This window comes from Streptomyces sp. CA-243310 (assembly GCF_050936775.1).
Lineage (GTDB): Bacteria > Actinomycetota > Actinomycetes > Streptomycetales > Streptomycetaceae > Streptomyces.
Genome location: NZ_JBNJMF010000002.1, coordinates 1,703,369 through 1,931,505, shown reverse-complemented (window position 1 = coordinate 1,931,505; position 228,137 = coordinate 1,703,369). Strand labels below are relative to the sequence as shown.

Below are 228,137 nucleotides of genomic sequence, written 5' to 3'. Positions count from 1 at the left end.
GCGGCTACGGCCTCGTCGGCATGACCGAACGCGCCGAGGCCCTCGGCGGCTCCCTCACCGCCGGCCCCGCCCCCGAAGGCGGCTGGCTCGTCACCGCCACCCTGCCCCTCCAGGCCCTGTAGGCCGGCCCTTTCGGCCCCCGCCCTGCCCCTCCGACCCCGCCGGCCGTCTCACCGGTCGAGGTGGCGAGGAACCCGTCGCGTGCGCCACGTATTCTCGGGAACCATGAACCACAGCGACACCGACGAGGCCCACGAGAACGTCACCGCCGAACTGTCCCGCCTGCGCGACAGCATCGACAACATCGACGCGGCCGTGGTCCACATGCTCGCCGAGCGCTTCAAGTGCACCCAGCAGGTCGGCCACCTCAAGGCCCGCCACCAACTGCCCCCCGCCGACCCCGGCCGCGAGGCCAGCCAGATCGCCCGCCTGCGCCAGCTCGCCGAGAACGCCAAACTCGATCCGGCCTTCGCGGAGAAACTCCTCAACTTCATCATCGCCGAGGTCATCCGCCACCACGAGACGATCGCAGCCGGCGAGGAGTAGGCCCCTGGGGCCCGCCCGCCCCATCAGGCAGCATGGGCCCCATGTCCGCATTGACGCGCAACGAAGCGCAGCTCCGAGCCCGGCTCCTCGACGTCCACCACTACGACGTCACCCTCGACCTCACCACCGGTGACGAGACCTTCACCTCCACCACCGTCATCCGGTTCACGGCCCGCGCCGCAGGTGACACCTTCGTCGAGCTGAAACCGGACGAACTGCGCTCCGTCGAGCTCGACGGCCGGCCCCTCGACCCCGCCGGCCTCACCGACAACCGCCTCCCGCTCACCGGGCTCACCCAAGGCCCCCACGAGCTGCGCGTCGACGCCCGCATGACCTACTCCCGCACCGGCGAGGGCCTGCACCGCTTCACCGACCCCGCGGACGGCGAGGCGTACGTCTACTCCCAGATGTTCCTGGACGACGTCCAGCGGGTCTTCCCCGCCTTCGACCAACCCGACCTGAAGGCCGTCTTCGCCTTCACCGTCACCGCCCCCGCCCACTGGACCGTCCTCGCCAACGGCATCACCACCCGCGGCGCCGACCGGCCCGAGGACGGCGCCGGCACCTGGACCTCCGCCCCCACCCCCGAGATCCCCACCTACCTCGCCGCGATTGCCGGCGGCCCCTGGCACACCGTGCGCACCGACCACGCCGGCCTGCCCTTCGCCCTCCACTGCCGGCAGTCCCTCGCCCCCCACCTCGACGCCGACGCCGACGAGATCCTCTCCGTCACCACCGCCTGCTTCGACCGCTACCACGAGAAGTTCACCGAGCCCTACCCGTTCGACTCCTACGACCAGGCCTTCGTCCCCGAGTTCAACGCCGGCGCCATGGAGAACCCCGGCCTGGTCACCTTCCGCGACGAGTTCATCTTCCGCTCGGCCGTCACCGACACCGAACGCCAGGGCCGCGCCATGGTCATCGCCCACGAGATGGCCCACATGTGGTTCGGCGACCTCGTCACCCTGCGCTGGTTCGACGACATCTGGCTCAACGAGTCCTTCGCCGAGTACATGGGCTACCAGACCCTCGTCGAAGCCACCGGCTACACCCAGACCTGGACCGAGTTCGGCATGGAGCGCAAGCCCTGGGGCTACGAGGCCGACCAGCGCCCCTCCACCCACCCCGTCGCCCCCGCCCCCGAGGACGTCCCCGACACCGCCTCCGCCCTCCTCAACTTCGACGGCATCTCCTACGCCAAGGGCGCCTCGGCCCTGCGCCAACTCGTCGCCTGGCTCGGCGAGAAGGACTTCCTCGCCGGCATCAACACCCACTTCGCGCGCCACAAGTTCGCCAACGCCTCCCTCGCCGATTTCGTGGACTCCCTCGCCGCCCACACCGAACGCGACGTCCACACCTGGGCCGACACCTGGCTGCGCACCACCGGCGTCGACACCCTCACCCCGCGCGTCGAGGACGGCGACGCCGGCTGGACCCTCACCGTCGACCACCACGGCAGCCGCCCCCACCACATCACCGTCGGCCTCTACGACCGCGACCCCACCGGCGACCTGGAACTGCGCGAACACCTCGACCTGGACGTCCCGAGCCCCGACGTCGTCTCCGCGAGCGGCCCGCGACCCGACCTGATCCTCCTCAACGACCAGGACCTCGGCTACGTCAAGATCCGCTTCGACGCCGTCTCCGAGGAAACCGCCCTGCGCGGCCTGTCCCGCATCCCCGGCCCCCTCACCCGCGCCGTGGTCTGGAACTCCCTGCGCGACATGGTCCGCGACGGCGAACTCGACCCCGAGGCCTACCTGGAGACCGCACACGCCCACCTCCCCGAGGAGAACGACCTCGCGATCGTCCAGGGCGTCCTCGGCTTCGCCCGCAACCGCGTCGCCGCCCACTACGTCGCCCCCGGCCGCCGCACCGCCGCCCTCACCACCCTCACCTCCGTCGCCCGCGCCCTGATGCGCCGCACCGAGGACGGCTCCGACCCCGGCCTGCGCCTCGCCGCCGTCCGCATCCACATCGACAGCGCCACCCAGCCCGACACCCTCGCCGGCTGGCTCGCCGACGGCACCGTCCCCGGCGGGCCCGAACTCGACCCCGAACTGCGCTGGCGCATCCTCGCCCGGCTCGCCGTCCTCGGCGCCGTCACCGAAGCCGACATCGACACCGCCCTCGCCGACGACCCCAGCGCCACCGGGGAAGAAGGCGCCGCCCGCTGCCGCGCCGCGCTCCCCACCCCCGAGGCCAAGGCAGCCGCCTGGCAACGCATGTTCCACGACGACACCCTGTCCAACCACCTCTTCAAGGCCACCGCCTCCGGCTTCTGGCAGCCCGAACAGGCCGAACTCCTCCAGGACCACGTACCGCGCTACTACCCCGAGGCCGTCGCCCTCGGCGCCCGCCGCGGCCCCGCCATCGGCCAGGCCGTCGGACGGTGGGCCTTCCCCTCGCACGCGGTCGACGAGGCCAACCTCCGCGCCGGCCGCGCCTGCCTGGACGACGCCGACATCATCCCGCTGCTGCGCCGCCAACTCGTCGACCAGCTCGACGACCTCGCCCGCGCCCTGCGCATCCGCGGCAACGGCTGACCGCCGGCCACCGGCCCGCACACGGGAACGCCCCGGGGCCGGTCCGACCGAACACCCGGCCGAGACCGGACGGGCGGACAAACCCCGGCGGTTACCCCATTCGGGTCTGATCGTTGTGCTGGGCGGGAACGACCAGGCCGTTCCCGCCCGCCTGCGCTAAGGACACCGGATGACCCCGCCGCCCGGCACCCCGCCACCGCCGCCCCCGCTCGCGGGAGGCCTCGGCGGCGCCGACGCCCTGCGGCCCCTCCTCGACACCGTCCTCGACGCCCTGCGCGGCGGCGCCGCCGAACGCGACGGCCCCCTCCCCGCCGGCGGCCCCACCGCCGTCACCGCCCGCGTCACCGCCGCACTGGGCGACGTGCTCCCCACCCGCGGCGCCGGCGACCACGAAGCCCTGCGCACCCTCGTCCACACCCTCGCCGCGGGCGCCGCCGACCCCGCCGAGCCCCTCTGCGCCGCCCACCTGCACTGCCCGCCCCTCGCCGTCGCGGTCGCCGCCGACCTCGCCGCCGCGGCCCTCAACCCCTCGATGGACTCCTGGGACCAGGCGCCCGCCGCCTCCACCCTCGAAGCGCTCCTCACCCGCGCCCTCGCCGCCGAGTACTACGACACCCCCCACCCCGACGCCCTCGTCACCACCGGCGGCACCGAGGCCAACCAACTCGCCCTGCTCCTCGCCCGCGAACGCCACGGCCCCCGCCTCACCGTCATCCACGGAGCGGCCGCCCACCACTCCGTCCCCCGCGCCGCCTGGCTCCTCGGCCTGCCCCCCACCGTCACCATCCCCACCCCCGCCGGCGTCCTCGACCCCGCCCGCCTCGCCGAAGCCCTCACCCGCGCCGACGGCCCCGTACTCGTCACCGCCACCGCCGGCACCACCGACGCGGGACTCATCGACCCCCTGGAACCCCTCGCCGGCCTCTGCCGACACCACGGCGCCGACCTCCACGTCGACGCCGCGTACGGAGGCCTCCTGCGGCTGAGCCCCCACCACCGCCACAAGCTCACCGGGCTCTCCCGCGCCCACACCATCACCCTCGACCTGCACAAACTCGGCTGGCAGCCCGTCGCCGCAGGCCTCCTCGTCGTCCCCGACACCCGCCTGCTGACCCCCCTCGGCCACCAGGCCGACTACCTCAACGCCACCGACGACACCGAAGCCGGCCTCCCCGACCTCCTCGGCCGCTCCCTGCGCACCACCCGCCGCCCCGACATCCTCAAGATCGCCGTCACCCTGCGCTCCCTCGGCCGCGACGGCCTCGCCGACCTCATCGACCGGACCTGCGCCGCCGCCCACCACCTCGCCGAACTCCTCGAAGCACACCCCGGCTTCGAACTCCACGCCCACCCCACCATCAGCACCGTCCTCTTCCGCCCCACCCCCATGGACGACGAGCAGCTCGCGGGCCTGCGCCGCACCCTCCTCCTCGACGGCACCGCCGTACTCGGCCGCGCCACCGCCGACGGCCGCCTCTGGCTCAAGGCCACCCTGCTCAACCCCCACACCACGGCGGGGGACCTGGACACCCTCGTCACCCTCCTGGAAGGCAGCACCCACCGATGACCGCGCACCTCGACACCCCCCACGACCTCGTCGGAATCGGCATCGGACCCTTCAACCTGTCCCTCGCCGCCCTCGCCGACGGCCTCCCCAGACAAGGTGTCGGCGAACTCGCCACCGCCTTCTACGACCAGCGCAGGGACTTCCGCTGGCACCCCGGACTCCTCATCGACGGCGCCACCCTCCAGGTCCCCTTCCTCGCCGACCTCGTCACCCTCGCCGACCCCGCGAGCCCGTGGAGCTTCCTCAACCACCTCAAGCACAAGGAACGGCTCTTCCCCTTCTACTTCGCCGAGCAACTCCACATCCAGCGCTCCGAATACGACGCCTACTGCCGCTGGGTCGCCGAACGCCTCCCCGGACTCCACTTCGGCCACCAGGTCGACGCCGTCCGCTGGAACCCCGAACGCGACCTCTTCGAAGTCGACTTCACCCAACTCGACACCGACGGCGAAGCCGAGGCCCTCGGCCGCGCCCACACCCGCAACCTCGTCCTCGGCATCGGCACCGCCCCCCACGTGCCCGAACCCCTGCGCCCCCTCGCCGAGGCCCCCACCGTCCCCGTCATCCACTCCTCCGAGTACCTCGACAACCGCGAACGCGTCCTGGCCGCCGCACACGTCACCGTCATCGGCTCCGGGCAGTCCGGCGCCGAGGTCTTCCTCGACCTGCTCCGCGCCCGCCCCGCCGGCCGCGAAGGCCTCACCTGGCTCGCCCGCACCGAGGCCTTCGCCCCCATGGAGTACTCCAAGCTCGGCCTGGAACACTTCACGCCCGACTACACCCGCTACTTCCACGCGCTCCCCGAGCCCGTCCGCGACCGGCTCGTCCCCGCCCAATGGCAACTCCACAAGGGCATCGACGCCGCCACCATCGCGGCCATCCACGAAGAGCTGTACCGGCGTACCCTCCACGGAGGCTGGCCCGACGCCGTCCTCACCCCCGGAGTCAGCGTCCGCACCGCCGGCCGCGTCGCGACCACCAAGGTGGAACTCCACCTCGAACACGTACAACAAGGCGTCCGCTCCCGCCTCACCACCGACGCCGTCGTCCTCGCCACCGGCTACCGCGAACGGCCCCTCACCAGCCTCCTCGCAGGACTCGACCCCTACCTGCGCAAGGACTCCTCCGGCCGCCCCCGCATCGACGAACACCACCGCATGATCCTCGACCCCGCCGTCACCGGCAGCGTCTTCGTCCAGAACGGCGAACGCCACACCCACGGCGTCGGAGCACCCGACCTCGGCCTCGCCGCCTGGCGCAGCGCCGGGATCCTCAACACTCTCACGGGCAAGAACCCCTACCCCCAGCCCGCCCGCACCGCCTTCACCACCTTCGGCCTCGACCAGCGGGAGCACACCCGCCCCCATCCCGCGGGCGAACTGCTCCCGCTGGTCGAACACCCCTAGGCCCCGTCGTCGAAGTCTCGCCGGGCCCTACCGGCGCCACTTCGACGACAGGGCCCAGGCTCCGTCGTCGAAGTCCGTCCTACCCGCGGCACTTCGACGACACGACCCGGCCGGCCCGCACGGACCGCCGACTAGAAGACCGGCACCCCGGCCCGCGTCAGCCGCCAGTCCACCGAGGCGAACTGCGCCGGATCCACCGTCCCCTTCGCCTTCACCCACTGGATGATCACGTTGCGGATCTCGTCCGAGTTGGCCCACAACTGCCTGGCCTGCGGGACGTGCGGGAAGTTGCCGCCACCCGAGGCCCGGTAGTTGTTCACCGCGAGCACGAACCGCGCCGCCGGATCCACCGCCTTCCCCTGGAAGGACAGCCCCGTGATCCGCGACCCCACGGGCTGCGCGACGTCCACGTCGTACGTCAGCCCGTACACCGCGTCGTAGTTGTAGTCCGGGATGCTCTCCGCGTTCGTCAGCTTCGCAGGGTCCACCGGCGCCCCCGGAGCCGTCTGCACGTAGTACCGAGCCGAGTACTCCAGGTAGTCCTTCACCTGCGCGCCCGTCAGCAGCCGCGCCTCCAGCGTGTTCTCGAACGGGTACAGCCCCGCGGCGTCCTTGATCGTGACCTGCCCGGCCGGGATCGCCGCCGTCCGCGAGAAGCACGAGGCCTGCGACAGCACCGGCAGCGCCGCCCACTCGCCGCCCGCCAGCGCGGCCTTCACCGTCTCCGCCTGCACGTGGTTGATCAGATCGATGATCGGCACGTCCTTGACCGGGCCGTCCGCCGAGGACATCGCCTGCGTCGACGTCCCGATCACCTGGTTCACGTAACCGACGACCTTGCGGTGCTCGTCCGACAGCAGCCGGACGATCTTCGGGTCCTCCGCCACCTCGTTCGAGTTCAGCACCTGCGCCGACACCTTCGCCACCGACCAGCAGCCCTTCGACCACGTCAGCTCGAAGTCGAACAGCGTCAGCCGCTGCCCCCACTTCAACGGCTCCGACAGCACCACGTCCTTGCCGGTCGCCTTGTTCTTCACCCGGTACTCCGGGATCTCCGTGTGCGCGTGACCCACCAGGATCGCGTCGATCCCCGGCACCTGCTCGGCCACCAGACCCGCCGCGTTCTCGATGTGCGGCAACTGGTCCCCGTAACTGGACGTACCGCTCGAACCCGAGTGCGCCGACACGATCACCACGTCCGCGCCCATCGACCGCAGCTTCGGCACGTACTTCGCCGCCTGCTCCTCCAGCCCCGGGAACGTCATCTTCCCCTGCACGTTGGCCTTGTCCCAGATCGCGATGCCCGGGTTCGTCAGCCCCAGCACCGCCACCTTCACGTCCCGCCCACAAGGGGTCCGCAACCGGTGGACGCTGTACGGCGGGAACGCCGGCCGCAGCGTCTTCGCGTCCAGCGCGTTCGCCCCCAACAACGGGAAGTCGCACTGCTCCTCGAACTTGCGCAGCACGGGGATCCCGTAGTTGAACTCGTGGTTGCCCAGCGCCGCCGCGTCGTACCCGATCGCGTTCATCGCCTGAGCCATCGGGTGCACCGGACCGCGACGCGCCGTGATCGGGTCGACCTTCGCGTAGTAGTACGAAAGCTGGGTGCCCTGGATCGTGTCACCGGCGTCGATCAGCAGCGTGTTGCGCCGACCCTTCTGCGCCCGCACCCGGTTCACCAGCGTGGAGATCTTCGCCAGACCGACGTCGTTGTGCGCCTTGTCGTCGAACTCCTTGTCCGTGAAGTAGTCCCAGTTGAAAACGTTTCCGTGCAGGTCGGTCGTACCCATCACCGTGAACGAGTAGGTCCGCGGAGCGGACCCCTTCGAGCCCTCCTGGGCGGCGGCCGGGGAGCTCGTGGCCCCCGCCAACGCCACGGCCGCACCCGTCGCCGCCGTGCTGCCGATGAAAGTCCTACGGTCGAACGCCATGCCATCTCCCCTTTTGAGGCGTGAACAACGCGCGTAGATTCTGACCCACGGGTAACAATGCGCAACACCCCCGGCAGGTTGCGATCCGGTGACCGACGCACCGTCGGGTCGACGCGCGCGTCTTGACGCACCCGGTCCCACGCGACTTCAATCAAGTCTTGAACTAAGCAGCGCACGGACGTTCCACGCTCCCTCCGTGGGTGTACTTGTCATGCGCATGCCTAATCCCCGCTTTCTCGATACCCCCCGCCGCCCCCCACGAGAAGTGAAGTGATCACGTGCCCCCACGCACCACATCCCTGCGCGCCACCGCCTTATGCGCCCTCGCCCTCCTGTGCTGGAGCGCCGTCACCGCCCCCTCGACCGCCGCCGGCGAAACCCCCGTCCCCGCATCCGCCGTCCTCGCATCCGCCGGACCCGCCGCGATCACCACCGCGGCCGCCGGCTTCTCCGACACCTTCGACGGCCCCGCCGGGACCGCCCCCGACCCGGCCAAATGGCAGACCGAGACCGGCGACAACGTCAACAACCACGAACGGCAGTACTACACCGCCGGCAACGCCAACGCCGCCCTCGACGGCCAAGGCCACCTCGTCATCACCGCCCGCCGCGAGAACCCCGCCAACCACTCCTGCTGGTACGGACGCTGCGAGTACACCTCGGCCCGACTCAACACCGCCGGCCGCTTCACCCAGACCCACGGACACGTCGAAGCCCGACTCAAGGTCCCGCGCGGCCAAGGCATGTGGCCCGCCTTCTGGATGCTCGGCGACGACATCGGCCAGGTCGGCTGGCCCGCCTCCGGCGAGATCGACGTCATGGAGAACGTCGGCTTCGAACCCTCCACCGTCCACGGAACCCTCCACGGGCCCGGCTACTCCGGCTCCGGCGGCATCGGCGCCGCCTACACCCTCCCCGGCGGCCAGGCCTTCGCCGACGCCTTCCACACCTTCGCCGTCGACTGGGCCCCCGACTCCGTCACCTGGTCCGTCGACGGCACCGTCTACCAGCGCCGCACCCCCGCCGACCTCGGCGGTCGCGCCTGGGCCTTCAACAAGCCCTTCTTCCTGATCCTCAACCTCGCCGTCGGCGGCTACTGGCCCGGCGACCCCGACGCCGGCACCACCTTCCCGCAGCAACTCGTCGTCGACCACGTCCGCGTCACCACCTCCGACAGCGGAACCGGCCGCACCGGCCCCGTCACCGGCCTCGCCGGCAAATGCGTCGACGTGGCGGGCGCCAACCCCGCCAACGGCACCCCGGTCCAACTCCACGACTGCAACGGCACCCCCGCGCAGCAATGGACCGTCGCCGCCGACGGCACCCTCCGCGCCCTCGGCAAGTGCCTCGACGTGACCGCCGGCTCCACCGCCGACGGCGCCCCCGTCCAGCTCTACGACTGCAACGGCACCCCCGCCCAACGCTGGGCCCTCCCCGCCGCACGCGACATCGTCAATCCCCAGGCGAACAAATGCCTCGACGTCACGGGCAACAACCCCGCCAACGGAACCCGCCTCCAGATCTGGACCTGCGGCGGAACCCCCAACCAGAAATGGACCGCCCCCTAGATCCTCGCGGAACCTGCCGGGCCCGGGGCCGAAGGAGGCCCCGGCCTTCCGTCACACCCCGGGCGACAGTGCGACAGTGAAACCATGACTCACGACGCCACACCCCAGCCGTACGGAACCCCCGAGGTACCCCGCGTCGCCGTCTGCGGCGAAGCCCGCATCGAAGTCGACCCCGAGATCGCCCGCATCGGCATCACCGTCAGCGCCCGCGGCACCGACCGCCGCTCCGCACTCGAAGACCTCACCCGCCGCAACACCGCCGTCCTCGACCTCATCAAGGGCTACGGCGACCCCGTCGAGAAGCTCGAAACCGGCACCTTCTCCATCACCCCCGAACTGACCCGCCACGGCCGCGGCGAACGCATCCGCGCCTACCACGGGCGCGTCACCATCACGGCCGAACTCAACGACTTCACCACCCTCGGCGAACTCACCACCCGCCTCGCCGACCTCGAACTCACCAGCGTCGACGGCCCCTGGTGGGCCCTGCGCCCCACCTCGCCCGCCCACGGCCAGGCCCGCCGCCAAGCGGTGCTCGAAGCCGTCCAGCGCGCCCGCGAATACGCCGAGGCCCTCGGCGCCAACCTCTCCGCCCTCGTCGAACTCGCCGACCTCGGCGCCGAGAACGCCTCGCCCTACCCGCAGGCCGGCGGCGGCATGCGCACCATGGCCTTCAGCGCCGCCGAGGACGCCACCGCCCCGCCCCTGGACCTCGAACCCCAGCGGCAGACCGTGTACGCCCAGGTCAACGCCCGCTTCACCATGACCCCGCCGCAACTCTGAACGACGCGCTCCCGCCGGGGGAGGGGCACCCGCCCCGACCCCCGCGCCGGCCCACGCGAACGGTGCTTCGGGGGTGCTCATCAGAGCACCCCCACGCACATTCAAGTAATGTCAACAAGCTTTCGCCCAAAGGTTGTTGAGTGGACACCCGGAACTAATTTCCTACTGCCTGGTAGGGGCATACGCTCGACTCATGCGTCGAGCAAAAATCGTATGTACCCTGGGCCCCGCCACCGACTCATACGACCAGATCAAAGCCCTGGTCGAAGTCGGAATGGACATCGCCCGCCTCAACCTCAGCCACGGCACCTACGCCGAACACGAGGAGCGCTACCACCGCGTGCGCAAGGCCTCCGACGAGACCGGCCGCAGCGTCGGCGTCCTCGCCGACCTTCAAGGCCCGAAGATCCGCCTCGGCCGCTTTCTCGAAGGCCCCGTACTCCTTGAACGCGGCGACGAGTTCACCATCACCGTCGAGGACCACGAAGGCGACCGGCACACCTGCGGCACCACCTACAAGGGCCTCGCGGCCGACGTCTCCATCGGCGAACGCATCCTCGTCGACGACGGACGCGTCACCCTCCAGGTCATCGACGTCGACGGACCCCGCGTCCGCACCCTCGTCATCGAAGGCGGCATGGTCTCCGACCACAAGGGACTCAACCTCCCCGGCGTCGCCGTCTCCGTCCCCGCCCTCTCCGAGAAGGACATCGAAGACCTCCGCTGGGCCCTGCGCACCGGCGCCGACGTCATCGCCCTCTCCTTCGTCCGCAGTGGCCGCGACATCGACGACGTCCACCGCATCATGGACGAGGAAGGCCGACGCCTCCCCGTCATCGCCAAGATCGAGAAGCCCCAGGCCGTCGAGAACATCGACGACATCGTCGCCGCCTTCGACGGCATCATGGTCGCCCGCGGCGACCTCGGCGTCGAAATGCCCCTCGAACAGGTCCCCATCGTCCAGAAGCGCGCCGTCAAACTCGCCAAGCGCAACGCCAAGCCCGTCATCGTCGCCACCCAGATGCTCGACTCGATGATCGAGAACTCCCGCCCCACCCGCGCCGAGGCCTCCGACGTCGCCAACGCCGTCATCGACGGCACCGACGCGGTCATGCTCTCCGGCGAGACCAGCGTGGGCAAGTACCCCATCGAAACCGTCGCCACCATGGCCCGCATCGTCGAAGCCGCCGAAGAGGACATCCTCGACAAGGGCCTCCCGCCCCTCACCGACCGCAACAAGCCCCGCACCCAGGGCGGAGCCGTGGCACGCGCCGCCGCCGAGATGGGCGACTTCCTCGGCGCCAAGTTCCTCGTCGCGTTCACCCAGAGCGGGGACACCGTCCGCCGACTCTCCCGCTACCGCTCGCCCATTCCCCTCCTCGCCTTCACCCCCGACTCCGCCACCCGTTCCCAACTCAACCTCACCTGGGGCGTCGAGACCTTCCTCGGTCCCCACGTCGACTCCACCGACGCCATGGTCGCCCAGGTCGAGGAGGAACTCCTGCGCATCGGACGCTGCGTTCCCGGCGACATCGTCGTCATCACCGCCGGCTCACCCCCCGGCGTCACCGGCTCCACCAACCTCGTCCGCGTCCACCACATCGGCGACCCCGTCCGCTGACCCGGACCGGGCCACCGCACCACACGCACCACACCCGCACGACGAACGCACCGCACCGCGTCGGGCCCGCCCGACGCGGTCACCGCCACCGCGCGCCGCCCCACCGCGGCGGACCCTTGACCTCAAGTCCACTTGAGTTCCTAGGCTCCGGAACATGACGATCACGCAGTACACCCAGGAGCAACTCGCCGCCCAGCCCATCGGCCACTGGAGCGCCGAGGCCGCCCAACACGTCGTCGGAGGCCTGCGCGCCGCCCTCGCCGAAGAGGACCTCACCCAACCCCACTGGTGGATCCTCAACCACGTCGCCGGCGCCCCCGCCGCCTGGCAACGCCCCGCCCTCACCGAGAAACTGACCCGCTACGCCGACGAGGGCACCGACTTCGAGGCGGTCCACGCCGACCTGATCGCCCGCGGCTGGCTCGTCGAGACCGCCGGCGCGCTGACCCTCACCGTCGAGGGCGAAGCCGGCCGCCTGCGCGCCCACGACCGCAACGCGGCCGTCCACGCGCGGATGCGCGAGGGCATCGACACCGCCGCCTACGCCGCCACGATCGACGTCCTGCGCCGCATGGTCGCCAACCTGGGAGGGGACGGGGAGCTGCCGTCCTAGGCCCTGTCGTCGAAGTCTCGCCCGGCCCTACCGGCGCCACTTCGACGACAGGACCTGGGCGAGCGGCGCTCCTCGATGCGTCGGCCCGATGTGCGCGTCCACCAGCGCGACGGATTCCCTCCAGGCGACGGACACGCTGCTGAGGGGGAGAGCACGTTCACGTATCGAACGGGTGGTGTTCCACACGTGCGGGCTTCGACGTTCTTCGTCCGGTCCGTCGAGACTCGAAGGTTCGTTCACCGTGACGAGTGAAGATCGCTCAAATCCGCTCGCGCCCTTCAATATGAAGGAGAGTGCCCCGAGTCGGATTCGAACCGACGCTGAATGGGTTTTGAATCCATCGCCTCTACCACTGGGCTACCGGGGCCCCTTCGAAACAGAGGATACAGAAGACCCTCCGTGCCGCAAACATACCGCAGCTGGGTAGGCTCAGGGGAGCTTGTTATGCCCCGCAACGAGGAGCCCTCCGTGACCGCCGAGCACGAGTCGACGCCCACGCCCGACGCCGACCAGTCGCACGTTCCGCCGCTGACGACGCGCGTCGTCATCGCCGAGGACGAGGCGCTCATCCGTCTCGACCTCAAGGAGATGCTCGAAGAGGAGGGCTACTCCGTCGTCGGCGAGGCCGGTGACGGCCAGACCGCCGTGGACCTGGCCCGCGAGCACCGCCCCGACCTGGTGATCCTCGACGTGAAGATGCCCGTCCTCGACGGGATCTCCGCGGCCGAGAAGATCGCCGAGGAGTCCATCGCCCCGGTCCTGATGCTGACCGCCTTCTCGCAGCGCGACCTGGTCGAGCGGGCCCGCGACGCGGGGGCCATGGCGTACCTGGTGAAGCCGTTCAGCAAGAGCGACGTGGTGCCCGCCATCGAGATGGCCGTGTCCCGGTTCGCGGAGCTGCGGGCGCTGGAGAAGGAGGTCGCGGACCTCTCGCTGCGGCTGGAGACCCGCAAGCTGGTGGACCGGGCGAAGAGCATCCTGCAGACCCAGTACGGGCTGACGGAGCCGGCCGCGTTCCGGTGGATCCAGAAGACGTCCATGGACCGCCGCATGTCGATGCAGCAGGTCGCCGAGGCGGTCATCGAGGACGCCGAGGAGAAGAAGAACGCCGCGAAGGGCTGAGTGCCCGGGTACGCGTGAGGCCCGCCACCGGGATCCGGTGGCGGGCCTCACGCATGTGGTGCCGGGATCAGTCCTCGCCGAGGTACGCCTTGCGGACGTCCTCGTTGACGAGCAGTTCACGGCCGGGTCCGGAGAGGACGACCTTGCCGATCTCCATCACGTGGCCCTTGTCGGCGAGGGAGAGCGCCGCCTGGGCGTTCTGCTCGACGAGCAGGATGGTGGTGCCCTGTGACTTGAGTTCGGCGATGGTGGCCATGATCTTCTGCATCATGATCGGGGAGAGGCCCATGGAGGGCTCGTCGAGCATGAGCAGCTTCGGGCGGGACATGAGCGCGCGGCCCATGGCGAGCATCTGCTGCTCGCCGCCCGAGAGGGTGCCGGCGGCCTGCTTGCGACGTTCGCCCAGGATGGGGAAGAGGTCGTAGGCGCGCTGGACGTCCTGCTGGATGCCTTCCTTGTCCTTGCGGAGGAAGGCGCCGAGCAGGAGGTTGTCCTCGATGGTCATGCGCGGGAAGATGTGCCGCCCCTCGGGGGAGTGGGCGAGCCCGAGCGCGACGATGTCGTGCGCGGGGATCTTCTTGAGCGACTTGCCCTGGAACTTGATCTGGCCGCCGCGCGGTTTGATCAGGCCCGACAGCGTGCGCAGGGTGGTGGTCTTGCCCGCGCCGTTCGTGCCGATGAGGGTGACGATCTGGCCGGCGTCGACGCTGAACGAGATGCCCTTGACGGCTTCGATCTTGCCGTAGGCGACGCGGAGGTCCTCGACCTCCAGGAGTGCGGTCACCGGTCTTCTCCGTCCGTGCTGGTGGTGCTGTGCGCCTCGGCGGCCTCGACCTCCGCGACTTCCTCGGCGCCGGGGGCGCCTTCGAAGGGTTCGCCGAGGTAGGCGGCGATGACGCGCTCGTCGCTCTGGACCTCGGTGGCGGTGCCCTCGATGAGCTTCTCGCCCTGGACGAGACAGGCCACGCGGTCGCAGAGGTTGAAGATGAAGCGCATGTCGTGCTCGATGACGAGGACGGCGATGCCCATGTCCCGGATCGCGAAGATGAGTTCCTCGGTGGTCCGGGTCTCCTGCGGGTTCATGCCGGCGGTGGGCTCGTCCAGGAGGATGAGACCGGGGTCGCTGGCGAGCGCGCGGGCGATCTCCAGCTTGCGCTGCTCGCCGTAGGGCAGGTTCCGCGCGAGGTGGTCGGCCTTGTGCTCCAGGCCGATGAACGTGAGGAGCTCCATCGCCTTGTCGCGGCTGGCCGCTTCCTCCCGGCCGAAGCTCGGGAGGCGCAGCAGGGCGGACCAGAGGCCCACCTTGGTGCGGGTGTGGCGTCCGACGAGGACGTTCTCCAGGACCGTCATGTTGTTGAAGAGACGGATGTTCTGGAAGGTGCGGGCGACACCGGCCGCGGTGACCTTGAACGACTTGGGGGGCAGGACCGTGCCCTTGTACCGGACTTCACCCTCGGTGGGGATGTAGAGGCCGGTGAGGCAGTTGAAGAAGGTGGTCTTGCCGGCGCCGTTGGGGCCGATGAGTCCGACGATCTCGCCGCTGCGGACGGTCAGGTCGACGTTCTTGACGGCGGTGAGGCCGCCGAAGCGCATCGTGACGCCGCGTGCGTCGAGGACGGTCTCCGCCGTGGTGACGGCGGGGGTGTCGGGGGTGTCGGTGGTGGTGGTCGTCATGGGTCAGACCCCTGCCTTACCGAGGACTGTGGGCGCTTCCAGCGAGTCGTGGAGTTCGAGCTGGTTGCGCTTGTTGGGGATGAGGCCCTCGGGGCGCAGGCGCATCAGGACGATGAGTGCGACACCGAAGACGAGGAGCTGGTACTCGCCCAGGAACTGGAGCTTGTTGGGGATCAGGAAGAGCAGCGATCCGCCGACGAGGGGTCCGGAGATGGTGCCCATGCCGCCGAGGACCACCGCGGCGAGCAGGAACGCGGAGTTCGGGGGCACGGCGTTGGCGAAGGTGTACTGGTCGGGGGTGACCGTGTACTGGACGTGGGCCTGGACGGCGCCGGCGAGGCCGGCCAGGGTGGCGCCGAGGGCGAAGGCGATGAGCTTGACGCGGAAGCCGTTGATGCCCATGGCCTCGGCGGCGGTCTCGTCCTCGCGGATGGCGACCCAGGCGCGGCCGATGCGGGATTCGGCGCTGCGGCGGAAGACCAGGACCACGATCAGGGTGATGAGCAGCATCAGCAGGAAGTAGTTCGCGAACCTGCCGATGGTGAATCCGGCGATGGTGTGTGCCGCGCCGAAGTCGAACCCGAGGATGTTGATGTTCGGGATGTTGGCGATGCCGTTGGGCCCGTTGGTGATGTCGGGGCCGGAGACACCGTCGAGGTTGTTCATGGAGATGCGGAAGATCTCACCGAAGCCGAGGGTGACGATGGCGAGGTAGTCGCCGCGCAGGCGCAGGGTGGGGGCGCCGATGAGGACACCGAAGACCATTGATGCGACGGCGCCGGCGAGGAGTGCGGCCCAGAAGGGGAAGTGCACTCCGAAGGGGGAGTTGGGCGAGCCGGAGACCAGGGCGGCGGTGTAGGCACCGACACCGAGGAAGGCGACGTATCCCAGGTCGAGGAGGCCGGTGAGGCCGACCACGATGTTCAGGCCGAGTGCGACGGTGGCGAAGATCAGGATGTTGACGCCGAGGTTCGCGTACTGGTCGTCGGTCTGGGTGAGGGGGAAGGCGGCCGCGGCGGCGAAGGCGCCGACGAGGGCGACGTTGCGGTGCCGGGCGGTGAGGGTGCTCAGACGGGCCATGAGGCCCGCCTTGTTGATCGCGGCGGCGCCGAATCCGGCCGTGATCAGGAAGCCGACGAAGAGCTCCTGGTACGGGGTGGTGATGCCGTACGTGAACACCGTGAGGGCGAGGCCGAGGACGGTGGCGATGAGGAGGATCTCGACCCAGGCGGGGAGCACGCGGGCCGGCTTGACGGGGCCGGAGACGAAGGCGGCCTTGAAGGTCGTCCAGCGGTTTCCGGCGTTGTGCTTGAACTTGTCCCAGTCGCCGTCGTCCGGGTCGGGGCCTTCGAGCGCGGGGCGCTCGAAGGGGAGCGCGAAGGCGCCGATGACCGCGACGAGGCTGGCGAGGGCGGCGATGCCCGCACCGGGTTCGAGGTCGACGAGTGCGCCGAGCTCGACCACGATCGCGATGGCGGTGTACCAGGTGGTGACGAAGGCGGCGAGGGCGGCGAGCTTGATGGCCGCGTCGGTGCCTGCGGGGGCGATCCAGCCCAGGCCCTTGACCCCGTAGGAGGCGAGGGCGAACAGGGTGGTGAGGGCGCCGCCGATGAGGACGAGCCACTGCATGCCGCCGGGGTAGCCGTAGACGGTGAGGTCTCCGGGGAAGGCGGCGGTCCAGGTCCAGGCGAGGAAGGCGGAGACGACGGTGAGGGCGCCGCCGGCGGTGGCGAGGGCGCGGCCCGTCTTCTCGGAGAGGGGGATGAAGCCCTTGTTCTGCGGTGCGGTGGTCGTCGTCGCGGTTTCCGCGGTGATGGTCGTCATGGTTGTCACACCCTGTCCGCCACGCGCTGGCCCAGCAGGCCTTGAGGCCGGAAGAGGAGCACGAGGATGAGAAGTACGAACGCCCAGGTGTTGCCCCAGGACTGGCCGCCGAGCTGTTCGAAGCCGGGGATGTCGGCGACGTAGGCGGTGGTCAGGGTTTCGGCGAGACCGAGGACGAGACCGCCGACCATGGCGCCGTAGATGTTGCCGATGCCGCCGAGGACGGCCGCGGTGAAGGCCTTGAGGCCGAGCAGGAAGCCCATCTTGAACTGGACTTCGCCGTACTTGAGGCCGTAGGCGACCGCGCCGACTGCGGCGAAGACGGCTCCGAGGGCGAACGCGGTGGTGATGATGCGGTCCGTGTTGATGCCCATGAGCTTGGCGGTGTCGGGGTCCTGTGCGGTCGCCTGCATGCCGCGGCCGGTACGGGTCTTCTTGACGAAGAAGCCGAGGAAGGCCATGGACACGGGGGCGGCGATCATGAGGAAGACGTCACCGGTCTGGATGGTGATGCTGCCCAGGTGGAAGGGGCCGCCGGGGATCTCGGGGAAGACCAGGGAGCTCGTGGCGCCGGGGAACCAGGCCCATACCGCCTGCTGGAGGGCGATGGAGAGGCCGATGGCGGTGATGAGGGGGGCGAGGCGGGGTGCGCTGCGCAGGGGCCGGTACGCGAAGCGTTCCGCCGCGACGGCGATGGTGGTGGCCACGAAGACCGCGCCTATGAGCATGAGGGGCAGAGCGACCCACATGGTGGTGCCGGTGGGGAGCATCAGCCAGACCGTGAGGGCTCCGAACCCACCGGTCATGAAGATCTCGCCGTGGGCGAAGTTGATGAGCTGGACAATGCCATAGACCATCGTGTAGCCGATGGCGACGAGCCCGTACATGGATCCCAGTAGCAGGCCGTTGACCAGCTGTTGCGGCAGTTCGTGCACCGCAGGTCCTCCGAGTCTTTCGACGGATGTGACACCGCGCGGGGCGCTATGGTGCGCGCCCCGCGCGGCAGAGATGGTGTGCCGGCAGGCTGGTGATCAGAGGCCGGCGGGTGGGATCAGCCGCCGAAGGTGCCGGACTCGACGGACTTCCAGTCGGCGCCCTCGACCTTGTAGACGGTGAGCTGCTTGTTGGTCGCGTCACCGAACTCGTCGAAGGAGACCTTGCCGGTCACGCCGTCGAAGGAGACCTTCTGGACGGCTTCGAGGACCTTGGCGCGGGCGTCGGTGGGGAGCTTGCCGTCGTTGGCGGCGACGGCGGCCTTGACGCCCTCGATGATCGCCCAGGCGGAGTCGTAGGAGTAACCGCCGTAGGCGGCGAAGGGCTCCTTGAAGCCGGCCTTGGTGTAGTTGGCGATGAACTCCTTGGCGGAGGGCAGGCTCTCGACCGGCGCGCCGACCGAGGTGGCGAAGTCGCCCACGGCGCCGGCGCCGGCGAGCTCGACGTACTTCTTGTCGTAGATGCCGTCACCGCCGACGAGCGGGATGTTGGCGCCGGAGGCCTTGATCTGCTTGCTGAGCGGGCCGGCCGCCGGGTACTCGCCGCCGTAGTAGACGACGTCGGCGCCGGAGCTCTTGACCTGGGTCACGACGGCCGAGAAGTCCTTGGACTCGGGGTCGATGTGGCCCTCGCCGGCGACGGCGCCGCCGAGCTTGGTGAACTCGCCCTTGAAGGTTCCGGCGAGGCCGGCGCCGTAGGTCTTCTTGTCATCGATGATGAAGACCTTCTTCTTGCCCGCCTTGTTGAAGAGGTACTGCGCCGCGAACGGGCCCTGGATGGCGTCCGTGGTGGCGGTGCGGAAGTAGCTCTTGTAGGTGCGGGTCTTCTCGCCGGTGGCCCACTTGGGTCCCTGCGAGAGGGAGGGGCTCGTGTTGGCGGGGGAGATCTGGACGAGCTTGGCGTCGTCGAAGACCTTCTGCATCGACTCGGAGACCGAGGAGTTCAGCGGGCCGACGACGCCGACGACGTCCTTGTTGGCGGTGAGCTTGGTGGCGTTCTGCTGGCCGGAAGAGGCCTGCGCCTGGTCGTCCAGCGCCTCGATCTTGAAGGTGACGCCGGGGACGGTCTTCTTCTCGTTGGCCTGGCGCACCGCGAGGTCGACGGAGTTGCGGATGCCGAGGCCGAGGGCCGAGAGGTCACCGGTGAGCGGGGCGTCGACGCCGATGACGACCGTGGCGGTGGCGCCGCCGGCGGAGTCACCACCCTTGTCGTCGCGGGAGCCACAGGCGGTGAGGGTGAGGGCGCCCGCGGCGAGCGCGGCGGTCACGGCAATGAGAGAACGCTGACGCACGATCAGTCCTTTCCTGGCACTGCGTCCCCCGTGGGACGCACCGTGTCGAACGCGGGGAACCGAACTGAAAGGAATCCGGTGGCGCGGTGACTGGCCGTGACTCTAAGCGGGACTTCGGACGTTATGGAGGGCTGAGGCCAATGATGTGACTCTCTTGTTATGCCACGGCGTAATACATAGCGGATCTCTGTGGGTGGAACGGGGGAATTCCGGCCGGTTCGTCTTGTCCGCATGCTGAGATGCGGCAGGAGCATGGGCCGGTTTAAGTACTGACTTTCCAGGTGTCTGGGGGGTTTTGCTCATGACGGCGGGGCGTTCGTCATGTCTCGATCTTCGGGACAGGCCCTGGTCAGCGCGACGGAGAGGTCCCTGGCATATCGGTCACCCGGGATGTAACTGTGCCGCTCTTTCCGAAATCCATTACTGAGGGTTACTTCCAGGAAAGGGAGTCCGGAATTCCGTGCCACATGCACGCAGTCGGTCGCCAGAATGCGGACGACGACCTCGCGCTCTTCCCCCGCACCCACCGTGACCGGCAGCGGTGGCCGGATCAGCACCCTCAGTGCCCGTGAAGGCTGGTCGATGCCCTCCACCGCGACGGGGTCCGCGGAGGCGTTCCGCACACGGACAGTGAACGCGAAGGCCGCGTCCACCGGGCCGGGTTCCACGGGTTCGAGGTACGTCAGGGACACCACCTGGGACGGCGCCGGAGGAACGTACGGCACGGGCCGCGGCCGGTCCGCGTACAACCGGACGGCGCCCGCGGCCAGCACGGCCGCGCAGGTCAGCCCGCCCAGGGCCAGGACGGCCCGCCGGTGGCGCGCGTAACGGGCGCGGGCCCATCGGGCGGCGGCGGGCCCGGGGCGTCCGCTGTCCGGACCCTCGTGGCCCTCCCGGCCCGCGGTGCCCTCGCCGGGCTCTACCGGACCGATGCCGCCGCTCATCGCCAGGGCCCGTCGGTCGGGGTGCCGGAGCGGTGGCGCTCCGCGCAGCGCCGCTCCGCCTCGCGGGCGCCGAACGCGCGTCCCGCCGGCGCGCCTTCGTCCCGCCGTACGGCGCGGGCCCCGTCGAGGACGGCGCGCAGGATCTCGTACTGGTCGCCGGACAGCCCCATGGCCTGGTAGTCGAGGCCGACGGCGTCCCTGCCGTCCCCGGCGTCGAGGAGCACCCCGGCCCAGGCCGTGATCAGGTCGGCGCACAGCCGTTGGGGCGGGGTGGCGGCGGGAGTCGGGGCGTCGGCGGACGGCCCGCTCCCGCCACCGCAGCCGAGGAGGGCGGCGGCCAGGAGCGCCGTCGTCGCCCAGGCGGCCGCGGCGCGCGGCGGCGCCGGTCCGGATCCCATGCGGGAACGCTAGACCGGCGCCGGGAAGCGCACAACGGCCGGTGGCGGAAACGCTGTTACGAGTTCGTGTCGCGCAGCAGGCAGGTGAGGCGGGCGGTGCAGACGCGCTTGTCCTGGTCGTCGGTGATGACGATCTCGAACGTGGTGGTGGAGCGGCCCTTGTGGACGGGCGTGGCGACGCCGGTGACCAGGCCGGAGCGGGCACCCCGGTGGTGGGTGCAGTTCAGGTCGACGCCGACGGCGATCTTGTTGATGCCGCCGTGCATCATCGCGCCGATGGAGCCGAGGGTCTCGGCGAGGACGGCGGAGGCGCCGCCGTGCAGAAGTCCGTAGGGCTGGGTGTTGCCCTCGACGGGCATGGTGGCGACGACCTTGTCGGCCGAGGCCTCCAGGATGCGGATGTCCATGCGTTCGCCGAGGTGGCCCGCCGAGAACAGCGAGGGCAGGTCGATGCCCATGGCCGTGTACTCGTCGAGGACCTCCTGCGGGAACTTCACAGCGTGCTGCTCGCCCATGGGCCGGCTCCGTTCGTGTGTCAACGTTCGTTAACCATCTTGTCCTGGAGTCGTTCTATCAGGCCGGTTCGAAGCGCACGACGACGGACTTGCTCGCGGGGGTGTTGCTGGTGTCCGCGGTGGAGTCGAGGGGGACCAGCACGTTGGTCTCCGGGTAGTAGGCGGCGGCGCACCCGCGGGCCGTCGGGTAGTGGACGATCCGGAAGCCGGGGGCGCGCCGCTCCACGCCGTCCTTCCACTCGCCGACGATGTCGGTGTACGCGCCGTCGACGAGGCCCAGCTCGGCCGCGTCGAGCGGGTTGACCATGACGACGCGACGGCCGCCGGTGATGCCCCGGTAACGGTCGTCGAGGCCGTAGATCGTGGTGTTGTACTGGTCGTGCGAGCGCAGGGTCTGGAGCAGCAGCCGCCCCTCGGGGACGCGGGGGTACTCCACGGGCGCGGCCGTGAAGTTCGCCTTGCCGGTCTTCGTGGGGAAGCGGCGCTCGTCGCGCGGGGCGTGCGGCAACCGGAACCCCTCGGGGCGGGCGGCGCGCGCGTTGAAGTCCTCGAAGCCGGGGACCACGCGGGAGATCCGGTCGCGGATGGTCCCGTAGTCCTGCTCGAACCCCTCCCACGGGGTGGCCGAGGAGGCGCCCAGGACCGCGCGGGCCAGTCGGGCCACGATGGCGGGCTCGGAGAGCAGGTGCGGGGAGGCGGGGGCGAGGTTGCCCCGGGAGGAGTGGACCATGCCCATGGAGTCCTCGACGGTGACGAACTGCCTGCCCGCCGCCTGGACGTCCTTGTCGGTGCGGCCGAGGGTGGGCAGGATCAGGGCCCGCCGGCCGGTGACCGCGTGGGAGCGGTTGAGCTTGGTGGAGACGTGGACGGTCAGGGAGGCGCGGCGGATCGCGGCCTCGGTGACGTCGGTGTCCGGGGTGGCGCCGACGAAGTTGCCGCCCATGGCGAAGAGGACCCTGGCCTCGCCGTCGCGCAGCGCCTCGATGGAGCGGACCACGTCGAAGCCGTGCCGGCGGGGCGAGGTGATGCCGAATTCCCGGTCGAGGGCGTCGAGGAAGGCCGGTGCGGGCCGCTCGAAGATGCCCATGGTGCGGTCGCCCTGCACGTTGGAGTGGCCGCGGACGGGACAGACGCCGGCGCCGGGACGGCCGATGTCGCCGCGCAGCAGGAGGAGGTTGACGACCTCGCGGATGGTGGCGACGGAGTGCTTGTGCTGGGTGAGGCCCATGGCCCAGCAGACGATCGTCCGCTTCGAGGCCAGGATCATGGCCAGGGCGCTCTCGATCTCCGGGCGGGTGAGGCCGGTGGCGGTGAGGGTCTCGTCCCAGTCGGTCTTCGCGGCCGCCGCCGCGAGCTCCTCGTACCCGTGGGTGTGCTCGCGGATGAACTCCTCGTCGGTGGCGCCGTCGGTCTCGATGACCAGCTTGTTGAGGAGCCGGAAGAGGGCCTGGTCGCCGCCGATGCGGATCTGGAGGAACAGGTCGTTGAGGGCGGTGCCGCGGAGCATGCCGAGGGGGGTCTGCGGGTTCTTGAACCGCTCCATGCCGGCCTCGGGCAGCGGATTCACCGAGATGATCTTCGCGCCGGCGGACTTGGCCCGCTCCAGGGCGGAGAGCATGCGCGGGTGGTTGGTACCCGGGTTCTGCCCGGCGACGATGATCAACTCGGCCTGGTGGAGGTCCTCCAGGGAGACGCTGCCCTTGCCGATGCCGATGGTCTCGTTCAGCGCCGAGCCCGAGGACTCGTGGCACATGTTGGAACAGTCCGGCAGGTTGTTGGTGCCGAACTCGCGGGCGAAGAGCTGGAAGAGGAACGCCGCCTCGTTGCTCGTGCGCCCCGAGGTGTAGAAGAGGGCCTCGTCGGGGGAGTCGAGCGCCGTCAGCTCCTCCGCGATGATCGCGAACGCCCGCTCCCAGCTCACCGGCTCGTACCGGTCGCCGCCCTCGGGCAGCAGCATCGGCTCCGTGATCCGCCCCTGCTGCCCCAGCCAGTAGCCGGAGCGCCGCTCCAGGTCGGCGAGCGGGTGCGCCGCGAAGAACTCGGGCGTGACCCGGCGCAGCGTGGCCTCCTCCGCGACGGCCTTCGCGCCGTTCTCGCAGAACTCCGCGGTGTGCCGCTTGTCGCCCTCGGGCCACGCGCAGCCCGGACAGTCGAAGCCGTCCTTCTGGTTGACCTTGAGGAGGGTCCGCGCGGTACGGGCCAGCCCCATCTGCTGCTGCGCGATCCGCAGCGTGTGCCCGATGGCCGGCAGCCCGGCGGCGGCATGCGCCGGGGGCGCGATCCGGGGCGCGTCCTGTACGGGATCACCTGCGGGCGGCTTGGTGGCCATGTCGCTCCCCTTCGAGCATCGCAGCGGCGCCGCTGCGTCCATCCGAGTACTCCTCCGATCCTGTCACGCCCGCGCCCGCCCGCCGACGGTGCGCCCGCCCGCCGGGCCCGCCCGCTGCGGGGGCGGGCCGCACGGGCCCGGCCGGAATTGTCGGAGCGGACGCCTAGGATCGGGGGCGTGGCAGATTCAGCATCGAAGAAGACCGACCAGACGACCGCAGCGGACCGCCCCCGCCTGATGCTCATGGACGGGCACTCCCTGGCGTACCGGGCGTTCTTCGCGCTGCCCGCGGAGAACTTCACCACCGCGACCGGCCAGCCGACCAACGCCATCTACGGCTTCGCGTCGATGCTGGCGAACACGCTGCGCGACGAGGCGCCCACGCACTTCGCGGTGGCGTTCGACGTGTCCCGCAAGACGTGGCGGTCGACGGAGTTCCCCGAGTACAAGGCGAACCGATCCAAGACCCCCGACGAGTTCAAGGGGCAGGTCGAGCTGATCGGCGAGCTCCTCGACGCGATGAAGGTGCCGCGCTTCGCGGTCGACGGCTTCGAGGCCGACGACGTGATCGCGACCCTGGCGACGCAGGCGGAGGCCCTCGGCTTCGACGTGCTGATCGTCACCGGGGACCGGGACTCCTTCCAGCTCGTCTCCGAGCACACCACCGTCCTCTACCCGACCAAGGGCGTCTCCGAGCTGACCCGCTTCACCCCGGAGAAGGTCGAGGAGAAGTACGGCCTCACCCCGCAGCAGTACCCCGACTTCGCGGCCCTGCGCGGAGACCCGTCGGACAACCTCCCGGGCATCCCCGGCGTCGGCGAGAAGACCGCCGCAAAGTGGATCACCCAGTTCGGCTCGTTCGCGGAACTCGTGGAACGCGCCGACGAGGTCAAGGGCAAGGCCGGGCAGAACTTCCGCGACCACCTCGACGCCGTCAAGCTCAACCGGGTCCTGACCGAGATGGTCAAGGACGTCGAGCTGCCCCAGACCCCCGCCGACCTGGGCCGCACCGCCTACGACCGGTCCGCCGTCACCGGCGTGCTGGACGTACTGGAGATCCGCAACGCCTCGCTGCGCGAGCGACTGCTCGCCGTGGACCCGGGCGCGGCCGAGGAGGAGCCGCCGGCCCCCGTCGCCGCCGTGGAGCTGGACGCGTCCGTGCTGGGCACCGGCGAGCTGGCGCCCTGGCTGGAGACCCACGCGGGCGGACCCCTCGGTGTCGCCACCGTCGACACCTGGGCCCTCGGCGCGGGCAACGTCGCCGAGATCGGACTGGCCTCGGCGGGCGGCGCCGCCGCCTGGTTCGAGCCGTCCTCGCTCGACGAGAACGACGACCGGGCCTTCGCCGCCTGGGCCGCGGACGCCGCCAAGCCCAAGGTCGTGCACAACGCCAAGGGCCTGATGCGGGTCTTCCCCGAGCACGGCTGGACCCTCGCCGGCGCCACCATGGACACGGCGCTCGCCGCGTACCTGGTCAAGCCCGGCCGCCGGTCCTTCGCACTCGACGTGCTGTCCATGGAGTACCTGCACCGCGAGCTGGCACCCGCCGCCGCCGACGGCCAGCTGGCCTTCGGCGCCGACGACACCGCCGAGGCAGAGGCGCTGATGGCACAGGCCCGCGCGGTCCTCGACCTGGGCGACGCCTTCACGACGAAGCTGGCCGAGGTGGGCGCCGTCGAGCTGCTCCACGACATGGAGCTGCCCACCTCCGAGCTGCTGGCACGCCTGGAACGCGCCGGCATCGCCGCCGACCGGGACCACCTGGAGGGCATGGAGCAGCAGTTCGCGGGCGCCGTGCAGCAGGCCGTGAAGGAAGCGCACGCCGCCGTCGGCCACGAGTTCAACCTCGGCTCGCCCAAGCAGCTCCAGGAAGTCTTCTTCGGCGAACTCGACCTGCCCAAGACGAAGAAGACCAAGACCGGCTACACCACCGACGCGGACGCCCTGGCCTGGCTCGCCGGCCAGACCGACCACGAACTCCCCGTGATCATGCTGCGGCACCGGGAGCAGGCCAAGCTCCGCGTCACCGTCGAAGGCCTGGTCAAGTCCATCGCGGCCGACGGCCGCGTCCACACCAGCTTCAGCCAGACCGTCGCCGCGACCGGCCGACTGTCCTCCACCGACCCGAACCTGCAGAACGTGCCGGTGCGCACCGACGAGGGCCGCGCCATCCGCCGCGGCTTCGTCGTCGGCGAGGGCTACGAGTCGCTGATGACGGCCGACTACAGCCAGATCGAACTGCGCGTCATGGCCCACCTGTCCGAGGACGAGGGCCTCATCGAGGCGTTCGCGACCGGCGAGGACCTCCACACCACCGTCGCCTCCCAGGTGTTCGGCGTGGAGCGGTCCGAGGTCGACGCCGAGATGCGCCGCAAGATCAAGGCCATGTCGTACGGACTCGCCTACGGGCTCTCCGCGTTCGGGCTCTCCCAGCAGCTGAACATCGAGCCCGGCGAGGCCCGCGGCCTCATGGACACCTTCTTCGAGCGCTTCGGCGGGGTCCGCGACTACCTCCAGCGCGTCGTCGAGGAAGCCCGCGCAACCGGCTACACCGAGACGGTGCTGGGCCGCCGCCGCTACCTCCCCGACCTCAACAGCGACAACCGGCTGCGCCGCGAGGCCGCCGAGCGGATGGCTCTGAACGCCCCCATCCAGGGAACCGCCGCCGACATCGTCAAGGTCGCGATGCTGCGCGTCGACAAGGCGATCACCGAGGCCGGGCTGACGTCGCGGATGCTGCTCCAGGTCCACGACGAAATCGTCCTGGAGATCGCCCCCGGCGAACGGAAGAAGGTCGAGGAGCTGGTGCGCCGCGAGATGGCCGCCGCCGTCGAGCTCCGAGCCCCGCTCGACGTGTCCGTGGGCGTCGGCCCCGACTGGGAGTCCGCCGCGCACTGACCCCGCGCACGACCACCGCGACGCCCGTTCCCGTCACGCCACGGGGGCGGGCGTTCGCGCGTCCTCGTGCTCCTCGCCGGACCGCCGGTCGCCCCGCCGACGCAGCCGCACCAGGGCCCCGTAGAGCAGCAGCGCCACGATGAGACCGCCGCCCGCGCCGAAGCAGACGGTCGGGATGATGTCGAGCGGCGTACGGATCCGGTCGAAGAACGTGAAATAGCGGATCACCCGCATCGTCACCCCGACGGCCACGCAGCCCACGACGAGGGCGAGCGCACCCCAGACCTCCGCCCGGCCGAGCACCGGCACCGACGCGGGAACGGGGGAGAGCGGCAACCGGCGCAGCGCCGTCACCGTGAACCACAGCAGCGCGCACGCGGCGAACGCCGAAGTGCCGTACTGGAGGTACGAGTAGAGAGGCAGCCCGAAGGCGAGGGGCTCGCCGAGCGAGGGCACCGCGTTCGTGCCCCACCGGTCCAGGTGCGTGAAGCTGTCCCACACCACGTGGGTGAGGGACCCGAGGACCGCCGACGGGTAGAACCACAGGGCGAGCGAGGGCAGTCGACGGCCCCGCCCCCAGTGTTCGCCCCGTACGAAGGTGTACACGCGCCCCCGCCAGGCCCGGGGCAGCAGCGCGACCAGCGGTTCGCGCAGCAACAGCCAGCACGCCGCCAGCGCGGCGGTGAGGACGGCGTCGGCCGTCAACACCCCCGGGATCGAGTGGGTGAAGTCCCCGTACCGCATCACGCCGCCGACGATCGCGTCCAGGAAGTAGAAGGTGTCGGGCGCGAACGAGCCGAGGACCAGGGCGCAGGCGACGAGCGGCCCGCGTGCCCGGCCGGTCCGGCGGACGGCCGGAAGGACGGCAGCCGCATGGCTGAGGGTGAACGGCATGGCGCCTCTCCTGGTCCTCGATGACCTCCCGGGCCTGCCCGGGAGGCGTCCCGGCTTCGGTCCTTTACTTCGGTCAATGCGCGCGGAACGGTCCGCACAGTATGCGTGACCTGCGCAGGGTCGTGGGGAAGTGGTGAATTCGGCGCACTGGTAGGTGCCTTGTGCAGCCGGTTGACGTAGGGTCACGCGCACGTCGAGGGGGAGGGGGGTCGGCTCATGCCGTCTCGAATATCGGCCCGGTTCGGACGCGGGCCGCGCAAGGGCGCGGCCGCCGTCGTGATCTCCGCGCTGGTGATCGCCGCCGTGAGCGCCTCGCAGGGTCCGGCCGTCGGGAGCGAGGACCGGGTGGGCGCGGCCGAAGCGACCACCACCCGCCCCGGGGGGACCGCCACACCGAACGACGCCGGAGGCGACTCCAGCTACTACACCGAACTGCCGCCCCTGATCAGCCCGGAGCCGCCCGCGCTCCTCCTGCCGGCGCAGGACGCCCCGACCGCTTCCCCGCAACCGGCGCCCACGGCCGAGGTGCCGCGCACCGAACCCGTCTCCCTCGGCGACGCCGAGGGCGCGCGGGGAATCCCGGCGAGCGTGCTCGCCGCGTACCGGCGGGCCGAGGCCGAGGTGGCGCGGACCGACCCCGGATGCGGGCTGCGCCGGCAACTCCTCGCGGCCATCGGGAAGGTCGAGTCGGGGCAGGCCCGCGGCGGCCGGGTGGACGCCGCCGGCACCACGCTGCGGCCGATCCTGGGTCCCGTCCTCGACGGGAACGGCTTCGCGAACATCTCCGACACCGACGGCGGTGCCTACGACGGCGACGCACGGTACGACCGGGCCGTCGGGCCCATGCAGTTCATCCCGTCGACGTGGGCGGCATGGGGTCAGGACGCCGACGGCGACGGCCGGCGCAACCCGAACAACGTCCACGACGCGGCCCTCGCCGCCGGCCGCTACCTCTGCGCGGGCAACCGTGACCTGCGGGTGGGCGCGGACTTCGACCGTGCGGTGCTCTCGTACAACCGGTCCGGGGAGTACCTGCGCACGGTGCGGTCCTGGTTCACGTACTACCTGAAGGGCACGCACGAGGTCCCGGACGGCTCGGGCCCCGGCGGCGGCGCGACCGAACCGGCGGCGACGAACCCCCGCCCGACCCCGACCGCGACCCCCGCTCCGCAGCCGAAGCCGACGCCGACCCCCACGCCGAAGCCCACGCCCTCGCCGACGCCGAAGCCGACGCCCACCCCGACGCCGAAGCCGACGCCCACCCCCACTCCCAAGCCGACGCCCACCCCCACGCCGACGCCCACTCCCACGCCGACCCCGACGCCCAAGCCGACCCCGACCCCTACTCCCACTCCCACGCCGACCCCGAAGCCGTCGCCGACCCCCACCCCGAAGCCCAGCCCGACGGCGAGCGCCAAGCCCACCGCGTCCCCGAGCGCGAGGCCCACCGCGTCCCCGACGGCCACGGCGAAGCCGAGCCGGACCCCCACCCCGCCCGCCTCGGAAACCCCGTAGCCGAACGGTTCTCATCTCGTCCCCGCGTTGCTACGGTGCCTCCTCCCTGACGCCCCATCAGATACCGGAGGCCCCGGCATGCGCGCTCTCGTCGCCGCCGCCATCGGGCTGGTCGCCGCGCTGGCCCTCGTCCTCGCCATCACGGCGTTCGGGGTGCCGGACGGCGCGACCTCGCCCAAGCCCCTGCTCACCACCGCGCCCACCGCGCCCGGAAAGTAGAGGAGGCCCGCCATGAGACGCAGAGCGAGCCTCGTCCTGCTTGCCGTCGCCGTGTTCTGCGCGGCCCTCGCCCCGCTGCTGCGCTGGTACGCCTACCCCCGCCTCGCCAAGATCCCGCCCGGGCAGTACCAGGAGATGGTCCTGGAGGCCAAGGGCGCGACCCTCCTCGACTACACCGCCGGCATGACGCCCAAGAAGGTCGACAAGGTCACCATCGTCCAGACCCTCAAGGGCAACGTCGAGGCGTCGAAGGAGATCGAGGCGAGCGCCGGCAAGGACGTGGTCGTCTGGGACACCCTGACCCACATCATGGGACCGGACGGGAAGATGGTCTCCCAGATCCCCGAACGCTACGTCTTCGACGCCCACACCCAGGACCCGGTGCACGCCACCGGCGAGATGGTGGACGGGGACCCGGTCAAGCGCGAGGGCATCGAGTTCAAGTGGCCGTTCTTCACCGAGCCCCGCGACTACCTGTACTTCGACGCGCAGACCCGCGGCTCCTCGCCGATCCACTACGTCGGTCCGCGCACCTTCAAGGGAATGGACGTCTACTACTTCGAGCAGACCATTCCCTGGACCAAGGTGGCGCTGCCGAAGAAGATGCCGATCGAGGGCATCGACCCGAAGACGTTCGAGCAGACCACCGGTACCGGCCTCTGGTACACGGCCAAGGCGATGTTCTGGGTCGACCCGGTGACCGGGGCGCCCGTCAACGCCGAGCAGGACATCCGTCAGGAGATGCGCGGCGGCATCGCGGCCGGAGCCGAGGACGGCAAGCTCACCGTCTTCGCCGGACACGTGACGATGCGCGAGGACTACGCCGAGTACACCCGTGAGCTGGTCGCCGCGAACCGCGTCAAGGTCCTCGCCCTGCACACGTACGCCCCCCTCGGCCTCGCGGTCGGCGGACTCGCCCTGCTCGGCCTGGCCCTGTGGCTGGAGGCCCGCGCCCGCCGCCCCGGGGAACCCGTCGGCGCCTGACCCGACCGGCCGGTGTCCGCCCCGACCGGTCGGCGCCAGGCGGTCAGCGCCTGAGCCGCGCGTTGGTGTGCCGGGTCGGCTCGGCCGTCGCCGGATCCTGTGGCCACGGGTGCTTGGGATAGCGGCCGCGCAGCTCGGCACGAACGGCCTGGTAGCCACCGGCCCAGAAGGACGCCAGGTCGGCGGTGACCGCCGCCGGCCTGCCGGCGGGCGACAGCAGGTGGACCAGTACGGGCACCCCCGCCACCCGGGGCGTCTCCGCCCACCCGAACAACTCCTGGAGCTTGACCGCCAGCACCGGCTGCTCGCCCGAGTAGTCGACGCGGACGCGTGACCCACTGGGCACCTCGATGCGTTCCGGGGCCAACTCGTCGAGCCGGCCGGCCTCCCCGCCGGCCCAGGGCAACAGCCGGTTCAGCGCCTGCCCGGCATCGATCCGGCCCAGGTCGGAGCGGCGTCGGGCCCGGGACAGCTCGGGCTCCAGCCACTCGTCGGCCCGGTCCACCAACGCCGAGTCGTCGGCCACGTCGGGCCACGCGCCACCCAGCGCCCGGTGCAGGAACCCCAGCCGGGCCCGCAACGCCCGCGCGTCCTGCGACCAGCGCAGCAGACCCAGCCCCTCCGCGCGGAGCCCGTCGAGCAGGGCGCCCCGCACGAGCGCCGGGTCCGGGGCCTTCAACGGGCGCGCCGCGAGTTCGATCGCCCCGAGCCGGGTGACGCTCCGGGCCACCAGGTCACCGCCCTCCCAGCGGACCTCCTCGCCCGACCGGAAGAGATGCCCCGCCGCCGCACGGGCGGTCTCCTCGTCCAGCGGGGCCGCGAGCCCGACCCGCGCCGACGCCGCGTGCGGCGGCCGGTCGGCGACGGCCACCGCCAACCAGGACGCGCTGCGCAGCCCGGAGCCGTCGCCGAGCGCGGCGGCCGTCCCCGACGCCATCAGGAAGGCGCCCTCGCCCCTGGCCCGTGCCACCCGCTCCGGGAACGCGAGCGCGGCCACCAACCCGGCGGCGGCGTCATCGGAGAGAGGCCCCCGCCCGACCGGATCACCCACCGCCGCCGAGGCCCCCGGCTCCTTCGCGGCCCGCTCCAGCCGACGGACCTCCGTCCGCCACCGGTGGCCGTACGCGTCCCCGCCCTGACGGGCCCGGCGCCAGGCACCGGCCAGATCGTCCCCGTACTCCCTCGGCGGCTCCTCGCTCAGCAGGGCCACCAGTTCCGCCGCCCGCCGGGCCCCGAGCGCGGCCGTGCCGTCCAACAGCGCACGCGCCAGCCGCGGGTGCAGCCCCAGCCGGGCCATCCGCAGCCCGCGCGCGGTCGGCCGCCCGGCGGAGTCCACCGCGCCCACCGCGCGCAGCACCTCCCGCGCCGCGCCCATGGCCCCGGCCGGCGGCGGATCCGGCAACGCCAGGCCGGCGGCGTCCGGATCCCCCCAGCAGGCCGCCTGCAACGCGAACTGCGCCAGGTCCGCGATCCGGATCTCCGGCGCGGGGAACGGGGTCAGCCGCGCGTCCTCGGCCTGTGACCAGCAGCGGTACACCGCCCCCGGCGCCTCGCGGCCGGCTCGACCCGCCCGCTGACGGCCCGCCGCGCGCGAAGCCCGCACCGTCGCCAGGGCGCCCAGCCCCCGGGCGTGGTCCACCCGGGGCTCGCGGGCCAGCCCCGAGTCCACGACCACCCGGACACCCGGCACGGTCAGGCTCGACTCCGCGACCGCGGTCGCCAGGATCACCCGGCGGTGCTCCGCGGGCCGCAGCGCCGCGTCCTGGACCGCCGCCGGGGCGCGACCGTGGATCTGCAGCACCTCCGCGTCGACCCCGCCCAGCTGCCCGGCCACCCGGCCCAGCTCGCCGACGCCCGGCAGGAAGCACAGGACATCGCCGGAACGTTCCGCCAGCGCCCGCCGCACCACCGACGCCACGTGCGTCAACTGCGCAGGATCCACCCGCAACCCGTGCGGCGGCCTCACGGGACGCGCGGGCGGCGCCCACACGACCTCCACCGGGTACGAGACGCCCGCCGTCTCCACCACCGGCGCCCCGCCCAGCACCCGCGACCACCCGGCCGCGTCGGTCGTCGCCGAGGCCGCCACCAGCCGCAGCTCCGGGCGCAGGGTCCCGCGCACGTCCACCAGGAACGCGGCGACCGTGTCGGCGTCCAGATGGCGCTCGTGGCACTCGTCCAGGACCACCACGTCCACCCCCGCCAGCTCCTGATCCCGCTGGAGCCGCTGGAGCAGGACACCCGTGGTCACCACCTCCACCACCGTGTCGGGGCCCACCACCCGCTCCCCGCGCACCGTGAAGCCCACCGAACCGCCCACGGCCTCGCCCAGCAACCACGCCATCCGCCGCGCCGCCGCCCGCGCCGCGATCCGGCGCGGCTCGGCCACCACGACCCGCCGCGGCGGCCCGCCCCCCGTCAGGCCCGCCAGGACCAGCGGCACCAGCGTGGTCTTGCCGGTGCCGGGCGGCGCGCACAGCACCGCCGCGCCGTGCCCGTCCAGGGCTGCCACGAGCGCGGGCACGGCGCCCCGTACGGGGAGGGAGTCGAGTTCGGCGCGGCGGATCAAGGGATCAGTCCCTTTCGCAGACGAAGATCGCGGTGCCGGGGATCAGGTTGCCGCGCAGCGGGGACCAACCGCCCCACTCCTGGCTGTTCCACTCGGGCCACTGCGGCTCCACCAGGTCCACCAGACGGAAGCCGCCCGCGACCACGTCCCGGACCCGGTCGCCGATCGTGCGGTGGTGCTCCACGTACAGCGCCTCGCCCCGCTCGTCCTGCTCGACGTACGGGGTCCGGTCGAAGTAGGAGGCGGACACCGACAACCCCTCCGGCCCGGGCTCGTCGGGAAACGCCCACCGGACGGGGTGGGTCACGGAGAAGACCCAGCGGCCACCGGGCCGCAGCACGCGGTGCACCTCCCGCATCACGTTCACCGGGTCCGCGACGAAGGGCACCGCCCCGTAGGAGGAGCAGGCCAGGTCGAAGGAGCCGTCGCGGAAGGGCAGCCGCCCGGCGTCCCCCTCGACGAGGGGGATGTCGTCGCCGATCCGCAGCGCGTGCTGGAGCTGGCGGTGCGAGAGGTCCAGGGCGACCGGGCGGGCCCCCTGGGCGGCCAGCCAGCGCGAGCACTGGGCGGCGCCGGCGCCGATCTCCAGGACGTCCCGGCCCGCGAGGGAGGCGACGGGCCCGAGGAGGCCGGCGTCGGCCTCGTCGAGCCCTTCCGGGCCCCAGACGAAGCGGTCGTCGCCCAGGAACGCGCCGTGATCGCTCTGGTACTCGTCGGCGTTGCGGTCCCACCAGCTCCGGCTGGCGCGACTGCTCTCCGCCTCCGACGCGTCACGGCGCGTGGCCTCGGCGTCGTCCCCGGCGCCGCCGTCGGCTCCGGGCACTTCTTCGTGGGCGTAGTCCTCTTGGTTCATGGGGCCCGTCGTCGTAGTCTGCGAATGTCTGGGTGGCTGCCGTGGTGGCCGCGGGCGTCCGCCGACGCGCGCGCACCTCCGCGGACGTCTCGGAATTCGTTCGGGAAACCCCATCGGGGCCTGCCCGCACACGAATTGTGCCGGTTATGCGGCGATCCGCCCGGGGTGTGCGCCTTCGCGCATTGACCCTGCTGGGCTGCCCCCGTATGCTACAAGTTGCGCTGCGAGCCTGTGCTCCTCAGACCTAGCAGGCTGCGCTTGCATCTGTTGATGTCCCCTCGGTTTTCGAGGCCCTGCCGCCACGGCGGAAGAGGGGCCTCCTTGGCTGTCCGGCTTCGGCAGATGCCGATAAGGGCTCCCGGCGTAGCAGTACCTACGACTTTCTGTCCGTAACCGGAGCCCTTTCCCACATGACGAGCAGCACCGAGACCACCGCCACCACTCCTCCGCAGGTAGCGGTCAACGACATCGGCGACGCGGACGCGTTCCTCGCGGCGATCGACGAGACGATCAAGTACTTCAACGACGGCGACATCGTCGACGGTGTCATCGTCAAGGTGGACCGGGACGAGGTTCTCCTCGACATCGGCTACAAGACCGAAGGCGTGATCCCGAGCCGCGAGCTCTCGATCAAGCACGACGTCGACCCGAACGAGGTCGTCAAGGTCGGCGACGAGATCGAGGCCCTGGTTCTCCAGAAGGAGGACAAGGAAGGCCGTCTCATCCTGTCCAAGAAGCGTGCTCAGTACGAGCGCGCCTGGGGCACGATCGAGAAGATCAAGGAAGAAGACGGCATCGTCACCGGTACCGTCATCGAGGTCGTCAAGGGTGGTCTCATCCTCGACATCGGCCTCCGCGGCTTCCTGCCGGCCTCTCTCGTCGAGATGCGTCGCGTCCGCGACCTCCAGCCCTACGTGGGCAAGGAGCTCGAGGCGAAGATCATCGAGCTGGACAAGAACCGCAACAACGTGGTCCTGTCCCGCCGCGCCTGGCTCGAGCAGACCCAGTCCGAGGTTCGCCAGACGTTCCTCACCACCCTGCAGAAGGGTCAGGTCCGCTCCGGCGTCGTTTCCTCGATCGTCAACTTCGGTGCCTTCGTGGACCTGGGCGGCGTCGACGGTCTCGTGCACGTCTCCGAGCTGTCCTGGAAGCACATCGACCACCCGTCCGAGGTCGTCGAGGTCGGTCAGGAAGTCACCGTCGAGGTCCTCGACGTCGACATGGACCGCGAGCGTGTCTCCCTGTCGCTGAAGGCGACGCAGGAAGACCCGTGGCAGCAGTTCGCCCGGACCCACCAGATCGGCCAGGTCGTCCCGGGTAAGGTCACCAAGCTGGTTCCGTTCGGTGCGTTCGTCCGCGTGGACGAGGGCATCGAGGGTCTGGTCCACATCTCCGAGCTGGCCGAGCGCCACGTGGAGATCCCGGAGCAGGTCGTCCAGGTCAACGACGAGATCTTCGTCAAGGTCATCGACATCGACCTCGAGCGTCGCCGGATCTCGCTGTCGCTGAAGCAGGCCAACGAGTCCTTCGGTGCCGACCCGGCGTCGGTCGAGTTCGACCCGACCCTGTACGGCATGGCCGCGTCTTACGACGACCAGGGCAACTACATCTACCCCGAGGGCTTCGACCCCGAGACCAACGACTGGCTCGAGGGCTTCGACACCCAGCGCGAGACGTGGGAGCGCCAGTACGCCGAGGCGCAGGTCCGCTTCGAGCAGCACCAGGCCCAGGTCATCAAGAGCCGCGAGGCCGACGAGGCCGCCGCTGCCGAGGGTGCTGCCGCCCCCGCCGCCGGTGGCAACGCCAGTGCCGGTGCCGGTGTCTCCGGTGGTTCGTACTCCTCCGAGGGTGCGGACGAGACCTCCGGCGCCCTGGCGTCGGACGAGGCCCTGGCCGCCCTGCGCGAGAAGCTGGCCGGCGGCCAGAGCTGATCGCAGCAGCGCGTCACGCCCTCGCGCCTCGGCGCGAGAGCGGGCTGAGCTGAGTTGAACGACAAGGCCCGTCCCCTTTCGAGGGGGCGGGCCTTGTCGCGTCTCGCCGTCGGCACGGCTTTCGTCGTCGGCAGGGCGCTTCACCCGGCCCGCAGCCGGGCATCCATCCCGCGCGGTGCGGGAGTTCGAGGCATTGCGTTCTCGTGAAGGCGGCCAACTGGGGAATGGTGGCGCCTCCTTGGACGTTCTTTGCAGAGAACACGGCGAGGAGGAGTGGTGGCGGTGCTTGATCCACAGGGTTTGTACGAATGGGACGCCAAGGGCCTGGCGGTGGCCGACATGGCGTTGGCCCAGGACTCGGCCGGGCTGGTCATGCTCTACCACTTCGAGGGGTACATCGACGCGGGTGAGGCCGGGGAGCAGATCGTCGAGCGACTCCTCGACACCCTGCCCCACCAGGTCGTGGCCCGCTTCGACGCGGACCGGCTGGTGGACTACCGGGCCCGGCGCCCGCTCCTGACCTTCCAGCGCGACCACTGGACGGAGTTCGAGGAACCCAAGCTGGAGGTGCGCCTGGTCCAGGACGCCACCGGCGCGCCGTTCCTGCTGCTCTCCGGTCCCGAGCCCGACGTCGAGTGGGAGCGCTTCGCGCTCGCCGTCCGACAGATCGTCGAGCGCCTCGGCGTCCGGCTCGCCGTCAACTTCCACGGCATCCCGATGGGCGTTCCGCACACCAGGCCCGTCGGCATCACCCCGCACGGCAACCGGACCGACCTGATGCCCGGACACCGCAGCCCGTTCGACGAGGCCCAGGTGCCCGGCAGCGCCGAGTCCCTGGTCGAGTTCCGGCTCGGCCAGTCCGGACACGACGTGCTCGGGGTCGCCGCCCACGTCCCGCACTACGTGGCCCGCTCCCCGTACCCGGACGCGGCGCTGACGGTGCTGGAGGCGATCACGGCGGCGACCGGACTGGTCCTGCCCGCCGTGGCGCACGCCCTGCGGACCGAGGCCCACCGCACGCAGACCGAGATCGACCGTCAGATCCGGGAAGGCGACGAGGAACTGGTCGCCCTGGTCCAGGGCCTGGAGCACCAGTACGACGCGGCCGCCGGCGCCGAGACCCGCGGCAACATGATCGCCGAGCCGGCCGAGATCCCGTCCGCGGACGAGATCGGGCGCGAGTTCGAACGATTCCTGGCGGAGCGCGAGGGCGAGGGCTGAAACCGGCCGCCCGGGGCCGGGGCGTCCCTTCCGGCCCTGACCCGACCGGATCCGCCGGAGACGGCAGGGCCTAGGCTGCCGAGCATGCTGAAAGTAGGACTGACAGGCGGAATCGGCGCCGGCAAGAGCGAGGTCTCGCGACTGCTGGCGGGGTACGGGGCGGTCGTGGTCGACGCGGACCGCATCGCCCGCGAGGTCGTCGAGCCCGGTACACCCGGGCTCGCGGCCGTCGTGGCGGCGTTCGGGGAATCCGTGCTGACCCCCGAGGGGACGCTGGACCGGCCGCGACTGGGGTCGCTCGTCTTCACCGACGCGGAGAAGCTGCGGACGCTGAACGCGATCGTGCACCCGCTCGTCGGGGCACGGTCCGCCGAACTGGAGAAGGCCGCGGGCCCCGACGCGATCGTCGTGCACGACGTACCGCTGCTCACGGAGAACGGCCTGGCGTCCCTCTACGACCTGGTCGTCGTGGTGGACGCGTCGCCCGACACCCAACTGGCCCGGCTGACCGCACGGCGCGGCATGACCGAGGACGAGGCGCGGTCGCGGATGGCCGCGCAGGCCACCCGCGAACAGCGGCTGGCCATCGCCACGCTCGTCATCGACAACGACGGCCCGCTGGAGGCGCTGGAACCACAGGTGCGCACGGTGTGGGACGAGCTCACGGCACGGGCCGCCGCCGGGGAGTGAGTGGCGGGTGGTGCGGGAAGGACACTTCCGGCGCGTTCCGGGCGCCCGGGAACAGCGGGCGCGGGCAAGGGCGTTGAACGTGTCCGCAGAGGGAAGGAAAGACATCGTGTCCGACACCACGCCGCCGCAGCCGCCGGCCGCCTCGTCGCCCTCGGGCTCTCCCGGCTCCGTGAGTCCGGAGACGCACGTCATCGACTACCGGGCCGCCGAGCAACTGCTGGCCGCCCGTGACCCGCGCGGAGCCGTCCGACTCCTCGACTCGGTCATAGCCGCCCACCCGGAGAACACCGGCGCCCGGCTGCTGCGGGCGCGGGCCTTCTTCGCGGCGGCGCAACTCCGTGCGGCCACACTGGAGTTCGAACTGGTGCTGGAACGCGAGCCGGACAACGCGTACGCCCACTTCGCGCTCGCCCGGACCCACGAGCGGTCCGGGCGGCGCGAGCAGGCGCGCAAGCACTTCCGGTTGGCGGCGGCCCTCGATCCGCAACCCGAGTACCTGGCCGCGGCCCGCTTCGAGGAGTGAACGACCCCCCGCCGGGGAGGCTCGCGACCCTAGCTCCGGGGGGGGCTCGCGACCCTAGCTCCGGGGAGGCTCGTACGGAGGGACGCCGGGGCCCGGCTGGTAGTGCGGGCCCTGGTGGATGTGGTGGACCACCACGGCCAGGTCCACCGCCGCGAGCAGGACGATCACCCCGCAGGCCGCCGCCCACCCGGGACGACCGACCAGCGAGAACGCGGCCGTCCCGGCGGCGGCCCAGACCAGCCCCCACAGACTCAGCCAGAACCGCAGCCGCAGCGGGCTGCGGGCGGTCACCGGCTCGTTACCGGAACGCATGGACATCGCCTCGAATCGTCGGAGGCCTCAGCTCCATGGTCCCACCACCGGCCGGTCAGGGGTTGAGCTTGTTCACCGCCGTGGTGGTCGTCTTCTTGAACGCGGGCACGGGCGCGTCGACCAGGTCGCCCATCCGGCCCCACTTCACGACGGTCACGGTCACGCCGTCCCGGCCGATCCCGTACAGGTGCACGCCGGGCTCGGAGTCCGGGACGGAGGTGTGCACCCCGTAGACGTGCGCGCCCTCCTCGACGGGCAGCTTCCCGTAGTCCTGCCAGGAGGCCGTCCCGCCCGGAGTCGTCCGCAGCCAGTCGGCGGCGCAGGCCGCGACCTTGCGCTCCAAGGCGGTCGCGAGCTTCCCGGCCGCGGCGTTCGAGGCGGTCCGCACGGAGATCTGCGTCGCGCCGGTGTCGTAGTCGGTGCCGAAGTCGCGGTGCCAACTCCCGGCCGCGGGCAGAACCCCTTCCAGACAGAACGGGGCGGACTCGGGCAGGCCCTTGGTGACCTTGCCGGCGTACCAGGGGGACGAGGGGTGCGGCGGCAGGTCGGCGCCGCCCAGGAAACCGGGCGCCGTGGCGGCCGCGGTGGCGGTGGCCGAGGTGGCGAGGAGGAGCGCGGCGGCTGTGGTGGCGGTGGTCGCGAAGGCGGTGGTGAAGCGTCGGAACATGGTGGTCGGGTCCCCGTTTCCGGTCGGTGTGGCTGTTCGGTGAAGAGCCTCTACCCGGGGCGGGACGGCTCGCGACGGATTGGGGCGGTTTCGGGACGCTGGAACGCCCTTGTGGCCTTCCACCTGGGGGAACATGCCAGGGTGGAACGGATTCACGGGACGGGGGCGTCGTGGGCGAGGCGGAACGGTCGGCGGAGGCGGAGAACTTCGCACGGCTCATGCGGGAACTGAAGGAGCGTGGGGGGCTCAGCTACGGCGTCCTGGCACGCCGGCTGCACACCAGTACCTCGACCCTGCACCGGTACTGCAAGGGGGAGGCGCTCCCCGCCGAGTTCGCGGTGGTGGACCGGTTCGCCCGCGCCTGCCGGGCCGGCCAGGAGGAGGCGCTGGAACTGCACCGGGCATGGCTGCTGGCCGACGCGCGACGCCGGGCACCGGCGCAGGCGGTCCCGGTGGCCTCGCCGCCGCCGTTGCCCGGGACCGCCCCCGTGCCACCGGCGGCCGTCGAACGCGAGTCTGCGCCGGAGCCGGAGCCGATGGGAGCGGGGGCTCCGGGGCCGGCGTCGTCCTGGTATCGGCGGCGCGCGGTGGTGGTCGCCGGCGCCGGACTCGCGGTGGGCGCGATGGCGGTGGCTGTCCTCGCGGCGGCCGGGCCCGAACGGGGCACGGGCACGGCCGGGCCGACGAGAAGCGGCGCAACGGCCGCGACCCCGCCGCCGATCCGGCCCTCCTCGTCCTCCTCCTCGAACGCATCGGGAGGGCCGGCCCCGTCGGCGTCCCTCTCCGCCCCGCCGCCACCCTCGGACCCGGCCGCGGGGTCGGACCCGACCGGCGGCCCGGTCCCGCGGACCCCCACCGCACAGGCACCCCCGGCGGGCGGCGGGGCGCCGGCCGGTCCGGCGACGCCGCTCCGGGCGGCGGTACGGTCCCACGTGTGGGCCGCCGGCTGCGATCACGCCTACCTCTCCCCCCGGGAACCGGCGAGCGTGCCCCCGCCCCCCGTGGAGGCGGACGCCGCCGCCTGGGCCCGGTCCCAGGGGGCCGTGCACGCGGGGAGCCAGATCGTCGAGATCACCCTGCACGGCACGGGGGAGGGGGCCGTGGTCCTCCAGGGCCTGGAGGTCCGGGTGGTCGCCCGCCGCACCCCGCCCGCCTGGAACGTCTACCAGATGTCCCAGGGCTGCGGCGGGGGACTGACGCCGGCCACGTTCGCGGTCAACCTGGACGCCCCGAGGCCGCTGGCCCGGCCCGTCGCGGGCAACGACGCCGGGGAGGCGATCCCCGCGCCCGCGTTCCCCATGCGGGTCTCGGCCGCGGAACCGGTCGTACTGCGCGTGGAGACGGCCACCACCGGCTGCGACTGCGACTGGTACCTCGACCTGCGCTGGACGGGCCCCTCGGGCTCGGGCACCCTGCGCCTGGACGACGGCGCAAGCCCCTGGCGCACGAGCGCCCACCCGAACCGCCCGGTGTACGGATTCGCCGCGGAGCGGTCCCGCTGGTCCCGCTGAGACGCGCACCCGCCCCGGCCGCCGGCGCCCCGCACGGGCCGCCGGCCACCGCCCGGCCGGGGCACCGGCGCTGTCAGTGGCCCCACCTAGACTCGACGGCAGACGCGACCGCCGACCACCGGGAAGGGAGGACCACCCGTGACGCCGCCACCGCCGCCACCGGCGGACCCCCTCGTCCCGCTGTTGCGGCACGCCTCCGTGTTCCTCCCCGATGCCGTCCCCCGCCGGGGCCGGCTCGTCTTCTGGGCGCCCGACGGCGCGCCCCTCCCCGAGGTCGGGACCCCGCATCCGCTGAGCGTCGTCCGCCCGCACGGCGGCGGGGTGCGCGCCCGGACCGTCCCGGCCGTGGCCCTGCCCGTCGTCGACGCGCTGCCCCTGCTGGTCCGGGCGTCCCGCGACCCCGCCGTGGCCTGCGCCCCCGCCACGCGGGGCTGGGCCACCGCCGCCACCCAGGCACTCAGCCTGGTCGCGCGCGGCCGGCTGCTGCCCGGGGTGACCGCCGAGGGCGTCGACGCCTGGCGGGTCGGCCCGCTCGACGCCGAGGACATCGCGTACGCGCGCGCCGTCGCGGCCGCCCTGCCCCACGAGGCGTACGCCGCCCCGCTCGCCGGCCGCCGCCCGGTGACGCTCCCCGAACCGGAGGCCCTGGTCCGGGCGTTCCTGGACGCCGTGGCCGACGGCCTGCCCCGTACCCCGGCCGCTCCGGTGGCCGCGGGGCGGCCGTTCGCCGCGTCGGAGCCCCAGCGGGTCCCCGGGATACTGGAGTGGGCCACCCAGGTCGCGGCCGGCGCCGACACCGGGGTGGGGATCTCGCTGCGGCTCGACCTGTCCTCGTTCCGTCTGTTCGACGAGGCCGAGCCCGAGGACGTGCGTCGCGCCGGGGCCGCCGTGGTCCAGGTCCACAGCCTCGCCGACCCGACGCTCGTCGCCGACGCGGACGCGCTCTGGGCCGGTACGGCCGCCGCCGGGTTCGGTCCGCGGGCGCGGATCGACGCCGTGCTCGCCCTGCGTCGGGCCGCCCGCGTGTGGCCGCCGCTGCTGCGCCTGCTGGACCAGCCGGTGCCCGACGCCCTGGCCCTGTCGGATCCGGATCTGGAGGACCTGCTGGGCGCCGCCGCGACCCGGTTGGCGAGCGCCGGGGTCCTGGTCCACTGGCCGCGCGAGTTGGCCCGTACGTTGTCCGCGACCGCCGTCGTGCGGTCCACCGCGCCCGGTTCCGCCACCGACGGCACGGCCTTCTTCGACGCGGGGCAGCTCTTCGCCTTCTCGTGGGAACTCGCCCTCGGCGGCGACCGGCTCACCCCGGGGGAGATGGACGCGCTCGCGCAGGCGCACCGGCCCGTGGTGCGGCTGCGCGACCAGTGGGTGCGGGTGGATCCCGAGCTGGTGCGCAGGGCCCGCAAGCGGGAGCTGGGCCTGTTGGACCCGGTGGACGCGTTGGCCGCCGTGCTGACGGGGACGACCGAGGTCGACGGCGAGCCGGTGGAGGCGGTCCCGGTCGGGGCACTGGCCGCACTGCGGGAGCGACTCACGGGCGAGCTCGCGCCGTTGCCGCAGCCCGCCGCGTTGAAAGCCACCCTGCGCGACTACCAGGCACGCGGTCTGGCCTGGTTGGACCTGATGACCTCGCTCGGCCTCGGCGGTTGCCTGGCCGACGACATGGGCCTCGGCAAGACCGTGACGCTGATCGCGCTGCACCTGCACCGGGACCGGGCCGAGCCGACCCTGGTCGTCTGCCCGGCCTCGCTGCTGGGCAACTGGCAGCGGGAGATCGAGCGGTTCGCCCCCGGCACCCCCGTCCGCCGGTTCCACGGCGCGGGCCGCAGCCTCGAAGGGCTGGACGAGGCGGGCGGGTTCGTGCTCACCACGTACGGGACGATGCGCGCCGGCGCCGCCCGCCTGGCCGAGCAGCGCTGGGGCATGGTCGTCGCGGACGAGGCCCAGCACGTGAAGAACCCGCATTCGGCGACGGCGAAGGCCCTGCGCACCATCCCCGCGCCGGCCCGGGTGGCGCTGACGGGCACCCCGGTCGAGAACAACCTCTCCGAGCTGTGGGCGCTCCTCGACTGGACCACGCCCGGGTTGCTGGGCCCGCTCACCACCTTCCGGGCGCGCCACGCCCGCCCGGTGGAGCACCAGCAGGAGGAGGACGGCGGCAACGACGAGGCGGTCGCCCGACTCGCCGCGCTGGTACGGCCCTTCCTGCTGCGGCGCAAGAAGTCCGACCCCGGCATCGCTCCCGAACTCCCGCCGAAGACGGAGACCGACCACCCGGTGTCGCTCACCCGGGAGCAGGCCTCCCTGTACCAGGCGGCGGTGGACGAGGCGATGGCCGTGATCGAGACGAGCGAGGGCATCGAGCGACGCGGAATGATCATGAAGTTGTTGGCCTCGCTCAAGCAGATCTGCAACCACCCCGCGCAGTACCTCAAGGAGGAGCGGCCCCGGATCCCGCACCGCTCGGGCAAGCTCGCGCTGCTGGACGAGCTGCTGGACACGATCCTGGCCGAGGGCGGCTCGGTGCTGATCTTCACGCAGTACGTGACGATGGCCCGCATCATCGAGCGGCACCTGGCGAACCGCGGCATCGCGCACCAACTGCTGCACGGCGGCACGCCGGTGGCGCGCCGCGAGCAACTCGTGGACCGGTTCCAGGCGGGCGAGGTACCGGTGTTCCTGCTGTCGCTGAAGGCGGCGGGCACCGGCCTGAACCTCACGCGCGCCGGTCACGTCGTCCACTTCGACCGCTGGTGGAACCCTGCCGTGGAGGAACAGGCCACCGACCGCGCGTACCGCATCGGCCAGACCCAGCCCGTGCAGGTGCACCGGATCATCGCCGAGGGCACCGTCGAGGACCGGATCGCCGAGATGCTGGAGGCGAAGCGGGCCCTGGCCGACGCCGTGCTGGGCTCCGGCGAGTCGGCGCTGACCGAGCTGTCCGACCGCGAACTGGCCGACCTGGTGTCCCTGCGGAGGCCCGAATGATCACCGCGCGGGACGATCGACGACGCACCTTCGAGACCGTGCCCGCCGGGTTGGAGGCGACGACCTGGTGGGGTCGGGCCTGGGTGGTCGCGCTGGAGGAGCGCGCCCCCGACGCGGCCCGCCTGGCCCGGGGCCGCGCCTATGCCGCGGAGGGCCACGTCGACGCGGTGACGATCACCCCGGGTCGGATCGTGGCGTACGTCCGGGGGAGCAGGGCCCGCCCGTACCGCACCGAGCTGGCCCTGCCGGCCTTCGCGGACGCGGCATGGGGCGAGGTCCTGGAGACGGTGGCCGCCGACCCCGCGGCCCTCGCGGCCCTGCTGGAACGGGAGGTTCCGGAATCTCTCGCGGAGACGGTCCTGCCGGGACCGGGCGAACTGCTCGCGCGGTGCTCCTGCCCCGACGTGGGGCGTCCGCCGTGCAAGCACGCGGCGGCCCTCTGCTACCGGGCGGCCCGACTGCTGGACGAGGACCCGTTCGTGCTGCTGCTCCTGCGCGGACGCGGGGAGCGGGAACTGCTGGAGGAGCTGACCCGGCGCAACGCCGCCCACGCCGCCCGCGAACAGCCCGACGCCACACCCGACTTCCCCGGGGTCCCCGCCCGCGCGGCGGTGGCCCGCACCGCACTGCCCCCGCTGCCGGCGCCGATGCGCGCCCCGGCCGCCCCCGGGCTGCCGCCCGCCTACCCGGCCGACCCCGCCGCGCCCGACCCGCTCGCCCTGGACCAGCTCGCGACGGACGCGGGCGCCCGCGCCCTCGCGCTGCTGGCGACCGGCGAGGACCCGATCGCCGGCCTCACCCTGTGGCAGGACGCCGTCCGACTGGCCTCCGCGCACCCCACGGCCGGCCTCACCGGCGTCGCCCGCACCCTCTACCGGGACCTGGCCCGCGCCACCGGCCGGACCACCACCGACCTCGCCCGGGGCGCGGCCGCCTGGCGGCACGGGGGCCTGCCGGGCCTGTCCGTCCTCGACGACCCCTGGGACCCGCCGGCCGGCCCCTTCGACCGGGCGCGCCCCGCCCTGCTCGCCGCGGGCCGGGGCCTGTACCGCCCCGACCGCAACCGCCTCACCGCCGGGACCCGTCAGCTCCGGCTCGGCCGCGAGGGCCTCTGGTACCCGTACGAGTCCCGCCTGGACGACGCCGACTGGTGGCCCTCCGGCCGCCCGTCCACGGACCCGGTGGCGGCCCTTCAGCGCTGAGGGCCGGCGGACCGGTGCCCCGGGCGGAACGGACGTCGCCGGGCGCCGTCCGGCGCCGTCCGGCGGTGTCCATTGCGACGGTCCGTTGCGACGGTCCGGTCGGCGCCGGCCGAGCCCGCCGCAGCGGCTCGACGACGCCCGGCCGCGGCGTGCCGGGGCCATCGGTCCCGGGCGGCGGCACGCGACGCCGGGCGGTCAGGCCGGGTCGCCCGTTCGTTCGAGGTGCTTCGCCCAGCGGGTGAGCGCGGCGAAATCGCGGTCGCGGAGCCCATGGCGCGGATGGACGCGCAACAACAGGGCCGGGGCGGGGTGATGGGCGGCGACCCAGGCCCGGTCCCGCGGGTTGATCATGTCATCGACCCAGGCGAACGGGCGGCCGGCGGCCCAGGCGAGCAGCGGTCGGGTCTTCCAGGAAAGGCCGTCGGGATCGTGGGCGAAGAGCTCCGGCCACTCGATCACCGGGAGATCGCCGGGCAACCCGATGTGTGGGGCGATCATGGTGTTGGCCTCGTGCATCCAGGTGGTCGCCCAGGCGAGTTCGTAGGGCAGGGCCAGCAACCGGGCGCCGTGGGCGGGGTGCAGTCGGACCCGGAGTCCGCGCCGTGCGCTGCGCGAATCGGGGGCGCGGCGGGACATCCAGATCTCGGGACGCATCCGGTGGCTGTCGTACCCGCGCAGGCCGGCGAGCCGTGACCGGAAGGGGTTGAGAGGGCCGTCCACATCGAGGAGAAGCAGCGGGCTGTTCATCATGAGATAGGCATTACCCCGTACACGATGGGGTGAAATGCCCATCGGCGCTATAACCCGAATGGGGTTACGGCGTTGTTTCCGGTGCGGGCGAGTCGCCCGCGGACTTCTCCGGAAGGCGGGAAAACTGATGCGTCACAGTCGTCGCAATGCCTTGATCACGGCGGTGGTTGCGGGAGGTGGACTGGCGGTCGCGGGGGTGGGTGGCCTCGCCTACGCCGACGCGGACGCGGGCGGCAGAGCCGCGGGCTCCCCGGGTCTGCTCGCCGGGAATCTGGTGCAACTACCGGTGAACACGCCGGTGAACGTGTGCGGGAACACCGTGAGCGTGGTCGGGCTCCTCAACCCCGCCGCCGGGAACCGCTGCGCGACCACCTCCCAGGGCGGCGGCGCCCGCTCCGGCTCGGGTGCCTCGGGGCAGGGCCACTCCTCGTCCTCCACGAAGGCCGGCACGGCCAACGGCGGCGGAGCGGTCGCCGGCGGACAGGCGGCGGGTTCCCCCGGACTGCTGTCCGGCAACGGCATCCAGCTCCCCGTGGACCTCCCGCTGAACGTCAGCGGGAACTCCGTGAACGTGGTCGGAATCGGCAACCCCTCCAGCGGCAACACCTCCGTCAACGGGGTCAAGCCCAGCGGTGGCAAGCCGGTTCAGCCGCCCGTCGTCGTCAAGCCCCCGGTCGTCATCCCGCCGGCGCCCGTCACGCAGGTGAAGCCGCCGGCGCCGCAGACCCCGCAGACGCCGCCCCGGCACACCGAGGCCCTCGCCCACACCGGTTCCGACGGCCTCGGCTACCTGATCCCCGGCAGTGGCGCGCTCCTGCTCGGCGGAGCGCTGATGTACCGCCGCTTCCGCACCCAGGGCTCCGTCTAGATCGTCTCGGCCTGGACCGGCTCCCCGGACGTCGTCCGCCAGCCGTCCAGGATCGAGTCGATCCGCTCCGCCAGCCGGGCCCGGGCGGCGAACCGCGGTACTCCCGCCATGAGCAGGGCGTCGTACTCGGTGTCGAGGTGCCGCACGGCCGCCCGCACCGCCACGGACACCGCCAGTTCGTCCAGGGCCCGGCCGGCGGCGGTCCGACCCACGCGGCCACTGCCGCGCAGCGAGGCGTGCGTCGCGATGGACCGCGCGCGTTCCTCCGGACAACCGGGGAACAGCCGCCGGATCTCGGCGGTGAAGGCCGCCGTGAAGCGGACGTCCTCGGCCGCGCGCCGCAACCGGTCGCGGTCCCGGCGGCGGGCCCGCACCTCGGCGTCCGCGAGGCAGGCGCGCTCGGCTCGGGCCAGGGCGGCCTCCTCGACCAACAGGCCCTGGCGCTCGTAACGATGGCGGCGCTTGTGTCGGCGCACCACGACGGCGGAGAGTGAACTGGCCTCCCGCGCACGTCGGGTGAGCGCCGCGTCGCCGCGCGGCAGGTAGACCAGATGGCCGAGGTCGACGCAGTCCAGGCAGCGGGGCACCCCCGCCTCGCGGACGAGGAGCCGGAGCGGGCCCTGCCGGCACGCGGCGCAGTGGATCTGCTGGTGCGACTCGAACACGACAAGACTCATGACGGAGTGATACCGCGCTGCGGTCCTCATATCACCTTGTCGGGGAGGGTTGTTGTCCTTTCATCGGTTCTTCCTCGACGTCGTCATGATCTCCTCCTACCGTGAGGCGGCCGGGCCGCGGTGGCCCCGTGGAGGAGGATCGATGGGTGGGCGGCAGGCGACGGCGCGACGGCCGGGGGCGAGCGGGGGATCGGACCTCACGGGCCGGGAGATCGTGATCGAGTCGGGGCGGTGCACGGGATGGCACTATCACGACGTGCCGCTGATGGTGGTGGTCACCTCCGGAACGCTGACCCGGATCCTGGACGACGGATCCGTCGAGACGCACCCGGCGGGGGCCACCTTCGTCGAGCCCCCGGGCAGTGACCACGTCCACCTCGGTCGCAACCTGGGCGGCGAACCGGTCGTGCTCCACGTGACCTGTGCCCTTGCCGAGGAAGCCCGTTGGTCGGTGGCCACGCCCACCCCGTCCGGTGCCGGGTCGTGTCCGTGCCCGGGGCACGCCCGATGACTCCGCGACACCGGCCCGCCGACTGCGACGCGCCCCACGGCCGGCTCAGACCAGTCGGCGTATCTCTCCGCGCACCCGGTAGAAGCCGCCGGACGCCGCGTGCAGTCCCTCCACCACGTAGCGGGCGCCGGCCTCCCGGATCCCGCGCGGGAACTGCACGTTCCAGCCGGACTCGAAGCCGTCGGACACCACCTGCACCCGCGTCCGGCCGCCCTGCTGGACGCACTCCACCACCACACCGCCCGCCGGCGCCGCGGCCACCGAGACCGTCGCCACCGCCGAGGCGGACGCCGCCGGGGTGAACACGGGCAGCGCAGCAGCCGACTTGACGTCCACCGCCGTCGGCACCGAACCCTGCTGCGCGGCCGTGATGGCCTGCTCGCTCGCGTCCACGCACACCAGCGAACCGTCCGTGGTGACCAGGTACAGCCGCCCGTCGAGGTACTGCATGGACAGCGCCGACCCACTGCCCGTGCCCAGCTTCCACAGCCGCCGGCCGTCCGCGTCGAAGCAGTACACGGAGGAGGAGAGGTCGCCCGCGAACACGTGCCGCCCGTCCGGCGAGGTCGCACACGAGTACACCGCCGCGTCACACCGGTACGAGGCCTCCACCGCGCCCGTCGCCTTCGACAGCCGCTGCACCGTGTTGCGGCCGGTCCCCGCGTACACGGCGTCGTCCTCCTGCCAGCCGAACAGCACCGAACCGTCCGTCGCCGTGTGCCACAACTCCCGCCCGCCGTCAGGGGCGTAGGCCGTCACGCCCCTGCTGTGGCCGTGGTACACCGCACGCTCGTCGGCCCGCACCATCCAGGCGTTGGACCCCGACGAGCGCCGCGACCACTGGAACTCGTCCTCGTGGTCGATGACGGTCAGGCCGCCGTTGCGGTCGGACACGTTCAGCACGCCCTCACGGATGTCGAGCCAGAAGATGTCCACGTCCGCGGCGATGTCGTACGCCCCGAACGGCACCTTCGACGACAGGTCGTACACCGTGCCGTCGTCACAGCCCGCATAGATCCAGAACTCGTCCGCCACCAGGCACTTCACCCCGTCCGGCAGCGAGTACCGGGCCAGCACCTCACCGCCGTGGCTCAGCGTGTAGACGTCTCCCGCCTGGTTGCCGACCCAGCAGCGGTCCTCGTCCACGTGGATCCCGAACGCCGAGGAGCCCGTGCGGAAACGCCACAGCACCGGAGCCACCGCGCGCGCCGTCGACGGGGCCGAGGTCACCTGCCTGCGGGTCACCGACCGCGCCGCGCGGCCACCGCGAACCGCCGGGGCGTAGCCCTTGCGGACCTTCTCCCCGATCTTCTTCGCGGCGGCCGCGCGGGCCTTCTCCACCGTCGGGAAGGAGGAGTTCTGCACCTGACCGTCCGCGCCGATGCGCCCGTACCGCACGGTGACGGCCGTGCCGTTCACCGTCACCTCGTAGAACTTGTGCGCCCCGCCGTCGTCCTGCGACAGCTCCATGTACGTCGTCTCGCCGGCCATGACAGACCCCTCCCCGCGGTCGGGCCGACGACTCCGTTGCGCGCCGGTGATCCCTCGTGGAAAAACCTAGGACCCGCCACTGACAATGGCCTCGTGCAGCTGGAAGCGATCACATGGCAGCGGATGGCCGAGCGGCTCGCCGGTCGTCTGGAGGAACGGTCCGGGGGGTCCGAAGGGGGGCCCTGGCAGCGGGTGGGCATCGACGGCGCGCCCGCCGCCGGAACGGACGTGCTCGCGGACCGGCTCGCCGAGGAACTGCGCGGTCGGGGGCGGTCCGTGGTGACGGTCCCGGCCGACGGGTTCCTGCGGCCGGCCTCCCTCCGCTTCGAGTTCGGCCGGCAGGACGTCGACGCGTACCTCGCCGGCTGGTACGACACGGCCGCCCTCTGGCGGGAGGTGTTCGGCCCCACCGACCCCGAAGGCACCGGCCGGGTACTGCCCGATCTCTGGGACCCGGCGACCGACCGGGCCACCCGCAGCCCCTACGTCGAACTCCCGCCGGGCGGCGTGCTGATCGTGCACGGACCGCTGCTGTTCGGCCACTGGTTCCCCTTCGACCTCGGCGTGCACATCCGCCTCTCCCCGGGAGCCCTCGCCCGCCGGACCGAGGAGTCCGCGCGCTGGACCCTGCCCGCGTTCGCCCGTTACGAGGCCGAGACCGACCCGGCGGGCCTGGCCGACGCCGTCGTGCGGGCGGACGACCCCCGCCACCCGGCCTGGACGGGACTCGCTGACTGACACGCCGAGGCATCCACCCGGTCACGGACGTCCGGGATCGGCAACAGCGCGATTCCCGGTCGGTGACGAACGGAAATCGGCCATCGTCCCGGCCGACCGCCGCGAGCTACGTTGTCGCCACGCTTCGACGGCGGCCACCGGGTGGCGCCTTGGCAGAAGGAGACGGCAATGGGTGGACACGGCGGGACGATCGAGGGACCGAGACGGTCGCGGCGGGGGTGGACGCTCACGACGCTCGCCCTGTGCGCGGCCCTGACCCTCACCGCCTGCAACGGCGAGGACGGCAGCACCGGAGCCGCAGGCACGACTCCCGGCGCGAGCCCCGCCGGCCCGAGCACCTCCCCGACCGGGGCCGCGTCCCCGGCCGGAACCCCGACCCCGCCCGCCGGAGCCGGACCGTCGGCGTCCGCCGCGTCCCCGAAGCCGACCGCCCCGGCCACCGCCAAGGCGACCCCGGCGGGGAAGCCCGAATCGCCCGCGCCCACCTGCGACCACAAGATGCCGATCTCGCCCGACGAGATCGCCGTCAACCGCTACACGCCCGAGGGCGGCTTCCACAGCCTCATCGTCAAGCACGGCAACTGGGGGTGCGGCGCCCCCGACTCCGACGGCGCCCCCTTCGAGACGGTCGGCAAGGAGACGTTCATCCCGATCCGGGACGACGCGAAGATCACGGCCGTCACCCCGATCGTCGAGAGCACGGAGAACAAGCCGATCACCCTCGACGCCCTCATCGAGTGGCTGGTCGCCCACCCGAACCAGGGCCTGGTGTTCCGCTACCACCTCGGCGGCAAGGGCGCGATCGACACCCTGGACCAGGTGTTCACCCCGTGACCCCGCCCCCGGGGCGACCCTGATCGACCCGCCCCGGGGCCCGCCGGCCCCGGGGCGTGGCGGGCGATGGTGCTACGGACGTCCGCCCAGCCGGGTGACCGCCACCGCGGCCGCCCGGCACCCCGCACGGGCCGCCTCCACCGGGGTGGCGCCCGCCAGCCGGGCCGCCAGGAAACCGCCGGTGAAGGCGTCCCCCGCACCCGTGGAGTCCACGGCCTCGACGGCCTCGGCGTCGACCTCGGCCGTGATGCGCCCGCCCTCGGCGATCAGCGCCCCGGCCGCGCCCCGGGTGACCACCACCAGCGGCACCCGGCGGCTCAGCGCCACCGCCGCCCGGGCCACCCCGGCCGGCTCGGGGAGCCCCGCCAGCAGCCTCGCCTCGTCCTCGTTCGGCAGCAGTACGCAGGCACCCGCCACGGCCGTCAGGAAGCGCTCCGGGCCCAGCGTGGCCAGGAACCCCGCCGAGGCCGGGTCCACGCTCACCGGCACCCCCCGGGTCCGGGCCGCCCTCAGCGCCACCCTCGCCAACTCCCGGCTGCTGTCCGCGAAGAACAGGTACCCCGACAGGTGCAGGTGCGCGGCCCCGTCCAGCAGGGCCGGCGCCCAGTCGGCCGGGCACAGCCGCAGGGACGCCCCGCTGTCCGTCAGGAACGTCCGCTCCGCGTCCTTGCCGACCAGCGCCACCACCGTCCCGGTCGGTTCCCCCCGGTCGACGACCAGCTTGGGGCGGACCCCCGCGTCGACCAGCGCCCGTTCGTGCCACCGCGCCGCCTCGGTGCCCACCCGCGCCAGGATCCGTACCTCCGGGGCGCCCTCGTGCGCCGCCCAGCAGGCGGCGTTGCCGCCCGCCCCGCCCGGCAGGGTACGGATCCGGGCGACCGTGTCGGTGGCGGGCGCGAGCGGTTCCGTGTGCACCGCGACCACGTCGGTCACCACGTCGCCGACGACCAGCAGCGCGCCCGGTTCGCGCTCCGCCCCGCTCGCGGCCGCTCCCCGCGGGTCCGTCGCCGTCGCGCCCGCAGCCGTGCCCCTCGCATCCGGCGCCGTCGAATCCGCGCCGGTCGCCCCCCGCCCGGTCATGCGCGGGCCGCCCAGGCCCCCGCGATCCTGGCCCCGAGCCGGACGTTGCCCCGTACCGCCGCCAGGTTCGCCTCCAACGACGCGCCGCCGGTCGCCCGTACCAGGAACCCCAGGAGGAACGGGGTCACCGCCTGCCCCGTGATGCCCCGCTCCCGGCACGCGTCGAGGGCCTCCGCCAGGACCCGGTCGTGCAGCTCCGGATCCAGCTGCTCCGCCTCGGCCACCGGATGGGCCACCAGCAGCGCGGACTCCGTTCCCCCGAGTGCGTCCTGAGCCGCCATCACCGCCGCCACCTCCTCCGGACGGTGCACGGTCCAGTCCACCGGCTCGCCGGAACTGGACAGGTAGAACCCGGGGAAGCGGTCCGTTCCGTACCCGAGCACCCCGACGCCCAGGGTCTCCAGCCGTTGCAGCGTGGCGGGCACGTCCAGGATCGACTTCACCCCCGCGCAGACCACCGTGATCCGGGTGCGCGCGAGCAGCGACAGGTCCGCCGACTCGTCCTGGGTGTGGGCGAACTCCCGGTGCACCCCGCCCAGGCCGCCCGTGGCGAAGACGCGCAGCCCGGCCCGCGCCGCCAGGAACGCCGTCGCGGAGACCGTCGTCGCCCCGGTCGCGCCCGTCGCGAGGGCGGGCGCCAGATCGCGGTGGCCGAGCTTGCGCACGTCCTCGCCGCCCGCGATCCGCTCCAGTTGCCCCTTGTCGAGGCCCGCGTACGCCACGCCGTCCACCACGGCGATCGTCGCCGGGACCGCCCCCTCGGAGCGGACCAAGGCCTCCAGTTCGGTGCCCACCGCCAGATTGCGGGGGCGCGGCAGGCCGTGCGCGATGATCGTCGACTCCAGGGCGACGACGGGCCTCCCGGTGGCCAGCGCCTCGCGTACCTCTTCCGACAGGACCGGGACCGAGGTCGGCGCGGGCGCCGGGACAGCGGATGCGGATGTGGGCGCGGATGCTCTGTGCTGTGGCATGTCCCCATCCATGGCACCGGATTCGCGCCCCCAAACGCGCTCCCGTCGCTCCCGCGCCAACCTGTCCGAGTACCGCGCCCCCCGCGCCGCCCGCCCCACCCCGGACCGCGCCCGCGCGGTACGACGCCCGCGACCCGGACGCGCCCGCCGACGCCACCGGCGTCCAGCCGCCGCCCTGGCCGAAACCCGGCGGACACCGACCCCGACGGGGTGGACAGGATGCCTCGTCCGGCGCGTCCGCGCTGGACGCTCTGGTCGCCGCGAGGCGGGGGACCACCCGATTAGGGTGACGGGCCATGAGCACCCGTGACCGCAGCGCAGCCCCCGCCTCCTTCGCCGTCTCCGTGACGGACTTCCCCGACGCCGAACTGGAGGTGGAGGAGTTCGACCCGGCCCAGATCGTCTCCGGCACGCCCGTCGTCACGGGCAAGGTGCTGTGGGAGGCCGAGGACGGCTCGCAGATCCGGGGAATCTGGCAGATCACCCCCGGAGTGGTCACGGACACCGAGGCCGACGAACTGTTCGTGGTGGTCGCCGGTCGCGCGACCATCGCGGTCGAGGGCGGCGACACGTTGGAGGTGGGCCCCGGCTCCGCCTGCGTGCTCAGGGAGGGCGACAAGACCACCTGGACCGTCCACGAGACGCTGCGCAAGGCCTACCACATCAGCTGCTAGGTCCCGTCGTCGAAGTGGCGCCGCGGGACAGGCGAGACTTCGACGACAGGGCCTTAGGCGGAACCGGACCCCGCCCACGAGGCGGCCGGACCCGCGGCCGGCTACACGACCGCGTCCGCCTTCGCGGGGACCGGGTGCCGGCGTGCCGTGAAGAGGGCCAGGGCCGCCATCGGCAGCAGCAGCGCGGCGCCGATCGCGTTGAGCCACCCGTATCCCGCCCGGGCCATGACCAGGCCGGCCGCGGCCCCGCCCAGACCGGCGGCCGCGTTCATCGTGAGGTCGCTCAGCCCCTGCACGGCGGCCCGCGCGGCCTGCGGTACCGAATCGGTCAGCAGGGCCGAGCCCGAGACCATCCCCGCGGACCAGCCGAGACCGAGGAGGAACAGGCCGAGGGCGGACTGCGCGTGGCTCGGGCCGGCGGTGCCGGCGAGCAGCGCGGCGACCGACAGCAGGCCGGCCGCGAGACCGATCACGGACAGCCGGCCGATCCGGTCGGCGAGCCATCCCATGACGGGGGAGAAGGCGAACATGCCGGCGATGTGACCGCTGATCACCAGCCCGACGAGCTTCAGGTCGGCGCCGTGGTGACCGAGGTCCACCGGGGTCATGACCATGATCGAGACCATGGTGGTGTGCGACACCGCGACGGTCAGCAGGGCGAGCCGGGCACGCGGCGACTCCCGGACGGCCGTGAAACCGGCGCGCAGCGAGCGCCCGGCCCGGGTCTGCTCCCCGGGCGCGGCCAGCGCCCGGGCCGTCAGCAGCGGATCGGGTCGCAGCAGGACGGCGATCAGGGTGCCGGTGAGGACGAAGACGGCGCCGGCCCACACGAAGGGGCCCGCCGTCTCGGGTATGGAGGTGCCGGCGAAGCTGTGACTGGCCGGTGCGGAGAGGTTCGGGCCGAGCACCGCGCCGATGGTGGACGCCCACACGACCACGGAGATCGCCCGCGCGCGGCGGTCGGGCGCCGCGAGGTCGGCGGCGGCGAACCGGGCCTGGAGGTTGGCGGAGGACGCGGCGCCGAAAGCGGCCATGCCCACGAGCAGGAGCGGGAAGTTCCGGATCGTGGCGGCCAGTACGACCAGGGCCGCGCCGGCGGCTCCGATCGCGTAGGCCAGGACCAGACCGGGACGGCGCCCGCGCGCGGTCATCAGGGCGGCGAGCGGCAGCGAGAGCAGCGCGGTGCCGATCACGGAGGCGGTGGACGCGAAGCCCGACATGGCCTCGGTGCCGCTGACCTCGGTGGCGAGGACCGGCGCCAGCGCGATGCTGATGGGCACGCCCAGCCCGCCCAGCATCTGAGCGGCGATCAGCACGGCGGAGGTACGCCGCTGCAACCGGGGGAGATCCGTCGCCGCGAACGGGGGCGCGGTGCGTTCGGTTCCGGGGGAGGCGGTCACTGCGGACACCCCCTCGACGGCCGCGGCAGGGGTGCTGGGGGCGGGGAGCCGGGTGCGGCGGCGGGAGTGTTCACCGCGGCAGTGTGCCACCCCGTACCGCGAGGTGGAACCGGGTATCCGGGCCCTCGGGACGATGCGCGGTCGCGCGCCCCGCGTACACCCGCTCCGGTCCTGCGCGCCCATGGTGCCGCGCCGGGCCCGCGCGTCAGAACAGCGGTTGTGGAAGCACGCCCTCCAGCGCGAGCAGCAGGCGCTTGGTCTCCACCCCGCCGCCGAACCCGCCGATCCCGCCGTCGTTCTCCACCACCCGGTGGCAGGCCACCACCAGCGGCAGGGGGTTCGAGCCCATGGCGTTGCCCACGGCCTGGGCCGCGCCCGGCTGCCCGACCCGCGCGGCGAGTTCCCCGTACCCGACGACCGACCCGTAGGGCACCGAGCGGTCCAGCTCCAGGAGCACCTGACGGTTGAACCCGGAACTCAGCCGCCAGTCGAGCGGCAGCTCGAAGCGGCGCAGCGAACCGGCGAAGTAGGCGTTCAGCTGGCGTACGGGCTCGGCGAGCAGGACCTCCTCGCCCGGCGCGGGCCGCCAGGCGTCGGCACCGAGCCGGGACACCAACGAGCCGATCATCCTCTCGACGCGGTCCGGTCCGGCATGGAACTCGACGCGGACCAGCCCCTCGGGGGTCGCCGCCAGGAGCAGGGGGCCGATGTCGCCGGTGACGACCGTCCATTCGAGGTGCGGCCCGCGGGGCCGCTCGGAGCTGTCCACCCGTCCACGGTACGGCGCCCCGCGGACAACGAGGACGGTTTCGCCGCGGCCGGGCTCAGTACCAGCCCACCGCCCTGCGCACGACGTCGGGCGTGTTGGTGATGATCCCGTCCACACCCATCTCCTGGACCTTCCGCGCCGTGGCCGCGTTGTCCACGGTCCAGGTGTCCACCTCCATGGCCTTGCCGTGGGGGCCGCGCAGGGCGTGCACCGCCGCCACCCAGTCCGCCGAGAGGGTGGTGTGCCAGGGGTTGATCCGGTCGGTGAAGGCGGCGTAGCGCGGCAGCTCTGCCACGGTGGGCGTGCCCAGGAAGGCCGTCACGAGGTCGGGCCGCAGATCGTGCACGATCCGGATGGAGTCGGCGCTGAAGCTCTGCACCACCAGCCGCCGCTCCACGCGGTTCCTGTCGAGCCAGCCGGTGGCGTCCAGCAGGTTCAGGGTCTCCCGCTCGATCCCGGGGTAGATCTCCGGCCTCTTGATCTCCAGCAGCAGCTTCTGCTGGTTGCGCCGCACCCGGGCGAGGTACTCCCGCAGGGTCGGCACCGTGGCGCCCGCGTACTGCTTGTCCTTGCCGAACCAGCTCCCCGCGTCCAGCAGGGCGATCTCGTCCGCGGTGAAGTCCTTGACCAGCCAGGGCTTGCGGTCGGGGAACACCTGCTCGACGTCGGTCGTGCGGGCCAGGTTGTCGTCGTGGATCACGACCAGGACGCCGTCCTTCGTGCGCTGGACGTCGTTCTCGACCCAGTCGATGCCCATCCGCATCGCGAGGTCGATCGAGGCCAGCGTGTTCTCCGGGGCGTACGCCGAGGCCCCCCGGTGGGCGTAGACCACCGGAGGGGAGGACGCGGCCGAGCCGGACCCCGAGGCGGGACCGGACGCGGTGGCCGAGGTGGCCGTGCCCAGCACGGTGAGGGTGAGGCCCAGGACTGCGGCGGCCACGGCTGCCGGTCGGACGACGTTCATGTGCGTTCTCCTCGGGTCGTGAGCCCTGCTCCCTGCCTCAAACGGGCGCGGAGCGGCAGACGTTGCGGCGATGCACTTCACGGGGTTTCGCGATCATCATGGGGTTGAAGATCACCGGGCCGCCACCGAACTACGACAAACGGACCAGAATGGAGCAGACCCGCCGGACGCGCCGGACCCCCGGAAGCCCGTGCCGGGCGTGAGTGTCAGTGGGGGGTCGTACGGTTGAGGCATGCGGCCCGTATCGAAGATCGAACGCACGGTGGCGCCTTTCGAGGTCGTCAGCCCCTACCAGCCCAGCGGCGACCAGCCGGCGGCCATCGCCGAGCTGGAGAAGCGCATCCGTGCAGGTGAGAAGGACGTCGTACTGCTGGGTGCGACCGGCACCGGCAAATCGGCGACCACTGCCTGGATGATCGAGAAGCTTCAGCGGCCGACGCTGGTGATGGCGCCGAACAAAACGCTCGCCGCCCAGCTGGCGAACGAGTTCCGCGAGCTCCTGCCGAACAACGCCGTCGAGTACTTCGTCTCGTACTACGACTACTACCAGCCCGAGGCCTACGTACCGCAGTCGGACACCTACATCGAGAAGGACTCCTCGATCAACGAGGAGGTGGAGCGGCTGCGCCACTCCGCGACCAACTCGCTGCTGACCCGGCGAGACGTCATCGTCGTCGCCTCCGTGTCCTGCATCTACGGCCTCGGCACCCCGCAGGAGTACGTGGACCGGATGGTCTCGCTGAAGGTCGGCGAGGAGTTCGACCGGGACCAGCTACTGCGCCGCTTCGTCGACATCCAGTACACGCGCAACGACGTGGCCTTCACCCGCGGCACCTTCCGGGTCCGCGGCGACACCATCGAGATCTTCCCGGTCTACGAGGAACTGGCCGTCCGCATCGAGATGTTCGGCGACGAGATCGAGGCGCTGTCCACGCTCCACCCGCTGACCGGCGAGGTCATCAGCGAGGACCGCGAGCTGTACGTCTTCCCCGCGAGCCACTACGTCGCCGGCCCCGAGCGCATGGAGAAGGCCGTCGCGGGCATCGAGGCCGAGCTGACCGATCGGCTGGCCGAGCTGGAGAAGCAGGGCAAGATGCTGGAGGCCCAGCGGCTGCGCATGCGCACCACCTACGACCTGGAGATGATGCGCCAGATCGGGTCCTGCTCCGGCATCGAGAACTACTCGCTGCACATGGACGACCGCGAGCGCGGCTCCGCCCCGAACACCCTCATCGACTACTTCCCCGAGGACTTCCTGCTCGTCATCGACGAGTCGCACGTCACGGTGCCGCAGATCGGCGCGATGTACGAGGGCGACGCCTCCCGCAAGCGAACCCTGGTCGACCACGGCTTCCGGCTGCCGTCCGCCCTGGACAACCGGCCGCTGAAGTGGGAGGAGTTCCAGGGGCGGATCGGCCAGACGGTCTACCTGTCCGCCACCCCCGGCAAGTACGAGCTCTCCCGCGGCGACGGTTTCGTCGAGCAGATCATCCGCCCCACCGGCCTCATCGACCCCGAGGTCGTCGTCAAGCCCACCGAGGGTCAGATCGACGACCTGGTGCACGAGATCCGGCAGCGGGTCGAGAAGGACGAACGCGTCCTGGTCACGACCCTCACCAAGAAGATGTCCGAGGACCTCACGGACTACTTCCTGGAGCTCGGCATCCAGGTCCGCTACCTGCACAGCGACGTGGACACCCTGCGCCGCATCGAGCTGCTGCGCGAGCTGCGCGCCGGCGAGTACGACGTCCTGGTCGGCATCAACCTGCTGCGCGAGGGCCTCGACCTTCCCGAGGTCTCGCTGGTGGCCATCCTCGACGCGGACAAGGAGGGGTTCCTGCGCTCCGGGACCTCCCTGATCCAGACCATCGGCCGCGCGGCGCGCAACGTCTCCGGCCAGGTCCACATGTACGCGGACAAGATGACGCCGGCCATGGAGAAGGCCATCGACGAGACGAACCGGCGCCGCGAGAAGCAGATCGCCTACAACACGGCGAACGGGATCGACCCGCAGCCGCTCCGCAAGAAGATCAACGACATCGTCGCCACGATCGCCCGCGAGGAGCTGGACACCGAGGAACTGCTCGGGACCGGCTACCGGCAGGCGAAGGAGGGCAAGGGCGCCAAGGCCCCGGTGCCCGCGCTGGGCGGCAAGGCGGACCGGGGCAAGGCGGCCGGAAAGGGAGCGAAGGGGGCCAAGGCCGCCGGCACCCCCACGGACCGTCCCGCCGCCGAACTGGCCGCGCTGATCGAGCAGATGACCGAACGGATGCGCGGTGCGGCGGCTGAGCTCCAGTTCGAGGTCGCGGCCCGGATCCGCGACGAGGTGGGCGAGCTGAAGAAGGAGCTTCGACAGATGAGGGAAGCGGGCCTCGCCTGACGTGGGGGCTGTCAGTAGGGTTGGGCGACAGCCGCAGGCACACGCTGCGACCCGCCGACAACGGGGCGGGCCATGGAGAGGGGACATCACGTGACGGTCAACATGACCAAGGGTCAGGCCATCAGTCTGCAGAAGGCGGACGGAGGCACGCTGACCGCGGTCCGGATGGGGCTCGGCTGGCAGGCGGCGAAGCGTCGGGGGCTGTTCGGGTCGCGGACCCGGGAGATCGACCTCGACGCGTCGGCGGTGCTGTTCGCCGACAAGCAGCCGGTGGACGTCGTGTTCTTCCGGCACCTGCAGAGCGACGACGGCTCGGTCCGCCACACCGGTGACAACCTCGTCGGCGGCGTCGGCCAGGGCGGGGACGACGAGGCGATCCTCGTCGACCTCCAGCGCGTGCCGGTGCACATCGACCAGATCGTCTTCACGGTGAACTCCTTCACCGGGCAGACGTTCCAGGAGGTGCAGAACGCCTTCTGCCGCATCGTCGACGAGACCAACGGCCAGGAACTGGCCCGTTACACCCTCGACGGCGGCGGCGCGTACACCGCGCAGATCATGGCGAAGGTGTCCCGCGTGGGCGCCGGCTGGCAGATGACGGCCCTCGGAAACCCGGCCAACGGCCGGACCTTCCAGGACCTCATGCCGTCGATCCTGCCGCACCTGTAAGCAGCACCGGTACAAGAGCAAAAGAGAAGAAGGCACGGGGGAGGGCTGCACGATGACGGCCGAACTGGTCCGGGGGCAGAACCACCCCCTGTCCGAGAGCAGGGTGGAGATCAGGGTCTCGGCGGGCACGCCGGTACTGGCCCTGGTCTCGACCGGTGACGACGAGGGCCGGTTGGCCGGACCCGCGTCACTGGCCCACCCCGGCGCCCGGGCCCTGCCCGGCCTGGAGGTGCCGGACACGGTCGCCGGCGGGCACCGCTTCACCGTCGACCTCGACGCCGTCGGCGAGGCCGTCCACCGGCTCCGGGTGCTGCTCGTGCTGCCGCCCGGCGGCCCGGCGCGCTTCGGCGCGGTGCCGGCCTCGCACGTCGCCGTCGCCGAACCGCAGGGCGCCGAACTCGCCGGGTACACCCTGACCGGTCTGGAGTCCGAGACCGCCGTGGTGGCCCTGGAGCTGTACCGGCGCCAGGGCGCCTGGAAGGTCCGGGCCGTGGGCCAGGGGTACGCCGGTGGGCTGAGCGCCCTGCTGGTCGACGCCGGACTGCCCGCACCGGCCGCCGCCGAGCTGGCCGCCACCGCCACGGGACTCGTGGCCTCGGGCGACATCACCCTTGCGGTCATGCCGACCGGTCCCGCCCCCACCGTCCCCCGCGGCCTGCGCGCCCCACAGGACGCGCCGCCCGCAACCGGGGCGCCACACGCCCCCGAGCCGCCCGACCCGATCCCGGTCTCCGACGTGCCCCTCGCGGGCACCGGTTCGGCCGGCGACACCGCGGGCGGCCCGCCGACCATCAGCTACGCCCACCCGCGCCGCCGCCGGACCAGCACCGAGGCGCCCGAACCGGCGCCGCGGGCCGCCGAACCGGACGAACCGGGTCGACCCCCGCGCCCCGTCGCCGGCGACGCCAGTGGCTGGTCCATGGACGAGCGGCTCTACAACCAGGTCTGGGGCATGTTCGAGGACATGGCCCGCACGGTCGCCGCCTACCGCAGCGCCGTCGAGTTCGCCGACTCCCGCATGGACCGGGAGCTCGACGAGGCGCTCTCCGACCCCCGCCACCGCCTCGGCGGCTCCGGCGACGGCGCCCGCGCCACCGCCCGGGCGCGACGCGAGGAGCTCGTGGCCCAGGCCCGCGCCGTGCTCGACCGGGACCTGGCGCAGCTGGTCGCCGAGTCCGAAGTGGTCGAACCCGCGCTGCCGGCCGCGTACGCCCGTTGGGACAACCCCGTCTGGCACGCCCCCGGCACCCCTCAGGAGAACCCGCTCGCGCTGCGCCTGGGCGACCTGTCGCTGCCCGAGCGACCCGAGCTGAGCATCCCGATGCTCATGCGGGTGCCGCTGGAGCGCGGCCTGTGGATCGACAACGGCCGCACCGGCTCCGAGGCCGCCATGGCCATGGACACCGACCGGCTGCGCCGGGCCGCCATGGACATGGCCGTCGCGCACGCCGTCCGGCTGCTCGCCGTCCATCCCGGCGACAAGTACTCCGTGCACGTCATCGACGCCGCCGGGGCGGGCGCCGCCTCGCTGGTCCCGCTCGTGCGCGCGGGAGTGTTGGCCGCGCCGCCCGCCTCCGGTGCCACCGGGGTCACCCAGACCCTCGCGGGGCTGACCCGGCGGGTGGACCTCGTGCAGATGGCGCTGCGGGCCGGCGCCCCCGAGGACTTGCCGCCGGACGTGGACACGGCCGAGCAGTTGCTGATCGTCCACGACTTCCCGCACGGTTTCGACGACCGGTCCGTCACCCAATTGCGCTACCTCGCCGACGAGGGGCCGGGGGTCGGCGTACACCTGCTCATGGTCGCCGACCGTGACGAGGCCTCCGCCTACGGGCCGCTGCTCGACCCCCTGTGGCGCTCGCTGATGCGCCTGTCGCCGGTCCCCGACAACCACCTGGCCGATCCCTGGGTCCAGCACGCCTGGACCTTCACCCCGGACCTGCCCCCGCAGGGCAGTCAGGTCCTGGACCAGGCGCTGAGCCGTATTTCGGAGGTCCGGCGCGGCACTCGTCCCTGATCCGGGCAGGCAGGTCACGGACCGTTTCATGGCGCGTGTGTGACCTGTCACTGACCCTTTCTTGGGACTCCCTTTACCTTTCCCCTGTTCGGCGGGTACTGTGGTGCACGCGGAGGGGAGTATTCCTGCTACCTGCTACGGCGTACCCGTCAATACGGACCGCGATCGGTCCCGGGGCGCCGGCCCGAGGCCTCCAGGCCGGCCGGGTGGAAGAGACCTCCGGCAGCGATGACGCTGACGAAGTGCTGAGCCATCCCGCCGGAGGCGTGTAGACAGTGGACGTTTCATTCAACATCTGGCTGCTGACCATTCTTGGTCTGAGCATCCTGATCGGCGCCGATTTCTTCATCGGCCGCAAGCCCCATGACGTATCCATGAAGGAAGCGGGCATCTGGACGGTCGTCTGGATCGCCCTCGCCGGCCTCTTCGGCCTCGGCCTGCTGTTCTTCGGCAACGGCCAGGCGTCCCAGGAGTTCTTCGCCGGCTTCATCACCGAGAAGTCGCTGAGCGTCGACAACCTCTTCGTCTTCGTCCTGATCATGGCGAAGTTCGCGGTGCCCTCCCAGCTCCAGCAGCGCGTTCTGCTGATCGGCGTACTGATCGCCCTGGTGCTCCGCGCGATCTTCATCGCCGCCGGAGCCGCGATCATCACCAACTTCTCCTGGGTCTTCTACATCTTCGGCGCGTTCCTGATCTACACCGCCTGGAAGCTCATCCAGGAGGCCCGCGGGAACGAGGAGGAAGAGGAGTTCGAGGAGAACCGTCTCCTCAAGACCGTGGAGAGGAAGTTCGGCGTCGCCGACCGCTACCACGGCACGAAGCTCTTCATCCGGAACAACGGCAAGCGCATCATGACCCCGCTGATGGTCGTCATGCTCGCCATCGGCACCACCGACGTGCTGTTCGCCCTGGACTCGATCCCCGCGATCTTCGGCCTCACCCAGGACCCGTACATCGTCTTCACCGCCAACGCCTTCGCCCTGATGGGTCTGCGCCAGCTGTACTTCCTCATCGGCGGCCTGCTCAAGAAGCTGGTCCACCTCAGCTACGGCCTCTCCGTGATCCTCGGCTTCATCGGCATCAAGCTGGTGCTGCACGCCCTGCACGAGTCCGGAGTGCACGTCCCGCAGATCTCCATCCCGGTCTCCCTGGGCGTCATCTGCGGCGTGCTGGTGATCACCACCATCACCAGTCTGATCGCCTCGAAGAAGCAGGCGGCGGCCGAGGCCGCCGCCGACTCCAAGACCATCGACGCCTAGTCGGGTCGAGGGTCCGTCGACTCACACGGGGGCGGCCGCTTCGGCCGCCCCCGTTCGCGTGCCCCCGGCCGCCTTGGCGGCCCGCTCGTCGAGCACCGTCGGGTTCGTCTCCGGCAGCAGCGCGAAGCAGCCCAGGCTGACCAGGGCGATCACGGTCAGGTACACGGCGACCCCCCAGGGCGGGCCCGAACCGTCCGCCAGCGCGGTCGCCACGATCGGGGTCAGCGCCCCGCCCAGCACCCCGCCCAGGTTGTACCCGACGGCCGCCCCCGTGCAGCGGATCCGCGGGGCGTACAGCTCGGGCAGGTACGCGCCCACCACGGCGAACATCGTCACCATGCCCAGCAGCGCCACGACGCAGCCCAGGGTCATCAACAGCGGATCCGCCGTGCGCAGCAGCGCGACGAAGGGGAACATCCACACCGCGCAGAGCGCGCAACCGGCCAGGCACAACGGGCGGCGCCCCCAGCGGTCGCCGCACAGCGCCACCACCGGGGTCGCCAGGCCCTTCAGCGCGACCGCCGCCATCACACAGCCCAGCATGACCGTGCGGTCCACCCGCAGGTGCTCGGTGGCGTACGCCAGGGACCAGGTGGTGACCGCGTAGAAGACGGCGTAACCGATCGCCAGCGCCCCGCCGGTCAGCAGGAGCAGCCGCCAGTGACCCCGCACCACCTCGCCGAGCGGGCTCCGCGCCCGACGGCCGGTCTCGGCGAGCGCGCGGAACTGCGGGGTCTCCTCGACCGAGTGCCGCAACCACAGCCCGGCCAGCGCCGGCACCGCGGCGGCCCAGAACGGGACCCGCCAGCCCCAGGAGGTGAACTGCGCGTCGGTCAGGGTCGCGGACAGGGTCAGCATCAGGCCGTTGGCCAGCAGGAAGCCCACGGCCGGGCCGGACTGCGGGAAGCTCGCCCACAGCCCGCGCCGGTGCTCGGGCGCGTGCTCGGCCGTCAGCAGCACGGCGCCGCCCCACTCGCCGCCGAGCCCGAGCCCCTGGAGGAACCGCAACAGGAGCAGCAGGAGCGGAGCGGCGATGCCGATGGACCCGTACGAGGGCACGCAGCCGACGAGCACCGTGGCGAGGCCGGTCAGCAGCAGGGAACCCAGCAGGACGGGACGGCGGCCGTACCGGTCGCCGATGTGGCCGAAGACGGCCGAACCGAGGGGGCGGGCCAGGAAGCCGATGCCGAAGGTGCCGAAGGCGGCGAGGGTACCGGCGAGCGGCGAGAGGGACGGGAAGAACAGCGGACCGAGCACCAGGGCGGCGGCCGTGCCGTAGACGAAGAAGTCGTAGAACTCGATGGCGGTGCCGGCGAGGGAGGCCGAGGCGAGCCGCAGCATCGAGGGAGGTGCCGGGGAGGGGGCGGAGCGGGGGTCTTGTCGCATGGTGCGGGAACTACCCCGCCCCACACCCTCGGGACGTGCGTTCGGCCGTCATCGACCGGAAGGAGTGCACCCCTTCACGGTGTTGACGGTGCTCCGACCGGCCCTTGACCGGTGCTCGGCCGGCCGGCGAACCACCACCGCCGGCCGGCCGACATCCGCCGCGGGCCGGCGGTGACCGCTACCAGCCGCGCTCGCGCCATTCGGCCAGGTGGGGCCGCTCGGTGCCGATCGTGGTGTCGTTGCCGTGCCCCGGGTAGACCCAGGCCTCGTCCGGGAGCTGCTCGAAGAGCTTGTGCTCGACGTCGTCGATCAGCTGCGCGAAGGCCTTCGCGTCGCCCGAGGTGTTGCCGACGCCGCCCGGGAAGAGGCAGTCGCCGGTGAACACGTGCGGGTGCCCGTGGGGGTCGTCGTAGACCAGCGCGATCGAGCCGGGGGTGTGACCGACCAGGTGCCGCGCGGTCAGCTCGACGCGACCCACCCGGATCGTGTCCCCGTCCCGCACCGGCACGTCCGTGGCCACCGGGATGCCCTCGGCGTCGAAGGCGCCCGCGTACGTGCGCGCGCCGGTGGCCTCGACCACCTCCTGGAGCGCGCCCCAGTGGTCGCCGTGCCGGTGGGTGGTGACCACGGACGCGATTCCGCCGTCGCCGATCAGCTGCAGGATCGTCTCCGGCTCGGCGGCCGCGTCGATCAGCAGCTGCTCGTCGGTCGCCCGGCAGCGCAGCACGTAGGCGTTGTTGTTCATCGGGCCCACCGCGACCTTGGAAATCATCAGGTCCGAGAGTTCATGCACGTCGGCCGGACCGCCGACCTTCACCGCTCCGCTGTACGTCATGTGTCGATCCTAGAGCGGCGGGAGGGCGGGCAGGGAGCCGCCGTCCACGGTCAGGTGCGCGCCGAGGTCGCCGCGCCCGGCCAGCCAGCCCAGCAGTTCGGCGCCGGTGCCGGACACGGTGACCGGGGCGCCCTCGCCGCCGGCGACGTGCCAGGTGCGGTCGGGACCGCCGGACCCGAGGACGAGGGTCACCGGCGGGACCTCCCGACGGCCGGACCAGCGTTCGGCCAGGAAGTCGATCTCGCGGGCGGTGAACTCCTCCGGGAGGTCGGCGAGCCCGTACCCGATGCCGAGGTCGACGTGGTGCAGCTCGACCTCCACGAGACGGCGGAAGGGGATCCGGGCGGCGGAGTCGGTGACGCCGTTGCGCAGCTCCACGGTCCGGGACCAGTCCTGGGGGAGTTCGGTCGCCGCCTGGTACCGGTCCGCGGAATGCCGCAGGTCCTCCAACTGTTCCACCAGGGGCCGGCCGGAGTCGCGCTCGATGTCCGCGTCGCGCGCGGTGCCGCTCGCGTACATCGGGCGTCCCTCCACGACGTTCACGAGGGCGTCCGCGTTGCGTGCCAGGTGGGCCAGGACGTGGCCGCGGGTCCACCCGGGGAGGAGTGACTCCTCGGCCAGGGCGGCGTTGTCCAGTTTCGCGGTCGCGGTCAGCAACCGATCGGTGGCCTCACGCAGGGATCGCAGGTCGTGCACATGATCAGTCATGGTTCCGAGCCTAGTGCGGGCAAGGCCTCCGCCACACGATCGGGTGAACAGGTCTTGCGCGTGCCGTAAATCGAATGTGCGTGCTATACGCTCGGAAGTCCACTCATCAAGCCCATCGCAGAGGCGCCCCCCATACCCTGGGACGGGGGCCCGTGCCCCCGCTCTCTCAAGAAAGGTGCGGACCGGCGTGACCGACCGTCTCATCGTTCGTGGCGCTCGCGAGCACAACCTGAAGAACGTCTCGCTCGACCTGCCCCGCGACTCCCTCATCGTCTTCACCGGACTCTCCGGGTCGGGCAAGTCCTCCTTGGCCTTCGACACGATCTTCGCCGAGGGGCAGCGCCGCTACGTCGAGTCGCTCTCGTCGTACGCCCGCCAGTTCCTCGGCCAGATGGACAAGCCCGACGTCGACTTCATCGAGGGCCTCTCCCCGGCCGTCTCCATCGACCAGAAGTCCACCTCGCGCAACCCGCGCTCGACCGTGGGCACCATCACCGAGGTCTACGACTACCTCCGCCTGCTCTTCGCGCGCATCGGCAAGCCGCACTGTCCCGAGTGCCGACGGCCGATCTCGCGGCAGTCGCCGCAGGCGATCGTCGACAAGGTCCTCGCGCTGCCCGAGGGCAGTCGCTTCCAGGTCCTGTCGCCGCTGGTGCGCGAGCGCAAGGGCGAGTTCGTCGACCTGTTCGCCGACCTCCAGACCAAGGGCTACAGCCGGGCGCGGGTGGACGGGGAGACCATCCAGCTCTCCGAGCCGCCCACGCTCAAGAAGCAGGAGAAGCACACGATCGAGGTGGTCATCGACCGCCTCACCGTCAAGGACGGGGCCAAGCGCCGGCTCACGGACTCCGTGGAGACCGCCCTCGGCCTCTCCGGCGGCATGGTCATCCTCGACTTCGTCGACCTCGCCGAGGACGACCCCGAGCGTGAGCGGATGTACTCCGAGCACCTCTACTGCCCGTACGACGACCTGTCCTTCGAGGAGCTGGAGCCCCGCTCCTTCTCCTTCAACTCGCCGTTCGGCGCCTGCCCCGACTGCACCGGCATCGGCACGCGCATGGAGGTCGACCCGGACCTGATCATCCCGGACGAGGAGAAGTCCCTGGACGAGGGCGCGGTCTCCCCGTGGTCCCTCGGGCACACCAAGGACTACTTCCAGCGGCTGATCGGCGCGCTCGCCGGGGAGCTCGGCTTCCGCACCGACATCCCGTGGGCCGGACTGCCGCTGCGGGCGCGCAAGGCCCTGCTGTACGGCCACAAGACGCAGATCGAGGTCCGCTACCGCAACCGGTACGGGCGTGAGCGGGCGTACACCACCGCCTTCGAGGGCGCCGTGCCGTTCGTCAAGCGGCGGCACGCGGAGTCCGAGAGCGACGCCAGCCGTGAGCGCTTCGAGGGCTACATGCGCGAGGTGCCCTGCCCGACCTGCGAGGGCACCCGCCTCAAGCCGATCGTGCTCGCGGTCACGGTGATGGACAGCTCCATCGCCGACGTCGCCGCGATGTCGATCAGCGAGTGCGCGGACTTCCTGGGCCGGCTGCGGCTCGACGCCCGCGACAAGAAGATCGCCGAGCGGGTCCTGAAGGAGGTCAACGAGCGGCTGCGGTTCCTCGTCGACGTCGGCCTGGACTACCTCTCGCTGAACCGCGCCGCAGGTACCCTCTCGGGCGGCGAGGCCCAGCGCATCCGGCTCGCCACCCAGATCGGCTCCGGCCTGGTGGGTGTGCTGTACGTCCTCGACGAGCCCTCCATCGGGCTGCACCAGAGGGACAACCACCGGCTCATCGAGACGCTGGTGCGGCTGCGCGACATGGGCAACACCCTGATCGTGGTCGAGCACGACGAGGACACCATCAAGGTCGCCGACTGGGTCGTGGACATCGGCCCCGGCGCCGGCGAACACGGCGGCAAGGTGGTGCACAGCGGCTCGCTCAAGGAGCTGCTGAAGAACACCGAGTCGATCACCGGGCAGTACCTGTCGGGCAAGCGGTCCATCCCGCTGCCGGACGTCCGCCGCCCCGTGGACGTCGAGCGCCGGCTGACCGTCCACGGCGCCAAGGAGAACAACCTCCGGGACATCGACGTGTCCTTCCCGCTGGGCGTGCTCACGGCGGTCACGGGCGTCTCGGGCTCCGGCAAGTCCACGCTGGTCAACGACATCCTCTACACCCACCTGGCCCGCGAGCTGAACGGCGCCCGGTCCGTCCCGGGACGGCACACCCGGGTGGACGGGGACGACCTCGTCGACAAGGTGGTGCACGTCGACCAGTCGCCGATCGGACGGACGCCGAGGTCCAACCCGGCGACGTACACCGGTGTCTTCGACCACGTGCGCCGGCTCTTCGCGGAGACGATGGAGGCGAAGGTGCGCGGCTACCTGCCGGGCCGCTTCTCCTTCAACGTCAAGGGCGGCCGGTGCGAGAACTGCTCCGGCGACGGCACGATCAAGATCGAGATGAACTTCCTGCCGGACGTGTACGTCCCGTGCGAGGTCTGCCACGGCGACCGGTACAACCGGGAGACGCTGGAGGTCCACTACAAGGGCAAGTCCATCGCCGAGGTCCTCGACATGCCGATCGAGGAGGCGCTGCACTTCTTCGAGGCGGTGCCGACGATCGCCCGGCACCTGAAGACCCTGAACGAGGTCGGCCTCGGGTACGTCCGGCTCGGTCAGTCCGCGCCGACGCTGTCGGGCGGCGAGGCGCAGCGCGTGAAGCTGGCGTCCGAGCTGCAGAAGCGGTCGACGGGGCGGACGGTGTACGTCCTGGACGAACCGACGACCGGCCTCCACTTCGAGGACATCTCGAAGCTGATCAAGGTGCTGTCGGGCCTGGTGGACAAGGGCAACTCGGTGATCGTCATCGAGCACAACCTCGACGTCATCAAGACGGCGGACTGGGTCGTCGACATGGGCCCCGAAGGCGGCTACGGCGGCGGCCTGGTCGTCGCCGAGGGCACCCCGGAGCAGGTCGCCTCGGTCGGGGCGAGCCACACCGGCAAGTTCCTGCGCGACATCCTGGGCGCGGACCGGGTCTCCGACGCGGGGTCGGCTCCGGCCCGGTCGGCGGCGAAGAAGCCCGCGGCCAAGAAGACCACCGCCAAGAAGGCGGCTCCGGCGAAGAAGACGGCCGCGGTCAAGAAGACGGCGGCGGCCGAGAAGGCCGCGGTCCCGGCGAAGAAGACGACGAGGGCCCGCAAGGCGTAACTCCCGTCGACGGACCCGCACCCGGTCGGCGCCCGCGGGCGCCGACCGGGTGCGGGGAGGGGCGCCCGCGTACGACTTCGTACGCGGGCGCCCCTCCGTCACGTCCGGGCGGTCACGGGCGGGCGGTGACGGCAGGCCGGGGGCGGGTGATCAGGTGGCGATCCCGACCGCGTGGCCGACCGTCGTCGGATCGGTCAGGGTGCTCAGGAGGGCGTCCGCGACGTCCGCGCGGGCGATGGACCTGCCGTCGGGGACGTTGGCGTCGAGGGCCCTGCGGTACGCGCCCGTGCGGGGCCGGTTCAGCAGGCGCGGCGGGCGGACCACCGTCCACTGGACGTCTCCCGCCCTGATCGCCGCCTCCATCACCGCCAGGTCCGCGTACAGGTCCCGCAGTACCCGCCGCAGGATCGGGTAGACCACCGCCCGGGCCACGACTCCGTCCTTCGGGTTCGGCGGGCCCAGGGGGGCGGCGCTCACCGCCGACAGGCGGCGCACCCCGGCCCGGTCCATCGCCGAGACGATCGACCGCAGGGCCGGACCGGCGATCGGGGTCAGACGGGCCTGCTTGTTGTTCGCCGAGCCGAGGGCGGAGACCACCGCGTCCCGGCCCGTGAGGAACGGGAGCAGGGCCTCCTGGTCCGTCAGGTCCCGCACCACGGCCACCTGAAGGCGGTCGTGCGCCGGCACGTCCAGCCGCGCCGGGTCGCGCACGACGGCCGTCACCTCGTGACCCTCGTCGAGTGCCTGACGGACGACCTCGCGGCCGACCCCGCCCGTGGCCCCGAACACCGTGAGTCTCATGGCGAACTCCTGCCCCCGTTGATGGTGGGTGAGTATTCACTCACCCCCGTTTCCCCTTAGAGTGAGTGAATGCCCACCCCCACGTCAAGCCGCCCCACCCCGGAGCGTCTGCTGGACGCCGCCGAGACGCTGATGCGCACCACCGGGCTGGCCAACGCCACCACCAAGGCCATCGCCCGCGAGGCCGGCTGCTCGGAAGCCGCGCTCTACAAGTACTTCGCGAACAAGGAGGAGCTGTTCGTCCGGGTCCTCATGGAGCGCAGGCCCAACGCCGCCGCGCTCACGGCCGCGCTGACCACCGACCCGGGGGAGCAGCCGGTCGAGGACCGACTGGCCGAGATCGCCCGACACGCCTCGCTCTTCTACGCCGACGCCATGCCCATGGCGGCCTCGCTCTTCGCGGACCCCGCCCTGCTCGTCCGGCACCGCGAGGGCGTACGCGAGATCGGCGCCGGACCGCACGTGATGCTCGACGCCCTCACCGGCCACCTGGTGCGCGAGCGAGACCGGGGGCGGTTGCGCCCCGACGCCGACCCGGGAGCCGCTGCCGCCCTGTTGCTCGGCGCCTGCTTCCAGCGGGCCTTCTTCCTGCACTTCTCCGGAGCCGACGTGGTGCGGCCGGTCGAGGAGTTCGCCCCGGACCTGGCCCGCACGGTCTGGGCCGCGCTGCGTTGAGGCGACCCGCGCGCCGGTGAACCCGGATCCCTCGCCGCGAGGTCAGAGCTCGGTGGCGTACGGCGGCTCCGCGCCCGCACGGGTGCAGGTCACCGCCGCCGCGCGGGCGGCGTACGCCAGTACTTCCGGCCAGTCCACCGGCCCGGGCCGGCCGGTCAGTCGGTGCAGCAGCGCCGCGTTGACGGTGTCGCCCGCGCCGATCGTGTCCACGACGGGCACCCGCAGGCCGGGCGCGGAGTGCTCCGCGCCCTCGCGCGTCCACACCGTCAGGCCCGCCCCGCCCCGGGTGAGCACCACGGCCGACGGTCCGGCCGCCAGCCAGTCGGCGACCCGGCCGCCCAGCCACGCCGCGTCCTCCTCGGAGAGCTTGAGGATCGACACGTGGGGGAGCCGGCGCAGGAAGCGGTCCCGGTAGGCGTCCGCGTCCGGAATCAGCGCCGGGCGGATGTTGGGGTCCATCAGGGTCGTCAGCCCGCGCCCCGACTCGCGGCGCAACAGGGCGTCGTAGGCGCTCGCGCCGGGCTCCAGCACCAGGGAGCAGGTGCCGAGTGCGAGGGCCCGCGTACCGGGCGGCAGGGCCGGTGGCAGGGTGAACAGCCGGTCGGCGGTGCCCTCGGTGTGGAAGACGTAGGCCGCCGAGCCGTCCGGGGCCAGCGACGGCACGGCCAGCGTGGTCGGCTCGGGGCCGCGCTGGACCAGCGAGAGGTCCACCCCGGCGGCCCGCAGGCCGTCCAGCAGCGAAACGCCGAAGCCGTCCGTCGACACCCGGGAGCAGAAGGCGACGTCGGCGCCGAGCCGGCCCAGCGCGAGCGCCGTGTTGTAAGGTCCGCCGCCCGCGCGGGGCAGCAGGGCGCCCGGCGGCTCCGCGACGGGCACCAGGTCGATCAGGGCTTCTCCACCGACGACGATCACGCGGGGGAAGGTATCCCATCGGGCGCGGGTATCGTCGGGTGGGCCGAATCCCACGCCGGACCGCACGGTCAACCCCGTGTCCGACCTCGTGTCCGACCCCACGCCGAATCCCGGGAGAGATCCATGTCCGCGTCGCAGTCCGCCGCCCGTCGTGCCGTGCTCAAGGGCGTGGCCGCGCTTGCCGGGGCCGCGGGTGCCGGAGTGACCCTGGCGGCCTGTTCCACCGAGACCAACAGCGCAGGCGGCTCCCCGGCGGTACCGACGGAGCCGGTCGAACTGGGCGCGGCGAGCGAGGTCCCGGTCGGCGGCTCGAAGCTGTTCCGCGAGCGCAAGCTCGTGGTCAGCTGCCCGGCGGAGGGCCGGTACAAGGCGTTCAGCGCCCAGTGCACCCATGCCGGATGCGTCCTCGACGAGATCGTCGAGGGCGAGGGCAACTGCCCCTGCCACGGCAGCCGCTTCGACGTGGCCACCGGCAAGGTGCTGCGCGGCCCGGCCTCCGCCCCGCTGCCCGAGGTCCCGGTGAAGGTCGAGGGCGGTCGGCTCGTCGCGGGCTGACCCCGCTCCGGGCGGGGAGCCGTAGGCCGGGGAGCCCCCGCTCCGGGCGGGGGAGCCGCGGGCCGGGCAGCCCCCGGACGGGTCTACTCCCAGTCCCAGGCGATGCCCAGGATCCCGCGCCGCACCCCTTCCTCCAGCAGGTGCACCGCCCGGTGCCGGCCGCTCGGCGTGAGATCCGTCAGGCCGTCGCGGCGCGCCCCCGGGCCGCTCCGACTGAACCGCCGGCAGCGCACGGGCAGGGCCGCCTCGTCGAAGCGGACCTGGAGCATGTACTGGCCGCCGGTGTAGCTGAAGCCGCGCACGTACTCGGTGCACCGGCCGCCCGTGCCGTCCTCGAAGCCGTAGCCGAAGACGTACGTGTCGCCCGCGCGGAGCCGTGCGTCGAAGAGCAGTTCGGCGACCACCACCTCCGCCTCCCGGTGCCACCGCACCCGCCCCGTACGGCAGTTCTCCTCCGCCCGCACCCGGATCCGGGCGGGGTCGCAGCCGGGGTCGCCGTGGTGGACGGCGAGGTACCGGTCGACCCCGTCGCGGTGGGCGCGCACCACGTGCTGCGAAACCCGACCCACCAGCTCGCCGGCGGCGCCGATCCGCACCCGCTCGTGGTGGCCGACCGTGTGCAGACCGCCGTCCGAGGGCAGCTCCATTTTGGCCAACAGCTCCTCCACCGCGGCGCCCACGCTGACCAGGGAGCGGTACGAGCGGCCCGGCGGGCGCATCGTTTCGGCGGAGGTGTCCCCGGGTGTGTCCAGCAGACGTGACAAGGTTCCGCCGGGCAGTTCCAGGATCTCCTCCAGCGCCCGTACGGCCCTCAGGGACTCGGCTCGGCGCGGCCGGCGCGCGCCCTGCTGCCAGTAACTCAGGCTCGTCACGCCGAGCTTGATGCCCCGTGCGGCGAGCCGGTGCTGGACCCGGTGCAGGGGAAGGCCGCGGGCCGTCAGCGCGGCCCGCAGCGCGAGGTGGAAAGGGCCCGCGCGCAACAGTCGTGGCAGGTCGTGGGCACTGTCCGCGGTCGTCCGCATGGCGGAAACCTCCTGTGAACGTTCACGCGCCGCGGGGCGGGAGACCCCGTCCGGGACGCCCGGAATTCAGGTGGGCCCTGGTGAGCGCGGGTGGACGGAGGGCGGCCGTTCACATTCCGGTTGCCCCGTTCACACGCCGATGTCACCGCGTATTGAAGCGTGTTGACCTGATCGCGACAACACCCGATGCTCCTCCACAGCGTCCGGACGCGCTCCTCCGATCCCCACTCTCCACCACGGGAGGAACGCGATGCGCAAGCCCAACCGGCGGCTGTCCCCGGCCGCCCTCCTCGTCGCCCTGCTCTTCGTCCTGTCCACCGGCACCGCCACCGCCGTCGACGCCGGCACGGACTCCGCTCTCGCCTCCAAGCGCCTGAACATCACCATGCAGGCCCAACAGAAGACCAACTGGTGCTGGGCCGCGGGCGGCAACACGATCGCGACCTGGTTCGGCCGCTCCTACAGCCAGAACCAGTTCTGCAACGCCGCCTTCAACCGTCAACAGGGCACCGAATGCCCCAACAACCAGGCCACCCTGGGCAACGTCCAGACCGGCCTGCGCTGGGCCGGAGTCAACTCCGGCTCCTACGTGACCGGATGGCTCCAGTACTCCACCGTCCAGACCGAGATCAACGCCGGCCGACCCATGGAGACCCGCATCCAGTGGTCCAACGGCGGTGGCCACATGCACGTGATCTACGGATACGACACCGCGAACAGCTGGGTCTACTGGGGCGACCCCTGGCCCTCCAGCGACCGCTACAACTGGGCCTCCCACGCCTGGTACGTCGACAACGACACCTTCTCCTGGACCCACTCCCTCTACCGGATCGGAGCGTGACGCCGTGACCGCCGCACCCCTGCGCGCCGCCGCCGCCGCGGTCCTCGCCGGTGCCTGCCTGTTCCTGTCCCCGCAGGCCCAGGCGTCCCCCGTACCGCAGCCCCCGTCCGCCGGCGCCGACGTCCGGGCGGCCGCCCGACAGGCGGCCGTCGCCCCCGACACCCTGGCGACCCTCGCCCGGTTCTTCGCCCGCGAGGGCAAGGTCGGCCTCGCGCAGGCCAAGCCCCGCATCGAGGGCGAGACGATCCCCGTCCACCACCTCTCCCCGGACTTCGTCGCCGGCAAGGCGGGGGCGCCCGTGGCCCGCCTGGAGTTCCTCGCGAGCCAGGCCGTCTCCTCGGACGGACAGCGGGCCGCCCTGTGGACCGCCCGGACGCCCGCCGGCTGGCAGGTCGTGAACATCGCCACCGGCGACGACGAATTCCGCTACGCCGGACTCGGGGCGGAGAAACTGCCCGGCGGCACCGTGTTCCGCGAGCCGCAGATCGACGCGTGGTACGTGGCCCGGGGGGACCGCGTACTGCCGCTCGACGAGGACGCGGCGCGGGCCGTGGGTGCCGCCGGGACGAGCCTGACCGGCTACCGGGCACGCGTCGCCAAGGCCTACGGCGACAAACTCCCCGGATCGGCCTACGCCAGGGACGGCCGGGCCGGCGGCTACGCCGAACCCGCCGCGGCGACGGCGGCCCGCCCCACCGAGCCCTCCCCGACCCCGGCCCCGCCGGCGATCGGGGCGGCCGGGGCCGCCGGGGCGCTCGTGCTGGGCGGCGCCGGGATCCTGCTCCTGCGCCGCCGCACGGTCCGCCCGTAGGGGAGGCCCGCGGGTCCCGGCCCTCCGCCAGGGGGCCGGGACCCGCGGGTCCGGGCGGCGCCACTCCCCGGGCGCCGCCCGGACACCCTCGCGCCGAAGGGCCGCGACCGGGCGCGCCGCCGTGACCGTGACCGGTGCCCGGGGGCCCGTTGTCGGCCGCCGCCAGTAGGGTGGTTGGCATGGCCGACCCTTCCAGCTACCGCCCCAAGCCGGGGCAGATCCCCGACTCCCCGGGGGTCTACAAGTTCCGCGACGAGCACCGCCGGGTGATCTACGTCGGGAAGGCCAAGAGCCTGCGGCAACGCCTGGCCAGTTACTTCCAGGACGTCGCGAACCTGCACCCGCGCACCGCCACGATGGTCACGACCGCCGCCTCCGTCGAGTGGACCGTGGTGTCCACCGAGGTGGAGGCGCTCCAGCTGGAGTACTCCTGGATCAAGGAGTACGACCCCCGGTTCAACGTGAAGTACCGGGACGACAAGAGCTACCCCTCCCTCGCCGTCACCATGAACGAGGAGTTCCCCCGGGTCCAGGTCATGCGCGGGCCCAAGAAGAAGGGCGTGCGCTACTTCGGCCCGTACGGGCACGCCTGGGCCATCCGCGAGACGGTCGACCTGATGCTGCGCGTCTTCCCCGTGCGCACCTGTTCCGCCGGGGTGTTCAAGCGATCCGCGCAGATCGGCAGGCCCTGTCTGCTCGGCTACATCGGCAAGTGCTCCGCGCCCTGCGTGGGCCGGGTCACCCCCGACGAGCACCGCGAACTGGCCGAGGACTTCTGCGACTTCATGGCCGGCCGCACCGGCACCTACCTCACCCGCCTCGAACAGGAGATGCACGAGGCCGCCGAGGACATGGAGTACGAGAAGGCCGCCCGGCTGCGCGACGACATGGGGGCCCTGCGCCGCGCCATGGAGAAGAACGCCGTCGTGCTCGCCGACGCCACCGACGCCGACCTCGTGGCCGTCGCGGAGGACGAGCTCGAAGCCGCCGTGCAGATCTTCCACGTACGCGGTGGCCGGGTCCGCGGCCAGCGCGGCTGGGTGACCGACAAGGTCGAGGCCGTCGACACCGCCGGCCTCGTCGAGCACGCCCTCCAGCAGCTGTACGGGGAGGAGAAGGGCGAGGCCGTCCCCAAGGAGGTGCTGGTCCCGGCACTGCCCGAGGACACCGCGGCGCTGACCGAGTGGCTGGCCGAGCGGCGCGGCTCCCAGGTGAGCCTGCGCATCCCGCAGCGCGGGGACAAGAAGGCCCTCATGGAGACCGTCCACCGCAACGCCGTGCAGTCCCTCGCCCTGCACAAGACCAAACGCGCCGGCGACCTCACCACCCGCTCCCGGGCCCTGGAGGAGATCGCCGAGGCGCTGGAGCTGGACGGCGCGCCGCTGCGCATCGAGTGCTTCGACATCTCGCACCTCCAGGGTGACGACGTCGTGGCCTCGATGGTGGTCTTCGAGGACGGGCTCGCGCGCAAGAGCGAGTACCGGCGCTTCCAGATCAAATCGTTCGAGGGACAGGACGACGTCCGTTCCATGCACGAGGTGGTCTCGCGGCGCTTCCGCCGCTACCTCCAGGAGAAGCTGAAGACGGGGGAGTGGTCCCCCGAGGACGCCGAGGACGGCGAGGTCGCGGCCGAGGACGACGGCAGGCCGAAGCGGTTCGCCTACCCGCCGCAGCTCGTGGTGGTCGACGGCGGGCAGCCGCAGGTCGCCGCCGCCAAGCGGGCCCTGGAGGAGCTGGGCGTCGACGACGTCGCCGTGTGCGGCCTGGCCAAGCGGCTGGAGGAGGTGTGGCTGCCCGGCGAGGACGACCCCGTCGTGCTGCCCCGCACCAGCGAGGGCCTGTACCTGCTCCAGCGGGTCCGTGACGAGGCCCACCGGTTCGCCATCCAGTACCAGCGCAGCAAGCGCGGCAAGCGTCTGAAGGCGAGCCCGTTGGACGACGTGCCCGGCCTCGGCGAGAGCCGCAAACAGGCCCTCGTCAAGCACTTCGGTTCGGTGAAGAAGCTGAGACAGGCGACAATCGACCAGATCTGCGAGGTCCCGGGCATAGGCCGCAAGACGGCCGAGACCGTGGCCGCGGCCCTCGCCCACGCGGTTCCCGCCGGTCCTGCCGTCAACACGGCGACAGGAGAGATCATGGAAGACGAGACCCCCGCGCCCGCGGGAGCATCGTCCGAACGGGGGACCGAGCAATGACCGAGCACGAGACCACGCACGACCGAGACGGAGCACAGGTGAGTACGGGCACGACAGTGGAGCCCGGCGAGGCCGCCGAGGCGGCCATCCCCGAGCTGGTGATCATCTCCGGGATGTCCGGAGCCGGCCGCAGCACCGCGGCGAAGTGCCTGGAGGACCTCGGCTGGTTCGTCGTCGACAACCTCCCCCCGGCGCTGATCCCCACCATGGTGGAGCTCGGCGCCCGCTCGCAGGGCAACGTGGCGCGCATCGCCGTCGTCGTCGACGTCCGCGGCCGGCAGTTCTTCGACGCGCTGCGCGAGTCCCTCGCCGACCTCGAAGGAAAGGGCGTCACCCGGCGCATCGTCTTCCTGGAGTCCTCCGACGACGCGCTGGTCCGCCGCTTCGAGTCGGTCCGCCGCCCCCACCCCCTCCAGGGTGACGGCCGCATCACCGACGGCATCGCCGCCGAGCGCGACCTGCTGCGCGAGCTGCGCGGCGACGCCGACCTGGTCATCGACACCTCCAGCCTGAACGTGCACGAACTGCGCGCCAAGATGGACGCCCAGTTCGCGGGCGACGAGGAGCCCGAGCTGCGGGCCACCGTCATGTCCTTCGGCTACAAGTACGGCCTCCCCGTCGACGCCGACCTCGTCGTCGACTGCCGTTTCATCCCCAACCCGCACTGGGTCCCGGAACTGCGCCCCTTCACCGGGCTCAACGAGGAGGTGTCGGGCTACGTCTTCAGCCAGCCCGGCGCCAAGGAGTTCCTCGACCGGTACACCGAGCTGCTCCAGCTCATCGCCACCGGCTACCGCCGTGAGGGCAAGCGCTACGTGACCATCGCGGTCGGCTGCACCGGCGGCAAGCACCGCAGCGTGGCCATGTCCGAGAAGCTCGCCGCCCGCCTCGCCTCCGAGGGAGTCGAGACCGTCGTAGTGCACCGGGACATGGGGCGCGAGTGACCGGACGAAGTCTGAGACTGCGCCGCCTGCGCCGTCTCACCCCCGGGCGGGGCGAGGACGGCGCGGGCCGTCGCCGCGGCGCCACGCCGAAGGTGGTCGCGCTGGGCGGCGGCCAGGGCCTGTCGGCCTCCCTCGCCGCCCTGCGACGGATCACCGGTGACCTCACCGCCGTGGTCACCGTCGCCGACGACGGCGGGTCCAGCGGCCGGCTCCGGGAGGAGCTCGGCGTGCTGCCGCCCGGCGACCTGCGCAAGGCGCTGGCCGCGCTGTGCGGCGACGACGAATGGGGCCAGACCTGGGCCCGTGTGATCCAGCACCGGTTCCAGTCCCGCGGCGACCTGCACGAGCACGCCGTCGGCAACCTGCTGATCGTCGCCCTGTGGGAACAGCTCGGCGACCCCGTCCAGGCACTCGACCTGGTCGGCAAGCTGCTGGGCGCCCAGGGCCGGGTACTGCCGATGTCGGCGGTGCCCCTGGAACTCCAGGCGCTGGTCAAGGGGCACGATCCGGCCCGCCCGGACGACGTGGACACCGTCCGGGGGCAGGCCACCGTGGCCCTCACCCCGGGCGAGGTGCTCTCCGTACAGGTCGTTCCCGGCGACCCGCCGGCCGTGCCGGAGGCCGTCGCGGCCGTGCTCGACGCCGACTGGGTGGTGCTCGGACCGGGGTCGTGGTTCTCCTCCGTGATCCCGCACCTGCTGGTGCCCGAACTGCTCGACGCGCTCGTGGAGACGAAGGCCCGAAGAGTCCTCTCACTGAACCTCGCGCCGCAACCCGGGGAAACAGAGGGCTTCTCTCCGCAGCGTCATTTGGAGGTTTTGGCCCGACACGCCCCTAAACTCGCCCTGGACGTGGTGCTGGCCGACGAGGCCGCCGTGCCCGACCGCGAGTCCCTCTCCGATGCCGCGAAACGGTTCGGTGCCGCGGTCGAGCTGGCGCCGGTTGCCAGGCAGGACGGCTCTCCGAAGCACGACCCGGAGCTGCTGGCCGCCGCGTACGACCGTATTTTTCGGATGCATGGAAGGATCGGCCCATGGCGATGACGCCTGCGGTGAAGGACGAGATCTCTCGCCTGCCCGTCACCCGGACCTGCTGCAGGAAGGCCGAGGTCTCGGCGATCCTCCGGTTCGCCGGTGGCCTGCACCTGGTGAGCGGCCGCATCGTCATCGAGGCGGAGCTGGACACGGGGGTCGCCGCCCGGAGACTGCGCAAGGACATCCTGGAGATCTTCGGCCATTCCTCGGACCTCGTCGTGATGGCTCCCGGCGGACTGCGCCGCGGCAGCCGCTTCGTCGTGCGCGTCGTCGCCGGCGGGGACCAGCTGGCACGCCAGACGGGCCTCGTGGACGGCCGGGGGCGCCCCATCCGGGGCCTCCCGCCCCAGGTGGTCTCCGGGGCCACCTGCGACGCGGAGGCGGCCTGGCGCGGTGCCTTCCTGGCCCACGGCTCCCTCACCGAGCCGGGTCGGTCGTCCTCCCTGGAGGTCACCTGCCCCGGTCCGGAGGCCGCCCTGGCCCTGGTGGGCGCCGCCCGCAGGCTCTCCATCGCCGCCAAGGCGCGCGAGGTCCGCGGTGTCGACCGGGTCGTCGTCCGCGACGGCGACGCGATCGGCGCCCTGCTCACCCGACTGGGCGCGCACGACTCGGTCCTGGCCTGGGAGGAGCGGCGGATGCGGCGCGAGGTCCGCGCCACCGCCAACCGCCTGGCCAACTTCGACGACGCCAACCTGCGCCGCTCCGCCCGCGCCGCGGTGGCCGCCGGAGCCCGGGTGCAGCGCGCGCTGGAGATCCTCGGCGAGGAGGTCCCCGAGCACCTCGCGGCCGCCGGCCGGCTGCGCATGGAGCACAAGCAGGCCTCCCTGGAGGAGCTGGGCGCGCTCGCCGACCCGCCGCTGACCAAGGACGCGGTCGCCGGCCGGATCCGTCGCCTGCTGGCGATGGCCGACAAGCGTGCCCAGGACCTGGGCATCCCGGGCACCGAATCGAACCTCGACCTCAGTGAGGAACTGGCCGACAACATGGTCGGCTGACCCGCGCGCCGACGCGAGAGCCCACCGTGGTCCCCGGGTGCCCGCACGAGTGAATCGTGCGGGCACCTTTCGGTACGCCCCATTGACATGCGCATGAGCGGTCGTGAGCCTGTCGTCCGAACGCTTTCGTGGCAGACGACGCCCAGGGGGGCACATGAGGCACCGCGCGAGATCGATCCTCGCCGCAAGCGCACTCGTCTTCGGAACCACACTGGCCGCGCTACCCGTCGCGGCCCAGGCGCAGCCCACCGCCCAGGACGGATCCGCCGCCTCCGACGAGGTGCGGGTCTACGACGCGGACATCACCCGCGAACAGGTACCGCTGGTCCTCGCCGCCGGCCAGGACGCCCACGAGCTCACCGAACGGGCCCCCGAGCACGGGACCGCCAAGGTCGAGCTGTTCCTGACCGCCGGCCAGGCGAAGGAACTCGCGGCCCGTGGCGTGAAGCCGGTCGAGCGCAGGACCGCCGCCGGCGTGACGGCCCGCGAGAAGGCCGCCGGCGACGGGGTGTTCCGCCCGTACAGCGGCAAGGGCGGCCTCCAGGAGGAGATCCTGCGCACCGCGCGGGAGAACCCGGCACTCACCAAGGTCGTCTCCATCGGCAAGACCGTCCAGGGCAAGGACATCCTCGCTCTCAAGGTCACCAAGAACGCCAAGAAGGCCAAGGACGGCGACAAGCCCGCCGTCCTGTACATGTCGAACCAGCACGCCCGCGAGTGGATCACCCCCGAGATGACCCGGCGGCTGATGCACCAGACCCTCGACGGCTACGGCAAGGACGCCCGGATCACCAGGCTGGTCGACTCCACCGAGCTGTGGTTCCTGCTCTCCGCCAACCCGGACGGCTACGACCACACCTTCACCGCCGACTCCGCCCGCCTGTGGCGCAAGAACCTCCGCGACAACAACGGCGACGGAAAGATCACGGCCGGCGACGGCGTCGACCTCAACCGCAACTTCGCCTACAAGTGGGGCTACGACAACGAGGGTTCCTCGCCGAACGAGGCGAGCGAGACCTACCGCGGCCCCAAGGCCGGCTCCGAGCCCGAGACCGCGGCGCTCGACCGGTTCGAGAAGCGCATCGGCTTCGAGTACGCCATCAACTACCACTCCGCGTCCGAACTGCTCCTCTACGGGGTCGGCTGGCAGGTGGCCACGCCGACCCCCGACGACGTCGCCTACAAGGCGCTCGCCGGGACCCCCGAGAACCCGGCCGTCCCCGGCTATTACCCGCAGCTCTCCTCCGAGCTGTACACCACGAACGGCGAGGCCGACGGACACGCCGCCAACGCCAACGGCGTCATGATGTTCACGCCGGAGATGACCACCTGCCAGACGGCCTCCGCGAGCGACCCGAACGACCGGTGGAAGCCCGAGGACTGCGCCTCCGGATTCAACTTCCCCGACGACGAGAAGCTGATCCAGGCCGAGTTCGCCAAGAACGTCCCCTTCGCGCTCGCCGTCGGCGAGAGCGCCGCGCGCCCGGACCAGCCGGCGTCCTCCGTCGGCCTGAAGGCCGCCGACTTCACCGTGGACCCGTTCACGACCTCCTACGTCGCCCGCGGCGAGGACCAGACGGTCGCCGTCACCGCCCGCAAGGCGCTGAGGGACAAGGAACTCAACTTCCGGATCAACGGCGGTCGCACCCACGACGAGGACCTCAAGGCCTGGAAGGGCGGCGAGACCTACGGCGGCGAGGACAACAACTGGTTCGACGAGTACCGGGCGAAGGTCGACGGCGCCAGGTCCGGCGACAAGGTCGAGGTCTGGTTCACCGGCCGCGACCGCTCCGGCAAGCGGGTCTCCAGCGAGCACTTCACGTACACCGTGGCCGAGCGGCCCCGCGCGGACGTACTGGTGATCGCGGAGGAGGGCGCCCCGGCGCAGCACGCGCGGACGTACGTCGACGCGCTGCGCGCCAACGGGCGGTCCGCCGCCGTCTGGGACGTCGCCGTCCAGGGCGCCCCGCATCCCCTCGGAGTCCTCTCGCACTTCCGCACGGCCGTCCATTACACGGGGGCCAAGAGCCCCGGCGGTGACACCCAGCTGGCGATCCGCGACTTCCTCAACGAGGGCGGCAAGCTGATCGAGGCCGGCGAACTGGCCGGCGGCAACGCCCAGGTCGGCCCCGCCGTCACCAACGACTTCAGCCAGTACTGGCTCGGCGCCTACGGCCGGGCGGGCGTGAGCGCCCCCACCGGCTTCACCGGGGCCGGCGGCCTCGCCGGGGCCGCGGGCGGCCTCGGGGACGCGGCGGGCAACCCGCTGAACGCGCCCGGCTCCTACACCGTCACCTCGGACACCCTGCCGGCCGCGCAGTTCCCGCGGTTCAAGAGCGCCCAGGCGGGCCAGTACGCCGGGGTCGTCAACCCGTACGCCCCCTACGCCGGCGCCGGCATGGCCTCGGCCCTGCACACGGACGACGACTGGAAGCGGCTGACCCGGACCGTGGACCTCACCAAGGTCTCCGCCGCCGACAAGCCGGCCCTGCGGATGGCCCTGAACTGGAACACCGAGGAGGGCTACGACCACGCCGCCCTGGAGGCCCGTACGGCCGGCGGCGAAGACTGGACGACGCTGCCCGAGGCGAGCGGTCTGACCAGCGCCGCGGTCCCGACCGAGTGCGAGGGCGGGTTCCTGCTGAACGGCCACCCGTTCCTGCGCCACTACCTGACGCTCGACGGCGGCGGCTGCGCCCCGCAGGGCACCAGCGGGGCGTGGAACAGCTTCACCGGATCCTCCGGCGGCTGGAAGCAGGTCTCCTTCGACCTGAGCGCGTACGCCGGCAAGACCGTCGAGGTCTCGCTGTCGTACGTCACCGACCCGGGATCGGGCGGCCGCGGGGTCTTCGCGGACGAGGCACGGCTGAACGTGGCCGGAGCCGACCAGGCCGTCGAGGGCTTCGAGACCTCGCTGGGCGCCTGGAGCGCCGGGCCCGCACCTGCCGGAAGCCCCGACGTTCCGGGCGATTGGTCCCGGTCCGGGGAGCTGTTCAAGTCCTACGCGGCGGTGACTACGCGTGACACCGTACTGGTCGGTTTCGGCCTGGAACACCTGCCGACCGCGAAGGACCGAGCCGTACTCGTCGGTAAGGCGTTCCGTTCACTGAACCACTGAGCCGCACCCCTCCCGTCGCTCACTTTGAGTGAGGGGGGCGAAGGTCCCGGAGGTCCCGCGCCGGCGCTTGCGGCGCAGGACCTCCCTGGCGGACAAGGGTGTGTCAGTCCCCGGCCGATGTCACTCCGAAGCTCACGGAGAGGTAGGGTCGTAAGCGGTCGGGGACATCCCATACAGCTCGCCGGCGGACAGGCCGGCGCACCAACGAGGAGATCGGTTCGTGACGATCCGCGTAGGCATCAACGGTTTTGGCCGAATTGGCCGCAACTACTTCCGTGCGCTCCTGGAGCAGGGAGCGGACATCGAGATCGTCGGTGTCAACGACCTGACTGACAATGCCACCCTGGTGCACCTGCTCAAGTACGACACCATCCTGGGCCGCCTCAAGCACGAGGTCTCCCACACCGCCGACACCATCACGGTGGGCGGCAACACCTTCAAGACCTTCGCCGAGCGCGACCCCTCGAACCTCCCCTGGGGCGAGCTGGGTGCCGACATCGTCATCGAGTCGACCGGCATCTTCACGAAGAAGGCCGACGCCGCCAAGCACATCGCGGCCGGCGCGAAGAAGGTCCTCATCTCGGCTCCGGCCAAGGACGAGGACATCACGATCGTGATGGGCGTCAACCAGGACAAGTACGACGCGGCCAACCACCACGTCATCTCCAACGCCTCCTGCACCACCAACTGCGTGGCGCCGATGGCCAAGGTCCTCCTGGAGAACTTCGGCATCGTCAAGGGCATGATGACGACGGTCCACGCGTACACGAACGACCAGCGCATCCTGGACTTCCCGCACTCGGACCTGCGTCGCGCCCGCGCCGCCGCCGAGAACATCATCCCGACCACCACCGGTGCCGCCAAGGCCACCGCGCTGGTCATCCCGGAGCTGGCGGGCAAGCTCGACGGCATCGCGATGCGCGTCCCGGTCCCCACCGGTTCCGTGACCGACCTGGTCATCGAGCTGGAGCGCGAGGTCACCAAGGACGAGGTCAACGCCGCGTTCCAGAAGGCCTCCGAGGGTCAGCTCAAGGGCATCCTGGACTACACCGAGGACGCGATCGTCTCCTCCGACATCGTGAACTGGCCGTACTCCTGCACCTTCGACTCCTCCCTGACCATGGTCCAGGGCAAGCAGGTCAAGGTCATCGGCTGGTACGACAACGAGTGGGGCTACTCCAACCGCCTCGTCGACCTGACCGTGTTCGTCGGCGAGCGGCTCTGAGGGTCATCAAGGTTTCAAGGCAAGGCACCACGATGTAGGCACAGGGCTCGGGCAGCGCGATGAAGCGCTGTGCGGGCCCTGTGGCTTGCCTCGTCCCTCTCGCCCCGCACGGGCACAAGGCCCTGCGTGGGGAAAAGGAGCAGAAAGACACATGAAGACGATCGACGAACTTCTCGCCGAGGGCGTCTCCGGCAAGCGGGTCTTCGTCCGGGCCGACCTCAACGTGCCGCTGGCCGAAGGCAAGATCACCGACGACGGCCGCATCCGCGCCGTCCAGCCGACCATCGCGAAGCTCGCCGAAGCCGGCGCCCGCGTGGTCGTGGCCTCGCACCTGGGCCGCCCCAAGGGCGCCCCGGACCCGGCCTTCTCGCTGGCCCCGGCCGCGGTCCGCCTCGGCGAACTGCTCGGCAAGAACGTCGCGTTCGCCACGGACACCGTCGGCGCCTCCGCCAAGGAGACCGTCGCGGCGCTCGCCGACGGCGAGGTCGCCCTCATCGAGAACCTGCGCTTCAACGCCGGCGAGACCTCGAAGGACGACGCCGAGCGCGGCGCCTTCGCGGACCGGCTCGCCGAACTCGCCGACGTCTACGTCGGCGACGGCTTCGGCGCCGTGCACCGCAAGCACGCCTCGGTCTTCGACCTCCCCGCGCGCCTGCCGCACGCGGTCGGCTACCTCATCGCCGCGGAGATCGACGTCCTGAAGAAGCTGACCGCCGAGGTCAAGCGCCCGTACGTGGTCATCCTCGGCGGCGCCAAGGTCTCCGACAAGCTCGCCGTCATCGACGAGCTGCTCGGCAAGGCCGACCGCCTCCTCATCGGCGGCGGCATGGCCTACACCTTCCTCTACGCCAAGGGCTACGAGGTCGGCATCTCCCTGCTCCAGAAGGACCAGGTGGACGTCGTCAAGGAGTACATGGAGCGCGCCGAGGCCAACGGCGTCGAGCTGGTCCTCCCCGTCGACATCCTCGCCTCCACGGACTTCCCCGACCTCAAGGGCAAGACCCCCGCGGAGTTCATCACCGTCGACGCGGACAAGATCCCCGCCGACAGGGAGGGTCTGGACATCGGTCCCAAGACCCGCGAGCTGTACGCGACGAAGATCGCCGACGCGGAGACCGTCTTCTGGAACGGTCCCGTGGGCGTCTTCGAGCACCCCGACTACGCCGGCGGCACCCGTGCAATCGCGCAGGCCCTCGTCGACAGCGACGCGTTCACCGTGGTCGGAGGCGGGGACTCCGCCGCCGCCGTGCGCACGCTCGGCTTCGACGAGAACGCTTTCGGCCACATCTCGACCGGTGGCGGCGCCTCCCTCGAATACCTCGAGGGCAAGACGCTCCCCGGCATCGCCGCACTGGAGGTCTGAACCAAAGTGACTTCGCGTACCCCGCTGATGGCGGGCAACTGGAAGATGAACCTCAACCACCTCGAGGCCATCGCGCACGTCCAGAAGCTCGCGTTCGCCCTGGCCGACAAGGACTACGACGCCGTCGAGGTCGCGGTGCTGCCGCCCTTCGTCGACCTGCGTTCGGTCCAGACCCTGGTCGACGGCGACAAGCTGAAGATCAAGTACGGCGCCCAGGACATCTCGGCGCACGACTCCGGTGCCTACACCGGCGAGATCTCCGGCCCCATGCTGTCGAAGCTGAAGTGCTCGTTCGTGGCCGTCGGCCACAGCGAGCGCCGCCAGTACCACGGCGAGAACGACGAGATCTGCAACGCCAAGGTCAAGGCCGCCTACAAGCACGGGATCACCCCGATCCTCTGCGTCGGCGAGGGCCTCGACGTCCGCAAGGCCGGCGAGCAGGTCCCGCACACCCTGGCCCAGGTCGACGGCGGACTGAAGGACGTACCGGCCGAGCAGGTCGAGTCCATCGTCATCGCCTACGAGCCCGTCTGGGCCATCGGCACCGGTGAGGTCGCCACCCCCGAGGACGCGCAGGAGGTCTGCGGGGCGATCCGCGGTCGCCTCGCCGAGCTGTACTCCCAGGAGCTGGCCGACAAGGTCCGCATCCAGTACGGCGGCTCGGTGAAGTCCGGCAACATCGCCGCGATCATGGCGCAGCCCGACGTCGACGGCGCGCTCATCGGCGGCGCCGCGCTGGACGTCGACGAGTTCGTCAAGATCGTCCGGTTCCGCGACCAGTGACCTGTGTGAATATCGCAGCGAGTATGCGGTAGGGCGGATCCGTCGTACCCTTGCGGGGGCCAGGAGGCTGAACCACCAGCCACTGGCCCCCGCGCACATCCCGGAAAAGCCAGAAAGTAGGAATCAGCCGTGATTATGGGGTTCTCGATCGCCCTGATCGTCTTCAGCGCCCTGCTGATGCTGCTCGTGCTGATGCACAAGGGCAAGGGCGGCGGCCTTTCCGACATGTTCGGCGGCGGCATGCAGTCGTCGGTCGGCGGTTCCTCGGTCGCCGAGCGCAACCTGGACCGGATCACCGTCGTCATCGGTCTGCTCTGGTTCGCGTGCATCGTGACGCTCGGCCTGATGATGAAGTCGACCGGCTGACCGTTCCGGCCATTCCGGCGGTCCGGCGGGCTCTCCCCGGCCTATCATGGGCCTTTGCGGGGGCGGTCCTTCCAGTTCCTGGACGGTCGCCCGGTCCTCCGTAGGCTCGGGCGCCCGCGTCAGCGGACCTCCACTCGCACTCCGCGGCACCATCACGCAGGGAGTTACGACCGTGGCAAGTGGCAACGCGATCCGTGGCAGTCGGGTCGGAGCGGGGCCGATGGGCGAGGCCGAGCGCGGTGAGTCCGCGCCCCGCCTGCGCATCTCCTTCTGGTGCTCGAACGGGCACGAGACACAGCCCAGCTTCGCCAGCGACGCGCAGGTGCCGGACACCTGGGACTGCCCGCGCTGCGGGTTCCCGGCCGGCCAGGACCGGGACAACCCGCCGGCTCCGCCGCGCACCGAACCGTACAAGACACATCTGGCGTACGTGCGGGAGCGGCGTACCGACGCCGACGGCGAGGCGATCCTCGCCGAAGCCCTCGCCAAGCTCCGCGGCGAGATCTGAACCGTCCGAACCTCGGCCTCCGGCCGGTTCGCACTCAAGAGTGACTTGGGGCCCGGCCCCGCGGCAGACACGAACCCGCGGGCCGGGCCCCTTTGTGCGCGTTGGCCCCCTTCACATCCCTTAGGTTGGGGCGTGGCGGGGCACAACAGGACGGAAGAAGTGGGTTGATGTCCGAGATGAACGCAGACACCCGTACGAGGCTGAACCGGACGCCCGAGTGGCTCGCACTCGGCAAGCACCGGGAAGAGCTGGGGCAGACGCATCTGCGGGAGCTGTTCGAGGCGGATCCGAGCCGGGGCACCGGCTACACCCTGCGGGTCGGTGACCTGCACATCGACTACTCGAAGCACCTCGTGACGGACGAGACGCTCGCGTTGCTCCGCGAACTGGCGTCGGCGACCGGCGTGGCCGAGCTGCGCGACGCGATGTTCCGCGGCGAGAAGATCAACACGACCGAGGACCGGGCGGTCCTGCACACCGCCCTGCGCGCCCCGCGGGACGCGGTGATCGAGGTGGACGGCGAGAACGTCGTCCCCGGCGTGCACGCCGTCCTCGACAAGATGGCCGCCTTCTCCGAGCAGGTCAGGTCGGGCAAGTGGACCGGCTTCACGGGCAAGCGCATCAAGAACGTCGTCAACATCGGCATCGGCGGCTCCGACCTGGGCCCGGCGATGGCGTACGAGGCGCTGCGCGCCTTCGCCGACCGCGGCCTGACACTGCGTTTCGTCTCCAACGTGGACGGGGCCGACCTGCACGAGGCCGTGCGGGACTTCGACCCGGCGGAGACGCTGTTCATCATCGCGTCGAAGACCTTCACCACGATCGAGACCATCACCAACGCCACCTCGGCGCGGGAATGGCTGCTCACCGGGCTGGGCGGTGACCAGAGTGCCGTGGCACGGCACTTCGTGGCGCTGTCCACCAACGCCGAGAAGGTCACCGGGTTCGGCATCGACCCGGCCAACATGTTCGAGTTCTGGGACTGGGTCGGCGGGCGCTACTCCTTCGACTCCGCGATCGGCCTCTCGCTGATGATCGCGATCGGCCCGGACGCGTTCCGGGAGATGCTGGACGGCTTCGCGGCCATGGACCGGCACTTCCGGACCGCCCCGCCGGAGGAGAACGCGCCGCTGCTGATGGGCCTGTTGGGGGTCTGGTACGGCGGGTTCTTCGACGCGCAGTCGCACGCGGTACTGCCGTACAGCCATTACCTGTCGCGGTTCACGGCCTACCTCCAGCAGTTGGACATGGAGTCCAACGGCAAGTCGGTGGACCGGGACGGCAACCCGGTGGACTGGCAGACCGGACCGGTGGTGTGGGGCACGCCCGGCACGAACGGGCAGCACGCGTACTACCAGTTGATCCACCAGGGGACGAAGCTGATCCCGGCGGACTTCATCGGGTTCGCCCGGCCGGTGGCGGAACTCTCCGGGCCGCTGAAGGCCCAACACGACCTGCTGATGGCGAACTTCTTCGCGCAGACGCAGGCGCTGGCCTTCGGCAAGACCGCCGAGGAGGTGCGGGCGGAGGGCGTCGACGAGGCGCTGGTCGCCCACAAGACGTTCGCGGGCAACCACCCCACGACGACGATCCTCGCGACCGAGCTGACGCCGGGGGTGCTGGGGCAGCTGATCGCCCTGTACGAGCACAAGGTGTTCGTCCAGGGCGCGGTGTGGAACATCGACTCCTTCGACCAGTGGGGAGTCGAACTCGGCAAGGTGCTCGCCAAGCGGGTGGAACCGGCGCTGACCGAAGGCACGGACGTGGAGGGCTTCGACCCCTCGACGCGGGCCCTCGTCGCGACCTACCGCTCGCTGCGCGGCCGGTCCTGACCCGGGGCGGGGGTGCGGGGGCCCGGCCCCCGCACCCCCGCCGTTCGGACGCGGGGGGTCAGGCCGAGGCCGGCGGGTACATGTCCGACGGCAGCTTGGCCGCCGCCGCGCGGTCCAGGAGCCACAGGGTGCGGCTGCGACCGTAGGCCGCCGCCGCCGGGGCCTGGACGTCGCCCGCGCCGCCGAGCGCGAGTGCCACCGCGCCCGCCTTGTCCTCGCCCGCCGCCAGTAGCCAGACCTCGCGGGCCGCCCGGATCGCCGGAAGGGTCAGCGAGACCCGGGTCGGCGGCGGCTTCGGGGCGCCGTGCACACCGACCACGGTGCGCTCGGTCTCGCGGGACGCCGGGTGCTCGGGGAACAGCGATGCCACGTGCGTGTCCGGGCCCACGCCCAGCATCAGCACGTCGAAGCGGGGGACCGGGCCATGGTCCTCCGGACCCGCCGCCCGCGCGAGTTCCGCCGCGTACGCCGCCGCGGCGGCGTCGACGTCCGCCCCGTACGGCCCGTCCGAGGCCGGCATGACGTGGACGCGCGCCGGATCGACCGGCACGGCGTCCAGGAGTGCCTCGCGGGCCTGGACGTGATTGCGTTCGGGGTCCTCGGCGGGGACGTACCGCTCGTCGCCCCACCACAGGTCCAGCCGCGACCAGTCGATCGCGTCCCGGGCCGGAGCGGCGGCCAGCGCCGCGAGCAGGCCGTTGCCGTTGCGGCCGCCGGTCAGCACCACCGAGGCGCTGCCGCGGGCCGCCTGCGCGTCCACGATCTTCGTGATGAGCCGGGCCGCCGCGGCCTGGGCCATCAGCTCCTTGTCCCGGTGGACGACGACCTGGGGAGTCGTCATACCCATGTGCGTGCCGCCTTCTTGCTCGTTGCTGCGGGGAAATGGCTCGGCCGCCGGTCGGACCCCCTCGCGGGCGTCCGACCGGCGGCCGTGGTGCGTCACTTCTTGGCCGGGGCCTTCTTGGCCGGGGCCTTGGCCGCCGGCTTCGCGGGGTCCTCGGCCTTGGCCGCGGGGTCCTCGGCCTTGCCGGCGGAAGCCTCGGACCTGCCGGCCGGCGCCGCCTTCTTCACGTCCAGCCGGTCCACGCCGAACTTCAGCGAGGCCTCGTACGTGTTGTCCGGGTCCAGCCGGCGCAGTTCCTCCGCCAGCAGCTCGGCCGTGTCACGACGCTTGAGCGCCACCGCGCGGTCGGGCTGACCCGGCATGCACAGCGTCGCCAGGGCGCCGTCCGCCCGGTCCAGGACGATCACGCCGTCCGTGGTCTCCAGCCGGACGGCCGTGAGGCCGGGGCCCGCCGAGTGGGTGCGCTTGACCGGCACTCCGAGACGGTCCGCCAGCCACATGGCCAGCAGCTCGCAGCTCGGGTTGTCGTCCTCGCCCTCGACCATGGCCGAGACGACGGAGACACGACTCTGCTGGTCGAGCGCCGCGGCCAGCATCGAACGCCACGGGGTGATCCGGGTCCAGGACAGGTCCGTGTCACCCGGCGCGTACGCCCCGGCCCGGCTGCCGAGTGCGGCGATCGGGCTCTCCGAGGCGTACGTGTCCGTGATCCGGCGCTGTCCCAGCGAGCCCAGCGGGTCGCCCGCCAGGTTCGCGGGAGCGCCCTCCGGCCACCAGACCACCACGGGGGCGTCGGGCAGCAGGAGCGGGAGAACCACCGACTGGGCGTGGTTGACCAGTTCGCCGTGCATGCGGAGCACGACCGTCTCCCCGGAGCCGGCGTCCGCCCCGACACGGATCTCCGCGTCGAGACGGGCGTCGCGGCGGCTGCGCGGCGAGCGGCTGACCCGCTTGACCACGACGATGATCCGCGAGGGGTGCTCGTGGGATGCGTCGTTCGCCGACTTGAGCGCGTCGTACGCGTTCTCCTCGTCGGTCACGATCACCAGCGTGAGGACCATGCCGATGGCCGGCGTGCCGATGTCCCGGCGAGCCTGCACCAACGCGGCGTTGATCTTGCTGGAGGTGGTCTCCGTAAGGTCGATCTTCATGGCCGGCGCCAGCTCCGTCCGTCTCGTGCGAGCATCTCGTCCGCCTCGACCGGTCCCCAGGTGCCCGCCGGGTACTGCGCGGGCTTGCCGTGCTTGTCCCAGTACTGCTCGATCGGGTCGAGGATGTTCCAGGAGAGCTCGACCTCCTGGTGACGCGGGAAGAGGTTCGCGTCACCCAGCAGGACGTCGAGGATCAGCCGCTCGTACGCCTCGGGGCTGGACTCCGTGAAGGACTCGCCGTAGGCGAAGTCCATCGTGACGTCCCGGACCTCCATGGAGGTGCCGGGCACCTTGGAGCCGAAGCGGACCGTCACGCCCTCGTCCGGCTGGACCCGGATGACCAGGGCGTTCTGCCCCAGCTCCTCGGTCGCGCCCGACTCGAACGGGAGGTACGGGGCCCGCTTGAAGACCACCGCGATCTCGGTCACCCGACGGCCCAGGCGCTTGCCGGTCCGCAGGTAGAACGGGACGCCCGCCCAGCGACGGTTGTTGATCTCCAGGCGGATGGCCGCGTAGGTGTCGGTCTTCGACTTGGGGTCGATGCCGTCCTCTTCGAGGTACCCGACGACCTTCTCGCCGCCCTGCCAGGCCGCCGAGTACTGGCCGCGCACGGTGTGCTTGCCCAGGTCCTCGGGCAGCTCCACGGCGGTCAGCACCTTGAGCTTCTCCGCCACCAGCGCCTTCGGGTGGAAGGAGCCGGGCTCCTCCATCGCGGTGAGCGCGAGCAGCTGGAGCAGGTGGTTCTGGATGACGTCACGGGCCGCGCCGATGCCGTCGTAGTACCCGGCCCGGCCGCCGATGCCGATGTCCTCCGCCATGGTGATCTGCACGTGGTCGACGTACGACCGGTTCCAGATCGGCTCGAACATGGTGTTGGCGAAGCGGAGCGCCAGGATGTTCTGGACGGTCTCCTTGCCGAGGTAGTGGTCGATCCGGAAGACCTCGTCACGGGGGAAGACCTCGTGGACGACCTTGTTGAGTTCTTCCGCGCTCTTCAGGTCGTGGCCGAAGGGCTTCTCGATGACGGCGCGCCGCCACGAGCCTTCCTTCTGCGCCAGACCGTGGTCCTTGAGCTGCTGGACCACCTTGGGGAAGAACTTCGGCGGGACCGAGAGGTAGAAGGCGAAGTTTCCGCCGGTGCCCTGGGCCTTGTCGAGTTCCTCGATCGTGGCCTTGAGCGTCTCGAAGGCCGCGTCGTCGTCGAAGTCGCCCTGGACGAAGCGGCAGCCCTGGACGAGCTGTTGCCACACCTCCTCGCGGAAGGGGGTGCGCGAGTGCTCCTTGACCGCGTCGTGCACCTCCTGGGCGAAGTCCTCGTCCTGCCACTCGCGCCGCGCGAACCCGATGAGCGAGAAGCCCGGTGGGAGCAGGCCGCGGTTGGCGAGGTCGTAGACGGCGGGCATCAGCTTCTTGCGCGACAGGTCACCCGTAACGCCGAAAATGACCAGGCCGGACGGCCCCGCGATGCGCGGGAGCCGCCGGTCCTGTGCGTCACGAAGCGGGTTCGCTCCGTTCACAGACAAAGTGTTCAGGCCTCCGTGGGGGCAAGGCGCACGAGTTCCGCCTCGGTCGACTTCAGCAGGTCGTTCCAGGACACCGCGAACTTCTCGACGCCCTCGTCTTCCAGCAGCTGAACGACATCGTCGTACGAGATGCCCAGCTTCGCGACCGCGTCGAGCTCGGCGCGCGACTGCTCGTAGGTGCCGCGGATGGTGTCGCCGGTGACCTCGCCGTGGTCGGCGGTGGCCTCCATGGTGGCTTCCGGCATGGTGTTCACGGTGCCGGGGGCGACCAGGTCCACCACGTACAGGGTGTCCTTGTAGGCCGGGTCCTTGACGCCGGTCGAGGCCCACAGCGGACGCTGCTTGTTGGCGTGCGCCTTGTCCAGGGCGGCCCAGCGCTCACCGGCGAAGACCTCCTCGAAGGCCTCGTAGGCCAGACGGGCGTTGGCGAGGGCGGCCTTGCCCTTCAGGGCCTTCGCCTCGTCGGTGCCGAGGTCGTCGAGACGCTTGTCGATCTCGGTGTCCACGCGGGACACGAAGAACGAGGCGACCGAGTGGATCTTGGCAAGGTCCAGGCCGGCGGCCTTGGCCTTCTCCAGACCCGCCAGGTACGCCTCCATGACCTCGCGGTAGCGCTCCAGCGAGAAGATCAGCGTGACGTTGACGCTGATGCCCCGGCCGATGACCTCGGTGATCGCCGGCAGGCCGGCCTTGGTCGCCGGGATCTTGATGAGCGTGTTCGGGCGGTCCACCAGCCAGGCGAGCTGCTTGGCCTCGGCGATGGTCGCCCTGGTGTTGTGCGCCAGACGGGGGTCGACCTCGATCGAGACCCGGCCGTCCTGACCCTCCGTCGCGTCGAACACGGGGCGCAGGATGTCGGCGGCGTCACGGACGTCCGCCGTCGTGATCATGCGGATCGCCTCTTCGACGGTGACCTTGCGGGCCGCGAGGTCGGTGAGCTGCTGCTCGTAGCCGTCGCCGCTGCTGATCGCCTTCTGGAAGATCGACGGGTTGGTGGTGACACCGACCACGTGCTGCTGGTCGATGAGTTCGGCGAGGTTGCCGGACGTGATGCGCTTGCGGGACAGGTCGTCCAGCCAGATCGCCACGCCCTCGTCGGAGAGGCGCTTGAGTGCGTCTGTCATGGGAATTGCATCTCCTACTGGTTCGTGTACCGGTGTCAGCGCGCGGCGGCGGTGAGGCCGCCCGTTTCGCCGAGGGAGGCCTTGGCGGCGGCGGTGACGGCCTCGGCCGTCAGACCGAACTCGCGGAACAGGAGGGCGCCGTCGGCCGAGGCGCCGAAGTGCTCCAGCGACACGATCCGGCCGGCGTCGCCGACGTAGCGGTGCCAGGTCAGACCGATGCCGGCCTCGACGGCGACGCGCGCCTTGACGGCGGAGGGCAGGACGCTGTCCTTGTACGCCTGGTCCTGCTCCTCGAACCACTCGACGGAAGGCATCGAGACCACGCGGGTCGGGACGCCCTCGGCCTGGAGCGCCTCGCGGGCGCCGACGGCGAGCTGGACCTCGGAGCCGGTGCCGATGAGGATCACCTGCGGCTCGCCGCCCTCGGCTTCGAGGAGGACGTACCCGCCCTTGGCGGCGTTCTCGTTCAGCTCGTAGGTGGGCACGCCCTGGCGGGTCAGCGCCAGACCGTGCGGGGCGCCCTTGCCGAACACCTTGGTGTGGCGCCGGAGGATCTCGCGCCAGGCGATGACGGTCTCGTTCGCGTCCGCCGGGCGGACCACGTTCAGCCCCGGGATGGCGCGCAGCGCGGCCACGTGCTCGACCGGCTGGTGCGTCGGGCCGTCCTCGCCGAGACCGATGGAGTCGTGCGTCCACACGTAGGTGACCGGCACGTGCATCAGCGCGGAGAGGCGGACCGCGTTGCGCATGTAGTCGGAGAACGTGAGGAACGTGCCGCCGTAGATGCGGGTGTGGCCGTGCAGCGCGATGCCGTTCATGGCCGCGGCCATGGCGTGCTCGCGGATGCCGAAGTGGATGGTGCGGCCGTACGGCTGGGCGCCCGGGAGCGGGTTGCCCACCGGCAGGAACGAGGAGTTCTTGTCGATGGTGGTGTTGTTGGAGCCGGCGAGGTCGGCCGAGCCGCCCCACAGCTCCGGGATGACCGCGCCGAGGGCCTCCAGGACCTTGCCGGACGCGGCACGGGTGGCGACGCCCTTGCCGGTCTCGAAGACGGGGAGCTTCTCCTCCCAACCCTCGGGCAGCTCGTTGGCGTTGATGCGGTCGAACTCGGCCGCGCGCTCCGGGTTGGAGGTGCGCCAGGCGGAGAAGTCCTTCTCCCACGCGGCCTTGACCTCGCGGCCCCGGTCGAGCGCCTCGCGCGTGTGGGCGAGGACCTCGTCGGCGACGTCGAAGCTCTTCTCCGGGTCGAAGCCGAGGACGCGCTTGGTGGCCGCGACCTCGTCGGCGCCGAGCGCCGAGCCGTGCGCGGCCTCGGTGTTCTGGGCGTGCGGGGCGGGCCAGGCGATGATCGAGCGCATGGCGATGAAGGACGGGCGCCCGGTCTCGGCCTTGGCGGCCTCCAGCGCGTCGAACAGCGCCTTCGGGTCCAGGTCGCCGCTCTCCTGCGGGGCGACGCGCTGGACGTGCCAGCCGTACGCCTCGTAGCGCGCGAGGGTGTCCTCGGAGACGGCCGTCTCCGTGTCGCCCTCGATGGAGATGTGGTTGTCGTCCCACAGCAGCACGAGGTTGCCGAGCTTCTGGTGGCCGGCCAGCGAGGACGCCTCGTGCGAGATGCCCTCCTGGAGGCAGCCGTCGCCGGCGATGGCGTAGATCATGTGATCGAACGGGGAGGTGCCCGGGGCGGCCTCCGGGTCGAACAGACCGCGCTCGTAGCGGGCGGCCATGGCCATGCCCACCGCGTTGGCGACGCCCTGGCCCAGCGGGCCGGTGGTCGTCTCGACGCCCTTGGTGTGTCCGTACTCCGGGTGACCGGGGGTCTTGGAGCCCCAGGTGCGGAAGGCCTCCAGGTCAGCCAGCTCCAGGCCGAAGCCGGCCAGGTAGAGCTGGGTGTAGAGGGTCAGGGACGAGTGCCCTGCGGAGAGCACGAAGCGGTCACGCCCGACCCACTCGGGGTCGGCCGGGTCGTGCCGCATGACCTTCTGGAAAAGGGTGTACGCGGCGGGGGCCAGGCTCATCGCCGTACCGGGGTGGCCGTTCCCGACCTTCTGTACCGCGTCGGCGGCCAGGATGCGGGCGGTGTCGACGGCCCGCTGGTCCAGTTCGGTCCACTCGAGCTCTGTGGTGGTCGGCTTGGTGCTCACCGTTTGTCAGGGCTCCTCTCCACATGTCGGTTTCCCGGTGACGAACGGTGCACCGGCGCGATTCCGAGCCTACCCCCGCCGGGGCGTGCGGCTATTCGAGTGCCGGTAGTGCGTCGCCTGGTTGGCGACTGGTGTTCACCTGGGCTCCCGCCGATCGGCCCAACACGAGGCGACCCCCGCGCGGGGCGACACAAGAGCAACGTCTAGAGTGGCGTGGTACGCGCAAGCCTTTACCGGACTTTCACGCCTGAAGAGTGCGAGTCGGAGCTTGCTGGATTCTCTCTCAGGGGTGTGCGTGACGGCCGTCGAATCCCGTCCAGCGGCGGTGCTCGGGACGAGCCCCGGGCACCGGCCGTTCGGGGCCAGGGCCATGGCATTCGTGGCTTTGACCAAGCCTCGGATCATTGAACTTCTGCTGATCACCACAGTGCCGGTGATGTTCCTCGCCGAGGGGAGCGTCCCCTCCCTCTGGCTGGTTCTCGCGACCTGCTTCGGCGGTTACCTCTCCGCCGGTGGTGCGAACGCGCTGAACATGTACATCGACCGCGACATCGACGCGTTGATGGACCGCACGGCGCAGCGTCCGCTGGTGACCGGCATGGTGAGCCCGCGCGAGTGCCTGGCCTTCGGCCTCGGCCTCGCGGTGGTCTCCACCCTCTTCTTCGGTCTCCTCGTCAACTGGCTGTCCGCGGCCCTGTCGCTCGGCGCGCTGCTCTTCTACGTCGTGGTCTACACGATGCTGTTGAAGCGGCGCACCGCGCAGAACATCGTCTGGGGCGGCATCGCCGGATGCATGCCGGTGCTCATCGGCTGGTCCGCGGTGAAGAACGAGGTCTCCTGGGCCGCGATCATCCTGTTCCTCGTCATCTTCTTCTGGACGCCGCCGCACTACTGGCCGCTGTCCATGAAGGTGAAGGACGACTACGCGCGGGCCGGCGTGCCGATGCTGCCGGTCGTGGCCGGCAACAAGGTCGTGGCGCGCCAGATCGTCCTCTACAGCTGGGTGATGGTGGCGGTCTCGCTGCTGCTGACCCCGCTCGGCTACACCGGCTGGTTCTACACGACGGTGGCGCTGGTGGCCGGTGGCTGGTGGCTGTGGGAGGCGCACGCGCTGAACGCGCGGGCCAAGTCGGGCGTGACGGGCGCGAAGCTCAAGGAGATGCGACTGTTCCACTGGTCGATCACCTATGTGTCGCTGCTCTTCGTCGCCGTCGCCGTGGATCCCTTCCTCAAGTGATTACTCGTCGGTAGCATCGAGTCATGGCAGACACCGCAGACACCCCGGTCACCCCGGCCACGCCGGACAAGAAGCAGGACCGCACCGCCGCGAAGCTGGCCCGGCAGATCGGCGCGTTCGCCAAGCGACACGGCGGCGCCGAGGGCCAACTGGCCCACATCGGGCAGGCCGGTACCCGGATCGTGCTCGTGGGCACCGACGGGGGCTGGGGCGACCTGGTGGCCCCGACCTACGGCGTGGCCGAGCTGGCCGCCGAGAAGGCCGGGCTGACGCTGCACGAGGAGTTCGACGGCGAGTTCGCCGCGCGCGTGCGGACCGGGCCCTACGAATGGACCCGGATGGCCGGCATCCAGATGGGCGGACCCGCCAATCCCGGATTCTGAGGGCTCGGTCAACAGCGCGAGCAACACCTCACACCCCGCTCACCCGTTAGGACGTGTGGAAGCCCCTTCCTCACGTCCGCAACGGGATGACCGGATGATCGAAACGCCGCCCCTGGTGGACCAGTACTGCCAGGGAGTGCTCCGCACGGAGCTGGGCCTCGGCACCTTCGAGGCCCACCTGATCAGCTCTGCCGGCCCGCCCGCCGCCGGCACCACCTTCTTCGACACCCAGACCGGCTTCGCCGTGCGCCGCTGGTGTCCGCCGCTGCTGGGGCTGGAGCCCCACTGCACGCCCGCCCGTTACCTGGCCCGCCGGCGCGAACTCGGGGTCGTGGAGGCCGGCAAACGCCTGCTGCGCGGCTCCCGGGTCGCCGCGTACCTGGTCGACACGGGGGTCCCCGGGGACCTCACCGGGCCCAAGGAACTCTCCCTCGCCGGTGACGCCGAGACCTTCGAGATCGTCCGGCTGGAACTGCTGGCCGAGCAGGTCGCCGACACCTCCGGGACCGTCACCGCCTTCCTCTCCAACCTGGTCGAGGCGCTCCAGCACGCCGCCGCCGGAGCCGCGGCCTTCAGCTGCGGGGCCGCCGCCGGATACCCCGCCGTACTGGCCTTCGCCCCCGAGCCGCCCGGTCCCGGCGAGGTGCACGGGGCGGCCGGGCGGTGGTTGGCCCGCCGGGCCAAGGGCGAGGCCGTACGCGACCCCGTGCTCCTGCGGCACCTGCTGTGGAGCGCGGTGGCGTCCGGCCTGCCGATCCAGCTCCACACGGGCGCGGGGGAGCCCGCGGAGTACCCCGGGCGGGCGGATCCGGCCCTGCTGACGGACTTCGTACGGGCCACCGCGGGCCTCGGGACGCGGCTGGTGCTGCTCGGCGGATACCCGTACCACCGCCACTCGGCGCGACTGGCGTCCGCCTTCCCCCACGTGTACGCCGACCTGGGCGCCGTCCTCTCGCAGACCGGTGCGCGAGCGGCGACGGTACTGGCCGAACTGCTGGAGACCGCCCCCTTCGGGAAGCTGATGTTCTCCAGCGGCGGTCGCCGACTGCCCGAGCTGCACGCCGTCGGCGCCCTGGTCTTCCGGCAGGCGCTCCAGGACGTGCTCGGTGGCTGGGTCGCCGACGGGTCCTGGTCCCGGCGGGACGCGGACCGGGTCGCGGCCATGATCGCGGCGGGGAACGCCCGGCGCGTCTACCGGCTGGACGAACGCGCCTGAGCGGCCCGGTCCACGAGGGACCGGGCCGCCCGGGCGGATCGGGTGTCTCAGACGGTGGCGAGCAGCGGGTCGCCCTGGGCCGGGATCCCGGCCTTGTCGGCAGGCCGCTCGCGCAGGCTCAGTGCGACGCGGAGCACCGCGATCCACACCAGGCAGGAGCCCAGCATGTGGGCGGCGACCAGGGCCTCGGGCACCTGGGTGAAGAACTGCACGTAGCCGATGGCGCCCTGGGCGAGCAGCACGATCAGCAGGTCCCGGGAGCGCGCCCGGGTGTCGATCGGGGCGTCGACCACGCGCAGCACCAGCCACATCGCGACGGCGAGCGCGCACACCAGCCAGGCGGCGACGGCGTGCACGTGGGCCGTGGCCGCCCAGTCGAACGGCATCCGCTTGATCTCGCTGCTGTCACCCGCGTGCGGACCGGACCCGGTGACCACCGTGCCGGCGGCGATCAGGACCAGGGTGGTGGCGATCAGCGTCCAGGACAGCCTGCGCACGGGCGCGGGCACCCGGGGCCGGGGCGGGGAGTCGCCCTCGGCCGCGCGCTGCCAGGTGATCGTCGTCACCGTGATCAGCGAGGTGGCGAGCAGGAAGTGCCCGGCCACGCTGTACGGGTTGAGCCCCGTCAGGACGGTGATGCCGCCGAGCACGGCGTTGCCCATCACGATGGCGAACTGGAGCCAGCCCAGCCGGGACAGGGAACGCCGCCACGGCTTGGTCGAGCGGGCGGCGACGATGGCCCAGCCGACGGCGGCGCAGAGCACGTACGTCAGCATGCGGTTGCCGAACTCGATCGCCCCGTGGAAGCCCTGTTCGCGGGTGACGATCAGGCTTTCGTCGGTGCACTTGGGCCAGGTGTCGCAGCCGAGACCGGATCCGGTCAGTCGCACCGCGCCGCCGGTGACGACGATGACCACGCTCATGACGAGCGCGGCGAGCGCGGCCCGCCGGACGGTCCGGGGTGACGGGGTCCAGCGGCCGGCGATGAAGGAGAGAGGGGTCAACACGGCCCCTATCGTAGGCCGCGCCTTGTGCAAACTTTCACGAGGGGGTGCCGGTCGCCGAGTCGGGTCCTATGACCAGGCGGAATCGTGCTCCGGCGGGGTCTCCCTCCTCATGCCACCACAGCCGGATCCGCCACAGGCCGTTGTCGCCCGGGTAGTCCGGCGAATCCATGAAGCCGCGCACCAGCTCCGCCGCCACGTCCTCCGCGGTGCGGTTGCGCACCTCCGTCGAACCGTGCCACGGATGCTCCTGTACGGTCCACAGCCCGTCCGCGCCCCGGACCTCCAGCCGCCACACCGCGAGCCAGGGCGTGACCTCCAGCATCGTGCCCACCTGCTCGGCGCCCAGGCCCAGCCGGGCCGCGATCTCGGGCTCCGCGACGCCCTGGATCCGCGCCGCCACCACCGCCTGGGGCAGCAGCCGTTCGGGCAGCAGACCGCCCGCGCGCAGGCTCACCAGCGAGTCGAAGGACAGGAAGCGCAGGCGCAGCTCCAGCTGCCGGCCGATGTGGTCCAGGGCCTCCTCGGCCTCCTGGGCCTCCTCGGCGCCGGGCGCGGCCAGCAGCAGCCGGCGAAACCCCGCCTCCGCGTCCACGGCCCAGGCCACCGCGTCCTCGGCGGCCCCCAGCTCCGCGAGCCGGTCCCCGAGGAACACCTTGGCCTGCGCCAGACCACGGCGGTTGACCGGGTCGTGCTGATCGAGGGACGCCCACACCTCGACGGCGGCGCGGGTCAGGTCGCGGGCGCGCTCGCCCGCCGCGCGCTCCATCGGGGTCGGGCCGCTCTCGGCCACCGTGCCCAGCGGATGCCGGGGGAGCCGTGCGTCGTCGCTCAGGGGCCAGGCCAGCCAGACCCCCTGGTTGATCAGCCCCCGGGCGTACCAGCGGGCGTACTCGGGGGAGTGCCCGGCGGCCTGCTGCGCGTGCCGCAGGGCCTCCTCGATCGCCGAGAGCGCCCCGGCCCGGTCCCCGGCGGCGAACCGACGGGCCGCGAGGTCGCCCAGCCGCAGCCCCAGCCGGGCCGCGCACTCGGCGTCCGTCCGGGCGGGCTCGCGGAGCGCGCCGATCAGCTCGGCCAGCAGTCGGTCGCTCTCGCCCGGCTCCGCGTGTGCGGCCCCCGAGCGGACCCTCGTCCACTGCTCGTCCAGCCGCAGCACGGCATCCCGCTGTGTCATGCACGCCCCCGGCGTCATCGTCGTGCGTCACTGATGCGTGGAGGTGGTCATCCTCCTTCCATGCCAACGCGCGGGGGAGGGGATTCACTCCCAGCGGAAGAAGCGCGCGGCGGCGCCCAGCCCCAGCACCGCCCAGCCGAACAGGATCGCGGCGTCGCCCCAGGGCATCGAGGCCCCGTGCTGGAGCACTTGGCGCAGACCGTCGGACAGGGCCGAGATCGGCAGCAGTTCGAGTACGGAGCGCACGGCGTCGGGGAACCTGTCCAGCGGCACGATCACCCCGCCGCCGACCAGCAGCAGCAGGAAGACGAGGTTGGCCGCGGCCAGGGTCATCTCGGCCTTGAGGGTGCCCGCCATCAGCAGGCCCAGCCCCGAGAAGGCGGCGGTGCCGAGCAGGATCAGCGCCGCGACCGACAGCGGGTTCCCGTGCGGGGACCAGCCCAGCGCCAGGGCGATCACCGTCAGCAGGGCGACCTGGAGCACCTCGGTGACCAGGACGGACAGGGTCTTGGCCGCCATCAGGGCCCGGCGCGGCAGCGGGGAGGCCCCGAGCCGCTTGAGGACCCCGTAGCGGCGGTCGAAACCGGTGGCGATGGCCTGGCCCGTGAAGGCGGTGGACATCACCGCGAGGGCGAGGACGCCGGGCGCCAGGAAGTCCACGGACTTGCCCTCGCCGGTGTCCACGACGTCCACGGCGGAGAAGAGAACGAGCAGCAGCGCCGGAATGATCACGGTGAGCAGCAGCTGCTCCCCGTTGCGCAGCAGCATCCGGGTCTCCAGCGCGGTCTGCGCCCGGATCATGCGGGACAGGGGAGCGGCCCCCGGGTCGGGGGTGAACGTACCGGCGCTCATGCGCGCAGCTCCTTGCCCGTGAGTTCGAGGAAGACGTCTTCCAGCGTGTGCCGCTCGACCGAGAGGCTGTCCGGCATCACCCCGTGCTGCGCGCACCAGGACGCGACGGTGGCCAGCAGTTGCGGGTGCACGTCGCCGGTGACCCGGTAGACGCCGGCGCTCAGCTCGGCGGCTTCGGTGCCGTCGGGCAGCGCCTTGAGCAGGGAGGCCAGGTCGAGGGAGGGGCGGCCGGTGAAGCGCAGGGTGTTCTCGGCGCCGCCCCGGCAGAGCTGCTCGGGGCTGCCGTGGGCGATGACCCTGCCCGCGTCGACGATGGCGACCTCGTCGGCGAGCTGCTCGGCCTCGTCCATGTGGTGGGTGGTCAGGACGACGGTGACCCCGTCGGCGCGCAGTTCCCGTACGAGTTCCCAGGTCGCGCGGCGGGCCTGGGGGTCGAGACCGGCCGTGGGTTCGTCGAGGAAGACCAGCTCGGGCCTGCCCACGACGGCCATGGCGAGCGACAGGCGCTGCTGCTGGCCGCCGGAGAGCCGACGGTAGGCGGTGCGACCGCACCCGCCGAGTCCGAGGCGTTCCACGAGGGTGTCCACGTCGAGCGGGTTCGCGTACAGCCTGGCCATGTGGCGGAGCATCTCGACGGCGCGGGCGCCGGAGTAGACCCCGCCGGACTGGAGCATGACGCCGATCCGCGGGCGCAGGGCCCCGGCCTGGGTGATCGGGTCGAGTCCGAGGACGCGGACGGTGCCCGCGTCGGGACGCCGGTAGCCCTCGCAGGTCTCCACGGTGGTGGTCTTGCCCGCGCCGTTGGGACCCAGTACCGCGGTGACCGACGCCGTACGGACGGTGAGGTCCAGTCCGTCCACGGCCGGTCGGTGGGGGTGGGGGCGGTACCGCTTCACCAGTCCGCGGATCTCCACGGCGGGGTCGTTGCTCATGCGGGTGAGTCTACGGAGGGCCGCGGGTGGTCCCCGGTGCCGGGGGCGTAGGGGACACGGGTGCGCTCGTCCGTGATTTCTCGGCGCCCGGGGGCCGGTCGAAATCGCCGTTCCACGGCCGCCCGCGCGGATTTCCCGGCTCCCGGATTCGAACGCCGCGTCGCGATCCCGGCTCTTTTCGGCCCGGTGGTCCTGGATGGCCCAGTCGGTTTCCGTGAACTTTTCCGGATCCCGGCGCTTTCCGTCCCGAGGCCCTCTCGGGCGGGGGATTGCTGGTGGGAGCGTTTCCCGGGGCTCCCGGGGTGCGGTCCGAGAGTGTGGAATGCAGGCCTCCGAATAACTCTGCGTCGATAAATTAGGTAACCCTTAGTGATGGAGGCCACCCGGGGTGGCCCCGGTCGTGGGTTGTCGATGCTCGGTTAATTACGCAACAATGGCGTTGTGAAATACGGCGAACGGATGATCGAGACCCCCCAGGGGGAACTCGTGACCGGGGAGCGGTCAACCCGCAACCGGGTCGCGCGCTCCATCCTGGACCACGGTCCGTCCACCGTCGCCGACCTCGCCAAGCGTCTCGGCCTCACCCAGGCCGCCGTCCGTCGTCACCTCGACGCACTCGTCGCCGACGACGTGATCGCACCCCGCGAGCAGCGTGTGTACGGCGCACGCACGCGGGGTCGGCCGGCCAAGGTGTTCGCGCTCACCGACTGCGGCCGCGACGCGTTCGACCAGTCCTACGACTCGCTCGCCGTCGAGGCCCTGCGCTGGATCGCGCAGTCCGCCGGCGGGGGCGAGCAGGGCGAGGCGGCCGTCGCCGCCTTCGCTCGCGCACGACTGGCCGCGCAGGCGGAGACCTACCGGGAATCCGTCGAGGCGGCCGCCCCCGCGGAACGGACCGAGGCCCTGGCCAAGGCGCTGACCGCGGACGGGTACGCTGCCACGGCGAAGAGCGCTCCCGGTCCGCACAGCGGTGAACAGCTCTGCCAGCACCACTGCCCGGTCGCCCACGTGGCCGAGCAGTTCCCGCAGCTCTGCGAGGCGGAGACCGAGGTCTTCTCCCGTCTGCTCGGGACACATGTGCAGCGACTCGCCACCATCGCCCACGGCGACGGGGTGTGCACGACGTTCATTCCGCGCAGCGGAGGCGCCGGCGCCAAGGGCGCCGCACAGACCGACACATCAGTATCTGCAAGTACGGCCGGGAGGAACCCCGCATGACCACGGAGACTGCTCACCCTGAGCTCGATGGCCTGGGCACCTACGAATACGGCTGGGCCGACTCCGACGCGGCGGGCGCCGCTGCCAAGCGGGGTCTGTCCGAGGATGTCGTCCGCGACATCTCGGCCAAGAAGTCCGAGCCGGAGTGGATGCTGAACCTCCGGCTCAAGGGCCTGAAGCTGTTCGGCAAGAAGCCCATGCCGAACTGGGGCTCGGACCTCTCTGGCATCGACTTCAACAACATCAAGTACTTCGTGCGTTCGACCGAGAAGCAGGCCGCTTCGTGGGAGGACCTGCCCGAGGACATCAAGAACACGTACGACAAGCTCGGCATCCCCGAGGCGGAGAAGCAGCGCCTCGTCGCCGGTGTCGCGGCCCAGTACGAGTCCGAGGTCGTCTACCACCAGATCCGCGAGGACCTGGAGGAGCAGGGCGTCATCTTCCTCGACACGGACACCGCGCTGAAGGAGCACCCCGAGCTCTTCCAGGAGTACTTCGGCACGGTCATCCCGGTCGGCGACAACAAGTTCGCGTCGCTGAACACCGCCGTGTGGTCGGGCGGCTCGTTCATCTACGTGCCCAAGGGCGTCAAGGTCGACATCCCGCTCCAGGCCTACTTCCGCATCAACACGGAGAACATGGGCCAGTTCGAGCGGACGCTGATCATCGTCGACGAGGACGCCTACGTCCACTACGTCGAGGGCTGCACCGCCCCGATCTACTCCTCGGACTCGCTGCACAGCGCCGTGGTCGAGATCATCGTCAAGAAGGGCGGCCGCTGCCGCTACACGACGATCCAGAACTGGTCGAACAACGTCTACAACCTGGTCACCAAGCGCGCCGTGGCGTACGAGGGCGCGACCATGGAGTGGATCGACGGCAACATCGGTTCCAAGGTCACCATGAAGTACCCGGCGGTCTACCTGATGGGCGAGCACGCCAAGGGCGAGACCCTGTCCATCGCCTTCGCGGGCGAGGGCCAGCACCAGGACGCCGGTTCCAAGATGGTCCACATGGCACCGAACACCTCCTCGAACATCGTCTCCAAGTCGGTGGCGCGAGGCGGCGGCCGGACCTCCTACCGCGGCCTGGTCGAGATCGGCGAGGGCGCGCACGGCTCCAAGTCCAACGTGCTGTGCGACGCGCTCCTGGTCGACACGATCTCCCGCTCGGACACGTACCCCTACGTGGACGTCCGCGAGGACGACGTCTCGATGGGTCACGAGGCCACCGTCTCCAAGGTCTCCGACGACCAGCTCTTCTACCTGATGAGCCGCGGTCTGACCGAGTTCGAGGCCATGGCCATGATCGTGCGCGGCTTCGTCGAGCCCATCGCCCGTGAGCTGCCCATGGAGTACGCGCTGGAGCTGAACCGGCTGATCGAGCTGCAGATGGAGGGCTCGGTCGGTTAGTCCCGACCCGCCCGGGCCATCCGCGGCCCCTTCACAGACGTAGACGAGTTCTTTTAAGAGAGCGAGCAAGACGACAGCCATGGCTGAGGCTCAGAACATTCCGGCGGGCTCGACCACCGCCGGCTCGATCGCGGTGGCCGCAGAGTCCACCGTCGCCACCCGGATGAGCGCGCCCCCGTCCTTCGACGTGGCGGACTTCCCGGTTCCCAACGGCCGCGAGGAGGAGTGGCGGTTCACCCCGCTCGCCCGCCTCCGGGGTCTGCACGACGGCACCGCGGTCGCCGACGGCACCCTGAAGGCCCAGATCGACGCGCCCGAGGTCGTCACGATCGAGTCGGTGGAGCGCGGCGACGCGCGCATCGGCAAGGCGGGCACCCCGGTGGACCGGGTCGCCGCACAGGCGTTCTCGTCCTTCGCCAAGGCCACGGTCGTCACCGTGCCCAAGGAGGCCGTCCTCACCGAGCCCGTGCGCGTCACGCTGCACGGCGAGGGGGGCACCACCTACGGCCACACGGTCTTCGACGTGAAGGCCTTCGCCGAGGCCGTCATCGTCATCGACCACACCGGTGACGGCGTGCGCGCCGCCAACGTGGACTTCCTCGTCGGCGACGGCGCGAAGCTCACCGTCGTGTCGGTGCAGGACTGGGACGACACCGCCGTCCACGTCTCCCAGCACAACGCGCTGGTGGGCCGGGACGCGACCTTCAAGTCGATCGTCGTCACCTTCGGCGGCGACGTCGTCCGCCTGCACCCGCGCGTGACCTACGCCGGCCCCGGCGGCGAGGCCGAACTGTTCGGCCTGTACTTCACGGACGCCGGCCAGCACCAGGAGCACCGCCTCCTGGTCGACCACAGCGCGCCGCACTGCAAGTCGAACGTGGTCTACAAGGGCGCCCTCCAGGGCCAGGACGCCCACGCCGTCTGGATCGGTGACGTGCTCATCGAGAAGACCGCCGAGGGCACCGACACCTACGAGATGAACCGCAACCTCGTCCTCACGGACGGCGCGCGGGTCGACTCGGTGCCGAACCTGGAGATCGAGACCGGCGAGATCGTCGGCGCCGGCCACGCCTCCGCGACCGGCCGCTTCGACGACGAGCAGCTCTTCTACCTCCAGGCCCGCGGCATCCCGGCCGACGAGGCCCGCCGGCTGGTCGTGCGCGGCTTCTTCGCCGAGCTGGTCCAGCAGATCGGTGTCGACGACATCGAGGAGCGCCTGCTCTCCAAGATCGAGACCGAGCTCCAGGGTTCCGTCTGATGAATTACGTCAAGGCCTGTGCGCTGAGCGAGCTGGAGGCGGACACCCCCAAGCGGGTGGAACTCGACGGCACGCCGGTGTCCATCGTCTCCACCGAGGGGGAGGTGTTCGCGATCAACGACATCTGCTCGCACGCGAACGTGTCCCTCTCGGAGGGCGAGGTCGAGGACTGCATGATCGAGTGCTGGCTGCACGGCTCGGCGTTCGACCTGCGAACCGGCAAGCCGTCCGGCCTGCCCGCGACGCGCCCCGTACCCGTATACCCCGTAAAGATCGAAGGGGACGACGTGCTCGTCTCCCTCACCCAGGAGTCCTGAGGTATCCATGGCAACGCTTGAAATCCACGACCTGCACGTCTCCGTCGAGGCCGAGAACGGCGCCCGCGAGATCCTCAAGGGCGTCGACCTCACCGTCAAGCAGGGTGAGACGCACGCCATCATGGGTCCGAACGGCTCCGGCAAGTCCACGCTGGCCTACTCGCTGGCCGGTCACCCGAAGTACACGATCACCGGTGGCACCGTCACCCTCGACGGCGAAGACGTCCTGGAGATGTCCGTCGACGAGCGCGCCCGCGCCGGCCTGTTCCTCGCCATGCAGTACCCGGTCGAGGTTCCCGGCGTCTCGGTCTCCAACTTCCTGCGCACCTCGGCCACCGCCATCCGCGGCGAGGCGCCCAAGCTGCGCACCTGGGTGAAGGAGGTCAAGTCCGCCATGGAGCAGCTCCAGATGGACACGGCCTTCGCCGAGCGCAACGTCAACGAGGGCTTCTCCGGCGGTGAGAAGAAGCGCCACGAGATCCTCCAGCTGGAGCTTCTCAAGCCGAAGATCGCGATCCTCGACGAGACCGACTCCGGCCTGGACGTCGACGCCCTGCGCGTCGTCTCCGAGGGCGTCAACCGGGTGCGTGAGAGCGGCGAGGTCGGCACCCTGCTGATCACCCACTACACGCGCATCCTGCGCTACATCAAGCCCGACTTCGTGCACGTGTTCGCGAACGGCCGGATCGCCGAGTCCGGCGGCGCCGAGCTGGCGGACCAGCTGGAGGCCGAGGGTTACGACAAGTACGTGAAGGGTGGCGCGACCGCGTGACACAGCTGCCTGGCCTCCTCGACATCGAGGCGATCCGCAAGGACTTCCCCCTTCTGGATCGTGTGGTCCACGACGGGAAGAAGATCGTTTACCTGGACAACGCGGCGACTTCGCAGAAGCCGCGCCAGGTGCTCGACGCGTTGAACGAGTACTACGAGCAGCACAACGCCAACGTCCACCGCGGCGTGCACGTGCTCGCCGAGGAGGCCACGGCGCTGTACGAGGGCGCCCGCGACAAGGTCGCCGCCTTCATCAACGCTCCGAGCCGCGACGAGGTGATCTTCACCAAGAACGCCTCGGAGTCGCTCAACCTGGTCGCGAACATGCTCGGCTGGGCGGACGAGCCGTACCGGGTCGACCGCGAGACCGAGATCGCCATCACGGAGATGGAGCACCACTCCAACATCGTCCCGTGGCAGCTGCTCTCGCAGCGCACGGGCGCGAAGCTGAAGTGGTTCGGCCTCACCGACGACGGCCGGCTCGACCTGTCCAACATCGAAGAGGTCATCACGGAGAAGACGAAGATCGTCTCCTTCACGCTGGTCTCCAACATCATGGGCACGGTCAACCCGACCGAGGCGATCGTCCGGCGCGCGCAGGAGGTCGGCGCGCTGGTGCTGATCGACGCCTCGCAGGCCGCCCCGCACATGCCGCTGGACGTACAGGCGCTCGGCGCCGACTTCGTGGCCTTCACCGGCCACAAGATGTGCGGCCCGACCGGCATCGGCGTCCTGTGGGGCCGGCAGGAGCTCCTGGAGGACCTCCCGCCGTTCCTCGGTGGCGGCGAGATGATCGAGACCGTGTCGATGCACGCCTCGACCTACGCCCCGGCCCCGCACAAGTTCGAGGCGGGTACGCCCCCGATCGCCCAGGCCGTCGGCCTCGGCGCGGCCGTGGACTACCTGAGCGCGATCGGCATGGACAAGATCGCCGCGCACGAGCACGCGATCACGGAGTACGCCGTCAAGCGTCTCCTGGAGGTGCCCGACCTGCGGATCATCGGCCCCACCACGGCCGAGGACCGCGGCGCCGCCATCTCCTTCACGCTGGGTGACATCCACCCGCACGACGTGGGTCAGGTGCTGGACGAGCAGGGCATCGCGGTCCGCGTGGGACACCACTGCGCGCGCCCCGTCTGCCTGCGCTACGGAATTCCCGCGACCACGCGGGCGTCTTTCTACCTGTACTCCTCTCCGGCCGAGGTCGACGCGCTGATCGACGGGCTGGAGCACGTACGGAACTTCTTCGGATAGCGACGAAGGCGGACGAGGACGCAGTGAAGCTGGATTCGATGTACCAGGAACTGATCCTGGACCACTACAAGCACCCGCACGGGCGTGGCCTGCGCGACGGCGACGCCGAGGTGCACCACGTCAACCCCACGTGCGGTGACGAGATCACGCTGCGCGTGAAGTACGACGGCGAGACGCTCACCGACGTCTCGTACGAGGGCCAGGGCTGCTCCATCAGCCAGGCCAGCGCGTCCGTGCTGAACGAGCTGCTGGTCGGCAAGGACCTCGCCGACGCGCGTCGGATCCAGGAGACCTTCCTGGAGCTGATGCAGTCCAAGGGCAAGATCGAGCCCGACGAGGCCATGGAAGAGGTACTGGAGGACGCGGTCGCGTTCGCCGGTGTCGCCAAGTTTCCCGCCCGCGTGAAGTGTGCTCTGCTGAGCTGGATGGCGTGGAAGGACGCGACCGCCCAGGCCCTGGGCGACGCGGAGAGGAAGACGGCATGACCGAGAACGCGACGCCCGAGGCGTCGATCAAGCCGGCCAGCGAGGAAGAGGTCCGCGAGGCCCTCTACGACGTGGTCGACCCCGAGCTGGGCATCGACGTCGTGAACCTGGGCCTGATCTACGGCATCCACGTGGACGACGCGAACATCGCCACCCTCGACATGACGCTCACCTCGGCGGCCTGCCCGCTGACGGACGTCATCGAGGACCAGGCGAAGTCGGCGACGGAAGGCATCGTCAACGAACTTCGCATCAACTGGGTCTGGATGCCCCCGTGGGGCCCGGACAAGATCACGGATGACGGCCGTGAGCAGCTGCGCGCACTCGGTTTCAACGTCTGAGTCGACGTGTGTGAGGAGGGGCCCCCGGCACGGTGCCGGGGGCCCCTCCTGCCGTTCGGGCCTCCTTGCGACGTTCGCTCCTCGGCCTGTTCGCCCGGCCGTCGGGCGGTGTGCACCGGAAGTTGGTCGCAGTGGCCGAATCTTCTCCATGGCCGCCATGCTCATGCCGTGGCGCAGCAGTCGAGAGGACCATCCGTGACCGTTCGCCCATCGCCGGTGCGCCGTGCGGGCGCCGTGTGCGTCGCCGGGGCCGCAGCCCTCCTCGTCGCGGGGCTGACGGCGCCCGCGCACGCCGCCGGGTACGCCGATCCGACGATCTCGCTCTCCGCCACGCACCTCACCGGGGCCGTGGGCGCGTACGGCGACCCCGCCGTGACCGCGGACGTCGAGCAGCCCGGGGTGCCGGCCGGCTTCCTGCGGCTGCGGGTGCTGTCCTCCAGCAACCCGGCGGTGGTCGCGGTGGGCGACGTACGGCAGCAGCGGACCCCCTCGGGCGACCGCAGCCTCACGGTGCGCCCGCGAGCGCAGGGGTACACCGACCTGACGCTCCAGGTCACCGGACGTGGCGGGAAGACCGCGACGGCCACCCTGGCCTACGCCGCCTCGGCACGGGTCGGCGGCGCGCCCACGACCCGCTACCTCACCGGGTCCTCGGACGCCTCGGCCGCCGTGGACGTGGGCGGCGGACACGTGCTGGTGGCCGACGACGAATCCAACGTCCTGCGCCTGTACGACCGCTCCCGCACCGGCGCGCCGGTCAGGACCTGGGACCTCGGCCCCTCGCTCGGCCTGAAGAAGGAGGTCGACATCGAGGCGGCGGCCCGGGTGGGCGACACGGTCTACTGGACGGGCTCGCTGGGCAACAACAAGGACGGCAAGTACAAGGCGGAGCGGAACACGGTCTTCACCACGAGGATCACCGGATCCGGCGCCGGTACCGAGGTCTCCTTCGGCAGCGCCCACCACGGCCTGCGCGAGGACCTGATCGCCTGGGATGTCGCGCACGGCAACCGCTACGGCTTCGCGGCCGGTACGGCCGAGGGTGAGGCGCCCAAGCAGATCGACGGGTTCAACGTGGAGGGGTTGGAGTTCGCGCCGGGTTCCACGTCCACGGCCTACCTCGGTTTCCGGGCGCCGCTGGCCCCGGCGGTGCCGGGGGGCAAGGCGCTGGTGGTGCCGGTCACCAACTTCGACAGGGTGCTGTCGACGGGGGCGAAGGCCACCTTCGGTGCGGGCATCGAGCTGGACCTCGGTGGCCTTGCGATCCGTGACATGCGCAGGAACGCGGCGAACCAGTACCTGATCCTGGCCGGTTCGTGGGCGGCCGACGACAACTCCGACCCGTACGCGCTGTACCAGTGGGACGGGGTCGCGGGCCACGCTCCGGTCAAGCGGGCCGACCTGCCGACCACCGATCCCGGCGGGTGGGAGGCCATCGTGGAGGTTCCCGACCTGTCGGTCGCGGGGGCGCGGGTCCAACTGATCACCGACAGCGGCTCCGCCGACCTGTACGGCGACGGCAAGGAAGCCAAGGACCTCGACCACGCGGAGTGGAAGAAGGCCCGCTCAGCATGGTTCACGCTCGGCCCGACGCGCGGGGGCCACCGATGAACGCGTGGCGGCACCGATGAACGTGTCACGGCGCCGATGACCGTGTGGGGACACCAATGACCGTGTGGGGGACACCGATGAGCCCGTGGGGGACACCGATGAAGCAGACGACGCGACGGACGCGACGGACGACGCCGGGGAACGAGCAGCGGGCGACGCGGCGGCTGGGCGTCGCCGCACTGGCGGCCCTGACGCTCGCCGGGGTGAACTCGCCCGCTTTGGCGGCCGGTTACGGCACACCGACCATCGCGTTCTCCGCCTCCTACCTGTCGGGGGCCGTCGGCGGGGTCGGGGATCCCGTCGTGGACGTGACCGTGGGCCAGAGCGGCGCGGACGCGTCCGCGCTGGTCGTCAGCGCGACGGCCTCCAGCAGGGCCTCGGTCGCCGGGACCGGGGACGTCACCGTCACCGGGGCGGGCGCGGTCCGGCAACTGGCCGTCACCGCACGGGGCCGCGGCTACACCAACCTCACCGTCAAGGTGGGCGGGCTGGGCGGCAAGAGCGCCACCAAGACCCTGTCGTACGCGGCGTCGGCCGCCGTGGCGAACCCCGCCGACGCCCGGTACCTCGTCGGCGCCTGCGACTCCTCGGCCGCCGTGGACGTCGGCGGCGGCTACACCGTGGTCGCGGACGACGAGTCGAACGTGCTGCGGCTGTACGACCGCTCCCGGTCCGCAGCGCCGCTGAAGACCTGGGACTTCAGCTCACAGCTCGGTGTGAGCAAGGAGGTGGACATCGAAGGAGCGACCCGAATCGGCGACACCGTCTACTGGACCGGCTCGCTCGGCAACAACAAGGACGGGGAGTACAAGGCGCCCCGCAACACCGTGTTCACCACCACGCTCAGCGGATCCGGGGCGAGCACGCAACTCGCCTACGGGCGCTCGTACAAGAAGCTCCGCGACGACCTGGTGGCCTGGGACAAGGGCAACGGCAACCGCTATGGCTTCGCGGCCGGGACGGCCGAGGGTGAGGCGCCCAAGCAGATCGACGGGTTCAACGTGGAGGGGTTGGAGTTCGCGCCGGGTTCCACGTCCACGGCCTACCTCGGTTTCCGGGCGCCGCTGGCTCCGGCGGTGCCGGGGGGCAAGGCGCTGGTGGTGCCGGTCACCAACTTCGACAGGGTGCTGTCGACGGGGGCGAAGGCCACCTTCGGTGCGGGCATCGAGCTGGACCTCGGTGGCCTTGCGATCCGTGACATGCGCAGGAACGCGGCGAACCAGTACCTGATCCTGGCCGGTTCGTGGGCGGCCGACGACAACTCCGACCCGTACGCGCTGTACCAGTGGGACGGGGTCGCGGGCCACGCTCCGGTCAAGCGGGCCGACCTGCCGACCACCGATCCCGGCGGGTGGGAGGCCATCGTGGAGGTTCCCGACCTGTCGGTCGCGGGGGCGCGGGTCCAACTGATCACCGACAGCGGCTCAGCCGACCTGTACGGGGACGGCGCCGAGGCCAAGGACCTGACGCACGCGGAGTGGAAGAAGGCGCGGGCGGCCTGGTTCACGCTGAACTGATCGATCCCCCGGACCGATCTGCGTTCGCCCCGCCGGACCAATTTCCCGCCGGAACGGTCTTGCGGAGGGGCGGCGCGGGGGAGTGCGTGCGGGCATGCGCCGGGAATGTGTACGTGCGTACGCAACGATGTGTACCCTTGTACGCATGCCCTATGTACTGCTTGCCGCGGCCATCGCCGCCGAGGTCGCCGGCACGACCGCCATGAAGTTCAGCGAAGGCTTCACGAAGCTGTGGCCCTCGATCGGCACGGTCCTGGGTTACCTCGTCGCCTTCACCCTGCTCGCGCAGACCCTGAAGACGATGTCGGTGGGAACGGCGTACGCGATCTGGGCGGGCGTCGGCACGGCCGCCATCGCCGCCATCGGCATGCTGTTCCTCGGGGAGGCGGCGACCGCGGCGAAGATCGCCGGAATCGCGCTGATCATCGGCGGGGTCGTCCTGCTGAACCTCGGCGGGGCGGCCCACTGATGCCGGCCGGAGCGGTGCGCCGCCACGACCCGGAACGACGGCAGCGGATCATCGACGCGGCGATCCGGGTGGTGGGCGCCAAGGGCATCGCGGGCCTGAGCCACCGCACCGTGGCGGCGGAGGCGGACGTGCCCCTGGGATCCACGACCTACCACTTCAAGACCCTGGACGACCTCCTCGTGGCGGCCCTGCGCCAGGCGAACGAGCATTTCGTCCTGGTGCCCGACCCCGCGGAGCCGGACCTCGCGACGGCGCTCGCCCGACTGCTGGGAGACCTCCTGGCGGCGGGCCGGGACCGGGGGCGGGTCGAGCTGGAGTACGAGCTGTACCTGGCGGCCCTGCGCCGCCCGGCGCTGCGGCCGGTGGCCGCCGAGTGGTGCGCGTCCGTGGCGGCGGCGCTGGGCGGGCGGACGGACCCCGTGACGGCACGGGCGCTGGTGGCGGTGATGGACGGGATCAGCCTGCAGGTCCTGCTGACGGACGCGGAGTACGACCCGGCGTACGCGCGGGACATCCTGGGGCGGGTGCTGGCCGGGGCGTGAACGGTCGCCGCCCTCGGGCGACAGCCGCCGCCGGCGGGCCGGTCAGGGGGCGGCGCGGACCGCCTCCAGGGCGGTTCGGACGCCGGCCTCGATGTCCGTGATCGGGTAGATCACCTCGCGCACCGTCCGGTCCCGGTCCAGGACGAGGGTCAGCCGCTTGAGCCGGCTCACCCCGGCCGCGCGGAAGGTCGGCAGCCGCAGCGCCGAGGTCAGCGCGAGTTCCGCGTCCGAGAGGAGCGGGAAGCGCAGCCGCTCCGCCTCGGCGAACTCCCGCTGTTCGTCCGGCCGCTGGGTGGAGACGCCCTGCACTGTCGCGCCCGCCGCCGTGAACTCGGCCAACTGGTCCCGGAACGTGCAGGACTCCAGGGTGCACCCCTTCGCCCCGGGGATCCCGGCCCACCCCGGCGGATAGGACTCGGCCCGGGCGTAGGCGCCCGGGAAGCAGTACAGGACCGTGAACGGGGTGTCCGCCACGGGGTCGCGAGGCTCCCCGAACCGATCCGGCAGCAGCAGCTCCGGCACCCGGGTGCCGAGCAGCGCGTGAACCCGCGCCGCCTCCCGCGAGGATTCCCCGGTCGTCGCCGTCATCTCTCCCTCTCCCAGGATCCAGGTGTCCCCCCAGTCCTGGAGGGCCACCAGCACCGGCAGCAGCCCCCGGCCGCGCGGGGTCAGCCGGTACTCGTGCCGCACCGGACGCTCCTGGTACGGCTCGCGCGTCAACACCCCGGCCTCGACCAGCAGTTTCAACCGCTCGGTCAGCACCTTGCGGGAGACGCCCAGCTCGCGCTGGAACTCCTCGAACCGGTGCACGCCGCGCGCGGCGTCGCGCACGACCAGCAGCGTCCACCAGTCGCCCACGACGTCGAGGGCCTGGGCGATGGAGCAGTCCGCGTCGCCGAGGTGCGTGCGCTGGGCCATGGGAACTCCTTTGTCCGTTGACCCAAGGCTGCCATGCTGACATAGTCCGTTCCCAAAAGGAACTGACCTGTTCGTGGGGGCGCCGACGTGTTGCGAGGATTCAAGGACGTGCCGAGGGTGGTGTGGCTCCTGGCGGCCGGGGTGTTCGTCAACGCCGTCGTCGGTTTCACCTTCGTCTTCGTCTTCGTGTACCTGGTCGGACCGCGCGGCCTCGGAGCCGCGCAGGCCGGCCTCGCCGTCGGCATCGGTGGCGTCGGCCTGGTCGCCGGCAACTTCACCGGAGGCTGGTACGGCGACCGCCACGGCCACCGCCGGGTGCTGCTCACCGCCGCCGCGTTCGGCGGCCTCGCCCTGGCCTGCCTCCCGTTCCTGCCCACCCCGCTGCTGTGCGCCCTCCTGCCGGCCGTCCAGTACGCGTCCGGGGTGATCCGCGCCGCCAACTCCGCGCTCGTCGCCGTCACCGTCCCCGAGGGCGCCCGCCGGCAGGCCTACGCCGTCGTGCGGTGCGCCTCCAACGGCGGCTTCACCCTCGGTCCGCCCCTGGGCGCCCTGGTCGCGGCCGGCCTCTCCTACGACTGGCTGTTCGTCGCCGACGGCGTGGGCACCCTCGTCCTCGCCGTCTGGACCGCCCGGATCGTCCCGTCCCGCGGCGCCACCCACGCACGCGCCGCGGCCCGGGACGGGGGTCCGGGCCGCGGCGTCACCGCCGAACTGCGGGCCCGCCCCGCGCTGCTCGTCCTGCTCGCCGCCGTCCTCGTCGTGGACGTCGTGTACCGGCAGCAGTACTCCACCCTCCCGATCTTCCTCGCCGACCACGGCTTCGACATCCGCGCCTTCGGCCTGGTCGTCGCCCTCAACGGCGGGGTCGTCCTGCTGCTGGAACTGCCCGCCGCCGTCGCCCTGCGCGCCCGCCCGCCCCTGGCCGTCGTCGGTACCGGACTGCTCCTCGTCGGAGCCGGTCACGCGGCGCTGATCGCCGGAGCGGGCATCGCGAGCGCCGTCGTGATGATGGTGCTGCTCAGCCTCGGGGAGATCCTCTACAAGACCACCGCGACCGCGTACGTGGCCGACCAGGCCCCGGCGCACGCGGTCGGCCGCTTCCAGAGCCTGTACGCGGGGGTCTCGGTCAGCGGCGTCGTCCTCGGCGCACCTCTCGGTGGGGCCCTGTACGCCGCCGCCCCCGGGCTGCTGTGGCCGGCGTGCGCGGCCCTGGCCACCGGTGCGGGGGTCGCGGTGCTCCTGGCCTCCCGCCGGTCGCCCCGGCCCGGCGGGAGGGGCACCGGCACTCCCGGGACGGCACGCGGTGAAGGGGCGGGGTCGGGGGCGGGGTCGGGGTCGGCGAGCGCGGCACGCGGTGAGGGGTCGGGGTCGGGATCGGGGTCCGCGAGCGCGACACGCGGCGCGACCGTCACATGAGACCGGTTCGCGACCGCGGCCCGTCGCCGGTTAGGTTTCGGGCATGACTGCTACGCGTACCTCCGGCGCCGTCGCCGCCGGCCTTGCCACCCTCACCGCCGACGGCACCGTCCTCGACACCTGGTTCCCCGCCCCTCGCCTCGTCGCCGAGCCCGGCCCGGCCGGCACCGAGCGCCTCACCGCCGAACAGGCCGTGGAACTCCTCGGGGCCACCGCGCCGAAGGCCATCCGCCGGGACGCGGTCCGCGGGGTCGAGGTCGTAGCCGTCCGCACGGTCATCTCCTCGCTCGACGACAAGCCGCTCGACGCCCACGACGCGTACCTGCGCCTGCACCTGCTCAGCCACCGCCTGGTCAAGCCGCACGGCCAGAACCTCGACGGCGTCTTCGGCCTGCTGGCCAACGTCGCCTGGACCTCCCTCGGGCCCGTCCCCGTCGACGAGGTCGAGACGGTCCGCCTGAACGCCCGCGCCGAGGGCCTGCACCTCCAGGTCACCTCGATCGACAAGTTCCCGCGCATGACCGACTACGTCGCCCCCAAGGGCGTCCGCATCGCCGACGCCGACCGCGTCCGCCTCGGCGCGCACCTCGCCGAGGGCACCACCGTCATGCACGAGGGCTTCGTCAACTTCAACGCCGGCACCCTCGGCACCTCCATGGTCGAGGGCCGCATCTCGGCCGGCGTCGTGGTCGGCGACGGATCCGACATCGGCGGCGGCGCGTCCACCATGGGCACCCTGTCGGGCGGGGGCAAGCAGATCATCTCGATCGGCGAGCGCACCCTGGTCGGCGCCGAGGCGGGCGTCGGCATCGCCCTCGGCGACGAGTGCATCGTCGAGGCCGGCCTGTACGTCACCGCGGGCACCCGCGTCACCCTCCCGGACGGCCAGATCGTCAAGGCCCTGGAACTCTCGGGCGCCGACAACATCCTCTTCCGCCGCAACTCGGTCACCGGCGCCGTCGAGGCCCGCCCGAACAACGCGGTCTGGGGCGGCCTGAACGAGATCCTGCACAGCCACAACTGACGCTCGAACGGGGCCGGATCGCCGGCGCCGGACGGCACGACGCCCTCCCACCCCGAACGGGTGGGAGGGCGTCGTGCGTCCCCGAGTGGACGCCGGCCCGCGGGCGGCCCTCCCGCCCCGAGCGGGGGAGGGGGCCCGACGGACCGAACCGGTCAGTGCAGGGGGATCGTGCGGACCAGGCCGGCGAAGGCCTGTTCCTCTTCCTCTGTCAGTTCCACCGACTCCATGGGGTGCCCGGCCGGACCGCGCTGGGTCGGGATCGTCGACAGGCCCTCGAAGGCGTCCTGCCCGGAGTGGTGGATGCGGCCGTCCCACAGGACGTGGCCGAGGCCGATCACCCAGACGAGGGCGGCCACGAGCAGGACGGCGATGCCGATTTCCTGGACGAGGGTGATGGAGGGGAACACACGGTCCTCCGGGGGTGCGGGATCGAGCGTGCAAGATCGGGCGTGCAGACACTCAACACCAGAACGGCCGAATTGGACAGGGGTGTGTCGAGTGTCACGCCAGGGCCGAAAGTCCCCACCTTGTCCCGAAAGGACCCTTCGGCAGGTGGCAGGTGGCAGGTGGCAGGTGGCAGGTGGCAGGTGGCAGGGGGTCCGGGCGGGACGGCGCCCGTACCCCCCGCCGATCCACCCGTGACTACGGGCGGAAGCGCAGCACCTGCGGGTCGTGGTCGCTGTTCTGGTTCGCGAACTCCGCGTTGATGTGCACGCTGTCGTACGTGAAGGTCTTGATCGCCGGGCTGGTCAGGATCTGGTCCAGCACCTGCGCGTTGCCCTGGTACACGTACGAGTAACGCTCCGCCTTGGGCAGCGACTTGATCGCCGGGTACAGTGCCCCGCCGTCCGCCAGGGCGTCGGCGGTCGCCGAGAACTCGAAGTCGTTGATGTCACCGAGGGCGATGACGTTCGCCTTCTTGTCGGCCGCCAGGATGCTCTTGACGAAGCCGTTCACGGCCTGCGCCTGGAGCAGTCGCTTGGCCTCCGAGGAGCGGACCGGCGGCTGGTGGTGCGAGGTGAGGCCCTCGTCGCCGCCCTTGGAGCCGAAGTGGTTGGCGATGACGAAGACCGTCTTGCCGCGGAAGACGAACTCGCCGGCCAGCGGCTTGCGGCTGTCGGCCCACGCCGGGTTCGCCGGGTCGATCCGGCCGGGGGAGTGGGTCAGGGCGGCCTTGCCGTCGACCGTGGTGACGCCGGTGGCCGTGACCGCGTCGCCCGCGGCGCGCTCGGTGAAGGAGACCCGCGCCGGGTTGTAGAGGAACACCTGACGGATGTTGCCGCCGGGCTCGCCGCCGTCCTTGTTGTTCTCGGGGTTGACGGTCCGCCACTGGTACGCGGGACCGCCGGCCGCCGTGATCGCCGCGGTGAACTTCGTCAGCGTCTGCTCGGCCGCGACGGTGCCGTCGTTCTTCGCGCCGTTGTCGTCCTGGATCTCCTCCAGGGCCACGACGTCGGGGGAGGCGAGGTTCTCGACGACGGCCTTGGCCAGCGCGTCGAACTTCTCCTGCGGGTCGCTCGGGTCGAGGTTCTCGACGTTGTACGTGGCCACCGCGAGCTCGTTGGCCGCCTGCGCCTTGGTCTTCTCGGGGGCGAGGGTGCCCGCCGTGACCGTGCCGAGGGTGCGGGCCACCAGGGTGTAGCCGCCGAACTGGTTGAAGTCCAGCGGGCCCTCGGTGGCGCCGGTCAGCTTGTCGCCGACGTTGGCCACGGGGAAGGGCTGCTGCGCGACGGGCGCGAGCTGCTGGATCTGGAGCCGGCCGGTGTTCTGGGACTCGTACGAGCCGTAGATCGTGCCGCCGCGCTTGGCGGTGTTCTCCCAGCCCTTGACCGTGACCCACAGCTCCGAGTACGGGTCCGTGGCGCCGACCACGCGCGAGTTGCCGATCTTGACGTTCATGCCCTCGACGGACTCGTAGAAGTCCAGTGCGAAGCGCGAGGGCTCCAGGGTCAGGCCGTTGATGCTGCCGGCGGCGGCCGGGTCGCCGGCCGGGGCGTACGCGGCGGGCACCGTGTACTCGTTGATCGCGGTCGCGGCCGGCAGCGCGTTGCCGGAGGAGACCACGGTCACGACCGGCTTGGCGATCTGCGTCACGGACTGGTTGCCGGAGGAGACGCCGCCCGGGACGTACTCGCCGACCGTGCCGGTCACCTTGACGGCGTCGCCGACGGCGACGGTCGGCACCGAGCTGGTGAAGACGAACACGCCCTCGCTGGTGGCGTCGTTGTCGTCGGCGTCGGGGTCCTGGATCCAGAAGCCGCGCGAGCCGTACGTCCGCACGCCGGTGACGATGCCCTCGACGTCGGCGACCTGCTTGCCGTTGAGCGGGGATATGCGGGTGGTGCCCTGGATGTCGTGGATGCGTATCGGATCGGCGGACACGGCGCCTTCGGCCGCGTCGGCGGAGCCCGCGAGCAGGCCGGTGGCCAGCGCGGTGGCGACGAGGGCCGCGACGGCGGCGGAACGGGGATGCGAGGAGCGCATGGGCGGGAACTCCGGTGTGAGGGTGGGGGGGAACGCCGGGAAATCCGGGGCTCCTGTACTGCTCAGTACATCTACGCGCGTCAATTTCCTGTGTGGACCGCAAAGTTGTCAAGGTCTCCGAGGAAGACGGCAGCTGACTGTGGGATGAACCAAGGGCGATGGCCCCTCGGACATGCCCGAATTGCGTCTACGCTGGGTCGTCGCCGTACGACCCAACGGCCCCACCGCGACCGCGAGGAGAACCGCCCCATGTCCGCAGAGCCGCACCCCACACTGCCGCCGGTACGGCTGCACTCCGATGCGGAACTGGCCCGCGACGCCCTGGTCACGCCGCTGTTCGCGCACGCCGTGCGCCTCGCCCGCTGGGCCGGCCCCCACACCCGCGTGGAAGTCGGCGGCGAACTCACCACCGAACAGCTCGCCGAGGCGGCGGCCGTGCTCGGGCTCGACCCCGAGGGCGAGGAGGGCCCGGTGCTCGCGAGCCAGGCCTGGCGGGTGGCCGTGGACACCGGGCTGGTCGACGTGACCGAGCCGGAGGAGGACACGGGCGCGGGCGCAGCGGACGCCGAGGCGGGCGAGGGCGACACCGACGGCGCGGAGTCGCGGTACGGGACCGCCGCCCCCGGCGAGGACCTGGCGCTGATCGCGGGCGGCGCACCCGGCGACGTGCTCGACCTGTGGCTGGCGGCCCTGGACGCCGTCCTCGCGGACGCGGCCGTGCCCGACCTCGACGACCTCGTCGACGCGTTGGACGCGGGCGGCGAGATCGACTTCGACCGGCTCGACTGGAACCCGCAGCGCGAGGCGGACTTCCTCGACGGGGTGCTCGCCAACCTCTACCTGCTCACCATCGCCGAAGGGGGCTCCGGCGACAGCCCGGTGCCGCTTCCGGTGCTCGCCGCCTCGATGGTCGTCCCCGACGACATGGGCGATCCCACCGACGCCGTGCTGGAACAGGTCTCGGACGCGATGATGCGCCTCGACGACCAGTTCCGGCAGCTGGAGCCGATCGGGCTGGTCGAGTTCCGTCCGGTGGACGAGGCGCTCATGGCGGAGGCCGACGACGAGGAACTCCTCGCCGGGCAGGGCGAGGGCACCGAGGAGGACGTGGCGCGGTACGGAATGGTCCGGCTGACGGCGCTCGGCCTTTACGGCGTCCGGGCCCGGATGCTGGAGGCCGGCGTCGACGCCCCGGCCATCGGGGAACTCGCCGACAAGGGCGCCGACGCGCTGCTCGACGCGGTTTCCTTCTACCCGGAGGGCGCGGCGCAGGCCGAGATCGAGCAGTGGCTGACCGGACGTGAACTGCCGACCGCGGTGGCCGAACTGCTGGCCGCGGCCCGCGGTGACGACGAGGGCGCCCCGCTGCGCCGGCTGCGCTGCCAGCAGGCCCTCGCCCTGGCCGGCCCGGACGCCGAACCGGCGGTCCGGGCGGTACTGGACGACCCGGAACTCGGCGGGCTCGCCCGGGTCTGGCTGGCCGAGCGGGGAGCGACGGACGTACCGGCGCCGGACGGGGCGATGGTGTTCTGGCTGACGGTCGACACGATCGCCGCGCAGCTCGCCGCCGACGGCGAGACGGACGAACTCCCGCTGCTCATGCACACCCTGACCGAACACCACGCCGGATTCTTCGAGCAGGCGTGGCGGGTGGAACACCCCGCCACGGCCTACGTGCTGGAGTCGATGGGGAGGTTGCACCCGGACAAGAAGGCGGCGAAGGAAGCCCGCAAGGCCGCCTTCAAGGCCCGCTCCCGACAGCCCTGACGGCCGCCGGGCCGGCCGGCCCGGCGGGGCCGGCGGGCGGGGCCCGGGTCGGGGGTCGGGCGGCCCGTCCGGCGGGGTGCGCGGAGGGCGGCGCTGCCGGCGGCAACGGTCGGTCCGGCGCCCAGCGGTCGAGAGGCTCGTCCGAGGTGCACAACGCGCCGATCCTGGGCCGGAGTTCGCCATTTCGGCCGGCGGTGAGGGGACGGTTCGCGTTCGGGGGTAGTTCAGCCGCCGTTCACGTGCGGGCGGGAGCGTGTGCGCCGACGACCGCACGACAGGCGCCCCACCTCCCCACCCCAGGAGATCCGATGCCGCTCACCCGTAGAGACTTCACCGCCCGGACCGTGATCGCCGGTGCCGGAGTCGCCCTCACCGGAACCGTCGGCGCCCTCGCCACCGCTCCCGGAGCACTCGCGGCCGACGACGACACGCGGCACGACGAGTACGGCCACCCCCACGGCCCCGGGTACGGCCCGCTCCTGCCCGACCCGGCCGGAATCCTGGCCCTCCCCGCCGGATTCAGGTACCGCGTGATCACCCACAGCGGTGTCACCACGCTCGACTCGGGCGAGACCACCCCGTCCAACCACGACGGTACGGCCGCGTTCGAGGGACACCGGGGAGTCACCCTCCTCGTCAACAACCACGAGCTGAAGGGCCCGCGCACGGGCTGGGAGCGCCCCGTCCCGCTCACGGAAGGCCTCGTCTACGACCCGGCCGCCGCCGGCGGCTGCACGGTCGTCGAGGTCCGGCGCGGCGGCGAGGTCGCCGAGTGGGTGGGCATCGCCGGTACCTCGACCAACTGCGCCGGCGGAGCCACCCCCTGGGACACCTGGCTGACCTGCGAGGAGAACTCGGACCTCGCAGGCAAGAACGGCATGACCAAGGACCACGGCTACGTCTTCGAGGTGGACCCGCACGACCGGCGCGCCAACCGCGACCCCAAGCCCGTCAAGGCCTTCGGGCGCTACGACCACGAGGCCGTGGTCATCGACCCGCGCCAGGGCCACGCATACCTGACGGAGGACGCCTCCGGCCCCAACGGGCTGCTCTACCGCTGGACCCCGCCGCACGGCTTCCGGCACGGGCGGGGCAGGCTCCGTACCCTCGCGCCGGACGCGGGCGTGCTCGCCGCCGCCAAGTGCTTCGACCACAACGGCCGGTTCGTCGACGACCTCTCGCGCGCCACCGCGATCGGCACCGTGTTCGGGGTGGATTGGGTGGAGGTGCCCGATCGCGACGCGCGGACGACGCCGGTGCGCAAGCAGTTCGCGGACACCGCGGTGACCCGGGGGCGCAAGCTGGAGGGCATGTGGTGGGCCGACGGGGGCGCGTACTTCGTCTCCTCGTTCGCCCGCGCGGAGAGCCCGGGCGCCGCGCACGACGGCCAGGTGTGGTTCTACGACCCCAAGCGGCGCACGATCAGGCTCACCGTGCTGCTCGGTGTGAACGCCGACCCGGCGAAGGACGGCGTCTACGACGGCCCCGACAACATCACCGTGTCCCCGTACGGAGGCCTGGTCATCGCGGAGGACGGAACAGGGCTCCAGCACCTGTTCGGCGCGACGGAATCGGGGCGCACCTACCCACTGGCCCGCAACGAACTCAACATCGGGACGGACGAGTCGCCCGAGTACTCGGAGTTCACCGGCGTGTGCTTCTCACCGGACGGGCGCACCCTCTTCGCGAACATCCAGGACCCGGGCATCATGCTGGCCGTCACCGGACCGTGGCGGCGAGCCCGCTGAGGCGGGGCGCGGCCACGGCCGACGGGGCGCTACTGGGTCGCCGCGGTCTCCGAGCGGGAGGCGGCGGCCCATTCCTCCAGGAGGAATTCGTACGCGTCGGAAGGCCACTCACCGCCGACCCCGGTCTCGACGAGGTGCCGGATCGCCTCGTTCGCCTCTGCGGCGGACGGGCGGGCCGGACCCGCGGGCTGGAGTGTCTTGTGCATGGCTCAAGGCTACGGGCGGGCACTGACGGCCACCGCCGATTCGGAGGTGCAATCGCTCACCCGAAACGGCCTTTGGTAGCGCCATGTGCCCGCCCACCTGCTCAGAGTGCCTGCGAGGCGGGTTTGACCATGCCGCGCACTGTGCGGGACTTCACAAAGTCCCCGATGGCCGTCATCTCCCACTCACCGGTGAACTGCTTGATCAACTTGGCCATCATCACGCCGGTTTGGGGTTCGGCGCCCGTGAGGTCGAAGCGTACGAGCTCCTCCCCGCTCGCGGCGTCGATCAGTCGGCAATAGGCCTTCGCGACCTCGCTGAACTTCTGGCCGGAGAAGGAGTTGACCGTGAAGACCAGCCCCGTCGCCTCGGCGGGCAGCCGGCCAAGGTCCACGACGATCACCTCGTCGTCCCCGGCTCCCTCGCCGGTGAGGTTGTCGCCGGAGTGCTTGACGGCGCCGTTCAGGATGGACAGCTTGCCGAAGTAGCAGCTGTCGATGTGGTTGCGCTGGGGGCCGTACGCGATGACCGAGGCGTCGAGATCGATGTCGCGGCCGCGGAACGCGGGCTCCCAGCCGAGGCCCATCTTGACCTGCGAGAGCAGCGGGCGGCCGCCCTTGACGAGGGAGACGGTCTGGTTCTTCTGGAGGTTGACCCGCCCCTTGTCGAGGTTGATCTTCCCGGCGCCGGGGGCGGCTGTGGGGGCAGCGGGCGGGGCGGCGGGAGCAGGCGTGGGCGTCGGGGCGCCCCAGGCCTGGGCGGGGGCCGGGGCGGCGGGGGTGGGCGTCGAACCCCCGAGCCAGGGGGAGGCCGGGTACTGGGCGGGCGGCGCGGCGGGCGGCGCGGGCGGAGCGGGGGGCGCCGACGGGGCCGCGGCCGCGGCCGGGGGCGGCTCCTCGTCCACGGAGACGCCGAAGTCGGTGGCGATGCCGGCGAGGCCGTCGGCGTAGCCCTGGCCGACGGCGCGCACCTTCCACACACCGCCGCGCAGGTAGACCTCGACGACGACGAGGGCCGTCTCGGAACCCAGCTGGGGAGGGGTGAAGGTGGCGATCACCGCGCCGCCGACCGCGTCCCGCACCGTGGCCGTGGGCTCGATGCCCTGGAAGGTCTGCCCGGCGGCGTCCGGGCTGGCGGTGACCACGATCCGCTCGATGCCCGGCGGCACGGCGCCGGTGTCCACCGTGATCGAGTCGGGCGTCGCACCGCCCCCGGACCGGTGACTCACACCGGGGCCGGTCGGCTGGTTGTAGAAGATGAAGTCAGCGTCGGAACGCACCTTGCCGTCCGCGGCGAGGAGGAGTCCCGATACGTCGAGCCGCACCGGAGCAGCCACGTCCACCGTCACCCGGACGGTGTTGAGCGGCAGATTGGAACCAGGGGTCATAGCGGTCATGCCCGGAGAACGACCGGAGGGGCTTTGCCGTTCCCTTACCTTCGCGGGAGATTTCCGGGTCCGGGTCGGAGCGGTTCGGTCGGGCCGGGTCCGCGGGGCCCGGGGCCCGGCGGGATCAGCGCTGGTTGCGGGGGTGGTTCCTGGCGGTGCGTTCGTTGCCGAACTTGTAGGCGCCCGTCCAGCGCGCCATCACCATCTGCGCGTCGCCCGATTCCACCTCCCCCAGGAACTTCTCGGCGCGGCCACCCCTCAGGGTGCCCGCGGCCCGGCCCCGGTGCGTGATGACGACGGAGTCGCCCTGTCTCTCGTACGTGAATCCGTGCGGTTTCGGCATGACGCGCAGCCTGCCGGGCCGAGGGCCGGGCAGCAACGGATTATGCGGCGGCCGGGCGGCCGGGCGGCCGGGTGGCCGGGTGGCCGGGTTGCCGGGTTGCCGGGTGGGGGAAACGGTTCTGTGGGAGGTGGCCGGGCGGCAGGCGGTTCGGGGCTCAGTGCTCCCGTGTGCCGACCCGCTCCCCGGTGACCCGTCGGGGCAGATCAAGCGGGTTGGCCTCGCGCAGTTCCGCCGGCAGCAGGGCGTCCGGCACCGACTGGTAGGCCACCGGCCGCAGCCAGCGCTCGACGGCGGTGCCGCCGACCGACGTGGAGTGCGAGGTCGCCGCCGGGTACGGGCCGCCGTGGTGCTGGGCCGGAGCGACCGCGACACCGGTCGGCCAGCCGTTGACGACGATCCGTCCCGCCAGGCCTGTGACCTGCTCGATCAGTTCGCCGGCCGGTCCGGGCGCGCCCGCGGCCTCGGCTTCGGACAGCTGGAGGGTGGCGCTCAGGTTTCCGCCGAGGAGCCCCAGCACCCCGGCCGCCTCGTGCTGATCGGCGTACCGGACCACGACGGTCACCGGGCCGAAGCACTCCTCCAACAGCACGTCGTGCGCGCCACCCGCCAGAAGGCTCGCGGCGTCGACCGTCAGATAGCCCGCGCCGACGGTGTGCTCCCCGCCGGAACCGGGGGTCACGGGTGCGGTGACCCCGGGCAGGGCGGCCCGTTCGCCGACCCCGGCGACGAAGTTCTCCCGCATCCGGTGGTCCAGCAGCACGCCGGGTTCGGTCTCGCCGAGCGCCTTGGTGAGGGCGGTGGCCAGCCGGTCGCCGTCCCCGCCCGAGGGGACCAGCACCAGCCCGGGCTTCACACAGAACTGGCCGACCCCGAGGGTGACGGAAGCGGCGAGTCCGGCGCCGATCTCCTCGGCGCGCTCGGTGGCCGCCGCCGGGGTGACCACCACGGGGTTGAGGGAGCCGAGTTCGCCGTGGAAGGGGATGGGGACGGGCCGCGCGGCGGCCGCGTCGAACAGGGCGCGACCGCCCCGGATGGAACCGGTGAATCCGGCGGCGGCGACGAGCGGGTGACGCACCAGTTCCAGCCCGGCCTCGAAGCCGTGGACCACCGCGACGACCTCTGCGGGAAGCCCGGTCGCGACCGCCGCCCGGCGCAGCAGGGAGGCACACAACTCGGAGGTGGCCGGATGGTCGGGATGGGCCTTGACCACGACCGGGCAGCCCGCGGCCAGTGCGCTCGCGGTGTCCCCGCCGGGCACGGAGAAGGCGAGGGGGAAGTTGGAGGCGGCGTAGACGGCGACCACGCCCAGCGGCACCTTGTAGCGACGCAGGTCGGGGCGCGGCGGGCTCAGCGCCGGGTCGGCGTGGTCGATGCGCACGTCGAGGTACGCGCCCTCGTCCACGGCGTCCGCGAAGGCGCGCAGCTGGCCGGTGGTACGGGCGAGTTCGCCGGTGAGGCGGCCCGGACCCAGGGCGGTCTCGGCGTCGGCCGCCTCGATGACGTGGGCGGCGGACTCGTCGAGCAGATCGGCCGCGGCGCGCAGGAACGCGACCCGCGCGGTGCGGTCGGTCAGGGCGGAACGGGCGGCGTGGGCCGCGCGGACGGCCTCGTCCACCTCCCCGGGTGTGGCCTCCACCGCAACCTGCTCGCGCTGCTTCCCGGTGCGGGGGTCCACACTCCAGACTGGTGTTGCTGCCATGGCGCACTGCCTCCTGGATCTCCGCTGACCCGCGCGGCGGCGTTCAGTACTCTGAACGCCGTTCCGGTGGATGAATGATCACGTCCATCGTGGACTCTATTTCCGCGTCTTCCGGGTTGACAAGAGACAAGAGGGGCACGAAGGCGAATGACCACAGCTGAGTCCGCCGGGTCGGGGGGTGCGGAGCCGGGGGGTTCGGGCGCTCACGCGGCCGTCAAGTCGGCGGTGCGCACGGTGCTGTTGCTGGAGCACTTCGCGGCGCGGCCGGGGCTGCACAGCCTCGCCGACATCCAGCACGATCTCTCCCTGCCGAAGTCCAGTCTCTACATGCTGCTGCGCACCCTGGTGAACCTGGGCTGGGTGGAGACGGACGCGACCGGGACGCGGTACGGCATAGGCGTACGGGCCCTCCTCGTCGGCAGTTCCTACATTGACGGCGACGAGGTGGTGGCGGCGGCCCGGCCCACCCTGGACCGGCTCTCCGACGACACGACGGAGACCATCCACCTGGCCCGGATGGACGGGACGAGCGTGGTGTACCTCGCCACCCGACAGTCCAGGCACCACCTGCGGCCGTTCACCCGGGTCGGGCGGCGGCTGCCGGCCCACTCCACCGCGCTCGGCAAGGCACTGCTGGCCACGCACACCGACGACGAGGTGCGCCGGCTGCTGCCACGACGGCTGGAGGCGGTCACCGAGCACACCATCACCGACCGCGACCGGCTCGTGGACGAGCTGGCGTCGGTGCGGGAACAGGGCTACGCGGTGGACCGGGAGGAGAGCACGCTGGGGCTCCGCTGCTTCGGCGTGGCGGTGCCGTACCGGACGCCGGCGAGGGACGCGGTGAGCTGTTCGGTGCCGGTGGCCCGGCTGACGGACGGGCACGAGCACCTGATCAAGGCGGCGTTGTTCGAGGCGCGGGACCGGCTGTCGGTGGTGACGCGGCGGATGTGACGCGGGGCGGGTGGGCCGGTGGGCCTGGGGGCCGGTGGGCCGGGGGTCTGGGGGCCGGCGGTTTGGGTGGGTCGGCGGGTCGGCGGGTCGGGTGGGCCGGCGGGGTCGGGGTCGGGCGACGGAATCGATGGCTCCTCCCCCGCGTGGGGGAGGAGGTTCCCCCACGCGGGGGAGGTGCGGCGGGGCGGTACACGGGACCGTTGAGTCATGACAGGAGCACCCGTTCACCCGAAGCCGCCGACCTCCGACCCGCAACCGTCGCCACCCGTGCCCGGGGCCGTGCCCGCGCCCCCGACCGGGATCGGGGTCGGGGTCGGGCGGCGGATTCTGCGCGCCGTGGCCATCGCCGCCACCGTGCCGTATCTGGTACTCAAGTCCGCCTGGCTGGGCGGGAGTCACCTGGGCATACCCGACGGCAGTGTCCTGCTGGGGCCGGGGTTGTTCTTTCCCTTGATGAACGCCCTCTCCCTGGTCATGGACTCGGGTGTGGTGCTGCTCGCCCTGGTCCTCACCCGCCCTCGGGGCCTGCGGGTGCCGGCCTGGCTGTTGACCGTCCCGGTCTTCATCGCCACCGGGCTGCTCACGCCGATCATCCTCGGATTCCCCGGCCAACTCCTCACGGCGGCACTGGGAGCAAGCCCGGACGCGGCCGAGCGCGCGGCGAGGGAGCCCTTCCTCGACCCCTGGGTATTCAACGTCGTCTACCTGGGGTTCATGATCCAGGCCGTGGCCCTGGCCGGGCTGTTCGTGCCCTACGCGCGGCAGCGCTGGGGCCGGCTGTGGCAGGGGCGCCTGGGCGAGCGGCTCCCGCCATCCACGGGGGTGGTGGCGGGAGCCGCGGCGGTCATGGCCCTGACGGTGTCCGCCGCGTACGGGTACTGGGCCTTCGGCGGCACGGCCGGGCAGAACCCGGCGCAGATCGCGCGGTACTCCTCGGATTCGGGGGTGGTGTCCGTCGTCCACGCGATCTGTGCCCTGACCGCAGGGGTGGGTTCGGTGTGGTTGGCCCGGGGCGGGAGCAGACGGGCGCGAGGGCCGTTGGCCGTCGCCTGGATCGGCTCGTCGGCGACGCTGAGTTGGGGCGTGTGGCTCTCCGTCGCCCTGCTGGGCACGGGGTCCGGGCCGGGCGAACGGCCCACCGCCGCGACCCTTCTGCTCTACGCTGCGCAGATGATCACAGGGCTGCTCGCCACCACGGTTCTCACGCGGTTCCTCGCCTCCCGCCGCGCGGCCTGAAACGACCGGCGATGGCACGCGTGCGGACGAGCCGGTCTGGTCCGGGGGTTCGGTCGGAGCCTGTGGGGCGGTGGGGTCCGGTGCGTGGGTGGGGGCCGTGGGGCCGGTGGTTCGGGGCGCGTGCACGGTTGCGTTGGGTGCACCAGATACTCGGCGGAGCCCTGCTGATGCCGTACTTCCTGCTGACCCAGGTGGTGGTCGGGGTGATCGCGGGCGGGCGCAACGCCCTCACCTCCTTCCCGCTGGCCTTGGCCGCCTACGGGGCGGCCCTGCCCCTCGCCGCCGTGACCGGGACGTTCGGGCTGGTCCGGCCCATGTCGGTCGGCGCCGTGCGCGCTCTGTGTGGGGTGCCGGGGGAGGGTCTGGCGGAGGGCCCGGCCCGGTCCTGGTCGGCTCGGGTGCGCGGTTCGGCCTGGTGGACCGCGCACTTGGGGATGGGTGCGCTGGTCAGCGGGATGTGCCTGGCGTTGCCGCCGCTGGCCGTGTTCCTCATCGTGGCACCGTTCACGGGCTCGGTGCGGAACTCCGACATCGGGCTGTTCTGGCTTGATGGCGAGGCCCGGCCCTACACGACCCCCCTGTTCGGGGTGGCCCTGCTCATCGGGATCGGGTGGTGCGTCGCCGGCGCCGGGGCACTGTTGGCCCGACTGGCACCGGTCCTGCTCGGCCCCACCCCGGCGGACCGGCTGGCGGCGGCCGAGGAGAGGGCCGCCGATCTGGCGGTGCGCAACCGGCTCGCCCGGGAGCTGCACGACGCGGTCGGGCACGCGCTGAGCGCCGTCACCCTCCAGGCGAGTGCCGCCCGGCGGGTCCTCGATCGCGACCCGGCCTTCGTCCGCGAGGCGCTGACCGCCATCGAGGAGACCACTCGCCGGACGGTGGGCGAGCTGGACGCGGTGCTCGGTCTACTGCGCGAGGGGGAGGGCGGAGGCGGCCCGGATGGGCCGTCCAGGCGGGCTACGGATCCGGCCCCCACCCTCGCCGGCGACCTCGACGGGCTACTGGCCCGCTCCCGAGCCGCCGGTACCCCGATCACCACCCATCTGGACCCAGGGGGAGCCGGTGACTGGGCCCGGCTTCCGGTGATCACCTCCCGCGAGGCCTACCGGATCGTCCAGGAAGGCCTGAGCAACGCCCTGCGTCACGGGGGCGGGGCCGTGGAACTGCGCATCGTGCTGCGCGACACCGAGGGCGATGCCGGCGACGACGACGGCCCGGGCGAGAACACCGGAACCGGCCGCGGCCGCGCTGACCGAAGCCGGTACCGGGATCGGGGCGGGTGTGGGAGCCGGGACCGCGACGGGGACCGAGACCGGGGCGGCAGCCGAGACCGGGACCGGGACCGGGGCGGGAGTCGGGGCCGCGACCTGGACGAGAACCGCGACCGCGTCGGCGATCATGGCCCGCAGCCGCAGCCGCAGCCGCAGCCGCAGCCGCAGCCGCAGCCGCAGCCGCAGCCGCAGCCGCACGGGCATCGGGCTCGGCAGCGTGAACTGGAGATCACCATGATCAACCCACTCGCCTCCCCCGGGACGGGGGAGCGTGACCGGCGGACGACCGGAGGGCGGGGTCTGCGCGGGGTCGGTGAGCGGGCCGCCCTGCTCGGCGGGGCCGTCGAGGCAGGGCCGCACGACGGCCTGTGGCGGTTGCGGGCCGTCCTGCCACTGGGCGGGGGCGGGAGATGACCCGTCCCGCGCTGCGCATCGTGATCGCCGATGACGAGCGGATGGTGCGTACGGCCCTCCGGGTCATCCTGGAGGCCGAACCGGACCTGGAGGTGGTCGGGGAGGCCGGCTCCGGAGCCGAGGTCGTGCCACTGGTCCGTTCGCTGGCGCCCGACGTGGTGCTGATGGACGTCCGGATGCCCGAGATCGACGGCATCCGGGCCACGGAGCGGATCCTCGCCACCATGGCCGCCCCGCCCCGGATCGTGGTCGTCACCACCTTCGAGAACGACTCCCACGTCTACGAGGCGCTGCGCGCCGGTGCGGCCGGTTTCCTGCTGAAGCGGGCCGACCCCGACGAGCTGATCGGCGCGGTCCGGCTGGTCGGCCGCGGTGACTCGCTGCTCTTCCCGGCGGCCGTCCGAGCGCTGGCCGCCGCGTACGCACCGGCCGCGCATCCCGGCACCGCGCATCCCGGCATCCCGCACCCCGGGCTCCCGCATCCCGGCACCGCGCACCCCGGGCCCTCGCACGCCGGCGCCCCGCATTCGGCTGCCGGCCCGTTCGGTGTGGCCCCGTGGGTGGCCCGGCTCACCGATCGGGAGGCCGACGTACTGCGCCTGATCGCCACCGGGCTCTCCAACCACGAGATCAGCGAGCAGCTCGGCGTCGGGCCGCAGACGATCAAGACGCACGTGGCCGCCGTCCTAGCGAAGACCGGGTCCCGGGACCGTACACAGGCGGTCATCGCGGCCTACGAGGGCGGCTTCCTCATGAAGAAACACTGAGAACCCCGCCACAATCGGGCCGGAGTGGAACGCTCGGAGGCGTTGACACGTCCTTCTTGAGGATGAACAAAACGATCAGGCGTGCGTCGGTCTTCTGTCTGCTTCTGGTGTTGGCCCTGCTGGTCCGCGTCACCTGGGTGCAGGCATACCAAGGCCAGGCCCTCGCAGACGACAAGAACAACCGACGGAACCTCATCGGGCAGTACGAGAACCCGTTGGGCAACATCATCGTGGGCGGGGAGTCGATCACCGGTTCCGTGAAGACGGGCGGCAAGGACTTCGGGTACAAGCGCACGTACACCGACGGTCCGCTGTACGCGCCGGTCACCGGGTTCAGCTCCCAGGCGTTCGGCACCTCGATGTTGGAGGGTGTCTACAAGAACATCCTCAACGGCTCCGACAACCGTCTCAAGACGGTGATGGACACGCTCACGAACAAGCGGGCCGCCCCGGGCAACGTCCTGACCACCATCGACAAGGGCGTCCAGAAGGCCGCCTACGACGCGCTCCAGGGCAAGCAGGGCTCCGCCGTGGCCATCGACCCGGCGACCGGCGAGATCCTGGCCGTCGTCAACAATCCGTCGTTCGACCCCGGCCGCATCGCCGGAGCCAACGACACCAAGGCCTGGGCGGAACTGTCCGCCGGCAACGGCAAGGCCATGGAGAACGGGGCACTGCGCAAGCCGCAGGCCCCCGGTTCCACCTTCAAGTTGGTCACCCTCGCGGCGGCCATCGAGAACGGGCTGGTCACGAGCATCGACCAGAACACCTCCGTCCCGGGCAACTACACGATTCCCGGTACCACGACCAAGCTCAAGAGCGAGGTCCCCGACGAGATGTGCAACAACGTCTCGTCGCGCACCGCCCTGAGGTTGTCCTGCAACAACGTGTTCGCGGAGTTCGCGCACAAGCTGGGCCAGGACAAGATGCTGAAGATGGCCGAGAAGCTCGGCTTCAACGCGCAGATCGACACCCCGGTGCGGACGAACCCGCCGAGCAAGTACCCCTCGAAGAAGATGTCGGTCGACCAGGTCGCGCAGACGGGTATCGGCCAGTTCGACGTGCAGGCCACCCCGCTCCAGATGGCGATGGTGACCGCCGCGATCGAGAACGGCGGCAAGCTCGTCGGCCCGCACATGGTCTCCGAGGTCACGGACGCCAACGGCAACGTGCTGGAGAGCCTGAAGGACCCGAAGACCGACGAGGTCATGAGCGCCAAGACGGCCTCCATGCTCCAGGACGCCATGCGGACGGTCGCCACCGAGGGCGGCGGCAAGCCCGCCCAGGTCGCGGGCGCCGAGGTGGGCGGCAAGACGGGTACCGCGCAGCGCGGCGTGAACAACAGCCAGTCGCCGCTCGCCTGGTTCACCGCGTACGGGAAGGCCGGTGACCGGCAGATCGCCGTGGCGGTCGTCATCGAGAACTCGGACACGGACCGTTCCGAGATCGGCGGCGGCCGGCTGGCCGCGCCGATCGCGCAGAAGATGATGGCGGCGTGGCTGAAGAAGTAGCCGCCTCGAACGCGTAGCCGACGCGCCGGGAACCGACACGGTTCCCGGCGCGTTTCCCTTCCCATGATCCGGACCGCGCTACCCGCCGATCTCGACGCCATCGCCGCCCTCCACACCCGGGCCCGCTCCACCTACTACCGCGGTCGGGTCCCCGAGGCGGTACAGGGCGGGGACGCGGGTTTCGCGCGGACCCGCGAGGGCTGGTCGCGGGCGGTCGCCCGGGCCGGCGCCGAGGGCGGGGTGTTCTGCGCGGAGCAGGGCGGGGTGCTCACGGGGGTCGCCGCGTTCCGCACCGCCGACGGGCAGGCCACGCTCACCCAACTGCACGTCGACCCGGACCACTGGCGGCGAGGTACCGGGGCGGCCCTGCACGCCGCCTGCCTGGACGTCTGGCGTCGGGCGGGCGTCGATCGGGTACGGCTGGAGGTCTTCGAGCACAACCTGCGCGCCCAGGCCTTCTACGCCTCGCGCGGTTGGCGCCCGGATCCCGCCGCCGACCGCTCCGGTTCCCACCTCACGCTCTGGCTGAGGGTCGCCGACGGCGCGGAGCCTTGGGCAAGGGATGCCGGCGCGGGCCCGTTGTCCGGGGAATGAGACGACCCCCCGGTTGGTTGAACCCGAAACCGCCGTGCCGCGAAGGGCGCGGTCGCCGGCCGTGTCCCCGAACCGGGGGACCGGCCGAGTCCCGCACACGAGAGAAGAAGGAACATGCGCGTCGAGATCTGGGCCGACATCGCCTGCCCCTGGTGTTACGTCGGCAAGGCCCGCTTCACGCAGGGGCTGGCCGAGTTCGCGCACCGCGACGAGGTGGAGGTCGTCTTCCGGTCCTTCGAGCTCGACCCCAACGGCGCCAAGGGCGTCGTGACGCCGGTCGTGGACATGCTGGCCAGGAAGTACGGCCGCACCCTCGACGAGGCGCGCGGCATGGAGGAGCACGTCGCGGCGAGCGCACGCGCGGAGGGGCTCGCCTACCGGGTCGAGGGGCGTGACCACGGCAACACCTTCGACATCCACCGCCTGCTGCACCTGGCCGCCGCCCGCGGTCGACAGGAAGAGCTGCTCGACCTCGCCTACCGCGCCAACTTCGCCGAGGAACGCAGCGTCTTCGACGCCGAGGTGCTGGTCGCGCTGGCCGTCGAGGCCGGACTGGACGAGGAGGAGGCCCGTACGGTCCTCGCCGACGCATCGGCCTACGCCGAGGCGGTACGGGCCGACGAGCGCGAGGCCTCCGAACTGGGGGCCAACGCCGTGCCGTTCTTCGTCTTCGACCGTCGCTACGGAATCTCCGGTGGCCAGCCGGCCGAGGTGTTCACCCAGGCACTGGAGCAGGCCTGGGCCGGACGCGAGACCCTCGCCCCGGTGGCCGCGGCCTCCGACGCGGAGGTCTGCGAACCCGACGGGGCCTGCGCCGTACCGGAGAAGTGATCAAACCCGCATAGCGGGATCTTCGGGTGGGTGTCCGGAATCCGGTGATGGACTGTGGGGCGTTTCCGGACCACAGTGACTCCATGGACCTTCCGCTTCCCGAGGCCGTCCGGGCCGAGTTCGCGCACACCACCACCTACCTGAACACCGCCACCTGTTGCGTCCTCCCGCGTTCCGCGGTCGCGGAGGTACGGGCCCTGGCCGAGGCGGCCGGGGCCGGACTCCCCGCCGGATCCGGCGACTTCGGCCGGGTGAACCGGGTGCGGGACTCCTTCGCGCGACTGGTGGGGGTGCCGTCCGACCGGGTGGCCGTCGGCTCGACCGTTGCCGGTCACGTCGGCCTCGTCTCGGCCTCCCTTCCGGCCGGCGCCGAAGTGCTCTGCCCGGAGGGCGACTTCGCCTCGGTGATCAACCCGTTCGTGGTGCGCGCCGACCTCAAGGTCCGTTTCGCCCCGCTGGAGGCGATGGCCGAGGCCGTCGGCCCGGACACCGCACTGGTCGCGTTGAGCGCCGTGCAGTCCTCCGACGGCCGCACGGCCGACCTCGCGGCGGTGCGCGCCGCCGCGGCCGCGCACCGCGCGCGGGTCCTGGTGGACGCCACCCAGGCCGCGGGGTGGATGCCGTTCGACGCGTCGCCGTACGCCTACACGGTCACCGCCGGCTTCAAGTGGCTGCTCGGCTCGCGCGGGGTCTCGTACCTGACCGTCTCGCCGGAGGTCCAGGAGGACCTCGTCCCCCTGCACGCGGGCTGGGCCGCCGCCGGGGCGCCGGCGGACGCCACCTACGGGCCGATGTCCCGACCGGCCGACGGGGCACGACGCTTCGACGAGTCCCCGGCCTTCCTCGCCTACCACGCCGCCGCGCCCTCACTGGAGCTGCTGGAGCGGATCGGCGTCGCCGCCGTGCACGCCCACGACACCGCGCTGGCCGCCCGCTACCGGGCCGGTCTCGCCCGCATCGGCCACGAGCCCGTCCCGGGCGAGTCGCCCATCGTGTCGGTGCCGGGCCTGGCCGACCGGCAGCCCGCGCTCCAGTCGGCCGGCATCGCCGTGGCGGCCCGCGCCGGTTCGCTGCGGGCCTCGTTCCACCTGTACAACACCGAGGCGGACGTCGACAGACTGCTCGACGTGCTCGCCGGCTGACCCCCACGCGGCACCACCCGGCAGCCCCGCCCACACCTGCCCACGGAGCCCGTCCATCCCGGCCCCGCCGGCGTTCGAGGCGCGGGGTCCGGGGCACAGCCGGGGCCGCTCCTCGCGCAACGGCCCCCGCGCGCAACGGCCCCGCGCGCGACCGCCCCGCCCGGGCTCACCAGGCCGCGGACGCCGCCGCGACCGCCTCGGCCGGGTCGGCGGACAGCGCCGCGGCCAGGGCCGTCAACGAGCCCCGCACCACGGCCAGGTCGGCCGCCGCGCCGTAGTGGTTGACCCGGAGCATTTCCTCGGACAGCGCCCCGCCACCCGCCGCGAGCGGGACCGACGGGTCCACCGACAGCGCCTTGGCCACCACCGCCGACGCCCCGGCAACCCGCAGGGTGGTCGCCACCGGCGCGGCCTCCGCGGCCACCGTGACGTACGGGGCCACGCCCAGCGCCGCCGCGCCGGCGCGGGTGGCCCGCGCCGCCGCCGCGTGCCGGGCCTCGACCGCGGCCAGGCCCTCGGTGGAGATCCGCTCCAGGCAGGCCTCCAACGCGAGCATCTCCAACTGCGCCGGCGCGTGCGGCAGCGCCGTGCGACCGCCGTCGATCCAGCGCTCCTTCCAGTCCAGCAGCGACAGGTACGAGCGGCGGGGCGCGGCCGGGTTCTGCGCGAACCGGGCCCACGCCCGCTGCGACACCGACACCATCGAGACGCCGGCCGGGCCGCCCATCGCCTTCTGCGCGCCGATCACGCACAGGTCCACGCCCCACGCGTCCGGGAACAGGGGCTCCGCGCCCACCGAGGCCACCGCGTCCAGCATGAACAGCGCGCCGTGCGCCCGTACGACCTCACCGATCGCCGCGATCGGGTTGGTGTTGCCCGTGGCCGCCTCGGCGTGCACCAGCGAGACGAAGTCGATCTCCGGGTGCGCCTCCAGCGCCTCGGCGACCTGCGCGGCGCTCACCGCGGTGTCGTACGGCACGGCGAGGTCCACCACGGTCGCCCCGCAGTCGCGCAGCCAGTTGCCGAAGGTGGTGCCGTACGGCCCGGTCACGATGTTCAGCGCCGTCGAACCGGGCCTGGCGCCCGAGCGGATGCAGCCCTCCAACGGCAGCAGCGCCTCGCCCTGGGTGATCACCACGTCCTGTCGGGTGTCGAGGAGTTCCGCGACACCCCGCTCGATCGACGCGAAGCGCGCGGCGGTGAGCGGCGGAAGGTCCAGCAGGGGGTGGTTCACGGCGGTGCTCTCCTCGTCCGGGGTTACCGATCGAGCCTACCGAGCACCCGCGTAGGGTGCCGACATGAGCGATGTGAGCGGTCCCGGCGATGTGCTGCACGTGAGGGGACGGGTCCTCGTGGGACCCGACGACGTACGCGACGAACTGTGGGTCGTCGCGGGCCGGATCTCGTACGAGCGCCCGCGGGGCGCCCGCGACGTCACCGAGGTCTCCGGATGGGCGCTGCCGGGCCTGGTCGACGCGCACTGCCACGTGGGGCTCGACGCGCACGGGCCCGTGGACGCCGCCACGGCCGAGGTGCAGGCACTCACGGACCGGGACGCCGGGACCCTCCTGATCCGTGACGCCGGATCCCCCTCCGACACCCGCTGGATCGACGACCGCGAGGACCTCCCGAAGATCATCCGGGCGGGCCGGCACATCGCCCGCACCCGTCGCTACATCCGCAACTACGCCCACGAGATCGAGCCGGCCGACCTCGTCGAGTACGTCGGCCGCGAGGCGCTGCGCGGCGACGGCTGGGTGAAGCTCGTCGGGGACTGGATCGACCGCGACGCCGGTGACCTGACGGCCTGTTGGCCGCGCGCCGAGGTCGAGGCGGCCATCGCGGAGGCCCATCGCCTCGGCGCCCGGGTCACGGCGCACTGTTTCGCGGAGGACTCGCTGCGCGATCTCGTCGAGGCGGGCATCGACTGCGTCGAGCACGCCACGGGCCTGACCGAGGACACCATCCCGCTGTTCGCGGAACGCGGGGTGGCGATCGTGCCGACCCTCGTGAACATCGCGACGTTCCCGAAGTTGGCGGCGGGCGGCGACGCCAAGTTCCCGCGCTGGTCCGCGCACATGCGCAGGCTCCACGAGCGCCGCTACGACACGGTCCGGGCCGCCTACGACGCCGGTGTCCCGGTGTACGTGGGCACCGACGCCGGGGGTTCCCTGCCGCACGGTCTGGTCGCCGCCGAGGTGGCCGAGCTGGTGAAGGCCGGGATCCCGCCGCTGGAGGCCCTGTCCGCGACGGCCTGGGCGGCCCGGGAGTGGCTCGGCAGGCCCGGCCTGGTCGAGGGGGCGCCGGCGGACCTCGTGGTGTACGCGTCCGACCCGCGCGCGGACGTGCGGGCGCTGGCGCGACCGCTGCGGGTCGTGGTCGACGGCAAGGTCCGCGCCTGAGCCCTGCCTCGTGGCCCGGTTGACCCGGCGTGACGTCGCGGGCCCGGTCGTCGTTAGGGACGCCTGAACCGGGCCTTCGGGCGCTGCGGGAGGGAACTGTCGTTCCACCCGACGCCTTCTGGGGCGCAAAGAATCGAAAGCATGCGTGGAAACCACCCTTTGGGGTGAACTCACGTCAGGTTGCCGCCCGTTCACTCACAGTGCGTAAAGATTCCGAGGGTCAAGGCCGTCGGCGCGCGCGATGTCCCCCATTGGCGGCGCGACGGCACCCATCTCCCCGGGGGTTCCACCAACTTGAACAGCAACAGCTTCCGCATGCCCGCGGCCGTCCTGCTCGCGACGGGCGCGGTGGCCCTGCTCACGGCGCCGCCCGCCTTCGCCACGGGGGGCGCCGGGAGCGAGGGCAGGGCCGGAGCCGTCGTCCTGCGGGCCGGACTGGACGTGGGCCTGCTCAACAAGAGCGTGCACGTTCCCCTGCAGACCACGCTCAACGAGGTCAGCGCCCCTGCCGCCGCCGAGAAGACCGTGCTCTCCGTGGCCGTCGACGGGGTGGACAAGGGCAAGCCCGTGAACGTGCTGTGGGCCGAGGTCGCCACCTCCAAGGCGACCGCGGACAAGAAGCGCGCCGAGGCCGAGGTCAACCTGGCCAAGGCCAAGGTCCACGTCCCCGGCCTTCCCCTGCTCTCCCTCATCCAGGTCGAGAAGGTCACCTCCAAGGCGGTGTGCGAGGCCGGCAGGAAGCCGGTGGCCCGCGCGAACGTCCTGGGCAACGTCGCCGTCCTCGGCAAGAAGGTCACCCTCACCGCCGGCGGCCCCACCAAGGTGGAGGTGCCGAAGGTCGGCCTGGTGAGCCTGGAACTGTCCGCCACGGAGACCACCTCCACCACGGCCGCCGCCGCCGCGCTCCGGCTGAAGGTGTCGGTGAACCCGCTGGACCTGAACGTCGCGCAGGTCGCCGGCGACATCGTGCTGGCGGAGGCGCGCTGCGAGTCCCCGTCGGGTCCGGCGCCGAGCGCCTCCGCCCCCGCCCGGCCCGACGTCAAGCCCCAGGCCGGAACGAACGTCACCACCGGCTCCAACGTCACCGCCTCCGCGCCCGCCACCACCCCCGCCGGCGCGAGCAACCTCGCCGAGACCGGGGCGGCTTCGGTGACCCCCTGGGTGGCCGGCGGTGCGCTGCTCCTGCTCGGCATCGGCGCGGGCGCGCTCGTCGTGACCCGGCGCGGCCGGATGACCCCGTAGCGAAAGGGCGCCGCCGGGCGACCGCGGCCGGGTTCAGCGGGTGGCGTGCTCCAGTCCCTGGGCAGGCGCGCCGCGCGAGGCCACGGCCTCGGTGATCTGCCGGTCGACGGCGGCGTACCGGTTCCGGTCGGCCGCGGACAGGGTGGTGTCGCCGGCGGCGCAGGAGGTGCAGACGACCCGGAACGGCGGGGTCATGTCCGAGTACTGCGTCAGGTACTCGGCCTTCACCACCTCCCAGCGCCCCGGCCGGTCGGCCGCCGGGGAGAAGGTGAAGCGGGGGATCGAGGACATGTTGCCGCGCGCCTTCTCGGCCTCGTAGAAGCTGGCCACCTGGTCGCCCATGCCGAAGACCACCCAGGTCCCGTTGATCTTCTCGTAGGGCTGTGGGACGTGGTTGTGCGTGCCGAGGATCAGATCGATGTCGGGGAGGCCGTCGGCGCCGCGCGACGCGGTCAGGGCCTGCGCCAGCTCCCGCTGCTGCTGGTCGGGCGCCGTCTGCCATTCCGTGCCCCAGTGGACGCTCAGCACGACGACGTTCGCGCCCGCCGCCCGCGCGGCGCGGGCGTCGGCGATGATCCGGCCCTGGTCGATCAGGTTGACCGACCAGGGCTTGCCGGCCGGGATCGGGATGCCGTTCGTCCCGTACGTGTAGTCCAACTGGGCGATCTGCGCGCCGCCCGCCCCCACGAGCGCGGGGGCCTTCGCCTCCTCGGCGCTGCGGCCCGAACCGACGTGCTTGATGCCGACCCGGTCGAGGTGGTCGAGGGTGCGGACGAGACCGTCGTAGCCGTCGTCGAGCGTGTGGTTGGAGCCGGTCGAGCAGCTGTCGTACCCGGCGTCCTTGAGGCCGTCGGCCAACTCGTGGGGCGCCTTGAAGGCGGGGTAGCCCGTGTAGGGGCCGCCAGGGCGCCCGTAGGGTATCTCGTGGTGGCATATGGCCAGGTCAGCGGCCGATATCAGAGGCTTGACCCCCGCGAGGATCTTCCGGAAGTCGTGGGCCCGGCCGGTGCCCTCGGCATCGTCGGCCGCCCGCTGGATGATCGACGGGTACGGGATGATGTCGCCGGTCGCCACCAGGGTGAACGGCTTCCCGTCCGCCGCCGCGGTGGTGGGTTTCGCGCCCAGCCGCTGTTCCGTGGCCGGTTTCGCGCCGTCGCCCCCGCCCATCAGGTGCGGCACGGCGTAGACCGCGCCGCCCACGACTGCCAACGCGCCCACTGCGGCGCCCACTCTGGCGACTGCCCTCATTCTCGAACCCCCGGTTTCACGCACGACGTGACGAGCCGATCCTCGCTCACCCCCGCCCGCACGCGACGGCCGCCCCCACCCGGCCCCGGTCGGTGCGTGTTCAGCGCGCGGTCAGGGCCAACGCGTGGTCCAGGGCCTGGAGGAGCCGGCCCGTCGTGGCGCGGTCCCGCACGGCCAGCCGCAGCCACGACGGGTCCAACCCCGGGAAGGTGTCGCCCCGCCGCACCGCGAAGCCCAGGGCGCGCAGCCGGGTGCGTACCTCCGCCGCCCCCGCCACCTTGATCAGGACGAACGGTCCCTGCGCCACCCCCGCCACCGTCACCTCGTCGAACTCCGCGAGCCCGGCCAGCAGGTGCGCCCGGTCCACCGCGATCCGCCGCGCGGCGGCCTCCGCCTCGGCGAGCGCCGCCGGGGACACGCAGGCCTCCGCCGCCACCAGGGCCGGAGTGGACACCGGCCAGAGCGGTTGTGCCGCCGCGAGCTTCGCGATCACCGAGGGCTCCGCCAGCACATAGCCGATGCGCAGCCCCGCCAGCCCCCAGGTCTTGGTCAGGCTCCGCAGCACCACCAGTCCCGGCACGTCCATCCGCCCGGCCAGCGCCTCCCGTTCCCCCGGGACCGCGTCCATGAACGCCTCGTCGACCACCAGGATCCGGCCCGGCCGGGCCAGCGCCGCCAGGTCCGCCGCCGGGTGCAGGACCGACGTCGGGTTGGTCGGGTTCCCCACGATCACCAGATCGGCGTCCTCGGGCACCTCGGCCGGGTCCAGCCGGAACCCGTCCTCCGCGCTCAACACCACCCGCTCCACCCGGTGCCCGGCGTCCCGCAGGGCCGCCTCGGGCTCGGTGAACTGCGGATGCACCACGACGGGCCGTTCGGCGCCCAGGGCCCGCGCGATCAGCACGAAGGCCTCCGCCGCGCCCGCCGTCAGCAGGACGCGTTCCATCGGCAGCCCGTGCCGGTCAGCGACGGCCGCGCGGGCCGCCCGGCCGTCCGGGTACGCGGCGAGGTCCCCGAGACAGTCGGCGATCCGCTGCCGGAGCCACTGCGGGGGCGTGTCCGTCCGTACGTTCACGGCCAGGTCCACCAGCGCCTCATCCGCGTCCAACACCTCGGCGTCCCCGTGGTGGCGCAGGTCGTGGGCCTGCGCGGTGGCCACGGCGCAGGTGGCGGCCATCGACCGGCGCTTCGGCACCAGGAGTTCCCCGCCCCCCGCGAGGGCGGCGGCCTCGGCCACCGAGGAGGTACCGGCCGCGTCGCGGACCGCGTCCGAGGGATGCGGCACCACGATGGCGGCCAGCCGCTCGGCGGAGTAGCCGACGAGCGGTACGCCGAAACGTTCCGCCGCCCCGGCGAGACCCGCCTCCGCCGTCTTCGACTCCACCGTGGCCAGCGCCGTCACCGAACCGGTGGCCAGCCCCGCACCCCGCAGCGTCTCCTCGACCAGGGCGCAGACCTCCGCCACGGAGACCCCCGCGCGTCCGCCCACCCCCACCACCAGCGGCGTCACGTACTCACCCACGGGGTCCTCCCTCCGTCGTCACTCTCGACATCACATTCGTCAACACGCCGATACCCGCCACCCGCGAGCGGAAGTGCGCGAGCCGCCCGCGCCCGGTATCCAGGGGCGCATGGCGGTGATCGTGGCGTTGGGCGCGTTCCTGATGACGCTGGCGGGCGGATGGACGGCGCAACGCGTCACGGACCGCCGCCACCTCGTGCTGGGCCTGGCCGGCGGGCTGATGCTCGGCGTCGTGGGCCTGGACCTGCTCCCGGAGGCGATGCACGCGGCCGGCCGGGAGGTCTTCGGCGTCCCGCTCGCCCTGCTGCTCTTCGTCACCGGATTCCTCGTCGCGCACGTGGTGGAACGCCTGCTGGCCGTGCGGCAGCACGCGCACGGCGCCGCGGACGGGGACGGCGGCGAGCACGGCGGCCGGGTCCCCGAGGTCGGTCTCACCGCCGCCGCCGCGATGGTCGGCCACAGCCTCGCCGACGGAGTGGCCCTCGGCGCGGCCTTCCAGGTCGGCGGCGGCATGGGCGTGGCCGTGGCGCTCGCCGTCATCACCCACGACTTCGCCGACGGATTCAACACGTACACCCTGACCCGGCTCTACGGGAACGACCGCCGCAAGGCGCTGATGATGCTGTTCGCCGACGCGGTCGCGCCCGTCGTGGGCGCCGCGTCCACTCTGCTGTTCACCCTTCCGGAGGAACCGCTCGGAGCGTACCTGGGGTTCTTCGGCGGTGCCTTGCTGTACCTGGCCGCCGCCGAGATCCTCCCCGAGGCGCACCACAAGCACCCCGCCCTGTCCACGCTGATGTGCACGGTGGGCGGGGTGGCCGGGATCTGGCTCGTGGTCGGCCTCGCGGACTGAGACCACCGGCTCGCGGACCGAGGTCACCGCGCCGGCGCCGAGGCTTCCGCGAAGCGCCGGGCGGACCCGGCGAACCGCCGCGCGACGGCCGGGGCCGCCGCCCAGTGCGTGTGCAGGTAGCTGGCGTGCACCCCGTCCCGCACGAAGCCCTCGACGCGGCGCTCGGGATGCGTGAACCCCCACGCCGGCGAGGTTCCGGCGCCCGGCTCGATCACCGTGCGGTGGAACTCGTGCCCGCGCAGCCTGGTCCCCGCCGCGGCCAGGGAACTGTCGGACACCGCCACCGCCTCGCGGTAGCCCAGCGTCAGCCGCTCCGACATCCGGGCGTCCGCGTCGAGGACCCCGCACATCGGCTTGCCGTCCAACGAGGACGCCAGGTACAGCAGCCCGGCGCACTCGGCCGCCACCGGTCCGCCGGCCGCGGCGAACGCCGCGACGGCCGCGCGCAGCGGCTCGTTGGCGGACAGCTCGGGCGCGTACACCTCGGGGAACCCGCCGCCGATCACCAGCCCGGCGGTCCCGTCGGGCAGCCGCTCGTCCCGCAGCGGATCGAAGGTGACGACCTCGGCGCCGGCGGCGGTGAGCAACTCCGCGTGCTCGGCGTACGAGAACGTGAACGCGGCCCCGCCGGCCACGGCGACCAGGGGCCGGCCGCCCCGCCCGGCCCCCGCGAGAGCCCCGTCCACCGCCGGGTCCGACACCGACGCGACCGCCGTGCCGGCGTCCCACGCCTCGCCGTCCAGCGGCGGCGCGGTCCGGGCCAGGGCCATCAGCGCGTCCAGGTCACAGCCCGCCCGTACCTGGTCGGCGAGCGCCCCCACCGAGGACACCGCGTCGGCCCGGCGCTCGGCCACCGGTACCAGCCCCAGGTGCCGCGAGGGCGCCGCGACCTGCGGCGCACGCCGCAGGACACCCAGAACCGGCATCCCGACCTCCTCCAGGGCCTCCCGGAGCATGACCTCGTGCCGGTCCGAGCCGACCTTGTTGAGGATCACGCCCCCGAGGCGCACCTGCGGGTCGAACGAGGCGAAGCCGTGCACCAGCGCCGCCACCGACCGCGACTGCGAGGAGGCGTCCACGACCAGCACCACCGGCGCCCGCAGCAGCTTGGCGACCTGCGCCGTCGAGGCCAGCTCGCCGCGCCCCGCCGCCCCGTCGTACAGGCCCATCACGCCCTCGATCAGGGCGAGGTCGCACCCGGCCGCCCCGTGCGCGAACAGCGGCGCGACCAGGTCCGGCCCGCACATGAAGGCGTCCAGGTTCCGCCCCGGCCGGCCGGTGGCCAGCGCGTGGTAGCCCGGGTCGATGTAGTCGGGCCCGGCCTTGTGCGGGGACACGGCGAGGCCGCGTTCCGAGAAGGCCGCCATCAGGCCCGTCGCGACGGTGGTCTTGCCGCTGCCGGAGGACGGCGCGGCGATGACCAGGCGCGGTATGTGGAGCGAAGTCACCACTCGATGCCCTTCTGGCCCTTCTGGCCGGCGTCCATCGGGTGCTTGACCTTGGTCATCTCGGTGACCAGGTCCGCGAACTCCACCAGCTTCTCCGGCGCGTTGCGACCCGTGATCACCACGTGCTGGGTGCCGGGCCGGTTGCGCAGCACCTCGATCACCTCGTCCACGTCGATCCAGCCCCAGTGCATCGGGTACGCGAACTCGTCGAGCACGTACAGCCGGTGCGTCTCGGCGGCCAGATCCCGCTTGACCTGCTCCCAACCTTCCTTGGCCGCCTGCTCGTTGTCGAGTTGCGCGTCACGCTGGACCCAGGACCAGCCCTCGCCCATCTTGTGCCAGACGACGGAACCGCCCTCGCCCGAGGCACCGAGCACCTTCAGCGCGTTCTCCTCGCCGACCTTCCACTTCGCCGACTTGACGAACTGGAACACCCCGATCGGCCAGCCCTGGTTCCAGGCGCGCAGCGCCAACCCGAAGGCCGCCGTCGACTTGCCCTTGCCGGGGCCGGTGTGGACGAAGACGAGCGGGCGGTTGCGACGCTGGCGCGTCGTGAGTCCGTCGTCCGGAACGACGGACGGCTGTCCCTGCGGCATTACGCGGCCCTCCTGTTGCCGGCGCCCTGGGGCGACCGGGCGGATTCCACCGATGTACGAACGTTCTTCACGAGCCCCGCCAGGCTGTCGGCCCGCAGCCCGTCGAGGCTGACCGCCGGTCCGCCCAGATCGGCGGCCAACACCCCGGCCAGGCCCAGCCGGACCGGCCCGCTCTCGCAGTCCACGACGACCGAGGTGACCCCCTCGGCGGCCAGCAGCCGCGCCCCGCGCCCGGCCAACTCGCGCGGGTCCCCGCCCAGACCGCCGGCCGACGTGGCGCGCCCGTCGGTGACGACCACCAGCAGCGGCCGCCGCGAAGGGTCCCGCAACCGCTCGATCCGCAGCACCTCGCGCGCCTTCAACAGACCGGAGGCCAGCGGCGTGCGGCCACCGGTCGGCAACTGCTCCAGCCGCGCGGCGGCCGCGTCCACCGAGGACGTCGGCGGCAACGCCAGCTCGGCACCCGCACCCCGGAAGGTGATCAGACCGACCTTGTCCCGGCGCTGGTAGGCGTCCAGCAGCAGCGACAGCACGGCGCCCTTGACCGCGCTCATGCGCTGCCGGGCCGCCATCGAACCGGACGCGTCCACCACGAAGAGCACCAGGTTGCCCTCGCGGCCCTCCCGCGTGGCCTGCCGCAGGTCGTCCTTGCGCACCACCAGCCCGCGCCCGCTGCGCCCGCGCGCCTTCTGGTGCGGGGCGGCGGCGTGCACGGTCGCGGCCAGGTGCAGCTTCGTCAGCTGCCCCCGGGGGCGCTGGGAGCCGGTGGTCCGGCCGTGCGCCGTCCGGGCGCGCGAGCGACGGCCGGCCGCGCCCTCGCCGAGCCCGGGCACGCTCAACATCTTGGTGCGGAACGGCTCGGAGGCCCGTACGGCAGCCTGCTCCGGGGCGCCGTTCCGCGGATCCGGGGACTGCGGGCCCTCGGTGGAATCCGGCGCGTCGGGGCCCTCCCCGGCGTCCGGGGTCTGCCCGGTGTCGGGGGCCTCCGGCGCTTCGGGGGAGTCGGGCGCCTCGGGCCCCTCGCCCTGCGGCGCGCCGCCACCCCCGTCCGGCCCGCCGTCGTCCGGACCCTCGTCCCCGGGGCCGCGGTCGTCGGGGCCCTCGGGCTCCGGTTCGGGTTCCGGTTCGTCGTCGGGGAACTCGTCCAGGATCCGGTCCAGCTTGTCCTCGTCGAGGCCGGGCGCGTCGAACGGGGCCCGCCGGCGGCGGTGGGGGAGAGCCAGCAGCGCGGCCTGCCGCACGTCCTCCTTGAGGACGTCGGTCCGACCGGCCCAGGCCGCCAGGGCCGTCGCCGTGCGGGCCATCACGATGTCGGCGCGCATGCCGTCGACCTCGAAGCCGGCGCAGGTGGCGGCGATCCGCAACAACGAGGTGTCACCGAGCACGACCCGCGGCAGCAGGGCCCGCGCGGCCACCACCCGGGCGCGCACGTCGTGCTCGTCGCCGGCCCAGCGGCTCGCGAAACCGGCGGGGTCGTCCTCGTAGGCCAGCCGACGGCGCACCACCTCGACGCGCTGCGACGGCTCGCGCGACGCGGCGACCTCGACGGTCAGCCCGAACCGGTCCAGGAGCTGCGGGCGCAGCTCGCCCTCCTCCGGGTTCATCGTCCCGACCAGCAGGAACCGGGCCGCGTGCCGTACGGAGACACCCTCGCGCTCGACGTACGAGGCACCCATCGCCGCGGCGTCGAGCAGCACGTCCACCAGGTGGTCGTGGAGCAGGTTCACCTCGTCGACGTACAGGATCCCCCGGTGCGCGTCGGCCAACAGACCGGGCTCGAAGGCCTTCACGCCCTCGGACAGGGCCCGTTCGATGTCGAGGGAGCCGACCAGGCGGTCCTCGGAGGCGCCGACGGGCAACTCGACCATCCGGGCCGGACGTTCCCCGCCGGGAGCCGGCTCGTGGGGTCCGTCGGGGCAGTCCGGGTCCGGCGCGGCGGGCGCGCACGAGAACCGGCAGCCGGGTACGACGTCCACCGGCGGCAGCAGCGCGGAGAGCGCGCGCACGGCGGTGGACTTCGCGGTCCCCTTCTCGCCGCGCACGAGCACGCCGCCGACCGCCGGGCTCACGGCGTTGAGGAGCAGGGCCAACCGCAGGTCGTCCTGCCCGACCACGGCCGAGAACGGAAAGTGGGCGCTGCTCATGAGACGGTCACTCCTTCGAGTGGCTTGCGATGGACATCGGGGCCGCCGTGCCGGCGGCCCGTCGGATGTGCGGCAGGGCCGCGGCCCGCGGCCCTCACGGGGCGCCCGGCGGCAGGAAGGGAAGGCCCGCCGGGGCGCCGCCCTCGATCAGCCGCAGCAGCGCGTCGGTGTCGGCGTGTTCCTCGATCAGGTCGCCCAGCAGGTCGAGCTGTTCCTCGCGCAGCACGCCGAACGAGGTGTCCGGCGCCGGGACGAAACGCCGCCCGGCCGCGGCCGCCACCTCACGCAGGAAGGCCCGGCGGAAGCCGTCCGACTCCAGCGAGCCGTGCCAGTGGGTTCCCCACACCTCGCCGACCCGGCAGCCGTCCAGGAACGGGGTCCCGCCCAGCACCTCGGCCACCCCGTGGTGGATCTCGTACCCCGAGACCTCCTCGCCCAGCGCGGAGCCCACGGGACGTGCCAGGGTCTTCTCCCGCGCGAAGCGGACGCGCACCGGCAGCAGGCCGAGACCGTCGACGGAGCCCGCCCGGGACTCCACCTCGTCCTCGATGTGCTCGCCGAGCACCTGGAACCCGCCGCAGATCCCCAGAACCGGCCGCCCCTCGGCCGCCCGCGCGGCCAGCGCGTCGGCGAGCCCGCGCTCCCGCAGCCACGCCAACGCCTTCACCGTGCCGCGGGTGCCCGGTACGACGACCAGGTCGGCGTCGGTCAGCTCCTCGGCCCGGTCCACGAACCGGACCACCACCCCGGGCTCCGCCGCGAGCGCGTCGACGTCCGTGAAGTTCGACATCAGCGGGACCGCGCACACCGCGACGCGCAGCACGTCCGCGCCCACCGGCGGGGCCACCGCGGACTCGCGCACCGCGCCCCGCAGCGAGACCCGCAGGCCGTCCTCCTCGTCGATGCCCAGCCCGTGCCGGAACGGCAGCACCCCGTACGTGGCCCGCCCGGTCAGCCCGCGCAGCATCTCCATGCCCGGCTCCAGCAACGACACGTCGCCGCGGAACTTGTTCACCAGGTAGCCCGCGATCAGCGACTGGTCCTCGGGCGACAGCAGCGCCGTGGTCCCGAAGAACGACGCGAAGACCCCGCCCCGGTCGATGTCCCCGACCACGACCACGGGGAAGCGCGCGGCCCGCGCGATGCCCATGTTCACGATGTCGGTCCGGCGCAGGTTGATCTCGGCCGGACTGCCCGCCCCCTCGCAGATCACGGCGTCATACGTGCCCCGGAGCTGCTCCAGGCAGTCCGTGACGACCGCGAGGAGCTGTTCCCGGCGCCCCCCGCGCAGTGCCCCGCCGGGGGAAGACGCCCCGGGCTCCCCGAAGAACCCCCGCGCGCTCATCTCGCCGACCGGCCTGCCCAGCAGCACCACCTGGCTGCTCTGGTCGCCGCCGGGCTTGAGCAGCACCGGGTTCATCAGCGCCGTGGGCTCCACGCGGGCGGCCTGGGCCTGCATGGCCTGGGCCCGCCCGATCTCGGCGCCCTCCCGCGTCACGAAGGAGTTCAACGACATGTTCTGGGCCTTGAACGGCGCCACCTTGACGCCCCGGCGGGCCAGCCAGCGACAGATGCCCGCCGTGACCACGCTCTTGCCCGCGTCCGAGGTCGTCCCGGCGACCAACAGGCCGCCTCCCCGCCTGGTGCCCGTCACGCGCGTCCCTTCCCGAATCGACGCGACACCGCACACCGCAGTGCCACACACGAGGCCAGCGCCACCCACGTCACCCGACGCGACAGCCGTACGGCCCGTTCGATGTCCGCGACCTCCACCGGCCTGCCCGCGGCGCCGTTCAGCACGGCCCGGTGCTCGACCCGGCCCCCGTACGCGAGGGTGCCGCCCAGCCGTACGCCCAGCGCGCCGGCGAAGGAGGCCTCCACCGGGCCCGCGTTCGGGCTCGGGTGCGCGGCGGCGTCGGCGCGCCAGGCCCGCACGGCTCCCCGCCGGTCGGGGCCGGCCAGTACCGCGGCCAGCGCCGTCAACCGGGCCCCCGGCCAGCCGGCCAGGTCGTCGAGCCGGGCGGATGCCCAGCCGTAGCGCAGGTGGCGGGGCGACCTGTGGCCCACCATCGCGTCCAGCGTGTTCACCGCGCGGAAGGCCAGCAGTCCGGGCACGCCGGCGACGGCTCCCCAGACCAGGGCCCCGACCACCGCGTCGGAGGTGTTCTCGGCGACGGACTCCACGACCGCGCGGGCCATCTGCTGATCGTCCAGGGCCTGCGGATCGCGCCCGCACAGGTGCGGCAGTCGTTCACGGGCCACCTCGGTGTCCCCGGCGCGGAGCGCCCCGCCGATGGCACGGGCCTCCCGTCCGAGGGAGGTGCCGCCGACGACGGCCCAGGTCGCGACGGCGGTGAGGGCGACACGGGCGGCCGCGGGCCGGGAGCGCACGGCGCGTGAGCCCAGCGCACCGAGCGCTGCCGCACCCCCCACGCACACCAGGGCGTGCGCGACCCCGCGGGCCCGGTCGTCGCGCCACAGGGCGCGTTCGACGGAGGCGGCGGCTCTTCCGAAGGCGGCCACGGGGTGCCCGCGGCGCGGATCCCCGAGGATCCGGTCGCCGATCAGGCCCGCCGTGACGCCGTACGCGAAAACGCGATCGGCACGCATGGTGGCAGGTATGTCCTCACTCAGGGTCCGCGCCCTGGTTCGACGTGTCCGGCGGCGAGAGTTCCTGGCTCCCGGGGCGCACGGGCGACGTGCGCCCCGGTGACAGTGGCGGGACCGCGCCGGATTCGCACCGGACTTCCTCTCCATGCCGCCGTATTGGCTCGGGCAGTCCACCACGGCCCAGGAACGCCCGTCAACTTGCCGTTGACCTGCGGTGAGTGGGGGGCGACGGCATGCGAAAGCTCCCCCCGGGACGGACTCGGAGGGAGCTTTCGGACGTGCGACGTCAGCTGACGATCAGGTAGATCCCGAAGGTCACGGCCACCGCGCAGAGCGCGAAGCACGCGTAGGCGCCGCTGCGGGCCAGGGTCGCGGCCCCGCCCTGCTCGGTGGCGGACTCGTGCTTGGACAGGCCGACCAGGCCCAGGGTGAAGAGGGCCACGAGGGCGACGGTGGCGGAGAGGCTGACCCCGAAGACGGAGCCGAGTGCTGCCCAGTCGATCTTCATACTGCGGATTCCTCTGTCGTTCTCGGGGGTCAGACCGCGGCGGCCGGAGCCGACGGGGTCGTCGGGGCCGCGGGCGCGGCGGCGGCCGGGATGGTGGCCCGGAGGTCGTCGTCCGCGGCGATCGAGGCCGCGGCGGCCTGGGTCGGCGGGACGGTGACGGCCGCGATGGCCGTGGTGACCACGCCGGGCTCCTCGGTCGCGGCCTCGGAGCCGGCGGGCTCCGCGGCGTTGACGTTGTGGTGGTCGACGACCTGGCGGCGCGAGATGACCCAGATCGCGAAGCAGGACGCGACGAGGAAGACCGCGACGGCGGCGACGCCGATGTCACCGGTGCGCATGACCAGCTCGGCGCCGGCGGCGACCAGGGCGGCGGCCGGCAGGGTCAGGCCCCAGGCGATGAACATCCGGGTGGCGGTGGACCAGCGGACCACACCGCCCTTGCGACCCAGCCCCGCGCCCATGACCGCACCGGAGCACGAGTGGGTGGTGGAGAGGGAGAAGCCGAGGTTCGAGGAGGCCAGGATGACGCTGGCGGCCGAGGTCTGGGCGGCGAAGCCCTGCTGCGGCTGCAGGTCGGTCAGGCCGGTGCCCATGGTGCGGATGATGCGCCAGCCGCCCAGGTAGGTGCCCATCGCGATGGCGAGACCGGCGGAGACGATGACCCAGACCGGCGGGTTGGACCCGGCGGGCAGGGCGTTCCCGGCGACGAGCGCCAGGGTGATGATGCCCATCGTCTTCTGCGCGTCGTTGGTGCCGTGCGCCAGCGAGACGAGGCCCGCGGAGGTGATCTGACCGGCCCGGAAGCCCTTGGCCGAGGTCTTCTCGCCGAGGTTCTTGCCGACCTTGTACGAGAGCTTCGTGGCCAGCATCGCGGCGGCGCCGGCAACCAGCGGCGCGGCGATGGCGGGCAGCAGCACCTTGGTGACGATCACGCCGCCGTTGACGGCGTCGAGACCGGCCGAGGCGACGGCCGCACCGATCAGGCCGCCCATGAGGGCGTGCGAGGAGCTGGAGGGCAGACCGACCAGCCAGGTCACCAGGTTCCAGAGGATCGCGCCGACGAGCGCCGCGAAGATCACTTCGGGCTGGATGCCGCTCTCGTTGACGAGTCCGCTGGAGATCGTCTTGGCGACCTCCACCGACAGGAAGGCGCCGACCAGGTTCAGCACGGCGGACATGGCGACCGCCGTCTTGGGCTTGAGGGCGCCGGTCGAGATGGTGGTGGCCATCGCGTTGGCCGTGTCGTGGAAACCGTTCGTGAAGTCGAACACGAGAGCGGTGATGACCACGATCCCGAGGAGAAGCGTTATGTGCTCCATTTACCCAGGCTTCTGTTTGACGTCAGTGGTTCGGCGACCGTAGGCAACCTGAGTGAACGGAAGATGAACTGGATGGGGCCGGGTGGTGGATCAAGCCGAGGCTCGATCGGATCGTATTTCCCGATTCATTCGTAGATATATCGATTAATGCACGTCAGGGCGGGGTGAACGCGCCGTCACGCGCGGGCCCTTCGGCCGATCGGACGCCCCTCGGGCGACCCCCGAAGAGACCTACATCACTCCCGCACCCGTCCCGGTGGCCGCGTTCCGGTCCCGGTTCCGGTTCCCCTGCCGACGAAGCGGGGGCATCCCCTCCGGTGGCCCGTCCGCCCTCCCGCGCCGAGACTGGAGCGGTGCGAACCGCCACGACGACGGCAGCGGCCGTCACCACGACCCTGATCGGCGCCGGCGCTGCCGCCGTCGCCGCCGGTCGGTACGCCGCCGACGCGGCCCTGCGACCCGAACCCGGCCGCCCGCTCCCCGGCGGCCCCCGGCTCAGCGTCCACTCCACCACCGCCGACCGGATCACCCTGACCCGCTCGCTCGCCTCCCTGCGCCCCGGTACGTACGGACTGGACGCGCCCGGGGTGCACGCGGTGGTCGGCCCGATCGTCGCCGACGTCGCGCACGCCCCGGACACCGTCGTCCGGCGGCTCGTCGCCGTCACCCACGGCAGCCTCGAACCCGGAACCCGGGTCACCCTCACCCCCCAGGTCCACCTGGGCAACCCGCGCACCGCCCTCGGGCTCGACCACGCCGACGTGGACGTCCCCGGCGAGCTCGGCCCGCTGCCCGCCTGGTTCGTCCCCGCGGCCCGGGACACCTGGGTGATCACCGTGCACGGCCTCGGCGGCACCCGGGAACACCCGATGGTGGTCATGCCCTTCCTGCACCGCCACCACCTCCCCGTCCTCGACCTCGCCTACCGCGGCGACCTCGGCGCCCCCGCCTCCCCGGACGGCCTCGGCCACCTCGGCGAATCCGAATGGCGGGACCTGGACGCGGCCATCCGCTACGCCCTCCGCTACGGCGCCCGCCGGGTCATCCTGCACGGCTGGTCCACGGGGGCCGCCATGGCCCTGCGCGCCGTCGAGCGGTCGGCGCTGGCCGGACGGATCTCGGGGCTGGTGCTCGACTCCCCGGTGCTCGACTGGCACGCCACCCTGCGGGGCCTGGCCGCCGCCCGCCGCACCCCCGCGCCGCTGATCCCGCTCGTCGTCCGGGCCGCCGAGGGCCGCGCCGGACTGCGGGCCGACCGGCGCGCCCCCGGAGCGGACCCCGACGCGCTGCGCGTCCCCGTCCTGATCTTCCACGGCCCGGACGACAGGCTCGCCCCGTGGGAGCCGTCCCGCCGACTCGCCGCCGCCCGACCCGACCTCGTCACCCTGCGCACCGTTCCCGACGCCCCGCACGGCGCGATGTGGAACGCCGACCCCGCCGGCTACGAGGAGGCGTTGCGCCGCTTCCTCACCCCCCTCATGTGACGGGCGGGTGCCGGACGGGACGCGAAGGGCGGTTTGTTCTGTTCCATCCCCCCGGCGGCCGGCGGTAACGACCGCTTCCGTTTGGGCTTTCGGCCAGTGACGGGCGAGACTGCTTCCGTGACGTCCCGAAAGCCTGATGAGCAGTTGGCTCGCGACTCCAGACTCCGACTCGTCTCCCCGCGTTCCGTGGCCGCGGCCCGCAAGGCGGTGACCGACCGAAGGACCCGACCCGCCCCCCGGCCTCCGGCGGGCACACCGGCCACGGCCGACCTGGCGAACAGGGCCCGAGCCTCCCTCGCCGACGCGGTGCGGTTGGCCCGCTGGGCCGAGCTGCACCTCGGGGCGGGCGACGGCGGCCGGCCCGCACCGGCGGCGGGGCTGTCGACCGCCGACGTCGAACGGGCCGCGGCGGAGCTGAACCTGACCCACGGCCAGATCAGGGTCGGCTGGGACCGCTCCAGACTCTCCGGCCTCGTCGAGGTGCACGGCGGCCACGCCCGACCGGGCTGGCGACTGCGCGCCTGGGACCGCGACGACACGGCCGTGCTGCGCGGTTGGGTCGCCCTCTTCGACGCCTGGTCCCTCGTGCACCCGGCCCCCGCCGACATCGCCCCCGCCGTCGTCGCGGAAGTGGTCGAGGCCATGCCCCAACTGCTCTCGCTGCTCCAGCTGTCCGCCGGCCCGGTGACCGTCCCGGACCTGCTGGACCTGCTCGGCCAACGCGTCACCGAACTGCGCGACGAGCGCTGCGAAGTGCCCTACGGGACCTGCGTGAACGGCGACCCGGACGGGGCGACGGCCGGCGCGACCACCGCGCAGGCGGTCCTCCCCGCGCAGGGCGCCCCCGCGCAGCCCGTTCCGCTCGCCCGGCTGCTGCGCTGGGCGCTCGGCGGCCTCGCCGCCGTGGACGCCGTCACCCTCGGCCCCGCGCAGGCGGCCCTCACGCCGCTGGGCAGCTGGGCCGTCTGGGTCAAGCTGGAACAGATCTGCGTCGCCGCACAGAGCCCCGCCGGGAACATCGAACAGTCCGCCGCCGCGATGCTGCACGGCTGCGCCCGCCTCACCCCCGGACCCGCCCGCGCCGAGTACCGGGCCTGGCTCGCCGCCCGGCCCGTCGGCCACGCCATCGGTGAACTCCTCCAGGCCGCCCGAGGCGAGGACGCCCTGACGCGCGGACTCGCCTTCGAGGCCCTGCGCGTGGTCGGCGCCCCCGCCGAGCCCGACGTGCGCGCCGCCGTACGGGAACCCGCGCTGCGCCCGTACGCCCTGCTCTGGCTCGCCGAGCACGACGGAGTGGACCCGGACGAGGCGCAGGACGTGCTCACTGCCGAGGAGTCGACCTGGCTCTGGGTGGACACGGCGGCGGCCATCGCCGACCACGGCGAGGCCGAACTGCTGGCCCGCCACCTCGACTCGGCGGTCCGCACCACGGTCCCGCGACTGCTGGACGAGGTCCGCGCCGTCGGCCACCCCCGCACCGTGCAGGTCCTGGTCGCGCTGGCCGCGGCCCACCCGGACCCCGCCCTGGCCAAGGCGGTCCGGCGGGCCGCCTTCCAGGTGCACACCGGCGGGGCGTAGCCCGCGTACGGCAAAGACGCGCCGAGGGACGCGCCGCAGGGTCAGATCTGCGGCGCGTACGTTCCGAAGCTCCAGACGTTCCCCTCGGCGTCGCGCGCCATGTAGTCGCGCGATCCGTAGTCCTGGTCGGTGGGCGCCATCAGGATCTCCACCCCGTGCTCGACCGCTCTGCGGTGGTGGGCGTCCACGTCGTCGACGACCACGTACACCCCGGTCGGCCCGGCTTCCGCCATGACCTTGTCGAACTGTCCGCCGCGGCCCTTGCTGCCGAGCATCACCGCGCCGTTGCCGTAGGACAGTTCCGCGTGCATCACGGCCCCGTCCTCGCCCTCGTACACCGCGACCCGCGTGAACCCGAACGCCTCCGTCAGCAGTCGGATCGCGGTCTTGGCGTCGCGGTAGAGCAGAGTCGGGTAGACGGACGGAACACCTGCCATGACGATCACTCCCTCTCGTGCAGTGCGCCTGCGTGCCTGGACGGGTCCGTGACCGACGACCTGTCACCACCGGCATGTGACCCACGGCACAGCATGGCAGGCGCCACCGACAGTCAGCGGAAGGTGTTGCACTGGGCCATGTCGCCGGTCCGGTAGCCCTGGTAGAACCACTGCCGGCGCTGCTCGGCGCTGCCGTGCGTCCACGACTCGGGGGTGACCCGCCCCTGGAACTTCTCCTGGATCCGGTCGTCGCCGACCGCCGCCGCCGCGTCCAGACCGTCCTTGATGTCCTCGTCGGTCAGCTTCGTGATCAGCGGGCGCCCGGTGGACTCGTCCGGGGTGCGCGTGGCGTTGTGCGCCCACACCCCCGCGTAGCAGTCCGCCTGTAGTTCGACCTTGACCGCGTTGCTGTTCGCGCCCTGCCGGCCGTCCTGGGCCCGCTGGAGGGTGCCGGTCAGGTTCTGGATGTGGTGCCCGTACTCGTGGGCGACGACGTAGGCCTGGGCGAAGGGGCCGCCGCTCGCACCGAACTTCGTCCGCAGCTCCTCGAAGAAGCCGAGGTCCAGGTAGACCTGTCGATCGGAGGGGCAGTAGAAGGGGCCGACCGCGGAGGTGGCCGCGCCGCACGCCGTGTTCACCCGGCCGGTGAAGAACACCGTCGAGGCCGGGCTGTACTGGCCCCCGCGCTTTCGGAACTCCTGCTTCCAGAAGTCCTGGGTGCTGTTCACCACAGCGACGAGCCGGCAGTCCTCACGGGTGTTCGCGTCCTGTCCCGTGCGGCAGGCCTGCTGCACCTGGCTCGCGGAAGAGGAGGTGGCCACCGGCTCGGGGTTGCCCTCGGTCAGCCCCAGCTGTTCGGGGCCCACGCCGAAGAGCAACCCCATGACCAGTGCGATCAAACCGACGATGCCGCCGCCGACCGTGGCCTTCCCGCCGGGGATGCGGCTGCCCCGCACGTCCTTGACCTCGGACGTGTCCAGATTGGCGTCGTCGTCGAACTGCATGCCGCACCGCCCTCGATTCCTCGTGTCCGCCCCTGCGGCGAGTATCAACCCCTTCATCCTGATACGCGCCCCGGGTCATCGGCGTGGGCCCTGCGCCGAACGGGGTACACGGGGGAGGGGTCGCCGCCCGGTGTGATCGATGCCGGGCGGCCCGAAAAGTGGTTGCGCGCCCCCGTTAGAATGTCTCCATGGCAAATCTCCTCGCGGATTAGCGGCGTCGGAGTCCCGCGCGTCCTGCCCCCCTTCCGCCGTCCCCACCGCCCTGGAGTATTTCCGTGATCACCGCCACCGGCATCGAGCTGCGCGCCGGCGCCCGCATCCTCATCGAGTCCGCCTCCTTCCGCGTCGCCAAGGGCGACCGCATCGGTCTGGTCGGCCGCAACGGGGCGGGCAAGACCACCCTCACCAAGTGCCTCGCGGGCGAGGGCCAGCCCGCCGGCGGCACGATCACCCGATCCGGTGAGGTCGGCTACCTGCCGCAGGACCCGCGCACCGGCGACCTCGACGTACTCGCCCGCGACCGGATCCTCTCCGCGCGCGGCCTCGACGTGCTGATCAAGAAGATGCGGATGAACGAGGAGCGCATCGCCACCGGCTCCGGAGGCACCCGCGACAAGGCGATGAAGCAGTACGAGCGCCAGGAGACCGAGTTCCTGACCAAGGGCGGGTACGCCGCCGAGGCGGAGGCCGCCACCATCTCGGCCGCCCTCGGCCTGCCCGACCGGGTCCTCGGCCAGCCGCTCCACACCCTCTCCGGTGGCCAGCGCCGCCGCGTCGAGCTGGCCCGCATCCTCTTCTCGGACGCCGACACCCTGCTCCTCGACGAGCCCACGAACCACCTCGACGCCGACTCCATCGTCTGGCTGCGCGACTACCTGAAGACCTACCGCGGCGGCTTCATCGTGATCTCCCACGACGTCGACCTGGTCGAGACCGTCGTCAACAAGGTCTTCTACCTGGACGCGAACCGCTCCCAGATCGACGTCTACAACATGGGCTGGAAGCTCTACCAGCAGCAGCGCGAGGCCGACGAGAAGCGCCGCAAGCGCGAGCGCCAGAACGCCGAGAAGAAGGCCGCGGCCCTGAACTCGCAGGCCGACAAGATGCGCGCCAAGGCCACCAAGACCGTCGCCGCGCAGAACATGGCCAAGCGCGCCGACCGGCTGCTCGCGGGTCTCGACGCCGTCCGCGTCTCCGACAAGGTCGCCAAGCTCCGCTTCCCGGACCCGGCGCCCTGCGGCAAGACCCCGCTCACCGCCGAGGGCCTGTCGAAGTCCTACGGGTCCCTGGAGATCTTCACCGACGTCGACCTGGCCATCGACAAGGGTTCCCGCGTGGTCATCCTCGGTCTCAACGGCGCCGGCAAGACCACGCTGCTGCGCCTGCTGTCGGGCACCGAGAAGCCGGACACCGGCACGGTCGTCCCCGGTCACGGCCTCAAGCTGGGCTACTACGCCCAGGAGCACGAGACCCTGGACCCGGAGCGCACGGTCCTGGAGAACATGCGCTCCTCCGCCCCCGACCTGGACCTGGTCGCCGTCCGCAAGACGCTCGGCTCGTTCCTGTTCTCCGGCGACGACGTGGACAAGCCCGCGGGCGTGCTCTCCGGTGGCGAGAAGACCCGGCTGGCCCTGGCGACGCTGGTCGTCTCCTCCGCGAACGTGCTGCTCCTCGACGAGCCCACGAACAACCTGGACCCGGCCAGCCGCGAGGAGATCCTGGGCGCGCTGCGCACGTACAAGGGCGCCGTCATCCTCGTCACGCACGACGAGGGCGCCGTCGAGGCCCTGGAACCGGAGCGGATCATCCTGCTGCCGGACGGGGTCGAGGACCTGTGGGGTCCGGACTACCGGGACCTGGTCGCCCTCGCCTGATCGGCGTGTCGCGGGCCCGCCGAGGGGCTCCGGTTCGTTGATCCAGTTCCTTATGGATCATTCGGCCCACGTGTGATCCATCATCTGAGTGAGGCGGTCTCATCCCCTCGCACGGTGTTCGACGGCTCCGGCCGTACCCGCTCGGGTACGCGGCCGGAGCCGTCGCCATTTCCGCAGCGCCCTTCTGACCTGCTGATTCCCCTCAGAGGTGAAGGAATGTGACGGAGGTCATGCATCGGAAGAGGAGATTCCGTTCTGCTGCCGTGTCCAGTCCTTGAGAAATGCCGTCGCACCGACCTTGCTGAATGGGTGGCCAGGAAGCGTGGGAGGGGTGATCATGAGAAGTCCAGAGCGCACTTCCCATGAGGAGGCACGGGTGGCCGAGACTCTGAAGAAGGGCAGCCGGGTAACCGGCGCCGCGCGCGACAAGCTCGCGGCAGACCTGAAGAAGAAATATGACTCCGGTGCGAGTATCCGGGCGCTGGCCGAGGAAACCGGTCGGTCGTACGGATTCGTCCATCGGATGCTCAGTGAGTCCGGAGTCGTGCTGCGTGGTCGCGGTGGCGCGACGCGCGGCAAGAAGGCGGCCTCGGCCTGATCCGGCCGGAGACGCTCCACAGCTCCATGCGTGACGTTTGACGATCTGCTCAAACGGTTCCGAGGCTTTGACGGTTCCTTCGGTGACCCCCCGGTCGGTCATGTGGTCGGCTGGGTGGTTACTGTGCAGTCACTTAGGCCGGGCTCGCGGCCGACTACACACCGGAGGGCACCGACATGGCTCTGCTCGACAAGGACGGCGTACGGCTCACCGTCGACGACACGGTCGCCACGGTGACATTGACCAATCCGGCCAAGCGAAACGCTCAATCCCCCGCGCTCTGGCGGGCGTTGACGGAGGCCGGACGGTCGCTGCCGGGCACCGTTCGGGTCGTCGTGCTGCGCGGCGAAGGCAAGTCCTTCTCCGCAGGGCTCGACCGTCAGGCGTTCACCCCTGAAGGCTTCGAGGGTGAGCCGTCCTTCCTCGATCTGGCGCGCGGTTCGGACGAACTGCTCGACAGCACCATCGCCGAGTACCAGGAGGCATTCACCTGGTGGCGGCGCAACGACATCATCTCCGTCGCCGCCGTGCAGGGGCACGCGATCGGCGCCGGCTTCCAGCTCGCGCTCGCGTGCGACCTGCGGGTGGTGGCGGACGACGTCCAGTTCGCCATGCGCGAGACCAGCCTGGGACTGGTGCCCGACCTGGCCGGCACCCAGCCGCTGACCTCGCTCGTCGGCTACGCCCGCGCGCTGGAGATCTGCGCGACGGGGCGTTCCGTGCACGCCGAGGAGGCCGAGCGGGTGGGCCTCGCGAACCTGGTGGTCGCCGTCGACGAGCTCGACGCGACCGTCAAGGATCTGACCACCGCGCTCCTGGCCCCGCCGCGGGACGCGGTCATCGAGACCAAGGCCCTGCTCCGGGAGGCCACGGCCCGGCCGTACGACGCCCAGCGCACCGCGGAGCGCGCTGCCCAGGCACGTCGTCTGCGTGACCTGGCGGGGCTCTCCGACTGATCCCGAACCCCTCCACGCCCCGACGGGGCCCGGACCCCCCGCGCACCGGCGCCGTGCGCGCGGGGGGACCGGGCCCCGTCTGCACGTGCGGGATCGCCCCTCCCGCCGACCCGGTCGGCCCGGCGGTCGGCGCCGCGGCGGGCCGGCGGCCGGGGGCGGACCGATCGGCCCAGTCCACGGCGCGCCGGGGCCGCTTCGCGCTTACCGTGGTCGGGAGTCCGCAAGCGCGAAGGGACACACGATGACCGAATCCACAGCAGGGGGTTCCCACCGGGACCCGGCCGAGCGGGGCCGCACCAGCATCGCCGACGGGGTGGTCGAGAAGATCGCCGGACTGGCCGCCCGCGAGGTGGTCGGCGTCCACGCGATGGGCAGCGGCACCGGCCTCTCCCGCACCTTCGGAGCCGTCCGCGACCGCGTTCCCGGCGGGACGAAAGCCTCCGTGTCCCGGGGCGTCAAGGCGGAGGTCGGCGAGGTCCAGACGGCTCTCGACCTGGAGATCGTCGTCGACTACGGCGTGTCGATCCGCGACGTGGCCCGGGCCGTACGCGAGAACGTCATCTCGGCGGTCGAGCGCATGACGGGCCTGGAGGTCGTCGAGGTCAACATCGCGGTCAGCGACGTCAAGCTGCCCGACGAGGAAGACGACGAGCCGGAATCCAGGCTCCACTAGCCGAGAGGACCCGCATGAGCATGGCGGTTGCCGGCCTGCTGGCCGGCATGGGACTGGGGTTCGCCGGCTACTTCGGCGGCTTCGGTGCCTTTCTGCTGGTCGCCGCCCTCGGCGCCATCGGCTTCATCGTCGGCCGCTTCTTCGACGGCGACCTCGAACTCGGTGACCTGTTCCGCCCACGCGACGACCGGCGCAGGTGACGCCCCGATGAGCACCAGCACCCCCCGGGCCCTGCCGACCCGGGTGCCCGCCGCCGAGCGGGGATCCACCCGGATCGCGGACCGGGTCGTCGCCAAGATCGCGGCGCAGGCCGCACGCGAGGCGCTCTTCGTCGAGGCGGACGAGGCGGCGCCCCCGCACGCCACCGTCACCGTCCACCACGACATCGCGCGCGTACGGGTGAGCCTGGAACTGCCCTACCCGTCCGACGTCGCCGCCCAGAGCGCGGCCGTCCGCCGCCGGGTCGCCGAACGCGTCGAACAGTGCGCCTCGATGACGGTGCCCGAGGTGGCCGTCGAGGTCGAGCACCTGCACCCCGCACACCTCCGCCCGGCAGCCGCCGGGCGGGACCGGCGGCTGCGGTGACGGCGGGTGCCCGCCGGTTCCGTTCCACGCGCCGGATCCCGGCCGCGCTGACCGCGTTGGCCGTGCTCGGCGCGGCCGGAGTGCTCCTGTACGACCTGGCGGCCGTACGTGCTCAGCGCCCCGCCATGCGCTGGCGCCGGGAACTCGCCCTCCAACTGGAGCGCTACACCCCCGCCGATCCGGAGGTCCTGATCGGCGCCGGCGTCCTGGCGCTGATCGGGGCGGTCCTGCTGGTGCTGGCGATCACGCCGGGGCTGCGCGGAATCCTGCAGATGCGCACCTCGGAGTCGGGGGTGCGGGCCGGACTGGGGCGCAAGGCGGCCGGGCTGGTCCTGCGGGACCGGGCCATGGAGGTGTCCGGGGTGAACTCGGTGCGGGTCAAGGTGGGCCGGTCCCGCGTCGGGGTACGGGCCACCTCGCACTTCCGCGAACTGGACGAGGTACGGGCCGACCTGGACGCGGTACTCGCCGTCGGCATCGAGGAACTGGGCCTCGTGCACGAGCCGGGGCCCCGCGTACGGGTCCACCGGAAAGGGTGACGCGATGCTCGGCACGGTCAACCGGGTACTGCTGGCCATCATCGGAGCCGTGCTGCTGGCTGCCGGAATCTCGGTGCTCACCGGGTCCCGGCCGCTGGGCGGCCGGCACGCGCCGTTGCTGACGGCGGCGGCCCGACGCCGGTACTGGCACGCGGACGGCTGGTGGTGGTGGGTGCTGGTCGCCGGCCTGGGCCTGTGCGTGCTGCTCGCACTGTGGTGGCTGCTGGCGCAACTGCGCAGGTCACGACTGGACGCCGTGCTCGTGGACACCGGGGACGGGGCGTACGCGCTGCTGCGCGGGCGGGCGCTGGAGTCGGCGGTCGCCGCCGAGGCGGGGGCACTCGACGGGGTCGCCCGCTGCCGGGTCGCGCTGCGCGGGCGCCGGGAGACGCCGAGCCTGCGGGTCGCGCTGGAACTGGAGCCGCACGCGGTCCCGGCCGACGCCCTGGCCGGGCTCGCCGGCCCGGTCCTGGCCCACGCCCGGGCCTCGGCGGGCCTGCCCGAACTCCCCGCGGAGGCCCGGCTCAAGGTCGGCTCGCACCGGGCGGCCCGGGTCACCTGAGACCCGAGCCGCCCGGGCCGACGGGCGCGGGCGTGGTCGGTGAGGGCCGTCAGAAGCCGTGGCGGGAGCCTCCGTCGATCGGCAGCATGACGCCCGTCAGGTACGAGGCCGCCGGGGACAGCAGGAAGGCCGCCGTGCGACCGAACTCCTCCGGGGTGCCGTAACGCCGCAGCGGGATGCGGGACTCGTTCGCCACCCTGGCGGCGTCCGCGTCGCCGGACAGGGCGTCCAGCTCCCGTACCCGGTCCGTGTCGATCCTGGCCGGCAGCAGCCCGATCACCCGGATCCCGCGCGGGCCCAGCTCCACCGACAGGGACTTCGCGAAGCCGGCCAGTCCCGGTCGAAGTCCGTTCGAGATCGTCAGCCCGGGGATCGGTTCGTGTACCGAGCCCGACAGCACGAACCCGATGACGCCGCCCTCGCCCAGCTCGGCCGCCGCGGCGCGCGCGAGCCGGACCGCGCCCAGGAAGACCGACTCGAAGGCGGCGGCCCACTGTTCGTCGGTGTTGTCCGCGGCCGTGCCCGGGGCCGGGCCGCCGACGCTGATCAGGATGCCGTCGAGGCGCCCGAAGCGTTCCCGGGCCTCGGCGACGAGGCGGGCGGCCGCCGCCGGATCGGCGTTGTCCGCCGCCACTCCCACCGCGTTCGGGCCCAGGGAGGCGGCGGCGTCCGCAGCACGCCCGGCGTCGCGGCCGGTCAGTACGACTTTCGCGTCGTCGGCGGTCAGCTCCCGTGCGGAGGCGAAGCCCAGCCCGCGGGTGGCTCCGGTGACGACGTAGACACGGTCCTTCAGTCCAAGATCCATGCCCGACACGCTACGCCGAGGCGGGCACCGATTCCGAGGGGGCCTTCGCCGCCGCCTCCGCGCGGTCCCGCTTCTCCCGGCGCACCAGGATCACCCACCCCACCGGCACTCCGGCCGTGAACATCCACCACTGGATCGCGTACGCCATGTGCGCGCCGATCGAGTCGTGGTCGGGATCACCCACCGGCTCCGGGCTGTCGTTCGCCGGGACCGGTGCGGTGAGTTCCAGATAGCCACCGAGGACGGTTCGGCCCGTGTACTCCGCCTGCTGCGTGCTGTTGATCAGCATCACCTGGCGGTCCGGCAGCCCCTTGCGGTCCCTGATCCCGCTGTCGCCGCTCGTCTCGTCGGCCTTCAGCCGTCCGGTGACCGTGATCTCGCCCTTGGGCGCGGCCGGCACCGGCGGATAGGCGCGCGCGTCGTCGCCGCCCGCCACCCAGCCGCGGTTGACCAGGACGACCCGGCCGTCGCGCAGCACCAGCGGGGTGATGACGTGGAAGCCGACCTTGTCGTCGTTGTTGGTCCGCCGGCGGACCACGACCTCGTGCCCCGCGTCGTACGTGCCCGTCGCGGTGACCGCGCGCCAGTAGTCGGCCCGGGGGACGGTGTGACCGGGGGAGGTCAGCTCGGTGACGGGCACCGGCTTCCCGTACAGGTTCCTCGCGATCAGCTCGTTCTGCGCCACCCGGTGCTCATGGCGGTGGAACTGCCAGAAGCCCAACTTGATCATCGCCGGGACGAGGGCGAGGGCGATGAGGGTCAGGCACACCCACTGCCGGGTCAGTACAAAGCGGTACACGCCCCCGACGTTACCCCCAGCCGAGAAGGCCCCGGCGGCCGGGTGGCCGTCCGGGGCCCGCACGGAGGGGTTCGGGTGACGACGGGTCGGGGAGCGACGGGGGGTCAGACGTGATCGACGATGCCCGCCTTCCCGGCCGCGCGGGCGCAGTGCGCCCCGCAGTACCACTGGCCCTCGACGTCGACGCCCTGCCCGAGGATCTGGACCCGGCAGTGCTCGCAGATGGGCGCCATGCGGTGAATGGCGCAGGAGAAGCAGTCGAAGACGTGCACCGCGCCCTGCGCGTGCACCTCGAAGGACATCCCGTAATCGTTTCCGCAGACCTCACAACGTGCCATGCGCCACAGGGTGGAACCGGACGGGCGGACCGGGAAGGAGGGCGCCGGGCGAGTCGCGTGATGCTCACCCGTCTGCCGCAGCCACGTCCCGCAGCAGGTGGGTGAAGGCGGCCTCGTCGAGGACCGGGGTGCCGAAGGACTTCGCCTTGACGGTCTTCGAGGTCGAGGAGTCGGGGTCGTTGGTGACGAGCAGGCTCGTGAGCCGCGACACACTCGTCGCGACGTGCAGGCCGGCCTCGATCGCCCGGTCCTCCAGCAGCTCCCGGTCCACGGAGGTGTCCCCGGAGAACGCGATCCGCATGCCCTGCTTGAGGGGTTTGCCGTCCTCGAACCGACCCGGGTTGGGGTAGGGGCACGCGGGCCGTTTGCGGGAGGCCCGCCAGCTGGTGGCGCCGAACGGCCCTTGGTAGCCGACCCGGGGGCGGCGGGCGTGTCCGACCACTCCGTCAACGGCCGGCACTCCAGCAGGGGCAGCCGTACGTTGTCCCGCGCGGCGGCGTGCAGCGACGGACGGAAGGCCTCCGCGAGCACCCGGGCGTCGTCGAGCGCGTGGTGGGCGCGCTGCTGGACCACGCCGAAGTGCGCGGCGAGGGACTCCAGCTTGTGGTTGGGCAGCGGCAGGTTCAGCTCCTTCGACAGGGCGATGGTGCACAGCCGCTGACGGACGGGCGCCGTCGTGGCGGCCCGCGCGTACTCCCGGGAGATCATCTGCCAGTCGAAGATGGCGTTGTGGGCGACGAGCACACGGTCCGCGAGGCGACCCGCGAACTCCTCGGCGATGTCCTCGAAGAGCGGCGCGTCCTGGAGCATGTCGTTGGTGAGGCCGTGGATCCAGACCGGGCCCGGATCCCGGCGCGGATTGACCAGCGTGTACCAGTGGTCCTCCACGTTGCCCTGCGCGTCGAGCCGGTAGACGGCCGCGGACACTATCCGGTCGTCGCGAGCGAGCCCGGTGGTCTCCACGTCGACGACCGCGTACCCCTGTGGGTACGCGGTCGGCCACATCGTCTCTGCGGTCGTACGGTCGTCGAGCATGGTCACAGAGGATATCGGCCCCGACTGACACCCGTGGCCCCGACGGGGTACCCGGGCCGTCGACCGGGGTCCGCGACGAGGTCGACCGGGTCCGCGACGAGGTCACCCGCCACGAGCCGTTCGAGCCGGGGCGGGTCGTGCCGGCGGGGACAGGAGGGCGCTCACGAGTGCCCGTACCGACAGCAGGAACAGCCGTTCCGGGTCGGCCGGGCGGGCCAGGGCCCGGGCGAGCGCCCGGTCGTCGGGGGCCGAGGCGGGGTCCCAGAGCTCGCTCTCGGCGGGGGACTGGACGGGCGAGCGCTCGCGGTTGCGCTCGACGAGCAGGAAGCCGACGATCTGGAACTGGATCGCGCGGACCGCGTCGGCGGCCCGCGCCCCGCGCAGTCCGGCGGCGTGCACCTCGTGGACCAGGGCCTGCTGGGCGGGCAGGAACATCCGCTCGGTGAGGCCGCGTTCGTGGACCATCGCGATCAGGTGGGGGCGTTCGCGCAGTTCCCGGCGCAGGGTCCGGGCCACGGAGAGGATCCGGTCGGCCGGGGTGCGGCCCGTGCCGGGCCCGCCGGACGGGGTGCGGGGCACGATCGCGCCCATGTCCCGGACGGTCCGCTCCACGAGGGCGTCGAGCAGCGATTCGCGGTTGCCGACGTGCCAGTAGATGGAGGTGACCGCCGTGCCGAGTTCGGCGGCGAGTTTGCGCATGGTGAGTGCCGCCGGGCCGTGCTGCCTGACCAGCGACGAGGCCGCCTCCAACACCTCCTCGCGGGTCAGCGCGTTTCGGGCCATCAGGGAGGCCGCCAATCTGTCGGTCCGTCAATTCCGGTGTGTGCGTGGGTCTTTACCCTTCATCGCCGACGGTGTAACTGTGTTACAGAGCCCCCGGAAACCCAGCGAAGGGTGGTACACCCATGGCACGCGTACGGTACGGAGCGCGCACCGAGGCGGAGATCGCGGCGTCGCGCGAGAAGAGCTCCAAACTCCCCGACATCTGGTCCACCGGGGTGGTGGCCGTCTGGGAGAGCGACCCGGACGTGGTCGCGGCCGTCCTGCCGCCACCGCTCAAACCCGCCGAGCGGCCCCTCGTGCGAGCCAACATCAGCAAGGTCGACCTGCCCGGGTACCCGCTCGGCGCCGGCTCGGTGGCCGTCGCCGCCCGGCACGGCGACGTCGAGGGCTGGTACCCGCTCGTCATGCCGATGACGCACGAGCGGGCCCTGGTCGGCGGCCGTGAGGTGTTCGGGGAGCCCAAGAAGCTGGGCGAGGTCACCGTCGAGCGGGACGGCCTCGTCGTACGGGCCGCCCTCGCCCGGCACGGGATCGCCTTCGTCGAGGTGCGCGGGGCGGTGGACCGCGCGCTGCCCCTGCCCGAACCCACCACCAAGACCGACTTCTACTTCAAGTTCCTGCCCGCCGTTGACGGTTCGGGCTTCGACGTCGAGCCCGTCCTCGTGCACTGCACCCGCAACGAGAAGGTCCGCAAACTGGAGCACGTCACCGGCGACGTGGTGCTGCGCGAGTCGATGTTCGACCCGGTCGCGGATCTTCCCGTACGCCGCCTCGTGGAGATCACCATCGGGGAGAAGACCACCGACCAGCGGGGCCGGGTCGTCGAACGGGTCAGCGCCCGGGCCCTGCTCCCGTACGTCCACCAGCGCTACGACGACCCGATGCAGACCCTCGACGGCCCCCCGGAAGGCAGCGTCTGAGATGCGACTCGAACCGGGACAGGTGGCCGTCGTCACCGGCGCCGCGAGCGGCATCGGCCTCGCCATCTCCCGCCGCTTCGCCGCCGAGGGGCTGAAGGTGATCCTCGCCGACGTGGAGGAAGGCGCCCTGCGCAAGGCCGCCGACGAACTGAGGGCCGACGGCGCCGAGGTCCTCGCCCGGCCCGTCGACGTCGGCGACCGGGACTCCGTGCTCGCCCTCGCCGACGCCGCGTACGAGGCCTTCGGCGCCGTCCACGTGCTCTGCAACAACGCGGGCGTCGGCTCCGGCGCCGAGGGCCGCATGTGGGAGCACGAACCCAACGACTGGAAGTGGGCATTCTCCGTCAACGTCTGGGGCGTCTTCCACGGGATCCAGGCCTTCGTCCCGCGCATGCTCGCGGGCGGCGCACCCGGCCACGTCGTCAACACCTCCTCCGGCGACGGCGGCATCGCCCCGCTGCCCACCGCCTCCGTGTACGCCGTCACCAAGGCGGCCGTGGTCACCATGACCGAGTCCCTCTACGCCCACCTCAGGGCGGAAGGCGCCCACGTCGGGGCCTCCGTCCTCTTCCCCGGGCCGCACATGCTGCGCACCGGACTGTGGGAGTCGCACCGCAACCGGCCCGACCGCTACGCGAAGGAACGGCCGCGCAAGTCCCCGTACCGCAGCCTCGACCAGTACGAGAGGGCGATGCGCGAGGCCGGCCACGACGTGCCGTTCACCCCGGTCGAGGAGGTCGCCGAGCACGTCGTCGAGGGCATCCTCGCCGACCGGTTCTGGATGCTCCCGGCCAGTGAGCACAGCGACCGGCAGATCCGCGCCCGGTCGCGGTCGATGCTCGACCGCGCCAACCCGGCCTACCTGGAGAGTTTCATCCTCGACTGAGGAGCGTTCGTCGTGAGCGACACCCCGTACGAAGACCCGTACCTGATCATCTCCTCCGACTGCCACGCGGGCCTGCCCACCGAGCAGTACCGCCCCTACCTCGACGGCGCCTTCCACCGCGAGTTCGACGAGTTCCTCGGCCAACGCGACGCGCGCCGCGAGGAGGCCACCCGCCTCGGCGTGCGCAACGAGGCCTTCGCCGAGAAGTGGTTCCACGACCACGAGGAAGGCCTCAAGGGCGGCTGGGACGTGGGCCGGCGCCTGAAGGAACTCGACGGCGACGGCGTGGCCGCCGAGGTCGTCTTCCCCGACGCGGACGCCGTCGACAGCCAGACCGCCGCCCCCTTCGGCGTGGGCCTGGGCCTGTCCGGCGACCAGGACCCCGCACTGGGCATGGCGGGCGCGCGGGCCCACAACCGCTGGCTCGCCGAGTTCGTGTCACAGAACCCCGAGCGGCACTGCGGCGTCGCCCTGCTGCCCATCACGGGCGAACCCGCCGAGGTGGTCGCGGAGATCCACCGGGCCAAGGAGTCCGGGCTCGGCGCGTTGATGATCCCCTCGATGTGGGTGGACAAGGCGCCCTACCACGACCGCCGCTACGACCCGGTGTGGGCGGCGGCGGCCGAGACCGCGATGCCCGTCGTCACGCACTCGGGGGCCGCGCCCCGCCACGAGTACGGCGACCACCTCGGCATCTACGTCTCGGAGGTCACCTGGTGGCCCTCGCGGCCCCTGTGGTTCCTCCTGTGGTCCGGGGTCTTCGAACGCCACCCCGGCCTGAGGTTCGGCATCGCCGAGTCCGGCTGCTGGTGGCTGCCCAACCAACTGTGGTTCATGGACCGGCTCTACCTCGGTGCGCACGGCGGCAAGAAACTGTCGCCCTTCGCCGAGCTGACGCGCCCGCCGAGCGAGTACCTCGACCGCCAGGTGTTCATCTGCGCCACGAACACCAAGCGCCGCGAACTCGCCCAGCGCTACGAGATCGGCGTCGACAACATCCTCTGGGGCTCGGACTTCCCGCACCCCGAGGGGACCTGGCCGCACACCCGCACCTGGCTGAAGAACACCTTCCACGACATCCCCGTCGACGAGACCCGCCGCATGCTGGGCCTGGCCGCCGCGGACGTCTTCGGCTTCGACACGGCGCGGCTCGCCCCCATCGCCCGCCGGATCGGCCCGACCCCGGCGGAACTCGGCCAGTCCACCGACCAGGCCGCCGTGCGCGCCTCCTGGGCCCGCTCGCGGGAGGTGGGCCGGCACTGGCTCACCGGGCACGACTTCCCGACGCTGGGGGTCTCGTGACCGCGCCGGCCGAGGACCGCTACACCGTCGTCTCGGCGGACTGCCACGCGGGCGCCGACCTGCTGGACTACAAGCCGTACCTGGAGAAACGCCACCACGACGAGTTCGACGCCTGGGCGGCCTCGTACGCGAACCCGTACGAGGACCTCCTCGCGGACACCGCCGACCGGAACTGGAACTCCCGGCGCAGGCTGGCGGAACTCGAAGCCGACGGCATCGTCGCGGAAGTGCTCTTCCCGAACACGATCCCGCCGTTCTTCCCGACCGCCTCCCTGATGGCCCCGGCGCCCACCCGCGAGGAGTTCACACTGCGCTGGGCGGGCCTGCGGGCCCACAACCGGTGGCTGGCCGACTTCTGCGACGAGGCCCCGGGGCGGCGCGCCGGCGTCACCCAGATCCTGCTGAACGACGTGGACGAGGCGGTGAAGGAGATCCGTCGCACCCGCGACGCCGGGCTGACCGGCGGGATCCTCCTGCCGGGCGCGCCCCCGGGCAGCGGCATCCCCGAGCTGTACTCCGCCGCCTACGACCCCATCTGGGCGGTGTGCGACGAGCTGGAGGTCCCGGTCAACCACCACGGCGGCTCGGCCTCGCCCCCGCTGGGGGACGAACCGGCGGCCCGGGCGGTCTTCATGGTGGAGACCACCTGGTTCTCCCACCGCGCCCTGTGGCACCTGATCTTCGGCGGCGCCTTCCGCCGGCACCCGGGCCTCAGGCTCGTCCTGACGGAACAGGGCTCCGGCTGGATCCCCGGCGTGATGGAGATGCTCGACTACTACCACGGCCGCCTGGTCGCCGCCTCGGCCACCGCGGAGGCCAGGTTCGGCGCGGGTCTGGCCCGGTCCATGGGCAAGGGGCCGAGCGAGGTGTGGCGGGACAACTGCTTCGTGGGGGCCAGCTTCATGCGCCCCCACGAGGTCCCGCTCCGCCACCGGATCGGCCTCGACAAGATCATGTGGGGTTCCGACTACCCCCACGACGAGGGCACCACCCCGTTCTCCCGCGAAGGCCTCCGCATCGCCTACGCGGGCCTGCCCCGCGACGAGGTGGCCGCCATGGTCGGCGGGAACGCGGCCCGGGTCTACGGCTTCGACCTCGCCCGGCTGGACGCGGTCGCTGCCACGTGCGGCCCGCTGGTCTCGGAGGTCGCCGAGCCGCTGACGGAGATCCCTCCGGCCGCCACCAGCCCGGCCTTCGCCCGAGGGGGCTCGGTCCGGGTCTGGTAGACCGGCCGATCCCGGTTCGGCGACCCGGACCGGTCCGGTGAACCGGCGGTCCCGCCGGAGCGGCTCAGTCCCTGCGGACGAGCCACTCCGGCGCGATCCGCTCCGCCCCGCTCACGTTCGTGCCCCGGTGCACCTCGACGACCAGGCCCTCCAGATCCGCGAGCGGCGACAGGTCCACCGTGCCCAGGCACTCGCTCAGCACCAGCCGGCGCAGCCCCCGGAACGCGCGCAGCGGCTCCAACGTCCCCTCCAGCGCGCACCTGATCAGCGTCAGCCGGGTCAGCCGCTCGTACGGCAGGAGCGCCTCGACCGCCACCGGCGCGGCATGCCGGATCTGCAACCCGTCCAGGTCCGGCAGCGGCAGCTCCCGCGCCAACTGCCGGTACTGGCCGCTCCCGGCGATCGTCAGCGTCCGCACCCCGGGCCACCGGTCGATCCCGTCCAGCGTCATCCGGCGGGCGCCCTGCCAGATGTGCAGCGCGGCCAGGGTCCCCGCAGCCGGGACGTCCCCGATCCGCCGCTGCTCCGGTTCGAAGCCGATGACCAGGGAGCGCAACCCCTCGGCCCCGGCCAGCGGGGCCAGCGAGAGTCCGTCCCGCAGGTAGCCGAAGGCGAGGCTGTCCGCCGCCAGCTCGGTCACCACCTCGACCCCGGTCACCTGTGGACAGTCCAACACCCCCAGGTGCCGCAGCGTCGGATGCCCGGCCAGCGGGGACAGGTCGGTCAGCCCGGGATTGCGGTGCATGACCAGCCATTCCAGGTCCCGGCGGTCCCGGATCGCCGGCGGGATCGGGCCGTCCCAGGTCAGGTGGACCCGGTGGATGTGCCGCAACCGTTCGTAGGTCGCCAACTGCTCGGCCGTGCGCAGGTGCAGGTGACCCTCGCGGACGGGCGCCCCGGACAGCACCGCGTCCGCGTACGCCTCGTTGGGGAAGCGCCCCCACGAGTCCGACAGCTCGTGCACCACCTCGTACCGGTCGTCCGACCGGAACCCCGCGATGACCTGGAGCGCGCGGTCCCCGCCGACCAGCGCGGCCGTCCGGATCGTCGCGGCGGCCTCGTCCTCGGTGAGGTCGGCCGGTTCCGGCAGCAGTTCCAGGACCAGTTCCCCCGCCTTGGCCAGTTCCTCGGCCTGCGCGGCCGACCGCGGCGGCAACAGGTGCGCCGTACGGGTCTCCACCTCGTGCCAGACCTCCGGGTCCAGCTCGGGGGCGTGCTCCAGACAGGCCGCCGCCAGCAGCACCAGCCGACTGCGGTCCCGTTCGTTCTCGTCGGCCCGGCGCAACAACTCCCGCAACAGATGGGCCCGTTCGTCCGGTCTGGCGTGTCCGACCGCCATCCGGATCACGTCGTCCCAGGTGTCCTCGTGCGCGTTGCGCACCAGCACGCCGAAGTCCCGTGCCTCCACGGCCGCCTTGGCCCCCAGGTAGTCCTGGAAGACGCGGTGGACGAACTGCACGGAATCCGGAACGGGTTCGCGGAGCAGGCCCGAGCGGATCAGCAGGTGCCGGAACACCCTGCGCGCACTGCCCTGCGCCCGGACCTGCGGCATCGCGTCGAGCCACTCGCCGACCATCTCGATCGCCTCCTCGAAGGAGGCCACCAACTGCCCGTTGCGGATGAGCCAGTACGCCAGCCGCTGGAGCAGCACCGTCTGCTCGTCCCGGCTGAGGTACACCCCCTCGACCCCCGCTATGTCCCGCTCGGTGTCCCGGCGGACCAGGAGCATGTCCAGCGCGGCGTCGTACAGCTCCTTGCGGGCCCGGGGCAGGTGCATCCGCCGGTCCCGGTTCAGGGCGCACAGGAGGGCGCACATCAGCGGGTTCGTGGCCAGCCGGCCGAGGTCCCGGCGCGTGCTCACCGCCTGGATGAGCGACTTCTCGTACGTGTCGAGCTGCTCCCGTTCCTGCCCGGATACGCCGTCCGCGCGGGCGGAGTCGTGCCAGTGCGTGATGAAGGCCCCGACGCCGTCCCGCTCCATGGGCAGCAGCGCCAGGGGGGAGAAGCCGTGTCCGGTCAGCCAGTCCTCCGGGACGGCCGAGGGGCGGGTGGTGACCACGAACCGGGCCTTGGGATAGGCGATGAGCAGGGCCCGGAGCCAGGTCTCCGTCCGGTCGCGCAGGCGGGGCGGGACCTCGTCCACCCCGTCCACCAGGACCAGCGCCCGCCCGGCGGAGAGGAGGGACTCCACCCACCCGTCCGGTGCCCGCAGCGGCACCCCGGTCGCGCTCAGCCAGTCCTGCGGCATCGGCAGCCCGGCGGGGGAGTTGAAGGACCGCAGCGGCAGGACGAAGGGGACCAGGAGGTTCCAGTCCCGCAGGCCGGGACCGAAGGTGCGGCGGGCGGAGTTCAGGGCCAGCCACTGCACGAGGGTGCTCTTGCCCGAGCCCGCCGGACCGCGCAGCAGCACCCGCTCGGAGGCGCCGAGGGCCAGTTCCGTGCTCATCGGGGTGGTCCGGCCCGGCTCCTCCAGCATCCGCTCGCCGCTGACCGCCAGGCTGATGTACGCCCGGTCCAGCGGCCACTCCCGGCGGGCCTGACTGAAGGTGAGCCCGAACAGTTGCAGCCGCCCGTGCGCCTCGGCGATGTACCGGCCGTACCGCTCCTCGAAGGCGAGCGCCGCGCCGTCGCCGGTGTGCGAGAGCCGGTCCACCGCCCGGGCCAACTCGGCCATCCTGCGGACCAGTTCCACGTCCGCCCGGGCCGAGAAGCCCGGCAGGGTGGTCGCGTACTCCACCACGTGCGTGCAGCACAGTTCGACGAGCCGCCGCCGGACGGACTCCGCGGCCTCGCTCAGGCCCGCCGCGCGGGGCGGCGGGATCGCCGCCGCCAGCGCCGCCGGTCGCAGGTCCGCGGCGAAGAGGGCGTCGGCGTCCAGCCGGCCCACCGCGGCGAAGGTGTCGGCCACCGAGTCCACCACGGCCGACCGCTCGTGGTCCGGCAGCCGGGTCGCCTCCTCGCCCAGGCGGGAGGCCAGGGTGCGGGTCAGCCGACGGATCTCGGGGTCGCCCAGTTCCGTCGGTCGTCGCAGGCGGCCGGCGGGGCGGGCGGGGTCGGCGGTCAGGCCGGCGCCGGGGGCCCGGGCGAGGAGGGACTTCAGCAGGGTGGTCGCCGCCGTGCCCGCGACCCGTAAGAGAACCGTCTCGAAACCTGTCATGCCCTGGCCTTCCCCTCGACCTCGACATCATCGCTCGAACCGTCGGTAACACCGATGGATACCGATCGGTAACAACCTCTAGCGGCAGCCCCGAGCCCCGCTCTATGGTGCGGACATGCCGAACCTGCCCGATGTCGTGCTGTGGTCCATACCAGCCTTCGTGCTGCTCACCGTCATCGAGGTGGTCAGCTACCGGCTCCATCCCGACGAGGATGCCGCCGGCTACGACTCCAAGGACGCCGTCACGAGCGTGACCATGGGGCTGGGCAGCATCGGCTTCGACCTGCTCTGGAAGATCCCGGTCGTCGCGGTCTTCACCGCCGTCTACGAACTGACCCCGCTGCGCGTGCCGTTCCTGTGGTGGACCGCCCTGCTGATGCTGCTCGTCCAGGACTTCCTGTACTACTGGCAGCACCGCCTCCACCACGTCATCCGCATCCTGTGGGCCTGCCACGTGGTCCACCACAGCAGCAAGCGGTTCAACCTCACCACCGCCCTGCGCCAGCCCTGGACCAGCGCCACCACCTGGTGGTTCTACCTGCCCATGGTGGCGCTCGGCGTCCATCCGGCGGCGATCCCGTTCTGCTACGGAATCAACCTGCTCTACCAGTTCTGGGTCCACACCGAGCGCATCGGGAAGCTGCCGCGGCCCTACGAGTACGTCTTCAACACCCCCTCCCACCACCGTGTCCACCACGCCTCGCAGGGCGGCTACCTGGACCGCAACTTCGGCGGCATCCTGATCATCTGGGACCGGATGTTCGGGTCCTGGGTCGGGGAGACCGACAGGCCCGTCTACGGGCTCACCAAGAACATCGCCACCCACAACCCGCTGCGCGTGGCCACCCACGAATACGCCGCCATCGCCCGCGACGTACGCGCCGCCGGGAGCTGGAGCGAACGCGCCGGCCGGGTCTTCCGCGGCCCCGGCTGGCAGCCCGCCTCGGCGGTCGCCGCCCCGGGCACCCCGGCGGCCACCGTTCCCGCCCCGGGCGGCGAGCCGGTACCGCCGCCGCCGGCCCCGTCGGCCTCGTCGAAGGCCCCCGCCTCCGAGCACGCCGCGTGAGCGCCACCGAGTCCCGCACGCCCTCCTGGGCACGGGACACCGCCCCCGCAGGCGGACGACGGGCCCTCGTCGGCCGGATCGCCCTCGCCGGGTTCGCCGTCGCCGCGGCCGTCGACCTCGGCTCGCTCCTCGCCGACTGGCACCTCGGGCACGTCCTGGCCAAACCGCTGCTGATGCCGCTGCTCGTCGCCCACGTGATCGCGCTCGGCGCCCCCCGGCTGCTCGTCGCCGCCCTGCTGTTCGGCTGGGGCGGGGACCTGGCGCTCCTCTTCGACGCCGATGCCGCGTTCCTGGTCGGCATGGGCTCCTTCGCCCTCGGCCACGTCTGCTACCTCGTCCTCTTCGGCCGGCGCGCGACCAACCCGCTCCTCGGCGGCGCGTACGCCCTCGCCCTCGTGGGCACCGTCGCACTGCTCTGGAGCGACCTGCCGGCCGAGCTGCGCGTTCCCGTCGCCGGCTACAGCCTGCTGCTCACCGCCATGGCCTACCGATCCAGCGCCCTCGGGGTGCGCGCCGGGATCGGCGGCGCGCTGTTCCTGCTGTCCGACACCCTCATCGCGACCGGGGTCGCCGAGTGGCCCCAGTTGCCCCGGCCCGACTTCTGGATCATGGCCACCTATCTGGCGGCCCAGTACCTGCTGGCCACCGGCGTGCGCCCCCGGGAGGCAGGCGTACGGTAGGGGAGCCCACAAGGCGGGCCCTGCCCACACCACCCCCCATCCGGAGGACTGCACCACCATGCGCGCCACCGTCATCCACGCCCCGCACGACATCCGCGTGGAGGAGGTGCCCGACGCCGCGATCCGACGTCCCGAGGACGCCGTCGTCCGCGTACTGCGCGCCTGCATCTGCGGCAGCGACCTCTGGGCCTACCGCGGCGAGGCCGCGCGCGAGCCCGGTCAGCGGATCGGCCACGAGTTCCTCGGCATCGTCGAGGAGACCGGCTCCGCCGTCACCGACCTGCGTGCCGGCGACCTCGTCGTCGCCCCCTTCATGTGGTCCGACGGCACCTGCCGGCACTGCGTCGAAGGCCTCCACACCTCCTGCGTGGACGGCGGCTTCTGGGGCTCGGTCGGTCACGACGGCGGCCAGGGCGAGGCCGTCCGCGTGCCGCACGCCGACGGCACCCTGGTCAAGCTGCCCGCCGACGCGGCCTCCGACGACCACCTGCTGACCGCCCTGCTGGCGCTGTCCGACGTCATGGGCACCGGCCACCACGCGGCGCTCGGCGCCGGCGTCCGCAAGGGCTCCACCGTCGCCGTCGTCGGCGACGGCGCGGTCGGCCTGTGCGGCGTCCTCGCCGCGAAGCGCCTCGGCGCCGACCGGATCATCGCGCTGGGTCGGCACACCGCCCGGACGGACATCGCCACGCTGTTCGGCGCCACCGACATCGTCGCCGAGCGCGGCGAGGCCGCCGAAGCGGCCGTCCGCGAACTGACCGCCGGCGAGGGCGCGCACGCGGTCATCGAGGCCGTCGGCACCGAACAGTCCATGCGCACGGCCGTCAACATCACCCGCGACGGCGGATCCATCGGCTACGTCGGCGTCCCGCACGGCAGCGGCACCGGCCTGGACCTCGGCGTGATGTTCGACCGCAACCTGTCCCTGCGCGGCGGCGTCGCACCGGTGCGCGCGTACATCCCGGAGCTGCTCGCGGACGTGCTCAGCGGCGCGATCGACCCCTCCCCGGTCTTCGACCGGGCGGTCTCCCTGGACGAGGTCCCGGACGGCTACCGCGCGATGGACGACCGCAGCGCGCTCAAGGTGCTCATCACGCCGTAGGCGCCCCGAAACGCGGAGCGGGGCCGGTCGGGGAGCGTCCCGACCGGCCCCGCTCGTGCGTCGGGCCTACTTCACGGCGCGGAGCGCGTTCACCACGCCGGAGCCGTAGTAGCCGGTCTGGCCCCACTTGCTCTTGCAGGTGGTCGCGTCGATCAGCGCGCCGGCGCCGTCGTAGATCTTGTCCGGGCAGGCCTGCTTCGTGGCCTGGGCCTTCAGCATCGCCTGGAGCTGCGACGGGGTGGCGGAGGGGTGCTTGCTCTTCAGCAGCGCCACGACGCCCGCGACGTGCGGGGCGGCCATCGAGGTGCCCTGCTTGTAGCCGTAGCCGCCGCCCGGAAGGGTGGACAGCACCCGGCCGTTGGCGTCCGGCGTGGCCGGCACCTGCCACTTGTCGCCACCGGGGCCCGCGACGTCGGCGACGCCCAGCCCGTAGCTGGAGTAGTACGACCGCAGGCCCTGGTCGCCGGTGGCGGTCACGGTGACCACGCCGGGGAGCTGGGTGGGAAGGTCGAGGCAGACCTTCGGGTCGATGGTGCGCGGCACGGCGGTGGTGTCGTTCGGGCTGGTGGTGTCCTCGATCGAGGGACCGGCCAGGTCGTGGTCGGAGTTGCCGGCCGAGGCCACGCTCAGGACGCCCTTGCGCTCCGCGTACTTCGTCGCCCGCGCGATGGCCTCCACCAGCGCCTTCTGGTCGTCGTCCGACTTGCAGGTGTAGTTCCACGGGTCGACGTAGTAGCTGTTGTTGGTCACCTCGATCCCCTTCTCGGCGGCGAACATGAAGCCGCAGACGACGGCCTCGGTGTAGAAGAGGCTGGTCCCGGGCTCGCTCACCTTGATGGCGGCGACCTTCACGCCGGGCGCGACGCCGCTGATGCCGAGGTCGTTGCGCGCGGCGGCGATGGTGCCCGCGACGTGGGTGCCGTGGTCGCTGCCGTCGGCGTACGGACGCCAGGCGCCCTCGGTGGTGTCGGGGACACCGCCCACGCAGTTCGCGGACTGGCCCTTGGAGAAGTTGGGGGCGAGGTCCGGGTGGGTGTCGTCCACACCCGTGTCGATGACGCCGACCGTCACGTTGCGGCTGCCGTCGTTGATCTTGTGGGCCTCGTCGGCCTGGATCGCCCGCAGGTCCCACTGGTTCGACTCCAGGGGTTCCTGGCCCGCCGTGGCCTTCGCCGCCGCCTTCGCGGCGTCCGCCGCGCTCAGCCGCTGCGTCGCGCCCTCCTCGGTGGTCTGCACCGGGGACAGCGGGGCCGTCCGGGTCGCACCGACCGACACGAACAGGCTTCGCTGGGACCGCAGTTGCCTGGCGAAGTCGGGGTTCTGGGAGTGCGCGACGACGACCCCGATCTGCTCGTGCGAGGTCACCACCGTTCCGCCGGCCTTCTCGATGGCCTTCTTCGCCTGCTTCACCGTCCCGTACGCGGTCAGGTTCGCCACGTACGACAGCTTGGGGCCGGAGGTGTCGGGCCTGGCCGTCGCCACCGCGTCCGCCGTGTTGCCCAGCGGGGCGGCGGAGGCCGCGACGGAGGGGAGGAGGGCGAGCGAGGCGGTGAGTGCCAGTCCGACCGGAACGGCGAGTGCGCGCCGCCGGTGACCGGTTCCCAGGTGAGCCATGGGTTCTCCACATCATCCTGAAAAAGGCCGTCGGGCACGGTTGCGCCCGACGGGTTCATGACACAGGAACCTAGTGCGGCCGTTCGGTCTTGCGCCATCAGTTCGAGGAATCAGTTTCCAATGAATCAACTGGGGTTGAACCGTCTCGACACGCCGTCCGTGCCGTTGACAGGGGGGATCAGCGTCACCATCCCCCTCGCACGGAGGTTGTCTTCTCCGTCGTCCCCCCTGCACCCGCGTCACAAGGAGAGCCCCCGTGACCCTCGAAGCAGCAGCACCACCACCACCGCCCGGCGGCGCGGGGTCGCACCATCCGGCCGGCCCCACCGCCGAAGAGTTCACGAGCGTCCAGCACAGCAGCGAGTTCGCCGAACTGCGGCGCTCCCACCGCTCGTTCGCCTTCCCGCTCACCGTGGCGTTCCTCGCCTGGTACCTGCTCTACGTGCTGCTGTCCAACTACGCGGGCGGCTTCATGGGGACCAGGCTCTTCGGGAACATCAACGTCGCCCTCGTCCTCGGCCTCGGCCAGTTCGCGACCACCTTCCTGATCGCCTGGCTGTACTCGCGGCACGCCGCCACCAAGCTCGACCCCAAGGCCTCGGCCATCAAGGCGCTGATGGAGGCCGGGGAATGACCACGTTGTTCGAACCGGCGACCGCACCGGCCCTCGCCGCCGGAGCCACCGAGCACCGGCCGCTGATCATCACCCTGTTCGGGCTGTTCGTCGTCGCCACCCTGATCATCACGGTCTGGGCCGGCCGTCAGACCAAGGACGCCGCCGACTTCTACGCGGGTGGACGCCAGTTCACGGGCTTCCAGAACGGCCTCGCGATCTCCGGCGACTACATGTCCGCCGCCTCCTTCCTCGGCATCGCCGGGGCCATCGCGCTCTTCGGCTACGACGGCTTCCTCTACTCCATCGGCTTCCTGGTCGCCTGGCTCGTGGCGCTGCTGCTCGTCGCCGAACCGCTGCGCAACTCCGGCCGGTACACGATGGGCGACGTCCTGGCCTTCCGCATGCGCCAGCGGCCCGTGCGCACCGCCGCCGGCACCTCCACCATCGTGGTCTCGATCTTCTACCTGCTCGCCCAGATGGCCGGCGCGGGAGTCCTCGTCTCCCTGCTCCTGGGCATCACCAGCGACGGCGGCAAGGTGGCCGTGGTCGCCCTGGTCGGCGTACTGATGATCGTCTACGTCACGATCGGCGGAATGAAGGGCACCACCTGGGTCCAGATGGTCAAGGCGGTGCTGCTCATCGCGGGCGCCCTGCTGATCACCCTCATGGTGCTGATCAAGTTCAACTTCAACGTCTCGGAACTGCTGGGCAAGGCCGCCGAGAACAGCGGGCAGGGCGCCAAGTTCCTTGAGCCCGGGCTCAAGTACGGCAAGGACGCGACGACGAAGCTGGACTTCATCTCCCTCGGCCTCGCCCTCGTCCTGGGCACCGCCGGCCTGCCGCACATCCTGATCCGGTTCTACACCGTCCCGACGGCGCAGGCCGCCCGCAAGTCCGTGAACTGGGCCATCGGCATCATCGGCGCCTTCTACCTGATGACCATCGCCCTCGGTTTCGGCGCCGCGGCCCTGCTCAAGCGCGCCGACATCCTGGCCTCCAACAAGGCCGGCAACACCGCCGCCCCGCTGCTCGCCCAGGAGATCGGCGGCGGCGCCGACTCCACCGGCGGCGCGATCCTGCTCGCCGTGATCTCCGCGGTCGCCTTCGCCACCATCCTCGCCGTCGTCGCGGGCCTGACCCTGGCCTCCTCCTCGTCCTTCGCCCACGACATCTACGTGAACGTCATCCGCAGGGGCAAGGCCACGGAGAAGGAGGAGGTCCGCGCGGCCCGCTGGTCCACCGTGGTCATCGGCGCCGTCGCGATCGGCCTCGGCGCCCTCGCCCGCGACCTGAACGTCGCCGGCCTGGTCGCCCTCGCCTTCGCGGTCGCCGCCTCCGCCAACCTGCCGACGATCCTCTACAGCCTCTTCTGGAAGCGGTTCACCACCCAGGGCGCACTGTGGTCCATCTACGGAGGCCTGATCTCGGCCGTCGGCCTGGTCCTCTTCTCCCCGGTCGTGTCCGGCAAGCCCACCTCGATGTTCAAGGACGCCGACTTCTACTGGTTCCCGCTGGAGAACCCGGGGCTCATCTCCATCCCGCTCGGCTTCTTCCTGGGATGGCTGGGAACCGTCCTGTCCAAGGAGAAGGCCGACCCCGCCAAGTTCGCCGAGTTGGAAGTCCGCTCCCTGACCGGAACAGGCGCTGTCTGAGATCCACCGAACACTCAGCGTGGCCGCGTCGTACTTCCCTACGACGCGGCCGCGCCGTGTCTCGTTCATTCGGGCATCCCTGCGCGGGGGAGCCGTCGCGTAGGCTCGAACACGGCGCATGCGCTCTCGTTCACCGCAGCGCGACCTCTACGACCGGACAGGGGAGGGGGCCCAAAGTGCTTCTCGACACCTATGGCCGCGTGGCCACTGACCTGCGCGTCTCACTCACCGACCGGTGCAATCTGCGCTGTACGTACTGCATGCCCGAGGAGGGCCTGCAGTGGCTCGGCAAGTCCGACCTGCTCAGCGACGAGGAGATCGTCCGGCTGATTCGGATCGCGGTGACCCGGCTCGGCATCACCGAGGTGCGATTCACCGGAGGGGAACCGTTGCTGCGCCCCGGTCTGGTCGGGATCGTCGAACAGTGCGCCGCCCTGGAACCCCGCCCCAGGATGTCCCTCACCACCAACGGCATCGGCCTCAAGCGCACCGCACAGGCGCTCAAGGCCGCCGGCCTCGACCGAGTGAACGTTTCGCTGGACACCCTGCGGCCCGAGGTCTTCAAGACCCTCACCCGCCGCGACCGGCACAAGGACGTCATCGACGGCATGGCCGCCGCCCGCGCCGCCGGCCTGACCCCCGTCAAGGTCAACGCCGTGCTGATGCCCGGACTCAACGACGACGAGGCCCCCGACCTCCTCGCCTGGGCCGTGGAGAACGAGTACGAGCTCCGGTTCATCGAGCAGATGCCGCTCGACGCCCAGCACGGCTGGAAGCGCGACGGCATGATCACCGCGGGCGACATCCTCCAGTCCCTGCGCACCCGCTTCACCCTCACCGAGGAGGGCGCGGACGAACGCGGCTCCGCCCCGGCCGAACGCTGGGTCGTCGACGGCGGCCCGGCCACCGTCGGCGTCATCGCCTCGGTCACCCGCCCCTTCTGCGGCGCCTGCGACCGCACCCGACTGACGGCCGACGGCCAGATCCGCACCTGCCTGTTCGCCACCGAGGAGTCCGACCTGCGGGCCGCGCTGCGCTCGGGCGCCCCGGACGAGGAGATCGCCCGCCTGTGGAAGGTGGCGATGTGGGGCAAGAAGGCCGGGTCCGGCCTCGACGACCCGACCTTCCTCCAGCCCGACCGCCCGATGTCCGCCATCGGCGGTTAGCCCGTCCCTCCCGGCACGAACCACCTCACCGCGACCCCTCGAAGGCTCGGCCCGGCTACCGCCGCTCCGAGCCTTCCGGCTGCACCCACTCGCCGAGCCTCACGACGTCCTTGAGGAAACCGCGGACCCCCAGGAATTGGGAGAGGTGCTCGCGGTGCTCCTCGCACGCCAGCCAGGTCTTCAGCCGCTCGGGCGTGTGGAGGGTCGGGTTGTTCCACGCCAGGACCCAGACCGCCGCGTCACGGCAGCCCTTGGCGGAGCAGGTGGGAATGTCGGCGGGTGTGTTGGTTTCCGTATCAGGGGAGTTCACGCCTCAACCCTACAAACGGAAGGGCGACGCCGAGCAGCCACGGGGGGAGCTGCCCGGCGTCGGTCCGTCGCTCCGACGGGGGATGCGGAGCGCGTAGGCAGTATGTCACGCACGACCCGATGCGGTGCACTGGAACTTCATGATTGATCTGAGGTTTTCTTGAGGTTTCCGGGGTCCAGTGCGGGGAGCACAGGAGCCGGCATGAAGTGTGAGGGGAGGGAGGGCGTCGACTCGCGGCCCGCGTTCGCGATGACCACGGCGATGTACGGCAGCAGTGCGCCCGCGACGAGCGTCACGATCGCCACGTGACGCTCCACGTTCCACAGAACCACCGTGGCGATGACCGACAGGGTCCTGATCACCATCGAGATCACGTACCTGCGTTGCCGGCCCCGCACGTCCTCGGCGAGCCCCATCCGCGCCCCGGTGATCCGGAAGACCTCGGCCCCGTTCCGCTTCGTCCGCTGCACGTCTCCACCATCCGATCCACCCACCGGACACGCCCGGGCCCGGAGGCTTCCACCGTACGCCGGTCCTCCGTCGGGGTGGAGAGCGGGTGCGCCTCGACGTCCTCTCGAGCGGCCCCCGAATGGCGTGGTCCGACATGCGCTGTAGGCCGGTCGGGTCGAGACTGGGCGCACATGCGCACAACGCGCCAGGAGGAGGCTCGACATGGAATGGGTTTGGGCGATCATCGTCGGTTTTGTGCTGGGCCTGATTGCCCGGGCCATCCTGCCGGGCAAGCAGCATCAGCCACTCTGGCTGACCACCATCTTCGGCATCCTCGGAGCGCTCCTCGGCAACGCCGTCTCCCGGTGGATCGGCGTCGAGGACACCAAGGGCATCGACTGGATCCGCCATCTGCTGCAACTCGCCGGAGCGGTCCTGATCGTCGGCCTGGGCGACATGCTCTACCTGGCCATCCGGGGCAACAAGCGACAGACGACCTGAACCACGCCGACCCGGTCCACCGGGTCGCGGCGTCGGGGCCGGCCCGGACCACCGTCCGGACCGGCCCCTTCGTCATGCCGTCACTGCGTCACTGCGTCACACGCCGCGTGAACGGCTCAGCCCGTGACCTCGACCGCGGCCAGGTTCTTCTTGCCGCGGCGCAGCACCAGCCAGCGCCCGTGCAGGAGGTCCGCCGCGGCGGGGACCGCGTCCTCGGCGGTGACCTTCACGTTGTTCACGTAGGCACCACCCTCCTTCACGGTCCGGCGAGCGGCCGACTTGCTGGCGACCAGGCCCGTCTCGGCGAGGAGGTCCACGACCAACCCCGCCTCGGCGACCTTCGCCCGCGGCAGCTCCGACAGGGCCGCGGCCAGCGTGGCCTCGTCCAGCTCCGTCAGCTCACCCTGACCGAACAGCGCCTTCGACGCGGCGATCACGGCCGCGCACTGGTCGGCGCCGTGCACCAACGTGGTCAGCTCCTCCGCGAGCGCCCGCTGCGCGGCGCGCGCCTGAGGTCGCTCGGTGGTCTGCTCCTCCAGCTCCTCCAGTTCCTCGCGGGACCGGAAGGACAGGATGCGCATGTAGGTCGAGATGTCCCGGTCGTCCACGTTCAGCCAGAACTGGTAGAACGCGTACGGCGTGGTCATCTCCGGGTCGAGCCAGACGGCGCCGCTCTCGGACTTGCCGAACTTGGTGCCGTCCGCCTTGACCATCAGCGGGGTCGCCATGGCGTGGACGTGCGCGTCCGGCTCCAGGCGGTGGATCAGGTCGAGGCCGGCCGTCAGGTTGCCCCACTGGTCCGAGCCGCCCTGCTGGAGCGTGCAGCCGTAACGGCGGTACAGCTCCAGGAAGTCCATGCCCTGGAGCAGTTGGTAGCTGAACTCCGTGTAGCTGATGCCCTGGTCGGACTCCAGCCGGCGGGCCACCGAGTCCTTCGTCAGCATCTTGTTGACGCGGAAGTGCTTGCCGATGTCCCGCAGGAACTCGATGGCGGACAGGCCCGCCGTCCAGTCCAGGTTGTTCACCATGACCGCGGCGTTCTCGCCCTCGAAGGACAGGAACGGCTCGATCTGCGCACGCAGCCGGCTCACCCAGTTCGCGACCGTGTCCGGGTCGTTCAGGGTGCGCTCGGCCGTCGGGCGCGGGTCGCCGATCTGGCCCGTGGCCCCGCCGACCAGGGCCAGCGGACGATGCCCGGCCTGCTGGAGCCGACGCACGGTGAGCACCTGCACCAGGTGTCCCACGTGCAGCGAGGCCGCGGTCGGGTCGAAGCCGCAATAGAACGTGACGGGACCGTCCGCGAAGGCCTTGCGCAGCGCTTCTTCATCGGTGGACAGCGAGAACAGCCCGCGCCACTTCAGTTCGTCGACGATGTCCGTCACGGTTGTGACTCTCCTTGAGCGAGATGAAACAGCGAGATGAAACAGGGTGCTGAGAGGTTCCCCGCCAGTCTAGGCGGGCGGGGAACCTCCCCCCGACTCCCCGACCGGCTCAGACGCCCTTGCTGACCGAGCTCATGTTGAAGTCCGGGATCCGCAGCGCCGGCATCGCGGCCCGGGTGAACCAGTCGCTCCACTCGCGCGGCAGGGTCTTCTCGGTCCGGCCCGCCTCGGAGGCCCGCGACAGCAGGTCCACAGGGGACTCGTTGAAGCGGAAGTTGTTGACCTCCCCGACGACCTGACCGTTCTCCACCAGGTACACGCCGTCCCGGGTCAGCCCGGTGAGCAGCAGCGTCGCCGGGTCCACCTCGCGGATGTACCAGAGGCAGGTCAGCAGCAGACCGCGCTCGGTCGCGGCGACCATCTCCTCCAGCGAGCGGTCGCCGCCGCCGTCGAGGATCAGGTTCCCGAAGCCGGGGGAGACCGGCTGTCCGGTCAGCTCCGCGCTGTGCCGGGTCGTCGTCAGCCGGGACAGTTCGCCCCCGCTGATCCACTCGGTCGCCGGGACGGACAGGCCGTTGTCGAAGACGGAGGCGTCGTCGCCCGAGCTGTGCGCGATCACGAACGGCGCCGACTCCAGGCCCGGCGCGTTCGGGTCGCTGCGCAGGGTCAGCGGCAGCTCGGACAGCCTCTCGCCGAGCCGGGTGCCGCCGCCCGGCTTGGAGAAGACCGTCCGGCCCTCCACCGCGTCCCGCGCCGACGCCGACCACATCTGGTAGATCATCAGGTCGGCGACCGCCGTCGGCGGCAGCAGGGTCTCGTACCGCCCGGCGGGCAGCTCGATCTTCCGCTCCGCCCAACCCAGGCGCACCGCGAGCTCCGCGTCCAGGACGGTGGGGTCCACGTCCGTGAAGTCCCGGGTGGAGCGGCCCGCCCACGCCGACCGCAGCCGGTCGGGGGACTTCGCGTTGAGCTCCAGGGTGCCGTTGGGCTGGTCGTGCCGCAGCCGCAGCCCCGCGGAGCTGCCGATGTACGTGGAGACCAGCTCGTGGTTGGCGAATCCGTACAGCTCGCGTCCGCCCGCACGGGCCCGGGCGAAGGCCTCGCCGAGCGCCGGGGCGAACCGCTCGAACACCGCCGAGGAAGTCTCGGCGGGGCCCTCGGTGAAGTCCGTCGAGGCCGGGACCCCGGTCACCAGGGGCTGCGCGTCCTCGGCCGAGGCGCCGGCCCGCGCTGCCTCCTCGGCGGCCCGGACCAGCGGCTCCAGATCGGCCGCGGTGACGGCGGAGCGCGACACGACCCCCGAGGCCGTGCCCTCCTTGCCGTCCACCGTCGCGATGACCGTCAGGGTGCGGCCCCGGGTGACGCCGTTCGTGGTGAGCGCGTTGCCCGCCCAGCGCAGGTTGGCGCTCGACTCCTCGTCCGCGATGACGACGCAGCCGTCCGCCGTGGACAGCTCCAGCGCGCGCTCGACGATCTCGTGCGGCTTCGTGCGGCTCATCGGCCGGCCTCCTGCGTGGTGTTCAGACGGTGCCGTCCCGGGGGGCGACCCCCGGACCCCCGGTGGATCGCGTGGTGGTCGTGCGCGGTCATCGGCCGGCCTCCTGCGTGGTGTTCAGGATGTTCACGTCGCGGAACAGCGCGGACGGGCAGCCGTGCGAGACCGCGGCGACCTGGCCCGGCTGGGCCTTGCCGCAGTTGAAGGCGCCGCCCAGGACGTAGGTCTGCGGGCCGCCGACCTTCTCCATCGAGCCCCAGAAGTCGGTGGTCGTCGCCTGGTACGCGACGTCGCGCAACTGCCCCGCCAGCCGGCCGTTCTCGATCCGGAAGAAGCGCTGCCCGGTGAACTGGAAGTTGTGGCGCTGCATGTCGATCGACCAGGAACGGTCGCCGACCACGTAGATCCCGCGCTCCACCCCGCCGATCAGGTCCTCGGTCGACAGACCGCCCGGGTCCGGCCGGAGCGAGACGTTCGCCATCCGCTGCACCGGGACGTGCCCGGGGGAGTCGGCGTAGGCGCAACCGTTGGAGCGGCCGAGGCCCGTCAGCTTCGCGATCCGCCGGTCGAGCTGGTAGCCCGCCAGGGTGCCGTCCTTGACCAGGTCCCAGCTCTGCGCCTCGACGCCCTCGTCGTCGTAGCCGATGGTGGCCAGCCCGTGCTCGGCGGTGCGGTCACCGGTCACGTTCATGATCGAGGAGCCGTACTTGAGCGAGCCGAGCTGGTCGAAGGTGGCGAAGGAGGTTCCCGCGTACGCGGCCTCGTATCCCAGCGCCCGGTCCAACTCGGTGGCGTGCCCGATGGACTCGTGGATGGTCAGCCACAGGTTGGACGGGTCCACGACCAGGTCGTAGCGCCCGGCGCGCACGCTCGGTGCCCGCATCTTCTCGGCGAGCAGGTCGGGGATCCCCTCCAGCTCCGTGTTCCAGTCCCAGCCGGTACCGGTCAGGTACTCCCAGCCTCGGCCGGCGGGCGGGGCGATGGTGCGCATCGAGTCGAACTCGCCGGTGGCCGCGTTGACGGCGACCGCGGTGAGCTGCGGGTGGATCCGTACGCGCTGCTGGGTGGTGACGGTGCCCGCCGTGTCCGCGTAGAACTTGTTCTCGTGGACGGCGAGCAGCGAGGCGTCCACGTGGGCCACCCCGTCCGCCGCGAGCAGGCGCGCGCTCCAGTCGGCGAGCAGCGCCGCCTTCTCCGCGTCCGCCACCTCGAACGGGTTCACGTCGTAGGCGGAGATCCACGTCTTGTCGGCGTGGACCGGCTCGTCCGCCAGCTCGACGCGCTCGTCCGAACCGGCGGCCTTGATCACCTGCGCCGACAGCTTCGCCATGGCCACGGCCTGCGAGGCCACCTTGGCGGCGCCGTCCATGGTCAGGTCCACGCCGGAGGCGAACCCCCAGCTGCCTCCGTGCACCACCCGGACCGCGTAGCCGAGGTCCGTGGCGTCGGATCCGCCCGATGGTTTGGCGTCCCGCAGCCGCCAGGAGGCGCTGCGCACGCGCTCCAGCCGGAAGTCGGCGTGGTCGGAGCCCAGCGCGCGGGCCCGGGCGAGCGCCGCGTCGGCGAGCGCCCGCAAGGGCAGCGCGGTGAAGGCCGCGTCGATGGAATGGGGCACGGAATTCCTCCCGGGGTCGGGGCCGGTCGCCCCGATCATGTCGCGCTCGGGGCTCGTGTGCCTACATCTTTCTGTAGGGACTCGACAGAGCCCGCCGCAAGGCCCTGTCGGGGCCCGATTCTCCGTAAGGACGATGCGACCTATAGGTTTTTGGTACTCAGACAGCTAGCGAAAGGGTGATCCGTTGAGCCGCTCGGTTCTCGTCACCGGAGGTAACCGGGGCATCGGCCTCGCCATCGCCCGAGCCTTCGCGGAGGCCGGCGACAAGGTCGCGATCACATACCGCTCCGGCGAGCCGCCGGAGGCGCTCACCTCGCTCGGCGTCCTGGCGGTCCGCTGTGACATCACGGACTCCGAGCAGGTGGAGCAGGCCTACAAGGCGATCGAGGACGAGCACGGCCCCGTCGAGGTGCTGGTGGCCAACGCCGGCATCACCAAGGACACGCTGCTGATGCGGATGTCCGAGGAGGACTTCGCGTCGGTCGTCGACACCAACCTCATCGGTACCTTCCGGGTGGTCAAGCGCGCGAACCGGGGCATGCTGCGGGCCAAGAAGGGCCGCGTCGTCCTGATCTCGTCGGTCGTCGGCCTCATGGGCTCGCCCGGCCAGGCCAACTACGCCGCCTCCAAGGCCGCGCTGGTCGGCTTCGCCCGCTCGCTCGCCCGTGAGCTGGGCTCCCGCAACATCACCTTCAACGTCGTCGCTCCCGGCTTCGTGGACACCGACATGACGAAGGTGCTCACCGACGAGCAGCGCGCCGGCATCGTCGGTCAGGTGCCCCTCGGCCGCTACGCGCAGCCCGAGGAGATCGCGGCGGCCGTGAGCTTCCTGGCGTCCGACGACGCCGCGTACATCACTGGAGCCGTCATTCCCGTTGACGGCGGATTGGGCATGGGTCACTGATCACATGAGCGGAATTCTCGACGGCAAGCGCATCCTCATCACCGGGGTGCTGATGGAGTCCTCCATCGCCTTCCACGCCGCCAAGCTGGCCCAGGAGCAGGGCGCCGAGGTCATCCTGACCGCGTGGCCCCGCCCGTCGCTGACCGAGCGCATCGCCAAGAAGCTGCCGAAGCCGGTCAAGGTGATCGAGCTCGACGTCACCAACCAGGAGCACCTGGACCGCCTCGAGGGTCTGGTCCGCGACGAGCTGGGCAGCCTCGACGGGGTCCTCCACTCGATCGGGTTCGCCCCGCAGGACGCCCTCGGCGGCAACTTCCTGAACACGCCGTTCGAGTCGGTCGCGACCGCCATGCACGTGTCGGCGTTCTCGCTGAAGTCCCTCGCCATGGCCTGCAAGCCGCTGTTCCCGGCGGAGGGCGCGGCCATCGTCGGCCTCACCTTCGACGCGCAGTTCGCCTGGCCGCAGTACGACTGGATGGGCCCGGCCAAGGCCGCCCTGGAGGCCACCAGCCGCTACCTCGCCCGTGACCTGGGCAAGGAGAACATCCGCTGCAACCTGGTCTCGGCCGGTCCGCTCGGCTCGATGGCCGCGAAGTCCATCCCGGGCTTCTCGGACCTGGCCGACGTCTGGAACTCCCGCTCCATGCTGGAGTGGGACATGAGCGACCCGGAGCCGACCGGCAAGGCCATCGTCGCCCTGCTGTCCGACTGGTTCCCGAAGACCACGGGCGAGATCGTCCACGTGGACGGCGGCCTGCACGCCATGGGCGCCTGACCCTCGGGTCCGGGCTCCGCTACGTCCGTACGGCGGTGGCCGCACCTCCCTTCCGGGAGGTGCGGCCACCGCCGTTTCGGCCTGTGGGGGCGGGGGTTCACACGGCCCGTTCGATCGGATGTGCGTGCTCCGGCCGGATCTTCCCGAGTCGTAAACAGGGACAAATGCCTGCAAACTGACCGAGCCGGGATCTTCCCGGCTTCCTCGGGGAGGAGGTACGGGCGTGTACGCGAGGCCGAGCCGAGCGGTATCGCTCCTGGTCACCTCGGTTGCCCTGGCCGGCCTCCTGATCCCGGGAGCCGTCGCGCAGCCCGGGGACGGCGAACCGGCGCCCGGCCCGGAGGCCATGGCCCCGGTCGTGGTCGACCCGGCCGAGATCCCCGCCGAGCCACCCGTACAGCCCGCCCGGCCCGCCCGCAGAGACCTCTTCGGCGCCGACTGTGACATCGAGATCGACGGCTCGCTGGTGACGGCGCACTGCCACAACGGCTACCCCGAGACCGACCTGATCCGCCTGCACGTGGAGTGCGACCGCTGGTGGGACGTGGACGGGGACGGCGCCGCCGTCGCCGTGGGCCCGGCCGGCCGCGTCGAGCTCACCAGCCGCTGCTGGAAAGAGGTCCGTACGGCATGGGTGAGCCACGAGCGGCCCGGACGACGGGACGCCGACCGGCTCCGCTGAGCGGGCCGCCCCGGCCGGGTCCGACGCCCCTTCGGGGCCCGGCGGCGCCCCGGTGGATCCGAGAGGGGCGACCTACGCCCCGCCGAGGCAGACGAACGGGTAGCCCGCCGCCTCCGACGCGGCCGTGTCACCGTCCCCGCGCCGGATCGCCTCGATCAGTCGGGCGTGGTCCAGATGTGCCGAGGGGCGCAGTTCCGTCCCCACGTCCGCGCGCAGCCAGTCCGCCACCAGGTCCCCGAGGTCGGCGTACAGCTCGATCAGCACCTCGTTGTGCGAGGCCGTCACCACCGCCATGTGCAGGCTCACGTCCGCCGCGACGAACAGCTCCGCGTCCCCGCTCGTCCAGGCTTCCTCGCGTCGCGCCAGCAGCGCGTCCAGTTGGGTCAGGTCCCGCTCGGTGCGGCGCTCCGCCGCCAGTCGTGCGGCGGAGGACTCCAGCGTCGAACGCAACTCGGCGATGTGTCGCGGGTCGGCGCCGGCGAAGCGCCGGTGCATCACCCCGGCGAGTTCGCTGGTCGCCAGGACGTAGGTGCCCGAACCCTGGCGGATGTCGAGCAGTCCGTTGTGTGCCAGGGCCCGGACGGCCTCGCGCACGGTGTTGCGGGCGACGCCCAGCAGCTCCACCAGCTCGGGCTCGGTGGGAATGCGGGAGCCCACGGGCCATTCACCTGAGGTGATCTGGTTCCTGAGCTGGGCGATCACCTGGTCGACGAGCGCGGATCGCCGGGGCGATGTCAGCGGCATGCGGGCGGTGTCCTCTCCGGGTGCGAACGCGGAACGGGGGTGGACAACCAATCATCCCATGATTCTATGATGGTTCAATGTCCGACGATGAAATCCAGACCATGAACCGGCCCCAGGCCGCGCGCACGGCACCCCCGCACCCCCTAGCCGCCCCCGTCACCCCGCAGCCGGTATGGCTCGGCCCCGTGCTCATCGTCGGAATCGTGCTGGCCGCCCTCAACCTGCGACCCGCCATCACCAGCCTCGGAGCCCTCTTCGAGGAGACCCGCACGGGCCTCGGCATGAGCGGCACCGTGGCCGGACTCATCACCTCCGTCCCCGCCCTCTGCTTCGCCGTCTTCGGCGTCACCGCCCCCCGGCTCTCCCGCCGCTTCGGCCCCGCCGCCGTGGTCTGCGCGGGCATGGTCGCCGTCGCCGCCGGACTGCTGATCCGGCCCTTCGCGACCAACGCCGCCGGGTTCCTCGCCGCCAGCGCCCTGTCCCTCGCCGGCATAGCCCTGACGAACGTGCTGCTCCCGGTGATCGTCAAGCGTTGGTTCCCGGACCGGGTCGGCACCATGACCGGCCTCTACTCCATGGCCCTGGCCGCCGGCACCTCCCTCGCCGCCGCCGCGACCGTCCCGCTGACCTCCGCCCTCGGCGGCAGCTGGCGCGCCGGCCTGCTGGTCTGGGCCGCCCTCGCGGTGGCCGCCGTACTGCCCTGGCTGCCCATCGCCGTCGCCGGCCGCCGCGACAAGGCCGCCGCACCCGCCGGCGCGAGCCCCGACGCCGGCCCGCGCGTCGCCCGCAGCCGCACCGCCTGGGCCCTGGGCTGCTACTTCGGCCTCCAGGCCACCGGGGCGTACGTCACGATGGGCTGGCTCCCGCAGATCTTCCGCGACGCAGGGGTCTCCGCCGGGACTGCCGGCGTCCTGCTCGCCGTCACCATGGTCATGGGCGTCCCGCTGGCCTTCGTCATCCCCAACCTCGCCGGCCGGATGCGGAACCAGGGCGCCATCGCCGTGGTCCTCGGCCTCTTCGGTTTCCTCGGCTACGCCGGCCTCTGGCTCGCCCCCGCAGGCGGAGCCTGGGCCTGGGCCCTCCTGCTCGGCGTCTCCAACTGCGCCTTCCCGCTCGTCATCACCATGATCGGACTGCGCGCCAAGTCCTCCGCGGGCGTCGTCAAGCTGTCCGCCTTCGCGCAGAGCACCGGCTACCTCATCTCCATCCCCGGCCCGCTCCTCATCGGCACCCTCTACCAGCACAGCGGCGGCTGGGACCTGCCCCTCGCCCTCATGGCCGCGCTGCTCGTCCCGCAGATCGCGCTCGGCGTCCTCGCCGGCCGGGACCGCACGATCGAGGACGAATGCGGCATGCGAGACTGAACGCCATGTCGCCCGTACTCGAACCGAACCCGCAGAACGGCCACAAGAAGCTCGGCCTCGTGCTGGGCGCGATGCTGCTCGTGACCGTCGTCATCGCCGTCATCGCGTCGATCGCCTCCCCCTCCTGACGACGCGGCCCCCGAGGGTTGGTGGGGATAACCCCACCAACCCCTAGGGGGCCAGGCTCAGGGACAACCGGGGTGTGCCCCGGATGGGAACCGCCGCCTCGAATCCATAGATTCGAGGCAGCGAGCCAGTCCCACCCGCACACCACCGGAGGCGGCCATGTCGGCCCCCACGCACGCCCCGCCCCTCGCCGTACCGTCCGGCCGCCGACGCACCGCCGGCAGCGGAGCCGACGCCCGCCTGCACTGGTGGGCGCTGGCCCTGCCCGCGCTCGCCTTCGGCCTCCTGCTGCTCCTCCTCGCCGGAGCCGGGTCCGGCGCGGCCCACGCCGCCCCGGACGAGAACTCCTCGCTGGTCCAGGTCACCGCACAGCTGCTGCGCGCCGTCGGCTGACCCGCGTACGCCGGAGCACGCTCCACCCCGGAGGCGGACCCTCCAACACCCTGCGCCCCGTGGCTCGTTTCATGCGAAGCTGGGAGTCATGAGCGCCGACACATCCCGCAGGATCGTCCTCCTCCGGCACGCCAAGGCCGAATGGTCGGACGGATCGGACCACGAGCGGCCCCTGGCCGAACGCGGTCGTCACGACGCCCCGGCCGCCGGCCGCAAGCTGGCCCAGACCGGCATCGCCTTCGACCTGGCCCTCTGCTCCACCGCGGCCCGGACCCGCGAGACGTGGAAGCTGGCCGTCCACGAACTGCCGCACCGGCCGAAAACCACGTACGAGGAGCGCCTCTACGAGGCCTCCCCGGGCGAGCTCATCGCCCTCCTGAACGAGACCCCCGACGACGTGGCCGACCTCCTCGTGATCGGCCACAACCCGGGCATGCACGCCCTCGCGGACGCCCTCTCCGGCAGCGCCCAGGGCGACGCGCTCTCCCGCATGCACCGCAGCGCCTTCCCGACCTCAGCTCTCGCCGTGGTCTCCTTCACCGGCTCCTGGAAGTCCGTGGAGCACGGCGTCGGCACGCTGCTGGACTACTGGACCCCCCACAGCTGACCCCCGCGGCCGCCCCGCCGATCAGGGCGGCTCACCTGCGTACACGCGAACGGGACCCGGCGCCGTCGAGGCACCGGGTCCCGTTTCGCGTGTACGGGGACTAGGCGAGGTCGGCGGCCTCGACCTCTTCCCGGGTGATGCCCAGCAGGTACAGCACCGCGTCCAGGAACGGCACGTTCACCGCGGTGTGCGCGGCCTCGCGGACCACCGGCTTGGCGTTGAAGGCCACGCCCAGCCCGGCCGCGTTCAACATGTCCAGGTCGTTGGCGCCGTCGCCGATCGCGACGGTCTGGGCCAGCGGCACGCCGGCCTCCGCGGCGAAGCGGCGCAGCAGCCGGGCCTTGCCCGCCCGGTCCACGATCTCGCCGACGACCCGGCCGGTCAGCTTCCCGTCGACGATCTCCAGCGTGTTGGCGGCCGCGAAGTCCAGCCCGAGCCGCTCCCGCAGGTCGTCCGTGACCTGGGTGAACCCCCCGGACACCACACCCACCTGGTAGCCCAGCCGCTTCAGGGTGCGGATCAGGGTCCGGGCACCGGACGTCAGCCGCACCTCCGCGCGGACCTTGTCCACCACGGAGGCGTCCAGCCCCGCCAGCAACGCGACGCGCGCGTGCAACGACTGCTCGAAGTCCAGCTCACCGCGCATGGCCTGCTCGGTCACCGCCGCCACCTCGGCCTCGCAGCCCGCGTGCGCGGCGAACAGCTCGATGACCTCGTCCTGGATCAGGGTCGAGTCCACGTCCATGACCACCAGGCGCTGGGCCCGGCGGTGCAGTCCGGCCGAGACCACGGCCACGTCGACGCCGATCCGGGCGGCGGCCGTGGCCAGCGCGGTGCGCAGCGGCTCCGTCTCGACACCGGACACGGCGAACTCCACCGCCGTCACCGGGTACTTGGCGAGCCGGAAGATGCGGTCGATGTTGCCGCCGGTCTCGGTGATCCTGGCCGCTATGGTCGCCGTGGACTCGGCGGTGAGCGGGTGCCCGAGCACCGTGACGTGGGAACGACCACTGCCGCGCGGCCGGTTGTCGCCGGTGCCCGAGAGGATCTCGGCCTGCATCCTCAGCGACTCGGCCCAACTGTGGACGGTGGCCCGCAGCTCGCCCTCGGCGGCGCCGGACGGCTGGGTGACGAGGGCGCACAGGACGATGCGGCCACGGGTGACGACCTGCTCGATGTCGACGACGTCGACGGAGTAGGCGGCGAGGGTGTCGAACAGCCCGGCGGTGATCCCGGGACGGTCCTTGCCGAAGATCTTGACGAGGAGGGTGGGGACGTCGGAGGTCTGCGATGCGCTCATGGTGGGTTCACCGTATCTTCCCCGTCCCGGGAGCAGGACCCCCGTCCCACCCTGCGGGCGCCCGAATCCCCGGTACGGAGGTCCCGGAGGGCGGCGCGGGGGTGAAAGGTGCCGGTCCGGGGGGTGGCGGGCGCGTGAAGGCCGGCCCCCGGCCTCTCGCTCCGACTCTCCCGGCCTCTCCGCCCCGGCTCCCCTGTCCCGCCGGCCCGGACCCGACGTCGACGCCGGGCGCGCGTGACCCGGACGCGGGTGCGAATCGCGGGGCGAGAAGTCCCGTATCGCACTCTCCGGGTGCCTTTCCACCCCGCCGACGGGCGCTCGCGGGCACCCCGGAACGGCCCCGATTCCACATGTGGGCGCAGGCCTGAAATAGTTCCCACGGATGTTCGCCATCCCTAGACTCCCTGACGTCGGACTCCCTGACGCCAGGGGGATTCTCGGGGGACTTAAGTGGGGCTGGAGTGCCGGAACTCGTACTGGAATTGAATGGAAGGACCTGGACGCTCGATCCGTCCAGGTCGTACTCGCTGGGGCGCGATCCCCAGGGAGACGTGGTGATCGATGACGCGCGCGTGTCGTGGCGGCACGCCACCATCAGCTGGAACGGCCGTGGTTGGGGGATCGAGGACCACGGCAGCACCAACGGCACGTACGTGCACGGGGCCAGGGTCCAGCAGGCCGAACTCGTGCCCGGCACGCCGGTCCACCTCGGCAACGCCACCGACGGACCGCGGCTGAATCCGAGCGCCGCCGCCGCGCCGCAGCACGTTGCCCACCAGGCCCCGGCCCACCAGGCTCCCGCCTACCAGGGCCAGGCCGCCGGGTACGAGGCGCCGCCCCGGCAGCAGCCGCAGCAGGAGGCCTGGCAGCAGCAGCCGGCGCAGCCGCAGTTCCCGCAGCAGCACATCCCCCAGCAGCAGGGCGACGTGCGCCCCGCGCAGGGGCCGGGCGCCGCCGGTCACGGCGACCGCAGCCCGACGACGTTCCACCAGCTCTCGCTGGGCCACGTCATGCGGATCGGTCGCGCGCTGGAGAACGAGCTGGTCGTCTCCGACCTCCAGGTCTCCCGCAACCACGCCGAGTTCCGCTCCATGCCCGGCGGCCGGTTCGAGATCCGCGACCTCGGCAGTCACAACGGCACCTACGTCAACGGTCAGCCCCTCGCCAAGTCCGGCACGGCGGTGCTCGGCCCGAACGACATCGTGGGCGTCGGCCACTCGACGTTCCGGATCATCGGCGACCGGCTCGAGGAGTTCGTCGACACCGGTGAGGTCTCCTTCTCCGCCCGCCACCTCACGGTGACGGTCGACGGAGGCAAGCAGATCCTCAAGGACGTCACCTTCGGCGTCCCGGAGAAGTCGCTGATCGGCGTCATCGGCCCGTCCGGCTCCGGCAAGTCCACCCTCCTCAAGGCGCTGACCGGCTACCGGCCCGCGAACGAGGGCGACGTCCTCTACGACAACCGCAACCTGTACAAGCAGTTCGCGGAACTCCGCCAGCGCATCGGCCTGGTCCCGCAGGACGACATCCTGCACAAGGAGCTGCGCGTCCGCACGGCCCTGAAGTACGCGGCCAAGCTCCGCTTCCCCGGTGACACCGCCGAGTCCGAGCGCGCCGCCCGCGTCGACGAGGTGCTGCGCGAGCTCAAGCTCGACATCCACAAGGACAAGAAGATCACCGCGCTCTCGGGCGGCCAGCGCAAGCGCGTGTCCGTGGCGCTGGAGCTGCTCACCAAGCCGTCGCTGATCTTCCTGGACGAGCCGACCTCCGGCCTCGACCCGGGCATGGACCGCGACGTCATGCAGCTGCTGCGCGGCCTCGCCGACGACGGCCGCACCGTCCTCGTCGTCACCCACTCGGTCGCCGAGCTGGCCATCTGCGACAAGCTGCTGGTCATGGCCCCCGGCGGCTCGGTCGCGTACTTCGGCCCGCCGGACGAGGCGCTGAACTTCTTCGGCTACACCACGTGGGCGGACGTCTTCTCGGCCTTCGAGAACTACCGAGAGTACGACTGGGCCGGCCGCTGGAAGGGCTCGCAGCACTACCAGCTGTACGCCGCCGACATCGACGCGGTCGCCCCGCAGTCGGTCGCGATGCCGCCCGCGCAGCAGATGCGCCCGCCGAAGCCGCAGGGCTGGGGCTCCCAGCTGTGGACGCTGATCCGCCGCTACGTCTCGGTGATCGCCTCCGACAAGGGCTTCATCGGCCTGATGCTGATCCTGCCCGCGGTCCTGGGCGTGGTCTCCACGGTCATCCCCGCGAAGTTCGGCCTCGCGCCCCCCGTGGCCCCGTCCCGCTTCAACGGCGACGCCGGCACGATCATGCTGATCCTGGCGGTCGGCATGTGCTTCTCCGGCGCGGCCAACTCGGTCCGCGAGCTGATCAAGGAACGCGTCATCTACGAGCGTGAGCGCGCGACCGGGCTGTCCCGGTCGGCGTACCTCATGTCGAAGGTGATCGTCCTCGGCGTCATCACGGCCATCCAGGGCGTGATCATCTGCGGGATCGGCTTCTACCCGCGCGATCTGCCGACCGAGGGCCTGGTCATGCCGCCGGCCGTCGAGATCTGCCTGTCGGTCATCGCGCTCGGCTTCACCTCGATGATGTTCGGCCTGGTGATCTCCTCGCTGGTGAAGACCGCCGAGAAGACCATGCCGCTGCTGGTGATGTTCGCGATCGTCCAGGTCGTCTTCACCGGCATCCTCTTCCAGGTGTACGACTCCCCGGGCCTGGAGCAGTTCGCCTGGCTGATGCCGTCCCGCTGGGCCATCGCCGCCGCCGGCACCACGCTGAACCTCGGCGTGCTCATGCCGCCGTGGGACGCCGACAACCCGACCAACACCGACCCGCTCTGGGACGCCACGGTCGGCCAGTGGAGCCTGAACGTCACGATGCTGCTGCTCCTCGGCATCGCCTGCGGCTTCGCGGTCCAGCGGCTGCTGCGCCGCCACGAGCCGGAGGTCATGCGCGCCGGCAAGTGACCGGCACGCACGGCCGTGCGCACGAACGCCTCAGGGCGGCACCCGGAAGTCCGGGGGCCGCCCTGAGGCGCATGGGGGAGCGGTGCGTCGAAGGCCTAGTAGGCGCTGTTGACGTTGTCCATGGAGCCGTATCGGTCGGCCGCGTAGTTGCAGGCGGCGACGATGTTGGCGACCGGGTCGTACTGGTCGAACTTGGTGCCCTTGACGTGGTACGCCTTGAAGGTTGGGGCGATGACCTGGAGCAGACCCTTGCTGGGAATGCCGTTCTGGGCGTTGACGTCCCAGTTGTTGATCGCCAGCGGGTTGCCGCTGGACTCGCGCATCACGTTCTTGTGGATGCCGGCGTAGGTGCCCGGGATCCCCTCGCGCTTCATGATGTGGAGGGCTTCCTTGATCCAGCCGTCCAGGTTGTTCGCGAAGACGGGGGTGCGGACCGCGGAACGGCTCGCCGCCGTCTTCGCGGCGCGCGCCTTCGCCTGCGCCGCGGCCTTGGCCTTGTTGTCGGCGTCGGCCTTCGCCTTCGCCTTCTTGGCGACCGCGGCCTGGGTGGCCGCGTTGATGGCCTTCTGGTCGGCGATGGCCTTCTGCGTGCCGAGGTGCGCCTGCACGGTCTTCGTCTGGGCGCCGTTCACGGCCTTCGTCCACGCCACGGGGGCGGCGGAGATGGTCGTCGACTCGCTCGACCCGGCGCCATTGGCCGGTACGAGGGAGAAGACGAGTGCGGCGGCGCCGAAGCCGGCGATGCCTGCGAAGGAGAGCTTCTGGGCCTTGGTCAGACGACGACTGTGGCCGGGGGTGCTGGTCTCGGTCATGCGTGTGCAACCTCTTCGAATAGCGGGAGCCGCAGGAAAGCGCCGGGTGGATCCGAGATCCTCGGCGCTGTGCGACGTCGACATTCTTAGCGGTGGCAAAAACGCCTGGCAAAGGTGTGACGTACGAAGCCGCTTAGTGGATCAGGATCCCCGGCCGCAGCCCGCATTCGGGCATCGTCTCTAGGCGCAACAGTGCTGACAGGGTCTTTATGTGTCCACTAGGCTTCTTCGTAAGTGACGTGGGTCCTATGCCCGGGGTCACATCGCCCTCGCGGTGTTCTCACTCAGAGTTGCAGCAGCAACGCAATCGGTGAGGTTTATCCACCCAGGGGTAGAGAAGAGCCCCCCGGCCGTCATCCCCCAGGGGGAGAGACCCTCCGCCGTCCCTTCCCTCGGCCGTGTGCCCGAGGCCACCGGACCTACGCCCGAGGTCCGATCCCGCAGGTCAGGCCCGCCGGTACGGTGAGGCCATGCACAAGGGACCCTGTACCGGGCTGGCCGCCGTCAGCACGGCCCTGCTGGCCATGAGCCGCCGACTGGAGGTCCAGGACGTCCTGCGCACGATCGTCGTCTCGGCCCGCGAACTCCTCGGCGCCGAGTACGCGGCCCTGGGCGTCCCGGACGACCACGGCGGCTTCGCGCAGTTCGTCGTGGACGGCATCACCGAGGAACAGTGGCGCCGCATCGGCCCCCTGCCCCGCCAACACGGCATCCTCGCCGCGATGCTCCACCAGGACGGCCCCGAGCGGCTGACCGACGTACGCCGGGACCCGCGCTTCGGCGGCTGGCCCGCCGCCCACCCCGAGATGTCGGACTTCCTCGGCATGCCGGTCCGCGACGGCGAGGAGACCCTCGGGGCCCTCTTCCTCGCGAACAAGCACGGCGCCACCCCCTCGGACGCCCCCGGTGACGGCCGCGGCTTCACCGACGAGGACGAGGAACTCCTGTCCCTCCTGGCCCAGCACGCGGCCATCGCCCTCACCAACGCACGCCTCTACGAGCGCAGCCGCGAGCTGACCATCGCCGAGGAGCGCTCCCGCCTCGCCCACGAACTGCACGACGCCGTGAGCCAGAAGCTGTTCTCCCTGCGACTCACCGCCCAGGCGGCCTCCGCCCTCGTCGACCGCGACCCCGCCCGGGCCAAGGACGAACTCCAGCAGGTGGCCGCCCTCGCCGCCGAGGCCGCCGACGAACTGCGCGCCGCCGTGACCGAGCTGCGCCCCGCCGCCCTGGACGAGGACGGACTCGTGGCGACCCTGCGCGACCACGTCCGCGTCCTGGACCGGGCCCACACCGCGCACGTCACCTTCACCTGTGACGGCGTACGGGCCCTCCCCGCGACCCAGGAGGAAGCCGTCCTGCGCGTCGCCCAGGAGGCCCTCCACAACGCCCTGCGCCACTCCGGGGCCGAGACCGTCGAGGTCACCCTGCTCCGCCGGGGCGCCGGAGCGCTCCTGTCCGTACGGGACGACGGCCGCGGCTTCTCCCCTTCCACGGTCCGCACGGCGGGCCGCCACCTCGGCCTCGTCTCCATGCGCGACCGCGCGAGCGGCGTCGGGGGCCGGCTGGAGGTGCACTCGGAGCCCGCGAAGGGCACCACGATCGAGATGGAGGTCCCCGGTGGCTGACACCCGGATCCGCGTCCTGCTGGTGGACGACCACCAGGTGGTCCGGCGCGGACTGCGCACCTTCCTGGAGGTCCAGGAGGACATCGAGGTGGTCGGCGAGGCCGCCGACGGCGAGGAGGGCATCGCCCGCGCCGAGGAACTGCGGCCCGACGTGATCCTGATGGACGTCAAGATGCCCGTCACCGACGGCATCGAGGCCCTGCGCCGACTGCGCGAGGCGGCGAACCCGGCCCGGGTGCTGATCGTCACCAGCTTCACCGAGCAGCGCACCGTGGTCCCCGCCCTGCGCGCGGGCGCGGCCGGCTACGTCTACAAGGACATCGACCCCGAAGCCCTCGCCGCCGCCATCCGCTCCGTCCACGCGGGCCACGTCCTCCTCCAGCCGGAGGTCGCGCAGGCCCTGCTCGCCCAGGAGGGCCAGGGAGCCGCCTCCGGTCGCCCCGGCTCGCTGACCGACCGGGAACGGGAAGTGCTCTCCCTCATCGCGGACGGCCGGTCCAATCGGGAGATCGCCCGCGCGCTGGTCCTGTCGGAGAAGACGGTCAAGACCCACGTCTCGAACATCCTGATGAAACTGGACCTGTCCGATCGGACCCAGGCGGCGTTGTGGGCGGTCAGGCACGGAATCGTGGACGTCCGGCGTTGATCTGAGATTCATACGGTCGGGTGTATGTACCCCACATGGCGTATCCCGAGCACGGGACGACCGTTCTCCCCTACGTGTCGGGGCGGCAGGCCGCGGCAGAGGCACTGGAGGACGAGAACGTGAAGAACATCAAGAAGGCCGCAGCCGTCACCATGATCGCCGGCGGCCTGATCGCCGCCGGCGCCGGTGTCTCCTCGGCGCACGGCGGTGCGTCCGCGGAGGGCGAGGCCCTGAACTCGCCCGGCGTGGCCTCGGGGAACCAGCTCCAGGTCCCCGTGCACGTCCCCGTCAACCTCGTCGGCAACTCGGTCACCGTGATCGGCCTCCTGAACGGCGCCTTCGGCAACACGGGCCTCAACCACTGACGCCCTCCCCACCGGCCCCGCTTCCCCCACCTCTCCCCGGGAAGCGGGGCCGCGTCACGTCCACCCCGGGCCCGGGTTGGACGTGACGCGCCCCCGGGGGTCAGCCCCGCTCCCGCTCCTCCACGGCCGCGTTGTACGCCGCGACCAGCGCCCGCCGCGCCACCCGCTCCACCGGCCGCAGGGCCTCGGCCCGCGCCGCCATCTCCGAGGCGGCCACCGCGCCCCCGTGCCCGTTCTCGTAGGCCAACGACACCATCAGGTCCACCCGCTGCGCCAACGACAGCACCCGCACCGCCCGCGGCGGATACCCCGGCGCCAGCACCTCCCGCCCGGCCTCGGCCCGCGCCCGGTACGCCGAAAGGGCCGCCTCGGCCACCGGCCCCGACCCCGCCACGTCCAACCGGGTCAGCACCACCGTGGCCTCGCGCAACGCCTCGGCCAGCTCCCGTTCCGCCTCGCCGAGCGACGGCACGTCCGCCGGCGGGGCCTCCCGCACCGGGAGCACGTGCCACACCACCTCCACGTGCACGTCCCCGGCCGGCCCGGCCTCGGTCACCTCCGGCACCAGCCCCAATGCCGCGCCGACGGCGACGACGGCCTCCTCCGCGTCCAACGCCCGCGCGTTGAACTCGGGCGGACCGCTCAAGCCCAACGGATGGCCCGGAGCCGGCAGCGCGACCCGCAACCCGGACACCCCCAGCGTCCGCATCCGGCCCAGCGCCAGCGTGAGCCCAACCGGCCCCGATTCCCCCGGCAGCCCCGACACCCGGTGTACGGCGTCCTCGCCCACGATCGACAACACGGCCTCGTCGGGCGAGACCAGACCGGCCAGCAGCGCGTTCCCCCAGGCGGCCAACCGCCCTGAACGTGGTTCGAAAAGCATCCCCCCACTTTACGGATCGGTGCGGGGAACCGGCCTGGCGCCCGGAGGCCTCGCCGAGTGGCGTAGGTTTTCCCCTGGGGCTGCGCCTACCGGTGCACTGACGATCCGAAGACTGCAAGGGGTGACAACACGCTCATGAGCGATGTTCTGGAGCTGGTGGACGTATCCGTGGTCCGCGAGGGCCGGGCGCTGGTGGACCAGGTCTCCTGGTCGGTGAAGGAGGGGGAGCGCTGGGTGATCCTCGGCCCCAACGGCGCCGGGAAGACCACCCTGCTCAACGTCGCCTCCAGCTACCTCTTCCCCACCAAGGGCGAGGCCACCATCCTCGGCAGCACCCTCGGCAAGGTGAACGTCTTCGACCTGCGCCCCCGCATCGGTGTCGCCGGTATCGCGATGGCCGACAAGCTCCCCAAGCGGCAGACCGTCCTGGAGACCGTCCTCACCGCCGCCTACGGGATGACGGCGACGTGGCAGGAGGAGTACGAGGACATCGACGAGCAGCGCGCCCGCGCGTTCCTCGACCGCCTCGGCATGACGGACTACCTCGACCGGAAGTTCGGCACCCTCTCCGAGGGCGAGCGCAAGCGCACCCTGATCGCCCGCGCCCTGATGACCGACCCGGAGCTGCTGCTCCTCGACGAGCCCGCCGCAGGCCTGGACCTCGGCGGCCGGGAGGACCTCGTACGCCGCCTCGGCCGGCTCGCCCGCGACCCGCTCGCGCCCTCCATGATCATGGTCACCCACCACGTCGAGGAGATCGCCCCCGGCTTCACGCACGTCCTGATGATCCGTCAGGGCAAGGTCGTCACCGCCGGTCCCATCGACCTGGAACTGACCTCCCGCAACCTCTCGCTCTGCTTCGGCCTCCCGCTGATCGTCGAGCGCAACGAGGACGACCGCTGGGCCGCCCGGGGTCTGCCCCTGCGCTAGGTCCTGTCGCCCGGGCCCTGTCGTCAAAGCCCCGCCCCGTGCGGGGCTTTGACGACAGGACCCGGCATCGGACCGGTTCGGCGGGCATGGCCCGCACCCTGTCCCGACCGTGCCCGACGGACCTACCATGACCATGTGACCGACATCGACGCATGGGTGTGGTGGCTGATCGGCGCGGTCGGACTGGGCATCCCCCTCGTCCTGACCGCGATGCCCGAGTTCGGCATGTTCGCGGTCGGCGCGGTGGCCGCCGCCGTCACGGCGGCGCTCGGCGGGGGAGTGGTGGCACAGGTCCTGGTCTTCGTGATCGTCTCGGTGGCCCTGATCGCCGTCGTCCGGCCCCTCGCCAACCGCCACCAACGACCCCAACACCGCACGGGCATCGACGCGTTGAAGGGCAGAAGTGCCGTCGTCCTCGAACGCGTCGACGGCGGCGGCGGCCGGATCAAACTCGCCGGCGAGATCTGGTCCGCCCGCGCCCTCGACGCGGACGTCAGCTACGAACCCGGCCAGTCCGTGGACGTCGTGGACATCGACGGGGCGACCGCGGTCGTCATGTGACGTGATGTGACCTGATGTGAGCCAAGCAGCCGACTCGCGGCCCCGAGGTCTGCGAGACTCGCGATCAACGGGGCAGCACAGACAGCCGGAAGGGCACGGGGAACCGCATGCAACCGATCATCATCGTCCTGATCATTCTCGTGGTTCTGGTCTTCATCGCACTGGTCAAGACGATCCAGGTGATCCCGCAGGCCAGCGCCGCCATCGTCGAGCGATTCGGCCGCTACACCCGCACCCTCAACGCGGGCCTGAACATCGTCGTCCCGTTCATCGACTCGATCCGCAACCGGATCGACCTGCGTGAACAGGTCGTCCCCTTCCCGCCGCAGCCGGTGATCACCCAGGACAACCTGGTCGTCAACATCGACACCGTCATCTACTACCAGGTGACCGACGCCCGCGCCGCGACGTACGAAGTGGCCAGCTACATCCAGGCCATCGAGCAACTCACCGTCACCACGCTGCGCAACATCATCGGCGGCATGGACCTCGAACGCACCCTCACCTCCCGCGAGGAGATCAACGCCGCCCTGCGCGGAGTCCTCGACGAGGCCACCGGCAAGTGGGGCATCCGCGTCAACCGCGTCGAGCTGAAGGCCATCGAGCCGCCGACCTCCATCCAGGACTCGATGGAGAAGCAGATGCGCGCCGACCGCGACAAGCGCGCCGCGATCCTCCAGGCCGAAGGTGTCCGACAGTCCGAGATCCTGCGCGCCGAGGGCGAGAAGCAGTCCTCGATCCTGCGCGCCGAAGGTGACGCCAAGGCCGCAGCCCTGCGCGCCGAAGGCGAGGCCCAGGCCATCCGCACGGTCTTCGAGTCCATCCACGCCGGCGACGCCGACCAGAAGCTCCTCGCCTACCAGTACCTCCAGATGCTCCCGAAGATCGCCGAAGGCGACGCAAACAAGCTCTGGATCGTGCCGAGCGAGATCGGCGACGCCCTCAAGGGCCTCTCCGGCGCCATGGGTAACTTCGGCCCCATGGGCGGAGGTTCCGGCTTCAACCCGCAGAACTCCGGCAAGGAGGGCGGCAACGCGAGCGACACCGTCCCGCCCTCCCGCCGCGAACAGCCCCCCATCGACTGACGCTCCCTTCCCCTCCTGCATGATCGGACCGGCCCCTCGACCTTCATGGCGGGGAGGCGACCCACTCATGCAAAGGGGATGGCGCGGTCCATGTCCATCTGGGAATCACTCGCGGTCTTCGCCGCCGGCATCGGCGCCGGCACGATCAACACCATCGTCGGCTCCGGCACCCTCATCACCTTCCCGGTGCTGCTCGCCACCGGCCTGTCCCCGGTCACCGCCAACGTGTCCAACACGCTCGGACTGGTGCCCGGGTCCATCAGCGGAGCCATCGGCTACCGCAAGGAACTCCAGGGCCAGCGCGCCCGCATCATGCGGCTCGGCGCCGTCTCCCTCGTCGGCGGGCTCGCGGGAGCCATCCTGCTCCTCACCCTGCCGTCGGACTCCTTCGACACGATCGTGCCCGTCCTGATCGGGCTCGCCCTCGTGCTCGTCGTGCTCCAGCCCCGACTCGCGGCGGCCCTGCGCAAGCGCCAGGAGGCCTCGGGCGGCGACGCCGGGCATCCCGACGGAGGCCCGGCCCTGCTCTCGGGGATGCTGCTCGCCAGCGCGTACGGAGGCTACTTCGGCGCCGCCCAGGGAGTGCTGTACCTCGGACTCATGGGCCTGCTCCTCCGCGACGACCTGCAACGGATCAACGCCGTCAAGAACGTCCTCGCCGCCCTCGTCAACGGCATCGCGGCCGTCGTCTTCCTCTTCGTCGCCGAGTTCGACTGGACGGCCGTGGTCCTCATCGCGGTCGGCTCCACCATCGGCGGCCAGATCGGCGCCAAGGTCGGCCGCCGGCTCCCGCCGACCGCCTTGCGCGGAATCATCGTCGTGGTCGGCATCCTCGCGATCGTCCAGCTGCTGATCCGCTGAGCGACGTATCCCGAATACGTCGCCCAGCGCAGCCGCACGGTCAGCGGTACTAGGCGGAACGCTCAAGCCACTCGGGGAGGGCACTGCGACCGCCCGCCCCCAGCGCCAACAGCATCGCGTCCGCCGGCGACGGCACGAACGGCTTCCGGAGGAGCGGCATCCCCGCCTCCTCCGGAGTCCGGGCCGCTTTGCGGTGGTTGTCCTCGGCGCACGAGGCCACCGTGTTCAACCACGTGTCCCCGCCGCCCTGAGCCCGCGGCAGTACGTGGTCCACGGTCGTCGCGCGCCTCCCGCAGTACGCGCACCGGTGCTGGTCCCGGGCCAACACACCCCTCCGTGACCAGGGAGCATGTCTTCGGAAGGGCACCCGGACATACCTGCACAACCTGATCACCCGGGGCATCGGAAGCTCCATGGTGGCCGCCCGCACACGCAGCTCGGGATGGGACTGTTCGACCACGGCCTTGTCCTGGAGCACCAGGACCACGGCCCTGTTCAACGTCACCGTCGACAGCGGCTCGAAGCTCGCATTCAGCACCAGCGTGTCCCGCATCTCGCCCACCTCCCGTGTGCAGGCCCGCGACCACACCGGCAGCAGAGCCCGCAACCACTCTGGCCGCGCGCGCCACGCGGGACAACGCAATAAAAATGCCCGGTCCTGGCCGTCTTTAGACCAGGACCGGGCAAACAACGGGACAACGATCAGCCGGTGGGCGCCTCGTACTCACCGATCAGCTGCGCACGACCCAGGGTGTGGAACCGCAGATTGAAGCCGACGACCGCCGGCGAGACGTCCGCGTCCGGCCCGAGCTTCTCCTCATCCACCGCGTACACGGTGAACACGTACCGGTGCCGCTCCCCGGCCGGCGGCTGCGCGCCGCCGAAATCCCGGGTGCCGTAGTCGTTCCGTACGTGCACGGCCCCGTCCGGCAGCCCCTCGAACTTCCCGCTGCCCGCACCCGCAGGCAGCTCGGTGACCGACACCGGAAGATCGAACAGCACCCAGTGCCAGAACCCGCTGCCCGTCGGCGCATCCGGGTCGAAACACGTCACGGCGAAGCTCTTCGTCCCCGCCGGGAAACCCTCCCACCGCAGGTGCGGCGAGACGTTCCCACCCGTCAGGACCTGCGCGTCACCCAGATCCGCCCCGGGCTCCACATCCCCGCTCACCACGGAGAAGGCGTGCACCTCCGGGTGGAAGGCGTGGGGAAGAGGTGCCCTGCTCTGCTCGACCACTGCTGAACCTCCTGCATCGCGTACGCGTACGTCCCCGAGCCTAGGACCTAGAGCCAGTTGCGCTGCGAACCGACCGAGGCGATCCACTGGTTCAGGTACGCCGCCCAGTCGGTGTCCTGGTAGGACTGCAGCCCCACCTGGAAGCAGCGGTAGGTGTCACTGCCCTCGGAGAACAGACCCGGCTTCTTGTCCATCTCCAGGACGACGTCCATCTCACGACCGTCCGAGACGAAGGTCAGCTCGACCTGGTTCAGCCCCCGGTACTGCGACGGCGGCAGGAACTCGATCTCCTGGTAGAAGGGCAGCGTCTGACGCGTCCCCCGGATGTGCCCGCGCTCCATGTCCGCCGAACGGAAGGAGAAGCCGAGCTGCCGGAAGGCGTCCAGGATCGCCTGCTGCGCCGGCACCGGGTGCACGTTGATCGCGTCCAGGTCACCCGCGTCCACCGCGCGCGCGATCTCCAGCTCGGTGCTGACCCCGATGTTCATCCCGTGCAGGTGCTGACCGCCGAAGTGGGTGATCGGCGTCTCCGCGGGGATCTCCAGCCCGAACGGCACCACGTGCAGCGCGCCGGCCTGCACCTGCACGGCACCCCCGAGGCGCTGCTTGGTGAAGACGATGTCCTGCTTGTACTCCTGGTCACCGCCCTCCACCTCCACCCGCGCCTGGAGACCGACGGACAGCCCCTCGATCTGCTGCTCCACGGATCCGCCCTGGATCCGGACCTCACCCTGGACGATGCCGCCCGGAACGACGTTCGGCTCGGTGATGATCGTGTCCACCGAGGCACCACCGGCACCCAGGCTCGCGAACAGCTTCCTGAACCCCATGCTCTGACTCCCCTTGACGGCTCTATCGATGTAAAAGTTCTGGCGACTACCTCTACAAACGCGGAACCTTAGGCCCCGGTTGCAGCCGCGCGCGTTCCACTACGCTCGATTGGATGAGCGCGCGCCCCGACCGTACGCCCCTGGCCCGGTCCTTCTTCGACCGCCCGGTCCTCACCGTGGCCCCCGACCTCCTCGGCCGGACCCTCGTCCGCCGGACCCCGGACGGCCCGCTGGAACTCCGCATCACGGAAGTCGAGGCGTACGAGGGGGAGGCGGACCCCGGCTCGCACGCCTACCGGGGCCGCACGGCCCGCAACGCGTCGATGTTCGGGCCGCCCGGACACGCGTACGTCTACTTCATCTACGGAATGTGGTTCAGCCTCAACCTGGTGTGCGGTCCCCCGGGCCACGCGAGCGGGGTCCTGCTGCGGGCGGGCGAGGTGACGGTCGGCGCCGAGCTCGCCCGCACACGTCGACTCTCCGCGAGGCGGGACGGGGAACTGGCCAAGGGCCCGGCGCGCCTGGCCACCGCCCTGGACGTGGACCGCTCCCTGGACGGCACCGACCTCTGCGCCGGTCCCGACTCCCCGTTGTCCCTGCTCACGGGCACCCCCGCCACACCCGACCTGGTGAGCACGGGTCCCCGCACGGGAGTCGGCGGAGCCGGCGCGGGCCATCCCTACCGCTTCTGGATCGCCCAAGACCCGACGGTCAGCCCGTACCGCGCCCACGCGCCCCGCCGCCGCTCGACTTGACTCGCCCCTCGCGGACGCCTAACGTAGCCCGAGCCGCTTGAACGGGGTACTGCCTTCGCAGACCCCCAGAGCGGCCAAACCACTCACACGACGACTACCCCTGGCGGGGACGATTTCGGCATGCCCGAATTCGAATCCGACGGCCCGATTATGAGCCCCAAGGGAAAAGCGCTAACGTGGTGGAGCGCCGAAAGGCACAGGCCCCCAACGGCCACCGAATTCAAATCCAAACCGACTGCGACTTTCGAGAAGCAGGGCGCGGAAATGATCTGGTAGAGTTGGAAACGAAGGAAGCGCCCGGAGGGCCTGGAAACAGGAACGAAGGAAGCGTCCGTTCCTTGAGAACTCAACAGCGTGCCAAAAATCAACGCCAAAAGTTGATACCCCGTCCATTTCGGTGGATGAGGTTCCTTTGAAAAAGACCTGTGAGGTCGCAATCTTCGGGTTGTGGTGCTTGCAGGCGATTACACAGCGAGGACGCAGTGGTCGATCGGTCTTATTCCGACATGATCGGCCCGCTCTAAGTGCGTGTGCACCCGATTACGGGTAAACATTCATGGAGAGTTTGATCCTGGCTCAGGACGAACGCTGGCGGCGTGCTTAACACATGCAAGTCGAACGATGAAGCCCTTCGGGGTGGATTAGTGGCGAACGGGTGAGTAACACGTGGGCAATCTGCCCTTCACTCTGGGACAAGCCCTGGAAACGGGGTCTAATACCGGATAATACTCCTGCCTGCATGGGTGGGGGTTAAAAGCTCCGGCGGTGAAGGATGAGCCCGCGGCCTATCAGCTTGTTGGTGGGGTAATGGCCCACCAAGGCGACGACGGGTAGCCGGCCTGAGAGGGCGACCGGCCACACTGGGACTGAGACACGGCCCAGACTCCTACGGGAGGCAGCAGTGGGGAATATTGCACAATGGGCGAAAGCCTGATGCAGCGACGCCGCGTGAGGGATGACGGCCTTCGGGTTGTAAACCTCTTTCAGCAGGGAAGAAGCGAAAGTGACGGTACCTGCAGAAGAAGCGCCGGCTAACTACGTGCCAGCAGCCGCGGTAATACGTAGGGCGCAAGCGTTGTCCGGAATTATTGGGCGTAAAGAGCTCGTAGGCGGCTTGTCACGTCGGATGTGAAAGCCCGAGGCTTAACCTCGGGTCTGCATTCGATACGGGCTAGCTAGAGTGTGGTAGGGGAGATCGGAATTCCTGGTGTAGCGGTGAAATGCGCAGATATCAGGAGGAACACCGGTGGCGAAGGCGGATCTCTGGGCCATTACTGACGCTGAGGAGCGAAAGCGTGGGGAGCGAACAGGATTAGATACCCTGGTAGTCCACGCCGTAAACGTTGGGAACTAGGTGTTGGCGACATTCCACGTCGTCGGTGCCGCAGCTAACGCATTAAGTTCCCCGCCTGGGGAGTACGGCCGCAAGGCTAAAACTCAAAGGAATTGACGGGGGCCCGCACAAGCAGCGGAGCATGTGGCTTAATTCGACGCAACGCGAAGAACCTTACCAAGGCTTGACATATACCGGAAAGCATTAGAGATAGTGCCCCCCTTGTGGTCGGTATACAGGTGGTGCATGGCTGTCGTCAGCTCGTGTCGTGAGATGTTGGGTTAAGTCCCGCAACGAGCGCAACCCTTGTCCTGTGTTGCCAGCATGCCCTTCGGGGTGATGGGGACTCACAGGAGACCGCCGGGGTCAACTCGGAGGAAGGTGGGGACGACGTCAAGTCATCATGCCCCTTATGTCTTGGGCTGCACACGTGCTACAATGGCCGGTACAATGAGCTGCGATACCGTGAGGTGGAGCGAATCTCAAAAAGCCGGTCTCAGTTCGGATTGGGGTCTGCAACTCGACCCCATGAAGTCGGAGTTGCTAGTAATCGCAGATCAGCATTGCTGCGGTGAATACGTTCCCGGGCCTTGTACACACCGCCCGTCACGTCACGAAAGTCGGTAACACCCGAAGCCGGTGGCCCAACCCGTAAGGGAGGGAGCTGTCGAAGGTGGGACTGGCGATTGGGACGAAGTCGTAACAAGGTAGCCGTACCGGAAGGTGCGGCTGGATCACCTCCTTTCTAAGGAGCACAGTACCGATTGCAGACAAATGTTCTGCACGGTCAGCTCATGGGTGGAACGTTGATTATTTGGCACGGTCTTCCAAAGCATTCTGCAAGTACTGCCCTCGGGCGTGGAAAGCGGTGATGGTGGCGGAGGGTCGTGCCTGGCACGTTGTTGGGTATCTGAGGGTACGGCCGTAAGGTTGTATCTTCGCGATGCCGGCCCCAGTGAACTCGCCAGCTTGTCTGGTGGGGTGATGGGTGACTGGTCGTTGCTTGAGAACTACACAGTGGACGCGAGCATCTGTGGCCAAGTTTTTAAGGGCACACGGTGGATGCCTTGGCACCAGGAACCGATGAAGGACGTGAGAGGCCGCGATAGGCCCCGGGGAGCTGCCAACTGAGCTTTGATCCGGGGGTGTCCGAATGGGGAAACCCGGCAGTCGTCATGGGCTGTCACCCACTGCTGAACACATAGGCAGTGTGGAGGGAACGAGGGGAAGTGAAACATCTCAGTACCCTCAGGAAGAGAAAACAACCGTGATTCCGGGAGTAGTGGCGAGCGAAACCGGATGAGGCCAAACCGTATGCGTGTGATACCCGGCAGGGGTTGCGCATGCGGGGTTGTGGGAATTCTTTTGATCGGTCTGCCGGCCGGTCGGCGAGTCAGAAACCGTTGATGTAGTCGAAGGACATGCGAAAGGTCCGGCGTAGAGGGTAAGACCCCCGTAGACGAAACATCAGCGGCTTGCTTAAGAATCTCCCAAGTAGCACGGGGCCCGAGAAATCCCGTGTGAATCTGGCGGGACCACCCGCTAAGCCTAAATATTCCCTGGTGACCGATAGCGGATAGTACCGTGAGGGAATGGTGAAAAGTACCGCGGGAGCGGAGTGAAATAGTACCTGAAACCGTGTGCCTACAAGCCGTGGGAGCGTCGCTGTATGTGCTTGCACATACAGTCGTGACTGCGTGCCTTTTGAAGAATGAGCCTGCGAGTTAGCGGTGTGTAGCGAGGTTAACCCGTGTGGGGAAGCCGTAGCGAAAGCGAGTCCGAATAGGGCGATTGAGTTGCACGCTCTAGACCCGAAGCGGAGTGATCTAGCCATGGGCAGGTTGAAGCGGAGGTAAGACTTCGTGGAGGACCGAACCCACCAGGGTTGAAAACCTGGGGGATGACCTGTGGTTAGGGGTGAAAGGCCAATCAAACTCCGTGATAGCTGGTTCTCCCCGAAATGCATTTAGGTGCAGCGTCGTGTGTTTCTTGCCGGAGGTAGAGCACTGGATAGGCGATGGGCCCTACCGGGTTACTGACCTTAGCCAAACTCCGAATGCCGGTAAGTGAGAGCACGGCAGTGAGACTGTGGGGGATAAGCTCCATGGTCGAGAGGGAAACAGCCCAGAGCATCGACTAAGGCCCCCAAGCGTACGCTAAGTGGGAAAGGATGTGGAGTCGCAGAGACAACCAGGAGGTTGGCTTAGAAGCAGCCACCCTTGAAAGAGTGCGTAATAGCTCACTGGTCAAGTGATTCCGCGCCGACAATGTAGCGGGGCTCAAGCGTACCGCCGAAGTCGTGTCATTTCAGCAATAGGGCCAACGCCCGCTGGGATGGGTAGGGGAGCGTCGTGTGCCGGGTGAAGCAGCAGCGGAAGCTAGTTGTGGACGGTTCACGAGTGAGAATGCAGGCATGAGTAGCGATACACACGTGAGAAACGTGTGCGCCGATTGACTAAGGGTTCCTGGGTCAAGCTGATCTGCCCAGGGTAAGTCGGGACCTAAGGCGAGGCCGACAGGCGTAGTCGATGGACAACCGGTTGATATTCCGGTACCCGCTTTGAAACGCCCAATATCGAATCCTCTAATGCTAAGGCCGTGAAGCCGTTCCGGACCCTTCGGGGAAAGGAAAGTGGTGGAGCCGCCGATCCAAGGTGGTAGTAGGTAAGCGATGGGGTGACGCAGGAAGGTAGTCCAACCCGGGCGGTGGTAGTCCCGGGGTAAGGGTGTAGGCCGAGGGGTAGGCAAATCCGTCCCTCATTAAGGCTGAGACCTGATGCCGAGCCGATTGTGGTGAAGTGGATGATCCTATGCTGTCGAGAAAAGCCTCTAGCGAGTTTCATGGCGGCCCGTACCCTAAACCGACTCAGGTGGTCAGGTAGAGAATACCGAGGCGTTCGGGTGAACTATGGTTAAGGAACTCGGCAAAATGCCCCCGTAACTTCGGGAGAAGGGGGGCCATCACTGGTGATCGGATTTACTCCGTGAGCTGGGGGTGGCCGCAGAGACCAGCGAGAAGCGACTGTTTACTAAAAACACAGGTCCGTGCGAAGCCGTAAGGCGATGTATACGGACTGACGCCTGCCCGGTGCTGGAACGTTAAGGGGACCGGTTAGTGCGCTTTCGGGCGTGCGAAGCTGAGAACTTAAGCGCCAGTAAACGGCGGTGGTAACTATAACCATCCTAAGGTAGCGAAATTCCTTGTCGGGTAAGTTCCGACCTGCACGAATGGCGTAACGACTTCTCGACTGTCTCAACCATAGGCCCGGTGAAATTGCACTACGAGTAAAGATGCTCGTTTCGCGCAGCAGGACGGAAAGACCCCGGGACCTTTACTATAGTTTGATATTGGTGTTCGGTTCGGCTTGTGTAGGATAGGTGGGAGACTTTGAAGCAGCCACGCCAGTGGTTGTGGAGTCGCCGTTGAAATACCACTCTGGTCGTGCTGGATGTCTAACCTCGGTCCGTGATCCGGATCAGGGACAGTGTCTGATGGGTAGTTTAACTGGGGCGGTTGCCTCCCAAAGAGTAACGGAGGCGCCCAAAGGTTCCCTCAGCCTGGTTGGCAATCAGGTGTTGAGTGTAAGTGCACAAGGGAGCTTGACTGTGAGACCGACGGGTCGAGCAGGGACGAAAGTCGGGACTAGTGATCCGGCGGTGGCTTGTGGAAGCGCCGTCGCTCAACGGATAAAAGGTACCCCGGGGATAACAGGCTGATCTTCCCCAAGAGTCCATATCGACGGGATGGTTTGGCACCTCGATGTCGGCTCGTCGCATCCTGGGGCTGGAGTCGGTCCCAAGGGTTGGGCTGTTCGCCCATTAAAGCGGTACGCGAGCTGGGTTTAGAACGTCGTGAGACAGTTCGGTCCCTATCCGCTGTGCGCGTAGGAATATTGAGAAGGGCTGTCCCTAGTACGAGAGGACCGGGACGGACGAACCTCTGGTGTGCCAGTTGTCCTGCCAAGGGCATGGCTGGTTGGCTACGTTCGGGAGGGATAACCGCTGAAAGCATCTAAGCGGGAAGCCTGCTTCGAGATGAGTATTCCCACCTCCTTGAGAGGGTAAGGCTCCCAGTAGACGACTGGGTTGATAGGCCAGATGTGGAAGCCCGGTAACGGGTGGAGCTGACTGGTACTAATAGGCCGAGGGCTTGTCCTCAGTTGCTCGCGTCCACTGTGTTAGTTCTGAAGTAACGAACAGTTACTGGTTTCTAGAGCTAGAACATAACTATAAAGTGTGCTTGTTCGCTCGAAACCGATAGGGTTTCGGTGGTCATAGCGTTAGGGAAACGCCCGGTTACATTCCGAACCCGGAAGCTAAGCCTTTCAGCGCCGATGGTACTGCAGGGGGGACCCTGTGGGAGAGTAGGACGCCGCCGAACAATCTTTCAAAGGACCCTTGGTCCAGCGTTCAACGCTGGACCAAGGGTCCTTTTTTGTTTTGCACCTTTTTACGCCGAAGCGCGGCCATGGGTTGGTTGCGCGAGAATGACTAGCGGTACCCCGACGACAGGAGTCACACCCATGTCCAACTCTCCCGACGATCGTCCGGAGCGCGAGCCTCGGCGCAACGACGGCGGTGACAGGGGCGGCTACCGCGGGGGCCGTGACGACCGTGGCGGTGACCGTGGTGGCTTCCGCCGCGACGACCGTGGTGGCCGTCCGACCGGCAGTGGCGGCGGTTTCCGCCGTGACGACCGCGGTGGGCGTCCCGCCGGCGGCGGGGACCGTCCCAGCTACCCGCGCCGTGATGACGACCGTGGTGGCCGTCCCACCGGTGGTGGCGGCGGTTTCCAGCGCCGTGACGACCGTGGCGGGGACCGTCCGAGCTACCCCCGTCGTGACGATGACCGTGGCCGTCCCACCGGTGGTGGCGGCGGTTTCCAGCGCCGTGACGACCGTGGTGGCGACCGTCCCAGCTACCCCCGTCGTGATGACGACCGTGGTGGCCGTCCCACCGGTGGCGGCGACCGTCCCTCCTTCCGTCGTGACGACCGTGGCGACCGCCCGAGCAGTGGTGGCTTCCAGCGTCGTGACGACCGTGGTGGCGACCGTCCCAGCTACCCCCGTCGTGATGACCGTGGCGACCGTCCCACCGGTGGTGGCGGCGGTTTCCAGCGCCGTGACGACCGTGGCGGGGACCGTCCCAGCTACCCGCGCCGTGACGATGACCGTGGTGGCCGTCCCACCGGTGGTGGCGGCGGTTTCCAGCGCCGTGACGACCGTGGCGGGGACCGTCCCAGCTACCCCCGTCGTGATGACCGTGGCGACCGCCCGAGCGGTGGTGGCTTCCAGCGTCGCGATGACCGTGGTGGGGACCGTCCGAGCTACCCGCGCCGTGATGACGACCGTGGTGGCCGTCCCACCGGTGGTGGCGGCGGTTTCCAGCGCCGTGACGACCGTGGCGGGGACCGCCCGAGCTACCCGCGCCGTGACGATGACCGTGGTGGTTTCCGCGGTGGTCGTGACGACCGTGGTGGGGACCGTCCGAGCTACCCCCGTCGTGATGACGACCGTGGTGGCCGTCCCACCGGTGGCGGCGACCGTCCCTCCTTCCGTCGTGACGACCGTGGCGACCGCCCGAGCAGTGGTGGCTTCCAGCGTCGTGACGACCGTGGTGGCGACCGTCCGAGCTACCCGCGCCGTGATGACGACCGTGGTGGCCGTCCCACCGGTGGTGGCGGCGGTTTCCAGCGCCGTGACGACCGTGGCGGGGACCGTCCCAGCTACCCCCGTCGTGACGATGACCGTGGTGGTTTCCGCGGTGGTCGTGACGACCGTGGTGGGGACCGTCCCAGCTACCCCCGTCGTGACGATGACCGTGGTGGTTTCCGCGGTGGTCGTGACGACCGCGGTGGCGACCGTCCGAGCTACCCGCGTCGTGATGACGACCGTGGTGGCCGTCCCACCGGTGGTGGCGGCGGTTTCCAGCGTCGTGACGACCGTGGCGGGGACCGTCCCAGCTACCCGCGCCGTGATGACCGCGGTGGCGATCGTGGTGGGTACCGCGGCGGTCGCGATGACCGTGGCGGCGACCGTGACTTCCGCGCGGACCGCGACCGGGACCCGGTCAAGCGGCTTCCGATCGACGACGACATCACCGGTCACGAGATCGACGCCGACGTGCGTCAGGAGCTCCTGAGCCTGCCCAAGGGTCTGGCGGAGGAAGTCTCCCGGAACCTCGTGATGGTGGCCCGACTGATCGACGAGGACCCCGAGCAGTCGTACGCGTACGCCCGCATCGCCCTGCGTCTGGCCTCCCGTGTCGCTGCCGTCCGCGAGGCCGCCGGCTTCGCCGCGTACGCGACGCAGAAGTACAGCGAGGCGCTCGCGGAGTTCCGCGCCGCCAAGCGCATGACCGGCTCCGTCGAGCTGTGGCCCGTCATGGCCGATTGCGAGCGCGGCCTCGGCCGTCCCGAGCGGGCGCTGGCCATGGCCGGCGAGCCCGAGGTGCAGAAGCTGGACAAGGCCGGCCAGGTCGAGATGCGTCTGGTCGCCGCCGGTGCCCGTCGGGACATGGGCGAGCTCGACGCCGCCATCGTGACCCTGCAGAGTCCGGAACTCGCCTCCCACTCCGTGCAGCCGTGGACCGCGCGTCTGCGCTACGCCTACGCCGACGCGCTGCTGGCCGCCGGTCGTGAGGACGAGGCCCGCGAGTGGTTCGCCAAGACCATCGAGGCGGACAAGGACGGGGCGACGGACGCCTCGGACCGACTCGCCGAGCTGGACGGGGTCGAGTTCGTCGACGCCGCGGCGATGGACGACGCGGACCTCGACGACGAGGCCGACGAGGCCGACGACCAGGACGACGCCGAGGTGGCCGCCGCCGAGCGCGCGTCCGACCAGGCCGAGTACTACGACGAGGACGACGACGAGTACGAGTCCGTCCCGGACTCCGACTCCGACGTTGACGTCACCGACGAGATCGTCGTCATCGAGGACGACGAGGACGACGAGCCGCGTGACGAGCGTGACGAGCGCGAGGACCGCGACAAGGCCTGACCGGTCTTCGTCGGCGTGATCTGACGTGAAAGGGCGGTACCCCCGGTGGGGTACCGCCCTTTCGCATGTCCGGGCGCCCCCGGGAGAACGTCAGGCCAGGCTGCGCAGGACGAGCCCGGTGGCCGGCTTCGGACCGAACGACGTCGACTTGCGGGGCATGGTGACGCCCTGGCGGGCCAGGTCCCGGACCACTTCCTCGCGTACGGGGTGCAGCAGGACGGCGGTGCCACCGTGGCGCTCGGCCATCTCCACCGTCGCGGCGGTGTCGTGGATGTACGTGATGTGCTCCGGCTCGTCGGGGACCTGCCAGAGGGTGTCGAGCAGGGCGGCGTGCAGCACGGTCGCGTCCAGCCGGCGCCACGCCTCGGGCCGGTCGCGGCGGACGGTGCGCTCGATCAGGGCCGGGTCGGGGTCGGTGACCAGGTGGAACCTGCCGTCCCCGGTGAGCAGGAAGGCATTGCCGCGTTCGGCCGCGTCGGTGAGGGCCTCCAGGGCCAGGGGCAGCGGGCCGTCCACGGCCCGCACGCGGAAGTGCCCCTCGACCGCGGCCAGGGCCTCGGCCGGCGGGAGCCGGCGCAGCATGCGGTGGATGGCTCGGACCTGGAGCGGATAGCGGGCGGTGTCCACGAGGAGGACCAGTCCGAAGTCCCAGGGGCTGGGGGAGTCGTGCTCCTCCTGGAGGCGCAGGTACGTCGCCCAACGGTGGTGGCCGTCGGCGATCAGCGCCTGCCGGTGGCCGAGGTCCGTGGTGACGGCGTCCAGGTCGGTGGTGTCGGTGATGGCCCACAGGCGGTGCTGGAAACCGTCCTCGGTGGTGGTGGAGAACAGCGGCGTGCCGCGGACGGTCCGCTCGACGACCGCGGAGGCTCCCGCCGCGGGGTCGTCGCCGCGGTACGTCAGGAGCAGGGGTTCGAGGTTCGCGGACGCGGCGCGCATCAGGCCGGCCCGATCCGTGACCACGTGCGGCATGACGTCCTCGTGGGGCAGGACGATGCCGGCGTCGGGGGCGGACAGGGCGAGGGCGCCGATGATCCCGCGCTGGAGGAGGCCCGCCTTGCGCTGTTCGTACACGTACAGCGCGGGCGTGGGATCCGCGCTGAGGACGCCTTCGGCGAGCCACTCGCGGAGGGTGCGCGCGGCCTGCTCGTTGCGGGCGGCGGGCGTCTCGGCCTGGGGCAGGATCAGGCGGACGATGTTGTGGGGGTCGGCGGATTCGAGGTAGTCGACTCCGTCGGGGCGCACGACCACGTCGTACGGCGGTGAGGTGACGGCGGCGAGACTGCCCACACGCTCCGGGACGTAGCGCAGCCCGTTGAAGGGGGTCAGCCGCAGTCCGTGCTCCGCGTTGTCTGAAGTGGTCATTGATGCATGGTAGGACGCGTCTCGCGATGCGGGATGATCGGGGGAGCGGCAGGCAGGCGCGGAATGCGGACAGCGCCGATCGATGATGGTTCGCATGAGGTTTTCGGATGAGGAGCGGACACGATGAGCCGGCAGAGCAGGACCCGCCCCGAGGGCAGTGAGCGCAGTCTCCACCAGGCCTACGACACGGCCCTGTTGGACCTGGACGGCGTGGTCTACGCGGGCGGCCGGGCCATCGCGCACGCGGTGGAGTCGTTGGCCTCCGCGCGGGCCGGCGGGATGCACCTGGCGTACGTGACGAACAACGCGCTGCGGACCCCGGACGCGGTCGCCGAGCACCTCGGCGAGTTGGGCATCCCCACGGAGGCGGACGAGGTGATCACCTCCGCGCAGGCGGTGGCCCGGCTGATCGCCGAACAGGTGGAGCCCGGGTCGAAGGTGCTGGTGATCGGTGGGGAGGGGCTGCGGGTCGCGTTGGGCGAACGCGGGCTGGTTCCCGTGGAATCCGCCGACGAGGAGGGGCTGGCGGCGGTCGTCCAGGGGTACGGGGGACCGGACCTTCGGTGGGAGCGGTTCGCCGAGGCCTCGTACGCGATCAACCGCGGGGTGCCCTGGTACGTGTCGAACACCGACCTGACGATTCCGAGCGCGCGCGGGATCGCGCCCGGCAACGGGGCCGCGGTGGAGGTCGTGCGGATCGCCACGGGCGCGGAGCCGCAGGTCGCCGGCAAGCCGCTGCCCCCGATGCACCGGGAGACGGTGCTGCGGACGGGCGCGAAGCGGCCGCTGGTGGTCGGGGACCGGTTGGACACCGACATCGAGGGCGCCTACAACGGGGAGGTGGACTCGCTGCTGGTGCTGACCGGGGTGACGGACGCCGCGCAGTTGGTGCGCGCCGAGCCGAAGTACCGGCCGACGTACGTGGACCGGGACCTGCGCGGGCTGCTGACGGGTCAGCCGGAGGTCGAGCGGGCCGAGGACGGGTTCCGCTGCGGCGGCTGGACGGCGGTCGTGTCGGGCGACGTCCTGGAGCTGCGCGGGGAGGGCGACGATCGGCTCGACGCCATCGACGGCCTGCGGGCGCTGTGCGCGGCGGCCTGGACGCGGGCGGGGGACGGGTCCTGCGACCTCGACGCGGACAAGGCGCTGGCCAGGCTGGGGCTTTAGACCCTCCGGCGCGGGGCGTTCGGCGGGCGAAGGGACGTTCGGTTGATCCGAACAACTGGGAGGGTAGGCTAACCTAACCTGCGTGTTGGTCGAGAGTCCCCCCGAACAGAGCGCGGCGCCCGCCGCCGCCACCCGCGAGCGCCATGGCGCTCGCGCCGTCGGTCTGCTGGTCGCCTTCGCGGCGCTGGCCGTGATCGCGGTCGCGAGCATCGCCGTGGGCGCCAAGCCGATGGCCCTGGACCAGGTCTGGCACGGCCTGTTCCACTACGCGGGGACCGCGAACGACGTGGTGGTGCGGGACCTGAGGGTCCCGCGCACCCTCCTCGGCATGCTGGTCGGTCTCGGCCTCGGCCTGTCCGGGGCGGTGATGCAGGCGCTCACCCGCAATCCGCTGGCCGAGCCCGGCATCCTCGGCGTCAACGCGGGCGCCGCGGCCGCCGTCGTGTCGGCGATCAGCTTCCTCGGCGCCTCCTCGCTGAGCGAGTTCGTCTGGTGGGCGTTCCTGGGCGCCGCGGTCGTCTCGGTCGTCGTGTACGTGCTCGGCGGCAGCCGCAGCGCGACCCCGGTCCGGCTCGCGCTCGCGGGGACGGCGGCCAGCGCGGCCCTGGTCGGCTACATCAACGCCGTCCAGCTGATGGACAGCAAGGCACTGGACAAACTGCGCTTCTGGACGGTGGGTTCGTTGGCCTCGGCCAACATGGACACCGTCCGGCAGGTCGCCCCCTTCCTGTTGATCGGTGCCGTGCTGGCGCTCTCGCTGGGCCGGCCGCTCAACGCGATGGCGATGGGCGACGACACAGCGCGGGCGCTCGGTGCCAACCTGACGCGGACCCGGATCGGCGCCATGCTCGCCATCACCCTGTTGTGCGGGGCCGCGACCGCCGCCTGCGGGCCGATCGTCTTCATCGGGCTGATGATCCCGCACCTCGTGCGGATGATCACCGGCCCCGACATGCGCTGGGTGCTCGCGTACTCGGCGGTGCTGTCACCCGTGCTGCTGCTCGGCGCCGATGTGGTCGGACGGGTCGTCACCCGACCCGCCGAACTCCAGGTCGGCATCGTCACCGCGCTCATCGGCGGCCCCGTCTTCATCTACCTGGTTCGGCGCAAGAGGATGGCCCAGCTGTGACCCTGACCGCGAAGACCGGGGAGACGGCGGACGGCGAGCGCCCCGTGCGGACCACGAAGCCGGTGAAGGCCGCCGCGCTCCGCTCGCGCGCCCTGCGCGGCCCCGGAGGCACCTCGCTGCGCGCGGAACCCCGTGCGCTGCTCGCCGGACTGCTGCTGAGCGTCGTGGCGCTGCTGCTCGTCGTCCTGCTCATCGGCACCGGCGACTTCGACATCGCCCCGTGGGACGTCGTGCAGACGCTGCTGGGCAACGGCACCCCCGCCAACGACTTCATCGTCAACGACCTCCGTCTGCCGCGCGTGCTCGTCGCGGTGCTCGTCGGCGCGGCCCTCGGAATGGCCGGCGCCGTCTTCCAGTCGGTGTCGCGCAACCCGCTCGGCTCCCCGGACCTGCTCGGCTTCGGGTACGGGTCGGCGGTCGGCGCCCTCACCGTGATCATCGTGTTCAAGGGCGGCGCGACCGAGGTGGCGATGGGCGCCGTCGTCGGCGGCGTGCTGGCCGGGATCGCCGTGTACCTGCTCGCGTACAAGAAAGGCATCCACGGGTACCGGCTGGTGCTCGTCGGCATCGGCGCGTCCGCGATGCTCGTCGCCCTCATCCAGTACCTGATCACCAAGGCGCAACTGATCGAGGCCACCCGCGCCATGGTCTGGCTGACCGGTTCGCTGGCCGGCCGGGACTGGGCGCAGGTGTGGCCGCTGCTCGTGACCTGCGCGGTGCTCTTCCCCGTGATCCTCGGGCAGGGCAGGGCCCTGCGGATGATGGAGATGGGGGACGACGCCGCGTACGCACTGGGCGTGCGGGTCGAGCGGACCCGGCTGTTGCTGATGCTCGCGGCGATCGTCCTGACCACCGCGGCCGCCGCGGCCGCCGGACCGATCACCTTCGTCGCCTTGGCCGCACCCCAGCTGGCCCGGCGGCTCACCCGCTCGCCCGGCTCGAACCTGCTCACCGGCGCGTTGATGGGCGCCGTCCTGCTGCTGGTGTCCGACTGGGCCTCACAGCGGGCCTTCGGCGCCGACCAACTGCCGGTGGGTGTGGTGACCGGGCTGGTCGGCGGTGTCTATCTGCTCTGGCTGCTCGTCACCGAGCGCAAGGCGGGACGTATATGAAGACCTCTAGGAGTACCCAAGTGCAGCGGTTGACCGCGGAGAACGTGACCCTCGGCTACGACCAGCGGGTCATCGCCGAGAACCTGTCGGTGGAGATACCCGACAACTCCTTCACGGTGATCGTCGGACCCAACGCCTGTGGCAAGTCCACACTGCTGCGCGCCCTGTCGCGGATGCTCAAGCCGTCCGCGGGGCGCGTGCTGCTCGACGGCCACGCCATCGGGTCGATGCCGGCGAAGAAGGTGGCCAAGACCCTCGGCCTGCTCCCGCAGTCCTCCATCGCCCCGGACGGCATCACCGTCGGCGACCTGGTCTCCCGCGGCCGGTACCCGCATCAGGGGCTGCTGCGCCAGTGGTCGCCCGAGGACGAACGGATCGTGAAGGAGTCGATGGCGTCCACCGGTGTCGCCGAGCTCGCGGACCGGGCCGTGGACGAACTGTCGGGCGGACAGCGTCAGCGGGTGTGGATCGCGATGGCGCTGGCCCAGCAGACCCCGCTGCTGCTCCTCGACGAACCGACGACGTACCTGGACATCCAGCACCAGCTGGACGTCCTCGACCTGTGCGCCGAACTGCACGAGAACCAGGGCCGGACCCTGGTGGCGGTGCTGCACGACCTCAACCACGCGGCCCGCTACGCCACGCACCTGATCGCGCTGCGCGGGGGCGTGGTGGTGGCCGAGGGGCCGCCGTCCGAGGTGGTCACCGCGGAGCTGGTGGAGAAGGTGTTCGGGTTGCGCTGCCAGATCATCGACGACCCGCAGACGGGGACGCCGCTGGTGATCCCGGCGGGCCGGGAGGCCCGCGCGAAGGTCTCCGTCTGAGGGACCCCCCGGCCTCGGGCGCCGCGGCGCCCGAGGCTCGTGCCTACAGCAGGCTCTTGAGGCGGAGCAGGTCGCGGAAACCGGCCTCCAGCCTGACCCGGCCCGAGGCCCAGGCCTTGGCGAACTTCAGGTTCCCGGCGACCAGGGCGAGCAGGTCGTCGCCGGACATCGCCAACCGGATCTCGGCCTTGGCGCGGGGCGGCCCCGCCGCGACCGCGTCGACCCGGATCCGGCCGGCTTCGAGCCGGCCCGTGAAGGTCTGGTCGAGGTCGGTGATGTGGCAGCTCAAGGATCGGTCGAAGGCGGCCGCGCCGCGCACGTCGCCGTCGGCCCGGGCCAGGTTGTCCGAGAGTCGGTCGAGTGCTTCGCGGCACTCCTGAATCGTAGCCATCGTGATCACGACGGTACCGCAGAGCCGTACGTGGTCGCGGCGCGCTACGAGGTAGCGTCGGGGCATGACCGACGAAGTGTCCGAGAGAGTCCCGGCAGCCCCCGAGGAGTCCGGGCGGGCCGCCGGGGAGCCCACCGGACCCGCCCCGCTGGGCGTCGTACGGACGCCCACCGGGCACGCCGGGGTCGACGCGCTCCTGGTGCGGCTGGCGGACGCGGACCACCTCACGGCGGACGGGCACGTCGAGGTGTACGAGGATGTGCACAGGGGGCTGCGCGAAGCGCTGACCGCGCTGGACGCACCGCCCGTCCCCGGACCGTACGAAAACAGGAGCTGAACCGAACGTGGCAGGAGTGGCACGCCGCCGCCTGGACGCCGAACTGGTACGCCGCAGCATGGCGCGCTCACGCGAGCACGCGGCCCAGCTGATCGCCGCGGGCCGGGTGACCGTCGGCGGCACCACCGCCACCAAGGCGGCCACCCAGGTCGAGACCAGCGCGGCCCTCGTCGTCCTCAAGGACGACAGCGACCCCGACTACGTCTCCCGGGGCGGCCACAAGCTGGCGGGCGCACTCGCCGCCTTCGGGCCGCAGGGGTTGGTCGTCGAGGGTCGGCGGGCGCTCGACGCGGGCGCCTCGACCGGCGGGTTCACCGACGTGCTGCTGCGCGCGGGCGTCGATCACGTCGTCGCGGTGGACGTCGGCTACGGGCAACTCGCCTGGTCGCTGCAGAGCGACGAGCGCGTCACGGTCAAGGACCGCACCAACGTCCGCGAGCTGACCGTCGAACTCATCGACGGGGTTCCGGCGGACCTGGTCGTCGGCGACCTGTCGTTCATCTCGATCGGTCTGGTGCTGCCAGCGCTCGTCCGGTGCTGCGCGCCGGACGCGGATCTGGTGCTGATGGTGAAGCCGCAGTTCGAGGTCGGCAAGGACCGCCTCGGCAGCGGAGGAGTCGTGCGCAGCCCCGAGCTGCGCGCGGAAGCCGTACGGGAAGTCGCGGCGCGGGCCTGGAAGCTGGGGCTGGGGGTGCTCGGGGTGACCGCGAGCCCGCTGCCCGGGCCGTCGGGCAACGTCGAGTACTTTCTGTGGCTGCGGGCGGGGGCACCGGCACTCGACCCGGGGGACGTGGACCGTGCAGTGGCGGAGGGGCCTCAGTGACCGATACAGCAGACACAGGCGCATACACGGGTTCGACGGCGGGGGGCGCGGGGGAACGCACCGTCTTCCTCCTCGCCCACACCGGACGGCCTGCGGCCATCCGCAGCGCCGAGTTGGTCGTCCAGGGACTGTTGAAGTCCGGACTGGGCGTACGGGTCCTCGCGGACGAGGCGGTGGACCTGCCGCTGCCGCCCGAGGTCGAGCTGGTCGCGGAGTGCACCCCGAAGGTGCTCGACGGGTGCGAGCTGCTGATCGTCCTGGGCGGGGACGGGACCCTGCTGCGCGGGGCCGAGTTCGCGCGCGGCTCCGGGGTGCCGATGCTCGGCGTCAACCTGGGCCGGGTCGGGTTCCTCGCCGAAGCCGAGCGGGACGACCTCGACCAGGTGGTGGAACGCGTCGTGACGCGCGCCTACGAGGTCGAGGAACGGATGACCATCGACGTGGTCGTGCGCACCAACGGCGACGTCCTCCACCGGGACTGGGCGCTGAACGAGGCGGCCGTCCAGAAGGTGTCCCCGGAGCGGATGCTCGAGGTGGTCCTGGAGATCGACGGGCGTCCGGTGACCGGCTTCGGGTGCGACGGGATCGTGTGCGCGACGCCGACGGGTTCGACGGCGTACGCCTTCTCGGCGGGCGGACCCGTGGTCTGGCCCGAGGTGGAGGCGCTCCTGATGGTGCCGATCAGCGCGCACGCGCTGTTCGCGAAGCCGCTGGTGACCTCTCCGGACTCGGTGCTGGCCGTGGAGGTGCAGCCCGGGACCCCGCACGGCGTGCTGTGGTGTGACGGCCGCCGCACCCTGGAGCTGCCGGCCGGCGCCAGGGTCGAGGTCCGGCGGGGCACGGTGCCCGTGCGCCTCGCCCGACTGCACCACGCCTCCTTCACCGACCGCCTCGTCGCCAAGTTCGCGCTGCCCGTGTCGGGGTGGCGCGGGGCCCCGCACGAAGCACGCCAATAGCACGTGCGTTCGGAGAACTCGGCGAGGGTGACGTCGCATGGCACCCGTCAAACCTCGGTATGGTCGTCCCGTGCTTGAGGAGATGCGGATACGGTCGCTCGGGGTCATCGACGACGCGGTGGTCGAGCTGTCGCCCGGTTTCACCGCGGTGACCGGCGAGACCGGCGCGGGCAAGACGATGGTCGTCACGAGCCTCGGCCTGCTGCTCGGAGGCCGCGCCGACCCGGCCCTCGTCCGGATCGGGGCCAAGGCGGCGGTGGTCGAGGGGCGCATCGTGCTGCGCCCCGACTCCCCCGCCGCGCTCCGGGCCGAGGAGGCCGGCGCCGAGCTGGACGACGGCGCCCTGCTGATCAGCCGCACCGTGTCCGCCGAGGGGCGCTCGCGCGCCCACGTCGGCGGCCGGTCCGTGCCCGTGGGCGTGCTCGCCGAACTCGCCGACGACCTCGTCGCCGTACACGGCCAGACCGACCAGCAGGGCCTGCTGCGGCCCGCCCGGCAGCGCCAGGCCCTCGACCGGTACGCCGGGGGCTCCGTGGCCGTCCCGCTGGAGAAGTACACCGGCGCCTACCGGCGCCTGCGCGCCGTCGCCGTCGAACTGGACACCCTCGTCACCCGGGCCCGGGAGCGGGCCCAGGAGGCGGACCTGCTGCGCTTCGGCCTCGACGAGATCGCGGCCGTGGAACCCCTGCCCGGCGAGGACGCCGAACTGTCCGCGGAGGCCGAGCGCCTCGGCCACGCGGAATCCCTCGCCTCCGCCGCGCAGGCCGCGCACGCGGCCCTCGCGGGCAACCCCGAGGACCCCGAGGGCATCGACGCGAACACCCTCGTCGCGGGCGCCCACCGCGCACTGGAGTCCGTACGGTCCCACGACCCGGCCCTCGGCGCGCTCGCCGAGCGGATCGGGGAACTGGGCATCCTGCTGGCCGACGTGGCCGGGGAACTCGCCGGCTACGCCGACGACCTGGACGCCGATCCGCTGCGGCTGGCCGCGGTGGAGGAGCGCCGGGCCGCCCTGACCCAGCTGACCCGCAAGTACGGGGACTCCGTCGACTCCGTGCTGGAGTGGGCCGAACAGGGCTCCGCGCGGCTCCTGGAACTGGACGGCGACGACGAACGCATCGCGGAACTGACCGCGGAACGGGACGGCCTGCGCGTCGAACTGTCCCAACTGGCCCAGGCGTTGAGCGACGCGAGGGTGGACTCCGCCGCCCGGTTCGCGTCCGCCGTCACCGCCGAACTGGCCTCGCTGGCGATGCCCCACGCACGGGTCACCTTCGACATCCGCCAGATCGAGGACCCCGAAGGGGTCGAGGTCGGCGGCCGGACCGTGGCCTACGGGCCCTCCGGCGCGGACGAGGTCGAACTGCTGCTGGCCCCGCACCCCGGCGCCCAGCCGCGCCCCATCGCCAAGGGCGCCTCGGGCGGCGAGCTGTCGCGGGTCATGCTGGCGGTGGAGGTCGTGTTCGCCGGTTCCGACCCGGTGCCCACCTACCTCTTCGACGAGGTCGACGCGGGCGTCGGCGGCAAGGCGGCCGTCGAGGTCGGCCGGCGGCTCGCCAAACTGGCCAAGTCGGCGCAGGTCGTCGTCGTCACGCACCTCCCGCAGGTGGCCGCCTTCGCCGACCGGCAACTGCTGGTGGAGAAGACCGTCGACGGATCGGTGACGCGCAGCGGCGTCACCGTCCTGGAGGGCGAGGACCGGATCCGCGAGCTGTCGCGGATGCTGGCGGGCCAGGAGGACTCGGAGACGGCGCGCGCGCACGCCGAGGAACTCCTCGCGACGGCGCGCGCGGACGCCTGAGGGCTGTCCTCTTCACATCGTGTGGTGCGGGCCCCGGGACGCGACGCGTCCCGGGCCCCGGGCGCGTTCCGCATCGGGAGATTTCGCCGTCCGGGTGGCGGCGGGTAGCCCGTGTGGGTGAGGCTGGGGGGCGTCTGGCGGTATCTCCTCGGGGATCCGCACCCGTATGGTCCCGGAACGCGCGTGCGGACTGGCATCCTGGGCGACGTCTCTGACTCCCTCACCCTGGAGCTTCGGCCCGTGAGCAGCTCCCCGGTCTCGTTCCCCCCTCCCGCCCAGCCCTACGGCCGACCGCCCCTGCGCACCGTGCAGGTGCTGGGCGGCGCCGGCGCGGGCAGCGGCGCGCACGTCCGCTCCCTGACCACGGGGCTGGCGGCGCGCGGCGTACGGGTCACCGTGTGCGCCCCCGTCGCGGCGGAGGGCGAGTACGACTTCACCGGCGCCGGCGCCGAGTTCACGCCCGACGCGGTGAGCGCCCTGCGCGCCGCCTGCGCCGGAGCCGACCTGGTCCACGCGCACGGGGTACGGGCCGGGCTGCGGGCCGCGCTGGCCCTGCGCGGTGGCCGCCACCGGGCCCCGCTCGTGGTGACCTGGCACGGCGGCGCCCCCGAGGCGCCGGGCGCGCTGGGGCGGATGGGGCGGTTGCTGGAACGCCGAGTGGCCCGGGCGGCCGCCGTGGTCCTGGGGGCCTCTTCGGACCAGGTGGACCGGGCGCGCTCGCGCGGGGCACGCGATGCCCGACTGGCGGCGATGGCGACGCCACTGCCGGCGATCCCAGAACCGGCCGCCGACCCGGAGAAGGTGCGGGCCGAACTGGGCGCGGTGGAAAGGCCGTTGGTGATCGCGGTCGGCAGCCTGGTCGCCCGGCGCGGGTACTCCGTGCTGCTGGACGCGGCGCGTGCCTGGCGCGAGTTGGACCCCGTACCGCTGCTGCTGATCGCGGGGGAGGGGCCGCTGCGGGCCGAACTGTCCCGCCGGATCGAGGCCGAGGGACTGCCCGTACGACTGCTGGGGCGCCGCCGGGACGCGGACCGGCTGCTGGCCGCGGCGGACGTCGCGGTCCTGCCGAGCCGCTGGGAGGGCCGCTCGCTGCTCGCCCAGGAGGCGCTGCGGTCCGGCGTGGCCCTGGTGGCCACGGACGTCGGGGGAGTACCGGAACTGGTCGGGGACGCGGCGGTGCTGGTGCCGTACGGGGACCCGGCGGCGCTGGCGGCCGCGGTGTCGGGGCTGCTCGGCGATCCGGCCCGGCGGACGGCGCTCGCGTCGGCGGGCCGCGCGCAGGCCGCGACGTGGCCGTCGGAGGACGACACGGTGGCCCAGGTGCTGTCGGTGTACGACGAGCTGATGGAGCGCGGACGGTAGGTCCGGCGCATGCCGGACGCCGGACGCCGCCCGCCGGCTCAGGAAGCGGTGTGGCGCCGGGCGCGCAGGGCGAGGCTGAGGGAGAGCACCGTCTCCGGGTCGTCGAGGTCCGTGCCCAGGAGCTCCGAGATGCGGGCCAGCCGGTTGTACAGCGTCTGACGGTTCAGATGCAGCTCACGGGCCGTCTCCGCCTTGCGGCCCGCGTGCGCCAGGTACGTCTCCAGGGTCGGCAGCAGCGAGGGGCGGGAGGCCACGTCGTGCACCCGCAGCGGGCCGATCGCCCGGTCCACGAAGGCGGCGAGGTCGGGGTGTTCGCGCAGCCGCCACAGCAGCAGGTCGATGTCGAGGCGCCGGGCGTCGTACCAGGGCCGTGCCGGCAGGCCCTGGGCCGCCGTCGCCGTCTCGGCGGCGTGCCGCAGTCCGGCCGAGGCCGCCGCCCAACTCCCCGACACGCCCACCACCACCGCCGGCGAGGCACCCGCCCGGTCCAGACCGGCCCGCTCCACGCCGGCGCGCAACGCCGCCGCGACCCGGTCGGCGACCGTCGTGCGCTCCGACTCCGCCCGCAGGGACACCAGCAGCGGCACCCGGCCCTCCACCGGGCGGACGCCCAGCAGCACCGGGACGCCGACCGAGGACAGCTCCTCCAGCACCGCCCGCGCGAGGACCGCCCAGTTCCCGGACGGGCCCGGGTCCGTGGCCAGCCGCATCACGACCGGCAGGAGCGGGCCCGCGCCCGGCTTGAAGCCCAGGACGCGCGCCTGCGCCGGGGCGTCCTCGGCGGAGATGCGACCCTCCGCGAGATCCGTCAGGAAGTCGCCCCGGCCGCGCGCGGACAACTCGTCCTCCTGACGGGCCTGCATCAACACCACCGCCAGCACGCCCGCCGTCCGCTCCGCCGCCATCCGATGGACGGGCAGCAGCGGGGCCGAGACCCCGAGCAGGACCACACGCGCCCGCACCGAGCCCGTGCCGTGACCGCCCCCGGGGACGTCGACCACCACCGCGTTGGCGGACGGCTCGGCCTCGCGCTGGCCCCGCAGGCCCTCCCACACCTGGAGCGGGTCGGCGGCGGCGTCCCCGGAGACCGGCCCGGCGGCGTAGAGGAGCCGGCCGTCGGGGGTCTCCAGGAAGACCGGGTTCGCCGTGAAGTCCGCGAGGATGCTCAGGACCTGCGGGATCCCGCCGCCACCCAGCAGGGCCTCGGTACATCGCCGGTGGACCTCCTCGGCCCGCTGGAGCAGGGCGTAGTGACCGTTGACGATCTCGGTGTGCACCTCCTCCGTCACGGTCACGAAGGGCACCTCGCGGTGGAGCTGTACGAGGGGGAGGCCGGCCGCCCGCGCCGTCTCGACGATGGTGGCCGGCAGGCGCGTGAAGCGCGGGCCCAGCTCGACGACCAGCGCGGCGATGCCCCGGTCCGCGAGGCGGCGCACGAACGCACGCTGTTCGGCCGGCCGGGTGCCCAGCCCCAGCCCGGTGGTCAGGAGCAGCTCGCCGCCCTTGAGCAGGGAGGCGATGTTGGGGACCTCGCCCGCGTGGACCCAGCGCACGGTCCGACCGAGTCGATCGGCGCAGGCCATCACCTCCGGCAGACCGCTGCGCAGCCCCGGCAGCTCCAGCGCCCGCTGAACAGTGATCCCGCCCTGGTTGTCCATGTCGCGGGACGCTACCAGGGCCTCAGGCCGGCTT

The 228,137-nt window shown here is 71.7% G+C and carries 202 protein-coding genes, 1 tRNA gene, 3 rRNA genes, 2 pseudogenes and 1 riboswitch (2 of these 209 running past the window's edge); of the genes and pseudogenes, 127 read left to right on the top strand and 81 right to left on the bottom strand.

Translation table 11 applies throughout. The annotated features are described in order from the left end of the window. The 5 genes from ACQEVM_RS26320 to ACQEVM_RS26300 all read left to right on the top strand — a co-directional run. Positions 1-122: the end of a sensor histidine kinase gene (locus ACQEVM_RS26320; RefSeq protein ID WP_433083001.1), read on the top strand. It extends 1,051 nt beyond the left edge of the window; 122 of the gene's 1,173 nt are visible here — the last part of the coding sequence; the start codon falls outside the window, past its left edge; the stop codon is at positions 120-122. Between the two features lie 103 nt (positions 123-225). Beyond that, positions 226-546 carry a chorismate mutase gene (locus ACQEVM_RS26315; protein ID WP_266946961.1) on the top strand — a complete coding sequence of 107 codons (321 nt, stop codon included), beginning with the start codon at positions 226-228 and terminating at the stop codon, positions 544-546. Between the two features lie 32 nt (positions 547-578). Further along, positions 579-3,092 carry an aminopeptidase N gene (gene pepN / locus ACQEVM_RS26310; protein WP_433082999.1) on the top strand — a complete coding sequence of 838 codons (2,514 nt, stop codon included), beginning with the start codon at positions 579-581 and terminating at the stop codon, positions 3,090-3,092. 169 nt (positions 3,093-3,261) lie between these two features. Then, positions 3,262-4,659 (top strand): pyridoxal phosphate-dependent decarboxylase family protein, encoded by a 1,398-nt coding sequence (locus ACQEVM_RS26305; protein WP_433082997.1) that lies wholly within the window; start codon positions 3,262-3,264, stop codon positions 4,657-4,659. Further along, complete coding sequence (locus ACQEVM_RS26300; RefSeq protein WP_433082995.1) at positions 4,656-6,065, top strand: lysine N(6)-hydroxylase/L-ornithine N(5)-oxygenase family protein; 1,410 nt, start codon at positions 4,656-4,658, stop codon at positions 6,063-6,065. Before ACQEVM_RS26305 ends, ACQEVM_RS26300 begins: the two co-directional genes overlap by 4 nt. A 131-nt stretch (positions 6,066-6,196) precedes the next feature. Here ACQEVM_RS26300 and ACQEVM_RS26295 read toward each other — a convergent pair whose 3' ends face one another. Continuing rightward, positions 6,197-7,996: a bifunctional metallophosphatase/5'-nucleotidase gene (locus ACQEVM_RS26295; RefSeq protein WP_433082993.1), complete on the bottom strand. Its 1,800-nt coding sequence runs from the start codon at positions 7,994-7,996 to the stop codon at positions 6,197-6,199. Between the two features lie 278 nt (positions 7,997-8,274). Here ACQEVM_RS26295 and ACQEVM_RS26290 point away from each other — a divergent pair, with 278 nt between their 5' ends. The 4 genes from ACQEVM_RS26290 (at position 8,275) to ACQEVM_RS26275 (ending at position 12,581) form a co-directional block, all read left to right on the top strand. Then, a complete protein-coding gene (locus ACQEVM_RS26290; protein ID WP_433082991.1) occupies positions 8,275-9,564 on the top strand; it encodes a ricin-type beta-trefoil lectin domain protein in 1,290 nt (429 codons plus the stop codon). Positions 9,565-9,648: 84 nt separating this feature from the next. Further along, entirely contained in the window at positions 9,649-10,347 is a 699-nt protein-coding gene (locus ACQEVM_RS26285) for an SIMPL domain-containing protein (RefSeq protein ID WP_433082989.1), read from the top strand. A gap of 193 nt (positions 10,348-10,540) precedes the next feature. Beyond that, positions 10,541-11,968, top strand: a complete 1,428-nt coding sequence (gene pyk / locus ACQEVM_RS26280; RefSeq protein WP_053684901.1) for a pyruvate kinase — start codon at positions 10,541-10,543, stop codon at positions 11,966-11,968. Positions 11,969-12,122: 154 nt separating this feature from the next. Further along, positions 12,123-12,581, top strand: a complete 459-nt coding sequence (locus tag ACQEVM_RS26275) for a MarR family transcriptional regulator (protein WP_433082987.1) — start codon at positions 12,123-12,125, stop codon at positions 12,579-12,581. A gap of 294 nt (positions 12,582-12,875) precedes the next feature. On the opposite strand, the gene ACQEVM_RS26270 is transcribed toward ACQEVM_RS26275, so the two are convergent. Continuing rightward, a tRNA-Leu gene (locus tag ACQEVM_RS26270) sits at positions 12,876-12,948 on the bottom strand. Positions 12,949-13,025: 77 nt separating this feature from the next. Between ACQEVM_RS26270 and ACQEVM_RS26265 the strand changes: the two genes are divergently transcribed. Further along, positions 13,026-13,703 carry an ANTAR domain-containing response regulator gene (locus ACQEVM_RS26265; protein ID WP_433082985.1) on the top strand — a complete coding sequence of 226 codons (678 nt, stop codon included), beginning with the start codon at positions 13,026-13,028 and terminating at the stop codon, positions 13,701-13,703. Between the two features lie 67 nt (positions 13,704-13,770). Here ACQEVM_RS26265 and ACQEVM_RS26260 read toward each other — a convergent pair whose 3' ends face one another. The 9 genes from ACQEVM_RS26260 to ACQEVM_RS26220 all read right to left on the bottom strand — a co-directional run bounded on the left by ACQEVM_RS26260 (position 13,771) and on the right by ACQEVM_RS26220 (position 23,671). After that, positions 13,771-14,487, bottom strand: coding sequence for an ABC transporter ATP-binding protein (locus ACQEVM_RS26260; protein ID WP_053684897.1), 717 nt, complete (start codon positions 14,485-14,487; stop codon positions 13,771-13,773). Continuing rightward, positions 14,484-15,377, bottom strand: a complete 894-nt coding sequence (locus ACQEVM_RS26255; RefSeq protein ID WP_053684895.1) for an ABC transporter ATP-binding protein — start codon at positions 15,375-15,377, stop codon at positions 14,484-14,486. The genes ACQEVM_RS26260 and ACQEVM_RS26255 overlap by 4 nt, the downstream gene beginning before the upstream one ends. A 3-nt stretch (positions 15,378-15,380) precedes the next feature. Beyond that, the gene (locus ACQEVM_RS26250) at positions 15,381-17,201 is read right to left on the bottom strand and encodes a branched-chain amino acid ABC transporter permease (RefSeq protein WP_433082982.1); all 1,821 of its coding nucleotides are present in this window, start codon (positions 17,199-17,201) and stop codon (positions 15,381-15,383) included. Positions 17,202-17,206: 5 nt separating this feature from the next. Beyond that, positions 17,207-18,136 carry a branched-chain amino acid ABC transporter permease gene (locus ACQEVM_RS26245; RefSeq protein WP_053684891.1) on the bottom strand — a complete coding sequence of 310 codons (930 nt, stop codon included), beginning with the start codon at positions 18,134-18,136 and terminating at the stop codon, positions 17,207-17,209. A gap of 116 nt (positions 18,137-18,252) precedes the next feature. Beyond that, on the bottom strand, positions 18,253-19,485 hold the full coding sequence (locus ACQEVM_RS26240) for a branched-chain amino acid ABC transporter substrate-binding protein (RefSeq protein WP_433082980.1): 1,233 nt from the start codon (positions 19,483-19,485) through the stop codon (positions 18,253-18,255). Between the two features lie 299 nt (positions 19,486-19,784). Then, positions 19,785-20,429, bottom strand: coding sequence for a Tat pathway signal sequence domain protein (locus ACQEVM_RS26235; RefSeq protein WP_433082978.1), 645 nt, complete (start codon positions 20,427-20,429; stop codon positions 19,785-19,787). Beyond that, a complete protein-coding gene (locus tag ACQEVM_RS26230) occupies positions 20,426-20,827 on the bottom strand; it encodes a hypothetical protein (protein ID WP_433082976.1) in 402 nt (133 codons plus the stop codon). Before ACQEVM_RS26230 ends, ACQEVM_RS26235 begins: the two co-directional genes overlap by 4 nt. 56 nt (positions 20,828-20,883) lie before the next feature. Beyond that, entirely contained in the window at positions 20,884-21,342 is a 459-nt protein-coding gene (locus tag ACQEVM_RS26225) for a PaaI family thioesterase (protein WP_433082974.1), read from the bottom strand. Between the two features lie 58 nt (positions 21,343-21,400). Further along, positions 21,401-23,671, bottom strand: a complete 2,271-nt coding sequence (locus ACQEVM_RS26220) for an FdhF/YdeP family oxidoreductase (RefSeq protein ID WP_433082972.1) — start codon at positions 23,669-23,671, stop codon at positions 21,401-21,403. Positions 23,672-23,848: 177 nt separating this feature from the next. On the opposite strand from ACQEVM_RS26220, the gene polA reads away from it, so the two are divergent. Then, positions 23,849-26,569, top strand: a complete 2,721-nt coding sequence (gene polA / locus ACQEVM_RS26215; RefSeq protein ID WP_433082970.1) for a DNA polymerase I — start codon at positions 23,849-23,851, stop codon at positions 26,567-26,569. A gap of 33 nt (positions 26,570-26,602) precedes the next feature. On the opposite strand, the gene ACQEVM_RS26210 is transcribed toward polA, so the two are convergent. Further along, positions 26,603-27,463: a DUF4184 family protein gene (locus ACQEVM_RS26210; RefSeq protein ID WP_433082968.1), complete on the bottom strand. Its 861-nt coding sequence runs from the start codon at positions 27,461-27,463 to the stop codon at positions 26,603-26,605. A 216-nt stretch (positions 27,464-27,679) separates the two neighbouring features. On the opposite strand from ACQEVM_RS26210, the gene ACQEVM_RS26205 reads away from it, so the two are divergent. From ACQEVM_RS26205 to ACQEVM_RS26195, 3 genes are all read left to right on the top strand, one after another. Continuing rightward, entirely contained in the window at positions 27,680-28,978 is a 1,299-nt protein-coding gene (locus ACQEVM_RS26205) for a lytic transglycosylase domain-containing protein (protein WP_433082966.1), read from the top strand. Between the two features lie 78 nt (positions 28,979-29,056). Then, positions 29,057-29,197 carry an SPW_0924 family protein gene (locus ACQEVM_RS26200; RefSeq protein WP_433082964.1) on the top strand — a complete coding sequence of 47 codons (141 nt, stop codon included), beginning with the start codon at positions 29,057-29,059 and terminating at the stop codon, positions 29,195-29,197. 12 nt (positions 29,198-29,209) lie between these two features. After that, positions 29,210-30,181 (top strand): DUF3068 domain-containing protein, encoded by a 972-nt coding sequence (locus tag ACQEVM_RS26195; protein ID WP_433082963.1) that lies wholly within the window; start codon positions 29,210-29,212, stop codon positions 30,179-30,181. 43 nt (positions 30,182-30,224) lie between these two features. Here the strand turns inward: ACQEVM_RS26195 and hrpB are convergent, their stop codons facing one another. After that, positions 30,225-32,750: an ATP-dependent helicase HrpB gene (gene hrpB, locus ACQEVM_RS26190; protein ID WP_433082961.1), complete on the bottom strand. Its 2,526-nt coding sequence runs from the start codon at positions 32,748-32,750 to the stop codon at positions 30,225-30,227. Positions 32,751-32,754: 4 nt separating this feature from the next. Then, the gene (locus ACQEVM_RS26185) at positions 32,755-33,603 is read right to left on the bottom strand and encodes a class I SAM-dependent methyltransferase (RefSeq protein ID WP_433082959.1); all 849 of its coding nucleotides are present in this window, start codon (positions 33,601-33,603) and stop codon (positions 32,755-32,757) included. A gap of 410 nt (positions 33,604-34,013) precedes the next feature. Here ACQEVM_RS26185 and rpsA point away from each other — a divergent pair, with 410 nt between their 5' ends. The 4 genes from rpsA (at position 34,014) to ACQEVM_RS26165 (ending at position 37,968) form a co-directional block, all read left to right on the top strand. Continuing rightward, positions 34,014-35,534, top strand: a complete 1,521-nt coding sequence (gene rpsA / locus ACQEVM_RS26180) for a 30S ribosomal protein S1 (protein WP_267803673.1) — start codon at positions 34,014-34,016, stop codon at positions 35,532-35,534. Between the two features lie 282 nt (positions 35,535-35,816). Then, entirely contained in the window at positions 35,817-36,755 is a 939-nt protein-coding gene (locus ACQEVM_RS26175; RefSeq protein ID WP_351376494.1) for a PAC2 family protein, read from the top strand. An 84-nt stretch (positions 36,756-36,839) separates the two neighbouring features. Further along, the gene (coaE, locus tag ACQEVM_RS26170; protein ID WP_433082956.1) at positions 36,840-37,445 is read left to right on the top strand and encodes a dephospho-CoA kinase; all 606 of its coding nucleotides are present in this window, start codon (positions 36,840-36,842) and stop codon (positions 37,443-37,445) included. A gap of 106 nt (positions 37,446-37,551) precedes the next feature. Continuing rightward, complete coding sequence (locus tag ACQEVM_RS26165; RefSeq protein ID WP_433082954.1) at positions 37,552-37,968, top strand: tetratricopeptide repeat protein; 417 nt, start codon at positions 37,552-37,554, stop codon at positions 37,966-37,968. 54 nt (positions 37,969-38,022) lie between these two features. Here ACQEVM_RS26165 and ACQEVM_RS26160 read toward each other — a convergent pair whose 3' ends face one another. After that, positions 38,023-38,280, bottom strand: coding sequence for a DUF6343 family protein (locus tag ACQEVM_RS26160; RefSeq protein ID WP_433082952.1), 258 nt, complete (start codon positions 38,278-38,280; stop codon positions 38,023-38,025). A 55-nt stretch (positions 38,281-38,335) separates the two neighbouring features. Then, the gene (locus ACQEVM_RS26155) at positions 38,336-38,947 is read right to left on the bottom strand and encodes a hypothetical protein (RefSeq protein WP_433082951.1); all 612 of its coding nucleotides are present in this window, start codon (positions 38,945-38,947) and stop codon (positions 38,336-38,338) included. A 170-nt stretch (positions 38,948-39,117) separates the two neighbouring features. On the opposite strand from ACQEVM_RS26155, the gene ACQEVM_RS26150 reads away from it, so the two are divergent. The 3 genes from ACQEVM_RS26150 (at position 39,118) to ACQEVM_RS26140 (ending at position 44,645) form a co-directional block, all read left to right on the top strand. After that, positions 39,118-40,458: a helix-turn-helix domain-containing protein gene (locus ACQEVM_RS26150; RefSeq protein ID WP_433082949.1), complete on the top strand. Its 1,341-nt coding sequence runs from the start codon at positions 39,118-39,120 to the stop codon at positions 40,456-40,458. A 138-nt stretch (positions 40,459-40,596) separates the two neighbouring features. Continuing rightward, complete coding sequence (locus ACQEVM_RS26145; protein WP_433082947.1) at positions 40,597-43,443, top strand: DEAD/DEAH box helicase; 2,847 nt, start codon at positions 40,597-40,599, stop codon at positions 43,441-43,443. After that, positions 43,440-44,645 (top strand): SWIM zinc finger family protein, encoded by a 1,206-nt coding sequence (locus tag ACQEVM_RS26140; protein WP_433082945.1) that lies wholly within the window; start codon positions 43,440-43,442, stop codon positions 44,643-44,645. Before ACQEVM_RS26145 ends, ACQEVM_RS26140 begins: the two co-directional genes overlap by 4 nt. 195 nt (positions 44,646-44,840) lie before the next feature. Here the strand turns inward: ACQEVM_RS26140 and ACQEVM_RS26135 are convergent, their stop codons facing one another. Next, complete coding sequence (locus ACQEVM_RS26135; protein WP_433082943.1) at positions 44,841-45,395, bottom strand: hypothetical protein; 555 nt, start codon at positions 45,393-45,395, stop codon at positions 44,841-44,843. A gap of 127 nt (positions 45,396-45,522) precedes the next feature. Here ACQEVM_RS26135 and ACQEVM_RS26130 point away from each other — a divergent pair, with 127 nt between their 5' ends. Further along, entirely contained in the window at positions 45,523-46,263 is a 741-nt protein-coding gene (locus ACQEVM_RS26130) for a chaplin (protein ID WP_433082941.1), read from the top strand. On the opposite strand, the gene ACQEVM_RS26125 is transcribed toward ACQEVM_RS26130, so the two are convergent. Continuing rightward, the gene (locus ACQEVM_RS26125) at positions 46,260-46,940 is read right to left on the bottom strand and encodes a DUF2293 domain-containing protein (RefSeq protein ID WP_433082939.1); all 681 of its coding nucleotides are present in this window, start codon (positions 46,938-46,940) and stop codon (positions 46,260-46,262) included. The genes ACQEVM_RS26130 and ACQEVM_RS26125 overlap by 4 nt on opposite strands. A 142-nt stretch (positions 46,941-47,082) precedes the next feature. On the opposite strand from ACQEVM_RS26125, the gene ACQEVM_RS26120 reads away from it, so the two are divergent. Continuing rightward, positions 47,083-47,451 carry a cupin domain-containing protein gene (locus ACQEVM_RS26120; RefSeq protein WP_433082937.1) on the top strand — a complete coding sequence of 123 codons (369 nt, stop codon included), beginning with the start codon at positions 47,083-47,085 and terminating at the stop codon, positions 47,449-47,451. Positions 47,452-47,496: 45 nt separating this feature from the next. On the opposite strand, the gene ACQEVM_RS26115 is transcribed toward ACQEVM_RS26120, so the two are convergent. Further along, the gene (locus ACQEVM_RS26115) at positions 47,497-48,942 is read right to left on the bottom strand and encodes a WGR domain-containing protein (protein ID WP_433082935.1); all 1,446 of its coding nucleotides are present in this window, start codon (positions 48,940-48,942) and stop codon (positions 47,497-47,499) included. A 93-nt stretch (positions 48,943-49,035) separates the two neighbouring features. Between ACQEVM_RS26115 and ACQEVM_RS26110 the strand changes: the two genes are divergently transcribed. Both ACQEVM_RS26110 and ACQEVM_RS26105 read left to right on the top strand, forming a co-directional pair. Then, on the top strand, positions 49,036-49,680 hold the full coding sequence (locus ACQEVM_RS26110) for a uridine kinase (protein WP_433082933.1): 645 nt from the start codon (positions 49,036-49,038) through the stop codon (positions 49,678-49,680). 168 nt (positions 49,681-49,848) lie between these two features. Next, entirely contained in the window at positions 49,849-50,514 is a 666-nt protein-coding gene (locus ACQEVM_RS26105) for a hypothetical protein (RefSeq protein ID WP_433082931.1), read from the top strand. 72 nt (positions 50,515-50,586) lie between these two features. Here the strand turns inward: ACQEVM_RS26105 and ACQEVM_RS26100 are convergent, their stop codons facing one another. Both ACQEVM_RS26100 and ACQEVM_RS26095 read right to left on the bottom strand, forming a co-directional pair. Further along, positions 50,587-51,594, bottom strand: coding sequence for a carbohydrate kinase family protein (locus ACQEVM_RS26100; RefSeq protein WP_433082929.1), 1,008 nt, complete (start codon positions 51,592-51,594; stop codon positions 50,587-50,589). Then, on the bottom strand, positions 51,591-52,565 hold the full coding sequence (locus tag ACQEVM_RS26095; RefSeq protein WP_433082927.1) for a pseudouridine-5'-phosphate glycosidase: 975 nt from the start codon (positions 52,563-52,565) through the stop codon (positions 51,591-51,593). The genes ACQEVM_RS26100 and ACQEVM_RS26095 overlap by 4 nt, the downstream gene beginning before the upstream one ends. 296 nt (positions 52,566-52,861) lie before the next feature. On the opposite strand from ACQEVM_RS26095, the gene ACQEVM_RS26090 reads away from it, so the two are divergent. Next, the gene (locus ACQEVM_RS26090; RefSeq protein WP_433082925.1) at positions 52,862-53,239 is read left to right on the top strand and encodes a cupin domain-containing protein; all 378 of its coding nucleotides are present in this window, start codon (positions 52,862-52,864) and stop codon (positions 53,237-53,239) included. A 101-nt stretch (positions 53,240-53,340) separates the two neighbouring features. Here the strand turns inward: ACQEVM_RS26090 and ACQEVM_RS26085 are convergent, their stop codons facing one another. The 3 genes from ACQEVM_RS26085 to ACQEVM_RS26075 all read right to left on the bottom strand — a co-directional run bounded on the left by ACQEVM_RS26085 (position 53,341) and on the right by ACQEVM_RS26075 (position 56,372). Next, entirely contained in the window at positions 53,341-54,648 is a 1,308-nt protein-coding gene (locus ACQEVM_RS26085) for an MFS transporter (protein WP_433082923.1), read from the bottom strand. A gap of 196 nt (positions 54,649-54,844) precedes the next feature. Further along, positions 54,845-55,408: a methylated-DNA--[protein]-cysteine S-methyltransferase gene (locus tag ACQEVM_RS26080; protein ID WP_053681562.1), complete on the bottom strand. Its 564-nt coding sequence runs from the start codon at positions 55,406-55,408 to the stop codon at positions 54,845-54,847. 55 nt (positions 55,409-55,463) lie between these two features. After that, a complete protein-coding gene (locus ACQEVM_RS26075) occupies positions 55,464-56,372 on the bottom strand; it encodes a glycerophosphodiester phosphodiesterase (protein ID WP_433082921.1) in 909 nt (302 codons plus the stop codon). A 232-nt stretch (positions 56,373-56,604) separates the two neighbouring features. Between ACQEVM_RS26075 and uvrB the strand changes: the two genes are divergently transcribed. From uvrB to ACQEVM_RS26055, 4 genes are all read left to right on the top strand, one after another. After that, complete coding sequence (gene uvrB, locus ACQEVM_RS26070; protein ID WP_433082919.1) at positions 56,605-58,752, top strand: excinuclease ABC subunit UvrB; 2,148 nt, start codon at positions 56,605-56,607, stop codon at positions 58,750-58,752. 90 nt (positions 58,753-58,842) lie between these two features. Next, positions 58,843-59,421 carry a TerD family protein gene (locus tag ACQEVM_RS26065; RefSeq protein WP_053681568.1) on the top strand — a complete coding sequence of 193 codons (579 nt, stop codon included), beginning with the start codon at positions 58,843-58,845 and terminating at the stop codon, positions 59,419-59,421. Between the two features lie 52 nt (positions 59,422-59,473). Then, positions 59,474-61,438 (top strand): TerD family protein, encoded by a 1,965-nt coding sequence (locus ACQEVM_RS26060; protein ID WP_433082917.1) that lies wholly within the window; start codon positions 59,474-59,476, stop codon positions 61,436-61,438. Positions 61,439-61,713: 275 nt separating this feature from the next. Next, a complete protein-coding gene (locus ACQEVM_RS26055; RefSeq protein WP_433082915.1) occupies positions 61,714-62,697 on the top strand; it encodes a TerC/Alx family metal homeostasis membrane protein in 984 nt (327 codons plus the stop codon). Positions 62,698-62,718: 21 nt separating this feature from the next. Here the strand turns inward: ACQEVM_RS26055 and ACQEVM_RS26050 are convergent, their stop codons facing one another. The 3 genes from ACQEVM_RS26050 to ACQEVM_RS26040 form a co-directional block, all read right to left on the bottom strand. After that, a complete protein-coding gene (locus tag ACQEVM_RS26050; RefSeq protein WP_433085377.1) occupies positions 62,719-64,038 on the bottom strand; it encodes an MFS transporter in 1,320 nt (439 codons plus the stop codon). Between the two features lie 223 nt (positions 64,039-64,261). Next, the gene (locus ACQEVM_RS26045; protein WP_433082913.1) at positions 64,262-64,918 is read right to left on the bottom strand and encodes an MBL fold metallo-hydrolase; all 657 of its coding nucleotides are present in this window, start codon (positions 64,916-64,918) and stop codon (positions 64,262-64,264) included. 9 nt (positions 64,919-64,927) lie between these two features. Further along, complete coding sequence (locus tag ACQEVM_RS26040) at positions 64,928-65,626, bottom strand: maleylpyruvate isomerase family mycothiol-dependent enzyme (protein ID WP_433082911.1); 699 nt, start codon at positions 65,624-65,626, stop codon at positions 64,928-64,930. A 187-nt stretch (positions 65,627-65,813) separates the two neighbouring features. Between ACQEVM_RS26040 and uvrA the strand changes: the two genes are divergently transcribed. Next, positions 65,814-68,831: an excinuclease ABC subunit UvrA gene (gene uvrA / locus ACQEVM_RS26035; protein WP_433082909.1), complete on the top strand. Its 3,018-nt coding sequence runs from the start codon at positions 65,814-65,816 to the stop codon at positions 68,829-68,831. 150 nt (positions 68,832-68,981) lie between these two features. Here the strand turns inward: uvrA and ACQEVM_RS26030 are convergent, their stop codons facing one another. Further along, positions 68,982-69,632: an NAD(P)-dependent oxidoreductase gene (locus ACQEVM_RS26030; RefSeq protein WP_433082907.1), complete on the bottom strand. Its 651-nt coding sequence runs from the start codon at positions 69,630-69,632 to the stop codon at positions 68,982-68,984. A gap of 69 nt (positions 69,633-69,701) precedes the next feature. On the opposite strand from ACQEVM_RS26030, the gene ACQEVM_RS26025 reads away from it, so the two are divergent. Next, complete coding sequence (locus tag ACQEVM_RS26025; RefSeq protein WP_433082905.1) at positions 69,702-70,307, top strand: TetR/AcrR family transcriptional regulator; 606 nt, start codon at positions 69,702-69,704, stop codon at positions 70,305-70,307. Positions 70,308-70,349: 42 nt separating this feature from the next. Here ACQEVM_RS26025 and ACQEVM_RS26020 read toward each other — a convergent pair whose 3' ends face one another. After that, positions 70,350-71,219: a carbohydrate kinase family protein gene (locus ACQEVM_RS26020; RefSeq protein ID WP_433082903.1), complete on the bottom strand. Its 870-nt coding sequence runs from the start codon at positions 71,217-71,219 to the stop codon at positions 70,350-70,352. Between the two features lie 123 nt (positions 71,220-71,342). Here ACQEVM_RS26020 and ACQEVM_RS26015 point away from each other — a divergent pair, with 123 nt between their 5' ends. Next, entirely contained in the window at positions 71,343-71,774 is a 432-nt protein-coding gene (locus ACQEVM_RS26015; RefSeq protein WP_433082902.1) for a Rieske (2Fe-2S) protein, read from the top strand. Positions 71,775-71,857: 83 nt separating this feature from the next. Here ACQEVM_RS26015 and ACQEVM_RS26010 read toward each other — a convergent pair whose 3' ends face one another. Next, on the bottom strand, positions 71,858-72,796 hold the full coding sequence (locus ACQEVM_RS26010; protein ID WP_433082900.1) for a hypothetical protein: 939 nt from the start codon (positions 72,794-72,796) through the stop codon (positions 71,858-71,860). Between the two features lie 250 nt (positions 72,797-73,046). Here ACQEVM_RS26010 and ACQEVM_RS26005 point away from each other — a divergent pair, with 250 nt between their 5' ends. The 13 genes from ACQEVM_RS26005 to pgi all read left to right on the top strand — a co-directional run bounded on the left by ACQEVM_RS26005 (position 73,047) and on the right by pgi (position 88,811). After that, entirely contained in the window at positions 73,047-73,637 is a 591-nt protein-coding gene (locus ACQEVM_RS26005; RefSeq protein WP_433082898.1) for a papain-like cysteine protease family protein, read from the top strand. A gap of 4 nt (positions 73,638-73,641) precedes the next feature. Further along, positions 73,642-74,448: a hypothetical protein gene (locus tag ACQEVM_RS26000; protein ID WP_433082896.1), complete on the top strand. Its 807-nt coding sequence runs from the start codon at positions 73,642-73,644 to the stop codon at positions 74,446-74,448. A 179-nt stretch (positions 74,449-74,627) separates the two neighbouring features. Further along, positions 74,628-76,643: an excinuclease ABC subunit UvrC gene (gene uvrC, locus ACQEVM_RS25995; protein WP_433082894.1), complete on the top strand. Its 2,016-nt coding sequence runs from the start codon at positions 74,628-74,630 to the stop codon at positions 76,641-76,643. Beyond that, positions 76,640-77,587 carry an RNase adapter RapZ gene (gene rapZ, locus ACQEVM_RS25990; protein ID WP_053681595.1) on the top strand — a complete coding sequence of 316 codons (948 nt, stop codon included), beginning with the start codon at positions 76,640-76,642 and terminating at the stop codon, positions 77,585-77,587. Before uvrC ends, rapZ begins: the two co-directional genes overlap by 4 nt. Beyond that, on the top strand, positions 77,584-78,630 hold the full coding sequence (locus ACQEVM_RS25985) for a gluconeogenesis factor YvcK family protein (protein ID WP_351376403.1): 1,047 nt from the start codon (positions 77,584-77,586) through the stop codon (positions 78,628-78,630). Before rapZ ends, ACQEVM_RS25985 begins: the two co-directional genes overlap by 4 nt. Continuing rightward, positions 78,621-79,616: a DNA-binding protein WhiA gene (gene whiA, locus ACQEVM_RS25980; RefSeq protein WP_433082891.1), complete on the top strand. Its 996-nt coding sequence runs from the start codon at positions 78,621-78,623 to the stop codon at positions 79,614-79,616. Before ACQEVM_RS25985 ends, whiA begins: the two co-directional genes overlap by 10 nt. A gap of 154 nt (positions 79,617-79,770) precedes the next feature. Then, positions 79,771-82,734, top strand: a complete 2,964-nt coding sequence (locus ACQEVM_RS25975; protein WP_433082889.1) for a M14 family zinc carboxypeptidase — start codon at positions 79,771-79,773, stop codon at positions 82,732-82,734. A gap of 220 nt (positions 82,735-82,954) precedes the next feature. Further along, positions 82,955-83,959, top strand: a complete 1,005-nt coding sequence (gene gap, locus ACQEVM_RS25970; protein WP_433082887.1) for a type I glyceraldehyde-3-phosphate dehydrogenase — start codon at positions 82,955-82,957, stop codon at positions 83,957-83,959. Positions 83,960-84,110: 151 nt separating this feature from the next. After that, complete coding sequence (locus tag ACQEVM_RS25965; protein WP_433082885.1) at positions 84,111-85,322, top strand: phosphoglycerate kinase; 1,212 nt, start codon at positions 84,111-84,113, stop codon at positions 85,320-85,322. Positions 85,323-85,328: 6 nt separating this feature from the next. Next, the gene (gene tpiA, locus ACQEVM_RS25960; RefSeq protein ID WP_433082883.1) at positions 85,329-86,105 is read left to right on the top strand and encodes a triose-phosphate isomerase; all 777 of its coding nucleotides are present in this window, start codon (positions 85,329-85,331) and stop codon (positions 86,103-86,105) included. A gap of 135 nt (positions 86,106-86,240) precedes the next feature. After that, positions 86,241-86,471, top strand: coding sequence for a preprotein translocase subunit SecG (gene secG, locus ACQEVM_RS25955; protein WP_433085375.1), 231 nt, complete (start codon positions 86,241-86,243; stop codon positions 86,469-86,471). A 172-nt stretch (positions 86,472-86,643) separates the two neighbouring features. Next, the gene (locus tag ACQEVM_RS25950; RefSeq protein WP_007263454.1) at positions 86,644-86,979 is read left to right on the top strand and encodes an RNA polymerase-binding protein RbpA; all 336 of its coding nucleotides are present in this window, start codon (positions 86,644-86,646) and stop codon (positions 86,977-86,979) included. 176 nt (positions 86,980-87,155) lie between these two features. Further along, positions 87,156-88,811 (top strand): glucose-6-phosphate isomerase, encoded by a 1,656-nt coding sequence (gene pgi / locus ACQEVM_RS25945; RefSeq protein WP_433085373.1) that lies wholly within the window; start codon positions 87,156-87,158, stop codon positions 88,809-88,811. 58 nt (positions 88,812-88,869) lie between these two features. On the opposite strand, the gene pgl is transcribed toward pgi, so the two are convergent. From pgl to tkt, 5 genes are all read right to left on the bottom strand, one after another. Beyond that, the gene (gene pgl / locus ACQEVM_RS25940; RefSeq protein WP_433082880.1) at positions 88,870-89,652 is read right to left on the bottom strand and encodes a 6-phosphogluconolactonase; all 783 of its coding nucleotides are present in this window, start codon (positions 89,650-89,652) and stop codon (positions 88,870-88,872) included. A gap of 98 nt (positions 89,653-89,750) precedes the next feature. Continuing rightward, positions 89,751-90,806 carry a glucose-6-phosphate dehydrogenase assembly protein OpcA gene (gene opcA / locus ACQEVM_RS25935; RefSeq protein ID WP_433082878.1) on the bottom strand — a complete coding sequence of 352 codons (1,056 nt, stop codon included), beginning with the start codon at positions 90,804-90,806 and terminating at the stop codon, positions 89,751-89,753. Then, a complete protein-coding gene (zwf, locus tag ACQEVM_RS25930; protein WP_371591348.1) occupies positions 90,803-92,329 on the bottom strand; it encodes a glucose-6-phosphate dehydrogenase in 1,527 nt (508 codons plus the stop codon). The genes opcA and zwf overlap by 4 nt, the downstream gene beginning before the upstream one ends. A gap of 5 nt (positions 92,330-92,334) precedes the next feature. Then, positions 92,335-93,453, bottom strand: a complete 1,119-nt coding sequence (gene tal, locus ACQEVM_RS25925) for a transaldolase (RefSeq protein WP_433082876.1) — start codon at positions 93,451-93,453, stop codon at positions 92,335-92,337. Between the two features lie 35 nt (positions 93,454-93,488). After that, complete coding sequence (tkt, locus tag ACQEVM_RS25920) at positions 93,489-95,594, bottom strand: transketolase (protein WP_433082874.1); 2,106 nt, start codon at positions 95,592-95,594, stop codon at positions 93,489-93,491. A gap of 295 nt (positions 95,595-95,889) precedes the next feature. Between tkt and ACQEVM_RS25915 the strand changes: the two genes are divergently transcribed. The 3 genes from ACQEVM_RS25915 (at position 95,890) to ACQEVM_RS25905 (ending at position 98,430) form a co-directional block, all read left to right on the top strand. After that, a complete protein-coding gene (locus tag ACQEVM_RS25915; RefSeq protein WP_433082872.1) occupies positions 95,890-96,831 on the top strand; it encodes a heme o synthase in 942 nt (313 codons plus the stop codon). A gap of 23 nt (positions 96,832-96,854) precedes the next feature. Beyond that, positions 96,855-97,214, top strand: coding sequence for a hypothetical protein (locus tag ACQEVM_RS25910; RefSeq protein ID WP_053681620.1), 360 nt, complete (start codon positions 96,855-96,857; stop codon positions 97,212-97,214). A 94-nt stretch (positions 97,215-97,308) separates the two neighbouring features. Beyond that, positions 97,309-98,430 (top strand): amidohydrolase family protein, encoded by a 1,122-nt coding sequence (locus ACQEVM_RS25905; RefSeq protein ID WP_266950941.1) that lies wholly within the window; start codon positions 97,309-97,311, stop codon positions 98,428-98,430. Positions 98,431-98,477: 47 nt separating this feature from the next. On the opposite strand, the gene ACQEVM_RS25900 is transcribed toward ACQEVM_RS25905, so the two are convergent. The 4 genes from ACQEVM_RS25900 to ACQEVM_RS25885 form a co-directional block, all read right to left on the bottom strand. Then, entirely contained in the window at positions 98,478-99,446 is a 969-nt protein-coding gene (locus tag ACQEVM_RS25900; protein ID WP_433085371.1) for a COX15/CtaA family protein, read from the bottom strand. 25 nt (positions 99,447-99,471) lie between these two features. After that, complete coding sequence (locus ACQEVM_RS25895) at positions 99,472-100,608, bottom strand: hypothetical protein (protein WP_433082869.1); 1,137 nt, start codon at positions 100,606-100,608, stop codon at positions 99,472-99,474. 84 nt (positions 100,609-100,692) lie between these two features. Continuing rightward, positions 100,693-101,460 (bottom strand): ABC transporter permease, encoded by a 768-nt coding sequence (locus ACQEVM_RS25890; RefSeq protein ID WP_433082867.1) that lies wholly within the window; start codon positions 101,458-101,460, stop codon positions 100,693-100,695. Beyond that, on the bottom strand, positions 101,457-102,392 hold the full coding sequence (locus tag ACQEVM_RS25885) for an ABC transporter ATP-binding protein (protein WP_433082865.1): 936 nt from the start codon (positions 102,390-102,392) through the stop codon (positions 101,457-101,459). Before ACQEVM_RS25885 ends, ACQEVM_RS25890 begins: the two co-directional genes overlap by 4 nt. Before the next feature lie 459 nt (positions 102,393-102,851). Between ACQEVM_RS25885 and ACQEVM_RS25880 the strand changes: the two genes are divergently transcribed. From ACQEVM_RS25880 to ACQEVM_RS25825, 12 genes are all read left to right on the top strand, one after another. Next, positions 102,852-103,610, top strand: coding sequence for a helix-turn-helix transcriptional regulator (locus ACQEVM_RS25880; RefSeq protein ID WP_433082863.1), 759 nt, complete (start codon positions 102,852-102,854; stop codon positions 103,608-103,610). After that, a complete protein-coding gene (sufB, locus tag ACQEVM_RS25875; protein ID WP_433082861.1) occupies positions 103,607-105,022 on the top strand; it encodes a Fe-S cluster assembly protein SufB in 1,416 nt (471 codons plus the stop codon). The genes ACQEVM_RS25880 and sufB overlap by 4 nt, the downstream gene beginning before the upstream one ends. A 79-nt stretch (positions 105,023-105,101) precedes the next feature. Then, entirely contained in the window at positions 105,102-106,280 is a 1,179-nt protein-coding gene (gene sufD / locus ACQEVM_RS25870) for a Fe-S cluster assembly protein SufD (RefSeq protein WP_433082859.1), read from the top strand. Continuing rightward, complete coding sequence (locus tag ACQEVM_RS25865) at positions 106,280-106,597, top strand: bifunctional 3-phenylpropionate/cinnamic acid dioxygenase ferredoxin subunit (RefSeq protein ID WP_053681636.1); 318 nt, start codon at positions 106,280-106,282, stop codon at positions 106,595-106,597. Before sufD ends, ACQEVM_RS25865 begins: the two co-directional genes overlap by 1 nt. Before the next feature lie 7 nt (positions 106,598-106,604). Then, on the top strand, positions 106,605-107,369 hold the full coding sequence (gene sufC / locus ACQEVM_RS25860) for a Fe-S cluster assembly ATPase SufC (protein WP_150520152.1): 765 nt from the start codon (positions 106,605-106,607) through the stop codon (positions 107,367-107,369). Then, positions 107,366-108,622 carry a cysteine desulfurase gene (locus tag ACQEVM_RS25855; RefSeq protein ID WP_053681641.1) on the top strand — a complete coding sequence of 419 codons (1,257 nt, stop codon included), beginning with the start codon at positions 107,366-107,368 and terminating at the stop codon, positions 108,620-108,622. The genes sufC and ACQEVM_RS25855 overlap by 4 nt, the downstream gene beginning before the upstream one ends. A gap of 23 nt (positions 108,623-108,645) precedes the next feature. After that, positions 108,646-109,107: a Fe-S cluster assembly sulfur transfer protein SufU gene (gene sufU / locus ACQEVM_RS25850; RefSeq protein ID WP_053681643.1), complete on the top strand. Its 462-nt coding sequence runs from the start codon at positions 108,646-108,648 to the stop codon at positions 109,105-109,107. Beyond that, the gene (locus ACQEVM_RS25845) at positions 109,104-109,448 is read left to right on the top strand and encodes a metal-sulfur cluster assembly factor (RefSeq protein WP_053681645.1); all 345 of its coding nucleotides are present in this window, start codon (positions 109,104-109,106) and stop codon (positions 109,446-109,448) included. The genes sufU and ACQEVM_RS25845 overlap by 4 nt, the downstream gene beginning before the upstream one ends. Before the next feature lie 195 nt (positions 109,449-109,643). Then, positions 109,644-111,059, top strand: a complete 1,416-nt coding sequence (locus ACQEVM_RS25840) for a DUF3616 domain-containing protein (RefSeq protein WP_433082855.1) — start codon at positions 109,644-109,646, stop codon at positions 111,057-111,059. A 98-nt stretch (positions 111,060-111,157) separates the two neighbouring features. After that, on the top strand, positions 111,158-112,576 hold the full coding sequence (locus ACQEVM_RS25835; protein WP_433082853.1) for a DUF3616 domain-containing protein: 1,419 nt from the start codon (positions 111,158-111,160) through the stop codon (positions 112,574-112,576). A 145-nt stretch (positions 112,577-112,721) separates the two neighbouring features. Further along, positions 112,722-113,045, top strand: a complete 324-nt coding sequence (locus ACQEVM_RS25830; RefSeq protein WP_433082851.1) for a DMT family transporter — start codon at positions 112,722-112,724, stop codon at positions 113,043-113,045. After that, entirely contained in the window at positions 113,045-113,587 is a 543-nt protein-coding gene (locus ACQEVM_RS25825; RefSeq protein WP_433082849.1) for a TetR/AcrR family transcriptional regulator, read from the top strand. Before ACQEVM_RS25830 ends, ACQEVM_RS25825 begins: the two co-directional genes overlap by 1 nt. A gap of 42 nt (positions 113,588-113,629) precedes the next feature. Here ACQEVM_RS25825 and ACQEVM_RS25820 read toward each other — a convergent pair whose 3' ends face one another. Then, positions 113,630-114,505 carry a winged helix-turn-helix transcriptional regulator gene (locus ACQEVM_RS25820; RefSeq protein WP_433082847.1) on the bottom strand — a complete coding sequence of 292 codons (876 nt, stop codon included), beginning with the start codon at positions 114,503-114,505 and terminating at the stop codon, positions 113,630-113,632. Between the two features lie 108 nt (positions 114,506-114,613). Here ACQEVM_RS25820 and ACQEVM_RS25815 point away from each other — a divergent pair, with 108 nt between their 5' ends. Together ACQEVM_RS25815 and dapD are read left to right on the top strand one after the other, a co-directional pair. After that, positions 114,614-115,921, top strand: coding sequence for an MFS transporter (locus ACQEVM_RS25815; RefSeq protein ID WP_433082845.1), 1,308 nt, complete (start codon positions 114,614-114,616; stop codon positions 115,919-115,921). Between the two features lie 43 nt (positions 115,922-115,964). Further along, positions 115,965-116,945 (top strand): 2,3,4,5-tetrahydropyridine-2,6-dicarboxylate N-succinyltransferase, encoded by a 981-nt coding sequence (dapD, locus tag ACQEVM_RS25810; RefSeq protein ID WP_433082843.1) that lies wholly within the window; start codon positions 115,965-115,967, stop codon positions 116,943-116,945. Between the two features lie 152 nt (positions 116,946-117,097). On the opposite strand, the gene ACQEVM_RS25805 is transcribed toward dapD, so the two are convergent. Together ACQEVM_RS25805 and ACQEVM_RS25800 are read right to left on the bottom strand one after the other, a co-directional pair. Then, complete coding sequence (locus ACQEVM_RS25805) at positions 117,098-117,352, bottom strand: hypothetical protein (RefSeq protein ID WP_351376339.1); 255 nt, start codon at positions 117,350-117,352, stop codon at positions 117,098-117,100. 235 nt (positions 117,353-117,587) lie between these two features. Then, positions 117,588-119,429 (bottom strand): endonuclease/exonuclease/phosphatase family protein, encoded by a 1,842-nt coding sequence (locus ACQEVM_RS25800; protein WP_433082841.1) that lies wholly within the window; start codon positions 119,427-119,429, stop codon positions 117,588-117,590. Positions 119,430-119,678: 249 nt separating this feature from the next. Between ACQEVM_RS25800 and ACQEVM_RS25795 the strand changes: the two genes are divergently transcribed. Both ACQEVM_RS25795 and ACQEVM_RS25790 read left to right on the top strand, forming a co-directional pair. Continuing rightward, positions 119,679-121,196 (top strand): hypothetical protein, encoded by a 1,518-nt coding sequence (locus ACQEVM_RS25795; RefSeq protein ID WP_433082839.1) that lies wholly within the window; start codon positions 119,679-119,681, stop codon positions 121,194-121,196. Positions 121,197-121,504: 308 nt separating this feature from the next. Beyond that, positions 121,505-122,944, top strand: coding sequence for an alkaline phosphatase PhoX (locus tag ACQEVM_RS25790; RefSeq protein ID WP_433082837.1), 1,440 nt, complete (start codon positions 121,505-121,507; stop codon positions 122,942-122,944). A 29-nt stretch (positions 122,945-122,973) separates the two neighbouring features. Here ACQEVM_RS25790 and ACQEVM_RS25785 read toward each other — a convergent pair whose 3' ends face one another. From ACQEVM_RS25785 to ACQEVM_RS25770, 4 genes are all read right to left on the bottom strand, one after another. Next, complete coding sequence (locus ACQEVM_RS25785) at positions 122,974-123,150, bottom strand: hypothetical protein (RefSeq protein WP_199826603.1); 177 nt, start codon at positions 123,148-123,150, stop codon at positions 122,974-122,976. A 101-nt stretch (positions 123,151-123,251) separates the two neighbouring features. Continuing rightward, complete coding sequence (locus tag ACQEVM_RS25780; RefSeq protein ID WP_433085369.1) at positions 123,252-124,535, bottom strand: TerD family protein; 1,284 nt, start codon at positions 124,533-124,535, stop codon at positions 123,252-123,254. 124 nt (positions 124,536-124,659) lie between these two features. Continuing rightward, positions 124,660-124,878, bottom strand: a complete 219-nt coding sequence (locus tag ACQEVM_RS25775; protein WP_433082835.1) for a hypothetical protein — start codon at positions 124,876-124,878, stop codon at positions 124,660-124,662. Between the two features lie 154 nt (positions 124,879-125,032). Continuing rightward, positions 125,033-126,577 (bottom strand): aldehyde dehydrogenase (NADP(+)), encoded by a 1,545-nt coding sequence (locus ACQEVM_RS25770; protein ID WP_433082833.1) that lies wholly within the window; start codon positions 126,575-126,577, stop codon positions 125,033-125,035. A 147-nt stretch (positions 126,578-126,724) separates the two neighbouring features. Here ACQEVM_RS25770 and ACQEVM_RS25765 point away from each other — a divergent pair, with 147 nt between their 5' ends. The 8 genes from ACQEVM_RS25765 (at position 126,725) to ACQEVM_RS25730 (ending at position 135,297) form a co-directional block, all read left to right on the top strand. After that, positions 126,725-127,531, top strand: a complete 807-nt coding sequence (locus ACQEVM_RS25765) for an IclR family transcriptional regulator (protein ID WP_433082831.1) — start codon at positions 126,725-126,727, stop codon at positions 127,529-127,531. A gap of 207 nt (positions 127,532-127,738) precedes the next feature. Continuing rightward, positions 127,739-128,767 carry a hypothetical protein gene (locus ACQEVM_RS25760; protein ID WP_433082829.1) on the top strand — a complete coding sequence of 343 codons (1,029 nt, stop codon included), beginning with the start codon at positions 127,739-127,741 and terminating at the stop codon, positions 128,765-128,767. Between the two features lie 137 nt (positions 128,768-128,904). Further along, positions 128,905-130,452: a histidine kinase gene (locus ACQEVM_RS25755; protein WP_433082827.1), complete on the top strand. Its 1,548-nt coding sequence runs from the start codon at positions 128,905-128,907 to the stop codon at positions 130,450-130,452. Next, a complete protein-coding gene (locus tag ACQEVM_RS25750; RefSeq protein WP_433082825.1) occupies positions 130,449-131,219 on the top strand; it encodes a response regulator in 771 nt (256 codons plus the stop codon). Before ACQEVM_RS25755 ends, ACQEVM_RS25750 begins: the two co-directional genes overlap by 4 nt. A 62-nt stretch (positions 131,220-131,281) precedes the next feature. Continuing rightward, entirely contained in the window at positions 131,282-132,730 is a 1,449-nt protein-coding gene (locus tag ACQEVM_RS25745; RefSeq protein ID WP_433082823.1) for a peptidoglycan D,D-transpeptidase FtsI family protein, read from the top strand. 63 nt (positions 132,731-132,793) lie between these two features. Then, positions 132,794-133,324 carry an N-acetyltransferase family protein gene (locus ACQEVM_RS25740; RefSeq protein WP_433082821.1) on the top strand — a complete coding sequence of 177 codons (531 nt, stop codon included), beginning with the start codon at positions 132,794-132,796 and terminating at the stop codon, positions 133,322-133,324. Between the two features lie 114 nt (positions 133,325-133,438). After that, positions 133,439-134,155: a DsbA family oxidoreductase gene (locus ACQEVM_RS25735; RefSeq protein WP_433082820.1), complete on the top strand. Its 717-nt coding sequence runs from the start codon at positions 133,439-133,441 to the stop codon at positions 134,153-134,155. An 83-nt stretch (positions 134,156-134,238) separates the two neighbouring features. Then, positions 134,239-135,297, top strand: a complete 1,059-nt coding sequence (locus ACQEVM_RS25730; RefSeq protein ID WP_433082818.1) for an aminotransferase class V-fold PLP-dependent enzyme — start codon at positions 134,239-134,241, stop codon at positions 135,295-135,297. Positions 135,298-135,463: 166 nt separating this feature from the next. Here ACQEVM_RS25730 and ACQEVM_RS25725 read toward each other — a convergent pair whose 3' ends face one another. Then, a complete protein-coding gene (locus ACQEVM_RS25725) occupies positions 135,464-136,531 on the bottom strand; it encodes a pyridoxal-phosphate-dependent aminotransferase family protein (RefSeq protein ID WP_433082816.1) in 1,068 nt (355 codons plus the stop codon). Between the two features lie 64 nt (positions 136,532-136,595). Between ACQEVM_RS25725 and ACQEVM_RS25720 the strand changes: the two genes are divergently transcribed. After that, complete coding sequence (locus ACQEVM_RS25720) at positions 136,596-137,699, top strand: amidohydrolase family protein (protein ID WP_433082814.1); 1,104 nt, start codon at positions 136,596-136,598, stop codon at positions 137,697-137,699. Positions 137,700-137,993: 294 nt separating this feature from the next. Further along, the gene (locus tag ACQEVM_RS25715) at positions 137,994-138,941 is read left to right on the top strand and encodes an SCO1860 family LAETG-anchored protein (protein WP_433082812.1); all 948 of its coding nucleotides are present in this window, start codon (positions 137,994-137,996) and stop codon (positions 138,939-138,941) included. A 33-nt stretch (positions 138,942-138,974) separates the two neighbouring features. Here the strand turns inward: ACQEVM_RS25715 and ACQEVM_RS25710 are convergent, their stop codons facing one another. Further along, positions 138,975-140,189, bottom strand: coding sequence for a CapA family protein (locus ACQEVM_RS25710; RefSeq protein ID WP_433082810.1), 1,215 nt, complete (start codon positions 140,187-140,189; stop codon positions 138,975-138,977). 100 nt (positions 140,190-140,289) lie between these two features. After that, a complete protein-coding gene (gene cobC, locus ACQEVM_RS25705) occupies positions 140,290-141,711 on the bottom strand; it encodes an Rv2231c family pyridoxal phosphate-dependent protein CobC (RefSeq protein ID WP_433082808.1) in 1,422 nt (473 codons plus the stop codon). Between the two features lie 109 nt (positions 141,712-141,820). Here cobC and ACQEVM_RS25700 point away from each other — a divergent pair, with 109 nt between their 5' ends. After that, positions 141,821-142,564 carry a ZIP family metal transporter gene (locus ACQEVM_RS25700; protein ID WP_351761140.1) on the top strand — a complete coding sequence of 248 codons (744 nt, stop codon included), beginning with the start codon at positions 141,821-141,823 and terminating at the stop codon, positions 142,562-142,564. Positions 142,565-142,587: 23 nt separating this feature from the next. On the opposite strand, the gene ACQEVM_RS25695 is transcribed toward ACQEVM_RS25700, so the two are convergent. The 7 genes from ACQEVM_RS25695 to ACQEVM_RS25665 all read right to left on the bottom strand — a co-directional run bounded on the left by ACQEVM_RS25695 (position 142,588) and on the right by ACQEVM_RS25665 (position 151,189). Further along, entirely contained in the window at positions 142,588-144,015 is a 1,428-nt protein-coding gene (locus tag ACQEVM_RS25695; protein ID WP_433082805.1) for a cobyrinate a,c-diamide synthase, read from the bottom strand. Then, on the bottom strand, positions 144,009-144,608 hold the full coding sequence (cobO, locus tag ACQEVM_RS25690; protein ID WP_053678569.1) for a cob(I)yrinic acid a,c-diamide adenosyltransferase: 600 nt from the start codon (positions 144,606-144,608) through the stop codon (positions 144,009-144,011). The genes ACQEVM_RS25695 and cobO overlap by 7 nt, the downstream gene beginning before the upstream one ends. Then, a complete protein-coding gene (locus ACQEVM_RS25685; RefSeq protein ID WP_433082803.1) occupies positions 144,608-146,752 on the bottom strand; it encodes a putative cobaltochelatase in 2,145 nt (714 codons plus the stop codon). The genes cobO and ACQEVM_RS25685 overlap by 1 nt, the downstream gene beginning before the upstream one ends. A 94-nt stretch (positions 146,753-146,846) precedes the next feature. After that, a complete protein-coding gene (locus tag ACQEVM_RS25680; RefSeq protein WP_433082801.1) occupies positions 146,847-148,406 on the bottom strand; it encodes a cobyric acid synthase in 1,560 nt (519 codons plus the stop codon). After that, positions 148,403-149,362 carry a cobalamin biosynthesis protein gene (locus tag ACQEVM_RS25675; protein ID WP_433082799.1) on the bottom strand — a complete coding sequence of 320 codons (960 nt, stop codon included), beginning with the start codon at positions 149,360-149,362 and terminating at the stop codon, positions 148,403-148,405. Before ACQEVM_RS25675 ends, ACQEVM_RS25680 begins: the two co-directional genes overlap by 4 nt. A 58-nt stretch (positions 149,363-149,420) precedes the next feature. Further along, positions 149,421-149,504, bottom strand: a riboswitch (cobalamin riboswitch). Between the two features lie 144 nt (positions 149,505-149,648). Continuing rightward, a complete protein-coding gene (locus ACQEVM_RS25670; protein ID WP_433082797.1) occupies positions 149,649-149,870 on the bottom strand; it encodes a hypothetical protein in 222 nt (73 codons plus the stop codon). Positions 149,871-149,899: 29 nt separating this feature from the next. Further along, positions 149,900-151,189 carry an anion permease gene (locus ACQEVM_RS25665; RefSeq protein WP_433082796.1) on the bottom strand — a complete coding sequence of 430 codons (1,290 nt, stop codon included), beginning with the start codon at positions 151,187-151,189 and terminating at the stop codon, positions 149,900-149,902. Between the two features lie 353 nt (positions 151,190-151,542). On the opposite strand from ACQEVM_RS25665, the gene ACQEVM_RS25660 reads away from it, so the two are divergent. Next, entirely contained in the window at positions 151,543-152,673 is a 1,131-nt protein-coding gene (locus ACQEVM_RS25660; protein WP_433082794.1) for an alpha/beta hydrolase family protein, read from the top strand. 117 nt (positions 152,674-152,790) lie between these two features. After that, positions 152,791-154,251: a hypothetical protein gene (locus tag ACQEVM_RS25655; RefSeq protein ID WP_433082792.1), complete on the top strand. Its 1,461-nt coding sequence runs from the start codon at positions 152,791-152,793 to the stop codon at positions 154,249-154,251. 41 nt (positions 154,252-154,292) lie between these two features. On the opposite strand, the gene ACQEVM_RS25650 is transcribed toward ACQEVM_RS25655, so the two are convergent. Then, positions 154,293-154,688: a VOC family protein gene (locus ACQEVM_RS25650; protein WP_433082790.1), complete on the bottom strand. Its 396-nt coding sequence runs from the start codon at positions 154,686-154,688 to the stop codon at positions 154,293-154,295. A 113-nt stretch (positions 154,689-154,801) separates the two neighbouring features. Beyond that, on the bottom strand, positions 154,802-155,692 hold the full coding sequence (gene ypfJ / locus ACQEVM_RS25645) for a KPN_02809 family neutral zinc metallopeptidase (RefSeq protein ID WP_433082788.1): 891 nt from the start codon (positions 155,690-155,692) through the stop codon (positions 154,802-154,804). Between the two features lie 275 nt (positions 155,693-155,967). On the opposite strand from ypfJ, the gene ACQEVM_RS25640 reads away from it, so the two are divergent. The 8 genes from ACQEVM_RS25640 (at position 155,968) to amaP (ending at position 161,479) form a co-directional block, all read left to right on the top strand. Continuing rightward, positions 155,968-157,566 carry an ABC-F family ATP-binding cassette domain-containing protein gene (locus ACQEVM_RS25640; RefSeq protein ID WP_266972086.1) on the top strand — a complete coding sequence of 533 codons (1,599 nt, stop codon included), beginning with the start codon at positions 155,968-155,970 and terminating at the stop codon, positions 157,564-157,566. Positions 157,567-157,942: 376 nt separating this feature from the next. Next, entirely contained in the window at positions 157,943-158,164 is a 222-nt protein-coding gene (locus ACQEVM_RS25635) for a helix-turn-helix domain-containing protein (protein WP_005319113.1), read from the top strand. Between the two features lie 176 nt (positions 158,165-158,340). Continuing rightward, positions 158,341-159,120 carry an enoyl-CoA hydratase/isomerase family protein gene (locus ACQEVM_RS25630; RefSeq protein WP_433082785.1) on the top strand — a complete coding sequence of 260 codons (780 nt, stop codon included), beginning with the start codon at positions 158,341-158,343 and terminating at the stop codon, positions 159,118-159,120. A 241-nt stretch (positions 159,121-159,361) separates the two neighbouring features. Then, the gene (locus ACQEVM_RS25625) at positions 159,362-159,793 is read left to right on the top strand and encodes an Asp23/Gls24 family envelope stress response protein (protein WP_433082783.1); all 432 of its coding nucleotides are present in this window, start codon (positions 159,362-159,364) and stop codon (positions 159,791-159,793) included. 14 nt (positions 159,794-159,807) lie between these two features. Next, complete coding sequence (locus ACQEVM_RS25620; protein ID WP_351376267.1) at positions 159,808-159,993, top strand: hypothetical protein; 186 nt, start codon at positions 159,808-159,810, stop codon at positions 159,991-159,993. Between the two features lie 7 nt (positions 159,994-160,000). Next, on the top strand, positions 160,001-160,378 hold the full coding sequence (locus tag ACQEVM_RS25615; protein WP_433082781.1) for a hypothetical protein: 378 nt from the start codon (positions 160,001-160,003) through the stop codon (positions 160,376-160,378). After that, entirely contained in the window at positions 160,276-160,917 is a 642-nt protein-coding gene (locus ACQEVM_RS25610) for a DUF6286 domain-containing protein (RefSeq protein ID WP_433082779.1), read from the top strand. Before ACQEVM_RS25615 ends, ACQEVM_RS25610 begins: the two co-directional genes overlap by 103 nt. Positions 160,918-160,921: 4 nt before the next feature. After that, on the top strand, positions 160,922-161,479 hold the full coding sequence (gene amaP / locus ACQEVM_RS25605; protein ID WP_433082777.1) for an alkaline shock response membrane anchor protein AmaP: 558 nt from the start codon (positions 160,922-160,924) through the stop codon (positions 161,477-161,479). 49 nt (positions 161,480-161,528) lie between these two features. On the opposite strand, the gene ACQEVM_RS25600 is transcribed toward amaP, so the two are convergent. The 5 genes and pseudogenes from ACQEVM_RS25600 to ACQEVM_RS25580 all read right to left on the bottom strand — a co-directional run bounded on the left by ACQEVM_RS25600 (position 161,529) and on the right by ACQEVM_RS25580 (position 165,239). Next, positions 161,529-162,284, bottom strand: a complete 756-nt coding sequence (locus ACQEVM_RS25600) for an SDR family oxidoreductase (protein WP_433082775.1) — start codon at positions 162,282-162,284, stop codon at positions 161,529-161,531. A 10-nt stretch (positions 162,285-162,294) separates the two neighbouring features. Then, positions 162,295-163,083, bottom strand: coding sequence for an SURF1 family cytochrome oxidase biogenesis protein (locus tag ACQEVM_RS25595; protein WP_433082773.1), 789 nt, complete (start codon positions 163,081-163,083; stop codon positions 162,295-162,297). Between the two features lie 104 nt (positions 163,084-163,187). After that, the gene (locus tag ACQEVM_RS25590; protein WP_433082772.1) at positions 163,188-163,385 is read right to left on the bottom strand and encodes a hypothetical protein; all 198 of its coding nucleotides are present in this window, start codon (positions 163,383-163,385) and stop codon (positions 163,188-163,190) included. Between the two features lie 100 nt (positions 163,386-163,485). Further along, positions 163,486-164,456 (bottom strand): annotated as a pseudogene (locus ACQEVM_RS25585) (DEDDh family exonuclease). A gap of 102 nt (positions 164,457-164,558) precedes the next feature. Continuing rightward, positions 164,559-165,239 (bottom strand): TetR/AcrR family transcriptional regulator, encoded by a 681-nt coding sequence (locus tag ACQEVM_RS25580; RefSeq protein WP_433082770.1) that lies wholly within the window; start codon positions 165,237-165,239, stop codon positions 164,559-164,561. A gap of 122 nt (positions 165,240-165,361) precedes the next feature. On the opposite strand from ACQEVM_RS25580, the gene ACQEVM_RS25575 reads away from it, so the two are divergent. From ACQEVM_RS25575 to ACQEVM_RS25560, 4 genes are read left to right on the top strand one after another with little or no spacing between them, the layout of a single operon-like run. Further along, positions 165,362-166,159: an acetoacetate decarboxylase family protein gene (locus ACQEVM_RS25575; protein WP_433082768.1), complete on the top strand. Its 798-nt coding sequence runs from the start codon at positions 165,362-165,364 to the stop codon at positions 166,157-166,159. Position 166,160: 1 nt separating this feature from the next. Then, the gene (locus ACQEVM_RS25570; protein WP_433082766.1) at positions 166,161-167,045 is read left to right on the top strand and encodes an SDR family NAD(P)-dependent oxidoreductase; all 885 of its coding nucleotides are present in this window, start codon (positions 166,161-166,163) and stop codon (positions 167,043-167,045) included. 12 nt (positions 167,046-167,057) lie between these two features. Then, positions 167,058-168,347 carry an amidohydrolase family protein gene (locus tag ACQEVM_RS25565; RefSeq protein ID WP_433082764.1) on the top strand — a complete coding sequence of 430 codons (1,290 nt, stop codon included), beginning with the start codon at positions 167,058-167,060 and terminating at the stop codon, positions 168,345-168,347. Beyond that, on the top strand, positions 168,344-169,573 hold the full coding sequence (locus ACQEVM_RS25560; RefSeq protein ID WP_433082762.1) for an amidohydrolase family protein: 1,230 nt from the start codon (positions 168,344-168,346) through the stop codon (positions 169,571-169,573). Before ACQEVM_RS25565 ends, ACQEVM_RS25560 begins: the two co-directional genes overlap by 4 nt. Before the next feature lie 64 nt (positions 169,574-169,637). Here ACQEVM_RS25560 and ACQEVM_RS25555 read toward each other — a convergent pair whose 3' ends face one another. Next, the gene (locus tag ACQEVM_RS25555) at positions 169,638-172,730 is read right to left on the bottom strand and encodes an NACHT domain-containing protein (protein WP_433082760.1); all 3,093 of its coding nucleotides are present in this window, start codon (positions 172,728-172,730) and stop codon (positions 169,638-169,640) included. Positions 172,731-172,845: 115 nt separating this feature from the next. Here ACQEVM_RS25555 and ACQEVM_RS25550 point away from each other — a divergent pair, with 115 nt between their 5' ends. From ACQEVM_RS25550 to ACQEVM_RS25540, 3 genes are read left to right on the top strand one after another with little or no spacing between them, the layout of a single operon-like run. Further along, the gene (locus ACQEVM_RS25550) at positions 172,846-173,796 is read left to right on the top strand and encodes a sterol desaturase family protein (protein WP_433082758.1); all 951 of its coding nucleotides are present in this window, start codon (positions 172,846-172,848) and stop codon (positions 173,794-173,796) included. Further along, entirely contained in the window at positions 173,793-174,476 is a 684-nt protein-coding gene (locus ACQEVM_RS25545) for a lysoplasmalogenase (RefSeq protein WP_433082756.1), read from the top strand. Before ACQEVM_RS25550 ends, ACQEVM_RS25545 begins: the two co-directional genes overlap by 4 nt. 58 nt (positions 174,477-174,534) lie before the next feature. After that, positions 174,535-175,578, top strand: a complete 1,044-nt coding sequence (locus ACQEVM_RS25540) for a zinc-dependent alcohol dehydrogenase family protein (protein ID WP_433082754.1) — start codon at positions 174,535-174,537, stop codon at positions 175,576-175,578. Between the two features lie 66 nt (positions 175,579-175,644). Here the strand turns inward: ACQEVM_RS25540 and ACQEVM_RS25535 are convergent, their stop codons facing one another. Next, on the bottom strand, positions 175,645-177,192 hold the full coding sequence (locus tag ACQEVM_RS25535; RefSeq protein WP_433082752.1) for a S8 family peptidase: 1,548 nt from the start codon (positions 177,190-177,192) through the stop codon (positions 175,645-175,647). Between the two features lie 256 nt (positions 177,193-177,448). Here ACQEVM_RS25535 and ACQEVM_RS25530 point away from each other — a divergent pair, with 256 nt between their 5' ends. The 3 genes from ACQEVM_RS25530 to moaA all read left to right on the top strand — a co-directional run bounded on the left by ACQEVM_RS25530 (position 177,449) and on the right by moaA (position 180,626). Beyond that, on the top strand, positions 177,449-177,826 hold the full coding sequence (locus ACQEVM_RS25530; RefSeq protein ID WP_433082750.1) for a DUF485 domain-containing protein: 378 nt from the start codon (positions 177,449-177,451) through the stop codon (positions 177,824-177,826). Next, the gene (locus ACQEVM_RS25525; protein ID WP_433082748.1) at positions 177,823-179,460 is read left to right on the top strand and encodes a solute symporter family protein; all 1,638 of its coding nucleotides are present in this window, start codon (positions 177,823-177,825) and stop codon (positions 179,458-179,460) included. Before ACQEVM_RS25530 ends, ACQEVM_RS25525 begins: the two co-directional genes overlap by 4 nt. Before the next feature lie 176 nt (positions 179,461-179,636). After that, complete coding sequence (gene moaA / locus ACQEVM_RS25520; protein WP_433082746.1) at positions 179,637-180,626, top strand: GTP 3',8-cyclase MoaA; 990 nt, start codon at positions 179,637-179,639, stop codon at positions 180,624-180,626. A gap of 55 nt (positions 180,627-180,681) precedes the next feature. Here moaA and ACQEVM_RS25515 read toward each other — a convergent pair whose 3' ends face one another. Beyond that, positions 180,682-180,936: a hypothetical protein gene (locus tag ACQEVM_RS25515; RefSeq protein WP_433082744.1), complete on the bottom strand. Its 255-nt coding sequence runs from the start codon at positions 180,934-180,936 to the stop codon at positions 180,682-180,684. A 137-nt stretch (positions 180,937-181,073) separates the two neighbouring features. Then, positions 181,074-181,352 (bottom strand): DUF3099 domain-containing protein, encoded by a 279-nt coding sequence (locus tag ACQEVM_RS25510; protein ID WP_433085367.1) that lies wholly within the window; start codon positions 181,350-181,352, stop codon positions 181,074-181,076. Positions 181,353-181,608: 256 nt separating this feature from the next. On the opposite strand from ACQEVM_RS25510, the gene ACQEVM_RS25505 reads away from it, so the two are divergent. Then, a complete protein-coding gene (locus tag ACQEVM_RS25505) occupies positions 181,609-181,887 on the top strand; it encodes a GlsB/YeaQ/YmgE family stress response membrane protein (RefSeq protein ID WP_053678635.1) in 279 nt (92 codons plus the stop codon). 116 nt (positions 181,888-182,003) lie between these two features. Here the strand turns inward: ACQEVM_RS25505 and tyrS are convergent, their stop codons facing one another. From tyrS to ACQEVM_RS25490, 3 genes are all read right to left on the bottom strand, one after another. Continuing rightward, positions 182,004-183,269, bottom strand: a complete 1,266-nt coding sequence (gene tyrS / locus ACQEVM_RS25500; RefSeq protein WP_433082742.1) for a tyrosine--tRNA ligase — start codon at positions 183,267-183,269, stop codon at positions 182,004-182,006. Between the two features lie 109 nt (positions 183,270-183,378). Continuing rightward, positions 183,379-184,767: a metallopeptidase TldD-related protein gene (locus tag ACQEVM_RS25495; RefSeq protein ID WP_433082740.1), complete on the bottom strand. Its 1,389-nt coding sequence runs from the start codon at positions 184,765-184,767 to the stop codon at positions 183,379-183,381. 88 nt (positions 184,768-184,855) lie between these two features. Further along, complete coding sequence (locus ACQEVM_RS25490) at positions 184,856-186,418, bottom strand: TldD/PmbA family protein (RefSeq protein WP_433082738.1); 1,563 nt, start codon at positions 186,416-186,418, stop codon at positions 184,856-184,858. A gap of 145 nt (positions 186,419-186,563) precedes the next feature. Here ACQEVM_RS25490 and fabG point away from each other — a divergent pair, with 145 nt between their 5' ends. From fabG to ACQEVM_RS25475, 3 genes are all read left to right on the top strand, one after another. Further along, a complete protein-coding gene (gene fabG, locus ACQEVM_RS25485; RefSeq protein ID WP_433082737.1) occupies positions 186,564-187,283 on the top strand; it encodes a 3-oxoacyl-[acyl-carrier-protein] reductase in 720 nt (239 codons plus the stop codon). A gap of 4 nt (positions 187,284-187,287) precedes the next feature. Further along, positions 187,288-188,058, top strand: a complete 771-nt coding sequence (fabI, locus tag ACQEVM_RS25480) for an enoyl-ACP reductase FabI (protein ID WP_433082735.1) — start codon at positions 187,288-187,290, stop codon at positions 188,056-188,058. Between the two features lie 223 nt (positions 188,059-188,281). Further along, the gene (locus ACQEVM_RS25475) at positions 188,282-188,740 is read left to right on the top strand and encodes a hypothetical protein (RefSeq protein ID WP_433082733.1); all 459 of its coding nucleotides are present in this window, start codon (positions 188,282-188,284) and stop codon (positions 188,738-188,740) included. Positions 188,741-188,812: 72 nt separating this feature from the next. Here the strand turns inward: ACQEVM_RS25475 and ACQEVM_RS25470 are convergent, their stop codons facing one another. Continuing rightward, on the bottom strand, positions 188,813-189,484 hold the full coding sequence (locus ACQEVM_RS25470; RefSeq protein WP_433082731.1) for a FadR/GntR family transcriptional regulator: 672 nt from the start codon (positions 189,482-189,484) through the stop codon (positions 188,813-188,815). 77 nt (positions 189,485-189,561) lie between these two features. Between ACQEVM_RS25470 and ACQEVM_RS25465 the strand changes: the two genes are divergently transcribed. From ACQEVM_RS25465 to ACQEVM_RS25450, 4 genes are all read left to right on the top strand, one after another. Next, complete coding sequence (locus ACQEVM_RS25465; protein ID WP_433082729.1) at positions 189,562-190,848, top strand: CynX/NimT family MFS transporter; 1,287 nt, start codon at positions 189,562-189,564, stop codon at positions 190,846-190,848. A 5-nt stretch (positions 190,849-190,853) separates the two neighbouring features. Continuing rightward, positions 190,854-190,976 (top strand): SGM_5486 family transporter-associated protein, encoded by a 123-nt coding sequence (locus ACQEVM_RS25460; RefSeq protein ID WP_267801334.1) that lies wholly within the window; start codon positions 190,854-190,856, stop codon positions 190,974-190,976. A gap of 157 nt (positions 190,977-191,133) precedes the next feature. Next, the gene (locus ACQEVM_RS25455) at positions 191,134-191,367 is read left to right on the top strand and encodes a hypothetical protein (RefSeq protein WP_433082727.1); all 234 of its coding nucleotides are present in this window, start codon (positions 191,134-191,136) and stop codon (positions 191,365-191,367) included. 88 nt (positions 191,368-191,455) lie between these two features. After that, entirely contained in the window at positions 191,456-191,974 is a 519-nt protein-coding gene (locus ACQEVM_RS25450; protein WP_433082725.1) for a SixA phosphatase family protein, read from the top strand. 100 nt (positions 191,975-192,074) lie between these two features. Here the strand turns inward: ACQEVM_RS25450 and serB are convergent, their stop codons facing one another. Then, entirely contained in the window at positions 192,075-193,274 is a 1,200-nt protein-coding gene (gene serB, locus ACQEVM_RS25445; protein ID WP_351763156.1) for a phosphoserine phosphatase SerB, read from the bottom strand. A 461-nt stretch (positions 193,275-193,735) separates the two neighbouring features. Here serB and ACQEVM_RS25440 point away from each other — a divergent pair, with 461 nt between their 5' ends. Further along, the gene (locus tag ACQEVM_RS25440) at positions 193,736-196,255 is read left to right on the top strand and encodes an FHA domain-containing protein (RefSeq protein ID WP_433082723.1); all 2,520 of its coding nucleotides are present in this window, start codon (positions 193,736-193,738) and stop codon (positions 196,253-196,255) included. Positions 196,256-196,350: 95 nt separating this feature from the next. On the opposite strand, the gene ACQEVM_RS25435 is transcribed toward ACQEVM_RS25440, so the two are convergent. Continuing rightward, complete coding sequence (locus tag ACQEVM_RS25435; RefSeq protein WP_433082721.1) at positions 196,351-197,067, bottom strand: transglycosylase SLT domain-containing protein; 717 nt, start codon at positions 197,065-197,067, stop codon at positions 196,351-196,353. 470 nt (positions 197,068-197,537) lie between these two features. On the opposite strand from ACQEVM_RS25435, the gene ACQEVM_RS25430 reads away from it, so the two are divergent. From ACQEVM_RS25430 to ACQEVM_RS25420, 3 genes are all read left to right on the top strand, one after another. Next, positions 197,538-198,695 carry a GAF domain-containing sensor histidine kinase gene (locus ACQEVM_RS25430; protein ID WP_433082719.1) on the top strand — a complete coding sequence of 386 codons (1,158 nt, stop codon included), beginning with the start codon at positions 197,538-197,540 and terminating at the stop codon, positions 198,693-198,695. After that, a complete protein-coding gene (locus ACQEVM_RS25425) occupies positions 198,688-199,341 on the top strand; it encodes a response regulator (RefSeq protein WP_433082717.1) in 654 nt (217 codons plus the stop codon). The genes ACQEVM_RS25430 and ACQEVM_RS25425 overlap by 8 nt, the downstream gene beginning before the upstream one ends. 119 nt (positions 199,342-199,460) lie before the next feature. Further along, the gene (locus ACQEVM_RS25420) at positions 199,461-199,706 is read left to right on the top strand and encodes a chaplin (protein ID WP_053678690.1); all 246 of its coding nucleotides are present in this window, start codon (positions 199,461-199,463) and stop codon (positions 199,704-199,706) included. A gap of 100 nt (positions 199,707-199,806) precedes the next feature. On the opposite strand, the gene ACQEVM_RS25415 is transcribed toward ACQEVM_RS25420, so the two are convergent. Next, positions 199,807-200,589 carry a hypothetical protein gene (locus tag ACQEVM_RS25415; RefSeq protein WP_433082715.1) on the bottom strand — a complete coding sequence of 261 codons (783 nt, stop codon included), beginning with the start codon at positions 200,587-200,589 and terminating at the stop codon, positions 199,807-199,809. A gap of 135 nt (positions 200,590-200,724) precedes the next feature. Between ACQEVM_RS25415 and ACQEVM_RS25410 the strand changes: the two genes are divergently transcribed. The 4 genes from ACQEVM_RS25410 to ACQEVM_RS25395 all read left to right on the top strand — a co-directional run bounded on the left by ACQEVM_RS25410 (position 200,725) and on the right by ACQEVM_RS25395 (position 204,026). Beyond that, positions 200,725-201,519, top strand: coding sequence for an ABC transporter ATP-binding protein (locus ACQEVM_RS25410; protein WP_053678662.1), 795 nt, complete (start codon positions 200,725-200,727; stop codon positions 201,517-201,519). Between the two features lie 135 nt (positions 201,520-201,654). Next, positions 201,655-202,080: an NfeD family protein gene (locus tag ACQEVM_RS25405; protein ID WP_433082712.1), complete on the top strand. Its 426-nt coding sequence runs from the start codon at positions 201,655-201,657 to the stop codon at positions 202,078-202,080. Positions 202,081-202,187: 107 nt separating this feature from the next. After that, a complete protein-coding gene (locus ACQEVM_RS25400; protein WP_433082710.1) occupies positions 202,188-203,165 on the top strand; it encodes an SPFH domain-containing protein in 978 nt (325 codons plus the stop codon). 90 nt (positions 203,166-203,255) lie between these two features. Then, positions 203,256-204,026, top strand: a complete 771-nt coding sequence (locus tag ACQEVM_RS25395; protein ID WP_433082708.1) for a sulfite exporter TauE/SafE family protein — start codon at positions 203,256-203,258, stop codon at positions 204,024-204,026. Between the two features lie 49 nt (positions 204,027-204,075). Here ACQEVM_RS25395 and ACQEVM_RS25390 read toward each other — a convergent pair whose 3' ends face one another. The 3 genes from ACQEVM_RS25390 to ACQEVM_RS25380 all read right to left on the bottom strand — a co-directional run bounded on the left by ACQEVM_RS25390 (position 204,076) and on the right by ACQEVM_RS25380 (position 206,092). Continuing rightward, positions 204,076-204,579, bottom strand: coding sequence for an HNH endonuclease (locus ACQEVM_RS25390; protein ID WP_351763136.1), 504 nt, complete (start codon positions 204,577-204,579; stop codon positions 204,076-204,078). A 149-nt stretch (positions 204,580-204,728) separates the two neighbouring features. Next, complete coding sequence (locus ACQEVM_RS25385; RefSeq protein ID WP_433082706.1) at positions 204,729-205,262, bottom strand: YbhB/YbcL family Raf kinase inhibitor-like protein; 534 nt, start codon at positions 205,260-205,262, stop codon at positions 204,729-204,731. A gap of 47 nt (positions 205,263-205,309) precedes the next feature. Beyond that, positions 205,310-206,092, bottom strand: a complete 783-nt coding sequence (locus tag ACQEVM_RS25380; protein ID WP_053678672.1) for a sporulation protein — start codon at positions 206,090-206,092, stop codon at positions 205,310-205,312. 113 nt (positions 206,093-206,205) lie between these two features. On the opposite strand from ACQEVM_RS25380, the gene ACQEVM_RS25375 reads away from it, so the two are divergent. From ACQEVM_RS25375 to ACQEVM_RS25350, 6 genes and pseudogenes are all read left to right on the top strand, one after another. Further along, positions 206,206-206,847 carry a DNA-3-methyladenine glycosylase gene (locus ACQEVM_RS25375; protein WP_433082703.1) on the top strand — a complete coding sequence of 214 codons (642 nt, stop codon included), beginning with the start codon at positions 206,206-206,208 and terminating at the stop codon, positions 206,845-206,847. Between the two features lie 553 nt (positions 206,848-207,400). Beyond that, a 16S ribosomal RNA gene (locus ACQEVM_RS25370) occupies positions 207,401-208,925 on the top strand. A gap of 290 nt (positions 208,926-209,215) precedes the next feature. Beyond that, positions 209,216-212,338: ribosomal RNA gene (locus ACQEVM_RS25365) — 23S ribosomal RNA — on the top strand. Positions 212,339-212,444: 106 nt separating this feature from the next. Next, positions 212,445-212,561, top strand: a 5S ribosomal RNA gene (gene rrf / locus ACQEVM_RS25360). The 16S, 23S and 5S rRNA genes sit together here, the layout of an rRNA operon. Before the next feature lie 163 nt (positions 212,562-212,724). Next, a pseudogene (locus tag ACQEVM_RS25355) lies at positions 212,725-213,987 on the top strand (hypothetical protein); the annotation flags it as partial. 315 nt (positions 213,988-214,302) lie between these two features. Beyond that, positions 214,303-215,181 (top strand): hypothetical protein, encoded by an 879-nt coding sequence (locus ACQEVM_RS25350; RefSeq protein WP_433085365.1) that lies wholly within the window; start codon positions 214,303-214,305, stop codon positions 215,179-215,181. Between the two features lie 90 nt (positions 215,182-215,271). On the opposite strand, the gene ACQEVM_RS25345 is transcribed toward ACQEVM_RS25350, so the two are convergent. After that, positions 215,272-216,543 carry a DUF1015 family protein gene (locus tag ACQEVM_RS25345; protein ID WP_433082701.1) on the bottom strand — a complete coding sequence of 424 codons (1,272 nt, stop codon included), beginning with the start codon at positions 216,541-216,543 and terminating at the stop codon, positions 215,272-215,274. Positions 216,544-216,666: 123 nt separating this feature from the next. Between ACQEVM_RS25345 and ACQEVM_RS25340 the strand changes: the two genes are divergently transcribed. The 4 genes from ACQEVM_RS25340 to ACQEVM_RS25325 all read left to right on the top strand — a co-directional run bounded on the left by ACQEVM_RS25340 (position 216,667) and on the right by ACQEVM_RS25325 (position 220,775). After that, complete coding sequence (locus ACQEVM_RS25340; RefSeq protein ID WP_433082699.1) at positions 216,667-217,710, top strand: HAD-IIA family hydrolase; 1,044 nt, start codon at positions 216,667-216,669, stop codon at positions 217,708-217,710. Positions 217,711-217,792: 82 nt separating this feature from the next. Next, the gene (locus ACQEVM_RS25335) at positions 217,793-218,839 is read left to right on the top strand and encodes a FecCD family ABC transporter permease (protein ID WP_433082697.1); all 1,047 of its coding nucleotides are present in this window, start codon (positions 217,793-217,795) and stop codon (positions 218,837-218,839) included. A 44-nt stretch (positions 218,840-218,883) separates the two neighbouring features. After that, positions 218,884-219,951, top strand: coding sequence for a FecCD family ABC transporter permease (locus tag ACQEVM_RS25330; protein WP_433085363.1), 1,068 nt, complete (start codon positions 218,884-218,886; stop codon positions 219,949-219,951). After that, positions 219,948-220,775, top strand: a complete 828-nt coding sequence (locus ACQEVM_RS25325) for an ABC transporter ATP-binding protein (RefSeq protein WP_433082695.1) — start codon at positions 219,948-219,950, stop codon at positions 220,773-220,775. The genes ACQEVM_RS25330 and ACQEVM_RS25325 overlap by 4 nt, the downstream gene beginning before the upstream one ends. Positions 220,776-220,818: 43 nt before the next feature. On the opposite strand, the gene ACQEVM_RS25320 is transcribed toward ACQEVM_RS25325, so the two are convergent. Next, positions 220,819-221,166: an SCP2 sterol-binding domain-containing protein gene (locus ACQEVM_RS25320; protein ID WP_433082693.1), complete on the bottom strand. Its 348-nt coding sequence runs from the start codon at positions 221,164-221,166 to the stop codon at positions 220,819-220,821. 64 nt (positions 221,167-221,230) lie between these two features. Between ACQEVM_RS25320 and ACQEVM_RS25315 the strand changes: the two genes are divergently transcribed. From ACQEVM_RS25315 to ACQEVM_RS25295, 5 genes are all read left to right on the top strand, one after another. After that, entirely contained in the window at positions 221,231-221,503 is a 273-nt protein-coding gene (locus ACQEVM_RS25315) for a hypothetical protein (protein ID WP_433082691.1), read from the top strand. A gap of 7 nt (positions 221,504-221,510) precedes the next feature. After that, entirely contained in the window at positions 221,511-222,326 is an 816-nt protein-coding gene (locus ACQEVM_RS25310; protein WP_433082689.1) for a TlyA family RNA methyltransferase, read from the top strand. Then, the gene (locus tag ACQEVM_RS25305) at positions 222,323-223,282 is read left to right on the top strand and encodes an NAD kinase (RefSeq protein WP_053679172.1); all 960 of its coding nucleotides are present in this window, start codon (positions 222,323-222,325) and stop codon (positions 223,280-223,282) included. The genes ACQEVM_RS25310 and ACQEVM_RS25305 overlap by 4 nt, the downstream gene beginning before the upstream one ends. Positions 223,283-223,364: 82 nt before the next feature. Further along, positions 223,365-225,083, top strand: a complete 1,719-nt coding sequence (gene recN / locus ACQEVM_RS25300; RefSeq protein ID WP_433085361.1) for a DNA repair protein RecN — start codon at positions 223,365-223,367, stop codon at positions 225,081-225,083. A gap of 240 nt (positions 225,084-225,323) precedes the next feature. Then, positions 225,324-226,445, top strand: a complete 1,122-nt coding sequence (locus tag ACQEVM_RS25295) for a glycosyltransferase family 4 protein (RefSeq protein WP_433082687.1) — start codon at positions 225,324-225,326, stop codon at positions 226,443-226,445. Positions 226,446-226,483: 38 nt separating this feature from the next. Here the strand turns inward: ACQEVM_RS25295 and ACQEVM_RS25290 are convergent, their stop codons facing one another. Further along, positions 226,484-228,103: a PucR family transcriptional regulator gene (locus ACQEVM_RS25290; RefSeq protein WP_053679175.1), complete on the bottom strand. Its 1,620-nt coding sequence runs from the start codon at positions 228,101-228,103 to the stop codon at positions 226,484-226,486. Positions 228,104-228,125: 22 nt separating this feature from the next. Beyond that, a protein-coding gene (locus ACQEVM_RS25285) for an FAD-binding oxidoreductase (RefSeq protein ID WP_433082685.1) crosses the window boundary here: on the bottom strand, positions 228,126-228,137 show its final stretch. The gene runs 1,371 nt beyond the window's last position; the window shows 12 of its 1,383 coding nt (coding positions 1,372-1,383); its start codon lies off the right edge, out of view; the stop codon is at positions 228,126-228,128.

What these genes read in the sequence shown, in the direction of transcription:
- ACQEVM_RS25700 (WP_351761140.1), top strand. Translation starts at nt 141,821, where the DNA reads ATGGCGGTGATCGTGGCGTTGGGCGCGTTCCTGATGACGCTGGCGGGC.
- ACQEVM_RS25455 (WP_433082727.1), top strand. Translation starts at nt 191,134, where the DNA reads ATGTCGGCCCCCACGCACGCCCCGCCCCTCGCCGTACCGTCCGGCCGC.
- secG (WP_433085375.1), top strand. Translation starts at nt 86,241, where the DNA reads ATGGGGTTCTCGATCGCCCTGATCGTCTTCAGCGCCCTGCTGATGCTG.
- ACQEVM_RS25760 (WP_433082829.1), top strand. Translation starts at nt 127,739, where the DNA reads ATGACAGGAGCACCCGTTCACCCGAAGCCGCCGACCTCCGACCCGCAA.
- ACQEVM_RS25650 (WP_433082790.1), bottom strand. Translation starts at nt 154,688, where the DNA reads ATGGCAGGTGTTCCGTCCGTCTACCCGACTCTGCTCTACCGCGACGCC.
- sufC (WP_150520152.1), top strand. Translation starts at nt 106,605, where the DNA reads ATGGCAACGCTTGAAATCCACGACCTGCACGTCTCCGTCGAGGCCGAG.
- ACQEVM_RS25380 (WP_053678672.1), bottom strand. Translation starts at nt 206,092, where the DNA reads ATGGGGTTCAGGAAGCTGTTCGCGAGCCTGGGTGCCGGTGGTGCCTCG.
- ACQEVM_RS25765 (WP_433082831.1), top strand. Translation starts at nt 126,725, where the DNA reads ATGACCACAGCTGAGTCCGCCGGGTCGGGGGGTGCGGAGCCGGGGGGT.
- sufD (WP_433082859.1), top strand. Translation starts at nt 105,102, where the DNA reads ATGGCTGAGGCTCAGAACATTCCGGCGGGCTCGACCACCGCCGGCTCG.
- ACQEVM_RS26225 (WP_433082974.1), bottom strand. Translation starts at nt 21,342, where the DNA reads ATGGGCGAGCAGCACGCTGTGAAGTTCCCGCAGGAGGTCCTCGACGAG.
- ACQEVM_RS25580 (WP_433082770.1), bottom strand. Translation starts at nt 165,239, where the DNA reads ATGGCCCGAAACGCGCTGACCCGCGAGGAGGTGTTGGAGGCGGCCTCG.
- ACQEVM_RS25395 (WP_433082708.1), top strand. Translation starts at nt 203,256, where the DNA reads ATGTCCATCTGGGAATCACTCGCGGTCTTCGCCGCCGGCATCGGCGCC.
- ACQEVM_RS26075 (WP_433082921.1), bottom strand. Translation starts at nt 56,372, where the DNA reads ATGAACGTCGTCCGACCGGCAGCCGTGGCCGCCGCAGTCCTGGGCCTC.
- ACQEVM_RS25880 (WP_433082863.1), top strand. Translation starts at nt 102,852, where the DNA reads ATGATCGAGACCCCCCAGGGGGAACTCGTGACCGGGGAGCGGTCAACC.
- ACQEVM_RS26090 (WP_433082925.1), top strand. Translation starts at nt 52,862, where the DNA reads ATGAGCACCCGTGACCGCAGCGCAGCCCCCGCCTCCTTCGCCGTCTCC.
- rapZ (WP_053681595.1), top strand. Translation starts at nt 76,640, where the DNA reads ATGACCGAGCACGAGACCACGCACGACCGAGACGGAGCACAGGTGAGT.
- ACQEVM_RS26210 (WP_433082968.1), bottom strand. Translation starts at nt 27,463, where the DNA reads ATGCCGTTCACCCTCAGCCATGCGGCTGCCGTCCTTCCGGCCGTCCGC.
- ACQEVM_RS25290 (WP_053679175.1), bottom strand. Translation starts at nt 228,103, where the DNA reads ATGGACAACCAGGGCGGGATCACTGTTCAGCGGGCGCTGGAGCTGCCG.
- ACQEVM_RS25625 (WP_433082783.1), top strand. Translation starts at nt 159,362, where the DNA reads ATGACCGAATCCACAGCAGGGGGTTCCCACCGGGACCCGGCCGAGCGG.
- sufB (WP_433082861.1), top strand. Translation starts at nt 103,607, where the DNA reads ATGACCACGGAGACTGCTCACCCTGAGCTCGATGGCCTGGGCACCTAC.
- ACQEVM_RS25320 (WP_433082693.1), bottom strand. Translation starts at nt 221,166, where the DNA reads ATGGCTACGATTCAGGAGTGCCGCGAAGCACTCGACCGACTCTCGGAC.
- cobO (WP_053678569.1), bottom strand. Translation starts at nt 144,608, where the DNA reads ATGCCGCAGGGACAGCCGTCCGTCGTTCCGGACGACGGACTCACGACG.
- recN (WP_433085361.1), top strand. Translation starts at nt 223,365, where the DNA reads ATGCGGATACGGTCGCTCGGGGTCATCGACGACGCGGTGGTCGAGCTG.
- ACQEVM_RS25410 (WP_053678662.1), top strand. Translation starts at nt 200,725, where the DNA reads ATGAGCGATGTTCTGGAGCTGGTGGACGTATCCGTGGTCCGCGAGGGC.
- ACQEVM_RS25490 (WP_433082738.1), bottom strand. Translation starts at nt 186,418, where the DNA reads ATGATCGGGGCGACCGGCCCCGACCCCGGGAGGAATTCCGTGCCCCAT.
- ACQEVM_RS25505 (WP_053678635.1), top strand. Translation starts at nt 181,609, where the DNA reads ATGGAATGGGTTTGGGCGATCATCGTCGGTTTTGTGCTGGGCCTGATT.
- ACQEVM_RS25550 (WP_433082758.1), top strand. Translation starts at nt 172,846, where the DNA reads ATGCCGAACCTGCCCGATGTCGTGCTGTGGTCCATACCAGCCTTCGTG.
- pepN (WP_433082999.1), top strand. Translation starts at nt 579, where the DNA reads ATGGGCCCCATGTCCGCATTGACGCGCAACGAAGCGCAGCTCCGAGCC.
- ACQEVM_RS25620 (WP_351376267.1), top strand. Translation starts at nt 159,808, where the DNA reads ATGAGCATGGCGGTTGCCGGCCTGCTGGCCGGCATGGGACTGGGGTTC.
- ACQEVM_RS25415 (WP_433082715.1), bottom strand. Translation starts at nt 200,589, where the DNA reads ATGCTTTTCGAACCACGTTCAGGGCGGTTGGCCGCCTGGGGGAACGCG.
- ACQEVM_RS26160 (WP_433082952.1), bottom strand. Translation starts at nt 38,280, where the DNA reads ATGCGTTCCGGTAACGAGCCGGTGACCGCCCGCAGCCCGCTGCGGCTG.
- ACQEVM_RS26015 (WP_433082902.1), top strand. Translation starts at nt 71,343, where the DNA reads ATGTCCGCGTCGCAGTCCGCCGCCCGTCGTGCCGTGCTCAAGGGCGTG.
- ACQEVM_RS26300 (WP_433082995.1), top strand. Translation starts at nt 4,656, where the DNA reads ATGACCGCGCACCTCGACACCCCCCACGACCTCGTCGGAATCGGCATC.
- ACQEVM_RS26205 (WP_433082966.1), top strand. Translation starts at nt 27,680, where the DNA reads ATGCCGTCTCGAATATCGGCCCGGTTCGGACGCGGGCCGCGCAAGGGC.
- ACQEVM_RS26030 (WP_433082907.1), bottom strand. Translation starts at nt 69,632, where the DNA reads ATGAGACTCACGGTGTTCGGGGCCACGGGCGGGGTCGGCCGCGAGGTC.
- ACQEVM_RS26235 (WP_433082978.1), bottom strand. Translation starts at nt 20,429, where the DNA reads ATGAGCGGCGGCATCGGTCCGGTAGAGCCCGGCGAGGGCACCGCGGGC.
- ACQEVM_RS25745 (WP_433082823.1), top strand. Translation starts at nt 131,282, where the DNA reads ATGAACAAAACGATCAGGCGTGCGTCGGTCTTCTGTCTGCTTCTGGTG.
- ACQEVM_RS25685 (WP_433082803.1), bottom strand. Translation starts at nt 146,752, where the DNA reads ATGAGCAGCGCCCACTTTCCGTTCTCGGCCGTGGTCGGGCAGGACGAC.
- whiA (WP_433082891.1), top strand. Translation starts at nt 78,621, where the DNA reads ATGGCGATGACGCCTGCGGTGAAGGACGAGATCTCTCGCCTGCCCGTC.
- ACQEVM_RS26185 (WP_433082959.1), bottom strand. Translation starts at nt 33,603, where the DNA reads ATGAACCAAGAGGACTACGCCCACGAAGAAGTGCCCGGAGCCGACGGC.
- ACQEVM_RS25710 (WP_433082810.1), bottom strand. Translation starts at nt 140,189, where the DNA reads ATGAGGGCAGTCGCCAGAGTGGGCGCCGCAGTGGGCGCGTTGGCAGTC.
- ACQEVM_RS25735 (WP_433082820.1), top strand. Translation starts at nt 133,439, where the DNA reads ATGCGCGTCGAGATCTGGGCCGACATCGCCTGCCCCTGGTGTTACGTC.
- ACQEVM_RS26295 (WP_433082993.1), bottom strand. Translation starts at nt 7,996, where the DNA reads ATGGCGTTCGACCGTAGGACTTTCATCGGCAGCACGGCGGCGACGGGT.
- ACQEVM_RS26200 (WP_433082964.1), top strand. Translation starts at nt 29,057, where the DNA reads ATGCGCGCTCTCGTCGCCGCCGCCATCGGGCTGGTCGCCGCGCTGGCC.
- ACQEVM_RS25720 (WP_433082814.1), top strand. Translation starts at nt 136,596, where the DNA reads ATGAGCGATGTGAGCGGTCCCGGCGATGTGCTGCACGTGAGGGGACGG.
- ACQEVM_RS26305 (WP_433082997.1), top strand. Translation starts at nt 3,262, where the DNA reads ATGACCCCGCCGCCCGGCACCCCGCCACCGCCGCCCCCGCTCGCGGGA.
- ACQEVM_RS25740 (WP_433082821.1), top strand. Translation starts at nt 132,794, where the DNA reads ATGATCCGGACCGCGCTACCCGCCGATCTCGACGCCATCGCCGCCCTC.
- ACQEVM_RS25675 (WP_433082799.1), bottom strand. Translation starts at nt 149,362, where the DNA reads ATGCGTGCCGATCGCGTTTTCGCGTACGGCGTCACGGCGGGCCTGATC.
- amaP (WP_433082777.1), top strand. Translation starts at nt 160,922, where the DNA reads ATGCTCGGCACGGTCAACCGGGTACTGCTGGCCATCATCGGAGCCGTG.
- ACQEVM_RS25340 (WP_433082699.1), top strand. Translation starts at nt 216,667, where the DNA reads ATGAGCCGGCAGAGCAGGACCCGCCCCGAGGGCAGTGAGCGCAGTCTC.
- ACQEVM_RS25775 (WP_433082835.1), bottom strand. Translation starts at nt 124,878, where the DNA reads ATGCCGAAACCGCACGGATTCACGTACGAGAGACAGGGCGACTCCGTC.
- ACQEVM_RS25615 (WP_433082781.1), top strand. Translation starts at nt 160,001, where the DNA reads ATGAGCACCAGCACCCCCCGGGCCCTGCCGACCCGGGTGCCCGCCGCC.
- ACQEVM_RS25430 (WP_433082719.1), top strand. Translation starts at nt 197,538, where the DNA reads ATGCACAAGGGACCCTGTACCGGGCTGGCCGCCGTCAGCACGGCCCTG.
- ACQEVM_RS26120 (WP_433082937.1), top strand. Translation starts at nt 47,083, where the DNA reads ATGGGTGGGCGGCAGGCGACGGCGCGACGGCCGGGGGCGAGCGGGGGA.
- ACQEVM_RS26010 (WP_433082900.1), bottom strand. Translation starts at nt 72,796, where the DNA reads ATGCGGACGACCGCGGACAGTGCCCACGACCTGCCACGACTGTTGCGC.
- ypfJ (WP_433082788.1), bottom strand. Translation starts at nt 155,692, where the DNA reads ATGCAGTTCGACGACGACGCCAATCTGGACACGTCCGAGGTCAAGGAC.
- ACQEVM_RS25965 (WP_433082885.1), top strand. Translation starts at nt 84,111, where the DNA reads ATGAAGACGATCGACGAACTTCTCGCCGAGGGCGTCTCCGGCAAGCGG.
- ACQEVM_RS25770 (WP_433082833.1), bottom strand. Translation starts at nt 126,577, where the DNA reads ATGGCAGCAACACCAGTCTGGAGTGTGGACCCCCGCACCGGGAAGCAG.
- ACQEVM_RS25865 (WP_053681636.1), top strand. Translation starts at nt 106,280, where the DNA reads ATGAATTACGTCAAGGCCTGTGCGCTGAGCGAGCTGGAGGCGGACACC.
- ACQEVM_RS26060 (WP_433082917.1), top strand. Translation starts at nt 59,474, where the DNA reads ATGACGGCCGAACTGGTCCGGGGGCAGAACCACCCCCTGTCCGAGAGC.
- ACQEVM_RS25905 (WP_266950941.1), top strand. Translation starts at nt 97,309, where the DNA reads ATGATCGAAACGCCGCCCCTGGTGGACCAGTACTGCCAGGGAGTGCTC.
- ACQEVM_RS25750 (WP_433082825.1), top strand. Translation starts at nt 130,449, where the DNA reads ATGACCCGTCCCGCGCTGCGCATCGTGATCGCCGATGACGAGCGGATG.
- pyk (WP_053684901.1), top strand. Translation starts at nt 10,541, where the DNA reads ATGCGTCGAGCAAAAATCGTATGTACCCTGGGCCCCGCCACCGACTCA.
- ACQEVM_RS25390 (WP_351763136.1), bottom strand. Translation starts at nt 204,579, where the DNA reads ATGCGGGACACGCTGGTGCTGAATGCGAGCTTCGAGCCGCTGTCGACG.
- ACQEVM_RS25895 (WP_433082869.1), bottom strand. Translation starts at nt 100,608, where the DNA reads ATGACACAGCGGGATGCCGTGCTGCGGCTGGACGAGCAGTGGACGAGG.
- ACQEVM_RS26105 (WP_433082931.1), top strand. Translation starts at nt 49,849, where the DNA reads ATGGGTGGACACGGCGGGACGATCGAGGGACCGAGACGGTCGCGGCGG.
- ACQEVM_RS25795 (WP_433082839.1), top strand. Translation starts at nt 119,679, where the DNA reads ATGTCCGCAGAGCCGCACCCCACACTGCCGCCGGTACGGCTGCACTCC.
- serB (WP_351763156.1), bottom strand. Translation starts at nt 193,274, where the DNA reads ATGAGCGCATCGCAGACCTCCGACGTCCCCACCCTCCTCGTCAAGATC.
- ACQEVM_RS26285 (WP_433082989.1), top strand. Translation starts at nt 9,649, where the DNA reads ATGACTCACGACGCCACACCCCAGCCGTACGGAACCCCCGAGGTACCC.
- ACQEVM_RS26230 (WP_433082976.1), bottom strand. Translation starts at nt 20,827, where the DNA reads ATGGGATCCGGACCGGCGCCGCCGCGCGCCGCGGCCGCCTGGGCGACG.
- ACQEVM_RS25910 (WP_053681620.1), top strand. Translation starts at nt 96,855, where the DNA reads ATGGCAGACACCGCAGACACCCCGGTCACCCCGGCCACGCCGGACAAG.
- ACQEVM_RS25555 (WP_433082760.1), bottom strand. Translation starts at nt 172,730, where the DNA reads ATGACAGGTTTCGAGACGGTTCTCTTACGGGTCGCGGGCACGGCGGCG.
- fabI (WP_433082735.1), top strand. Translation starts at nt 187,288, where the DNA reads ATGAGCGGAATTCTCGACGGCAAGCGCATCCTCATCACCGGGGTGCTG.
- pgl (WP_433082880.1), bottom strand. Translation starts at nt 89,652, where the DNA reads ATGACGACTCCCCAGGTCGTCGTCCACCGGGACAAGGAGCTGATGGCC.
- ACQEVM_RS26050 (WP_433085377.1), bottom strand. Translation starts at nt 64,038, where the DNA reads ATGCTGCGGCTCGCCTCGGCCTCCCTCGCCGGCACCGCCATCGAGTTC.
- ACQEVM_RS25785 (WP_199826603.1), bottom strand. Translation starts at nt 123,150, where the DNA reads ATGCACAAGACACTCCAGCCCGCGGGTCCGGCCCGCCCGTCCGCCGCA.
- ACQEVM_RS26195 (WP_433082963.1), top strand. Translation starts at nt 29,210, where the DNA reads ATGAGACGCAGAGCGAGCCTCGTCCTGCTTGCCGTCGCCGTGTTCTGC.
- ACQEVM_RS25590 (WP_433082772.1), bottom strand. Translation starts at nt 163,385, where the DNA reads ATGTCCTTCGAGGTGCACGCGCAGGGCGCGGTGCACGTCTTCGACTGC.
- ACQEVM_RS25630 (WP_433082785.1), top strand. Translation starts at nt 158,341, where the DNA reads ATGGCTCTGCTCGACAAGGACGGCGTACGGCTCACCGTCGACGACACG.
- ACQEVM_RS26315 (WP_266946961.1), top strand. Translation starts at nt 226, where the DNA reads ATGAACCACAGCGACACCGACGAGGCCCACGAGAACGTCACCGCCGAA.
- ACQEVM_RS25495 (WP_433082740.1), bottom strand. Translation starts at nt 184,767, where the DNA reads ATGAGCCGCACGAAGCCGCACGAGATCGTCGAGCGCGCGCTGGAGCTG.
- ACQEVM_RS26125 (WP_433082939.1), bottom strand. Translation starts at nt 46,940, where the DNA reads ATGAGTCTTGTCGTGTTCGAGTCGCACCAGCAGATCCACTGCGCCGCG.
- ACQEVM_RS25780 (WP_433085369.1), bottom strand. Translation starts at nt 124,535, where the DNA reads ATGACCCCTGGTTCCAATCTGCCGCTCAACACCGTCCGGGTGACGGTG.
- ACQEVM_RS25465 (WP_433082729.1), top strand. Translation starts at nt 189,562, where the DNA reads ATGTCCGACGATGAAATCCAGACCATGAACCGGCCCCAGGCCGCGCGC.
- ACQEVM_RS25460 (WP_267801334.1), top strand. Translation starts at nt 190,854, where the DNA reads ATGTCGCCCGTACTCGAACCGAACCCGCAGAACGGCCACAAGAAGCTC.
- ACQEVM_RS25575 (WP_433082768.1), top strand. Translation starts at nt 165,362, where the DNA reads ATGGCACGCGTACGGTACGGAGCGCGCACCGAGGCGGAGATCGCGGCG.
- ACQEVM_RS26135 (WP_433082943.1), bottom strand. Translation starts at nt 45,395, where the DNA reads ATGATGAACAGCCCGCTGCTTCTCCTCGATGTGGACGGCCCTCTCAAC.
- ACQEVM_RS25885 (WP_433082865.1), bottom strand. Translation starts at nt 102,392, where the DNA reads ATGAGCAACGACCCCGCCGTGGAGATCCGCGGACTGGTGAAGCGGTAC.
- ACQEVM_RS26005 (WP_433082898.1), top strand. Translation starts at nt 73,047, where the DNA reads ATGCGCAAGCCCAACCGGCGGCTGTCCCCGGCCGCCCTCCTCGTCGCC.
- ACQEVM_RS25570 (WP_433082766.1), top strand. Translation starts at nt 166,161, where the DNA reads ATGCGACTCGAACCGGGACAGGTGGCCGTCGTCACCGGCGCCGCGAGC.
- ACQEVM_RS26275 (WP_433082987.1), top strand. Translation starts at nt 12,123, where the DNA reads ATGACGATCACGCAGTACACCCAGGAGCAACTCGCCGCCCAGCCCATC.
- ACQEVM_RS26100 (WP_433082929.1), bottom strand. Translation starts at nt 51,594, where the DNA reads ATGACCGGGCGGGGGGCGACCGGCGCGGATTCGACGGCGCCGGATGCG.
- tal (WP_433082876.1), bottom strand. Translation starts at nt 93,453, where the DNA reads ATGACAGACGCACTCAAGCGCCTCTCCGACGAGGGCGTGGCGATCTGG.
- ACQEVM_RS25450 (WP_433082725.1), top strand. Translation starts at nt 191,456, where the DNA reads ATGAGCGCCGACACATCCCGCAGGATCGTCCTCCTCCGGCACGCCAAG.
- ACQEVM_RS25525 (WP_433082748.1), top strand. Translation starts at nt 177,823, where the DNA reads ATGACCACGTTGTTCGAACCGGCGACCGCACCGGCCCTCGCCGCCGGA.
- ACQEVM_RS25790 (WP_433082837.1), top strand. Translation starts at nt 121,505, where the DNA reads ATGCCGCTCACCCGTAGAGACTTCACCGCCCGGACCGTGATCGCCGGT.
- ACQEVM_RS25535 (WP_433082752.1), bottom strand. Translation starts at nt 177,192, where the DNA reads ATGGCTCACCTGGGAACCGGTCACCGGCGGCGCGCACTCGCCGTTCCG.
- ACQEVM_RS25830 (WP_433082851.1), top strand. Translation starts at nt 112,722, where the DNA reads ATGCCCTATGTACTGCTTGCCGCGGCCATCGCCGCCGAGGTCGCCGGC.
- ACQEVM_RS25600 (WP_433082775.1), bottom strand. Translation starts at nt 162,284, where the DNA reads ATGGATCTTGGACTGAAGGACCGTGTCTACGTCGTCACCGGAGCCACC.
- ACQEVM_RS25345 (WP_433082701.1), bottom strand. Translation starts at nt 216,543, where the DNA reads ATGACCACTTCAGACAACGCGGAGCACGGACTGCGGCTGACCCCCTTC.
- ACQEVM_RS25400 (WP_433082710.1), top strand. Translation starts at nt 202,188, where the DNA reads ATGCAACCGATCATCATCGTCCTGATCATTCTCGTGGTTCTGGTCTTC.
- pgi (WP_433085373.1), top strand. Translation starts at nt 87,156, where the DNA reads ATGAACGCAGACACCCGTACGAGGCTGAACCGGACGCCCGAGTGGCTC.
- uvrC (WP_433082894.1), top strand. Translation starts at nt 74,628, where the DNA reads ATGGCCGACCCTTCCAGCTACCGCCCCAAGCCGGGGCAGATCCCCGAC.
- ACQEVM_RS26220 (WP_433082972.1), bottom strand. Translation starts at nt 23,671, where the DNA reads ATGGCCACCAAGCCGCCCGCAGGTGATCCCGTACAGGACGCGCCCCGG.
- opcA (WP_433082878.1), bottom strand. Translation starts at nt 90,806, where the DNA reads ATGAAGATCGACCTTACGGAGACCACCTCCAGCAAGATCAACGCCGCG.
- ACQEVM_RS25975 (WP_433082889.1), top strand. Translation starts at nt 79,771, where the DNA reads ATGAGGCACCGCGCGAGATCGATCCTCGCCGCAAGCGCACTCGTCTTC.
- coaE (WP_433082956.1), top strand. Translation starts at nt 36,840, where the DNA reads ATGCTGAAAGTAGGACTGACAGGCGGAATCGGCGCCGGCAAGAGCGAG.
- ACQEVM_RS26115 (WP_433082935.1), bottom strand. Translation starts at nt 48,942, where the DNA reads ATGGCCGGCGAGACGACGTACATGGAGCTGTCGCAGGACGACGGCGGG.
- ACQEVM_RS26095 (WP_433082927.1), bottom strand. Translation starts at nt 52,565, where the DNA reads ATGCCACAGCACAGAGCATCCGCGCCCACATCCGCATCCGCTGTCCCG.
- ACQEVM_RS25820 (WP_433082847.1), bottom strand. Translation starts at nt 114,505, where the DNA reads ATGGCCCAGCGCACGCACCTCGGCGACGCGGACTGCTCCATCGCCCAG.
- ACQEVM_RS25835 (WP_433082853.1), top strand. Translation starts at nt 111,158, where the DNA reads ATGAAGCAGACGACGCGACGGACGCGACGGACGACGCCGGGGAACGAG.
- ACQEVM_RS26250 (WP_433082982.1), bottom strand. Translation starts at nt 17,201, where the DNA reads ATGACGACCATCACCGCGGAAACCGCGACGACGACCACCGCACCGCAG.
- ACQEVM_RS26025 (WP_433082905.1), top strand. Translation starts at nt 69,702, where the DNA reads ATGCCCACCCCCACGTCAAGCCGCCCCACCCCGGAGCGTCTGCTGGAC.
- rpsA (WP_267803673.1), top strand. Translation starts at nt 34,014, where the DNA reads ATGACGAGCAGCACCGAGACCACCGCCACCACTCCTCCGCAGGTAGCG.
- ACQEVM_RS26155 (WP_433082951.1), bottom strand. Translation starts at nt 38,947, where the DNA reads ATGTTCCGACGCTTCACCACCGCCTTCGCGACCACCGCCACCACAGCC.
- ACQEVM_RS25730 (WP_433082818.1), top strand. Translation starts at nt 134,239, where the DNA reads ATGGACCTTCCGCTTCCCGAGGCCGTCCGGGCCGAGTTCGCGCACACC.
- ACQEVM_RS25435 (WP_433082721.1), bottom strand. Translation starts at nt 197,067, where the DNA reads ATGACCGAGACCAGCACCCCCGGCCACAGTCGTCGTCTGACCAAGGCC.
- ACQEVM_RS25540 (WP_433082754.1), top strand. Translation starts at nt 174,535, where the DNA reads ATGCGCGCCACCGTCATCCACGCCCCGCACGACATCCGCGTGGAGGAG.
- uvrB (WP_433082919.1), top strand. Translation starts at nt 56,605, where the DNA reads ATGCGGCCCGTATCGAAGATCGAACGCACGGTGGCGCCTTTCGAGGTC.
- ACQEVM_RS25845 (WP_053681645.1), top strand. Translation starts at nt 109,104, where the DNA reads ATGACCGAGAACGCGACGCCCGAGGCGTCGATCAAGCCGGCCAGCGAG.
- ACQEVM_RS26255 (WP_053684895.1), bottom strand. Translation starts at nt 15,377, where the DNA reads ATGACGACCACCACCACCGACACCCCCGACACCCCCGCCGTCACCACG.
- ACQEVM_RS25825 (WP_433082849.1), top strand. Translation starts at nt 113,045, where the DNA reads ATGCCGGCCGGAGCGGTGCGCCGCCACGACCCGGAACGACGGCAGCGG.
- ACQEVM_RS26140 (WP_433082945.1), top strand. Translation starts at nt 43,440, where the DNA reads ATGATCACCGCGCGGGACGATCGACGACGCACCTTCGAGACCGTGCCC.
- ACQEVM_RS25665 (WP_433082796.1), bottom strand. Translation starts at nt 151,189, where the DNA reads ATGGAGCACATAACGCTTCTCCTCGGGATCGTGGTCATCACCGCTCTC.
- ACQEVM_RS25800 (WP_433082841.1), bottom strand. Translation starts at nt 119,429, where the DNA reads ATGCGCTCCTCGCATCCCCGTTCCGCCGCCGTCGCGGCCCTCGTCGCC.
- ACQEVM_RS26040 (WP_433082911.1), bottom strand. Translation starts at nt 65,626, where the DNA reads ATGACTGATCATGTGCACGACCTGCGATCCCTGCGTGAGGCCACCGAT.
- ACQEVM_RS25470 (WP_433082731.1), bottom strand. Translation starts at nt 189,484, where the DNA reads ATGCCGCTGACATCGCCCCGGCGATCCGCGCTCGTCGACCAGGTGATC.
- ACQEVM_RS26130 (WP_433082941.1), top strand. Translation starts at nt 45,523, where the DNA reads ATGCGTCACAGTCGTCGCAATGCCTTGATCACGGCGGTGGTTGCGGGA.
- ACQEVM_RS25510 (WP_433085367.1), bottom strand. Translation starts at nt 181,352, where the DNA reads ATGGGGCTCGCCGAGGACGTGCGGGGCCGGCAACGCAGGTACGTGATC.
- ACQEVM_RS26045 (WP_433082913.1), bottom strand. Translation starts at nt 64,918, where the DNA reads ATGACGTACAGCGGAGCGGTGAAGGTCGGCGGTCCGGCCGACGTGCAT.
- ACQEVM_RS25375 (WP_433082703.1), top strand. Translation starts at nt 206,206, where the DNA reads ATGAGCGCGCGCCCCGACCGTACGCCCCTGGCCCGGTCCTTCTTCGAC.
- ACQEVM_RS26265 (WP_433082985.1), top strand. Translation starts at nt 13,026, where the DNA reads ATGCCCCGCAACGAGGAGCCCTCCGTGACCGCCGAGCACGAGTCGACG.
- ACQEVM_RS25890 (WP_433082867.1), bottom strand. Translation starts at nt 101,460, where the DNA reads ATGAGCGCCGGTACGTTCACCCCCGACCCGGGGGCCGCTCCCCTGTCC.
- ACQEVM_RS25670 (WP_433082797.1), bottom strand. Translation starts at nt 149,870, where the DNA reads ATGAAGATCGACTGGGCAGCACTCGGCTCCGTCTTCGGGGTCAGCCTC.
- ACQEVM_RS25315 (WP_433082691.1), top strand. Translation starts at nt 221,231, where the DNA reads ATGACCGACGAAGTGTCCGAGAGAGTCCCGGCAGCCCCCGAGGAGTCC.
- dapD (WP_433082843.1), top strand. Translation starts at nt 115,965, where the DNA reads ATGACTGCTACGCGTACCTCCGGCGCCGTCGCCGCCGGCCTTGCCACC.
- ACQEVM_RS25325 (WP_433082695.1), top strand. Translation starts at nt 219,948, where the DNA reads ATGAAGACCTCTAGGAGTACCCAAGTGCAGCGGTTGACCGCGGAGAAC.